Consider the following 230,686-nt stretch of genomic DNA (forward strand, 5'->3'; position numbering starts at 1 on the left):
CGGACCCCGACCGCATTACAATGGACGACATTATCGAAGCGGCCATTTCTGACGACGTGCTCGCGATCGAACTCATTGCCCAGCTGGGCGAAAATCTTGGTCGGGGTATCGCGTCGCTGATCAACGTCTTCAATCCCGAGCTCGTGATCATCGGCGGCAGTCTGCTCGCAACGGGCGATTACATAGGTTTACCCATTAAAACCGCCATTAACAAATATTCCCTGAGCCTGGTGAGTAACGATACCAGGCTGGTGCATTCCAAACTGGGCGAAGAAGCAGGATTGCTCGGTGCTTGCCTGCTGGTGCGGAATCGCTTCCTGGGCATTCACGAGTAGGCCACAGCGTGGCTTCCTGTTTGTAGCAATGGTCCTTCCCCGACCTTTTTGCCGACTCCGGCAGGAGTCTCCTGCCGGAGACGACCCATGAATTGCAAACATTCCTGCTACAAACAGAAAGCACCTACGGAGCTTTTCTTACGGCCGTTTCAATAACCACACGTCCGAAATCTTCGATTGCTTGCGCCAGTTCAAATGCGATTCTTCCGGACCGTCGAATGTGACCGAAATTTTGCCGTCCTGCGTGAGCGATAAGGGCACGATCCATTCCTTAAATGTCTCAGGCTCTTTATTGTACAGGATAGGAGAGAGGCGGTGCCCGTCCACCCGCAGGAGCGCGTCGCCTTCGCCTGCTACGCGCAGGATGTAGCGGGCGCGAGGATCGAGGTTTTCGTAATCCAGCGCGGGCTCCCGCTGGAAGAGCTGGGTAGAGAGGCGTTTGCGGCTCATGCCATTGTCCCACCACGCCACGTCGGTGGCATCTTCGGAAATGGTTTTCACACGCGGCCCTTTTGCTACGCTTGAAATATCGTCGTAATAGCTTCCCGGCCCCGGATTTTCCCAGGATGCAATTGTTTTCAGTCTCGCCAGCTGCTCGTCGGGATTGTTCATCTTTTTGATCTTCTCAAATTCATCGGCCAGCCACCAGCGGTTATTCAATGGATAATTTACAAAATCCATCACCACGCCGCGCTCGGGGTTACGGGGCTTGTGCTTTTCGGTACTGGTTTGCAGGCCGATGGAAGTGTACAATGCGTCGGTTAACTCGACGATGTGCTTGTAAATATCCCGTTCTATCGGCTCCTGGTTGGCATTGTTGACGATCGCGAGCGCCGCTTCCATCGATTTTGCAATTGTATTCCGATCTGCCGCTGCGAGGATCGTATTGGCTTGTTTTTCAAGTGCTTGTTCGCGGATCAGGCGCAGGCGCGTGTATTGGTCATAATAGGCACGCAGCAAAAGCATTTGCCAGCGCCAGTTCTTCGCGAGCGACTGTTCCGTTTTTTCAAGAATCCGCCAATTGATATAGGTCATTTCCACCCCGCCGTTTTCAGCCAGCGGACCTTTCCAGTTTTGTTCCAATCCTTCAATGGCGCTTGCAGCAGCCGCTTCCACGGTAGGGCCAAAGAAAAACGCAGCATATTCCTTCATAATCCCATGCACATCCGCCTGCGGGTCCCAGCCGCGCATGCTCCACAGCACCTTGTTCACGTCGTCGTGGCTGCCGTCGGAATAGGACACGAAACCGTCCGTGAACGGCGCGTATTTTTCGTGGATTTTGGCAAATGCAAATGGTCGCGGGTTCACCGACTCCCTTCCGAGCGTAAGCGCAAACGCCTGATCGAAGTGCTCGACCGGAAATTCACAACGCACGGAATGGGTAATGTCCGGATACTGCCGGTGCTGGTATTGTTGCGGCAGCCGGTAGCGTGTTTCGGCCATCGGCGGACTCCCCGGGCCCGACACCACGCCTTGCAGCCAGGCCGGCTTTTCAGTTTCCAGGTATTTGTAAAAATAGTCTATCTGCTCGGTGTCGAAGCCTTGGAGCGAGATCCACATTTTGGCATTCGGATGGTATTTCACCAGCTTCGCATGCAGCTCCTGGATGAAGGGCAGTACTTCCGATGGGTGATTATCGCCCGGGTCGCCGCCGGGAAAGAAGATATGGTCGAGGCGCGGGCATTCCTTGTAAAACTGTTCGTGCAGTTCCATTTCTGCCCGACGTTTTTCACGATCTTTCAGGTCGAACGTCGCGGGCGTCCATACCCAATAATCCATGTCGTACTTCCGGCATATTTCGCTCATTTTAATCCGCATTTCCCTCGCCGGGATTTTGAAATGCGGGCTCGGTTTGTCGTCTTCGTGGAACGGGATGCCTTCTACCGCATTGCTGCCGAAAATGGCCAGTTCGCGGATGTACTGGTCGTACTGCGCCACGCTCCATGCATCGTAGGTATTGGCCGTAGACCGGTACCCGAGCTGATGCCCGCGGATGGGGTAAGCGGGCGACGTGGCCGTATTAACCGGCCCTGGCAGCTCCACCAGCGGCTTGCCCATATAGGAACTACTCATTTTCAAATGCCGCAGCAGCCATCCGGTGCCGAAAAGCAACCCACGGGCATCGGCCCCGATGATCCAGACCATCGTGGCATTCCCCGATTTTTCGGTCACCACCCTGAAACCTTCCGGCTTGAACTCCGGTCCGCCCGGCTGCACGGCCGTCGGCAGGTTTCGCGACAGCAGCGCTTTGTCGTTCGATAACACCAATGCAATCACCGGCGCATTTCCTTTCGGCCACGCCGACGAATTTTTCAATGTAACACCGCTTCGCTCCCGGATTTCCTCGGTTAGCACAGCCGGGGCCGTTTCTTTCATGGGCGAAGGAACACCCGGCGAAACGATCCAAGTTGCATTTTTAAGGTCAATCGCCTGGGCGAAGCACGTCGAAGAGGTTGCGGGAAATAGTAGGATTGCGGTAAAAAGCAGTAACCATTTTACAAAGCAGGTATTCGGGCAGGTTTGGGAATGCATGATAAATGCTGATTCATTGTGTTTCGAATGTATTACTGCACCCTGGCGGTTTTGGGCCAATCGGTAAGCGGTCCGGGGTACAAGATTGTCCGTAACATAACGGTAAAGTAGAAGTTAAGCGCTTTGGTTATTTTAAGATTTGAAAACTTCCATCACATCATGCTCCTTTCACGATCCCTGACATTTTATGTGCTCTCAATAATTTTGGCCGCGTTTCAGCCGTCATTCGCCCAAACCCTCACCCTGACCCAAGCATTCGACGTCAAAGAAGCCAAGCAAGCGGTGGCCGTCGATGCGCAGCATTTTTATGTGATTAATAACAGCACCATTACCAAGCATACCAAAACGGACGGCAAACTCGTGGCGATGTGGGATGGAACGAAGGAGGGAATTGTCCACCTGAACAGCGGCGTGGTCATTCTTGGGAAGCTGTATTGCGCCAATTCCAACTATCCGGAAATACCGATGACGAGTTCGGTGGAAATTTTCGACGTGCGAACGCTTACGCATGTGGACACGCACAGTTTTGGCATTGCGCAGCACGGCTCGCTCACCTGGCTCGATCAGAAGGATGGGTATTGGTACATTGGCTTCGCGCATTATGCGGGCAAGGAGGCGAGCGAGGGGCGGGATGTGCGGTGGACGTCGCTCGTGAAGTACGATCCGGAATGGCGGCAGGTGGAGGCGTGGGTTTTTCCTAAAAACCTCATCGACCTCTTTACGCCCAAAAGCAACTCCGGAGGCGCCTGGGGAGCGGATGGCCTGCTGTACTGCACCGGCCACGACCGGGCAGAGGTGTATGTTTTAAAACTTCCGAAATCGGGCTATACTTTGCAGCATGTGAGCACATTACCCGCTCCGGTCGAAGGGCAGGGCATTGCCATCGACCGCTCGGTTACGGGTAAAACGGCGCTATATGGCATTCAGCGCAGCAAACACACGGTTACTGTTTCAGAAATCCGATAACTTCTTTTATTGATGAAGGCTTACTTTTACACAATAATGACGGGTATTTTGCTGATTGTGAACAATTTTGCTCAGGCGCAGGAAAGCAACCCGCGCTTCAAGACCAGGACATTGATTGTTTTCTTCGACGGTCTGCGACCGGATTACATTACCGAAGCACAAATGCCCAACCTGTTCGCCTTCCAAAAAACTGCGGCGTGGGGCAAGCACCATCACAGCGTTTTTCCGACGGTTACGCGTGTCAATTCCGCGTCTTATGCCACCGGCTCGTACCCCGGCACACACGGATTGCTCGGTAATGCGATTTACATCCCGGAAGTAGCGGCCAATAAGCCGATCGGCACCGCCTATGCCGATCTGAACAAGATTCCCGCCGCGACTTCCGGCCCGATCCTCACGGCCAAATCGCTCGGCGAAGTGCTGGCGGATGCGGGGCAGAAGATGATGGTTTTCAGTTCCGGAACGACCGGTCAGGCATTCCTCCAAAATCACACCGTGAACGGCGCCGTGGTAAATCCGGACCTGATTTTGCCGGAAGCATTCAAAAAGCAGGTTTTGGAAGAAATTGGTCTGGTTAGCCAGGGAGCCGATGAGGAATTCGGACGCCATAAATGGATCACTGATGCATTGCTGAAATACGGTTTGGCAAAAGACGGCCCGCTCGTGAATGCCATCTGGTTTTCGGACCCGGACGGCGCGGCGCACGAGCACGGAATCGGGTCAGAACAGGCTGTGAAGGCGATTAAATATGTGGATGGCCAATTCGGCAGAATCCTGGCCGCATTGCAGGCAAAAGGTGCCGGAGAGCCGTATAACATCATCATATCTACCGACCACGGCTTTGTGACCCACAAGGAAAAGCCGGGGCTAGCCGATTTTCTGATCCGCGAAGGTTTCAAGAAGGACAAGGAATCCGACGATGTAGTGGTTGCCGAAGGCGCGATTTATGTCAAAAATCACGACGAAAAGACCATCTCCAACATCGTAGCTGCATTGCACCAGCAGGAATGGACAGGCGCAGTTTTCACAAAGGGGATTAAAAAAGGAAATACTCAGGGCCGTGTGAAAGGAACACTCTCCTTTGACCTGATACATTACAACCATCCCAAACGCTCCGGCGACATTCTCGTGGCGCCCAATTGGAATGATGCCAAAAATGACAAAGGTTACGCCGGTACCGATTATGCAGGCGGTGTCGCGGGGCATGGTGGTGCAAGTCCCTATGAAATCAATATCGCATTGCTGGCTACGGGCCCCGATTTCAAGCAGGGTGCAATGACAGAATTGCCTACCTCGAATGTTGATATTGTCCCTACAATCCTCAATATCTACAACTTGCCCCAGCCGCCGGCTATGGGTGGCCGGGCGGTTATCGAGCTTTTGAAGAGGCCGGGGAAAGGGCAGGGCGTATCCAGAAAGCAGCTTGTCAAAACCGAAGCGACCTATCCGTGGGGTACTTATAAATTATCGGCGGAAATGTCTGTTTTAGGTGAGTATCAGTATTTCAATTATGCCAAAACAGAAAGACTACCGGTACGCTGACCGATTTTCTGGAATGTGCATTCCAGAATTCATTATTTGGCAAATGCAATCTTAATCCTTCTCACTTCCCGAATCCAGCGGGCTGGCTTTTTGTCTTTGGGCGTAATGATGCGGAACGGCCCTTCGCCGGACGGTAACGGCTGCCCGTCTTTTTCGGTAGCCAGCAAAATCACCTGGTCCGTAAATTCGGGATCGATTTCAGCCAATGCATAGAGCACTTCGTAGCCATCCGCAGCGGTGATTAATGCATATTTGGCCAGATTTTCACCCCGCAGTTTCGCACCGGTGGTCACACCCGCTTTTTCCAGTATTTCAATCAGCGCGACGCCTTTAAACTCGTGCTCTTTGCCGTCGCGGTCTTTTACTTTCTGGCTGAACTGCTTCATTGCGGCCAGGTCTTGTACTTTCAGTTCAAGCGGCGTGGCTACTTCGCCGGAAACGGTGAGCGTGGCGGCGGTTTGTGCGTGTATCTGCGTTACGAGTGCGCACACGAGCATTGCACACAAGAGGATTTTGTTTTTGAATGTCTTGACTGCTTGCATGTTATCGGGCTTTTGAAATGGAATGCGGGTTTGAAAATGCGGGATTGGTAATGAATGTCGAGTCGGTGAGCATACCGAGGAAAGCGATGATATCCTGCTTTTCCTGCGGTTTGAGGCTCAGGTTTTTGCCATTTACTTCATTGGAAATGTCCTGTAAAAAACTGCTCAGCGTTTCGCTTTGTTGAATGTGGTCGCTGTAATGATCGAGCACGGCTTCGATGGTTTTGAAGCGGCCGTCGTGCATGTAGGGCGCGGTGAGCAGGATGTTGCGCAGCGTCGGCACGCGGAACCGGCCTTTATCCATGGCTTGGCCGGTGATTTTTTCACGACCCAAATCGGTGAATGCGCTGTCGAGGCCATTGTTGTGAAAGAGCTCTTTGAAGGTCTTCGGGCCGCCGTGGCAATGGCCGCAGTTGGCGCCGCGAATGCCGCGTTTGGGGTCGGGGCTGTTTTCAAAAAGCTGCATTCCGCGCAGTTCGGCGGCGGTGGGCTGGTATTGGCCCGCCAGGTAGCGGTCGTAGGGTGCGTCGGCGGAAATCAAGGTGCGTTCAAACTGTGCGAGGGCTTTCAGGATATTTTGCTCGGTAATACCGGATGCGCCAAACGCGCTGGTAAAAAGAGCGGTGTAGCGGGGCATTTTGCGCAGTTTTTTGGCCGAAACCGCCAGCGACTGGCCCATTTCGTGCGGGTCGGTGAGGGGGAATGCAGCCTGTTCTTCCAAACCCTGCGAGCGCCCGTCCCAGAAGAAGTTTCGCACCCAAAGCAGGTTCGCGAGCGACATCGAACTACGCGGGGTGAAACTGCCGTCGACGCCCTGGCTCACAGGCCGGCCGTCGGTGAATGCGAGTTTTTGCTCGTGACAGCTTTCGCAGGATAATTGGTTGTTAGCTGAAAGCTTTTTCTCATAAAACAGCATCCTGCCGAGGTGCACGCCTTCCTGCGTGGTCGGATTGTCGGCTGGGATGGTGAACCGCGACCCGAAGTTTGCGGGGTATTTCAGTTCGTAAGGCACCGGCGTTTGGCGCGTGACCGATATCATCCCGGTGAAGACGCAGAAAGTGGCGCTCAGGATGGTAACGATCCACCCGAAACCCCTGGCCTTGTACCGCGTTAATGCCTTGCGACTTCCCGACATTGATTTAAAAATAATTGAAAACCAGGTTGATAAAGAAATTCCTTCCCGCTTCGGGAAAACCTTCGATCAAAGTATAATTCTTATCCAGAATATTGTTGATACCGGCTTCGGTAGAAATGAATTTGTACAATTTTACCGACACCTTGGCATCCAGGAGCGTGTATGCTCCTGCTTTTGTGCCATAACTCGTGCTGTAACGACTGCTATTGTTTTCCAGGCTCGCGAGCAGATTAGCTACTTTCAGGAACGAAAAGTCGGCGTAGGCGAAAACCTTGTGCTCCGGCACGTTCGTGAATGGGATCGACGGGTTGGTTTTGTTTTTCCGTTTGATAAAAGAATAGTTCGAGCCGAGTTTCAGGCCGGTGGTGATCTGATATTCAAAACCAGCTTCCGCGCCGTAGAAACGCGCTTTTCCGGCGTTTTGTAGCTGAAAGCGGTTCGGTTGTACATTGTCCACCTGCTGGATAATGTCGTCGATATTGCTTTGGAAAATGCTGGCCTGTAATGCAAGTTTATCCGCTATTTTGCCCGAATAGCTCAGGTCGAAGTTCAGGGCTACTTCGGCGTGCAGGTCGGGATTGGGGATGGCCTGGCCCATGCGGTAGGAGTAGCGGTCCTTGATCGTAGCAAACCGGGTCTTACGGGCAACGCTCCCGCGCAGCGAGTGGCTGGCGGTAATGTCCCAGAAAAGGCCGATTTGTGCATTGACGGCATTGTTTTTACTATCGGAAAAGTCGCTCAGCTCCTTGGTGGTGGCATTGTATTCCTGCGCCTGGCTTGCATTCCGGGCATTGAAACTGACGCCCGGCACCACAGCGAGCGACGGGATGATCTGGTAGGTGTTTTCGATGCCGATGGAGATCGTGTTGTCGATGTAGGATTGGACGGGTTCGCCTTTGTCGTTTTCCCGGTGGATGTCGCGCTTGTACTGAACATTGAATTTGAACACATTGTTTTCCCACGCCCGCGACTCGAATTCTGCATTTCCGCCCAATGTGTAATCATCATAAAAGCTCTGAAACGCGTATCCCTTCGTTTGCGCGGTGTAGGTCGTATCGTCGAAGCTGAACAGCGAATTCACGAAGGTGTCGTAGTACAGCCGCGTTTTGACTTTGCTTTTCGCGCCCACCGCCGTATTTGAGATAAAATAAAGACTCTGCTTGTTCCATTTCGGCCATTTCCAGAAGCGCGTGGTGATTTTGGAGTCGTCGCCCACGTACGGCGGCGTACCTTTTTCGCCGTGCTGGTTGATGTAGCCGATCACATATTCGTCCGTTGCATTGGGCGTGAACCCGGCTTTGACACTGAATTTCAGATCGTCGCGGTAGGCATTTTCCCGGTCGTCGGTTTGCTGGAATTTGCGGGGTTTGAAATCGGCCGAAAGCGGGTAAGTATCCTGTTTTAATTGCGAAGCGCCGACCTGGTAGAAGAATTTGCCTAAACGCGAGCCGGCGTTCACATTCCAGCGGTAGCCGCCTCCACTGAAAACACCGGCGCGACCATTGATCTCGAACTTATTTACCGGCTTTCGCGACACGAGGTTGATCGCGCCGCCCATTGTGTTGGCGCCGTACAATATCGAAGCAAAGCCTTTGGAAACATTCACTTCGGCCAGGTCGAAGGTCGTGAAGCGGCCCTTGTCCACATAGCCGTCGTACGGCACGTACACGGGCACGCCGTCGATGTAAACCGGCACCTGGCGCAGGTCGAACCCGCGTACATACACCACCGACTCGTTGCGTGGGCCGACGTTCGCCATCGTCACGCCGGGTAGAATGTTCAGTGCATTGGAAAGATCGTTGCGGCTGAATTGTTCGATCGTGCGGTAGGTGAGGCGCGACGAAAGGCTGTCGCGATGGCTGATTCCGGAGACCCGCACTTCGCCAAGCTGGAAAGTTCGGTCGGTCAAAGACGACGGCTCCTGGGCCAGGGTGGGAAATACAAGCAGGGAGAGCAGCGGAAGGAGAAGTTTTCTCATTAGAAAGCGATATGTACGTGTGGATATATCGCAAATATAATGAGTCCCTCGTAATCTTGGGGAAAAATTTGATGGGGTTTGTCAGATCAATGACAAAAGATCCGGTTCTTCGGCCAATGCGGCGAGCAGTTTATCGTTCAGGCGCTTGTAGGCTTGCATGACGTTCTTCGCTGTTTCCGTGAGCACCGTACCGCCGCCCCTGGTACCGCCTTTCTGCGTGATTACATAGGGCCCTTTACCGAGGGTGTTCAGCGCGTCCACCATCGCCCAGGCTTTTTTGTACGACAGTCCCATCTCCTTGGCGGCCTGCGCGATGGAACCGGTTTCGGCTATGCGTTCGAGCAGTTCGTAACGTCCCGGTCCAAAGAATTTGACCTCGTCCACAAACACCCAATGCCTGACCCGGATCTCGACTTTTCTTTCCATGCGGCAACTATTAAAGTGATTTGAGTTCTTTATTCAATGCCGCAAACTATCATTAAATCATCAGATTTGCGCCTCAAAAGACTTCTTTAATTATTGACTGCCAGGGCTGGGTGGATGCTTTCCCGGGGTTTAATTTTGATGCCACGAAGGCACGAATACGCACGAATGCCTTCGTGTATATTCGTGCCTTCGTGGCATTAAAAAAGCTAAGCCCAGCCTTTCCTCAAAAACCAAAACCCAACCACCACCGGAAACCCGAGCGTGAGCCAGGAAATTGCGTCCCAGATGTCGTCGCCGGTGAGGGCGGAAATGAGTCCTATGCCGGAGAGGATGCCGATGACAATGGGCATGCCCCACACTTTCCAAAAGTTACTTTTCATTGTCTGAATGTTTTTTGAATGATCGTTCCGGTCAGGCATTTTCTTTCTGGGCGATGACGGTCAGGATCTCCGTGTCGTTCTTGCTCAGTCGGTTGATATGTGCCTTGGTGGCTTTGTTTCGGGCAAACCATAAGTAAAGCCCGCTGCCGAGGATCACGATCGTCGCGATGTCGAATAGCGCCCAGATGATTTTCAGCGGAAGCCCGCCGTAGTCGCCGAAATGCAATGGCTGCGAAACGAAGAGCGTGTTGACATACCACGGCATATCGCGCATATCCGTGAGCGTGCCGTTTTTGGCGTCGATCAGCGCCGGCTTGATAATGCGCTTCGTGAGTGGTGTGTTGCCTTTCATAAACACGCCGTAATGGTGTTTGCTGGTGAATGGCGTGCCCGGGTAGGCGATGATCGAAGGCTCCATTTCGGGCGCTTTGTTACGGGCGGTGGCCATGGCCTGGTCGAGCGAGCTGAGCTTGCCGGAGAGCGGCCCGGCATTTTTGTAGGGCGCCGTCATTTCCGAAAGCTGCCCCATTTGCCAAAGCCCCAGCACGATTTCCGACGCCGTGTTGATCACGCCGGTTAGCCCTACCACCGTTCCCCAAACGATCGTCACCACGCCCAGCAGGTTATGCAGGTCGAGCCATTTCAGGCGTGTGGACCGTTGCGAGCGGATCATGCCAAAGTCGAAACGCTTCATAATCGGCCCGTAAAGCATAATGCCTGATACGATGGCCGCCACAAACAGCAATCCCATGAGCCCCAGAAACAGCTTGCCGCCGATGCCCATGAACATATCCACGTGCAATTGGAGCATGATGTACATGAAGCCTTCCTGGTAATTAGGCTCGTCGAGCAGTTCCGCCGTATGGTCGTCCACAATCACCGTCGTGAAGTTATCCGGCGGAGCGTCAATCGAGTCCGAAAGGCTGAATGCGGTGGTATTCGGCTCGTGTTCGTCCCAATAAATGTACCGGATCACCTTTTGCGGATATTTGGCCTGTGCGGTTTCCGCCCGCTTGTCGAGCCCGGCCAGCGGCGTGCCGGCCGGCACCTGTTTGGCCAGATGCGGCTTGCCTTCGAGTTCTTCGATTTCTTCATGGAAGATCAGCGGCAGGCCGGTGATGCAAAGCATCAGCAGGAAGGCCGTGCAGATCAGGCTCGTCCATTTGTGGATCAGGAACCAGGTTTTGATTTGCTTGACAGAGCTCATGGGAATGGTTGTTTAAAAAAGATTAGTTAGGAAGCTTTACGAAGCCCTGGATCGCGCCGTCCAGCGCTACTTTGAACACCTGCGTCGCTTTGTTGCCATCCACTATATAATAGCTTTCCAGTTTGTCGGTAGAATTTTTGACCCACAAGTAAACTTTGCCGTCGATTTCTGTGATGGCCTGTTCGTTGGCAAATGCAAATTCATGCTGGGGCATTCCTTCGATCTTCGTAATCTGCTTGGTAGTGAGGTCGTAGGTGTAGTAATCAAAAATAGGGGCATTCTGAAGGTTTGAAAAGTCGGTCTTCAAGGGAACTGACGGCGATTCAAAATAGAGTTTACCGCCTTTCACGAGCGCGGTTACGATCGAGTTGACCGGCTGTAAGTCGTTGGTCGAAAAGGTCCAGGTTTTGTCGAAGTCCGTCTCGCCTTTTTTGATGCGGATGATCGATGTTTTGGCCAGGCCGACGTTTAATCCGGTGCTATACAGGTAGAGGGCACCGTCGTCACCGATGGTCCACATTTTGTTGCCCGACGATCCCCAGCCGATGCCTCTGATACCGTCGTATTTGATCGTTTTTTCGTACTTGTCTGTGGCCAGGTCCACCACCGCAAATTCCACAGCGTTGAACACGTCGCCGCCGAATCCTGCCAACGCCGTTGTACTGTAAGTAATGCCAACATACAGTTTCCCCTCCTTCGCGGCGATGGTATGCTTTCCTACCGCCTGATATTCAACACCCTGCTTCTGAACGACCGACAGATCCACTTCGCCGGTACGCAGCATGGTGGAAGGGTTGAACTTCTGAAGTTTTAAAAGGCCGCGGGTTTCGTCGAGGTAATAGCCGGTCGTTTCATTAACCACCAGGTATTGCGTTGATCCGGCAATGAAACCTTCGTCTTTCAAACTGCCGTCCGCATTGAGCGAATATTTTTGAAGTCCTGTCTCGCCGGCTGCATTGGTGCGGTTGAAAAACCACTTGCCAAATGTCCGGAAACCAAATGCCTGCTTCACCTGAAGGGATTTGGGATTGGTAGCCTGGATCGTCCCCGATGGAAGGCCATCCAGCGCCGTGAAATAGCCCGCTCCGAAGCGTTCGATCGACGTCATCAGTACGTATTTGTCTTTCGTTTCGGGAGTGGGCGTGGTGCCGTCGTTATCGTCCGACGAGCAGCCGAGGAATGCCGTAAATGCAAGGCCGAAAAGGAGTGATCTGAACAAAGATGTTTTCATGATTTTGGTTGTAAAATGGATAATTTATTTGAGGGTATAGTTGACTTTCAAATGGAGACTGCGGCCGGCATTCTGAATCCGGAAATTGTCGTAAACGTTGGTATTGAAGATGTTTTTAGCCTGAAAACCAACGGAAAAGCGATCGTTCACCGGGTGGTAGGTAAAGCCCAAAGAGTGCAATGCCTGGCTCGGGATAATGTTGGGCGCCTCGAATTTGGCCTTTCCCCAAAGCCCGAGGAAACCGTCCGGTTCGAGGGATTTCGGGATGTAGTCGAGGTAGTATTCGCGGACAAACGTGAAATAGTAATACAGCTGCAAACGTCCCTTTCCCGGCATGCGGGTGATATTGGCATTCAGGCCAAGGTTGGCGAAGAAATAGGGCGTATTGCGTAGCCTGGCATCCTCCGTCAGGCGGTTGCCGGTGTCGAACACGCGGAAATCCTGGTAGGTGAAATTGCCGTTTGCGCGCAGCCAGCGGGTAAGGTTCACGTTCAGGTCGGTTTCCAGCCCGAGGCCTTTCACATTGCTTACGTTCTGGTTTTGGGTGAACAGGAAATCGATCGGCATTTTGAGGATCAGGTCGCGGGTAATGCGATAAAATGCATTGATTTCCAGGTTGTAAGCATTGCGTTTCTCGGTACGGAAGCCGGCATTGATATTCACGCTCTTTTCCGGTTTGAGTAAAAAGTTGGAGCGGTGGAAATTACCGTCGCCGAACATTTCGTCCTGCTCGGGCAGGCGCGTGGCCACCTCGGCCGAAACCCTGAAAAACGTAGAAGGCGTAACGGCCAGTTTCAAAGCCTCCGCAATGCCGAAACTGCCGTCGGAAGTGTACCGGTGCTCGCCCAATGCGGAGCCGTAGACGTCCACATTAATGGTAGACGTGTTGTAATAATAGTATTTGGCAATCAGGTGATTGGTCAGTTTTTCATCCCAAAATACGGATTGCAGGCCGGCAGCGCCTACCAGTTTGTAATACTTTGCCGGAAGCGAAAGAATATCCTGCCCCGTCTGCGGAAGTTTCAGGCCCCTCGGGTCGTTCCCGTCGCGGCCAATGTTGGTCGATACCACGTTGATTTCCGCCTTGTGCACGTCATTGAACCGGTATCCGACGTGTGTGCGGCTCGTGAAGTAGAAAAAAGTAATGTCCGAGAGGCTGCCGGTGGCTGTAATCTCGCCCTGGCGGGACGGGCTCGGGATGAATTTGCCAAACCAATCGTAGGTTCCGCGAGCGGTGTCCACCTGCTGGGTATGGATATTACTCACGGTGAGGAACTGGTCCAGGCTCAGTCGGTTGAATGCCTTGCGGTAGCGCAGGGTAGGGATCACCGAGTATTGCCTGCTCAACGCCGCCCCGAACGGCTGCGACATCGAGGAGCCATACTGGTTTTGCCGGTTAATGCGGAACCACGTCACGCCCACGCGCAGCTCATCGGCCCAGCGCTTGCCTGTCAGCCCGCCGTATGCTTCGGCATAGTAATTGGTGAATTGGTTATGGAAAAGCCGTACGGTGGCGTCGCGGCGGGCGGCGGTTTCGTGGTCGGTGACGGTTACGTCCACTTTGTAATTATTGTCGGAACGGTTCACGAATGCGTCGCCGCCGATGAAAAAATGGCGTGTGGTATCCGTGTAGAGCCCATTCAGCGACGCACGGTGGGTGTTGAACGAAGCGATTTCGTACGACGCCTCGGCATAGCGGTACAGCGATTTCTTGGTTACCAGGTTCACCGCCCCGCCCAGCGCATCCGCGCCCAGGTTGGTGGGCAGCACGCCCTTGTACACCTCTACGCGTTCGAGCATATTTACAGGCACGAGCCCGATGTTGTAGCCTGCACCGAGGTAATCCATCGGAATACCATCTTTGAAATTCTTGATCGCGCGGTCCTGGAAACCATTCATCATCAGGCCCGCATTGGACCCGAGGCCGCCCGTCTGGCGAATCCGGATGCCCGCCGAGCGGTTCATCAGTTCTACGAGCGTGGAGGGCTGCTCCTGCACCGCCCGGGTGTTGATCACCTCCGCTTTGATGGGCTGCAACCGCGCTTCCTGGGTTTCGGTGCGGCCGGTAACCTGCACTTCCGAGAGCTGTTTGGGGTCGTCTTTCAATGTTAAAACCAATGGTTGCGACAAATCCCCAAACGCCACCGTGCGGCTCACCTCCACAAAACCAATGTGCCGCGCACTCACCGCATAGCTGCTGCGGCGCGGGACACTGAGTGTGAATTCTCCTTTTTCGTTGGTAATTTCATGAAGATCCAGTTTCGAGATCGAGACAGAGGCGCCTGCCAGCGGCTCGCCCCGCTGATCTTTTACCAACCCCTGTATTTTATAACTATCTTGTGCAGAAGATGTTATAGGGGAAATGCAAGCCAGTGTAATAAAAAATCGTAACAGGAGGAGGAAAGGTCTCAATGGTCTGTTAATTTTACTTAATTAAGACTGTTTAAAAATAACGGCAAATGTACCGATCTGCCCCCGGGTGCGGTTAACGTCAAAAGCAGTATTAATGCCGCCAAAAACAGGACTTTGATGAAAATCGTATTCACTTCGGAAGAATTTGCGGAACTCAACTTCGAGCGGGGATATTCGGAGGGCTTCGGCGTGGCCGACCGGTCGGGTATTTGGGAGGAAAAGAGTGAGTACAGCCACCTGGGCATGTATTCCCGCATTCACCGGATCTTTTGTCCGGGGATCATCATTTCCATGGCGGAGGGAATGCTGGACCGCGACCTGGTGCAAATCCTCGAAAGCGATTTTCCTTACCTGCAAATGCATTTCGAGCTTTCCACCACCGGATGCCTGTACATTCCGCAAGCCGAGGCCGAAATCGAAACGGTGATTTACGGCGGCACGCATTCGCTGCTCTTTTACCCGGCGCTGAAAGGCCGCCTGCATTATCTCAAAAAACCGATGTCGCAGAGCGTCGAAATAGAATTGTCGCTCGATTTCCTGCGCCGGCTGTTTCATAACGACCTGGAGGTGCTGGGCGAGTTTGGGAAGAACATCGAGCAAAACCAGCCGGCGATCATGGGAAGCCGCAGCTTTCCGATCACCCAGGCGATGAAAAGGCTGCTGGCGGAAATACGGGACTGCCCCTACACCGGCGCATTGAAAAAGGCTTTTATCGAAGCAAAAGTGATTGAACTGCTCACGATGCAGATCGGTCAGATCAACGCCGCGGAGCCTGGACGGAAAAGCCTCAAACGGTCGGATATCGACAAGCTCCACGAGGTGAAAAACCTGCTTTTGCGCAACATCGAAAACCCGTTTTCAATCGAAGAACTTGCCCGTGTGGCGGGGCTGAACCGGACCAAATTGCAGGAAGGGTTCAAGGAGCTTTTCGGGACAACCGTTTTCGGCTACATTGCCGATACCCGGCTCGAAGAAGCCCGGAGGCACATTCTCGACCCGGGTTCGGCGCTTTCAATCGGTGAAATTGCAGCGCTTTCCGGCTATAAAAACCCGCAGCATTTCACGGCTGCATTCAAGAAAAAATTCGGTTATCTCCCCCGCGACGCCCGCCGCTAACCCTTCTTTCCGCAACACCAAAAAATAGTGTTCGAAATATTTGTTATTTCAATGTTAGAATTAATTTTACGACTGCATCTCATAAAGTTTGACAAGTGGCTGTCGGTTATGTGCTTTCAGCCGGGGATGCCTGATTTTGAAGAATAATAAGCCGATAAACGAACAGTAATGTAGAAGCGTGTCACAGGGTGCTGTAACACGCTTTTTGTGTTTTCAGCTTCCGAATTTCCTGAGGTTGTACACGAGGGTCAACAGAAAGTAGCGCTTCAATACGCGGCTGCGCACATCCTCGATGTACGTGTCACCGGTGTTGCGGATGAGGCTGCGGTTTTGATTGAGCAGATCGAAAACCTGCAACCGGACCTCCGCCTGGCGCGTCCGCAGAAATTGCTTTGCAATAGCCGCGTTCCAAAGCAGGAATCGCTGGTTATACCCCTCCGCCCGACCAGTGTTGCCGATATAAGTGACGTCGGACGTGATCACCAGGTTGCCGGGGAGTTGCCAGTGCACATCGGCCGTGGCGTATTGCGACCAGAACTGCATATTTTGTTGAGATAACAACGAATACCGCGCCTGCTGGTAGGTAACGCGCGCGCTCAGGCCATAGTCGATACGGCCATTGTAATCCGATTGCAGCCGGATGCCCTGCCCGAGCGACGTGGTCGTGGTGACATTGTCAGCGTCGTTAATGAAGTTCGTGTTCCGGGCAAGATTTCCCTGCGTGCTCAGGTTGACCGACAGCCGCAAAGGCTGGATTTTCTTGCCTAGCGAAACAAAGCCATTCGCCGAAACAAAACCGCTCGTATTCACCGGCGTGGTTACCAGCACACCCGACGCATTGGTGCGCGTAGACAGCCCGATGCGGTTGTTACTTTGATTTAAACTCCCGAAAACGAACAGGTTATCCGCACCGCCGCGCGCGGAAATGTTAAACGAGAGTGTGAGATTATGGTAATATTCCGGCCGCAATGTTGGGTTGCCGGTCGTGATATTGAGCGGGTTGGAATTGTCGGCAACCGGAATGAGCTGTGTGATCCCCGGCGAGGCCACGCGGGTCCGGTATTGCAGCCGGAGGTTTTTGTTACCCCTGAATGTGTATGAAAAAAGCGCATTGGGCATAAAATAGGCGTAACTGGTGCGGTACCTGGCGTCGTTGGAGCGGTCTTCGGGCCGCAGCGACGCGAGCTGGGCATCGGCGCCGAATGCGAGTGTATAGCGCAAGCGCCGGGTCTGAAAAGTGGCACCCAGGCGGTTTGTTTCAAATGTATTCTCAAAATCGCGGCTCAGCAGGCTGTCGCGGGTGTCATAACCATTCGTTTCCACGCTTTTGTCGGCGACATTCCGCAGCAGTTTGCCGTAGCTATTGCTGTAAGCATACCTGAATTCCAGTTTTTGTGTAAAAGAAATCGGTTCTGTGAAAGAGACATTCACCGTATTCTGAATTGCGAACTGGTCTTGTGCATTCCGCTGATCGATGCGTTGCGGCCCGCGCGGGGTCGTGAGCGTGTCGAAGAAGGTATTTGCCGACCGGTTGTAGGCCGTCGTGCCGCCGGTTGTCAGTATCGAATTCAGGTTAGCCGACAGCGAGCGGCCTTCTTTTCGGTATTTGCGCATGAGGAGCAGGTTGTTATAGGCATTCAGGCCGTAGCCGCGGAGGTTATAGTTGGTCAAACCTTTGTTGAGTGAATCTTCCGGCGAACGGTAGGAGTAACTCGCGTTGCTGCTTCGAAAATCCTTCGTTTGAAAGCTGATGTTGGGGGTGAAGCGCAGGCTCGTGAGCGAGTCGAGTGGCAACTCGAAACGGCCGTTGATGCGGTGCGATAGCATAGTGTTTTTGGAATAACTGCTTTGATCGGCGATGAACGACTGCCCGGGAAGGATGTTTTCACGCCGCGCTTGCTGGTCGGTGGTAGTCACGGCACGGCTGGCGAAATAGCTCGCGGTCATTTCGGTACGCTTGCCCCACTTCACGGCATTGCTTTCGGTACGATAGTTGGCTCCCAATGCGGCCACAGTCGTAATGTTGGATGGCGCAACCTGCCCTTCTGACCCTTCACCGCCCGGCTGGCCCACCTGCTGCGGCCCGCCCGATCCCGGACCCGGCAGGTTGCCGTCGGACATGGTAAAGTTCTGCTGGTTGAGGTTATTGGCCTGTCCGATCACCGAAAGCTGCCTGTTGGGGCCGCCATTGTGGTTATTGAACCGGTTCACGTTCAGCCGGGCCTGATACCGCGCCGACTGGCTGGCAGCGGACTGCCCGCCCGATCGCGGCCCGACCGCCCGCGGCCCGCCTGTCCGCGGCCCGACTCCCACCGCGTTCTGACCAAAATAACCCTTGCCTTTGTCTTTTTTGATGGTAATGTTGATCGTGCGCTCGCGGTCGCCGTCGTCCACACCCGAAAACTGCGATTGATCCGAAGATTGATCGTACATCTGCACCTTATCGACAATGTCGGCAGGGAGGTTGCGGGTCGCCATTTTGGGGTCGTTGCCAAAGAACGGCTTGCCATCCACGAGGACCTTGTTCACGGCTACGCCGTTCGCCTTGATCGAGCCGTCGCGGGCTACTTCAATGCCCGGCAATTTGCGCAGCAATTCTTCCACCTGCGCATTGGGCTGCGTTTTGAATGCCCCTGCATTGAATTCCAGCGTGTCCTGTTTAATCGTCACCGGCGCAATCTCCTGCCGGATCACCACCTCGCTCAGATCGGTGCCTTGCTCGGTCATCAGCAGCGTGCCTGCGTCCGAATGCGCATCGCGGGCTACCGACACCGGCCGGGATACATTTTTATATCCTACAAAAGTCACCAGCAGGCGGTAGGAGCCGGGCGCCACTTTTCGGAATGCGAAATCGCCGTCGCCGCCGGTGATCGTCGCGCTCACGTATGCGGAGTCGCGGGCCTGCAAGAGGGATACCGAGGCCATTCGCATCGGCTTCCGCGTGGCCGAATCGAGCACGATTCCGGTGATTTTGCCGGCTCCGGGCGTGTTCTGGGCCAATGCCGGCACGAGCGAAACCAGCCACAGGCAGAGTATCAGTTTAAATGCCTCCACCTCCCGGTCCCATTTTCTGGTGGAAATCGGCCATAGCTTTCTGGCGGATGTCTTTCAGCTGCGCTTCGCTCACAGTTTCCGCCTGGACGTCGGGCATGACGGTTTTCGCATCGACTTTCCCCGTCTGCACTTTCGTGGCCCTGTACTGTTCGCGGCTTCCCTCGATCAGCAGCACGGCGCCTTTTTCGGGTGTGAGCGCGGGAACCGGCGAGTATCGGAGCGGCAATTCGGTCGTGAACCAGACTGCGTATGGCTCATTCCGGTAGTTCACCACCGCTTTCCGGCACGAATAGCCTGCGATTTTTTTCGTTTGCTGCGTGAGCTGCCAACCGCCGGCGGGCGTAATCGGCGCTTCGTATTTGTAGGTTTGCGCGTTGTTACCGGCGCCTACCGTCACGAATGTCACGATTTTCTGCCCGGCCATGTCTGTCACGGCATATTCTTCAAACGGCCGCCCGGCGTCGGCGGTTTGCGGGATGCCGCCCGGCTGCATGATTACTCTTTTCATCATGTTTTCCTCGTCGCGGTTTTCGCGCACGAAATTGCCGGCAAAGGTCACTTTCTGTCCGATCGTGCGGGTGTCGGGAACGTCTGTCGGGAAGTTGGGATCGCCTTGCTTCACTTCTTCGCCATTCACCATGAAGCGCAGTCGCGACTGGTCGATCTTATGCACGATTTCGTAATTGATCTGGCCCGAGGCTTGTGCAAAAATGTCGGGCGCCGCAAAAAGCAGCATTACAATCGGAAGGAGCTTTTTCATATTGTCACCGTGGTTTTGATTTTGAATACATCAAAGGTCAGGCGACGGTTTGTAAGGTTCTGCTATTTAATGTTAAGTAGTGTTAAGGCTGAAAATCCCGGCATAAGTCAATAAAAAGCCGGCTCGATGCCAGCTTTGCGCCGTAAACTAAGAAAAGTCTGAGTTTGTGGTGAAGGAGGTGGCGACCGTCCTTATATTGTTTCACAAACTCAACCTGACAATCCTCTGTATACTAATGATTTATACCTTCTACTTCAAACTGTTCCTGTTTGTCGCCTTTCTTCTATTGACTTTGTGGGGTTACCGGGCCTATTTCAAAAACCCGGATGGCACGGTTTCGGCAAAGCAGGCAGCAGTGGCCATCGCCGCGATGCTGCTCGTAGTGTGGGCTGCCAGGCTGCCCTTTCTGCGCGACAGGGAATATGATATCGACACCAGCACGTGGCTAAGCGCCGTGATCGCCATTAACCATTATCCCGACAAGCTCTGGACGCTGCTCAACTACACCGACGCCCGTCCGCTGACGGTCTTTCCCTTACTCGCAGGCTCCTGGGCCGGCATGCCAGTCAGCTACGCAAGCGCCGAGCTCATCGGTCTTGTATTGTGGACGGGAACGCTCCTGCTGCTGTACCAGGTATGCCAACTATTTGCCGGGAAAAGGCTCAGCCTCATCCTGACGTGGAGCCTGGGGCTGTTTCTGGGCACGATCTGCCATATTTTCGCCGCCTATAATTCCGAACACAACAGCATTCTGATGGTCACCGCGGGTGTGGCGCTGTTCTTTTTGTATATATTTCAGCGATGGACCAGCCCGGTGATCGCTGCTGCAACGGGCCTGTTGCTGGGCAGCCTCATTTACGCCAAATTCCAGAATGCCCCCATGGGATTGCTCACCGGGGCATTTTTGTTGTTCGCGATGGCGCAGCGGAAAGACTGGCGCAACATGGCCGCATTGCTCGCAGGCTGTTTGTTCCCCACGGTTTTCGTGAATGTGTTTTATGCATTGCGCGGAAAGCTGGACGTATTTTGGAACAACTACTTTTGGAATTACTTCTATTATTCGTTCACGACCCAGTTTTCGCCCATGCCCATGGCTGAGCGGTTCAGTCCCGGGCGTGTGGTGCGGTTTGTCTTTTACGCTACGAGTTCGGGCATTTACGTGCTTACCTTATTTGCGCTGGCCGCGGTGTTGCCGGTGGTATCGTTCAGGCAATGGGTTTCAGGGTTCAGGACAAACCGGATGCCGCTCATTTTTACCGTTTTGCTCATGCTTCTGAGCATGTATGCGGTATTGCAGTCGGGTAATAATTTCGAACATTACAAGCTCTTTGTTTTTGTCCCTGTGTTGATATTCATTGCGTTAATGCTGTCGATGAGCACGCTGGCTGTGCGTCGATACGCGGTCGGTTTTCTGCTGCTCGGGGGCTTGCTGCAAACGGCTGTGAGCCTGAAATACCTCGATCGCGACCTGGCTTATGATAAACGTACGGATACCGATCGAAAAGTCGTGGGGCATATCGTCCGGAATAGCCGGCCGTCGGACCCCGTGGTGGTGTGGGGCTGGCGCGATGGGCTGCTGGTCACTTCGCAGCGGCCCATGGGCTACCGCGATGTGCATACGTTTCATTTTTCGATGAAATCGCCGTTGATCCCGAACTGGACGCGCGACTTCGTGGAGGATATGGAGGAAAACAAACCGAAAATCTTCGTCGAAGCCATGTTGCCCGAATATTCCGAAAAGGGCGACATCTTTCTGCCGCACGACCGGGTTCCTGTGGTGCGCGAATATGTGCAGCGGCATTACCAGTTTGTACGGGAGCTGGATGGTGTGAGGATCTTCCACCGGAGGGCTACGCCCGCGCTGTCGCTTGCTCGCTAGAATGCCTTCTTAATCAATTCTGTTTAGTGTTAAATAGTGTTAAGGTGCCCAAAATCGTCGGGCCGGAAGCGTAGCTTTGTGGTATGACGAACCGCCGCATCCGTTCCATTTTCTGGCTGATGACCGCCTGCATTGTAGCGATCAATGCATTCCAGGGATATTGGCTTTGGACGACCTATAAGCTGAACCGTCAGCAGTTTGGCAATGTGGTCCAGGATGCGCTGTTTCAGGTGATCGAAGGGCAGCAGATCGACGAGGCCCGCAAGCTATTCAGGCCGGGTGCCCCGGGGCCGCCGGCATTGCCGGGATCGCAGGTAGTGGTCAGGCGGATGGATGCAAACGGCTCAGGATCAAGATTTTATTATAAGTTCAATAACGACAGCGTCACCATCGCCCCGGCGGACACGCTTGCGCGCCGCATTTCCAGGTATGTCGTGCAAGACTGGGCCGACGGCGGACAGGTGGACATGCGGAAGGTGTACTCGGCCTACCGCCAGGAATTGCAGAGGCGAAACATCGACGCCGCTTTCCTGCTCGATACCCTCTACATCCTGCCTAACCCCGGCTCCAATAACGTGATCGTTTTCAACGGTTTGAGGAAGCAGACCGACAGTCGTTTCAGCACGCTGCCGCTGCCGATTAACCCGGTGAAGCATTTGTTTGTACAGGCTACCTTCGAAACACCCGTGCCCTACCTGTTGAAAAGAATGGGCTGGCTGCTAGGCTGTTCGGTGCTGCTGCTGCTGCTCACGACGGGTTGCTTCGTGTTTATGCTGCGGACGATCCTACGCCAGAAAAAGCTGTCGGAAATCAAAAATGATTTTATCAATAACATGACCCACGAGCTCAAAACGCCCATCGCGACCGTCTCTGCGGCAGTGGATGCGATGCTGCATTTCGGGGCTTTGAAAGATCCGCGAAAGGCCGAAGAATACCTGCATGTTTCTCAAAACAACCTCCAACGGCTGTCCGACCTCGTCGAAAAAGTGCTGAACCTGGCTGTGGACGAGAAACAGGAGCTGGAATTCCATACCGAGCCGGTGAGCCTGGCCGAACTGCTGTGCGAGCTCGTGGCCGACCATCGCATCAAATCACCTAAAACGGTGACTTTCAATATGCATATCCCGTTTGGCACTACGGTGAATGTCGATAAGGTCCACTTCGGAAATGTGCTGAACAACCTGATCGACAATGCGATCAAGTATTCCTACGAGCGCGTCACCATCTCATTCGATTTTCAGCGAGAGCGGCAGGGCTGGCAGCTCACGGTCACCGACAACGGCATTGGCATTCCCAAAGCATATCAAGCCTCGGTTTTCGACCGGTTCTTTCGCGTGCCCACCGGCGACCTTCATCAGGTAAAAGGCTTTGGCCTCGGCCTGGCGTATGTGCGGCAGGTGGTGGAAAAGCATGGCGGGAGCATCAGTCTGGCGAGCGAGCCGGGGAAGGGGAGTGCATTTGTATTAAAATTCTGAAAAATGGCTACGGTATTATTCATCGAGGACGAACCAGCGCTGGGCATGATCGTGAAAGACAGCCTCACTTACAGGGGCTTTGAAGTGCTGTATGCTGCCAACGGAGTCGAAGGGCTGGAACAATTCCGGCTGCACCGGCCCGACATCGTCGTAGCCGACATTATGATGCCCGATATGGACGGCTTCACCATGGCCGAGCATATCCGCCGAGACGATCCGCACGTTCCGATCATGTTCCTCACGGCCCGCTCGCAAACCGCCGACGTGGTGCGCGGCTTCGAGCTGGGCGGGAACGATTACCTCAAAAAGCCATTCAGCCTCGAAGAGCTCATTGTGCGCATTAATGCCCTCCTGCGTGCCGGTGCGCACCGCAGTACCGGCAACGGAACATTCAAAATCGGGCGGTATTCGTTCGATCCGGCCAAGCAAAGGCTCTCATTGGACGGCCGGGAAATTGCCTTGTCGCACCGCGAAGCCGAACTCCTGCGCCGACTTTACCTGCAACGCAACGAGGTGCTCGGCCGCAGCGAAGTGCTCATGGAACTCTGGGGCGACGATTCCTTCTTCAACGGACGCAGTCTCGACGTATTCATCACCAAACTCCGCCGTCACCTGCGGGAAGATCCTAAAATCCAGATTATCAATATCCGAGGCAGAGGTTACAAGCTGGTACTTTGATGATGGGGACGGGAATATTTACTAACTTCTCCGCTCATCAGACGCAACGAACATGGCCGCTTCAAAACCAAAGACCATTGATGAATACATTGCCGGCTTCCCGGACGACGTCCAGGCAGTATTGCGGCAGATCCGCGCGGAAATCAGGACCGTCGCGCCGGAGGCGGTGGAGACGATTTCGTACGATATGCCCACCTTTAACCTGAATGGGACTTATCTGATTTATTTTGCAGGTTGGAAGAAACACGTGGCACTATACCCGATTTCGGAAAGCATTTTTCAAAAGCTCTCCGAAGAACTTTCCGGCTACAAAGGATCGAAAGGCTCCGTCCATTTTCCGCTGAACAAGCCCATGCCGCTCGGACTGATCCGGAAGATCGTAGCATTGCGGATCGGAGAGAACGAAGCGGCCGCCAAGTGACCAGCGCGTAGCCGGGAAATGTATTTGCGCACGGCATTACGGCCGCAGGCTCATCAAAAAGTGGGGCTATAAGTATAAATCTGGTAGGGGATTGCTTTACTCTCAGTTCCTGACAGAGATTTTCCTAAACAGATGAATATGATAAGGTTGACACACTTTTTGGTCCCGCTGGCGCTCGCCATCGTGACGCCCCCGGTAGCCCCTGCCATTGCACAGCAAACCCAAACCACGCAATCCACCGAGAAATTCGACCGCGACTATGCGCTCGAAGCCACCATGCTGGGCTTTTTTGCCAAAGACGGCGCCAGAAACCCGACCTTGAAAGCCAACAAGGGCGACCGCGTCCGGATCACGATCACGAACGGGGAGCTCATGACGCACGATATCGCATTGGAAAAGCTGGGGATCAAAAGCAAGGTGATTATCGAAAAAGGGACCAGCACCAGCATTACTTTCAAGGCGGAGCAGAGCGACACCTATTATTGCTCCGTGCCCGGGCACCGTGCTGCGGGGATGGTGGGCGCTTTTGAGGTGGTGGAAGGCGTAATTTCCAATGAAACCGTTGCAGGCCAGCTGCCGACCAGGGACGGACAGCCGCTGAACCTCGGTTTCGAAACGGGCGATCTGCAAAACTGGACGGCCACGGGCGATGCATTCAAGCAGGCACTTTACAGCTCCGATCCTTCGCCGGTGCATGAAAAAGAAATGAGTATCGGGTATGAAGGCAAATTCTTCCTCAGCAGCGGCGGCACGCTCAACTACAAGCAAACCGGCACGCTCACTTCCGTGCCTTTCCAGGTAACGCAGCCGTTTGCGGCCTTCCGTGTGTCGGGAGGTGCATTGCAGGATACCCGCGTGGAAATCGTTACTGCGGCAGATAACAAGGTCATTTACCACATTACCGGGCAGGGGAGGGCTACATTGCAGCCGGCGGTGGTGGATTTGCAGCCTTATCTGAACAAGGTAGTATTCATCAGGATCGTCGACAATGAAACGGGCATTTCTCAAATTCCCTACATTCCGAACGACAAATGGGCGCACATCAATTTCGACGATTTTCGCTTCTACGCCAGCCGTCCCGAGTTTCCGAATGAGCTGAAACAGAAAGACATTATCATTCTTCCCCCGCTGGACCCGGTTTTGAACGCCGGCCTTTCCGGCACGGAAGCAGCGAAGGCCATGACGCCGCCCACAGGCTTCAAAATAGCATTGGCGGCGGCTGAGCCGGATATTATCCGCCCCATCAGCTTCACGATCGACTACCGCGGAAGGTTATGGGTAGTAGAAGGCCACACTTATCCCTTGCGTGCCCCGGAAGGGCAGGGAAGGGACAAGATCCTCATTTTTGAAGACACCAATGGCGATGGCACGCTCGACAAGCGGAAGGTATTTGCCGAAAACCTGAACCTCATCAGCGGCATTGAAGTAGGAATGGGTGGAGTATGGCTCGGTTCTGCACCGCATCTGCTGTTTATCCCGGCCGATTTTAAAAATGACAAACCCGCCGGTCCGCCGCAGATTCTGCTCGACGGCTGGGGGCTGGAAGATACCCATGAGGTGCTCAACAACCTGCGCTGGGGGCCGGATGGCTGGCTGTATGGCACGCATGGCGTGTTTACGCATTCCAACGTAGGCAAGCCCGGCGCCCCGGATTCCGAAAGGACGAAAATCAATGCCGGAGTGTGGCGGTACCATCCTGTGTCGCACAAATTCGAAGTGTTCGCAGAGGGGTCGAGCAACCCTTGGGGGATTGATTTCAACGATTACGGACATCCGTTCATTACCGTGTGCGTGATACCGCATATGTACCACGTGATCCAGGGCGCACGCTACCAGCGGCAGGCGGGCAAGCATTTCAACCCATACACTTACGACGACATCAAGACCATTGCCGATCACGTGCATTGGGTGGGAGAGCGCGGGCCGCACGCGGGCAACTTCCGCTCGGCTTCGGCCGGTGGCGGGCATGCGCACGCAGGGGCGATGATCTACCTCGGCAACAGTTGGCCGAAGGAATACCGCAACGATATTTTTATGAACAATATCAACGGCGCACGCCTCAATATCGATCACCTCACCCGCTCGGGCTCCGGCTACGAGGCCACGCATAAAAACGACTTTATGGCCATGAACGACTCATGGTCGCAGTGGCTGAACTTCAAATACGACGCCAGCGGGTCGGTGTGGGCGATCGACTGGTACGATAAGAACCAATGCCATAGCCCCAACCCCGACGTGCATAACAAAACCATGGGCCGCATTTTCAAGATTTCGCACGAGAACGATAAATGGGTGCAGGTGGATTTGTCTAAAGCCTCTGATATGGAACTCGTTAACTATCAGCTCCATGCCAATGAATGGTACGTAAGGCAGGCGCGCACGATTTTGCAGGAACGCGGCCCGAACAAAAAAGTGCACAAGGCATTGAAACAAATCCTCGCCAACAACCCAGACGAAACCCGCAAACTGCGCGCATTGTGGACATTGCACGTCACCAAAGGATTGACGGAGAAAGAACTCGCCGACCTGCTTTCGAATGACAGCGAGTACATCCGTAGCTGGTCGGTGCAGTTGCTGACTGAAAACAAGGCTGTTTCACCGGAAACGTTGAAAAAGTTCGCTGAAATGGCCCAAACCGATAATTCCAAACTCGTGCGCCTGTACCTGACCTCAGGCATGCTCCGCCTCGACCCGGCACAGCGCTGGGACGTGCTGGATGCGCTGGTGCAAAAAGACGAAGACAAAGACGACCACAACCTTCCGCTACTGGAATGGTACGCCGCCGAGCCGCTGGCGCCGATTGATGCCAAACGGGCATTACAGCTGGCGGGCAAATCGAAATTCCCGAAAATGCTGCCTTATATGATCCAACGCGTGGAGGCGATCGGGACGGAAGAGGCTAAAAAGGTTTTGAAAGATTATAACAAAGTGGGAAAAACCGGCGATGTCCATGAGCACCATGGCACGGGCACGGCAATGAACCATTAACCAAAAAGGGCTTCACGAAGAAGCCCTTTTTGCTGTTACTTATCCTTTTTCTTGTCCTTTTTGTCCTTGTCTTTCGGCTTGTCGTCATCCTTGGAGAAGATCTTTTGAAGGAAAGTCTTCTTATCTTTTTTCTCATCCTTCACCGAAGCAATGCTGATTTCATTATCGATTGAAGGCTGGATGGCGTGGATGAATGCATTTTGAAGAACGCTGGCAATGGCTACCCACATATTCGTTTTCGGATCGTCCAGGCGGCCCTGGAATGGAATTTTGGTCGCTACCTGGTCTTTGTTTTTGTTTTCGAACAGCTTTCCGGCACCTCCGGCAAGGGCTTCCCAGAGTTTTTGCAGCAGGTTGTCTTTCCGGTCCTCCTGTCCCAAAACGTCGAGATTTTTGATTACCGGCTTCACATATCCCTTGAATTCTTCGTCCTTCGCAGCTACTTCGGTGTATAATCCGAAGCGCCCGTCGTTGACGTCGATTTTGGCATATGCTTTAAAAAAATCATTGAGCTTCACCAGGTTGGTGTTGTTGAGCTCGGCGCTCATATCGAATGTCGGAGCGTCGGCCAGCGGGTTGAGTTTGGCATCAAAGCGCAGCTTGCCTTCGTATATTTCCGCTGTGGCGTGCACGCTTGCCGGAAGCACGGCGGAGGAATCGTAGCTGTTGCGGAGGTTCTGGGCCAGCAGGTTTAAGTTCGTCATCGCAATGTCCACCTTCGGGCTGGAACTGTTATCGCGGTACTGAATCGCGCCGCCGCGCAGCTCGCAGCGGTTAATGCTCAGCGGCATGAACTTGTCGAGGATCTGCCGGAAATCGGCGGAGTCTTTTACCACTTCCTGGGGCTCCACTTTGTCTTTGGTAAAAAGCAGGTAGGGCCGCTGAAAAACCAGTTCACCCACAATAGAACCCTTGAAAAGTGCCTTCCATTCTACCGACAGGTCGATGGTTTGCGAGGCGAAAAAAGGCGTTTGCTTTTGGGTAACGGAGTCTTCCTTGTTGATGTAAATGCTATCGATCTGATAAGCGCCTCGGATAATCGCCAGGTCGATATCTTTAATGTGCCCATAGTACCCGTTCATATTCGCCAGACTACGGTTGGCAAAATGAAGGACAATGTACGGCAGCGCCAGCCTGATGAGGACGATTGCGATCAAAATCCCCAGCAGGATCTTGATAGTCCGTCTTTTTTTCGAATGCGTGCGTGTGGTGGTCATTTCCGGTTTATTTTGCAGATTGATTTTCGATCCCGTCTTATCAAACAATCGTACCAAAGCGCATGGCCGGAAGGCGGGGTTTTAAATTTTTGTAAAAAAACCGAATCCTTTGTCCAGTCCCGCCGCGGCCGTTCGTCAACAGGCTTTAAAACTTAAACCTCATGTTCCAATGAATGACTTCCTGTTTGTTTTCAGAAACGATCCCACCGTTATGCCCGGACTTTCGCCGGAAGAATTGCAGAGCAGTATGCAACAATGGATGGACTGGATCGGCGGTATCGCAGCCCAGGGCAAGCTCATCGACCGTGGTAACCGCCTCGCCAACGAAGGGAACGTCGTGCGGCCGTCGCAGGTCGTTACCGATGGGCCTTACATTGAAACGAAGGAATCGGTAGGCGGATTCATCATGGTGCGGGCCGAATCGCTCGCAGAGGCAACGGACATGGCCAAAGGCTGCCCGATTCTTCTCGCAGGCGGGAATGTAGAAGTCCGCCCGATTATCCGGATGTAGTTTCCTCAAACCATCGCAATAAGCCTTTGTAACCGTCAAAGGCTTATTTAATTTACAGCCATGAAAAACCCGGACCTGATTCCGCATTTATTCCGAACCGAATACCGGAAGATTACCGCCGTGCTCAGCAAAACGTTCGGTCTCGAACACATTGAAACCGCCCAGGACATAGCCAGCGATACCTTTTTGCAGGCTTCCGAAATGTGGGGCATCAAAGGTGTGCCCGACAATCCCGTAGGGTGGCTGTACACCGTTGCACGTAACAAAACGCTCGATTACCTGCGGCGTGACAAGCTGTTTCGGGAAAAAATCAGCGGCCAGGTAGTGCGGGACAGTCCCGGGGCCGACGAGCTGGAAATTGATTTATCCGCGCAAAACATTACCGACAGCCAGTTACAGATGATGTTCGCCATTTGCCATCCGTCGCTTCCGGTGGAATCGCAGATCGGGCTGGCGCTGAATGTGCTTTGCGCGTTTGGTATCAACGAAATCGCCAGCGCCTTCCTTACCAGCAAGGAGACGATCAATAAGCGGCTTTACCGGGCGCGGGAGAAACTGAGGGCCGAACAGGTGAAAATGGAGTTTCCGGACGAAACCGAGATCGAGCAGCGGCTGGAAGCGGTTTTGAAGACGTTGTACCTGCTTTTTAATGAAGGATATTACTCGGCGGGAAAGGACATTACGCTGCGAAAGGACGTTTGCATTGAAGCCATGTGGCTCACCAAAATGCTGATCGAAAACCCGGGTACCGACAGGCCGCAGGTGAATGCATTGCTCGCCCTCATGTGCTTCCACGCCTCACGGTTCGAGGCGCGTACGAACCCGGCCGGCGAAACGGTGCTGTACCAGGACCAGGACGACCGGCTTTGGGACACGGCGCTCATCAGTCGCGGCGAACATTACCTCAACCGCGCCTCCGTAGGTTCGCAGCTCTCGCGTTACCACCTCGAAGCGGCCATTGGTTACTGGCACACGATCAAGGCCGATACAACGGAGAAATGGGAGCACATTCTTCAATATTACAACCATTTACTCATCCTCGAATACTCGCCCATTGCCGCGCTGAACCGCACCTACGCCCTGGCCAAAGCCCGCTCGAAAGCCGAAGCGATCCGCGAGGCGGAAAAGCTCAACCTGGAAGGCAACCATTTGTATCATTCATTGCTGGGAGAACTGTATTCGGGGATTAATGACGCGCAGGCGCTGGATCATTTCAAAACTTCGCTATCGCTTGCAAAATCCCGCGCCGACAGACAGTTGCTCACAGAAAAGATTCGCAAACTAAGGGAAGCATAACATGCCGCGCAGCCGGCAAATGTGCTATTGGGTGATTACCTGCATGACTTCTTCCCTGTAATTCCGTCCGATTGGGATCTGATGATTGCCCCAAACGATGCGGTTGCGTTCGATGCGCCGGATTTTGTCGATCCCCACAATGAAGGACTTATGCACGCGCAGGAACCGCGCTGGCGGGAAAATTTCGAGCATGGCTTTCACCGATCCTTTAATAACTACTTTGCCGGCGCCGGTGTGGATGATGGCGTAATCTTTCAGACCCTGGATGTAAGCGATGTCGTCAAAAGCGAGCCTTACGCGTTGCACGCCGCTTTTTACAAAAATGAAATCGGGCTTTTCTTCCGTAAGGTTCTGTTCGAGATTGGTGTTTTGCTCTTTGAGTTGCAGGAAGTCCCGCACTTTGTCCAGCGCGTGCCCGAAGCGCGCGTAGGAAATGGGTTTGAGCAAAAAATCGATCACGCCCAATTCGTAGCCTTCGAATGCATAGCCGCGGTAAGCAGTGGTGAAAACCGTTACCGGCGGCTGGGCGAGCGATTTGAGGAAGTCGATTCCATTCATTTCCGGCATTTCAATGTCCAGAAAAAGCACGTCGGTCTCGTGTGTTTGCAGGTGCGCGAGGGCATCGCGGGCGTTCGCGAAGCTGGCAGCGCCCGTAATACCCGATTTTTGCAGGAATTCTTCCAGTATGCCCCTCGCGAGAGGCTCGTCGTCGATGATCACGCATTGCAGCATACGTCGCGTTTTTGCGGAGATGGTTCAGTTTGTCACCCGGTTGAAAGTATAGCTCAGGTAATCGCCGCCTACCATGGGCTTTTTGGAACGGTCGAGTATAAATAGCACATTTTCATCACCTTTCAATAGGTACACCGTTTTTTCAGGCTGGTCGGGATCGAGCTGGATGACCGTCGCATGCGGGTCGTCGGCTGTGCCGCGCACGAGCGCCCATTTGCCCGTGCGGGGTTGTTCACGGTAAAGCGAGCCGTCCCATTGATAGGTGGTAGGCTTTCTTGTTTGCGGATCGTGGTTAAAAGTGAAGGCCCATTTGAGCACCTCACAATTGGCCTCCACGCCGATGGCCATCATTTTGGCCGTGGCCTGGCAGGGAACGCGACCATGAAAAACGCCCCACACGCTCGCGCCTTCGGCCACGGGTTTGCGGGAAGTGGTTTTGGATGGCTTGTTGGCAAGCGCAACGGATTGCGCGGGCGCTTCGTGCCAAAACAGGAAGCAGGCGGCGGTGATCAATAACTTTTTCATGGCTTACAGATGGGTGTTCTGTTTGTTGAAAGTGTAGCTAAAACCTGCATTACCGATCATCAGATGGCCTTGCTGATCGAGCAGGTGTAAGAGATGCTCGTTCAGTTGGAGGAATGCGATGGGCGTTTTGGAGCCGGTTGGTTGCAGCGTAAAAATGTACCTGCCGGTTGTAGCACCCTTGTTTTCGGTAATGCGGAATGTGCCGGAAATTTCATTACTGGTGCCGTTATTCATGAATCCTCGGGTGCCCGGTTTGGTCATGCCGTAGGTGTATTGAAGCCTGAAATCGTCGCGCCCCTGGCGGCGCGGATCGCGGCGGAAGGTGAGGCGCCATTTGATCATCTCACATTCCAGGTCGGCCGGAATGCCTAGCTGGTGCCTCGGCACGTCGCCGCACGGGGTGGCTGCGACGAATGTGTCGGGCGTGGGCGAAACGTTGTAGTCGGGCGCGGCCGAGCCGGTGAACAGCAAAAGCGGAAGCCAGATGGATTTTTTCATAGCGGTATACATTAAGCATTGGCAAGATTGATTTCCATAAAAACACTGAAACGTTCCTGCTGGTCGTCTATCCGCAGGCTGTGGCGCGAAGGGTACAGCAGTTCCAGCCGCTTGCGGAGGTTGGCGAGGCCGATGCCGCCCTTGCTCTCCCTCGCTGCATTGGACTTGCTGTTTTCGATCGTCACTTCGATGGCCGACGGGCCCACATGGATTTTGCCATGCAGCCAGCCGTGGTCCGATTTGCGGCTTACGCCGTGTTTGAATGCATTTTCCACCAGCGGCAGCAGGAGTAGCGGGGCAATTTCCTTTCCATCCGGGTTCCCGGCGACTTCGAGGGAAATATCGGGGTTGTTGTCGTAGCGGATGCGTTCGAGCTCGATGTAATTGTGCAGGTAGCTGATCTCCTTGTCGAGAGAAACTGTGGTATCGTCGCTGTCGTAGAGCATGTATTCCATCATTTCGGAGAGTTTCAGCACCACTTCCGGCGCTAGGTCAGATTTTTTCAGGGTAAGCGCATATAAATTGTTGAGGATATTGAACAGAAAATGCGGGTTCACCTGCGAGCGTAGGAAGTTGACTTCGGCATTCAGCTTTTCGACTACGATCTTTTGCAAAATGCGCTGCTGTTCGTACCAGTCGATGCTCAGTTTGAGCGCCAGCATCAGCGCGAGGTACCAGAGCGTGCTGAAAAAGTTGTACGACACGGCCTCTACGAGGTTGCTGTTCCGCAACGGGCCGATCACGTAGCCGTAGAGGTAATAGTCGAAAAGCGATTGGATGAACAGATAACCGAGGATCGAAACGAACACCAGCCCGAAATACCGGGCATACCGCTTTTTGAGCAGGTACCGGGGCAGGAAATAGTGGATGTTCAGGTAGGCGATCACCATCAGCAGCACCACGCGGGCGATCACGCATATTGCGAAGAAATTGAGGCTTGCCTTCACAATCAGGTAGCGCTTTTCGTAAAGGAAAAAGCCCGTCACCAGCAGCCAGTAGCAGGCATGCACCAGCGCATATTTGACCGTCACGGGGCGGTTCGAGAACGGCAGCCGGACTTGCTTTTCGAAAAAGGCCTTTTCCATTGTCGCGGGTTTTAAATATTGCTGTAAATGAATGGAAAAGAATGCAATCCCGGAAATTATATCGACCAACGCACTGAAAAGTAGAGGAACAGCGGGTTGGGTGATGTTTCTCGAAATTTTACTAATTTCGGAGCGCCTTACCGGCCTTGATCTCACGTTCCGTTCGATATTACATGCCCTCAACTTTTTGGCGAAGTCCCTTCGCTTTACTTCTCTGTTTCTTTCTGGTGGTCGCAGTGCGTTTCAACCGGAATGATCTGCTGGTGGAACGTTCGCTGGGAGATGCCAGGTTTTACATTGGGAACGTCGAGTTTCTCAGAGGCGCGCCCCTCGCATTCAACGTGCAGGCGCCTTTCAACGAGCGCTTGCTGGTGACCCTGGCCGCGGCGCCGCTGCCGTTTGATCCGATGACGTCCATTAACATCGTCAATGTCGTTTTCCTGCTCGCGTCGCTCTGGTTCCTTTATCAATTGCTGGAACATTTCCGGTTGGACGATAAGCTGGTTTGGATTGGTTTGTACTTGTTCGTGCTTTCTTTCCCCACATTTTACTACGGTACGATCGGTTACGTTGATTCGGGCGTTCTGCTGATGATTTTTGCGGGGACTTATGCTATTTATAAGGAAAAACACGCGCTTTTCCTGCTCAGCATCTTTCTGGGGACCATCGCGAAGGAAGGCATTGTGCTGCTGATCCCCGTCGCGATGGCTTATGCATTTGCCCGGAAAAACTATCGCTGGTACTTTTCGGCGGCTGCGGGGATGGTCGTATACCTGCTGGCGTGGGGGCTCGTGAAACGGTACATTCCCAACGGGCATGGCGATACGCCGGTGCTCTTCTGGCAGCCGATCACCTGGCGAATCATCTCTAATTTCACCCGTCCGAATGCTTACATCAGCTCAATCCTGAGCTTCGGGATTCCCGGAGCGATGTGCTGCTACTACCTGTACCGGTTCGGCGGGGCGGTAAAAAGTGCCTGGAAAGACGAGCTTCCGCTCTGGGTAGGCACAATAGGAGGATACCTGCTGTGGTTTTACACACTTTTCTCCGCCCATACCGACGGCCGTTTCTTCTGGATCGCCTACTGCTTTCCGATAGCCCTGGCCATGCTCTGGTGGCGGCGTTTCGGTCCGCCTTACAAGGCGTAGGTCGCAAGCGGGCCTATTGGGTTGAGGTTTGCTGTTACTACTTCATTCTTAACGTTTTATTGATGCGGATACGGTGAAAAGTCTGCATAAATAATTGTAATTTTAGATGAATAGTTTAGCTAAATCTTCTAACTCAACCCAACAAGCCAAATGATGAAAATTCTATGCAAGTTTGGACTGGTATGGCTGTTCGTCGCGCTGTGCGCGGCATGTGACGACCATGAGACGCCGCAGGATGTTGTCATGCAGAAAGGTTTACCGCTGAGTGGTTCCCAAGAGTTTCCGGCGAAGCAAACGCAGGCGACAGGATGGGCCGATGTTTCGTATAATAAAACCACGCACATGCTCACGTTCACGCTCAACTGGGCCAACCTCACGGATGTTCCCACAGGCGCGCACATTCATGGAACGGCGGCGCGAGGGAGTAATGCGGGAATCAAATTCGATTTTTTTGCCGCTGTTCCAAGGACAACAACCGGCTCCTACTCATCATCGGTGCCTGTGGACGGAACAAGCCTCAATGAAAGCGATCTGCTGAACGGGCTTTACTATTTCAACATCCACACATCCGTAAATCCCGGCGGCGAGATCAGAGGTCAGATTGAGTTCTACGACCAGCCTCACGTCGTGGTCAAAAAAGGTATTCCGCTGACGGGCTTGCAGCAAGTGCCGCCGGTGTCGACCGTTTCGTGGGGTACGGTGGATGTGATGTATAACAAATCGACCCATTTGCTGAGCTATTTTATCAAATGGCAGGATCTGACGGCCACACCTACCGGCGCGCACATTCACGGAACAGCCACCAGAGGTGCCAATGCAGGCATCCAGCACGACTTTTTTACCAATTTCCCGAAAACTCGTTCCGGTGAATATTCCAATTCGGTGATGGTGGACGGTGTGAAAATCAAGGAAGCAGAGTTGCTCAATGGACTGTACTACTTCAATATCCACAACATCATTCATCCAGCGGGCGAAATCCGCGGGCAAATTGAGTTCTGATATCATTAGCCCATTACCAAACGATCCCACCCTGTATCACGGGGCGGGATCGTTTGGTTTTAGCACGCGGATGCAGAAGTAGATATCAGAAATTCTTCATATACCGAACCGACAATGCCCGGCCCGGCAGGTTGTAGCCGCGTTTTTCGTAGTAATTCTCGTCGGTCACATTGTTCAGTTTCAATGCGATGGTGTGGCCGCCGGTAATCCGGAACTGAGCCACGAAATCGAGCACCATGTATTGCGGATATTCGATTTCCGGGTTGATAGGATCGGTGTAGTCGATGTCCTTTCTTGTTCCCACCGATCTGCCCGAAAGCCGCAGTTGCAGCCACTTCATATTATCGTAAGCGAGGCCGAAGTTAAAGGTATTCCGGGCCACATTCTGAATGTCGCGCCGAATCCCGGATGCATCCGTGCTCACGATCAGCTCCTTTGCCTTGATAATTGAATTGCCGTTCCAGAATGCCCTTAATGAATAGCGATAGTCGGCTTTTGCACCAAAATCGTACGACAGTTCCGTTTCGAGACCGGTAATTTCCGCGTCGGCAGCATTCACGAACGAAGCGCGGGAGGTAATGACGTCGCCGTTTTCCAGCGGCTCATTCACGACGGTGATGATCTTGGCAATGCGGTTATTGACTTTGGTTTGATAAAACGTCGCGCTGGCCGCGAAGCCGGATTTCGGTTTGTTGAAATCAAGCCCTAAGTCCCAGCTCAGGCTGCTCTCATTCTTCAAATCGGGATTTCCTGCTGTGACGGCAATGCGGCCTTTCGAATCGCGCACTTCATTATAGCCGGCCACGCTGTACGCGTCGGTGGTCACGAATGCGCGGCCGATATTCGCCTTCACGCGCAGCGATGGGCGTAACGCGTACGTAACCCCCAGGCTCGGGCTGGTGAACGGGGTTGTTTTCTTACCGGCTTTGTAGCTGGGCAGCAGCGGCGTTTCGCGCACGTCGAACGTGATATGATCCAGCCGAATGCCCGGTTGCAGGGTAAGGTTACCGATATTCAGCAGGGCTTGTCCGAAGAATGCGCTCGAAATCAGCGCATATTCCGGCTGCGTCGGGGCACGTTCGGTGGTGTCGTTGGTCCAGCGGCGGCTGTTGGTGGACGCTTGCAGGTAGTCGTAGCCCAATATCACCGAATGCCGGCCCAGGTTCCAGACATCCTTCACCTGCACGCCTTTCCATGCATTGTGGCCCTGCGCCGATTGGAACGGTATTACCCGCTTGCCTGAGACGTTTTGTGTGTAGTTCCGGGTGTTTTCTTCCGAAGCATAAACCTTTACGCTCGGGCTGTGCTGCCCGATCTGGCCCGTCAATGCAACGTCCAGCGCCTGGCGGTCCACATCTTTGGTGCTGGCTTCCGTACTGCCCGACGACAGTTCGCCCGGCGACTCCACATCCCCGGCCTGGAACCGCTCGCCGCGCGCATCCACACGCCAGCGGTCGCTAAGCTGATAGCCCAGCCGCAGCGATCCCGAGAAATAATGCAGTTTCGTGAATGGCCGCCGGTCGCCGTCACCGGTCGTTTCGTCGGTTTCCACGACAGGGCGGTCGGTGTAGTTTTTCTGCGCGTGTTGATAGCCAAATGCATTCCGCAGCCAGTTATCATCCCCGATTTTATAATCTTTCGACCTTTCCAGATAGCTGAAAATCAGATCATAGTCGAGTTTAGATGTGATATTGCCGCCGGTATTGACCCCCGCCTGCACGGTTTTAAAACTGCCGTATTCCAGGAACGCATTGCCGGAAGGAGCGCCTTTGGAGCGTTTAGTGATGACGTTGATCACCCCGCCCATTGCCTGCGAGCCGTAAAGCGACGACGCCGGGCCTTTCAGCACTTCAATCCGCTCAATGCCATTCAAATTGATCTGCGAAAGATTGGTGGCCCCCGCGGGGCGGCCGTCTATCAGCAGCAGCGTGCGCTGGTTCAGACCGGAAAATTGCGGCCGAAAACCGCGGATGCCGATGCCGGAAGAGAGGTTGGGATACTGGATCACATCTACTGCCGCGGTCTTCCTGACGATGTCGGTGAGGTCATTCGCGGGCGTCATTTGGACATCTTCCCTGGAAATAAGGTCGAGCTTCTGCGCGATCTTTTCTTTTTTGGTTTCAAAGCGTGTGGCCGTCACCACCACCGCATCAAGCGTTTTGCGGCCGGTTGAATCGGCAGCCGTTTCTTGCGCGGAAACAATGGAAGTGACTAAAAATGAGAGCAATAGTCCGCCCGCGGAAATGCGGGCCGTCTGGTAAAATAGGGTATGCATTGATTAGGATTGAAATGATTCAAAAAGTGTTGCGGCACCGATAAAGATCGAAAATGCGCCGACGAGGTAGTTCACCACCATCAGAAAACGCTCACGTTTTCCCGCAAACCGACCGACCGAAAAAGCAAAGAAATAGCCATAGGCGGACATCGAAAGGATAATCCCGACGCTTTGCAGGACGATAATCCACACAGCCGTGGTGGCATCCCGCGCCGCCAGCGTAAGCGCCACGGCACAAGCACCGCCGGTCCCGGCCAGGCCATGAACCATTCCCACCCAGAACGAACGGCTAACCTTGCCCTCCTGGACAGTGGCAGCGGGCTTTTGCGTCCGGAAATTCCGACGGATCGCCAGAATGCCCAACCAGATCATCAGCGGGCCTACGAGCAACTCCACCTGATCGGCCACTTGCAGGGATAGCGTGGATTTGAGCAAAAGCACCAGCACGGCAAACGAAATGAGCGTAACCGAATGCCCGAGCGCCCAATGCGACGACCGCCAGATGAGTTTCCACCGGAGGGCCGCGCTCGGCCGGGCTGTGCCCCGCCGGTCCGGACCTTCACTTTCTTCTGTGGCAAGAACCGAAACCGCGGCCATGTGGTCGGGCTCGAAGGAATGCTGCACGCCAAGCAGCAACGAGTCAATTAGCAGATACTGAATCATTTGGATTTCCGCATAAATTAGAAAATAACTTATGGGAGAATGCAGGGAAGAGCGAAGCCGCCATGCAGCCCGCCGTTTCCTCTTGCCTTTCTTCCCGAAAGCAAAACCGGAACATTCAACGGCAGGTCTTCTGGCTCGTTCAACTCTTGCGCCTTCCCGGGGGAATGATTGAATGACTGAATGATTGAATGACCGAATAAATTCTATTCAATCATTCAATCATTCAGTCATTCGATCATTCAAATTTCGATCCCAGTGACATCAGACAAGAGCATCGTTAGTGAACTTACAGCAGCGGGTACTGCTCCGGATTTGCACCGGATTCCCTTTTAATCACGCCGGAGGCGCGAACCAATGAATGTTGCAAAGCTAGGTGTTTTTGTCGGAGATAAGCCAGAAAAATACCCGAATACCGTTACCTTTACGGCACAAAAAGTTCTTTAACATACTTCTCCAACAGGAAATGGTACTGCGTATCAACGCATTACGGGGGAATCGTCGGGGCCACCCATGTGGTGGAAATCACGAGCTGTCGCGCAACTGTAAAGGGTTATCGATTCGATGACCTAAGCCAGAACACCCATCCTTTCCTTGTTGACAATGCTTTCGCGGTATGAAGCAGGGTCTCGTTTGGATATTCATCGGATTTTCGCCCGCCCCGGCAATCCGACGATCACCGGGTAACATCTCGTCCCGGGGAATGCCTTTCTGTTTTCTTTACTATCGAATGCGTTTGAAGTTGTCCATACTTTGAATTCAGCGATGGTGAATATGTCTGTTTCAAAATCCAGTTTCCTGATCTCTGCTCCGTCGAGCAACTCGGGCAAGACCACGCTGACGCTGGGATTGCTGCGGGCATTGCGCGACCGTGGGTTTGGTGTGCAGCCGTTCAAATGCGGGCCCGATTATATCGATACCATCCACCATACCAATGCCGCCGGCCGGCCGGGCGTGAACCTGGATACGTTCATGGCTTCGGAGGCGCACATGCGGGCGGTATACGCGCATTATGCCTCGCAGGCGGACGTGAGCGTGGCCGAGGGCGTGATGGGGCTTTTCGATGGGGCCGACAAGATGAAAGGCAGCAGCGCGGAAATAGCGACGTTGCTCGATATTCCGGTGGTGCTGGTGATTAATGCGCAGTCGATGGCCTATTCCGCGGCGCCGCTCATTTACGGGCTGAAAAATTTCCATGCGGGCATTCGGGTCGTAGGCGCGATCTTCAATTTTGTGGGTACGGAATCGCATTACCGGTTTTTGCAGGATGCCTGCGCCGATGCTGGTGTGGAAGCCCTTGGCTACCTGCCCAGGAACGAGGCGCTGCATATTCCTTCGCGGCATCTGGGCCTGCGTATTTCCACCGAAACCAATTACGAACAAATTATCCGGCGGCTGGCGGAAGTTATCCCGCAGACGGTGGATCTTGATCGTTTGCTTGAAATCACTTCCAGTAAGCATTCAAGTGACGATGCAGGAGCACTGTCCGTTCAGGAAAAGATTTTAAATATTGAAAATCAAACTATTGCATGGCCGCGTCAGTCCCCGAAACTCCGCATTACAATTGCACGGGACGAGGCATTCTCTTTCCTATACCATCAGAATGTGGAAACGCTGCGGGCATTTGGCGACGTGCAATGGTTCAGCCCGGTGCATGACGCCGGTTTACCCGAAACCGACCTGCTTTACCTGCCCGGAGGCTATCCCGAACTGTTTGCGGAACAATTGTCGGGCAACCAGTCCATGCGCGATAGCATACGCCAGTATTGTGAAAACGGCGGATTGGCCTACGCGGAATGCGGCGGGCTGATGTACCTCGGCAGGGAACTCATTGATGACCATGGAAATGCGTTCGAAATGGCCGGCGTGCTCGATTGCGTTACTACGCTCCAATATTCGAAAATGACGCTGGGTTACCGCACAATGCGCTGGGACGGGCTGGAAGTGAACGGCCACGAGTTTCACTACTCCACTTTTAGAGAGAATCCGCCGCAGGGGCCGCTCGCGCAAATGACCAATGCGCGCGGTGTGCCGGTGCCGACGCAGCTTTTTAATGTGAAAAATACATTCGCATCCTACACCCACTTCTACTGGGCCGATAAGCCGGAATTTATCCGGCACCTCATCAACCAAACCACCAAAAAAGCAGAAAGCCGCCCATGAAACGCCAGCGTGTTACCCGTTCCGATGGAAAATCGATCAACCTCGTGCAGCGGCGCGGGCATCTTTCATATTGCTACAATGCCTGCTGCTGCGGACGGGTCGACCGCGGCTATGCGCCCATTCCGGTGGAGTTGTATAAAAACGAATGGCTCCGGCGCAAGCTGCGCAACGTGGTGCACATGACTAAGGGCGGCTGCCTGGGACCATGCACGCTGGCAAACGTGGTAACGCTTCTGTTCGACGGGCATTCGGTGTGGTTCCATTCCATCAATTATGAATGGCAGATCATCGCGATTTTTGATTATATCGAAAGCATGGTGAAGGCCGACAGGTACCTCGTGCCGCCGTCGGACCTGGCCGAATATGTATTTCAATTTTATACGTGGAAAGGTTCCGAAGCCTCTACGGCACTCGGACAGACCGCCGTACCCACAGACGGTATCGTTTTTCTCACCCACGCCGACACCGACCTGCTTACGCTCGACCGCGCCATGCAGCTGCTGCCCGACGACTTTCCCAAAACGACCGGCATTGGCCTGATGGCGATCAAAAGCGAGGAGCAAATGCAGCAGCTATTACAGCGCGAAATCGCCGGGGCGAAAATCATCATCGTCCGCATTCACGGCAGGCTGAGCAGCATTCCCGGGTTTAATGAACTCGTGAAACTGGCCGGCCAGCGCGGGCAGCACCTGATCGTCGTGAGCGGAACGGGCGAGCTGAACCCCGAGTTTGCGGCCGTTTCCACCGTGTCGCCCGCCATTTTGCACGAAACGTTGGCCTATTTGCAGGCAGGCGGATACAATAACCTGATTTCGCTGCTCAGCTACCTTTCCGACCATTTGCTGATGACCGGCTTCGGGGCCGATGCACCGGTACATTTGCCCGAGCACGGCATTTACCACCCCGATCTGCCCGAGTTTGCAGACCTGGCCGACTGGCTGAAACACCGCGATCCCGCTCTGGCGACCATTGGCATTACCTTCTACCGCGCGCACTGGCTCAGCGGCAATACTGCTTTCGTGGATGCGATGATCCGTTCGCTCGAAGACCGTGGCGTGAATGTGCTGCCGGTATTTACGTCCTCGCTCAAATCCGTGGACAATGCCACCGGTAAGCCGCTTGCATTCAAGTACTTCGATACTGCGGCGGGGACGGGTATTGATGTGCTGGTGAACACGATTTCCTTTGCCATGACGGACATCCGTCCGGCGGGGCAGACGAGTAATGCACCGGAGGCACTACTTGACATGAATGTGCCTGTTTTGCAGGCTATTACGAGCGGTATGGGCGCTGGGCCGTGGGAATCATCGTCGCGCGGACTCAATCCGCTGGATACGGCCATGAATGTGGCTATCCCGGAGTTCGACGGACGCATTATCACCGTCCCGGTTTCATTCAAGGAGAAAGGAAAGGAAGCGCGCGGCTATGTGCCGTTGGATAACCGCGTTGAGCGTGTTGCTGGTATAGCTGTTCGTTTTGCAAGACTAAAACATTTGAGGAATGCGGATAAGAAAGTCGCATTCATTTTAACCAATTCCAATACAAAGGCCTCGCAGATCGGTAATGCCGTGGGACTCGACGCGCCGGCTTCGCTGCTGCAAATCCTCCGGGCGATGCGCGACGAGGGCTACCGCATTGGCGACTTGCCGGCGAGCGGAACGGATCTGATCCATTCGCTGATCGACCGTTGCGCTTATGACGCGGACTTTCTCACGCCCGGGCAGCTGGCGCAGGCGGCCGCGCACGTGTCGGCAGCACGATATGCCGGTTGGTTTGAAGAACTGCCCGACACGGCACGCGGGAAAATGCTGAAACAATGGGACCCGCCTCCCGGCGAAACTTACGTGCACGACGGGCACATTGCCCTGGCCGGGCTCGACCTGGGGAATGCATTTGTGGCATTGCAGCCGCCGAGGGGATACGGAATGGATCCCGATGCGATTTACCACAAGCCCGATCTGCCTCCCACGCACCATTATTACGCATTGTACCGCTGGCTCCGCGACGATTGGGGCGCCGACGCCATCGTGCATGTAGGCAAGCACGGCACGTTGGAATGGCTGCCGGGAAAAGGGATCGGATTGTCGGAAAACTGCTTTCCCGATGCATTTCTGGCCGATTTACCATTGTTTTACCCCTTTATCATCAACGACCCCGGCGAAGGTTCGCAGGCCAAACGGCGCGCGCACGCGGTGATCGTCGACCATCTCACGCCGCCTATGACTTCGGCGGATACTTATGGCGAACTCGCGCAGCTTACGCAGCTGGTGGACGAGTATTACCAGGTCGAAAGCCTCGATCCCTCGAAACTGCCGCTGCTGCAAAGGCAGATCTGGGACCTGATTCAACAGACTAACCTCGACGCCGACCTTTCGGCTATGCTCAGCCGCGACCACGGCGACCATAAACATGACTGGGACGATGAAATGACGCCCGAAGGCGTGCCGGTGAGCCTCACCGAAATGGATGGCAAGGACATTGCCCACCTGATCGAGGACATCGACGGATACCTGTGCGAGCTGGGCGCGGCGCAGATCCGCAACGGGCTGCACACTTTGGGTGAAATGCCCGAAGGCGAGGCGCTCATTGATATGCTGCAATCGCTTACAAGGCTCCCAAACGGCCCCATTCCGGGCATGCAGGCGACATTGGCACATTTATATGGTTTAGAAATCAATACACTTCATCAACAAAAAGGACATAAACTACCCGAACCGGCCGAAAATCTGGCTGACTGGGCGGGAAGGCCGATCGTGACTGCCGCCGACGCGCTGGAAGTGCTCGATGAAATGGCCTCCCACATGATGCGCCTCTTCGAACATTACCGATTTGACGTACAGGCTGCCGACCGAATAATATTCGAATCCATTCACCGCGATCCGACGCTGCCCGAAATGGCCGCCCTGCGTGCGATACTCGCATTTGTATCGCAGGAACTCGTTCCCAATCTGGCCCGCACCGACGAGGAGATCAGCAACCTGCTGCATGGCCTCTCGGGTGGATACGTTCCCGCGGGCCCGAGCGGCGCGCCTACCCGCGGGATGGCGCATGTGCTGCCTACGGGCAGGAATTTTTACGCCGTCGACCCGCGGGTGTTGCCTTCCAAAGCCGCCTGGGAAGTGGGGCAGCAGCTCGCGAAGGAAGTCCTGGACCGCCATTGGAAAGAAACCGGCCGCTATCCCGAGAGCGTGGGGATCAGTATCTGGGGCACAAGCGCGATGCGCACGCACGGCGACGATGTGGCCGAAGTGCTCGCATTGCTTGGTGTGAGGCCGGTATGGCAAGCTGAGAGCCGGCGGGTCAATGGGTTGAAAATCATGTCATTGGAAGAGCTGGGCAGGCCGCGCGTTGATGTGACCACGCGCATCAGCGGGTTTTTCAGGGATGCATTCCCGCACCTGATCGAGCTCATGGACGAGGCTGTGCAGCTGGTAATTTCCGCGGATGAGCAACCGGAGGATAATTTTATCCGAAAGCACTATCTGAAAGAACTCGCCGAACTGCAAAAAGACGATGCATTGCCGATCGAAGAAGCGGAGGAGCGTGCCGCTTACCGCATTTTCGGAGCTGCGCCGGGGAGTTACGGCGCGGGTATTTTGCCGCTCATTAATGAAAAAAACTGGCAGAACGACGGAGATTTTGCCAAAGCATATATCAACTGGGGAGGCTATGCCTACTCACGCAATGCACAGGGCGTAGATGCACGGAAGGAGTTTACCGAGCGGCTGGCCAGCGTGGAAGTGGCATTGCATAACCAGGACAACCGCGAGCACGACCTGTTCGATAGCGACGATTACCTGCAATTTCACGGCGGTATGATCGCCACCATCCGCAACCTCACGGGACAGCAGCCGCGGCATTATTTCGGGGATTCGCAGGACCCTGCCAAGCCGGTTGTGCGGGATTTGAAGGAGGAAGCGCTGCGCGTTTTCCGATCCCGGGTCGTGAATCCCAAATGGATCGAAAGCATTAAAAAACACGGTTATAAAGGTGGGCTTGAACTGACGGCCACGGTGGATTACCTGTTCGGCTACGATGCCACGGCGCATGTGGTGGACGACTGGATGTATGAAAAGGTAGCCGAAACCTATGCGCTCGATGCGGAAATGCAGCAGTTTTTTGAGCAAAATAATCCGTGGGCGCTGAATGCCATCGCGGAGCGGCTGCTCGAAGCGGAGCAGCGCGGGCTTTGGAAAGCACCCTCCGAGGAAGCATTGGAGGGTTTAAGGAATTTGTATCTCAAAAGTGAAGCCCTGCTCGAATCGAGGACCGAGTAGGGTAAACAGCAATTATATGGAGAAGAACTTGTACCCGTTTGCCGCGATCGTCGGGCAGGATGAACTGAAAAAGGCATTGCTGCTCTGCGCCGTCAATCCGGGCATTGGCGGGGTGCTGATCAAAGGCGAAAAAGGCACGGCTAAAAGTACTGTGGTGCGCGGACTGGCGGCGATAATGCCCCCGCAGCCTCTCAGCGGCGAACCGGTGCCGTTTGTGGACATGCCGCTGGGCGCTTCCGAAGACCGTGTGCTGGGAAGTCTGGATATTGAGGCTGTTCTTTCCAGCAAAACGCGCAAACTGCTCCCCGGGCTGCTCGCTAGTGCGCACGAGGGTATTTTATATATCGATGAAGTGAACCTCCTGGCCGATCACCTGGTGGATGTGCTGCTGGATGTGGCAGCTTCGGGCACGAATACCGTGCAGCGGGAGGGGCTGTCGGTGAGCCATCCAGCGAAGTTTGTGCTGATCGGTACGATGAACCCCGAGGAAGGCAATCTGCGACCGCAGTTTCTCGACCGGTTCGGATTGATGGTGGAAGTAGGCGCACCTGCCGACGTGCAGGCAAGGACGGAAGTGGTGCGAAGACGGATCGCTTTTGAGCGTAATCCGGAAGGTTTTGTTAATCAATGGATTGACAATCAAGAAATTATTAAAGCGCAGATTAGCAGGGCAATGCAGCTGCTGCCACTGGTGCAAATGCCGGACGGATTGCTGAAAATGATCAGCCAGCTCTGCATTGAATGGGGCGTGAGCAGTCTCCGGGCGGATATTGTGCTATACAAAACGGCCGTCACAATGGCAGCGCTGCACGGTCGGACGCTCGTCACACCGGACGACATCCGCGAGTCGGCCACGCTCGTGCTCACGCACCGGAAGGGCAAAAAAGCACTATCCCCCAATAGCCAGCAACCCAATGAACGCCCGGCGAGCGGCGACGAAAACCCACAAAATCAAAAAAGCCAGACACCCGAAGCACCTGATAAAACACAAAACGGGCAACAAGACGGTGAATGCGGTGAAGGAAATTGTGAAAGCGAGGGTAGCGAACGCATCGCGAATATTGATTTTGGAATGACCGTACCAGAATTGACGAAGAAGCCCGCTAGCGCCGCTCCGGATGTGGCAAACGGACGGGATGTACGCGCTCGTCAGACCGCAAAAGGTGCTGCGATCAGGGCGGTAAGGAGTGAAACAGCGAGCGATATCGCCATGACGGACACCATCCTGCACGCCCTTACACGCAACCCGGACGATCTCACAATCGGCAAAGCGGATTTGCACCAGAAAGTCCGTAGCGGAAAGGCAGGGCGGCTGATACTTTTCGTCGTGGATTCGTCGGGTTCGATGGCGGCGGGCAAACGCATGGAAGCCGTAAAAGGCAGCGTAATGAAGCTCCTGGAAGATGCTTATCAAAAGCGTAACATGGTGGCGGTGATTGCCTTCCGGGGTGTGGAAGCGACAGTTTTGCTCGAACCTACCCGCAGCACCGGCCTGGCTGAGCAGGCATTGGAGCAACTCCCGACCGGCGGCCGTACGCCCCTGCCGCATGCATTGGAAATGGCGGAGAAAATGCTCGCATCGTTTGCAGGACGCGATACGATGGAGCCCTTGCTGGTAATCCTGAGCGACGGCAAAGCCAATGTACCTCTGCCCGGCTCGGGTGGCGATGCATGGCGGCAGTCGCTGCAACTGGCTCAAAATCTGCATTGTGACGCACTCGTGCTTGACACCGAGAGCGGCTATGTACGCTACGGGAAAGCGCGGGAGCTGGCCACGGCGCTGGGCGCGGAGTACCGGTCGTTGCAGGAGCTTTCGGCTGATGAAATTACAGATACTATTGCAAAGCGGATCGTTATTTGATGTTCGATGAATGCTAAAAAATTACGTCCGATCATGTTTGTCGGCACGGGCTCGGATGTGGGCAAAAGCGTGATTGCGGCCGGTTTCTGCCGGATTTTCAGGCAGGACGGCTACCAGCCTGCGCCTTTCAAGGCCCAGAACATGTCGCTCAACAGCTTCGTCACGCCCGATGGCCTGGAACTGGGCCGCGCACAGGCGGTACAAGCCGAAGCAGCGCAGGTAGCGTGCGAATCGGATATGAACCCGGTGCTGCTGAAACCGACCAGCGACAAATCTTCGCAGGTGGTATTGAATGGAAAACCGGTGGGTAACCAAACGGCCTACGAATATTTCATGGGCAACGACCGCCGCGAGCTGTTTGCGGCCGTGAAGGATGCCTTCGACCGCCTTGCAGCCAAATATTCGCCGATCGTAATGGAGGGCGCGGGGAGTATTTCCGAACTCAACCTGAAACACCGGGATATTACTAATCTAAGAATGGCGGCCCACGCAGGCGCGGCTACCTACCTGATCGCCGATATCGACAAAGGCGGGGTGTTTGGCAGCGTGTATGGCACCATCGCATTGCTCACGCCCGAGGAGCGGGCGTGTATGAAGGGTATCATTATCAATAAATTCCGTGGCGACGGCCGGTTGTTTGAAGACGGCCGGCAAATGCTGGAAGAACTCACCGGTTTGCCGGTGGTCGGTGTTTTGCCGTATTTCCGGGATATCCATATTGAACAGGAAGATTCGGTGTCGTTGGAGCTCAAATACCGCTCTGCGGTGGAAGGAAAAGTGAATGTAGCTGTGATCCTGCTCAACCGGCTATCCAATTTTACAGATTTTGACCGGCTGGAAAAGGATATGCGCGTGAATTTGTATTATACCAATAACCCCTCCGAAATAGCAAAGGCGTCGATCGTGATCGTGCCGGGAAGTAAGAATACCATCGGGGATATGCTGGCGATTAAGAATAATGGCGTGGCGAAGGCCATTTGCGAGGCGCATAAGGCGGGAAATACCGTGATCGGGATTTGCGGCGGTTACCAAATGCTCGGCGAGCGGATCATGGACCCGCACCATGTGGAAAGTGAAATTGAAGAATTGCCAGGCCTCGGACTCCTGCCGGTGGAAACGATCCTGGAACGCGAAAAGACCACACTCCAAAGCACTTTCCGTTTCAGGCAGGCGGAGCAGGTGTGCACCGGCTATGAAATTCATATGGGCAGAACAACGGCATTCCAGCCCGGAGAGGCGGTTGTGACGATGATGGACGGGCGGCGGGACGGCTACTTCCGCGACGACCGTACCTGGGGCACCTACCTCCACGGCATCCTCGACAACGACGTGGTGATCGAGCAAATGCTCGCGCCCTACACGCAGGAAAAAGCAGTGACGTACGATTACGCACAATTTAAGGAACAACAGTACGATAAACTCGCTGCATTGCTCCGGGCGCACATCGATATGGATTTGATTTACAACAGCATAGCAGAATAAATATTATGTTACACGGGCATGGCGACGACGGTTATCGATACGGACGGGAGATTCTCGCGGATTTCAGTTCGAATGTCTGGTATGGCGGGGAGCCGAAGGGATTGAAGGAATATGTCTTCTCAAAATGGCAGGATATTAACCGGTATCCCGAAGTGCTTGCGGAAAGCCTGCGCGGGAAAATCGCCGCTCACCACGGGGTACCGGCCGGGCAGGTGTTGGTTTGCAGCGGAACCACCGAGAGCATTTACCTCATTGCCCAGCATTTCACGGCCAAGCGCACCACCATTGTGGTGCCTACTTTTTCGGAATACGAGGACGCCTGCCTCGCATTCGGGCACGAAATAGCGACGCTTTCGTGGCAGGATGCAATGGCGCTCCCGCGGTTAAAAACCGACCTTGTTTTCATTTGCAGTCCCAATAACCCCACCGGCCTCATTTTCAGTGACTTGGAATATTGGCTCAAACTGAACCCGCAGTGTTTGTTTGTGGTGGACGAAGCATTCATTGACTTTACGGACGGGGCAAGCTCGGCCGTGCAGCTCATGCGACGGTCCCGGAATCTGCTGGTTATGCGTTCGCTAACAAAGACTTACGCCATTCCAGGCCTGCGGCTGGGTTACCTCATTGCGCAGGATGATGTTGTGGACCAGCTTTTGAATATCAAACAGCCCTGGACCGTCGGGACGATTGCCATTATGGCAGGGCATTACATTTACGACAACTATCCGCAGGTGCAACCGCCGATTCCGCAGCTTTTAGAAAATAAAAGAACGTTCGTTCAAGAATTGCGAAAACTGGAATGCCTGGAAGTGCTGGATAGCGACACGCACTTCTTCCTCTGCCGGACACTGGTAAGGAATGCGGCGCAATTAAAGGACTTTTTAATTGAAAATCACGGCCTGCTCATCCGCGACGCGGGCAATTTCCGCGGCCTTACCCGGCAGCACTTCCGGCTCGCGACGCAACGGGCGGAAAATAATGCACTCATGATCAATGCATTGAAAGAATGGCAGACGCGCTACTATTAATCCTTCCGCTTATCATGGGTTATCTGCTGGATCTGTGGCTCGGCGATCCCGATTACTGGCCACACCCCGTCCGCGTGTTCGGGAATGCGATCGCGTGGGGGGAAAAGCGGCTGAACGGGGGGCGGTACCGGTTTTTGAAAGGTGCATTATTAAGCTGTTGTCTCGTCGCGCTGGTGTTTCTGGTGTTTTATGGGATAAATGTCTTTTTGCTGAATATCAAGGTTTTATATGTGTTGTTTAACGGCATGTTTGTTTACTACGGGCTGGCTAATCATTCACTTATCGCCGAAGGAAGGAAGGTTTTTGCGGTTCTTGAAAACGATGGTTTGGAGGCAGGCAGAAAGCAGGTTGGCAGGATCGTAGGGCGGGATACTTCGCGGCTGAGCCCGCAGCAAATCCGCATTGCAGCGCTCGAAACGATGTCCGAAAACCTGAGTGACGGCGTTGTCGCGCCGCTTTTTTACTATGCCCTGGCCGGTGTGCCGGGCATGATGGCCTACAAGATGATCAACACGATGGATTCGATGCTTGGTTATCGGAACGAGCGGTATGAGAGGTTCGGGAAATTTGCGGCCCGGCTGGATGATGTTGCCAACTTTATCCCGGCCAGGCTTACCGCTTTGCTCATGGCACTGGTGGCCGGCAGCGGGCGGGCCGTCAGTTTCCTGTTCGAATATGGCCCCCGGCACAAAAGCCCCAACGCCGGCTATCCTGAAGCCGCGCTTGCTGGCATTTTGAACTGCCGCTTCGGCGGCCCGAATGTGTATCACGGCAGGGTGGTGGAGAAGCCATTCATCGGAGAAGCGGACCGGGAGATACAGCACGGCGATGTCCGTACGGCGGCCAATGTGAATCATCGGACGTGCCTGACGATGGTGCTCATGATCACGCTAGGCAGTTTGATTTTTTATTTAACCTGAAAAACACAAACAGCTTTTTAAGGAAACGTTGATAATTAAATGATAATCAGATCAATACTCATACTTTTTTTGCTGCCCGCCTTGTTCGTCGGTTGCAGCACGTCCTCTTCGATCTACGAAAAGGGTGATGCGCATTACACGGGTCGTGACCTGTTTCCCGACAAAGTGCAGCTGGCGCACGCCAAAGGTTTTACCATCACCTATCGCGACCATTATAAGGTTGTGAAAATCATGAGCCCGTTCGAAAAGGCGACGGACACGCTCACCTACATTCTCGTGCAGCGCGGCACGCCGAGGCCGATCGGGTATAAGGATAGCCAGGTGATTGAAATTCCGGTGCGGAGCATGGTGGCGATGTCGTCACTGCATCTCGGACTGGTGGGGTTTCTCGGATGCGAGGAAATCGTGACCGGAATGGGCAACCTTAAATACGTCTCATCGGACAAAGTTCTTCGTCGCATTAATGCAGGGAAGATTGCGGAGGTGGGTAAGGATCAGGGACTTAATGAGGAGTTGCTTATCAGCATGCACCCCGATCTGGTGATGGCTACGGGCAGTCCGGTGTCGAAAGTAAACCGGTACGAATCGCTGTACCAGGCGGGGATACCGGTGATGGTGAATTCGGAATGGGTTGAAACGACGCCGCTGGGCCGGGCCGAATGGGTGAAATTAATGGCCGCACTGATCAACCGGGAAGGAGAAGTGAACAAAAAATTTGCGCGGGTGGAGAAGGAATATCAAAAGCTCGTGCAGCTCACGGCCAACGTTACCTCGCGCCCGAGCCTGATCACCGGCATGAACTCCAAAGATGCCTGGTATGTGCCGAACGGGGATAGCTATGTGTACCGGTTTTTCAGGGATGCAGGGGCTTCGTACCATTGGGCCAATACGAAAGCGACGGGCAGTTTGCCGCTGAGCTTCGAAACCGTTTACCCCGTGGCGCTGCAAGCCGACTACTGGCTGAATGTGAGCATTGGAAATGTGCAAACCAAAAAGGACGTCCTCGCGCGCGATGTGCGCTATGCCGATTTTAAGTCATTCAAAACCAACCGGATATATAGCTACAACAAGCGCATGAATGCGCAGGGCGCTAACGATTACTGGGAGTCGGGCGCGGTAAACCCGCACCTGGTGCTGGCCGATCTTATCCGGATTATTCACCCTGAGTTACTTCCGGATCATGAGTTAATTTATTATAAATCAATTAATTAAAATGAAAATATACACTAAAAAGGGCGATAAGGGCACTACCGGACTGTTTGGCGGGAGCCGGGTAAGCAAGGACGACGTCCGGATCGAATGCATCGGCACGCTCGACGAGGCCAATTCGACGATCGGTATGCTGCGCGTGAAGCTCGGTAACGGCCACGAGTGGCAGCCTAATCTGCATAAAATACAAAAAGACCTGATGGACATGATGTCGCACCTGGCGCGCCCGTCGGATGCCAAGAAGGAAAACAAAAACCCGATGCCCGTGGATGGCGCCGTTTTTTGTGAGGAGTGGATTGATGCGCTGGAAGCTGCTATGACTTCCCCTTCGGATTACTTCCTGCTGCCGGGCGGGAACGAGGTTTCGGCACTTTGCCACATGGCGCGCACGCAAATGCGCCGCGGTGAACGCAGGCTCGTGTCGCTCACCAAAACCGACGAAGTGCATGAGGCCATTCCGGCTTATATCAACCGGCTTTCGGACCTGTTTTTCACACTGGCCAGAGCTGAAATGGACAAGGCTGGGGTAGCGGAGGAAAAATGGCAGCTCTTCCTGTACAAGCGTTTCAAAAGCGCCGAGCCGTCATGATCATTTACGTGACAGGCGGCGTCCGCAGCGGCAAGAGCCGGTATGCGATGGATTTGGCATTGCAGCAAAGTGCCGATCCGGTGTATGTGGCCACATCGAGGATCTGGGACGAGGATTTTGCCGAACGCGTGAAACGCCACCGAGATGAGCGCGGACCTGAATGGACATCGCTCGAACGTGAAACGGACATTCATTTGCTCCCGCTGACGGGAAGAACGGCGGTGATCGACTGTGTGACATTGTGGCTGACCAACCTTTTTACGGCCTTCGAGTACGACGTCGAAAAGTCGCTTGCCGCATTCAAGGCGGAGATCGATGCGCTCACACGGATTGACGCCACTTTGATCATCATTTCCAATGAAATTGGCATGGGCGTACATGCCGAAACGGAGGCCGGCCGGAAGTTTACCGATTTGCAGGGCTGGGCCAACCAATATGTAGCCAATGCAGCCCGGGAAGCAGTTATGCTGGTTTCGGGGCTTCCCATCACTTTAAAATCTTCGAAATAACCATGCATACTGCCGTTGTGACCAGCCAGGAAATCCAGGCGAAAATTGATTTGAAAACCAAACCGCTGGGCGCATTGGGGCAACTTGAAAAGCTGGCTTTTCAGATTGCCTCAGTGCAAACCAGCCTGTCGCCGCAGCTGGTAAACCCGCACATTATTGTGTTTGCCGCCAGCCACGGCATTGCCTCGCAGGGCGTGAGCGCCTATCCATCGGAAGTGACGCCTCAAATGGTGCTCAATTTTATCGGAGGCGGGGCGGCGATCAATGTTTTTACCAGGCAGCATGGCATCAAGCTGCTGCTCGTGGACGCGGGTGTGGACTACGATTTTGAAAAAAACGACAAGCTCATCCACGCAAAGGTCGGTTTCGGTACGAAGAACTTCGCGGAAGCGCCCGCAATGACGGCCGCCGAATGCCGGAAATGCATGGAAAAAGGCGCCGAACTGGTACGGGACGTTCACGAAACTGGCGCCAACGTGATCGGTTTCGGTGAAATGGGTATTGGAAATACTTCTTCCGCTTCGGCGATCATGAGCCGGTTGCTGGACATCCCGATTGAGGAATGCGTCGGCAAAGGCACGGGGCTCAGCGATGCGCAGCTGGCACAAAAAATAGCCGTACTCGCCAGAGCAATGGATTTGCATTATAATGTGGGCGGTGATCCTGAGTCGGTGCTGGCTACTTTTGGCGGATTTGAAATCGCGATGATGTGCGGCGCGATGCAGGAGGCCGCGCGCCTGGGCATGCTGGTACTTGTGGATGGTTTCATTGCCTCCGTGAGCTATTTGTGTGCATTCAAAATGAACGCCGACATTCGGCGAAATGCCGTTTTCTGCCATCAGTCGGATGAAAAAGGCCACCGGTTACTGCTTCAAGCATTGGAAGCCGATGCGCTCCTTTCGCTGGATATGCGGCTGGGCGAGGGGACGGGCTGCGCGCTTGCTTATCCGCTCCTGCAAAGCGCCGTTGCCTTCCTGAACGAAATGGCGAGTTTTGAAAGCGCGGGTGTAAGTCAAAAAACGGAATATTAAGCCCATGGCATACCTACGCCAGCAATTCACGCTGTTTTTTACGGCATTACAATTTTATACCCGCCTGCCCGCACCGCGGTGGGTGCCGTACCGGCCTGAAAACCTCAGTCTCGCCACCGGCTATCTGCCGTTGATAGGGTGGATCGTCGGATTAGCGGCGGCTGCAACATGGTTTGTAGCGGATTATCTTGCAAACCCTTCGATAGCTGTTCTCTGCTCGATGATCATTTCCATTCTATTAACCGGCGCGTTTCATGAGGATGGTTTTGCCGATGTTTGTGACGGTTTCGGAGGCGGCTGGACGCGCGAAAAAATCCTCGAAATCATGAAGGATAGCCGCGTGGGCACGTACGCGTCGGTTGGGTTGGTGTTGATACTCGGGTTGAAATTCCTGCTTTTGCAATCGGTTGCCGGTTTGGAGAGCGGCATGGTGGGTGCTTTGGTGAGCGGGCATGCTTTGAGCAGGCTGATGCCTGTTTTCATCATTTATACTTTGCCCTATTCGCGAGATACCGATAGCAAGGCAAAGCCCGTGGCGGAAAAGCCGCCGTTTGCCGTGCTGGCCACGGCCACGTTTTTCGGCGTTCTGCCACTGTTGGCATTTGCATTTCATCTCGGTCAGCCGTTGCTTTTGGCGGCGATTGTCGTGCTGGGGCTGGTGACGGTACTGCTTGCGCGCTATTTCAGGAAATGGATCGGCGGATATACCGGCGATTGCCTGGGCGCCATTCAGCAGGTTTGCGAGGTAACATTCTATTTCTTTCTTGTCGTTTTATGGAAATTCTCCTGATCCGGCACACGACGCCCATTCTTGAACCCGGGCTTATTTACGGTCGCAAAGACCTTTTGCTGCACGGTGATTTTGTCACCGAGCTCGAAACCGTGCGTGCGCAGGTGGATCACGACCTGGATGTGCTTTATTCGAGTCCGGCGTTCCGATGTACGGAGCTTGCCGGGGCATTAAGAGCCGATTTTGTCATGGACGACCGTTTGCAGGAGCTCGATTTTGGTGAATGGGAAGGAAAAACGTGGGACACCGTGGATCAGCCGGCATTGCAAGCCTGGATGGACGACTATGTGAACGTGTGCACGCCCGGCGGCGAGAGCATGATGCAGATGTACGCACGCGTGAAGGCATTCTGGGAAGAGCTGGGGCGAGCGGAATTTGCCAAAGTGGGCATTGTTACCCACGCCGGCGTGATCAGGATGATCCTCTCTATCGTAAACGGAACTGCATTGGGAGAAATTTTTGACATAAAAGTGGCCTACGGGGCCGTGATCCGGGTTCGTTTAGTGGGAAGTAATTAGTAATTTGGAATGTAAAATCAATCTCAAATCATCACGCCATGAGCCAGGATTACATTGATAGCGTCAGAAAGCAGTTTGAATACTATAAAATGCTCGGCGAAAAGACGATCGCGCAGCTGGACGACGAGCAGCTTTTCTGGAAATACAATGAGGAAAGCAACAGCATTGCCAGCATCGTGAAGCATTTGTGGGGCAATATGCTCTCCCGCTGGACCGACTTCCTGACGTCCGACGGCGAAAAGGAATGGCGCAACCGCGATGCGGAGTTTGATAACGACATCAGCGACCGGATCGAGCTCCTCGCGAAATGGAACGAGGGTTGGGACTGCCTTTTCCACGCGCTCGATTCACTGAATGAATCCAATTGGAACACCATCGTTTATATCCGAAACCAGGGACATACCGTGATGGAGGCCATTAACCGGCAATTGGCGCATTATCCGTACCATGTGGGGCAGATCGTGTTTATCGGGAAAATGGCGCTGGATGACAAATGGTCGTCGCTGTCGATCCCGCGGGGGAACTCGCAAAGCTATAACAGCGAGAAATTTGCCCAACCGAAAGCCAGGACGCATTTTACCGACGAGTATCTCAAAAAGTAGGGGAGGTAATCAGGACGCGAACCAGTAAATGGCCCAGGCTGCGAGCAATGCCGCCAGCGCCGCGGCGATTTGAATAAAACTGCTTTTACGATAAAATGGCAGCGGAGGCGCTTCGGCCGTTTCTTCTGCGACCATGCTTTGGCGCAATCGCCCCAGCAGCCTGCTCGAAACGGCAGGTTCTATTTCCTCGCTTTTGGTGAAGATTTTACCGGCTTCCGAAGTCATCACTTCGTCGAAAACCCACTTGCCGGCAGGCGTTTGCAGGTGCCGGAGCAGTTCGTCCTGCTCGTGACCGTCGCATTGGTTCGAGATGTATTTGTAAACGAGATTCCGGATATGAATTTCTTTGTCCATCTATCTGGCCCGGCTTGGAGCGATCAAAGTTGCAGTACGGCCTGTTCTTTTCCCGCTCGCGTGAGCATGTGAAAGATGTGGCTTTTGCAGATTTTGAGCAGGTAGCATTTCAACGACGACTCGTTGTTCAGGCAATCGCGGTTTTCCCACAATTTCAGGAATACATCGTGAACGGCTTCTTCGGCATGTTCTTTGGACTTTAAAAACCGTAATGCGAAGCGGAACAGATAAGCGTGGTAGGTTTCATAAACCCTTGTGAATGAAGGTATGTCGCCATTGCGGATGCTTGCTGCAAGGATGTGATCCTGCACGATCGGTTCTTTCATATTTCAGTTTCTGCGGGCTACGTTCTGAATTTCAGTTATAAGCAAGTTACTAATAATTTCTACTTTTTGTAACCTAAAACGCAATAGAAACACATCCATTGTGTCGCCTCCCTGATATGATATTTGGCTGATGGCGCAAATGCCCCCTAACACTGCCGTATTTACACAGCGCTTGCCGCTCCGGCACCTGCTAGTTTTGTATCATTCAATCAAACAAAACTTATATAAACCGGAAGAAATCATGGAAGCTACATTTGTTACCCAGGACACAAAGCCCCGCACTGACAAAGTTGCCATTATCGGCAAGATAATCAGCATTTTATGCATTCTGTTCCTCCTCGTCGATGCCGTGATGAAGGTGATCGAGCACCCGCTTTCGATGGAAGGATCGGTGGCGCTGGGCTGGCCCGCGGATCAGGTGCAGAGCATCGGGATCGCACTGCTGGTATCTACGATCCTTTACATTATTCCCCGCACAGCCATTCTGGGGGCGATTTTGATCACCGGTTACCTTGGCGGCGCCATTGCGGTGATGGTAATGGCAAAGCAATCGCTGTCCTTCGCGGCAACGTTGGGTGTGCTCGTGTGGGCGGGTATGTACCTGCGCGACGCGCAATTGCGGGCGATGATTCCGTTCAGGAAATAGGGGTCAGGTTACATTTCATCGACAATATTTAAGGCCGGGGCGATTCCCGGCCTTATTGTTGTTACATGCCTATGGCATTTTGCGAAACACATTCTGCATAATTTCTACCAATACTACATCGCCAACGCGATTTAACACATTACTCATGAGAGTAGTACTCCCTGGGCAGTGTCCGATGCGGCGGTCGTCCGCAGTCCTAAGTGCCTTAGGCACGTAACCTGGGTATCAAACCAATTTTCGAACGATTTCAAAATGCCGTAGGCATGTAACAACATCCGCTATACAACGCCACCCATCAGCGGATCGGTTTTCGTGACGGCACCGGTTTCCACATGCCCGGCGAATCGCTCTTCATAACCTTCATAACCTTTTGCCTTCACACTGAAATCGTACCATTGGAATGATTTGCCCAGGTCCAGCACAAGCGAAGCCTTCCCGCCAACGGCGAATTTCTTGTTTTTAACGCCGGTTTTATAACTATTATCGCCTATTACCACGTCGTGAGTCCTGAAATCGAGGTTTTCGATCGTTACCACCACATTGCCGGTTGGCTTGGAGGATTTTACCTCGTATTCACAGCTGACTTTCAGTTTCGGGTTCGCATGATCGCCCATGAACTCGCGGTAGAAGCCATTGGGCCCGTACACGCGGAGGTGATAGGCATTGTTTTCAAAATCAGCCAGTTGCCATGCGTCGGTGAGCTGGTCGCCTGCGGCAACGCTGTAATCCCAGGAGCGCAGCTTTTCGTTGCGGTAAGGCTTCATCGCATACACGCGAAAGGGGATACCGCTCGATTTTGTGCCAAAAACCTGATTTCCAGCCTTAAACGTCAGCTCAAATGTGCCTGCCGTTCTGCCAGGCTGCGCATTCACAAACGGCTCGTAAGGCAATGCGCAAGCCGGGCGCACGCCTTTTTCCTGCGTCGGGAACAATGCCGATTTCCGCGGATCTTTATTCAGCTCCGCGAGTTCGGCCGCGCCAAGCTTCCTGAAATTCTCCGGGGCCTGCTTGAATTGCGCCTGGTGAATGCTTTCGATAAATGGCTTTTGCTGCAAGAAAACCGGCTTTTCGATCTTCTCGCCATTGTAGGGCCGGAAAACAGACGTAAGGTCGCCGCAGATCGTGCGACGCCATTGGGTGATGTTTTCTTCCTGGATTTTCTTGTTGAACTTCTTTTGAAGGAAGTTTTCCAGGAACTGCAATGAGGACGTGTGGTCAAATACTTCTGAATTTACATAACCGCCTCTCGACCAGGGGGATGCGATGATCATCGGCACGCGGTAACCCAGGCCGATGGAGCCTTCGCGGATACTGGCCAGGTTGGCCGACGGGTTGGTCTGCTGATCGGCCAATGCGAAATCCATTTTGGGATCAATGCCCGCAGAGACTTTTCCGGTGTTTTCTTTGTAGGGATTTGGAACCGTAAATGGCGGTAAATGGTCGAAATAGCCGTCATTTTCGTCGTAGGTCACGATGAAAATCGTTTTTTTCCAAACATCCGGGTTTTGAAGCAAAATCTCCATCGCCTCGCTCACATACCACGGCCCGAACCACGGCTCGCCGGGATGGTCCGAAAAGCGCGCAGGCGACATCAGCCACGAAACCGTGGGCAGCGTCCCATTTTTGACATCCTCACGGAACTGGTGAAAAATATCGCCTTTCGGTACATTCAGCGTCCGTCCGGTGCCGTTGTCGGAATACTCCATTGAGGTCAGCTCGTGGAAATGCGGGTCGTTGCTATTTGTAGTGAATGCCTTGTCGTTCAGTTTTTTATCCTTGTCCGAAAGGCTGGCCAGCGTTTCCTTATTGAACTTCGTTTGTGCGGTTTCAATGTTTTTCAGGAGCCTTTTCGCCGCGGCAAGCCGGGTCGCGGCGCGCGGGTCGGCAGCTGCTTCTTTTTCAAGATCGGCGATCGTCTGCACGACCGTTTGCCGCTTGTTTTCAAGATTCACGAACCCGCCTTCATGGAAACGCACGTTGTAGGCTTTGAAATACTCCAGAACATTCGTGCCGAAGTTGCTCAGCCACTGACTTTCCTCGCCTTTGAGGCCGTAACCCATCGTAAGCTCGTTCTGGTAAACCTTCCAGCTGACGCCGTTTTCTTCAAGGCGTTCGGGATATGTTTTCCAGGTTAGTTCGGGGTATTCGTAATTACTGATGTTCCACAAATGCGCTATGCCGGACGGTTCGTTTTTGTCGCGTACCGTGCCGGTCATCCAGTAGTAGCGGTTGGGGTGCGTACCCGTGATGCTCGAACAGAAATTGTGGTCGCAAACGGTAAATGCGTCGGCAAGTGAATAATAGAACGGGAAATCGGTGCGGTCGCAATAACCCATTGTGAGCGGAATGTGCGCGTATTGCTTGTTGCGCGGCGCTTTCACGTCGAGCCAGCGGTCGTATTTTCCGTCGTTCATGGCGTCGGTCTGGTCGGTCCATCCGTGCGGAATGGAGCCCATCCAGGCCACTTTGGTATCTTTTACGTCCAGGCGGAACGGGCCATACGTGTCGCCGGCCTTGTTGGTCTGAAACCAAACCTTGTTTTGATCGGCGAGGTCGATGGCGCGCGGGTCGTTGAAGCCGCGGACGCCCTGCAGCATGCCCAACTGGTGATCGAACGAGCGGTTTTCCTGCATGAGGAACACAATATGCTCGGCGTCGTAGAACGTGCTGCCGGGCGCCGGGTCAATGGCCAGGGCCTTTTGTATAACGGGCGGGAGTGAATTAGCCATCGCGCCCGTGCCGGCGAGCAGGGCGGCTTTTCTGAGAAAATCTCTTCTGGAATCCATTACTATCAGTGAGTTTAGGACGTCAAAATTACCCCCGGCGCCAATACCCCGTGTTACCCGAAGATTATCATTTGAACGTGGCTTTTGAGCAGCAGCCGGTTATTTGGCTGGCGTGATCACGATGTTGCGGTATTCTACCGGGCCGTGGTCGCCCTGGATGTACAGCGGGCCGGGCTCGCCTTCGTTGCTATCCAGCGCGCCGCCGGTAATTCCGGGGATTTCCTGGTTGCTGATCACCGTTTTGCCGTTCGCAACAAGCGTAAGCATGCGGCCTACCAATGTGATATCGAACGTGTTCCATTCGCCGGCGTCTTTGGCGACCATTTCGCTTGGGGTGATAAAACCGTAAACGGCGCCCATTTGATCGAGCGAGGGCTCCATGCCTTTGCCATCGGTGATCTGCACTTCGTAGCGGCCGCGCAGGTACACGCCGCTGTTGCTGCCTTTGGGAATGCGGAACTCGATATGCAGCTTGAAATCACCGAATTTCTGGTCGGTAACCAGGTTAGCACCGGATTTGGGGCTGCGCAGAATGCCGTTTTCGGCTACCCACTGGTTTTCGCCGGTGGCATGCCAGCCTTTGATCTCGTTACCGCCTGTGAGTTTGATGGGCGCTCCCCATGCAGGCGTGGGTTTGCCGCGTAGCGAAGGCGCACGCACGCCTTTGTAGCTGTAAGACTTGCCGTCCGGCGTGACCAGCGTGCCCGTAATGGCATCGCCCGACACGGTCCCTTCCACTTTCAGGTCGCTCTCCCCATGTTCCCATTGCGGCGGGATCGCGAAATCGAACTTTCCATCCTTGAAATGCACCACGGAAATAGGCCGGGCGCTGCCGGAAAAACCGGTAAACTGCCCCACGAGTGTTTTGGTGCCCGAGTGGCGCACTTCCAGCCAGGATGGCAGCACTTTGCCATTTGCATCTACGGAAATGTCCCATCGTCCTTCGATCGGCGAGGCGAGAGGAGCATTGTCGGCTTGGGTCGGAAAGGCGGCCATCAGCAGCGCAGCCGCCGAAAGCACGAAGCGCCGGGTAGTCCGGTACAGGTTGGTTTGGAATACTTTCTTCATAAATTTTTAAGGTATTAAAGGTTAGGGAAAGTTAGAGATAAAAATCAATTTTCAGGAATGCGCAGCTGATAACTCGTGCTGCGCCCGCCGCCGGAAGGGGCCAGGCACTGGATTTCGGCCAAATGCTGCAAATCCCGCGTGGCGGTGGCTTTGGAAGTTTTAGCGATCGACATGTATTTCTTCGCCGTCATGCCGCCTTCGAACCCGTCCGGACCGGTTTCGAGCATTTTCTGGATGACTTTCGTTTCGCGCTCGTTGAGCAGGCTTTTAAACTGGTCGAAAAACCGCGTTTTCTTCAATGTGAAATCCAGCATAATCCGCGTCTGGATCTGCGCGTCGATGATCGTTTGCACGAAATAGGCGATCCAGGCGGTGATGTAGATGTTTTTCTGAGCCGTTTCCAGTGAATGGTAATACTTTTTCCGCTCCGCTTCGATCGTCCGCGACAGGCTGAGCATCACGGGCCGGCCGAGTGTTTGTGACAATGCCTTTTCCGCGATTACCCGTCCAATCCGCCCATTGCCATCCTCGAAAGGGTGGATGGTTTCAAAATACAAGTGCGCAATAGCCGAACGCACAGGCGCTTTGGTCATTTCTCTCGATCCTCCCGGCGCCGTTGCATTAAACCACTCGATAAATTGTGCCATTTCCGCAGGTACGCGCTCGGAAGGCGGGGCTTCGAAATGGACTTTCTCCTTGCCGATCGAACCTGAAACGACCTGCATGGGAGCCATGCCTTTCCGCCAGGCGCCGGTGTCGATGGTTTTGCTGTCTTTGAGTAATGTCTGGTGCCAGTCAAAAAGCATTGCTTCCGTAAGCGGTGCCGCATAGGAATTCCGGGCGGTTACGATCAGTTCCGCTGCTCCCTGCGCCTTCCGGTCTTTAACAGGCTCAGGTTTGCCCGCCATGCCGAGATTGTTGCGGATGGAAGAAACTACATCTTCCCGGCTCAGAAATTCCCCTTCGATCTCCGACGTTTTGATCGCCTCGGCAACGAGCGTGTTAATCAGCGTTTCTACCTGCAATGCGTTGGTTGTGCCCTTCAAAATGCCGCTGATATGCCCCGTTTCTTCGGCGAAAACGAATAAAATATCGTCCATGTCGGCAAGATTATACCGGAACTCAGGCCATTCGGAATGTTGCCAGATATAATTCATGAGCCGAATGTTATAGTTATTCGGCTCAAATATAGTGAAAATTTGAGCCGAATAAACTGCTTATTCGGCTCAAAATGATCAGCTGCGAGCATTGGCACAGTCCAAATTCACTGATTGGATCAGTTATTGCTGCGGTTTTGTGTTTTAATTGGAAGGAAAAAAAGAACGCTATGAAACGGATTGCGCAGATAACGGATATTCATTTAATGGAAGAATGGTCGGCACAAAACGGGGCCGATACCGACACGAACCTGAAACTGATCTTACAGGACGTCGGCGCAAGGGGAATCAGGGACATCATTTTTACCGGCGACATTGGGAATCCGGCGTCCTACCAGCGCTTTTTTGCATTGATGAAAGACTTCGATTTTACGATCATTCCCGGTAATCACGACAAGTTTGCGGACATCCGGCCGCATTACCAGCCGGCATACCTGGAAGGAAAAAGTGAAATGTTCCATGCAGTGGAGGAGACGCATTTCAAATACATTTTCCTCGACTCATCGTCAGATTCGGTGAGTGAAATGCAACTTCGGTGGCTTGAAAACGAGCTTGTTACCACCCGACACGTGTTGCTTTTTATCCATCACCCCGTGTTGCAGGTCCTCACCGCTGTCGACTTCAAATACCCGTTGCTGAACCGCGCTGCCGTAAAGGAACTACTCGTGCGCAGCGACCGCGAGATCACCATTTTCAGCGGACACTACCACACCGACGATTTTACCAAAGAAGAGAACCTCACACAATACGTAACCCCGGCCGCATCCGTCCAAATGGAAAAGAACCCGCTGGAAATTGTCGTGCACAGCCGTTATTACGGCTACCGCATCATCGAGCTAGAAGAAAGATCCGTAAGCACGCATGTGGTTTTGAATCATGGTAAAGGGTTTGATGCGGTTGATTGAAACCGCTTACTAATTGTTTTGCCTAACAATGCGTTGATTTTTAAGTAATTCGCTGGCGCATGTCGCTTTTTTACAATACAGGCGTTCAGAATTGCCCTAGTTTTGCAGCGTTATTACAAAAAGCCCTTTTCAGGAACGATGAGCTCAGGTTATCAGGAATTTCAACCATCTGCCGAATTATTGCCATATGTCGAATGCTACTGGTTGCACCGCTTTGAAACACAAGGCGAACGCGAGTCGCCGGTGCAGCGCTGTATGCCGTTCGGGACGCTGGAACTGATCCTGCACCTGGATGATAACCGATGCGATGCGCTGTTCGACGGGCAATGGGAGAAGTTGCCGCCCGCATTTTTGGTGGGGTTGTACCGCGATGCCGTGCAGTGGAAAACCGTAGGCTCGTGCCGGAAGTTTGGGATACGGCTCCGGCCGGAAAGCGCCCTCGAACTGTTCAAAATACCGATAGCGCCGTTGTTTAACCAGTTTACCGACCTCGAAAGCTGCTTTGGAAAGAGCATTAACCGCCTTGTCGATAACGTATATGGGTTACGGGAGATGCGGGATGTGGTGCGGGTGGTGGAGAACTTCCTGCGGGGACTTTTGAAAAATACACAGTCGGGGCAGCGCCATATTTCCGAAGCCACGCGGCTGATCCGCCAGTCGAAAGGGAGGCTGTCAATCGACGCACTAAGCGAGAATTTGTTCATCAGCAAGCGCCAGCTTGAAAGGATTTTCAAAGACCATTACGGCACCACACCCAAAATGTACCAGCGCATTATCCGGTTCAGGAATGCTTACGAAGCTTTTTCGGGAATGTCGTCGGCGCCCAACTGGGCCGATATTTCCTATAAATTCGGCTATTCCGATCAGGCGCATTTCATCCGCGATTTCAAGGATTTTACAAGCGAAGTGCCTACTTATATATTTCAGGATCAATACCAGTATTTCAGGTTACCCGACAAGCAGGTGAGGTTCGCCTGACGAGACTTTAACTTTTAAATCTATCACCATGAAAATCGTTTACCTGGCCGCTTCTGTGGCCGTTTGGTCGGTTTGTGCCTTTACGAAGGCCCTCGAAACACCTAAGCGGGCTGTCCAAAAGCTGTCCGAATCCGCGCATGCCAATGCCGTAGTAGTCTCCAAAGAAGATGTGGTAAAGCGGGGCGAGTACCTCGTGACCATCATGGGTTGCGCCGATTGTCATGCACCCAAAAAGATGACGCCACAAGGGCCTGCGCCGGATATGGACCGGTTCCTGTCGGGGCACAATAGCAGCCAGCCGCTGGGGACTTTTGATAAAAGTATCCTCAAAACGGGCGAATGGGTCGTTTTTAACGGTCAAAGCACTGCATTTGCCGGTCCGTGGGGCATGTCGTTTGCAGCCAACCTCACGCCCGATGAGACGGGCATCGGCACGTGGACGTTCGAGCAGTTCAATACTGCCATGCGCAGAGGCAAATTCAAAGGCCTCGAAACCAGCCGCCCGCTTATGCCGCCTATGCCGTGGTTCAACTATGTGAATATGGCCGAAGAAGACATGCGTGCCATTTTCGCCTACCTGAAATCCATTAAACCGGTATCGAACGTAGTGCCGGCCTACATTCCGCCGGCACCGTGACCGGGCTTACGGCTGCCTGACAGTCATTACTTTCAAAATCGATTCCTCTTTCAGGTAGAGGTTTTGTTCGCGGGTCTGGTCGGCCATGTAGGCTGCCAGATCCGCTTCCGATTCAAAACTCACCAAATGCACTTCATAAGGCGCCTCCAGATCGCCTTCGATCAACTGCTCCGGGCCTGTTCGCAGCCTCAGGAGCAGTTTTCCGTTGTATTGGGGTATCAGCGGCAGCACCAGCGACTCGAATTGCTGGAAAATCTCCTCCTTACCCGGCTTCACGTATACGAATTGTGTGATCGTTACCATAGCTATTTCTTTTTGTTACCCAATCTCGAAAAGAATTTACATATGCTGCAACTTTCACATTCCCAACTCCCTCTTTGAAACAAATTGATGGCCATCAATAAATGGAATGTGTAAATGGGAAATGCCTCCCATTGAGCAGGATTTGTGTGTTTGTTCAAAAAATATTCCACCCCTTGATAGCCATGAAAACAAAGAAAATTCACCTTGCCCTTTTATTGGCGCCGACCCTCTGGCTGGCCAGTTTCATTCCCGCAACGGCGCAGGCTGCCACCTCCGAGGCTTATGTAGAATCCGATAAAGGTTACTGGCAGGTCCACACCGACCCGAATTCGCGCAATACCGTGGTGCAGTTTTTCGACGGCGGCAATCATTTGCTCTACCAGGAGTCGATGGCCCGCAAGTATGTGAAGCTTTCCAAACGAAATGTGCGGCTTTTCAACGACCTGCTTGCCAAACTGATGGCGCGCGAGCTGCTATCCGAAAAAATTAAGACGTACGACATCATCGCCGACAGCCGGACGGACTACCGCAGCATGTCGGAGCCGGAATCGTCGTTGCCGGCGTCGGATGTGAACGTGAAAACGGCGATGACCAATGTGTATGTGGTGCAGCAGGGAAAAATGAAAGTGATCCTCAAGAATCCCGCCCAGGAAAGCTATGACATTCGCATTATCGACAGCGAAATGCGCACAATTTATCATGAAACCGTCAACGAGCTCACTTACGGGCGCTGGTTCGATGTTTCGAAACTCGGCGAGGGCGCTTACAGCGTGCATATCAGCAGCCCGCGGAAAAAATTGAACTACAAGCTGCTGGTCGACCATTACCTCGGTTACCGGCTGGCGGATTTGAAATGAAGTTTTAGTCAGGTTTGTTAATCCCTAAATAGCCCGCGATTTTCGGGGGCTATTTTTTATTTGTCCGAAATGCGGTGCGGCGTATTGTTTAATTCAAAACCATCATTTTACTTTGTAATGCAAAGTACTTTTTAGTAATGGGATATGAAAGTAAAAATGATCCTGCCGGCACTGACAGAAGCGGAGAACCCGCTGTGGAGGCCTATCAAGTATTCGCTCTTTCCGCCGCTCGGGCTGGCCACGCTGGCCGCCTACCTTTCGCCGGAGGACGAGATCGACCTGCAAGACCAGCACGTCGAGGCGCTTCGGACGGACGATGCGCCCGATCTGGTAGTGATTCAGGTGTACATTACCAATGCTTTTCGCGCTTACAGCATTGCGGATGAATACCGGAAGAAGGGCTGTTACGTGATTCTGGGCGGTCTGCATGTTACTTCGCTTCCCTACGAGGCCCTGCCGCACGCCGACAGCATTTTTATTGGTCCGGGCGAGGATACATTCCCGCGTTTTCTGGCGGATTTCAAAAACCGAACCCCGGAGAGAATCTACACTTCGACGGTCAGGACGCTGGCAGGCATTCCGCCCATCCGCCGCGATCTCATCAAGCGCAGCCGCTATCTCGTTCCCAATTCCATCGTTGTGACGCGAGGCTGTCCGCACCATTGCAGTTTTTGCTACAAAGACGCTTTTTTTGAAGGAGGGAAAACATTTTACACACAACTGGTGGACGACGCGCTGGCCGAAATTGATAGGTTGCCGGGCCGTCACTTGTATTTTCTGGACGATCACCTGCTAGGCAATGCCAGGTTTGCGGAATCGCTTTTTGAAGGAATGCGGGGAATGAACCGCGTTTTTCAGGGTGCTTCCACGGTGGACGCTATATTAAGAGGAAACCTGATCGAAAAGGCGGCCGAGGCAGGATTGAGAAGCCTTTTTGTGGGTTTCGAAACCTTTTCACCTGAAAATTTAAAGCAAAGCAACAAAAAGCAAAACCTGGAAAAGGATTACGCAAAAGCGGTCAACAGGCTGCATTCGCTGGGGATTATGATCAACGGCAGCTTTGTCTTTGGTTTGGACGAGGATGATGCCGACGTGTTCAAACGGACCGTCGACTGGGGTGTTAACCACGGCATTACCACGTCCACCTACCATGTTCTGACGCCTTATCCCGGCACGGAATTATACAAAAACATGGAGGCTGCCGGCCGCATCGTCACACGCAACTGGGATTTGTACGACACCCGGCATGTGGTGTACAAAACGGCGGGGCTCAGCGCCGAGGCGTTGGAACAAGGCTACTGGTGGGCGTACGACGCCTTTTATAGTTGGAAAAACATCATCAAATCCAGCCTGCACCATGATTCGGTGAAGCACATGGCCAAGCATTTTCTGTATACAGGCGGCTGGAAAAAATTCGAACCGCTATGGAATTTTATCGTTAAAACAGAAGGGCTGAATGCGATGCTGCCGTTGTTGGAATCGATATTGTCGAAGGTCAAAACGCTTCCTGGTGAGGAAGGGCAATCAAAAAATATGCGATATGAAATGGTTTGTGAATGAAGGCTCGATCGTTCGGGAAATCTGGGGGAAGGGGGATACGATACTGTTTATTTTTGCGGGAGCGTCGGCGGAATTTGCATTAAATAAGTCTGTGGATTGGCTCTATTTTACAGGAAAGTTGCCCGCAGATCCGCTGGGGCGGCTTTTCTCGACTGTGGCGTATGCGCGGCAAATTGTGTTTTCGGAATATGACGACGCGATGCACGCCATTCGTCAGATCGCTTCGATCCACCAGGGCGTGGAGCGGAGCCGCAACGCCCGCATCCCCGACAGTGCCTACCGCGACGTGCTTTTCATGCTGATCGATTACTCCATTCGCTCATTCGAAATGCTCGAAAGAAAGTTGACAATGGCGGAAAAAGAAGAGCTGTTCCATGTTTTTCGCGCGGTAGGCGATGGCATGGGCGTGCCCGGGTTGCCTGCGGACCTGCGCACGTGGGAGCGGATGCGCGCGGAACATTTGCAGGAAAACCTTGTCGAAAGCCATTTCACCGTCGATCTCTACCGGCAATACCGGAAACACCTGGGCTGGTACCGCTTCCATTTGCTGAAAAATGTGCAAATGCAGCTCGTTCCCGAGCGCGTGAATGCATTGCTTGGCATGGGGCGGGGATGGCTTGTGGACTTGCTGCTTCCGGTTTACAAAGTAAGCCGGGAACTGGGCGTGGGGACGTTCCTTCGCAACCTGCTGCTGCCTGCGGACTACAAAATGCAGGTAATCGATCTCGACAGGGTTTCGCCTGGTCACCGGAAGTCGCGCGATGCGGGGAAAATCTCTGCCTGAACGTTTTTCCGTGCCTGCAACTTCCGGCCTTTTGCCAGGGAGTCGTATTCGTCCTTTTCGTCGGCGCGCGATAAGGTGAGCACATCCGGCTCCTGTTCTTCGTGGGGCCCCAGCTGCCGCAGCAATCCCGATGCATTCATGCATTTGCTCACCACTACGTGTATCACAGAGCCTTCTTTTTGCACTTTTCCCTCGACCATCAGCAATTTGGAGCGCAGGATTTCTTTGCGATAAGTGTCAAAAAGATTCTGAAAAACGACCAGGTTTGCCGTGCCGGTTTCATCTTCCACGGTGATAAAGCAAATGCCGCTGGCCGTGCCCGGCCGTTGGCGTACGAGCACCAGGCCTGCCACTTTCACTATCCGGCTATCCGGAATAAGTTCAAGCGCTTTGCTCGGTACAGCGCCGAGTGCATCCAGCTGTTCGCGCACGAAGCTGACGGGGTGTTGCTTTAACGATAGCGACGTGGTGGCGTAATCATGAATTACATGCTCGGCGAGCGTCATTTGCGGCAATTCCACGTCCGCTTCACGGGGCGACGGTTGCCCGGCAAAAAGCCCCATCGGTCGGTCAGCCAATGCGGATGCCTCCCAGAATGCCTGCCGGCGGTCGAAGCCGATCGACCTGAATGCGTCCGCATCGGCCAGTTTTTCCAACGCGGTATGCGATATGCCGGCTTCGAGCAATTGATGGATATGGGTAAACGGTTGCGTGCGGGCATTGGTGAGAATCTGCATTTCTTCCTCCCTAAGCCCTTTGATCTGCCGGAAACCAAGCCGCAATGCGCATTGTTCGCCGGGGATGTTTTCAAGCGTATTATCCCAAAAAGAGTGGTTAATATCGATCTCCCGCACTTTCACATCGTGATTGCGCGCATCGATCACGATCTGGGCCGGGCGGTAAAAACCCATGGGCTGACTGTTGAGCAACGCGGCCGCAAACACATCGGGATGATGGCATTTGATCCACGACGACACATACACCAGCAATGCAAAACTCGCCGCGTGGCTTTCCGGAAAGCCGTAACTTCCGAAGCCTTCGAGTTGTTTGAAAATCCGCTCGGCGAAATCTTTTTCGTAGCCGTTTTTGACCATTCCGTTAACGAGCTTGTCCCTGAGTGTGTTAACAATGCCTTTGGATTTAAAAGTAGCCATGCTTCTGCGCAATTCATCGGCCTCGGTGGCGGTAAAACCTGCTGCTACAATGGCGATCTTCATCGCATGCTCCTGGAAAAGTGGAACACCCAACGTCTTTTTCAGAATGTCTTCGAGTTCTTTTTTGGGATACACGACCTCCTCTTCGTCATTCCTTCTGCGCAAATAAGGATGCACCATGTCACCCTGAATCGGGCCGGGACGTACAATGGCTACTTCAATGACGAGGTCATAAAAACACCGTGGTTTTAGTCTGGGTAACATCGACTGCTGCGCCCGGCTTTCGATTTGAAAAACACCGATTGTATCGGCTTTGCAAATCATATCATACACATCCTGATCATCCGGCGGGATACTGGCAAGATTATGCTCAATGTCATAGTGTTGTTTTAGTAAATCGAATGCCTTGCGAATGCATGTGAGCATGCCAAGTGCCAGCACGTCGATTTTCAGAAAACCCAATGTGTCGATATCGTCCTTATTCCATTCAATGCAGGTGCGGTTTTCCATTCTGGCATTGAGAATAGGGCAGAGGTCGGACAATTTGCCTTGCGTGATCACAAATCCACCGGTATGCTGGCCCAGCTGCCGTGGGAAACCCATGTATTGTCTTGTTAAATCGAGGATTTTAATCAAATGCGGGTCATTGGGATTGAAGCCGTGCTCGGTAATAAGCTTGCCGTCAAACCACTCGTCTGTAAACTCCCATAACGAACTCGACAGGCGACTGATCGCATCCATGGACATGCCCATTGCTTTCGCCACATCGCGCACCGCACCTTTTTGATGCACCTGCGTAACAGTGGCGACGATACCGGCCCGGTCTCTGCCATATTTGTTATAAATGTACTGCATGACCTCCTCGCGCCGCTCATGCTCGAAATCGACATCAATGTCCGGTGGCTCATTTCGGGAAGAAGAAATGAACCGTTCGAAAAGCAGGTCAATTTCAATAGGATCTACGGAGGTAATGCCCAGACAATAGCAAATAACCGAGTTAGCGGCCGAACCGCGTCCCTGACAAAGAATTTTTTGTTCGTTTGCAAACCGGACAATATCATACACCGTTAGAAAATAGGCGGCATAATTCATTTCCTCAACAAACTTAAATTCGTGTAAGATTTTAGCATGAATATCAGGGCGGATACCTTTCGGAAACCGCTTTTTCGCTCCCAGCCAGGTCAAATGTATCAGTTCTTCCATGGGCGTCCGCCCTTCCGTCGTCAGCTCTTCTGGGTATACATATTTCAAACTGCTCAACGAAAACTGGCAGGCGTCGGCGATTTCCTGGGTTCGCTCGATGGCTTCGGGGAATTTCATGAAGAGGCGCTGCATTTCGGCGGCCGGTTTCAAGTACCGCTCGGCGTTTTCGTGCAGGCGGAAGCCAGCGTTGTAAATGGTGCATTTCTCGCGGATACACGTAAGCACGTCTTGTAATTCGCGCCTTTGGAAGTTGTGGTAATGCACGTCGTTGGTCGCTACGAGGGGGATGTCGAGGTGCTGGGAAAGCTGGTCGAGGCGGTAAAGTTTTTTCATGTCATCGCCCTGGTAAGAGCGTATCGCACCGAGATAAAGGCTTTTTCCGAGCGCCCGTCGATATTCCCGCAGATTTTGCTCAAAGGAAGGGTCGAAGTCGAAGGACTCGTTGAGTGCGGCCGGCGGCACCGCAATGAACCTGATCCCTTCCGCGTACCGGTACACATCGGCCTTGTAAAGGTCGCATTTGCCTTTTTCCGTGCGAAGGTTGCCTTCGGTGAGCAATGCGGAAAGGTGGCTGTAAGCTGCCTGGTGCGTAGGATAGGCCAGCAGGCTGGGGCCGTCGAGCAGGTCGAGCCGGCAGGCGGGGATAATGCGGAAATCCTTGCCCTTCGCGGCCGCATGCGCACGTACCACACCCGCGAGCGTGTTGCGATCGGTAATGGCAATGGCTTTGTAACCCAGCTCAATTGCCTGGCCGACCAATTCTTCGGGATGTGATCCGCCACGCAGGAAGGTGAAATTCGTGGTGACTTGTAGTTCCGTATAGTTCATGATGATGAAGTGTAACCCGACAAGCCGTAAAGGCTGTTTATCAGGCAAAAAAACCGTGTAAAAACCATTCAGGGCGCTCTGCTTCCTCTTCTTCGGAGTACGGCCCGAGCCTGAAAACCCAGTAACGCCGCCCGTCCTGGTCTTCCAGTGTGTAATAATCGCGGTGGAGGCCCTGTTGCAGCCACCATTCCTGCTCGATGCGCTCGGGCCCCTCGGATTTATCTATATAATGTACTTTACCCTTGTGCCTGAAAACGGTGGGAGGGTAGTCGGGCACGGGCGCGGTTACCTCAATGATCTCCGGTTTCGGGAGCAGGAAAACCGGTCTTTGGCGATCGGTTCGCCAAGTGGTTTTCGGTTGCTCGCGGAGTGAGGTAACCAGTTTGACAGACCTTTCCGGCCAATGGTGTTCGTCGGGCAGGTAACGATGCACGGCGTCGGTGCCGGTCCGGCCGGTTACGGCATCGAGCAGCTCGGTAATGGCAGCGCTTTCGAAACCGCCCGTTGTGTCCCACATGGTTTCCTGCGTAACGCTCATGTCTTCCACTTCGGGCGCTTCCAGCAGAAACAGTTCGATCCCGAAACCGGGGGCGATGGTCTTGATTTTCAGCTCAAACAGCCGGAAAAGGTGCTTGACATGATGCGACGCCCGATTGGTTACAATATCGATCCGCTGCACCTGGCCATCCACGCGATAGCAGCGCAAAACGCTTTTGCGCAGCCCTTTACCCTCTTTCGCCAGGCGGCCGCAAAGCGTTTCGAGGAGTTTTTGCAAGGCTATTTCAATGCCCGTGGCGGTTACGATGGGTTCCAGGCAGGGGAGCCTTTCCTGGTAAGGGGTAGTTTGCCGGATCGGTTCGATGAATTCATGCGCATAGCCCAGCGCCTTGTTCAGCTTTTCCATCAAATCCTCTCCGAAACGCCGGCGCAGCATTCTGGCGGGAATGCGGACGAACCCGCCGATGTAATAAAAGCCCAGCTTCTGCATTTTCTCTACCGTTTCGGGCGGGAGGCGGAGGGCGGCCGGCGGCAGTTTTAGCAGCCCGTTATGCGGCTCGCCCGGCGCAACGATCGTTCCCGAAACCCCGAAATGTGCATGCGCCCACGCCGCGCCAACGGTGCCCGCCAAGGCTGCACGGGCGGTATAGCCGGCCTGATGCAGTTTGGCGATGAGGTCATGCACATAGGCTTTTTCGCCGCCCCACAAATGGGCACATCCCGTTATATCCAGTATCAGTCCGTCGGGCGTATCCAGGGCAACGGTGGGCGTGTAGCGGAGGCACCACTCGGCCAGCGACCGCAATGCCTGCCGTGCCACTTCCGCCTCGTCGTCGAGCACGATGAGCGACGGCAGAATGGCCCGGGCATCAGCCACCACCATACCCGCTTCAATGCCCAGCGCTTTTGCTTCGGCGCTCGATGCGGTGACTACCATGCGCCCGCGCTCCGGCACCGCGAGTGCAAATTCAAGCCCGTAAAGCTCCGGCCGGACGCGAATCTGATGGTCCGTCGCCAGATTTGGGAACCATATGGATGCAAAACGATCTGGCATTGTAATGATTTGTTGATGAAGTGGTTATATAGTGATGATATTTTAAATATCTCAAAATAGATTACAATAATATCAAAATGAACTGAAAGTTGCGAGTGATTTTCATGCTTGTTGAAAAAAAATTCTTAAAAATATTGCGTAAGTAAATACTTACATATAATATTGTGTAAGCAAATACTTACATATATGTCCGTTGAAGCAAGAAGAGATGTTTTTCAGGCCATTTCAGACCCTACCCGCAGGCAAATCATTAACCTGATCGCCTACCAACCCATGAACCTGAATGCCATCGCAGACAATTTTTCGATCAGCCGGCCGGCGGTGTCCCAGCACATCAAAATACTGATCGAATGCGGGATGGTGGAAGTGAGGCAGGAAGGGCGGGAGCGGTTTTGCGAAGCACGACTGGGAGCTTTGAAAGAGGTTTCCAACTGGGTGGATCAATATCGTCAGTTCTGGAATGCGCAGTTCGACTCTCTCGATCATTATTTGAACAAAATCCAAAACAACAAACAATCCGATCAATCAAATGGAAAATCAGACAGCTAAAAAAGCATCGCTTACCATTGTACGTCAATTTAAGGCGCCTCAGTCGCTCGTTTTCGATGCCTATGCTTCGAGAGAGGCCTTTGCCGAATGGTGGGGACCGGCGGGATCAACCCTAACGCTCCTCAGTTTCGACTTCCGGGAAGGCGGCAGGACGCATTACAAACTGGATAACGGCGGAATGTCCATGTGGGCACTTTTCCGCTATCAAAAGATCGAAAAGCCCGATTCCATCCAATTTCTCAGCGCATTTACGGACCCCGAAGGGAACATCAGCTCATCGCCGTTCCCGTTCGACTTTCCGCTGGAAGTGCACAACCAAATTACTTTGAGCGAAACCAACGGCGTAACCACCCTCACGCTCCACGCCGAACCCGTGAATGCATCGCCGGAGCAGGAGAAAACCTTTTCGGACCTCAATGCAAGCATGCACCAGGGCTATGAAGGCACCTGGGGCCAGCTGGACGCCTACCTTGCCAGGGCTCAGGGCTGAGATCACCGTTAGCTCAAAATATTGTGACTCAGGGAAGTTATAACCGGGTTAACGGCCTTTGCGCGTTGCGTTTAGGGATATGACGTGATAAGTTTGCGATCCGGCCAGCACTGCGCCGGATCGCATTTCTGTTTTGAAATTAATCCTACACGCATAAAAATGATCATTCCATTCATTTCTCTCGTTGCCGCTTCACTGCTGGCCTCCGTTCAGGGTTTTGGTCAGAGTGGCAAGCCTGTTGTTGATTACCTGGGCATTCCGGGGCCAATTGTGCTGCAAAAGAAGAGCTATCAGCTGGCGTGGTCGTCGCACCCGGACGCCTCGCTTTACAAGCAGGAATACCTGGTTTCCGGCGATGCCCTGCCGAATTATCAATCCATGATTACCATTGATTTCGTGAATACCTCTGCAAGTGTTGACGATGCCGTAGGGGCGAAACTCCGGGAATTGGAACAATTGAAAAAGACGCTGGATGTTCGTTATGAGGTAATTGGTAATGCGGCAACGGGCGAGAAGATCATCGACTGTCTGCTGGGCCAGTCGGCCGCCGATGACTCAAAAAGCATTTACGAGCATGATGTTTACCGTTTCAAGTCGGTTACGGCGAAGTCGGGGCAGAAGGGCATTCTGCTCTACGCACTTAGTAACCGCGCTTATGGAAAGGACATTCAGCCGTTTCTGACCCGATTGAAATCCGAGCGAAAGACGCTCATCGCGGACGTTGCCAAAGCGCCGCTTCCCGACATTACCATTAAAAAGTAAAAGCGGATGTTGAAGCGTTGATGATTAACTTGCGGAAATTAATCCATTTGCGTTCACTCATGTTTAAAAAGCTCCTTTCCGCATTCCTGATCGTTTTCGCATTCACAGCCAATGCGCAGCACGTGCTCGATTCTTTGTTGATCGAGGGCCATTACCGTGTTTTTGCATACAATCCGGCGCTGAAAGTCAGGCCTGGTGCGAGCCTGGTATTTGTCATGCATGGTTCGGGTGGCGAGCCCATGGGCCTGGTGAGCCGCGGTGCAAAAATCGAATCGCATGCGGCATCCGATAATGTGATGGTGGTGTATCCGGGAGGTTATAAAAGATACTGGAATGAATGCCGGAAGGCTTCCACAGCGCTGGCCAATGTCCAGAATCTCAATGAAGAGGCGTTTTTCGAAGCGCTGATCGATCTCTTCGCTTCCAAATATAAAATCAACAAAAAACAGGTTTTTGCCACCGGTTTCTCGGGCGGCGGGCATATGTCGTACAAGCTGGCGCTCACGATGCCGGGTAAGATCAGGGCTATTTCGGCCGTTGTGGCCAATATGCCTACCGACGAAAATATGGATTGCACACCTATGAACGTGCCGATCCCTGTGATGATCACCAATGGAACGGCCGATCAGACGAACCCTTACGATGGCGGGGAAGTGAAAACTACGGGCGTCACGCTGGGCACGGTCCGGTCGACGGACCAATCATTCCAATATTGGGCGAAACTGGACGGATATGCAGGCCAGCCTGTCAAATCCATGATGCCGGACGCGGATACTTCCAACAACATCACCGTGGAAAAATACACTTATCAGGCCAAGGGCAAGCCGGAAGTAACCTTGCTGAAAGTCGTTAACGGCAAGCACGAATTCATCACCGATTTCGATATGTTCGAAGAGTCGTGGAAGTTTTTCAAGAGGCAGATCAAATAAGCAGATTTCTTTTGCCTAAGCCCTTTGCGCAATGTATGGCGAAGCGCCTGTGGTAACTGCCGCGGCACGGCTTTCGGTTTCCTTTTCGAGGTATTCAAATCGCCCTGCTACCCATTGCATATCCCATTGGCCTGGTTCGCCATTCCTGATTTTTTGCAATTCCACTCGCCAGCAGGGATGTCCCACACCCGGCATCCCTGCTTCAATATGACTTGCCAGTGGCGTTACCTGCCAGCGCGACACGCAGGCAAGCGTACTCACCGCACGCGGATTGATCCGATGCAGAAAGCCCGTAACCCGGCTCTGCTCCACCGCCAGTTGAAGCCGGCGCGATTCCGTAAATGTGATTTCCCGAATTTCCCCGACCACCGCCGCCAGCGACTCACATTTCAGTGCCTCTTCCACAGCCCAGATCACATCTTTTTCCCGGGCGAGGTCAATAAAAATCACGCGATGCGGCTCGATGCCAAATGCTTTGAGCGCCGTTGCGAACACGATCGGGCGGATTCCGATCCACAGGCATATACCGTGTTCTCCCATCAGCTTGCCCAATAATCCGGCCATGAAACCGGTTGTTGCCGCCGCGCTTTCAGGGTCGGTGCTCACCCATTCGTGCACCGCGCCGATAGGAAAAGCACCGTTCGGAAACGCCGAATCCATTGCTCCAAGCCCGAAGTCGATTTTCCTTCCCCCAACAGGCGCCCGAAATCCCTGCAAAGCAAGAATATCTTGTTGCAGCCTGCTAAACATGCCGTTTTTCAGGAGCGGGCGGGACATATGGAACGTTTTTGAGTTAGTTTTGATACTTTTAATATCAATAAATGGATTTCAAAAATAGCAAAATGCGTTCCAATTACAATGGTTTTTGCCGATAGTATTTTGAAACTCACCCTTTGAAAAGTGATTTTAAGTACGGATTGGAAGGTGATATAGATTAGGTGATCCAAGATCGAATCATACGCAATGAAATCCTTCCAACTGCTAGTCACTTTTTTGCTTCCATGCATTTTGGGTCATGCGCAACGTATACCGGTTGGTATGCGGTATGAAAAGACCGCCGATAGTCTTTATGAATGTAAAAACTATTCATTAGCAGCTTATTACTACTTGCAGTCGGTTCCTCTTAAAGACTTTGACACCAAAAAAAGGGATATGTATTACAATGCAGCCTGCTGCTTCGCATTAACTGCCCAGGCTGACAGTGCGATTCTGATGCTGGAAAAGGCAATCGAGCTAGGTTATACCAACAAAAACCATCTTACAACAGACCCTGATTTAAACTCAATTCACACCCATGCAAAGTGGAAGAAGTTGGCCGGGGAGGTTCAGGAAATCCGAAGCTTGAACAGCGACCCAGCCCAAGTCAGGATTGTAACGGATGACATCTACCGGTTCTGGGATGCATATGATAAGGCTAACACGGATTCTGGTCATGTCAGGGAAGTTTTTCAACAGTTTTACTTTGATATGGCTAGTCCGGGAATGAAGGATTACATGGGAGCCAAGGTAAGCTCAATTGACTATTTTTTGAAGCACATCCGATCGGCGCCTTTGTTCTATCAGGCTATACGTAAAGCAACCCTTCAAATAGACGATTTCCGGAAGGATTTTCAATGCAGTTTTGTGGCTTTTAAAGAAATATACCCAGCGGCAAAGTTTCCCGACATTTACTTTGTAATGGGCGCCTTCACAAGCGGAGGCACTGTTTCGGATGCAGGACTTCTTATAGGGTTAAACCAGGTATGCCTTTCGGATGATACTCCGGTCGCTGAATTTGACTCGAAAAAGAGGAATTTATTGAGTGAATCGAAGTTTCTTCCCAATCTGATAGCGCATGAGCTTATTCATTTTCAACAACAGGGCATGCGGCGCGATACCACCACGTTAAGCCATTCGATCAAAGAAGGAATGGCCGATTTTTTGGGAGAATTAATCAGCGGACGAACGGCCAACCACCGATTGTTCGAATGGGCAAAAGGCAAAGAAAAAAATATCTGGATGAGGTTTAAAAAAGATATGTATTTAAACCGATCTTCTGACTGGATTGCGAATAGTGATCGCTCAAATGCAGGTGATCTGCCGGACCAGGGTTATTGGGTAGGGTACCAAATCTGTAAAGCTTATTATGACAAAGCTCCCGACAAGAAACAAGCTGTTGTAGAAATGCTGAATATTCGCGACTACAACTTGTTCCTAAAATTGAGCGGATGGGAGGAGAAAATCGAAAATTAACGCTTAGATGACATGGAGCTACAACTTCCTGGTAACAGACCGTGTCACACGTTAAAATTCGATTTCTCTATGAAAAAATTCCTGGTGCTGGCTGCCATTGCACTGGCCTGTTCCGAAAAGAAAGTGGGTATCCGCACCGATTGCGTGGCGGTGGAGCGGGTGACGGTTTCGGCGGATTGCTATAAGGATACCACCGGGCTGCTGCTCACGGCTGATTCGCCTTCTTCCATAGCCCTCGACTGGGTCCTGGCACCGTTGCGGGATACCACTGGCGCGCAGACGTACGTGCCCGTTTACATGACTACGACTTCAAACCAGCTCGTGGTGCCGGACAGTCTCGTGCGTAAATACCCGAAAATCGGGGTCGCTTTTGTAGGGGCCTATGGCTGTCCTTCCGATATTTATTTCAGCTTCGTCCGCCGGATGGACGGCGATTCGTGCGCCCGCTGGTACTTGCAGGAGCGTTTTGTGAAAGGGGATTAAATGCAAAAAACCGGAGCGTGGCCCCGGCTTCCGAAATACTTGCATTCGCTATTGCGCCCGCACGTCGATCATCCAGTCGATGCCGTACTTGTCTTTGAAAGCGCCGAAAATTTCTCCCCAGGCCTGTTTGGCCATCGGTACGGTAATGACGATGGCGCCTTCGCTGAGCTGTTCGAATTTTTTACGGAGATTAGCTTCGTCGAAGCCGCTGAGCGAAAGCTGGATCTTGTCGCCTGCCAGCGGTCCGGGCTGGGGGCTGTCGCAGGCCATAAAATCGACCTCGCCGCCCATCAGCGTGGCGTGCATGATCTGATCGCGCATGGCCGCGGGGCAGCTGTCGTCGACCTGGCCGAAGGTCATCATGCTCACTTCACCGCCGAAAATGCTTTTGTAGAAATCCATCGCTTCACGGCAATTTCCTTCAAACATTAAATACGGGTGTAATGCAGGTTTTTCCATTGTGCTTCAATATTATGGTGGCTGAATAGTGTTACAACACAAAGGTAAATGCGCCCGGAGAATGGCTGCGGGTGATAACGGGACAACGAAAGGGGGGCAATGCGACATCGCCGTGTCACAGTTTCCTCAAATTGATATTCCTGTACCAAACCGTGCTGCCCCAATCCTGCAAACCAATGCGTCCGTTGTAAGTGCCTTTGGCGATGGGAGCGGCTTTGAGCCCGCTGTTGGCAATGCGCTGTTTCCAGTCGGCGCCGTTAAGGTCGTGCTCCTGCACCATAAACTCGTTCTGATAAACGGTCAGCTTGCCCTTTTTGACGATAAAATGGATCTTGTTCCATTCTCCCTGCGGGTTACCTTCGCGCAGTCGGGCATTGGCAATACCGAAGAAATCGCTCGCGCGGTGGGTGTTTTCTTTGGCGCCTTCATATATTTTATCGTCGATCACCTGCAATTCAAGGCCGGTGTTGTGCATGTTTTGATATTTGGGAGATTCCTGCACGAAAAAGAAAATGCCGCTGTTCGCGTATTTGCTCACCTTCCATTCGGCCTTGAATTCGAAATCGCCGTTCACGAGCTCGTCGGTCACGATATCACCGCCGTTTTTGGCTTTGTTGCCGGCCCGCTCGGGCACATTGAGCTTAATGGCCCCATCCTCGATCAGCCAGGCCGAGCCGGGCGCCTTGCCGTTGTAGGCGTGCCATCCTTTGAGGTCCTTGCCGTCGAACAGCAGTTTCCAGCCTTCTTTTTTCTCGGTGGCGGAGAGGCTGTTGAGCGTCTGGGCGTAGGCGTTCGCGGATAGCAATGCAGCGAGTGCGGTAACGAAAAAACGGGTCATAGGCGTTGGGATTGACGTTTTTGAATACTTATAGTCTTGCAAAATACTGATAAATTTTCATGAAATTACCTTATTTTTGGGCATCCTAACTGACCACTTGACTATGCGGCCTTATCTTTTCGGGCAAAAATGGCTGCTGGGTTTCGCCCTTGCACTGGTTTACATTCCGCTCCGAACATATATCAATGTACCTCAGCAGAATTGGAACACGATACCACGGAACCTGCCGCTTTTCGGGCTTGAAATCGTGATCAGTACCGTTTTCTATACCGCCTGGATTTACCTGATGGACTGGTTTTTAAGAAAGCAGGCCTCCCTAAGCGGTGCCGATAAATCACCCGCGTTCAGCATCCGCGACCAGCTCATCACCCTCATTCCGGCGGTGCTGCTGGCATTCCTTTTCAATATGATGCTGGCCCGGACGTGGGGCCTCATGAGCCAATGGTGGAACCCGCTGCCCAGGCCGGTAATGAGCGATCCGCGCGTGCGCGACCTCATGTACACGCGCTGGCGGGCAGGCCAGGCGCTCACGATCCTCGCGCTCATTGCGGCCTATTACCTTTGCGTGAGCATTCAGGTGCAGGAAAAAATGAAAAAGCTCCTCGTAAGCTCGGAAAGGCTGGAAAAGGAGAATATGCACGCGCGTTTTCTGGCATTGAAAAACCAGGTGAGCCCCCATTTTTTGTTCAATAACCTCAGCGTGCTGTCGTCGCTGGTGGAATCGAGGCCGGAGCAGTCGGGGGAGTTTATACAGGAATTGTCCTCGGCGTACCGCTACATTCTCGAACAATCGGAGCTGGATAAGATCAGTTTAAAGGAGGAAATGCGGTTTCTGGACACTTATATGTACCTGCTGCGGACGCGTTTCAAGGAAAAAGTGGTGCTCGACTCCCGGCTCACCCCGGCGGAACAGGAGCGGTATGCGATTATTCCGCTTACTTTGCAGCTGTTGGTCGAAAATGCCGTGAAACATAACACCATGTCGGTAGTTAATCCTTTGATTATCAGTATTTCAATTATGGATCAAATGCTTGTCGTGAGCAATCCGCTGCAGCTCCGGCAGCAGGACCAGCCTACGACGCGCCTCGGATTGAAGAATATTATCAGCCGGTATAAACTGTTGCAGGACAAGGATGTGGTGATCGAACAAACTGCCATGCATTTTACCGTTAAAATCCCCCTGATGTCATGAACGTGCTGATCGTAGAGGATGAAGAGCTCAGCGCGGAGCGCTTGCAGAACCTAATACGGAATATCGATCCCTCCATCCATGTCCTGGCCATCATTCCGTCGGTGTTTGAAACCATTGCTTACCTTCAAAATGCCGCGAACACGCAGCCGGACCTAATTTTCCTCGATGTCCACCTAGAAGACGACAACGGTTTCCGGATCATCGAAAACCAGGATCTCATGATCCCGGTCATTTTCACCACCGCATTCGACGATTACCTGCTGCGCGCATTCAAAACCAACAGCATCGATTATCTGCTGAAACCCATTAATCCGCTCGAATTGCAGGCTTCGCTGAACAAATTCAGGCGGATAAGGAGCAATGAAGAGGTGAAGAAGGCGGACGTGAAATACAAGGACCGTTTCCTGGTCACCGCCGGCCCGAGGGTATTTACATTCAAAACTTCCGAAATCGCGTATTTCACCATCGAAGAGCGCGCCACGTTTCTCCGGTTGTTCGACGGCCGGCATTTTGCGGTCGAATACAGCCTCGAAAAGCTCTCCCAAATGCTCGACCCGGCCGAATTTTTCCGGATCAACCGCCACATGCTGCTCTCGCTGCACGCTATCCGCGAAATGCACGCAATTTCGGCAGGGAAGCTCAAAATCGACCTCCACCCGGCCGCTGCGCAGGAAACTTTTGTGAGCGCCGAGCGCATGACCGAGTTTAAAAATTGGCTTGGTAAATAACCGCACGTCGACTTCTGCGCTTAAAAACGCCGTTTCAACCCTGCAAAACGGGCGTTCCGCGATTTGTATTTTCATTCCAAATGCTGCATAACCAAATTGGAGCTGAAAAAGCAGAAGGTTTGTGTTATGTCCGTCATTCAATTCAATGCCCACAAGAAATACCACGTGCTGCAAAGCAGAACCCGCGTTTGGGAAACCCACAATGATCTGACGCCCCATTACCGGATCATTTTTGTCCGCACCGGAGAGGGGCATTTCAGCCTGGACGGGAAACTTTACGATTATGTGGAAAATGGTGTGATCTTGCTCTCGCCCGGTCAGCACCCGATTTTTCAGGAAGACAGCAGCGCCGAGATTTTCGTCATCGCATTCGATACCTGGCTTTCCGAGGATTTTTTGCAGAAAAAGGAGTTCAGCCCCGATTTTGCCGACATTTACAAGCAAGCCGAGCACCTGTGCGACAGCGTGCGGCTCACGCAAGGCAAACCTTTGCCCAACGAGCGCGATGCGCAAACGATCATTTACCTCATCAATCAGATCCTTTTTGAAGTTACCCAGCAACCAACCTCGCATAACAAGCTCATTCGTGGCAGTATAGACTTGATCGTTACGATTCTGGCGAGAAATAATTTTGAGACTAAAAAAGTGGAGGAAGAGGTTGGTTCTCAAAACCTTGCGGAATCGATCATCGGCTATTTGCGCGAGGAACTGCATCAGAATAAGAACATCCGCGTGCCCGAACTGCTGATGCGCTTCCATATTTCGGAGGATGTCGCCAATCTGTGCGTGCTTAACCAGACGGGCATGTCGCTGCGGAACTTCATTTTCAAATACAAGGCCGATCTTTTCAAAAGCCGTATGCTGAAAGTCGATATTTCCGAACTGACGGCTTATCTCAATCCGGCGGGTAAGCGGGAGCCGCATTTGTCGGTGTAACAATGCCCTCGCGGAAGCGTGCTGCGCGTTTGACTTATTTTACGGAAGAGTGTGTGCGACCGGTTTTCGGGTAAAAATCCCGACCTTCGTGTTTTTGGTTAACACACATACTTCCAGAAGTTTACGTATGCGGCAGCTCTACATTCTATTTCTTCTTTTCATATTCACCTACCGCCCGGTGGCGGCGCAGCAGGAAGCGCCGCAAACCTCATTGAACCATTACATCGAATTTTTGAGCCAATCGTCCGAACAGGTTATCCGGCGGTTTCAAATGCTGCGTGGTTACCAGGAAGATGTGACGCGCTATCGGAAAAAACCGGACTATGGACTACGCCTGCCGTCGTCGGGGCCGCTGGAAGCGTATTATTACAAAAAGGCGGAGGGCGGACTGGGCATCGAGGCCGGAAAACGGAAGCAGCTGAATGCAGGGTTGGAAAACGTTTGGCAAGTCCTCAACAAGCTCGACGAAACCTGCAAAGCGCTCGAAACCTACGTGCGGTTAAAGGACTACGAACGCGACAATCTGAAAAAATCCGAGGCCCTGATCGCCGAAATGCAGTCGCTTTTTGAACGCTATGCACATGATAAAAACGCATTGTATACGCAAATCAGGCAGGTTTATGCCAGCGTTCAAAACCGCCCGGCTGCTGATCCTTACATGGTTACGGAAAAGGCAATGGGAGAGGTGATAACCGCGCAGCAGCGTTTGCTGGACGCATTGCCCTATTATTTAAGTGAAGAAACGAAGGCCGAATGGCCGGTAGCACTCGTGCGCCAGAGCATGCTGGACGATGAAAAAGCATTGTCGACCATTGGCAATACTGCTTCCCAGCTACAATACCCGGCGTCGGATATGGTGGGGACTTTTAAATCGGCGCTGGCCTCGATGCAGGATATCAAACGGCGTGCGCTGAATGATCATAATTTCGCAGCGCAACAGTCGGCAGCGCATGGTAATGCCGTGTATTTGTCTTTGGTAGAGCAATTTAACCATGATATGCTCGAATTTTACAAGGCGTTTGTCGGGTATAGTAAACCCGGGCATTTGCTGCTGAATTATCCGTTTTTCAGTCCGGTGATGCGGAGCGGAAGTGCAGGGGATGCGGTGCCGGAGGCGAACGGCACACCGCCGTTTCAGGACAAAACATTCCAGCCGCTGAACGTAAAAAAGGCACCGGCGCCCGCCAATGCGGCATTAATCAGGACATTGAACCAATATGTGGACTGGATCAACCAGTCGCTGCGCCAAATGCATTTGCTGCAAATGATCGTGCGTAACTACCAGAGCTCGGCCGAATACTACCGCGATCCCGCCAAAGCGCAGAAGCGTGCAAACCTGAGCTATTCGCACGAGGATTTCAAGTTGCCCGCGTCGGAATATGCATTGCTTTTGAGCGCCAGTACGGTCATTCCCGAGCCATACCGCAAGGCTGTGACCGGCCAGGCGGAGGTTTTGATGAATGTATTGCAGGAAATGGACGGGCTGAGCATCGAACTCGTCCGCTACACCTCCGAAAAGCAGTATCTGAAAGACCAGCTCAAACGCTCCGATGCCATTCTTGACCGCTACGTGGTGCTTTTTAATACGCTGGATAAAAAGAAAGAGGAGCTCTACAACGACATTCGGCGCATCCACGAAAGCTACCCGAATGCCACCCAGGCCAGCTCCTGGTACATCGCCGGCTCCGCCATGCTCAAAACGATGGATAAAGGGCATGACGTCCTGTTCGGTGTGCGCGATTACCAGGCGGGTGAAAAGACCAAAATGCCCGAAACGGCCAATCTGGAAGCCGATAGCCGCCAACTGATCGCCGACGAGTACAAAAACATGAAAGGCTTGCAGCGCTATGGCCGCAGTAACGGACTCTGCCCATACACGCCCTACGAGGACCTGGGTGCCAACGCGGGCCGGTTTGCCGAAAAAGTGCAGCAATACAAGCCGGCGGCTCCGGGCTATGCGGCTCACCCCTATGAGCCGTTTTATTATTTCTACAACAATGAGCTGGTGTATGAATACAACAATTTCATAGAGCTCTCGAAGGCGGGCTTGCTGAAAACCATCAACCAACCCGATGTGTTCGCTTTCCGGCGCACGAAGCCTCAGAATGCCGTCGTGCCGCCTGCCAAGGTGGAGGAGCCGAAAGTCGAAAAACCTGCCGGGAGGCCGGCTGAGGACATTGCACAGGTCAAAACGAATAGCGCGGAAATGCCTGCCGCACAGCAGTCTCCCGTGCGTAATGTACGCCCGCTCACAAACGAAGCTGCACCGTCCGCGCCCGCCGCGCAGGCCACGCGGGACACCGTGTACGTGGAGCGCGTGCGGGTGGACACGGTGTACGTCGACCGCAATGCACAGCTCCAAAATGTGACTCGCTCGCTCGATGGTTTCGCACCGAATAATATGGTGCTGCTGCTGGATGTGTCGTCGTCGATGAACTCGCCGTATAAAATGCCTTTGCTGAAACGCTCCATCAAATCGCTGCTTACGCTTGTGCGGCCGGAAGATATGATTTCGATCGTGCTCTATTCTGGTAAGGCCAGGGTAGTGCTGAAACCGACTTCCGGTGCCAAAGCTTCGGAGATTTCGAGGATGATCGACCTGCTCCAATCCGATGGCGATACGGACGGGAACGAAGGCATTAAACTTGCCTATAAAACCGCCAATAAGCAATACATCCGCGGAGGCAACAACCGCATTGTGCTCGCCACCGACGGCGAGTTCCCCGTAAGCGACGAGGTGATGGATATGATCCGCCAGAATGCGCGTCAGGACGTCTATTTGAGCATTTTTACCTTTGGGCGCCACGAGCATACCGGGCAGAAACTTAAAAAACTGAGCGAACTGGGCATGGGTTCGTACGCGCACGTTACCGATGCGAGCGCCGACCTGCAACTCATTCTGGAAGCCCAGGCGAAGAAGCTGGCCGGCAAGTAGCGGGACGGAAGTTTACAGATCAGCGTAATGCGTCACGAAGCTGGCCCAATCATGCCCCGCGGGGACTGTAATGTATTTCCCGGCAGGTGTGATGAGCAGCTTGGTCGGGTAACCGGGCACTTTATAGGTATGCTCCACCTGGTTGTCCGACATCGCCACGGGGAAGGAGAACTTCTTTTCCTTCATGTAATTCGTCACTTTTGCTTCGGTGTCGCGGCAGGCGATGGTCAGCATGGCAATCTTGCCCGCATTTGCGGTTACGACGGACTCGTAAAACTTCTGAATGGCCGGATGCTCCGAGCGGCAGGGCCCACACCATGTCCCCCAGAAATCGATCAATATCCATTTGCCAGCGGCCGTCTGATTTGAAAAACGGGACTTATCGAGCATGGACAATGAAATGGGGGGAGCGGGCTGGGCGTAATGATCCACGGTAGCCATCCAGAACTGGGCGAAGTCTTTCTGCGGGCCATTTATTTTGTGAAATACTTCTTTTAATTTTCCCTTGTATTCCGGTTGTTGAAGGGCAATTTCGAGAATGGTGTTGAAAACAACCTGCTGGTCCTTTACATGCTCAGTCAGGAATTGAAGATATTCATCCCGGAATGATGCTTTTTCTTTCCCAAAAATTATAAACATATCATAAAAATAACCCCAGTTATTACTTCTGTCCAGCACGTCGGGACTGTAATCGAAAGCGGTTTTCAGCAAGGACATTTTCTTGTCCGGATCATTTACCTGTTCCGAATTGAGCACATTGGTATAAGCATAAAGATACCGGTACCAGGCGCGTTTGCCCGCATTGTCCCCGGTGGTGTTTTCAGAAACCAATAAGAGTCCGTCATTCACATAGTCGCTGGTTTTTTTCAACAGTGTGGCCGCTAATGGCTGCAATTCTTTCTGAGAACGAAGTAGCGGGTAAATCATCAAAGCATAGCGGCCCGAACGGTTGGAATAAATGTCTTTATCGGAAAGTTCTTCGCGTATGAACTGGTTGGCAATCTGCGCCAGTTTTTGATTGTCATTTGGATTATCCTGAATCTTTGAAAACAAATAAAGCGGATTGACGGCGCCTTTGAGCACTTTATTCGTATCCGCCATGATCATCTCCATCAGCTGCTTGTTAACCACCTGGCCACGTCGGAACCGGGCAACGATGGCGCTGTCCATATCTGGTGGAAATGAGCGGTTTAATACATATTGGGCTAATTCTTCATGGATAATACCCGGAATGCGGGAGGCCGAAAGCCCGTGGCCTGCCACTTTTTGGAGGTAAAAGAAGGCCGAGTCTTTGTTCAGTTTTTCGTCAATGAATTGGTAAAAAGTATTGATATTTCTGATCGGCGTGTCGTCGAACTGCTGCTGCTGTGCGGTGGATGGGTTTGGAATTAAAAGAACAGTCAACGCAAATAAAACGATGAGTTTCATGCAGGATTTTTTCATGGCTGATTGTTTATTAATGGAAAATCAGAACGGAATAGGTATGCATTCAAATTACGTCATTAATAGCTGTATTTGTTGCAGTTCTATTATTTATTTGTAATAAACCAATTGCCATTCAAATAAGGCAGTTGCCAGTCGTGTATCAGAAAGCAAAAAGAGATTGAAAGTTCTCTTAATTAGGTTACGGTTATTATTCCTTCACCAATCGCCTTCACCCATGACGAACAAGCCACTTAGTAAGGAATTTTATTCCTTTATTACTTTTTTCAGCACAGTCCTGGTGATTACATCGGTAATTCAGGGCGTGGCGTTTCTACGGATCGGGTCAAAAATCGTCACCCTCAATGCATTTGCTCCCTGGATTTGGCTGATTATAATCCTGCTCATCATTGCGAACGCCGCGATGCTGCGCTACCTCGTGCATCACGGTTACCGGACGGCCGCTGTGGCCTGCGTGGCTTCCTGCATTCCCATGTTTTTTCAATACGCAGGGCTTCTGAATGCTGACTTGCGGGGAATTTACCAGGCGCATTTTCATGTATTGGCATATGCACTATTCGGGACAACGCTGCTTTGGGGGCTCAGCCTGGCATTCTCCAAAACCGGCGAGAAAAAGTGGTTGCGGCTAAGCGGTATCCTCACGGTGCTCTTCACGGTGGTGCTGGCAGCGGTGTATTATTCGTATTTCCACACCCAAAGCGTCGCTACCAAACTATTGCTCGATCAAGCGAACCGGTGGATCTCGATGGCCGCGGTGATTTCTGTCGTACCCCTGCTGATCCATTTCAGGGTGGAAGGCAAGCGGGTGGCGGACAATTCAGTCGCTAAAACCGGCCCCGCGCTGCTAAAACTGGCCGCATTGGGAGGGGTGTTTGTTTTGGGTTTTAATTTTTCGGTTGAAGCGACGGGGCGCGCACAGCCTTACAAACCCTCGGAACTTGAACTCCGCCGCGCCAAACGCTTTGAGGCTTATCACTTTACCGACGGAAGCGGCGATACGCTGCGCTACCGCATGCTCGAACCGCTCGACTACGATTCGACCCAAAAATATCCGCTGGTAGTGTGCCTCCACCACGGAGGTTCGCACGGAAGTGATAACATTCAGCAATTATCGGCAGATCCGGCGCCGTTTCTCATGGAAATGGGTAACCGAAAGAAATACCCGTCATTCATTTTCATGCCGCAGAGTCCCGAAGGCATGGGTTTCAGCGGTGCATATGGAAGTCCCAGTGTAGATTCGCTCGTTTTCGGGACAATCCGGCAACTGCAAGCTACTCTGCCGATCGACAGTAAACGTATTTATGTGATGGGAATCTCCGGGGGCGGTTATGGATCGTGGCACCTTATCAGCGCACACCCCGAACTGTTCGCAGCGGCGATACCGATCTGCGGTGGCGGCGACCCGCGGTATGCACCGAAGCTCATCGACGTGCCCGTGTGGGCGTTCCACGGTGCCCGCGACAACCTGGCCCCGGTGGCGCATTCACGCGACATGGTAAATGCAATGCGCAAGGCCGGCGGCAAACCGAAATATACCGAGTACGAGTTTGCGGGACATGGCATTTGGGACAAAGTGCGCGACGAGGGGATCATGGAATGGATGTTCGCCCAGCATAGGGACTAATCGCGGCTTTCATCCGGCATTAAACAAAACAATTATGAATTGGGGGAATTCACCCACGCGCATGAAAGTCGTTTTAATTAGAGACCAATCTATCAAACGACATGGCAGTAGTAGAATTCCCCCAGCTCATAGCCCGAGGTTGTGGCCTGGATGTACACAAAGATACAGTAGTTGCTTCAATCAAAGGGACGGGAATCCAGGAAGAAACCCGGACCTTCGCCACCTTCACCAGAGACCTGGAAGATTTGTCGCATTGGCTTGAAGGCCATCAGATTACCCACATCGCTATGGAGAGTACGGGCGTTTACTGGCGGCCTGTGTATTATGTTTTGGAAGGCCGCTTTGAGATCATTTTGGTTAATGCCCGTCATATCAAGAACGTTCCCGGCCACAAAACTGATAAAAAGGATTCCGAATGGATCGCCAAGCTGCTGTTGAGCGGACTTCTTCGGCACAGCTTTGTCCCGGAAGGATGGGTGCGGGAGATAAGGACATTGCTACGCCACCGTAAGAAGCTTGTCAATGAGCGTAGCCGGGAGAAAAATCGGTTACAGAATATTCTGGAAGATGCCAACATCAAGCTCGGCAGCGTGGTTAGCGATGTGTTTTCCAAAACCGGACAGGGGATCGTAGATCTGCTTATGGAAGGAATTACTGACCCCGTGGTTCTCTCAAACCAGGCCAAAGGTTCGCTGGTAAATAAAAAGCAGGTTTTACAACAGGCGCTTTACGGCCGGTTCTGTGAGCGTCACCGCTTTATGTTAAAGTTGCTCACACAGACAATGGGCGCCCTGGAAAAGCTCATCGAACAACTTGACCAGCAGATTGAACTTTGCCTGGCCGGTAAGCAGGCCGAGCTCGCACTACTGCAAACCATCCCAGGCGTATCCAGGCAATCAGCTATTGGTATCGTTTCCGAGATCGGTCTGGACATGTCCCAGTTTATCTCAGACAAGCACCTGGCTTCTTGGGCAGGGGTATGCCCAGGCAACAACGAGAGTGCAGGAAAAGTAAGATCGGCAAGGACCACCCATGGCAACACCTATTTGAAAACAACATTGATCGAAGCAGCCTGGGCGGCAAGCCATACGATGAATACCTACCTGTCATTCAAGTACCACAAGCTCACCCAAAGACGGGGAAAGAAGAAAGCGGCAATGGCGATTGCCCACCACATACTCACAGCATCATACCATATCCTCCGGGATAAATTACCTTACAAGGAACCAGCCCTGAGACCAGAAATCCTGATCGAAAGAAGGAAAGCTGAAATCCAACGGTTAGAAAACCGCGTAAGGAAGTTGAAAATATTAGCGTCCCAATAGAAAGGTCGAGGCTTTTTTTGGTGGACTATACCCCGTAAACAAAACTGATAACAGACGCTAAGCACCCACAGCTGTTGCCATAGAGCACGTAGAAAAAATTTTTCTCTAAGAGGAAAAGCGCTTACATCGATCTGTGATCATCGGATTACTTTGTCTATACGGGTTTAGAAAAGACTTTCAGAAAAAAAGCCGGTTCTCATTGCGGGAACCGGCTTTTGCTATTGGAAATCAGTGTGATCAGCCCTGTTGGGTCGGATAGTTGATCATCCAGTTTACACCGAATTTATCCTGGAAAGCACCGAAATAGTCGCCCCAGAACTGGTCTTCCATCGGCATTTCGATCGTGCCGCCGGCCGAAAGGCCATTGAAATACTGATCGGCTTGCTCCCGACTGTCGGTGAAAATGGATATATAGTTGTTGTTGCCTACGCTGAGGGTCTGGCCCATGGAAGGCATAATGTCCGACGCCATAAGCAGCTCGTCTCCCACCGGCAGTGCAATGTGCATGATCCGGTTTCTTTCGTTTTCAGGCAAATTTTCGGAGCCGGGTGTGCCGTCCATTCTGTGAACACCATGGAATTCTCCGCCGAAAACGGATTTGTAAAATGTGAAGGCCTCTTCGGCATTGCCGTCGAAGTTCAGGTAAGGATTGATTTTAGGCATAGCTAAAAGATTTAGAAGGTGATTGAACTTGATTTTAGATTGTTGACGGATGCAAAAGTATACCCTTGCACCTTCACGCATGCTCCCTAAAACGGACATTCACAGGGGGCGGTCGCGACAAATTGGAGCGTTTTTGCGAGAGTTCAAAACTAACAAATAAATATTGCGCAAGTATTTGCTTGCTTATATATTTGCAAGCAAATACTTGCATTTTTATGAAAGCACGAAGAGATGTATACCAGGCCATTGCGGATCCTACCCGCCGGGCGATCATTGGCATGCTGGCCGAGGAGCCCCAGAATGTGAATGCGATTGCCGGGCAGTTCGATATGACGCGTCAGGCGGTTTCGCTGCACGTCAAAATCCTCAGTGACTGCGGGCTGATTTTTATCCGTAAAGAGGGGAGGGACCACATTTGCGAGGCCCGGCTCGAACAGCTGAGCGAGGTGTCGGCATGGGTGGAGCAGTACAAAAAGCATTGGGAGGCGAAGCTGGATTCGCTGGAAAACTATTTGGAACAACTAAAAAAAGAGCGATATGGAAAATGAACAAAGCAGCACGCACGACCGCGAACTGATCATTACCCGCAAACTGAACGCGCCGGTGGAGCTGGTGTGGGAGGTGTGGACCCAGCCGGAACATATTGCCAAATGGTGGGGGCCCAATGGTTTTACCAACACGATCACGAAGATGGACGTCGTTTCAGGCGGTGCGTGGGAGCTTGTGATGCATGGCCCCGACGGAAAAGATTACAAGAACAGGAGTATATTCAGGGAGGTGATTCCCTTCAAGAAGATTGTGTACCAGCACTTTGCACCGAGCTTCCTGACGACGATCGAGTTTGAAGCGCAGGGCGACGAGACATTTCTGCGCTGGCATATGCTTTTCGAGTCGGCCGAAGAAATGATCCGGATCGTGAAAGCAGCCAATGCAGCCGAAGGCCTGAAACAGAATGTCGACAAGATGGCCGCCTACCTGGACGGCCGGAAAGCCGTTCGGGAATCGTGAAGGCGCTGGGGATTGCATTGCTCGGGGCAATGCTGAGTTTATCCGTTCAAGCACAGCAAACACAAATGGAAGTGCAAAAAACGACCGGTTATGCGCCCGTGAACGGGCTGAAAATGTATTACGAGGTTTACGGAAGCGGCGAGCTGCCCCTGGTACTCATTCACGGGGGCGGGTCTACGATCGAGACTTCGTTTGGCAACATCCTGCCGAAGCTAGCTGCATTCAGCAAGATCATCGCCGTGGAAATGCAGGCGCACGGCCGCACGAGCGACCGCGATGCGCCCGAGTCGTTTCAGCAGGATGCGGACGATGTGGCAGCACTGCTCCGGCATTTAAAAGTGGAGAAAGCCAATGTCCTCGGTTTCAGCGACGGTGGCTGCACCACGATGCAGCTGGCCGGCCGCCATCCCGGACTGATCCATAAAATCATCGTAGTAGCGTCGAACTACACCCGCGCCGGCATGATCGACGGTTTCTTTGAAATGATGGATAATGCCTCGCTGGACAATATGCCAGCGCCTTTAAAGGAGCATTATCTCAAAGTAAACCCCGATCCGAAGGGCCTGCAAACGATGTTCAACAAGGACCGCGAGCGCCGCCGCACCTTCGCCGACTGGCCCCAAAGCGACCTCACGCGCATTCAGGCACCGGCATTGATCATGACCGGAGATAAGGATGTGATCAAAATGGAGCACATTGTTGAAATATCCAAACTGATCCCGAAAGCAGAGCTCGTGGTCCTGCCCGGGGTACATGGCGCATTGCTGGGCGAGATTTGCACCGCCAAAGCAGGTAGCAAGGAGCCCGAAATCACTGCGATGCTCGTGAAGGAGTTTTTGGAAGGAAACTAATCAGCTCAGCACATCGCGGACCTTTGTCCATTTAATTTCCGGATAGTGCGCATTATCCAGCGGTTCCAATTTCGGTAAACCGCTGAGCATATTGTGCAGATACTGCATACCCTGCCAGGGCGGGAACACCTCGTCACGGCCGGGGGCGATCGTGCGCATAATCCGGATCATCGTCGCCAGGAAGCCAAGCCCTCCGATTCGCCACAGGCCGAATTCCTTGCGATATGCCTGGTTGGCGGCGCGCTGCAAATCCCGGATCGTCGCCACTTCACCGGCAATGCGCAAAAAACGCGGTGCCTGCGGGTCGAGCGCGGCGGCGGCTGTGAATGCGGCTGTGTTGGCGATCGTCGTGAAATCCATCGGCTGGTCGGCATCGCCCCAGTAAATCACGCGGTTGAGCTTGGGGAGAATTAATGGCGCCTGATCTTTGAGCAAATCGGTGAACATGCCGTTGAGAATGGACGTAGTGTGGATCGGCGTGTTGCCGACGATGCCCGCGAACTCGCGCCGCAGGTCGAGGTTACGGTTTGAGCCGTTGGGAAGTTTGGTGAAATCAATGCAATAGTCGGACGGGATGAAACGCGGCACGCCGGCATTCAGGGCCGCTTTCAACAGGTCGGACTGCGTGCCGACGATCACTTCCCGGAGTCCCGAGAGCGCGGAAACGACGCACTGGACGTCACGCAGCGCCTCTGTAAGCGTAACGGTATTCTGATAATCGACCGGAATGACCGTCGCCCCGGCCTTTTTGAGCGGTTCCGTTTTGGCGAGAGGCGTATCCCTGCGCACGAGCGCCTTCACATGCGCATGCCGCGTGAGGAGTTCTTTGATGATCAATGTCCCCAGCTGCCCGGTCGCCCCGGCGACTGCGATAGTTTGGTGTGTAAGGTGTTGTTGTCCAGTCATTTGGTGCCAGCTTTTTTCGATGTGGTATCGCTTTGCATTGACTGGTTTAAAGAATTATGCCATGGCAATTCGTCGAGTGCGAGATTTCATATCAAAGAGATGGTCGCCATCGATGACGGATTCGTTATCTCCGGGGGATTATCATACGGGTGGGATTACAGTTCACCATTCGACAGGGAAAAAGTATAAAGGGCGTAAGTGATATTTATTATCTTAAATCAATAATAAATGTGATATATTAAGCATTGAATTGATATTCACTTAAAACATTCACATTTAATACACTTCTGCTCTTTCCATGAAGATTGACAAAAGAATTGTCATCGTGGGCGGTGGTCCTGCGGGATGCGCTGCTGCCTCGTATGCCTTAAAAAAGGGTTTTCAAAATGTGACATTGCTGGAAGCTGCCGCTTCATTGGGTGGGCTTCATCGAGATGTAGAAATCGATGGATTGCATTTTGATCTAGGTGCATTCTTTTTTTGGAACCATCATCAGGTTTTTTCGCTCTTTCCAGGTCTGCGGGAAAAAATGATACACGCCGGTAGTTCCGGACATTTATCATTAAGTAATGATTTTAATTTTGACAGATATCCCATAACGCTAAGGGGATATGTGAAAGAACATGGGCTGGTGGCAACGATTTGTGACTTGTTTAAAATCGCGCAATACCGCGCATTCCGTTCCGAAATGGCATGCAACAACGTGGAGGAGCTGCTCTTGTATTTTATGGGGCCTTTTTATAGAAAAACGGGGTTGGATAACTACATACAACGATTATTTCATTTACATCCAAAGGAAATTCATATCGAGTTTGCACGGAAGCGGGTTAGTGGTGTCATCGACAAGTTCAGGAGTAAGAATGTCATTAAAAACATGCTGAAAGGCAATTTGGCCTATTTCGCGAGGTATTCTGCACCACAAGATGTTTGGGCTAGGCCTGAATCCGGCTTCGCTGCTATGTACGAATATATTGCGGAAGCGATCAGAGAGGCGGGGGGCAATGTGCTATGCAATCACCGGGTTGAAAGGATCAATTACCGGGAAAAATACATAACAATGAGTGATGGGTCAATTGTGGAGTATGATTACCTTTTATCGAGCCAGCCTTTGCAGTTGACAAGCAAGATGACGGGAATAAAATTGGATGCCCTATTAAATTACCAGCCTTTATGCAGCCTGTTTTATGAGTCAGAGGAAGCGATCCTGCCGGGGTGTTTTGTGCTTTTTAATTTTTCCAGAAAAGGGAAATGGAAAAGGGTTACGTTTCATTCCAATTATTATAATATTGAGAAAGGTGACGATGCACCACGCCGGCATTATTTTGTTGTAGAGTCGATGCCATCTAAGGATGAAGTAGTCAATCCGCTTCTTGCAAAGGAATTGGATTCTGATTTCAGGGGAACTTTCGAAAAGACAAAACTGCAAGACGCTTTCAAGAATATTTCATTAAAAGGGCACCGTATTACTGAAAATGGCTATCCTGTTTTTGGAAAATCATTTGACAGAAGAAAGGTTGATGCTTTTCACGAAGAGCTGTTGAACTTGGATATCCATAATATCGGACGCCAGGGTGAATTCGATCATGTAAGTTCAAGTGATGCATCCAAGAGCGCTATGAATGCAATCGAGGGCATCTGGAAGAAAGAGGAATTTGCAATTCATTTCCTCATTTTGACAATTAACCACGCCCAAAACCCAGCGCATACCATATAAAGTGGCCGATGGACGGTTTGAAAATGAACTTTGCAGCATCAAAATCATTTCAAATCAAGCCATGAAACATCAATTACTTTTTCTTCTCTTTGTTGGGTTAACACCTTTTTACTCCTGCACCGATCCCAACAAGGAACCCGGGCCGGACGGGAACACGAGCGGCAAAGCAGGTTATCTCGTAGGCAAGGTGCTCGACCAGCGCGGAAATGGCGTTGCCGGAGCCACCGTTTTTACTGAAAATACAGTTTTCAAAGGCCACGGCGCGGAGGTGGCTTCTAAAAACGATGGCACTTACCAGATGGCGCTTGTGGAAGGTCTGGGCCAATGGATTGCGGACGCCTACACACTCGTAGAATACAATGGGAAGGTCTACAAACTGCGCCTGCACCCCGAAAATACCGAATCGTTTGCAGTGGAAGAAAAGCCGGTGCGCAACTTCGAATGGCGCATTCAGGGCCGCCTGCCCGACAAAAGCCTGAACCTTTATTATGGAGGTTCCGCCGAGCTTTATCCCGACCCTAACACTGAAATTCGCTCCGAGGACGTGGAATTCAGCTTCACCCCCGAAGGCAAGCTGATCGACGGCTCCACCGGAAAAACCCTGAAATTGAGCGGAGGAAAGAGCGGTTCCAATAACCATAACCGGATCGACGACATTCCCATTGGCCGCTACCGGGTAACGGCACTGCACAAGCCGACCGGCCTGCGCCTGCGGGTGGGTGATGCATGGGATGGCGATGATTATTTTGACAGCGTCACGATGGAGTTCAAAGGCACGGAAGCGTCTTACCGGGCTAACCAAATGGGCATTGCATTTACCGACCGGTAAATCTACAAGTCCAGAATGTAATCATGCCGCACCACGTCTCCTTCCGGTACTTCCCTGAAAAAGCGGAATTGCTGCTTGGTAAGAACGTTAATCGAAGCCTGGTTTTCGGGAGACACCAGGGCGACGAGCGATTCCACGCTACCGCAATTGCGGGCGTAGGCGATGAGGGTGGCGGTGATTTCCGAGGCGTAGCCCTTGCCCCAGAATTCGGGGAGCAATGCGTAGCCTATTTCCGTGAAGCCGTCTTCAAAAGGCACGATTTTGCCCAAACCGACGTACAAATCGGTGGCGCGTTCATAAACGGCAACAAAGCCCATGTCATTTTGCCGCCCATCGGCGCGGAGCGACCTTTCGAATCTTTTGCGGGCGCCTGGCAGATCGAGCCCCGCGCCGCTGATGTGTACCATCACATCCTGCCTTGAAACGAGCCGGAAATAGTCTTCGAAATGATTGGGAGTGAATTTTTCGTAGCGCAGACGTTCTGAATAAAACTGCATTGTGAAGTGTAAAATGGATTCCTGGATGATTACATGGCTAGGGACAGTGAGCTAACGGTTCATTGTCCTGTCACTGTTTTTAACAAAAAGTTGACAGAAAGAATTTGGTTAATAACCGGATTTTTGCTTTTACCGGCGGAAATTTATCATTGTGTCGCTAACCAATTGTATAGCGGCGAAGCGGGATGGTATGCGGGTCGTTTTTGTTTACCCAATACGACCGAAAAACGGTCGCATTAACCAGAAAGGGAAACAGATCATGGAAAATCAAGGTATTATCAGGAATGTAATTAATGTCAAAACGCCGCCGGCGCAACCGGGCTTTTTAGGCCCCGACCACACGGCCCGCGCGGTAATTCACCAGGAGTTTGAATACAGCGACCCGTTCATCGTGCTGATGGATGATTTTTTGGATAAAAAGGACGACACACCTGTCGGCGGGCCGCATCCGCACGCGGGCTTTGAAACCGTTTCACTGCTGCTTGAAGGCGAAATCGGCGACGAAGCGCATACGATGAAGCAGGGCGATTTTCAGGTGATGACTGCCGGAAGCGGAATTGTTCACACCGAGACGATCGAGGGCAGGTCGCGCATGCGCCTGCTGCAAATGTGGCTGAACCTGCCGAAAGCAGATCGCTGGACGGCGCCAAGGGTGCAGGATCTCACATTTGAAAATGCGCCAACCGTCGAAAACAACGGTGCAAAAACGGTACTATACAGCGGTTCGTTTGCAGGGCTGCGTTCGCCGGTCCAAAACTATGTGCCGCTCATTGTGGCCGACATTACATTGCAGCCCGGTGCCAGCGTCTCAGAATCGCTGCCTGCCTCTTACAATGCATTCTTGTATGTCATCAACGGCGATGTGCGGGTAGGAGATGAGGCAAGTTTACTGGAAACCAATCAGATCGGCTGGCTGAGTAGGGGTAGTGCCAACGAGGCGAGCAAGCTGCATATCGTTGCAGGCGCGGCGGGCGCACGCGTGGTGCTGTACGCAGCCGAGCCGCAGCATGACGAGATCGTGTCATACGGGCCTTTCATTTCCGACACCCAGGAAGAGATCAAGGCGCTTTACAGCGATTTCCGCCACGGCAAAATGAAACACGTTTCCACCCTGCCGGACACGCAGCGATTCCACTACTGATCCGGGTTTTATTCGCTGCGAAGGCTTTTCACCGGATCGAGCAACGCCGCGCGGATGGCTTGGTAGCTGACTGTGAGCAATGACACGACGACCGCCAGCACGCCCGATGCCGCAAATGTCCACCATTGGATTCCGATCCGGTATTCGAAGTCGTTCAGCCAGAGGTTCATGACATACCAGGCCACCGGCACGGCGATCACGATCGAGACGAGCACGAGTGCCACAAACTCGCCGGAAAGCAGGGCAGCAATGCTTACCACGGAGGCGCCCAGCACTTTGCGCACGCCGATTTCCTTCACGCGGTTTTCGGCCATGTAGGCGGCGAGGCCGAATAGCCCCAGGCAGGATATGAAGATCGTCAGACCGGCGAAGAGGCCCGTCAGGGTAGCAATGCGGCGCGTGTCTTCGAATTTCAGTGCATAATCTTCATCCACGAAATGGTATTCGAACGGATATTCGGGATTGTAGCGGCGGAAAATGGCTTCAACGGCCGGCATGAGCTCGGCGGCGGGCTTGCCGGCATGCAGTTTCATGTGGATTACATTGAAAAAACTCTGTGCGCCTTCAATGATGAGCGGGCCCTGACTGTCGTACGGCGACCGGATCACGAAATCCTTTACAACGCCCACCACCTGATAGGCCTTGCCATTGTCCCGTATCGTCTGCCCGATCGGGTCCTTGAAGCGCATGATCTTGGCGGCAGTTTCGTTCAGTAACGCCGCGGAAGAGTCGGAAGGAAATGCGGTGAGATCCATATCGCGACCGCGGATGAGCTGCAACCCGGCAGTTTTGACAAGTCCTTCGTCTTCGGTAAAAATATCGAAATCGATTTTTTCGGATGGGTTCTTGCCCTGCCATTCAATGCCCCAGGTATCGGCGACCACACTGCTGAGCGGCGAGGCGGTTTTGGTAACCGATGTGGCAATGCTGTTTGCCAGCAGTTCGCGTTTGATCTGCGCGTAATTTTTGCCGAGGTCGCCGGTGAGCCAGTGATATACCACCTGTCCGCGGTCATAGCCCGGGTCGCGGTTCTGGGCATGGCGGATCTGTTCTACGACGATGAGCGTGGAGATAATGAGCACAATAGCGAAGCTGAATTGGATGACTACCAATACTTTCCGCGGGCTGAATGCCGAATGCGTCCTTTTGAATGTGCCCTTCAACACGCTGATCGGCTTGAACGACGACAGGTAAAACGCCGGGTAACTTCCGGCTACAATGCCGGTGAAAAGAATGAATGCCAGCGCCGCGCCCCAGAATTCGGGATGGGCTACCGGGACATGCAATTCCTTGCCGGTAAGCGTGTTGAATGCCGGCAGCACCAGGTACACGGCCAGCAGCGCTATCGCGCCGGCGACCGTCGCGATCAGGATCGATTCGCCGATGAACTGGCCCACCAGCAGCCCTTTGTTGGCGCCGGCCGTTTTGCGGATACCCACTTCCTTCGCCCGTTTTTCGCTCCGGGCGGTGCTTAGGTTCATGAAATTGATGCAGGCAATGAGCAAAATGAATGCCGCGATCACGCCGAACAGCCGCACAATGGCGATCCGCCCGCCGACGACCTGGCCGTTTTCAAAATTGGAATATAAATGCCAGAGGCTGATCGGGTGCAGAAACACCTCGTGTTCCTCGGCGCGATTGGAATGGCGGATGGTAATGTCTTTGATTTTGCCGGCAAGCAATGCGGGATTCGTTGCGGGTTTCAGCCATACAAAAGTTCGCGCGTTATTGAACGACCAGCTTTCATCGGCCGCGCCGATCTTTTTCAGGTATTGCCAGGGAAGAATGTAATCGAACCGGAATTCGGTATTGGGCGGCAGGTCCTTCATCACGCCCGTAATCGTGAAATTGTCCTTGTCGATGGAAATGGTTTTGCCTAAAACATCCTCCGTACCGAACATTCTGATCGCCATTTTTTGGGTTACGATCATCGAGCTCACGGACTGCAATGCGTTGGCCGGATTGCCCTGCAAAAGCGGAAAGTCGAACATGCTCAGGAATGCCGGATCGGTGATCATTGCTTCGATGGAAATCTTTTTGTCGCCGTTACGCGTCACAAACCACCGCGAATAAATCCTCGCCACGTCGGCCACTTCGGGATATTCCGCTTTCAACGCCGGCCCGAGCACCTGCGGCGTCGAATTCCAGCATTGCAGCTTGCCATCGAAAGTGCCGCGGTTCCAGGCTTCGTACAAATAATCCTTTTTCGTATGGAAGCGGTCGTAGCTCACTTCGTTATACATCCAGAAGAGGATCAGCAGCGCGCTCGCCATGCCCACCGAAAGGCCCAGGATATTGATGGCTGAAAAGCCTTTGTTCCGGAACAGGTTCCTGAATGCGATTTTGAGATAGTTTTTAAGCATCTTCCTGATGGGGGACAAATCCGAATTGTAGCCAGAATACCGTTTTGGAACGAGCCACTGGCCATTCAGGCAATCCAAATACTCTGCCAGATTTTTAAGTGATTTATAATCAAATATTTAAATAAATAACCTATCACCAAATTTGTTCATTAACGAACACTTTGCGTTCACCTGGGGACGCCCGGTGTCGTCTTGATTATCATTGTGTTAATAACAGTTTTGCGCCGGATGTGATAGGAAGAAATGGCGCTTCTTTATTATCTTCGTATCGCAATTACCAGGAAGAAGATGCTGAGCAAGATTTTATTATTTGTGTTGCTGGTCGCGACCAACATTTCCCTCTATTATTTCGTAGTTATTCTCGAACCCCAGGCCGATTACCGGGCAATATTCATCGTAGTGCGCGCCATGCTCGTCACCAGCATGCTCATGCAGCTGCTCACCGCCACCGGATTTATGAAGGAAGAAAAGTTGTGGTGGTAATTACTCCGAAAGCTTACGTATAGTGATGTGCTTTCGAGGCTGTGGGTGTACCCCTTTACATTCACTAAATATTTTTGTAACAGTCAGTAGTATAGGTTGATACAAGGCTTTGATGTGATTATCAAAGCCCTCATCACCTATCCATTTGACGTTCCATGAACAAGAAATTCCAGATCTTTATAAGTTCTACTTATCTGGATCTGCAAGAGGAAAGAAAAAATATTGCCAATGTCATCAAAAAGCACAATCACATTGCGGTTGGAATGGAAACTTTCCCGGCAGGGCCGGTACAGCAATGGGAGATGATCAAAGAAATGATTGATGACTGCGACTATTATGTTTTGATCATCGGAGGCAGGTATGGAAGCATTTCGCCGCCTTTCGATCCGGATGACCAAAGGGAAATCAGCTACACGCAAAGGGAGTATGAATATGCCTACAAACAAGGTATTCCCATTTACACTTTTTTCAGGCAAGATATCGATAAGCTACCGCCGGAAAAGCGGGAGCGAAATGAAAAGAAGCGGAAAATGTTAAAGGCCTTTATCGAAAAGGTGCGTAATAACGGCTACTATCATGAAACCTGGCAAGACGTGGGCGAACTCGGGGTATCCGTGCTTAACTCACTCACCAATGCATTCACGTCGACCCCGCGTCCGGGGTGGGTCAGATCAGATCGGTTATTTCAAACCGCAATGGATTACAGTTCGGACGTTGAAATAGTTGAGAAGCTGATCTACTACAAATTTCTCCACCTATCGGACAAAACAGTTTCGGCCGGGCCCCTGTACCGCAAATTTGTGAAACGGCTGAATACTACCATTGATGTGTACGACGAGTACCTGACTTTCCGGGTGTCAAAATTCAACAAACTGGTAACCAGGTTCAGAAGCTATGACAGCACAAGAGGCACTGCCGTGGAGGTAAATTCATTGATTCCTTTTATCATGAGCCTGCGCGACACTGACAAAACAATAGAAGAGAACCCGCAGATATTGCAGCCTCTCATCGGTGGTCCGTCCAACGTGTTTGTAACATCCTCCCATTATTACAATGGATTTCAGGACGGCAATAAGGACGCGGCGGCGAAAGCAGATAAAAACGCGCAGACTGTCCGGCTAGTCGTTGACTTTACATCTGTTAAGGATTATCATTTGCACATTTCCGGCCAGCCCCGGGGATTTTTCAGTTATCATGAGGAAAGTGGTAAGTTGGTATCCAGAGAAGTAGGAGATATCAAGACCGTCGTTCCGGGCTTATATTGGATCGAACGGAAGGACATGAGAGAGGGTGAGGTGATCCGGATGGAATTCTCGACTGATATTGAAACCATTTCCAACATTACTTAGCATGAAGACTTTTATATTCGGTTACGGTTCACTGATAAACCTGAGTAGCCTGTCGAGGACCATGCAACAGGAAATGGTTGAAGAAGATATTATTGCTGTCAAGCTGCGCGGTTTCACCAGGATTTGGAATCTCAAAGCGCCGATTTTTTCGGATAATCTCAAAAAGGAGATTACCGGCATGTTTCTCAACATCCGGAGCCGACCGGAAAGCTGGGTGAACGGCGTTATTTTTGAGGTGTCGGAAGAGCAGCTGAAATACCTCGACCTGCGTGAGCGTAATTATAGCCGATTGGACGTCACGGCGGACATTGAGCCATACCAGCAACTTGAAAAGGGCACATTCAGGGTACTAGCCTACATAGCAACCGGTCCCGAATTTTTGATGGAAGAGGCAACGGGCGACAGCTTCGTGATGACCAACTATGTAAATATGGTGGAAAGCGGCTGCGCGGCCATCGGTGATTTCTTTCTTCAGGATTATCAGGCAACAACGGCAACCAATCCATTTCCCCTGCTGATGGGCGATTATAGTTTTACTCCGAACGAAGCGCTTCCACCGGATTCGTCAGCGCGGCTTTGATAGCCTGGTAGCTGACCGTAAGCAGCGTGAGCGATAGCGCGAGGGCGCCGGCTCCTGCGAAAAGCCACCAGGGAATGGTGGAGCGGTAGTGGTATTTTTCCAGCGTTTCGGTGAGGAAATAGTAGCTTACCGGCGTTGCGAGCGCGATGGCGAAGATGGTCAGGTACACGAAATCGCGGGCGATGAGCTGCCAGACGCTGGTTACGGAGGCGCCGAGCACTTTTCGAATGCCGATTTCGCTTCGCCGTTGTTCGGCGGTGAATGCGGCCAGGCCGAATAGCCCCAGGCAGGACGTGAAAATGGCCACGGCGGCGAATAGGAGCGTTAGTTTGCCCGTACGGTCCTCCGTTTCGAATTTCAAACCATATTGCTGGTCGGCGAACTGGAAGTCGAAGATGTTTCCGGGTAAATGCTTGTCGAACAGTAGGTTGAGTTTCGGGAGAACGCTGCTTGTTTTGACATCATCTTTTACTTTGATATACAAATAATTAGGCGCGTAGGTCATGAAATAAATGGCTTGCTTAACCGGCTCGTAAGGGGATTGCATGACCATATCCCGCACCACACCCACGATGTGGTATTCCGAATCGTTGAACGTCCCGTCTTTCCAGCGAACGGTTTTACCCACCGGCTGGTCCAGGCCCATGTATTTGGCCGCCGATTGGTTGATGATGATCGCCGATGAGTCTGAAATGAACTCCTCCGAAAAATCCCTTCCCTGAACCACCTGCCAGCCGACCGTCTTTCCATAACTGTGCGACGCGGCGATGACGGCGAATTCCTCGCGCTGTCCGGGTGACTTGCCGGGCCAGGAAAAGCCCCGTGCATTTGAGAGCATATCCGTGACGGGTCCGGACGATTGCGCCACCGACGACGCGATGCCGGAATGCAGCAAATCGTTCTTCAATGCATCGAGCCGCGCGGTGCCCGGCGGGATTTTTACATATACGAGGCCGCGTTTGTCGTACCCGGTTTGACGGCTTTGCCCGAATTGCATTTGCCGAAAAACCCCGGCAGCGGCGATAATGAGGGAAATTGAGATGGTAAATTGCAGTACCACCAATGCCTTTCTCGGTCGGGATGACAGCCTGCCCCCTGCGCCGGATTTCAATATGCTCACCGGCTTGATGGAAGAAAGGTAAAGCGCCGGGTAACTACCGGCCACGAAGCTTACGAGCAAACAAAACCCGATACCGAGCGCTACGACATAAGGGTTGAATGCCAGATCGTCCGGCGAGATGAAGGTGATATGTTTCTTGGTGACCGCATTGAATTCCGGCAATGCCAGTTGGACGAGCAACAGCGCGATCAGCAGCGATGTCCCTACCACGACGAAGGACTCAAACATGAATTGCCCGATGAGCTGGGCCCGCTTGGAACCCACCACTTTTCGAACGCCGATTTCCCGGGCGCGCTGCTCGGAGCGGGCGGTGGTGAGGTTCATGAAATTGATACAGGCCAGGAGCACGATAAAAACCGCGATTGCCATGAACAGTTTCACATAATAAATATCACCGCCGGTATCCACGCCATTTTCCCACGAAGCATACAAATGCCAGCGCGACATGGGGTGCAGGGAAATAAGCGCCGACGGGCCAGTTGTGCTGGCGCCGGCTTTTAAGTGGTTCTGTAATAAGTGCTTAATTTTTTCCGAAGCCGCTTCGGGATTGCTGCTTTCGCGGGTTTGAACCAGTATTTCAAATGTGCTGATGTTCCAGTTATCTTTTACCTCATTGACCCACTGCCTCCTGCGCGCAGCGGTGAACATTTTCCAGGGCGCGATGAACGACAGGTTGTAGTAATCCGAGTTGGGAGGGAAGTCGCGGTAAACTCCGGCTACCATTGCTTCCAGTTCCTGATCTATTTTTACCAATTGCCCGATTGGCTCGCGCGTGCCGAAGATCGACGTCGCGGCGGATTCCGACAGTAATAGCTGAGAAGGGCTGGCAAGGCTGGCGGCGCCGCTTACCATTTCGAGGGGCAGTATTTGGGCACCGTCGGGCTCCATAAACCGACCTTTTTTCCGGAACTTGTTCCCGTTCGCAGTCAGGGTGTAATCCTCGGTGTTCCAGGATATGGCTACATGTTCGAAGTCAGCCCGGAAATTCTCGCGGAGCTCGGCGGCTAGTGGAAAAGGCATATTCGGCGAGCTCACAACCTGCCCGTTTTGCGCAATATGCGACATCACACCCGCTACACGCGTGTAGTTTTCATTGCTTTTATTGAAGTTCCATTCATCCCACACCCACAAGGCAATGAGCAGGGAGGCAGCCAGCGAAATCGCCAGGCCCGATACGTTTATCAACGTGTAAACTTTGTTTCTCCGAAAACCTCTGAAAGCAATCTTAAAGTAGTTTTTGATCATATCGCGAGTTCAGACCTTCCGTTTTAAACATATAACCGCTATCGTTGTCACCATTCGGGACAAATATGGTGCCATTGCGCAGATTGGCTGCAAATGCAAATTTCTTGTGCGCTATTGTTCGTTTTTGAACAATAACCTGTTCACTCACGGGCGAGCGCGGGTCGGCATTTGGAGGCTTCGGGCGAGCCTACCGGGCCGTATAGTGCAGCGTCACCACGCCCGATCCCAGCGTTTTCGATTCAACCAATTTCAGTTTGCTCATTTCGGTATTACTATCGAAGAGACTGATGCCTTTTCCTAAAATAATCGGATGAAGCGTCAGTTTATATTCGTCGATCAGGCCGAGGTTCATCAGACTTTTAGCAAGGCCGGGGCTGCCAAAGATCACGAGGTCTTTGCCTGGCTGCTGTTTGAGTTTACTTATCTCTTCGGCTACGTTGTCTTTGATGAGCGTTGTGTTATTCCAGTCGGCGCTGGGCAATGTGGTTGAGAAAACGAATTTGGGAATTTCGTGCACCCATCTCGCATGTTTCAGGGCATGTTCATTTGCTTCCGGATTATTCAGTACGGTGGGCCAATAGCCTTCCATCAAATGATAGGTGTTTCTGCCGTACACTGGCGCGCCCACGGTGGATACGAGCTCTTCCGCGAACTGTTGAAGTTCTTCATTGTAGGATAAGAAACCGAGGCCACCCTGAGTATCTCCCGCGAAACCATCCAGCGAGATATGTGCAAATAAAACTAACTTTCTCATTTTGAATGTGTTCTTATGGTTTGATAATGTAGACGTTACTTTGCCTGTATCGCAGTGAAGTTTCACTTTCGGATCAATCCCGGTACGGTTTTTGAGTAATTCATCCGGATTCAGCTAACCGATGATAATTTATGAAAGCTCACTACCTCCTGTTCTCGCTTATTTGCCTTGCTGCGCCATTTGCGGGCATGGCACAGGTTCAGCGCATGGCTGTGCCGGTTGTCAATACGTCCTATTCCAAGGGCGATAATGGGTATTTTTTTGCCCTGCGGGATGTGCCCTTATCGCAAAATCAGTTTATTTTTTCAGCAGATCTGTTAAAAAAAGCGATTTATGTAAAAGGCGACAGGAACATCGCGCTCAGCCACACCATGACCGTCAAAACGGCCAAAGGATTCGACATGTATTTCTCCGCAAACGACTATAACATTACTCTGGCGATTAAGGAAGCGCGGGCAATGGACGACCAAACGATCGAGTACAAGGGCACTTTATTTGTCCGGCACGGATCGGAAAAGGAAAAAATCGCCGTGCACGGTTTTCAAAACAGGTAATGCAGCCTGACCGGCGTCTGTGTGCTATTTCTGATACTCCACGACGCCGTTTTTCATGACCATTTTGACGTCGAAAAGTGACTTTTTGAAATCCTTTTGCATATCCCCTTCAAAAACGGCGAGGTCTGCTGCGGCATTTTCCTTGATCACGCCAATCTGATTTTCCATGCCCAGCGCCACCGCCGCATTGGAGGTGGCCGTTTTCAGCACGTCGGCGGCCGGCAAGCCGGCATCGAAAAAGCCTGAAATCGTGTGTTTTGCCGTTTCGCCTCTCGGTAAACTCAGATCCGTGTAGGCATCCGAACCGGCCACGATCCGCACACCGGCTTTGTGAGCGGCCATAATCCGGTTTTGCAAAGGCTTAAAGTTTTGTTTGATTTCCGCCTCGTCGTATTTGATATTCTGGGATTTCAGATAGTGAATGCGTAAATCGACCGAACCGTCCGTCGGAACGAGGTATATTCCCCGTTTGGCCATCGTGTCGAGGGTCGATTGCCGGAAGCCGTAGCCATGTTCCAGGCCGTCTACACCCGCTTCAATGGCCGCATGCACCGCCCAGTCGCGGTCGCAATGCGCGGTTACTTTCACCCTTTCGCTGTGGGCAGCCTGCACGATTGCTTTCAGCTCCTCCGGCGTCAGCACGAGCCGGTTGCCGAACACGGTGATTTTGATCACGTCCACGCCGCGCGCAATGTGCTCTTTCACGGCCTTCCGAGCCTCTTCCACGCCGCTGACCATCGAGTATTCCTTGCTAGAATACTTGTCGAACTCCTTCACCGGAATGCCATATAGCTGGCCGTCCATCGCGCTGATGATCGGACCGGAGATCATCATCCTTGGTCCCGGAAAATCGCCGCGCTCGATGGCGTTGCGTACTTCAAGGTCTAGGTACTGTTCCGAATTGCCGAGGTCGCGGATGGCGGTGAAGCCTGCATTCAGATAGCTTTTGGCATAACCAACTGCCCTCAATACCCTCGTTTCCGGCGAATTCATGATACCGTCGTATGCAAGATTATCAGTCGGCCCCTGCCGGAACAACAGGTGTGTGTGGGCATCGATCAGGCCGGGTGTTACGGTCGCATTTCCGTAGTCGAGTACGGTTGCACCTTGCGGAACATCCAGTTTGTCGCCCACTTTTTGGATCACATTTCCCTTAATCAGTATTTGTTTGTCTTTTAGAAATACATTCTTTTCGGAATCATACATTTTCCCTGCTTTGATCAGGTAATATTTGTCCGCCGATTGTGCCTGAATTGCCGGTGAGTGAGCGAATAGGATGAGGAGAAAAAAGATAATCGACCTGGCGAATAGAAATCTGGACATTAAAATGAGATTTGAGTTAGTGTTGGTCAAATTAAGCGGGCAATGGGCGGTATGAAAGTGCCGTTTCCGGCATCGGTACATATAAAGCGGCAACACGCAGGCACCTACCGGGGGTGTTGGTGATAAATATTTTAATGCTTACAGGCGCCAGGCGTGCCATAACAATGAAATAGGATAAACGTTATGCATTTGACAACCAATTTCCTTGGAAAACTATGAAAAAATGCTTCGCCTTCGCCGTTCTGTTTCTGATTAGTCAGCATGCATTTTCCCAATTCAATGGCTCCGGTTTATCCGTTAGTGTGAGCTACCCGATGCCGGTCGGAAACAATTTTATTAACAAACCCTATGGAGGCGGCGAGGGTTATAAAGGGATCATTGACGTTGGAATTGACTACACGGTTTATCGGGTAGCGAACTGGGATTTTGGATTGCTATTCAATGCCGCTTTCTTTCAATACGAACCGCTGGATTTATCACTCAATACCATCAGTCCCAAAGCTAAAATCGGTTATACGATTAATTTGAAGCATATTGCATTGCAGCCACAAATTGGAATTGGTTATACCAATCTGAGATTCACCGGACCCGTCATTTATGGCTCGACATTGAATGAACGCGCGGACGGGATCGCGGGGAGAGCTTCGGCCAAACTCATATTTTTGCCCGGCAAATCATTCAGTCCCTATTTCGTGGCAGGCTACGAAATGAACCGGATCGGGAAGCTCACACCGGAGACGACAAACACCAGTTTCAACAGAAATATCCAGCTGCTTGCATTGGGCGCGGGGCTTAGCTGGAACTTCGGCCGCAAAAACATGGACGCCAGGTAACGGGCCGGTGGTACAGTGCCGGCGATTTTTGTGCCAGCAGGCAGTTAAAGGAGCTTGTTTTCGAGTATATTTAAAGTTACATTGTGTTTCTGACGTGTGAAACCAAAGTCCAGATCCAACGTGACGACCCCGCCACCTAACCGCCAAGAATTCACTGTCCCTGCTATGAAAGTCCAGCTTTATGGCATCATCGGTGCAGTAGTTTTATTTCTCGTCCTGTCATACCCCTTCCAATTACTTTACGGAAAGCCGATATTCCGGTTTGAAGATCTTCATTGGCAGGATTGGGCGCTCGTTGCGCTCGTTTTTTTCGCCGGCATTACGGTGCATGAGCTGATCCACGGCCTCACGGCCATTCTTTATGCCGGCATTCCCACGCAGCAGGCACGTTTTGGTTTCCAATGGAAATCACTCACGCCTTATTTCCATAGCAAAGTGGCCATTCCTGCCGGAAAATTCCGGGTTGTGGTGATCATGCCGCTCATTGTTTTAGGCATTATTCCCTACATCGCAGGACTGGCAACCGGCATGGGAGGCCTGGTAGCGTTCGGCATTATGTTTATCATCTGTGCCGGCGGAGACGTCCTGATCCTCTGGCTCATGAAAGGGCTGAGCAGCGACACCCTCGTGCAGGACCATCCCGAAAAGATCGGTTTGATTGTACAGGACTAGTGTAAACTGCCCGAAGATGAGCTTGTTTGAATGGATTTTCGAATCCAGGAATCCCGGTCCTGTCGGGAAAATGGGAACGAAAAATGACGAACCGGATGGCGACGGCCCGCCACCCCGGAAATGGGTGATTTATGTAACGGCTTTCATCGGGTTGCTCCTGGCGGGATTTGTATTGTATCTGATTTTCCAAAGCCGGCCCCGCGATGGAGGTACCTGGGTGGTGCGGCTGTGCCTTTTCGCCGCTTACGTAATTGCAAGCCATTTCCTTAACCCCATGCCCGACCGTTCGAATATCGGCTGGGCAGGCGGATTGATCGACAATCCATTCAGAATATCGGATGATTTCAACCGGGCACTGCTTCTTTTCCAGCTTCTTTTATTGCCCGGAAAATTAATCGCTTACGGCCTGGTGATCAGTTGGTTTTTGTGCCGGAATTTATGGCAGAAGATGGTGGCAAACCGAATGTAACCCATTAGCGACATTAGCGGACATCCATTGTCCGATTTCGTACAGTTATGTCCTTGCAGGTATCGCTGGGAGTGCGTAATGCCGGTAATGCTTTGTGGTATAATAATTGGGTTCGTTGGTTAAAAAAGCATTATTCGCCCGCCTGAACACTACTCACAATGCTCCAAAACTATTTCAAGATCGCCTGGCGTACCTTACGCAAAAATCGCGCATATGCATTCATTAATATCACCGGCCTTGCCCTCGGAATGGGTTGCGCCCTGCTGATTTTTGCACTCGTCCGCTTCCATTATCAGACCGACCGGCATCACCGGAATTATGACAGGATCTATCAGTTCACCTCGCAGTTCAAATCGGGTGCGAACGAGTTCAACATCCAGGGCGTTCCGTATGCGCTCGGCCAGGCGGTACGCAACGATCATCCGGGCATAGCGCACGTGGCCATGCTCGATGAATGGTACGCACCGCTCATATCGGTACCCGTCCCCAACCAGGCGGATAAGAAGATCAAGGACAAAAGCAGTGAAGGGGCGTTCGTCGAGCCGGCGTATTTTGACATATTCGACTACACCTGGATTGAAGGCGGACCGAAAGAACTCAGCCAGCCGGGAACTGTGGTGATGAGTGCTGAAATGGCGAAGAAATGCTTTGGTACGACCCAAAATGCCGTCGGGCGGGTGGTGAAGCTCGATGCCCGTGTTCCGGCACGCGTGGTGGGCGTGTTTGCGGATTACCGCGAGGACACCGACCTGGCTTACTCGATCATGCCTTCGTGGCAAACCATCAGGCAGCAACTCCATATTCGCCCGGAAAACGAGCCGTTTTACAACACCAACGGCAGCACGCACTGTTTCGCGCTGTTCAGCGATCGTTTCACCGTCGCCGACTGGCACAGGCACGTGCCGGCGTTCGTCAAAAAATACAATCCTCAGAAAGCAAAAGCAGTGTCCTATCCGGCAGTCGCATTCGGTGAAATGCACCTTTCTCCCGAGTTTGGAGGTGTGAGCCCGGCGCTGCTGACGTCGATGATCTTCATTGGCATCTTGCTGATAGCCACAGCGAGTATCAACTTCGTGAACCTGGCGACGGCGCAGGCGCTTGGCCGTGCGCGCGAGGTGGGCGTGAGGAAGGTGTTGGGCAGTACCAAAAAGCAGCTTTTCTGGCAGTTTATGGGCGAAACTACCCTCATTGTGGTAGCGGCCCTGGCGGTTGCCATTGGCATATTCCATTATGGACAGGAGCTGGCGCACACCTATCTGCACGGCGCTTTCCGGTTCCGTTTTTACTTTGCACCGTCGGTGTTGGGCTGGCTGGCGCTCCTGGTGGCGACGGTTATTTTGCTGGCGGGCTTGTATCCGGCATTGATTGTGGCGGGCTTCCGTCCGGTGGTAGCGCTGGCGGGGCGGGTTACCACGCGGCAAAAGGGCGGCTTTTCGCTCAGGCGCGGGCTGGTGGTCACCCAGTTTGCCATTTCCCAAATGCTGATCATCGGACTGATAGTCGTGGCGAGGCAGCTAGATTTTGTACAAACGAAAGATCTGGGCTTTCAAAAAGAATCCATTCTGACGATCGACCTGCCGAACCTGCCTTCCCAGGACCGGGCTAAAATGAACGCGTTCCGAAACCTGGCGACGGCTATTCCGGATGTGAGCAAGGTGAGCTATTCGATGGGCGGGCCGCCGCAATCGGGCTGGACGAGCCAGACGAACGTCCGCTTCGATCGCCGGCCGGACGAAGAGCCTTACACGCCGCAGCAGGTGTGGGTAGATGCCGACTATCTGGATTTGTACGGCCTCAAACTGGTCGCGGGGCGGAACCTGCAACGCTCAGATACGTTGCGCGAGGCGGTAATCAACGAAACATTCATGCGCCGGCTCGGTTTCCGCCAGCCGGAGGAGGTCGTGGGCAAGATTTTGCATAGATCGGGCACGCCGCTGGAAATAGTGGGCGTAGTGAAAGATTATAACCAATCGGATCTTCGCCAGGGTATTGCGCCCTTGTTTATGAGCACGTTTGCGGGCGGCTACTATTCGGCCAACATCCAGCTGCGGTCGGTCAATTACAGCCGCGCGGTAAAGCAATTGGAAAAGGCCTACAACCAGGTATATACCGACAGCTTTTTCGATCCTGAATTTGTGGATGACCAGATCCGGCAATCCTACCAGCAGGAGCAGACGATGGGCCGGCTGATCAATTTCTTCGCGGGCGTTGCATTGCTGATCGGCTGCATGGGATTGTACGGGCTCGTGCTGTTTATGGTGGCGCAGCGCACCAGGGAGGTGGGCGTTCGGAAGGTGCTGGGCGCGAGCGTGAGCAGCATTCTTTTGCTGTTTACCAATGAGTATATGCAACTGGTCGGCATTGCCTTCCTGTTTGCGGCCCCGGCGGGCTGGTGGGTGATGAATGGCTGGTTGACGGATTTTGAATACAAGATCGCGCTCAACCCTGTCATATTCATTTGTGCATTGCTGGCAACGGTGGTGGTAGCCCTGCTCACGGTGAGTGTGCAGAGCGTGAAAGCGGCGCTGGCAAACCCCGTGAAGTCATTACGTAGCGAATAGGAGCGAGGGGCTGTGGTAGCCGTCGCGATCAGCGTGACGCTCTTTGCCGAGCCGCTGACCGGCCAGCTCATCACGGGCATCTGCCTCATTTTGTTCGGTGTGTTAATCAGCATTGCATTCGGAAAGAGCACTCCGGGTGGTGAGGTCAGCGGGGTTTAGTTTTTCAAACACAAAAAAATCCGTCGACGCTATGACGACGGATTTTAAACTACATTCAACCTTCCCGCATGCAGCGGAATATCTGCAAGCGAAAGGCATCACTCAATAACTCACTCAACCCGTAATGAATGGACCGGCGATGGCGAGGACGGCCTCTTTGGTCAAAGGTTCGTCGAACGCTTCGGTAATGGCTGCATCGGACTTGGAAGCCAGGCCCTGGATGTTAACGCCACCCTGGGTCATGTTGTCTTCACCCGCATAAATAGCCGGTACCGCGCCTTCTTTGCCGGTGATCCAGCCTTTCATCGTTGGAGTGCCCAGCAATGCAGCGGCCAGCCTCCGGGCCACAGCCGCGTGACGGGCTTCTACCGAATGCACCTGCAATGCATATTCGAGAATCTGCGGATCGGGGATCAGCACGCCGGCCTGGCCCTTGTATGCACGAACGCCCGTATCTTCCAGCGCGCTCGAAACGGTTACGAAGGTTTTGTAGTTGGTGAACACATCACCGAAAGCTCCGCCGTAGGTGAAATCAAAAGTCGGCATCTTTTCCGCTTTTGCGCCCAGCGCTTTCACAAGGAACGCCACGTGCTGCGACTCATGCTTGCCGATCTGCACGAAAATGGTTTTGTCGGAAGCGGGTATCAGGTTTGCGGCTGCAATGCCTGCTTTGTAGAACTCATCTTCGAGGTATTCCAGCTTCAATGCGTAATTAAGCACATCGATAGCCGCGGGCGACTGTGCAAACGCCTTGTTGACGATGGCGGCAAATGCGGTCGGGATAGCGGCAGAGGCCAGTTTTGTCCCGATTTTGTTCATAAAGTGACGGCGGGAGGCGTATTCGAGCCTGCCTGCGGCGTCGCCATCAATTTGCTGAAACTTGTCTATTATATTGAAAATATCCATTATGTCTGATCCGGTTAGTGTGAATGATTACTGGCCTATGTGCGCACCATTGATCGTGTCCCTCACGAAGCCCTTAACGGCGGAAAGAATGTCGGCAGGCGGAGTGGCCTTATCCATTCCATTCATATCGATGATGTCGTCACCAGCGAAATCGGCTGACTTCGGATTGATCAGATCGCGGATTACCGCGGCATGGCGTGCTTCCACGGAAACGATTTTGCCGGCCAGAAGCAGGTATTCGGCATTCTTGATCAGCCTTCCGGCACCGTTGTAGGCGGCCACGCCCGTATCTTCAAACAATTTCGCTGCGGCAAGTACCGAGGCTTTGCTCGAAAAGTCGATGGCATCGAAGTTAGGGGTCAGCCCTTTGATCGCCTTGTTGCCCAGAGCTGCTTTGAAGAACTCACGGTGCACGATCTCGTGATCGCGGATGTCTGTGAGAATGGCTCTCTCGGTATCGGTAATACCTGTATATGGAGAATCAATTACCTTGGCATAAAACGCGGCTTCCAACTGTTCCAGCGCATAGGCATAATTCAATACGCCGAAATCTCCGTCTCCCAGGTCCACCACGTCGGAATTCGGGATCGGGTGATCTTCGGTGGTACAGCCTGACACAATTAAAAGCGTTCCAAACGCGGTAGTCAACCCGGCTGAGGTTAAAAACAGGCGTCTGTTGACCAACGATGCTCCGTCATCGTCTGCATTCCGGGATCTGTACTTGGTGTTTGTGTGCATCATCTTAGTAAGTAAAGGTTAATGAGCATTCCTCTTCATTTTGAATGAGTTTCGAGCAGACATACGCAGGTTGAGCAACTTAAGATTACGGGAAACACATATTTATTTTTTATTTCAAAATCCGGCCGGCATATGATCCAACCGCATTGCTGCCGGCGTAGATTGGTCGTGTTGATCGATCGCACACTATTATTCACGTTTCAAGCCGACTACACTATGAAAAAGTTAAATTGTTTGCTCGCCATTATCGCACTCATGGCGATAGGCAACCTTTCGTTCGCACAGGAAAAATCCGTTACTGTGGGCGGAGCGCCGATGTATCCATCGAAAAACATCATCGAAAACGCAGTCAATTCAAAAGATCACACCACACTTGTGGCGGCCGTGAAAGCTGCCGGACTGGTCGAAACGCTGTCCGGCGCCGGGCCGTTCACCGTATTTGCGCCTACAAACAGCGCATTTGACAAACTCCCGAAGGGCACCGTGGAAACGCTCGTGAAGCCTGAAAACAAGGCCACACTCACCGGCATTCTCACCTACCACGTCGTGGCCGGCAATATGAGCGCGCAGGACCTGATGAAGGCGATTAAAGACGGCGGCGGCAAGGCAAAACTGACCACCGTGGCCGGCGGTACCCTGACGGCCATGCAGAAAGGCAAAAAAATCATGTTGACCGACGCGAAGGGCGGCATGGCTACGGTCACCATCCCGGATGTATTTCAATCCAACGGCGTGATCCATGTGATCGATACGGTGCTTTTGCCTGAATAGTAAGGAGTAAGCCGGCCGGAAAGTTTATATGACTAATCCGGTCGGCTAAATCTATTAGCTTTGCACAAAAATACCTTCGAACACGCACAGGCATGTCTTTTGCATTGAAAATTAAAACAATGCAAAACTCTTAACAGAGCATATAATGCAAAAGACCAATCCAAAGGCGTTAAAGCCTGTTGCAGAATACCTGTTTAGCAGACGCGAAGCCATACTCAACAACTGGCGGGTGGCATGCGAAAATGACAAAGCCCTGACGAGTGTGTTTGCGCTCACACGCCAGGAATTCAACAACCTCATGCCGGTTATTTTGGATATCCTCGAACAGCGCTTGCTCGGCCAGCCCGAAGGGGAAGATCTTTCGAATGCAGCGGCAGGACACGGGTTGCATCGTTGGCATAAAGCCATGGAACTGGTAGAAACCATGCGGGAATTGAACCACCTTTCGGCCGTTCTGTACCGCGAACTCGAAGACTACCAGGAGCTGTTTCCCGAGACAGATAAGTCGCTGATTTTGATTGTTTATCGGGAAATCACCGCAGTTCTTCAGGAAACATTCACGGGTAGCGTGCAGAAGTACGACGAATTGCAGAGACTATATGCGACCGGACGGCTGAATGCGCTGAAAAGTACCGTTGAATCAATGAACGAACTGGCCCGAGAAAGAGGCGACATCCTCAGAAAATCGTCGCACGACCTGCGCGGAAGCCTGGGTGTTGCATCTTCGGCCGCGCATTTGTTGCAACTGGATCATCTTTCCGAAAGCGACCGAAACAAGTATCTGCAAATGCTGACCCGCAACCTGGGGAATGTGCAGACGATGCTGAACGAACTGCTGGACCTGTCGCGGCTGGAATCCGGTCAGGAGCAATTGCAGATAACTGACGTGGATGCGAGTAATATCCTGAACAGGCTCGTCAGTGGCGCGCAGGGCATGGCGCAAACACGCAACATCATACTGAAAGCCGACGGGCCCGCTTCCCTGAACGTGCAGACCGATCGCATTAAACTGGAACGTATTGCCCAAAATTTGCTGATAAATGCTTTGTCATACAGTAGCTTAGGTCCGGAACGGAAGGGCATGGTATCCGTATCCTGGGCGTTTCAGGGGAATAATCAATGGGTCATGAGCATCCAGGACTCAGGCCCCGGTCTCAGGGGCCCGGCATCGAATGTGCTGTTCGATCAATTGAAGCCTACCGTAGAACCGACGTCGGTATTGGGCCGGCACCTTACTGAGCCCGACGATGTGCAGCCTGTCAACATCCCGGAGATACCTGCGAGCAGTGAATTGGAGACATCGTCGGAGGCTACGCCCCGGGGCGAGGGCATTGGTTTGCAGATCGTGAAGCATTTATGCAATATGCTGCACGCAACATTGGAAGTTGAAAGCGAGCCCGGCAGAGGTACGCTATTCCGGGTTCGTATGCCTGTGGAAGTTCCTGATGAAGCTGATTTGGAAAGTATTAGATCCGCAAATGCCGGAGCCGTTTCTGACAAAGGCAGTCGGTGAATTGATGGAAGTAACCGCTAAAATGCTTATCTTGACATATCATCCCATCAAAAGCTTCGCATATGCTTAGTGATAAAACAATGTACGGCCTGATAGTGCTTGTTTACTGTTGTCTTTTACTGGCGCATCTATGGCCGTTTATAGCCCAGCGTTGGGTGGCTTACAGTCAAAACAGATCAGTCGGAGAGATTCCCAGACAGTCCAAAAACAAATTGCTCACAGGCGGGCTTGCATTCTTGAGCGGCGTGCTTTGGCTTGTGCTGTATTTCAGATAAGAAAAGCGAACAGTGGCGTTAGCGATGTGTTATTGCAAACGGATCACTAACGCCTAAAACTTCCAAAAAAACAACGTGCTGCGGACGATGGTGTAGGGCAGGCCCGAGCTTTTCACGAGGTCTTCCTGGATTTTTTTGGCACGCATATAGCCCATGCCTTCCATCAGGTGTGTGCCCACAATGGAAAGGATCACGTGGTGTTTGACGCCCGCATTCCGTTCCGCGGATAGAATGTTGCGGCCCACAGTCTGGAAAAACTGGATGGCCGGACCATCCTCAAAAGAAGGCGAATTGGACAGATCGACGACTACATCAGCATTTTCCAATGCGTCTGAAAGCCCCTCGCCGGTGAGCGCATTGATGCCCGTTGAAGGAGAACCCGCGATGACGGTATGGCCGAGCTGGCGAAGTTTGTTAGTGACGTTCGAGCCAATGAGGCCCGTGCCGCCTATGATGACAATTTTCATGATACTGAAATATTTAAGTTTAAAATCGTGTAGATGATTCTAAACTTGCCATTTCAATGCCAGAAAATTAATTGCTTGAATGTTAGCTGTTTGGCTGAAAATAGGCTATTCCATTTTCACTTTATTTAGTGAAAACATGAAATCCATCCTCTTATTTGGTGAACATGAGCGGCGTGTCCGGCTGGACGTTGCGGCTCAATGCGTGTAGTAGTCGGCTTTGGAGATGCCGAGTTTGCGGATTTTCGAATGCAGGGTATTTTCTGGAATGCCCAGTATGTCGGCGGCCCCGCCAATGCCGGAAATCTTGCCCCCGCACCGACGCAATACCTGTATGATGTGCGTGCGCTCGACTTCTTCCAGGGTCAAATCGGATTGCATTGTCTGCGCGTCGGTAGTTACCGCAGTCGCTGGCTGCAAGAAAAACTCGCGGATCATGGGTTCGGTGGTCAGCATCACCGAGCGCTCGATCAGGTGTTCGAGCTCGCGCACATTACCCGGCCACAGGTAGGCCTGCAATTGCCGCAATGCATTGGCTGAGAGCTTCACCGTTTTCTTGCCGATGCTTTTGCTGAATTTGGACAGGAAACACCCGGCAAGGCTTTCGATATCCTCACGGCGGTCGCGGAGAGGCGGCAACTTTCAATCAGGCTGGCCGGCATGGCCGCGCAATTGACCTTGATCATCAGCTTCCCTTTTCGGGTAGACGCATTATGTACAGCCTTGGCGATCAGCTCCTTGCCGGTGCCCGTCTCGCCGAGCAGCAGCACCGTCGCATTGCTTTCTGCTACCAGCGAAATGAGCCGGTATACTTGCTGCATCGCCTCGCCATTGCCTACCAATTCTTCAAACCTCGTGTCGAGCTGCTGTTTGAGATAATCGTTTTCGTCTTCCAGCTGCTTTTTCAAAAGCAGGATCTGCTCGTGGGCCAGCACATTGGAAAGCGCGGTAGAAATTTGCGCGCAGACGCCTTGCAAAAGCGGCCCGCTGACCTGCTCTCCCAGCATCCACACCATGCCCAGCTTCTGCTCGCCCAACCTCAGCGCCGATGCATACACGCTGCTGAGCCCGCGTTGCTCGCGCTGAATGGACAGTTTGAGGCACTTTGCTTCCAGGTTTTCATCAATGTCGAGCAGGATCGGCTGGCTGCTTTCAAAGATCAATCTGATATGCTCGTCATTGATATTTAATGAATAAAACGCTTCATGCTCAGCAACATCGTTTTCCTGAAAAAATTCCTTATCAAAAAGGTACGGCCGCAGGGTAACCTGGTCTTCCGCGAGCAGGTACAAAACGGCAATCCGCGTTTGAAACAAGCCCTGCAAGACATTCGAAATCACATGGTCGAGGTCGGACCTGGTTTTGACGCCGGTAATGTCGTGTGAAAATGCGAGCATGAGCTGCTGCTCGGTCTGCCGGCGCAGAATTTCCTCATTAGCGATGATGTTGCCCATCGCGATCGCGATTTGCGAGCAAATGCCCTGTAAGATCGGAATGTTGATCTCGTCAATGCTCAGCAGCAGCAACCCCACATTCGTATCGCCATTGCGCAATGCAATGCCGACCATCGTTTTGAAACCCATATTGTCCCAAAGATCCAGATACGAAAGCCGGGAACCCCGTTGCAGTTCCTGCCGGACGCTGAATAGCATCGGCACAGGGCTATCGAGAATCCGGTTCTGAACGCCGTCGTGGATCGGATACTTCTCGGCCACTACCTGTTCCAACAGACCTTGATCAAACGTGGAAGCGCCGGTATCGTGCAGGTAGGCAAACATCGTTGTACCATCCGCATTGATTTTACGGATCACATAGCCGCCATCCGGGTTGAGCTTTCGAAATGCCTTGTTGACGACCCCAGCCAGGTCTTCCCGGCTCCGCACGGCCGTCATATCATTGCTGAAATCGAGCAGAAATGATTTCTCGTTTTCCTTTTGCAGGATTTCTTCGTGATTGAAATCTGGGCTGGAAAACTGTTTCATCTGTGACAGGGTCGTTTTTAAATAAAATCGATCAAAGTTATGAAACAGCAAAGTATTGATTCAATCGGAAAATACCGCTAATGCATTGCCAGAAAAAATCCCCTCGCGACTTCCAAAAGATACTATCGCTACCGGTGCATTTTCGCTCTGCGAGCTGGGCTTACGGGAATTCGCTTCCCAGGTCGCCTCGCTCGGATAGCGTGGTCAGATCGATCATTTCAACGATCTGACGAATGTGCTCATCGTTCAGATGCACTCTGGGCGGCATCGGCGAAATGTCGATGAGTTCACTCGAAGCAAGATCGTGTAGCAAGTTGACCACTACGGCCACCATGTGACCCGGCTGGACTTTGATATTGTATTCTAACATATGATGCTGACGACGGTCGGTTCTTGATTGTACGGGAATTTTGACGGCGATGAATAAGTCAGGGCCGCTTCCAGGCAAAATTGAAAAAACCGCGAATGGCCCTAAATAGCACAATTTGGGCATCTGTTGTAAGAATACTAGTCCCTGCCGTTCAGCTCAATACGAGGTTTGTTACCCTTCTTCGGACCTGCTGACTGTATTTAGCGCCGCCAGAAGTAATTGCACGAAATATCGCCAGCAAATAAGTTGTTTATGATTCTATATTATGCTCAAAATCAATGTGTTACTGATTTGGCATACACCTTGTAACCTACTATTCCGTCCGGGCATACTTCTCTGGTGATACAGTTGGATGACCGGCTCGTGACAAAACAGCCAACAAACCGTCGGAATAAGCTCAGTTAACCACTTTTAAGCATTGTAAACAAAATGGAAAAGAACAACAAAGAACCAATGGTGCAGGACTATGCCACAGACCCAGGCTTGTCCCGCGAGGTGAGGGAATTTTTGAAGATGGTGAACAATTCCGGAGCACCCGCCCTGGAAACGCTGTCGCTATCCGACGCCCAGGCCGGCCTTGCCCATGCGCAGGCATCGGTAAAAGTGGATGTTTCGGGGATAGAAATCGACCTGAAAACCATTATCAGCGACGGCTACACGGTAGAGTTGCACATTGTAAGGCCGGAAGGGGCTAAGGGCATATTGCCGGTATTCATGTTCATCCACGGCGGAGGCTGGATTCTCGGCGACTTCCCGACGCACCACCGGCTGGTACACGACATTGTGGTGGAGTCGGGCATGGCGGCAGTGTTCGTGAATTATTCGAGGACGTCCGATGCGCGCTACCCGCAGGCGATCAACGAGATTTATGCAGCCACCAAATGGGTAGCGGCCAACGGGCAACAGATTCATGTCGACGGAAGCCGCATGGCGATCGTCGGCAACAGTGTAGGGGGGAACATGAGCACCGTTACCTGCCTCATGGCGAAGGAAAAAGGCGGGCCTGAAATCAAGCTGCAAGTGCTGATGTGGCCCATCGTCGATTCCGATTTCGAAACCGAATCCTACCGCAGGTTCGGCAAGGATCGCTTCCTGAGTACATCGCTCATGAAATGGATGTACGACCTATACATTAAGGACCCGGCGGAACGGAAGGCGATTTATGCCTCGCCGCTGCAAGCTACTTTGGAACAGTTGCGGGGGCTGCCGCCTGCGCTTATTCAAACAGCAGAAAACGATGTTCTCCGCGATGAAGGAGAAGCGTATGGTCGCAAGCTCGACGAAGCCGGTGTGCCCGTTACCACCGTTCGCTACAACGGCATGATCCACGATTTCGGGCTGCTGAATGGCCTCGCTACGCTCCCCGCCGTGCGTTCGCACATCGTGCAAATCGGCGCCGAGCTGAAAAAGTACCTCGGCTAACCGGCCGGGTTTAATTCAAAGATTATCCATAACCAACTCATGATTATGTTGTATTTCAACAAAACAGTACTGGGTATGCTCGGTGCCGCATTGCTCGCACTGATGGCGCATCTGCCCGTACAAGCCCAGAAGGGCGTTAAAAGTATCGTATTGGTACACGGCGCATTTGCCGACGGTTCCAGCTGGTCCAAAGTGATACCGCTTCTGGAAGCCAAAGGGTTCAAGGTAACCGCCGTTCAAAACCCGCTCACCTCGCTGAACGACGATGCCACCGCTGCCAAACGCATTATTGCCTTGCAGGACGGCCCCGTGCTGCTGGTAGGGCATTCGTGGGGCGGCGTGGTGATCTCCGAAGCGGGCAACAACCCCAAAGTGGCCGGCCTCGTATATGTAGCCGCGTTCGCGCCGGACAATGGGCAGTCGCTGAATGACGTGGCCAAAACCGCTCCGCTTGCGCCGGGTAACGACCAGGTTCGCGCTGACTCCTTCGGTTACCTCACCCTCACGCCAAAAGGCACCTTCGAAAACTTCGCGCAGGACCTCTCCATGCCCGAACGCAAGCTCATCCTCGCCACGCAGGGCCAATGGGCCGCTTCCACCACGGACGAAAAAGTGAAAAAGGCAGCCTGGCACCACAAGCCCTCGTGGTACATCATCGCAGGCCGCGACGGGATGATCAACCCGGATTTGCAGCGGGCATTGGCCAAAAAAATCAACGCCCAGTCACTGGAACTGAATGCCAGTCACGTCCCCATGCTTTCGCAGCCCGCCAAGGTAGCCGCATTCATCGCACAGGCCGCGGCTGGTGTACCCGGCAAAAAGGTCGCCTCGAAATAGCGCTCTCAAGTCCCAGGTCACCTTTCACTTCGTCGACAAGGTGGCCGGGACTTTTTTAAATACCCATTTAACACAACTGTCGACCTTCATGCACATTGGCAAATCATACCGGCTTAAAGAATTTCTGGTCTGGACCCGGAGAAATACGTACACACTGTTGCTGCTGGGGCTTTTTCCAGTGGTATTACACGAGGTATTTGAATTGAAATGGCTGAATGTGCCCTGGCCGGTGGTGGCTTTGCTGGGCACGGCCACGGCTTTTACGGTGGGTTTCAAGAACGCGCAAACCTATAACCGGGCATCCGAAGGCCAGCGCATCTGGACTGACATTCTCAGCCTGAGCCGCTACTGGGGCCTGGCCAGCATCGATTTTTTGAATGATGATTCCAAAAGCAGGATGCTGGTTTACCGGCACCTGGCCTGGCTCACGGCCCTGCGCTACTATTTGCGTGAGGACCGCATTTGGGAAAGCAACGACAAACGCCACAACAAAGAATACCAACGCTTTTTTCACATACCCGAGCGCGCCAGCACATTGGAAAGCGAACTGCGCGACCTGCTGCCGCCGCACGAGCTGGAAGAAGTGCTGGCCTCAAAAAACAGGGCCGGGAAGATTTTGGCATTGCAAAGCAAAACGATCCGGTCGCTCAATGAGAATGCAGAAGTAATAGCCCCGCAATATGCCGAGTTGCAGCGGATGACCAAGGATTGTTATATCCTGCAAACCAAATGCGAACAGCTTAAAGACTCGCCCTATCCGCGGCAGTACGCGGTGATCAACCACATTTTCGTGTGGACGTTTTGCTTTATGCTGCCGTTCGGCATCGTCCGCGATTTCGACCTGCTCAACGAGGTCGTGGGCAAGCCGCTCGAAGGTTACATGGCCTGGGCCACCATTCCGTTCAGCATGCTCATTTCGTGGATGTACATGTCGCTCGAACAGGTGGGCGAAAGCACCGAAAACCCGTTTGAGGGCAATGCCAACGACGTGCCTATTTCGCAAATGAGCCGGCAGCTGGACATTGAACTGCGCGAAATGCTGGGCGAAACGAACTTGCCGGAGGCATTGCAGCCCCGGAACGACATTATCCTTTAACCTCAAACAATCAAACCGATGGAAACGCTTAACCTTGAAATCCTCAATCCCGGCCCGATCCTGGCCGACCTGAAAACCAAGCTCCGGGCCCTGGCCGAATCGCCGCATTTCTACCTGCGGCGGCAGGCGAATGTCCGTCATGATGCGGAGCCGCATATCAATGAGCTCGGTATCCGGGAGTCGTCGCTGCCTGCTATCCTGCAAATGATCGGTATCCGCAGCGTAACGCTCAATGCCCCGCAAGACCTGATGCCGCTCCACCGGCTGATCGACGACATTCCCCCCGCGGCCGCCGACCACGAGCAATGGCGCTACCTCACATGCGACGCGGTGATGCAGGTGTTACAGCCCTTCCTGGCCAACTGCCGCACGATCGCTTTCCAGGACTGGGCGGGGCTGTCGGGCGCTTCGGAGCTGTGGAGCAGCCTGCTGCGCGGCGTGATCCGGCCAGGCGGTAGGCAGGCGCTGGAATTCATATTCTACCTGGGCGACCCGCTTTCGAGGCGGTCGTTTCAGGTGGAAGAGGTTCTGGATATTATCGGTGAGTTTTCACAGCACGGCCAGGTAACCGTCGCGCTGGACGAAGAGGAGGCCATTAAGCTGTGGATGGTGCTCAATGGCGTGCATGAGTACAGCAGCGTCACCGGCCAGGTGTTTCCCGATTTGAAAAGAAAATACATTTCCATATTCCGGACCATCCTCGTGGACAGGCTGCTGGTGTACTCGGCCACGCAGGCGATGATCTTCACCCGGCAGGCACAATTGCTGCTGGCCCGCAAAAAAGTGGCGTCGTCGTTCGAGATAGCACCCGAGGCACGCGAAAGTTTCATTGATGGTTTCTGCATCGGGCTGGTGCGTCAGCTGGACATCGTCCGTTGCCTCGCATTAGGCCTCATCGTGTTTGGCTCCCGCAGCGAAACGGGTGAAAAGCAGCCCGGACTCGTTTCGTATATCGATCGCTGGCAGGAGGACTTGCAACAGCAGGAAATCATGTATCTTTACCAGTAATGCCTTTTTTCAAATAAGGTTTTCAAACTAGCCTTCATGTAATATGCCTGATAATCTGGACCTGGCTGAAAGGGAACGGATGTCTTTCCTGCTGGATTTCAGCCAGGACATCGCCGCGGTGCGCACCAAGGCGGACCTGGAAGCAGCCATTTCCAATGCTTTGCAGCGCCTGCTGAGCACCCGGCTGGCGATGATCCGCGTGATCGGCGACGATGGCGAAACCCTGGTGCCCTACCTTTGGGATATTTCGCTTTTTTCACGCGTGAAAGGGCTTTTCGACCAGCTCACGTCCCGCCGCACGACCGTCACGGATTACTTTTTCGCACAGGTACTAGCCAGTGCGGAACCGATCGTTTTTGATATCGCCGAAGAGGAGCGCAAAGGCAACAGCCCGGAATACATTTTGTTTTTCAAACAATTGGGCTTGAAGCAAGTGTACGCCTCGGCGCTGCGTGTGGGTGCGGAGAACCTCGGGACAATGTTCTTCCTCTCGGACTACCTCGATATCGCCCTGCTTAAAGGACTTTGTGCGCAGATTTCCACCGCGATTTCCAATATTCTGGCCAACGAAAAGATATTGGCTTACAAGCAGTTGCTCGAAATCGAGAACGACCAGCTCAAAGAACAGATCCGGACGATTTACAACTTTTCCGAAATCGTAGGAAGCGGACCCGAAATGCAGGAGGTTTACCACCTGATGTCGCTCGTGGCCGACTCGTCGTCGACGGTGCTGCTGCTCGGTGAAACGGGTACGGGCAAGGAACTGATCGCCCGGGCAATCCACAACACATCGCCCCGCAGGGACAGGCTGATGGTGAAGATCAACTGCGCCGCATTGCCGGCCAACCTGATCGAAAGCGAATTGTTCGGCCACGAAAAGGGCGCGTTCACCGGGGCGGTCGAGCGGCGGATCGGTAAATTCGAGCTGGCCCACAAAAGCACGCTTTTCCTGGACGAAATCGGTGAAATGCCGCTCGAAGCCCAGGTAAAGCTACTCCGCGTGTTGCAGGAAAAGGAATTGGAAAGAATAGGCGGGAAAACGACCGTGAAAGTGGATGTACGCATCATAGCAGCCACCAACCGCGACCTGGAAGAAGAAGTGCGCGCCGGGCGCTTTCGCTCCGACCTCTATTACCGGCTAAACGTGTTCCCGATCACATTGCCGCCTCTCCGCGACCGGCGCGACGACATTGTCCCGCTGGCGCATTTTTTTATGAACCGGTATAGTAAAAATTCCGGCCGAAAAGTGACGGGCATAGCGCCCGAAATCATCCGGGAACTGCTGGCATACTCCTGGCCGGGCAACGTCCGCGAGCTCGAACACCTCATTGAGCGCACGGTGCTGCTCACAAGGGATCATGTGATCCGGCAGATCCACCTTCCCAAAGAACGTGCGGCGGAAAAAGATTCGCCCGCATTGCCCAGCCAAACCCTTTCCGAAATGGAGCGCGCCTACATTATCGACGTGCTCAGGCAGTTTGAAGGTAAAATATCCGGAATGGACGGCGCTGCGGAATTCCTCGACATCCCGGCTACGACATTGCATTCGAAGATTAAAAAGCTTAAAATCTCCAAGTCGGATTACTACTGATCCCGAGCTGCTCATCGGTATTTAAGGACTAAATCAAAAGCGAACGCCCCGCATGATACGGGGCGTTCGTGTTCACCTTCCTATTCCTCATCGTCGAGGAGCTGCTCATTCATGCGCAGCGCGTCGTCCATGAACTCGCTTCCTTCGGAGGAATGGTCGTCATGGCGGTGGACCTGGGTAGTCAGCAGCTCGACTTCGTGCTTGTACTCGTCGCCGCCGTTGTCCTGCATCATTTGCACAAACAGGTTCATAGTCGTAAGTGATTTAGGTTAAAAAAATGGAATGGCTATGCAATGGTGGCCTTGAACCATTCGACAAAGCTGGTGGAGCCAATGCGCGCATCGCCGGCCGGGATGAGCATCACATCCGAGAGCAATGCGCCGAAGTAGCGGGCCTGGCTGTCGGTCACGACGGAACGCGTGTCGCCTTTGAGGTTCAAAAACTTCTGTACCAGCTCGGCCAGGCGGTAACGTTCCGGTCCGGCGATTTCGACAATGCCGTTATGCGGTGCGCCAGTGGCTACGTCGGTCACGGCCGAAGCCACGTCGTCGGATGAAATGGGTTGTACATAAGCTGCCGACAAGCGGACAATCTGACCCTGCGTGGCCGACTGTGCAATGCCGCCGAGGAACTCAAAAAACTGTGTCGAATGCACAATCGTGTAGGGAATGCCTGCTTCGGCGATCAGCTTTTCCTGCGCGATCTTGCCCCGGAAATATCCGCTTTCCGACAGCAGCTGCGTTCCCACTACGGACAATGCAATGTGATGTTTTACGCCCGCTTCCTTCTCAGCAGCGAGCAGGTTGCGGCCCGATGTGGTGAAGAAATCCAGCACGGCCTGGTCTTCAAACGAGGGAGAGTTAGCAACGTCTATCACGATGTCGGCCCCCGCCAATGCCTCTGCCAACCCTTCACCGGTGATGGTGTTGATGCCCGTGGCGGGTGATCCTGCAATTACTTCATGGCCCAGGCTGGTGAGATTGTTCACGACCTTGGACCCGATGAGTCCGCTGCCGCCGATTACTACGATTTTCATGTGAGTTTGTGTTTTGGTTTGAAAACAGTAGGATAGATTCAATAGCTGTGCCATCTGATTAACTTATTTAAAATCAAATATTTATGTGATTTTTAGGGCTAAAAATCACGCGATATTTCGTCTAATGGCAGGAATCTGCATTACATATCGCGCGACAGTGCGCCGAGGTAGTCTTTCTTGCGGATGCCGAGTTTCTTGATTTTGGAATGCAGCGTGGTAGCGGGCATACCGAGGTATTCGGCCGCGCCGCCGCGCCCGGCCAGCTTTCCGCCGCACCGCCGGATCGTTTCGATAATGTGCAGCCGTTCCACGTCTTCCAATGTCCCAACAAGCGCCGCCGACCGCGCTTGCGTCTGTCCTTTGTCGGGCAGGTATACTTCCTGGATCACCGGCTCGGTCGTCAGGAGCACACTGCGTTCTATCAGGTGTTCGAGCTCGCGGACGTTGCCCGGCCAGGGGTAGCTGGTAAGCTCTTGCATGGCTTTCGGGGAAATTTTCCTGATTTTCCTTCCGGTAGCCTTGCTGTACCGGTCTACAAACAGGTTGGCGAGTGGCGGAATGTCGTCGCGCCGGTCGCGGAGAGGGGGAAGGTGGATCGGGAACACGTTGAGCCGGTAATACAGGTCGGAGCGGAACCGGCCGGCGTCCACTTCTTCGGCCAGGGTGCGGTTGGTGGCTGCAATGATGCGCACGTTCACTTTCACGGTCGTTTTCCCGCCGATCCTTTCCAGTTCTTTTTCCTGCAACACGCGCAGCAGTTTTACCTGCGCTTCCAGCGGCATTTCGCCGATCTCGTCGAGGAAGAGCGTGCTGTTGTCGGCCAGTTCGAATTTGCCGATGCGGCGTTCCAATGCACCCGTAAATGCGCCTTTTTCATGCCCGAACAGTTCACTTTCGATCAGGTTGGCAGGTAACGCCGCGCAATTGACCTTGATCATCAGCTTGTCTTTGGGGCGAGGTGTTGTGGATCGCGCGGGCGATGAGTTCCTTGCCCGTGCCGGTTTCTCCCGTAATGAGCACGGTGGAGCTCGATTCCGACACCATCGAAATCAATGAGTACACCTGCTGCATTTCCGGGCCGCTGCCCACAATTTCGTCAAAATTATAGGTGCGCTTGATTTGCTCTTTCAGCTGGCTGTTTTCCATTTCGAGCATCCGCTTGTAGGCCAGGATTTTCTCATTGGCCTGAATGTTGGCAATGGCGGTCGAGATTTGGGAACAGATACCTTGCAGCAGCTCGCCCTGAATGCTGTCCGTCAGTAGCCATAGCGTGCCCATATCGGACTGCGCGCTGCGGAGCGGGGCAGCGAACATATACCGTCGGCCGCTACGTTGCCAGAGTTGCAGGAATGCATTGCCGGGGCAAATGCGCATTTCTTCGGCCAGGTCCAGTACCAAATGCCGTTCCGCGGCCAGCACCCGCGCGGCAAGCGGTTCGTGAATGGAGGCGGATACTTGCACCAGCGCATCGAGCTGCCCGCCCGCGTTTTCGAACAGTGAACTGTCATACATAAAGGGTGTCAGCGTGATGCCGTCGTCGCCGATCAGGCTGATCATCGCCAGTTTGACATTCATCATGCGGCTAAGCACTTTGTAAACGGCATTTTTCAGATCTTCCTTTGTCCGCACGCGGGCAACGTCGTTGCTGAAATTGAGCAAAAATGTCTTCTCCCGTTCCCGCTCCGCGATTTCCTCGGCGGCAAGCACGTTCGACATAGCGACCGAGATTTGTGAGCCGATGCCTTGCAGGAGGGAAAAGTCAGCCTGCTCGATCGCGAGCCAAAGCACGCCAAGCGTCACATCGCCGTTGCGCAATGCGATGCCTACCATGGTTTTGATCCCCAATTCCTGCCATAGAAAAAGATACCGGACAGCCAGCCCACGCCGGATTTCGGCGTCAATGTTGATTTGCAGGGGAATAGCATTGCCCAGGACGCGGTTTTGCAAGCCGTCGTCAATGGGGAACTGGCTTTGCGTGAGTTCAATAAATGCATCGGCTCGGATGTCGGCGGAACCGGGCTCGTATACATAGGTAGTCATCGTTTGCCCGTCGGCATTGATTTTCCTGATCCCGAACCCGCGCATGAGGTTGAACCGCACCAGCGTATTGCGCACGGCGGCTGCCAGTTCATCGCGGCTGCGGACGGTGGCCAGGCTGGTGCTGCATTCGAGCAGCACCTCGTTGGTCCATTCCTTTTCGCGGATCTGATCGTTCTTGATAATGTTTGTGACGGCGCTGGAAATTTGCGGTGCAATGCCGTCGATGATGCTGATAAACTCGTCCGTGATGCTTCCCGGGCGGTCGGTGTACATGTGCAGGAAGCCCATTGTTTCATTTTTGCTTTTCAGCGGCGTCATCAGGATTTCCCGAATGCCCCGCTCGTAGTTGACGCGGAGAAATGTCGGGCTTCCGGGTAGGTCCATCACGTCTTCCATTTGGTACAGCACCGGCTTCCCGGCTTCGAGCACGCCTTCGATGAACGTGCCGCTAAGCGGGAAATCCGAGACGACCAGCTCCGAATAGGACGGATGATTCTGAATGGGTGAGGATGCCGGATCGAGCAGAAATGGCCGGTAGCAAGTCCGCTCCGGGTCGATCAGCGTTACGATGGTATGTTTGAAATAAAACAGGTTCTTGATGCGGGAAGAAAAAAGGACGATGAGGTCATTCTTGTCGCGTATCTGCGTAATGTCGTCGCTGAGATCGAGCAGGATCTTGCGCTGTTTTTCCAGGAATTCACGGGCGTTGTCGTCGGGCGTTTTCATGACTTGCTTCAAATGCTGTCCTTCCACTGGTTCAGGAAATGCAGCGCGGCTGTTTTGGTCGGGGTCGGGCTGTTTTCCGACACCGATCCCGAAGTGGCAATGCCCAGCACGAGGCTTTCGGCTGCGTCCATTCCGCTTTCGAGGCCCAATGCGTACCCTTCGATGAAGTTGGCCCGTTCCTGCGGGTTGTGCGTGTGTGCGGGCACAGGCGGCCGGACCACTTCGAAATGCGACGTTTCGGTAAGCAGCAGCGCCCGGGATTCGGAATAAATGGCGAGGCGCGACACTTCCATCGTTTGAAAAACGGAACGGTACCGCGCGCGGGCATCGGGATGGGCGAGGTCAAAGGGTGGCACCTGTTTGCCGCTGAACAGCAGCGACCATAATGCCTGGGCCTCCTGTTCTTCAAGTGCGAGGGTGACATTCCCGGTTTTGGCAAAACTGGCCATTACATCCATGATTTCGTCTACATCAAAAAAGTGGCGGGCCGCAGGATTGCCGAGGTAAAAAATGAATTCCCAATCCCGCCTGCCGAGCGGCCGGATGACGTCGGCGAGCATGCCGTACCAGATATCCGTAGCCTGGCCGATGTCCGACCACTCGGAAAAGGGGATCGTGCGGGTGTTGGCGAAAAGCGATTTCAGGCGGTCAATGCCTGCGTGTAGAGTAATGTCGCGCCACCGGGAGACAGACGGCGCGTTGGCCGCGACGGGCACATTCGCGCCGCTGCGTATGCCCAGGGATTGCAGCAGGTCTGTGTCGGCGCCGGAGAAAATGCGGGTGCTGAAATCCGCTTCGGAAAGCGCCTCTGCTTTCTGCCGGACAGAGAGCAGCAGGGAGCGGTCGGCTCCTGCGGGTAAGAGTTGATGGTTCATCCTATTGCTTTTGAGTTGGAATGTACTCTAAAAGTCAATAGTTGTGCCGAAAGCTAGTTGGCTGGTTCTGAGTGCTTATGATACTTTTTGAGGCTTTTGTATTCACTGTATTTCGTGAATCCGCGAAACGGTCGCGAAATACAGTGAATGCACGGCGGGAGCTGGTCACACCTTCGCTGTCAGCGATTGCAGGTACTGGGCAAAGGGGATTTCGCCCAGCAGGGCCTTGCCTTCCGGCACCAGGGCCGATTGCGGCACGGTAGCGCCGAAATATTCGCTTCTGTCATTGGCTACAAGCGTTCTGGGGTCGCCCGTTGCCTCGATATATGCTTTGACAAACTGGCTCATAGGTGCACGGTCGGGGCCGGCAATTTCGACAATGCCCCCGGCAGGCTCGGCAACCGCGAAACGCGACACAAACTGCGCCACGTCCTCGGCGGCGATCGGCTGGAAATCCGTACCGGAAATAAGCACTTCGCTGCCCTGGGTGGAACCTGCGGCAATGGCCGGCACAAATTCCTGGAACTGTGTGCAACGGATGATCGTATACGGCAGACCGGATTTTTTAACCAAATCCTCCTGAATCATTTTCGCCCGCATGTAGCCCATGTTGCCAAGCAAATGCGTGCCCACAATGGAAAGGATGAGGTGGTGCTTCACGCCCGCGAGGATTTCGGCAGCAAGGATATTCCGGCCTACCGTTTCAAAAAACCGGATCACCGGCTCCTCTTCGAACGACGGCGAATTGGAAAGGTCGATCACGACGTCTGTGTTTTCCAGCGCATCGGAAAGCCCCTCGCCGGTGAGGGCGTTTATACCCGTAGAGGGCGAGCCCGCAATGACCGTGTGACCTTGCTGACGCAGTTTTTTCGCCACATTTGACCCGATCAGCCCTGTACCGCCAATGATTACAATTTTCATGATTTTGAATTTATGAAGTTTTAAGAATCGTGTTGTGATAATGATAGCTGTTATTATAATGCCAAACATTTAAGTGGTTGCTGGTCAATGAAGTAAGTGAGATGCTGCCAATCATTTTCTGACTGTATTTCGTCAAAACACGATAGGCGACACGCTATTACGGCAAATCAAACGATTGGCCGCTGCTGCGGATGCGGACGCGCGGCTCCTGTAAATACGGATAAAAGCCCGCCCGTCTAGCCACGATATATCGTAGTCCGGTCAACCGTCTGACGAAATATCGGTGATTTTTTAAGGTAATTTATTATTTAAATAGTTGATAATAAAAGGATTGTGTGATTGGTATATGCATTGCTATGTACAGGCAAAAAAGCAAGTGGGTCCATGCTTCAAGTGACCTGAATTTTTACCATAATCCAAATCCAAAAATTTATGAAGACTATTGCGACGTTTCTCTTAACCTCATTGATTTCAACTTACGCGATCGGGCAGCATTCCGGCGGGAGTCATGGCGCGCTGGGGCCCAAAGTAATTTACCAAAAGAAGCTGGATATGCTCGGCTTCGAAGGCAAGGAAGTACGCATGGGAATTGTCACTTATGCGCCGGGCGAAGTGTCGCCTCCTCACCGGCATCCCATTGCATTATTCGGCTATGTTTTGGAGGGGGAAATCGAAATTACTTTTGAAGGAGAAAAATCAATTCTGAAAAAAGGCGATCCTTTCTACGAGCAGCCCGACGGCCTGCACAACGGCACCAAAAACCTTAGCAAGACGAAACCTGCGAAATTGCTGATCTATTTTCTGGGCGATGCAGGTAAGCCATTCCTGGTCCTCGAACCGAAATAGGCAGTTAAAATCAACCACGCATTAAATACAAATGCAGGTTACCAGCCACATGCTGTTTTATCGGTACAGTGGCTGGTGTTTTTTAAGTATTTCAACACTTAAATCCCTTAATGATGAGACACAAAACCAATTCCGATCCGATAAACCGAAACCTGATCCAGGTAAAATACATCAGCGCAGGAGCTGCCTGGGTTTCCCGGTGCCAGCCGAATGCCTACCATATCTGGGTCCCGCAGGAGTATTCCACCCACATGGATGCAAGCCTGTGTATCCTTTCCCCCCGAAGCGTGTCCGATCACAAGATGCAGAGCACTGCGGGGTACAGTATCAGTTTTTCCGAAGAGGCGATACTCGTGCTGAGATGCCAGCATCTGCAACCTTTCGGAGCGGTAAGTTCGCTTGCGTCCGGCGAACGGGTGGCCATTGCCGATGCCGTTTCGCACCGCGCGATGGTGCGGACGCTGGAAAAAATGATGGAGGAATCGGGCCGGCAGGATGCCTGCGGAACCGACCGCAACCTCGCTTTACTGAAAGTCCTGATTGTACAGATTTCAAGGCAATATGCGCTCAGGAAGGCGGCTGCACACATTTCCGCGCAGGGCCGGATCGTCGAGCGGTTTACGGAACTGCTGTGCTCGCAGGATTGTGCGCGCCATGCCGTGAAGCTCCTCGCCGACGAGTTAGCCATCAGTCCGATGTCTTTCAATGCGATCATCCGCAATACCCTGGGCGACACGCCTGGCCGGCTCGTGCAGCACAGCCTGCTTCAAAAAGCGAAACACGCCGCCATGCATTCGCAGGAGAGCATGAAGGAAGTTGCGGCGCGCCTGGGATTCAGTGACATGGCACATTTCAGCAAATTTTTCAGTGCCGGCGCGGGGATGACATTTACCGATTTCAAAAGAACCTATCAACATTTCTAAATACCAAGCGATGGAAAATGTAGCATTACCCATTTTCAATGCACAGACCCTGGATAATGGTTATGCATTGAAAACGCCGCACCTGACCGGCCCCATTCAGCAGGTGATTGAGCTATATTGGATTGGAAAAGGGAAAGGGAATATCACGATCGACTTTTTGAAAACAAATTTTTCCGGAAATACCCTGTTTTTCGTTTTGCCGGGCCAGATCCACCAGATCAACGCGGAAACTGAATTGATTGGTAAAAAAATTACTTTCTCATTGGATTTGCTTACGGCGGGTGATGGTTTCATTGATGAAGCGGGCAAAGCCGGTTATTTCACACGTTTACAGCATGCAGAAGTCGTGACATTCGACGAAGAAACTGCGAGAGAAATCAACGAAATTTTTGAAATTATTTTACTCGAAATGGCGCGTTGCGAAGACAATAAAAACGAAATGCTGGGCGCATTACTCGCCCTGTTAATTTCCTACATCCCGCATTCAAATGACCAGACCCCGGAAGGTTTGGCATTCAGAAACCCCGACATCGTTTTCCGGAAGTTTATATCTAAAATCGACGCGCATTTCCGGACGCAAAAGCAGGTGTTTTATTACGCATCGGAACTGGCAATCACGCCCAATTACCTGAGCGAAATTTCCAAGAAAGTTTCAGGCTTTTCCGCCCGGCACCACATTCATCAGCGTGTGGTGTTGGAGGCAAAGCGGAAGGGTATGACGACTGATCTGAATGCAAAACAAATCGGATTTGAATTGGGATTCGAAGATCCGTCGACATTCAGCAAGTTCTTCCGGATCATGACCGGCGAAAGCTTTTCAGATTTCAGAAAAAAGGAAGTGTGCCTGGGTTGAGAGCGCTAAAAAGCCGGACGGTGTGATCATCGTCCGGCTTTTTCATAACGAATCGGCGCTTTCATCTCATGGCAATGCGCCCGTTTTCGAATTTCCTGGCTTTCCACCAGTAGTCGATCGAATACCGGCCGCTGCCGAGTACAAACAGTACCGCGTAAGTCAGCAGGTAATGCATGGCAAGCTCTTCTTTTTCGGTAAAGGGGGCATCGGCCAGCACGATAAATATCACCACAAGCATAATGACGCCCGGCAGGAGCACGGCTGTTCGCGTCCAGAGGCCAATGAGGATGAGTAGCGAGCCGATCAGCTCGGCTGAGAACGCCAGGTAAAGGCAAAAGGCGGACGGCAAGCCGAATACGGAAGGGAAAGTGTCGGCCTGGCCGGCAAGCACCAGGTGGAGTTTGCCGGCGGCATGCACGGAGATCATCAGGGTCGCGATGGCGACGCGCGTGAAGAGTAGCAGAGCGTCCATTACCGGTCAGTGTTTGAGAGCCGCTTTGGCATATTGCAGCCCGATCCCGTAAGCTCCCCCGAAATCATGGAACAACCTGGTTACCGCATCGTAGGTATCGGCGCGGCCCCAGTCGCGCTGCAATTCGAGCACATATTGCGCGGAGGTCATCGGAATCGCCCCTGCTTTGATCATTCTTTGAATGGCCATTTCGTGGGCTTCGAGGGTAAGGTCGCCGCTCGCATCGGTGATGACATACACCTCGTACCCTTCCTGGATGGCCGAAAGCACGGGCAAAGCCACGCAAACGCCCGTCCATAGCCCTGTCATGACCAGCTTTTTACGCCCTTTTGCAGTGATGGCCTTGTGCGCGCCGGCGTCCTCCCAGGGGTTCATCGTCGAGCGGTCGACATAGCCCGAGGAAACCGGTGGATACACCGAGAGTATTTCCGGGAAAACAGGTCCGCTGAACGTTTTTTCGGCTACTGTGGTCACCACCGTCGGCACTTTGAAAATCTTCGAACCGCCTGCCACGAGCGCCACATTGTCCCTGAGCTGCTCGATGCTGATGTTCTTCACCGCGAATGCCATCTGGCTCTGATGGTCGATCATGACGAGCGTATGGTTGGTGGGCGTGAGCAGCGTGGCGGCCGGTTTTTGGGCAAATGCATTGCAAATGGCACACAGGGTCACTATTAACATTGAGGTTAGCTTGGTTTTCATAGTAAGAAAATTGGGATTGATAAATTGACTTGCTTGTAAAAATGGATTGAGGTAATGCTTGATTTGTGCTTATTCGGCGTCGTAAACCACGCCGGTGACTTCCAGGAAACTGTCTACCAACTCCCTCGTCGCCTGGTTGAAATACCGGACGGACTGTTCTTTGAACCCGCCGCGCACGATGGTCCACAAGCTGCGGAACGGGCTCGGAACGCCGATCACGTTGCGTATCGCGTAGGCGACCTCGATGCATTCGGGCTTGAACGGCCCGGGGATATAGCTTTCGAGCAGGGCCCGGCGGATGTTGCCCATTTCCTCGCCGTAATACGCTTCGGCGCGCGGGTTTGCCGGCTCCAACTGGTTTGCGATGATGTTGGTGGAAGGAAAAGTGCCCGGTTGAATGAGCGCAATGCCGATCCCTACCGATGCAAGTTCATAGTAGTAGCTGATCGTGAGTGCCTCCAATGCAGCTTTGGTAGCCGAAAATATCCCCATGTTTGGAATAGGCATCCGCGAAGCGATGGTGGAGACGTTGATGATCAGTCCTTCCTTACGCTCATGCATATACGGAAGCGCGGCTTTGATCATCCTGTCGGCGCCGACTACGTTCACCTGGAACATCCAGTCGACCTGAGCCGCGCTCAGCGTTTCGTTCAGGCCAATGTACCCGATGCCGGCGTTGTTGATCAGCACGTCGATCTGCCCGTTGGTGGCTTCCGCTATTTCGGCCATCGCGTTGGCGACGGAGTCTTCGTCGGTCACGTCCAGTTCCACCACTGTCAGCATCAGGCGGTTGCTCAATGCCCATTCGGATAAATAGGTGGCAATCAGCTGGTTTTTGCTTTTGGGGTTTCGCATGGTTGCGAACACGTGGTATCCTTCTTTGGCGAGGACCTGGGCGGTAATCCGGCCGAATCCGCTGCTGCTCCCGGTAAGTATGATGTTCTTCATGGTTACAGAGGTTGAGGTAAGTTGATGCCCAAAAGTAGGAAGCCGGCGTGGTCGTGTAAATGCAAGTACTCCGGCGAACATTGTCAGTTTCGGTGTTTCAGCCGGTTGGCAGTACTCCATATCAGAATTTGAACTGCGCAGTAATGCCGGTGAAGACGATCTGTTTGCCCGGACTGACCTTTTTTACATATTCCCCTGGCACAAACCACGTGCATTCCAGCCCCAGGCTGACGTGCGCACCCGGCTCAGCTGAAACGCTCGCCGCATATTGGTTGCCGATAAACCGCCCGGATATGCCGTGTCCCGGAAATACCAATGCACCGGTAGGCCCATAAAGTCCGTCGTGGGTACTGTACCGCCAAAATGTGTCCCAATCGATCCCGAGCGATATATTCTTGTGAATCATGACGCTGATATCGGGGTGGATGTCGATCAGGTTAGCCGGGCCGACCAATGCCGCCAGCCCGAAATATGCGCCGCGGGGGAACAACGGATTAAATGTGCCCAGCAACCCGTCCGCGGCTTGGGCGTCACCACTGATGAGCTCGGTTTTGAGCCCGAGCCTGGGCTTGCCAAACAGATCGGTCATGCGATAGTTCATGTGTACGGAGGCCGTCCAGGCGCGGATCGCCGATTCCCCGATGCGGCCCGTTTGGAACACCGCTTCCAGGTCGTATTGAAATGCCGCCGATCCGCCCCACCAGCGCATGCCGATGGAATGCCGCATTTCGGTGCCGGCTGTATTGGCAAACCGCGCATGCAACCGACGGATACCGAGGTAATACCAGTCGATGTTTTGCAAAACCGGTATTTGGGTAAGCACATTATACCATCCCCACAATCTCGTATTGCTGCTGAAACGGTCATCGAACGCTCCCTTCCGTGCCTGCACGTAATGCGCGTAGAAGATATCCGACCGGAAACGGGCGGTTTTTATGAGCAGCTTCGCCGCGTCAAAGGCCTGGCGGGTGTTAGGCCCCTCCCGAACGGAAATCAGGCGGCTCGATCCGTAGAGCAGTTCCTGTCGGCCCAGTCGTAAAGTTAATTTCAATGCATTAGAATCCTGTATGGTCATCTCCGCAAATGCCTGATGGAGATCCAGCGTGTTTTGGTCGGTGGCGCTTGTTTCGGGTTTGGAGTAGGCGAGGCCGCCCTGTATTTCGGTGAAGAGCCGGAAGCGGGCGCCGGCGCGGAAGTCGAGATGGCTGAGGTACCTGGAAAGCAGGTAATCGTAATTCCGGTCTTCAAACCCGCCCCAGCTATCGTTGATGACATGAAAATACTGGGTGCGAAAGCTCCCTCCGACGCTGAGGTACGATCTGTGGTTTTTTGTAACGGGAATGAATTTCAATGTGGCCCGCGCCGAGTCTTTTTGTAAATAACCGTAATCTTCGTCATAACGCAGGGGCTGGAATGGTTGCGCGTGCAAATATTGCAGGCCGGAGCCCATTAGCAAGCATACCAACCCCGCTCCGAATTTCATTTGCTGCGCGGATACCCGCCGAAATGCCGGATGGGCGACCATTCGGGGATTACCGGCGGCGCCGGGACGGCATATTCCGGGAAAGACGACGATGCGTACACCACTTTGCCGTTCACGATCGTTAGGTCAGATTCGAGGTCGCGTACGCGATCGGGCGGGAGGGAAAAGTAGTCATCCGAAAGAATGGCCAGGTCGGCGTACATGCCGGGCACCAGCTTTCCTTTCAAATGCTCCTCTCCGGTAAACCAGGCGCTGCCGGCTGTGAATAGTTGCAGGGAGGTGAACTTGTCGAGCGCCTGATCTTCCGGCCAGAACTGCTCGCCGCCGATGGTTTTGCCGGTTAGCAGCCAATGCATGGCCATCCACGGGTTGTAGGAGGTGATCCTCGTCGCGTCGGTGCCCATGCCCACGGGAATGCGCAGGGAAAGCATTTGCCGGATGGGAGGCAGCTGGCGCACCGGCTGGCCGTACAGTTTTTGATATAATTCACCCTGGAAATACATCCTGAATTGAACAGCAATGCCGCCGCCCAGCTTTTTGACCCTTTGGAGCTGCGCGTCTGTGATGGTTTCGGCATGGTCGAAAAACCAGCGGAGGCCATTGAAAGGCGTATCCGCATTCACTTTTTCAAATACAGCCAGCATCCGTTCGATCGATTCGCCGTATGTGGCGTGCAGGCGGAACGGCCATCGGTTTTTGACCAACAGCCGGACTACCGGTTCCAGGTCCGCCTCCATCGTGTCGGACAGGATGGTACGGGGTTCGAGGAAATTTTCGAAATCGGCCGCGGAGGCTACGAGGTTTTCACCGGCGCCTTCCGCCGCGTAACCGTTGGCGAGGAACAGGTGGTCGTTGTGGTTGGGATAGGTGGTTTCCAGCCATTTTTCATAATCCCGCAATTCGGTTCCTTTCACTTGTGAGAACAGGAAATAGGATGTTCTAATGGTCAGTTTCCCGGCTTTTGCCAGTTGTAGTGCGGCGGCATAGTCGGCCGGGTAGCTGTGGCCGCCTCCGCCTGCATCGGCTGCCGATGTGAGCCCGAAGCGGTTTAGCTCCCGGTAAAAATGCATTGTACTGTTGAGCTGTTCTTCCGGTGAGAGCCGGGTGGTTAATGCGAGTGTGGTATAAATGGCCTTGGGGGTTTCCTTGGCGAAGAGCATGCCTGTCGGGTTTCCTTCGCCGTCGAGCTCCACCAGGCTGCCTTCATACCGCGTGTTTTTGTCGTAACCCAGCGCCAGGATCCCCGCGCGGTTCAGGAATGCTTTTCCGTAGAGATAGGAAATGAATACCGGCTTGTCGGGGACGGCTTCGTTGATTTCTGCCAGCGTCGGTTGCCGTTTTTCTTCGAACTGAAACTCATTCCATCCGCCCACCACCTTGATCCAGACGCCCGGCGGCGTCCTCTTAGCCTGTTCGCTGAGCATGCGCATGGCTTCTTTCAGGCTCCTGATCCCGTCCCAGCGCAGTTCGGCATTATAGTTCAGTCCTTCGCGGATGATATGGATGTGGCTGTCGTTCAGCCCGGGAATTACCGTCCGGCCCTTCGCGTCGATCACCTTCGTCCGAGGGCCTTTGTGTGCCGAAACCAATTGCTTTTCAGGGCCGGTTGCGAGGATCAGGCCATCCTTAATGGCAACGGCGCCTACGAATTCGCCCGCCCTGGCCATGGTCGCGATCTTGCCATTGCGAATGATCAGATCGGCAGTTTGCGTATACCCTTGCCGTGCCGCCAGGCAGCACAGGAGTACCGCCAGAATCCGGGGGAATTGACTTTTCATCGAGATCACATTTTTGACCTGTTCTGATAAAGTTGTACCAGATTTCTACCCGGTTGTGAATCAGTGGTTTATTCTTTCAGGCGTATTCCTGTTTTTTACGAAATATCGTAAATGTGCGAGGCGGGTAACGATATTTCGCAGAAACGCGGCCTTCCCGCGGTGCGGGCCGAAGCGCTGGTTTGGCTAATGTGCTTTGCGTCAATGGCTCGGTTTGGAAACAGGATTTAAGGTGGTAGCAGGCATGGTTATGCACGGCTTTCCCGCGTGCGGACCATCCCGTTCATCCAAACCCGGCCTATGAAGCAGAAGATACTTATCGTGGAGGATTTTTTTGTAGAAGCAAACCATCTCAGAATCCTGCTCACGCGCGCAGGATACGAGGTGACGGGTATCGCGAGGACGTTCGAAAGTGCCGAAGAAGCCATCAGGCAGGATCACCCGGAAATCGTTTTGGTGGATATTTTTCTGGCAGGACAAAAAACAGGCGTAGACCTGGCCAGGTTGCTGAACCGCCAGAACATTCCGTTCATTTACTTGTCCGCCAACTCCAATGAGGAAGTACTCAAAACCGCCCGGGAAACCGGCCCCAGCGGGTTTGTCGTGAAGCCATTCCGGGAAAAGGACTTGCTGGCGGCTATCGGCATTGCGCGCTATCTTCACGAAAGCAGCAGGGAGGCGCTTTGGCGGAAAGAGGCCGCATTCACCGGCGAACTCGACCGCCTGGCGGGCGCCCGCCGCCCGTGGCCGGAGCGGATGCTGTGCCTGGTAAGGGCATTGCAGCAATTTATTTCGTTCGACTATGTGGCTGTCGGTTTTATCGGGCCAGTTTATATGCCATTTAATGCGTTGCACTTCCTGCGGACCGGTTTCGATGAATACCAGGTTATGGATTCGGAAGGGTTTCAAACCGTGAGCAGAATTAATCCGGCCAGGATGGTGGCCAGCATGGCTGCGATTAAGCTCAGGACGAGCCCGGTGTTTTTCAATGCGGTCCAGTTTCAGATCGCATGCCAGGAAAGCGGCATCCGTTCGCTGGTCGGCAAGACTTTTGATATGCATTCCAACCTGCTTTTCCCTTTGCCGAAGATTTCGTTGGACGGCAGATATTTCTTTTTGTCATTATATAGTGGTCGTAATGATGCTTTTAACGAGCGGCACCTTGAACTGTGCCGGAAGGTGCAGCCCGCCTTGCAGCATGCGGTGGAGGAAATGACCCGGCATGTGATGCCCGGTTTCCCTCAGGTGCGGCTTGACGAGGGTATTGAACTGATCTCCAATAAAGTCCCGATTCCCGGGCCATTGGGCGCGATGATCGGCGAAAGTCACCTGTTTCTGCACGTGCTGGACCTGGCGGTGGCTTTTGCGGCGACCGACTCGTCGGTGCTGATCCGCGGCGAACGCGGGACCGGTAAGGAGCAGGTCGCCGGGGGCATTCATGCATTGTCGGCCAGGAGTGACGGGCCTTTCATCAAGGTGAATTGCGCGGGCTTCTCGGCCGGGTCGATGGAGGGAGAGCTGTTCGGATTTGAAAACGGTGGGCCCGGCAATGCGCGCACCGGCCGTTTCGGACAGGCCGAGGGCGGTACCCTGTTTTTGGATGAAATCGGGGAAATGCCTTTTGAAATCCAGCTCAAACTGCTCAATGTCCTGCAAAGGCACGAAATGGAACGGGTAGGAGGGCGCCAGCCGGTGCGTGTGGATGTACGCGTGATTGTCGCCACCAGCCGCGACCTCGAAAAAGAGATCGCCGAAGGCAGGTTCAGGCTCGATTTGTATTACCGGCTGAATGCATGTTGCATCCGGCTGCCGGCTTTGCGCGAACGGATCGACGATATCGAGTTGATCGCAACCCATTTTTTGGAATATTTTGCAGAAAAATCGGGCAGAGGGCATGCACTGCGGTTCTCGGAAAAGAGCATCCGGATGCTGAAAGAATACGATTGGCCGGGCAATGTAGCGGAGCTGATGGATGCGATAGAAACCTGTGTCTTATTTGCCAGAACCGAGATTGTCGACGACATTAAACTACCTTCCAGAAAATCTTAGCCAGTGAAACGGATACTTAGCGAAAAAATAACCACCCCTGCGGTACCACGGCGGTATTCGGGCGCTGCATGGTTTTTGACGGTGCTGGCATTGCTTCTTCCGCAACTCGCAAAAGCGGTTGAAAGCCCCCCTTCGCTGGCCGCACTGCGGCGACAAGTGGAACTGGCGAAAACCCCGCAGGAGAAAGCGGACAAGCTGATTGAAACGGGAGAATTTTACCTGCTGAAACCCGGCGAGGATCAGGAGGATATGGACAATGCCCGGAAGTACGCGCAGGCGGCCATGGAGATTAACCGGCAGCTTCGTTCGCACAGGCTGGCGGGTGATATATTGTTCCTGATGTCCCAGATCGAAAAGGAATCGGGGCGGAAAGAGGTGGGCTTGCAAAAACTGAAAGAAGCCATTGCCGTGTACCGGAAGGCCCGATTGACGGGGAGTGAAGGGCTCGCGCTGATGGAACTGCGGCATTACTATGATTGGGCCGGGCCGGGCATGAACGAGCGCCTCCGGATCGTGCAGGAGGCGATTGCGCGCTTTGCCGCAGCGAAGGATACGGTGAATGAAGCTGCCGCCTACGTGGAGCTGGGCGACTTGTATCAATTGCAGGAAAATGCCACCGATGCCATTATTTCGCTGCGAAAGGCGATAACGCTCTATCAGGCGATCGGGCATAAGAACTTGCAATCGGTATACAACCTGATCGGACATATTTATACGGCCACCGGCGATTTGAAGAACGGGCTGAACTACGGGCACCTTGCCGTGAAGACGGCTACGGAGTTGAAAGACTCGTCTATGGTGGCGGCTACGACTTACAACCGGCTGGCCGTGACCTATTCGAAGCTCGACAGGCTGGAAACCGCGCTCGAATTGCTCCAAAAAGCTTTGATGTTCTCTATCAAAAACCAATGGGACGACGGGACGGTGCAGATCCTGGGCAATATCATTGATTTGAGTATCAAGCGCGGCGCTAGAATGAATGCGCAGATTGCTTTTCTGGAAAAATTCCTGGTGAAGAATTACAGCAAAATAACGCCCTTCGTGCGGTATACGATCGAGGAAGATCTCAGGATGTTTTTTATCAAATCCAAAAACATTCCGAAAGCGAAGTATTACCTGGATAAATGCATGCAGTACGAGCGGGAGGGGAACCTGGCATTCAACACGCACCTTTACTACGACGCGGTGGAGTTTTACCTGCTTACCGGGAATGTGAGGCTGGCCAAGGCATATCTCGCCAAAATGGAGAAGTTGAAAGACGCCGCCAACGACCCGTTTATCTCCCAGCAATATTACCTCGTCAGCTACAAAACCGACTCGGCATCCGGTGATTTCCGGAAAGCATTCGCCAGCCATACGCGGTACAAAACGTATTCCGATTCCATTCAGGAGAGAAAATCGAAGTACGAACTGAAAGTAATGGCGGCCCGGTACGACCTCGAAAACAAGGATGCCGAAATCGCCCTCAAATCAGAGAATATCAGGCTTTTGCAAAAGGATATTGCCTCACGGAACGAGATCGTGATCAGAAGTAACCGCCTCAGGAATATCACGATTTTCGCGATGGTAATCCTGGTGTTGTTGCTGCTATCGCTGTACAGCAGAAGCCGGATCATTGAAAAGTACAGTACAAGCATTGCCAAAAAGAATGGTTATCTTCAGGACTTGCTGAAAGAGAAGGAATGGCTGATCCGGGAGGTCCACCACCGGGTGAAGAATAATCTCCAGATGATCATCAGCCTGATCGACTCGCAGGCATCGTACCTGAGCAACGACGCTCTGCACGCCGTGATGGACAGCAAGCACCGGATCGAGGCGATGTCGCTGATCCACCAGAAGTTGTATCTCACGGACAATACATCCTCCATTAATATGAGGATTTACATTAAAGAGCTCGTGACGTATTTGAAGGATAGTCTGGGTTTTAACAGAAATATATCTTTCACGACGGACGTGGACGAAATCGAACTGGACGTGTCCCATGCGACGCCGGTGGGCCTCATCCTCAACGAAGCTATCACGAATGCATTGAAATATGCCTTTCCGGGCACGATGGCGGGGAAAATCGATGTCAGTTTCAAATACTGCGACGAGCGGAAAGTGTCATTGACGATCCAGGACTCGGGTGTGGGCCTGCCGCCGGATTTTGACCCTGATACGGTATCTTCCCTGGGTATGAGCCTTATGTACGGGCTGGCGACCGAGGTGAGCGGTACATTGCGCATTACGGGCGAGGCCGGAACCCGCGTGCTGCTGACGTTCAGCCTGCCCGACGTTTTCCTGAGCAGGTCGCCGGGAGACGAACTCGTGTTGTCAAACGAATAATACTTCCATTTTATAGCCAGGAAACAGACCGAATGAAGCAAAAAATACTCATCGTAGAAGATTTGTTTGTGGAGGCAAACCATCTCCGGATCATCCTCACCCGGGCGGGCTACCAGGTGACGGGCATCGCCCGCACTTTTGAAGAGGCCAGGGAGCTCGTCCGCACCAACCAGCCCGATATTGCATTGCTGGACATTATGCTGGCCGGGAAAAAGAACGGTATCGAGCTCGCCAAATGCCTTAATCAGCAGCATATTCCATTCATTTTTCTGTCGGCCAATTCCAGCGAAGATATTCTCAGGGAAGCCAAGGCTACCCGTCCGAGCGGGTTCATTGTGAAGCCGTTCAGGGAAAAAGACCTGCTGATTTCGCTGGAAATCGCGGAATACCTGCATCAAAACAGCAACGACGCCCAGCTGCGCAAAGAAGCCGTTTTTTTACAGGACCTGAAAACCCTGGCCGAAAATGGGGGCGAGTGGACTGCGCAGCTGCTGGGCATTGTGAAGGCATTTCAGCGTCTTATCCCTTTCGACTACGTTTCCGCCGGTTTCTTCGGAAAGAACTTTTTGCCTTTCAAGGGAATGCATTTTCTCCGCATTGGATTCGACGAATACCAGGCGATGGATGCCGAGGGGCTGCGGATGGTCACAAATGTGCGGGCCGCGGAACTGGCGAATATGATGGCCGCATTACCGCCCATTTCCCAGGTGGAGTATTACAATGCGGAGAAATTCAGGAAAATGTCTGCCGAAATTCCGCTTAAAAAGCTGATCGCGGGCAAATTCGATATGCGCTCGAACCTGGTGATGCCCATTGCCAATATTTCGATTGACGGAAAGCAGTTTTTCTTCTGCTTTTACAGCCGCCGCCCCGATGCCTTCGGGGAACAGGACCTCGAACTCTGCGCGCGGTTACAGCCTGCGATCGAAAGTGCGATCCGCAAAATGATCCGTGCCGCGAGCACATCCGGTCCCGATATGGAACTGGATCACGCGATCGAGGTAATGGCCGGTTCGAGGTCGGAGTCGCCTGTATTCGACTCGATGGTAGGACAGAGCCACCTGATGCTCAATATCCTTGACCTGATCAGCCAGGTGGCGCCGAGTGACACTTCTGTGCTCATCACCGGCGAGAGCGGTACCGGCAAGGAGCATGTGGCCGACACCATTCACCAGCTGTCTCCGCGAAAAAGCAAGCCGTTCGTGAAAGTGAATTGCGCCGCATTGCCCATTAACCTGATCGAGTCCGAACTTTTCGGGCATGAGAAAGGCGCATTTACCGGGGCGACCGAGAGGCGGATCGGGCGGTTTGAACAGGCGGACGGCGGGACGATATTTCTGGACGAGATCGGCGATATGCCGCTCGAAGTGCAGGTAAAACTATTGCGGGTGTTGCAGCAGCGGGAAATCGAGCGCGTGGGCGGCACCCAGCCGATCAAAATCAACATCCGGGTCATTACAGCCACCAACCGGAACCTCGAAAGGGCCATTGCCGAAGGTAAATTCCGCCTGGACATTTACTATCGCCTGAATGTATTCCCGATTGCCATGCCTGCGCTCCGGGAGCGGACGGAGGACATTGCACCGCTAGTGCATCATTTTATTGGCTATTTTGGCAGGAAAACGGGTAAAAACATCTCGGGCATATCCGATCGCGCCCTGGCGATGCTGATGGACTACGGCTGGCCGGGCAATATCCGGGAGCTGGAAAATGTGATCGAGCGCAGCGTGCTGCTGGCGAAGGGTAATTCGATCGACACGGTGTATTTACCGGCCCATCCGGCCGTGGAAGGAATAGCGAAAGCGGGGCCGCCGGTCCTGAAAAATATTTTTGAAAATGAGCGCGACCACATTATCAGCGTATTAAAGGCTTGCGAAGGGAGGATCAGCGGGGAAAACGGCGCAGCGAAGATCCTCGCCATTCCGCCTACGACGCTTAGTTCAAAAATGAAGAAGCTGGGGATTAAGAAGAGTATCGGCTTTTGACCAAAACATTCCCTGCTTATGCGAAGCGTCATTGTCTTCTTGCTGATCCTCTTCGCCGTAACCCATGTGGCCGGCCAGCCGGAAGACAAGCGCGCGGCGGAGCTCACACAGCTGTTGAGACGTGCCAAAAACGACCTGGAAAAGGCCAACGCGCAGATAGAACTCGCCCATCACTACATGGCGAAGCCGGGTTCCGAAGCAGCGGACATGAAAAAGGCCCGCGGGTTTCTGGATGACGCAACTCAGACCAATAGAACGCTTCAATCGGCGGTGATCGCGGGAAATATCCTGCTGGAAGATTCTCAGATTGAAAAGGAAACCGGTCACAGGAATGCCGGCTTGAAGAAATTGCAGGAGGCGATCCGGGTTTTCAGGCGCGCCAATGCGCCGGGCCGCGAAGGTCGGGCATTGATGGAACTCAGGCATTACTACGGACTGGAAGGCCAGGAATTAAAGGAACGGATTGCCATTGTGGGGCAGGCGGCGCATTGCTTCGTCCGGTCGGGCGATAAGCCTGAAGAGGGCAATGTGTACCTGGAACTGGGCGATCTTTACCGCATCATGGGCGAGCCTGCGGAGGCGATATTTGCGCTACGTAGGACCATTCAGCTTTATGAAGAATCCCGGTACACGGCCATGCAGTCGGTGTATAACCTGATCGGTAATGCATACATCGAAACGGGCGATTTTGAGAATGCGCTCCGGTATGGCCACCTGGCCGTGAAGGTGTTGGATGAACTGCGGGACACCTCTTTTGTGGCCGCAACCACCTATAACCGGCTGGGAATTACGTATTTCCGGATCGGTAATCTGGATATGTCGATGGAATGTTTTGAGAAGGCCTTAACCTATGCGATCCGGAACAACTGGGACGATGGGGTTGCTGAGATTACGGCTAATGTTGCCGAGCTGAGCATCAGGCTAGGGTCGAAAATGGAGCCGCATATCCATTCGCTGGAAGGATTTATGCGGCGGTATTCCGGGAGTTTGCAACCGCGGTCGAGGCACTTTGCGGAGTCACTGCTCCGGCAGTTCTATGTGCAGCTCGGCGATGTGAAAAAGGCCGGATACTACCTCCGCAGAACATTGCCCCTCGAATTGGAAACCGATATAACCGACCGGATCATGCTCTACCGGGATGCGGTGCTATATTACAACCTGACGGGAGACGTTAAGAATAGCTCCATTTTTCTCGCCAAATTCAAAGCACTTACCGCGAAGGTTTCCAATCCGCGCCATTTGGAACTATACTACATTGTGGCTTACAAAACCGATTCGTCCCAGGGCAGGTTCAGGGAGGCATTGGACAACCATAAACGCTACAAACAGTATGCGGATACGATCAGCACACGCCGGTCGAAGCGGGAAATAAGGGTAATGGACGCCAGGTTTAACCTGGACCGGAAAGATGCCGAAATCCGGAACAAATCGGAAAATATATTCCTCCTGCAAAGAAACATCGAGGCCCAAACAGAACTGCTGAACAGGGGAAATGTGATCAGAAAGGTGATCATCGCCGCGGTGATCATTCTTTTGCTGCTGGTACTTTCGCTGTACAGCCGGTGGAAGCTAGGAAGGGAGTACAGCCGTAGCGTGGAGGACAAAAACAGCAAGCTCGAAGTTTTGTTGAAGGAGAAGGAATGGTTGATCAGGGAGGTTCATCACCGGGTGAAAAACAACCTGCAAATGATTGTCAGCCTGATCGATTCCCAGGCCTCATACCTGAACAATGGTGCGCTGGACGCCGTGCTGGACAGCAAGCACCGGATTGAAGCGATGTCCCTCATTCACCAGAAACTGTATTTATCCGAGGATGTGACGACGGTGAATATGCGCTGGTATATCAATGAGCTAATCACCCATTTAAAAGATTGCATTGGCTCAAACCAAAACATCTTGTTCGCTTCCGATCTGGAAGAGGTGTACCTGGATGTTTCCAATGCGGTCCCGATCGGCTTGATTTTGAATGAAGCTATTACGAATTCGATCAAACACGCGTTTCCTGACAATGAACCGGGGCGAATCCATGTGGTACTTGGCTGCGAAGATGAAAAGGTGAATCTAATTATTTCCGACAATGGTATCGGGCTGAATCCCGACTTCGACACCCAGAATGCCGGCTCGCTGGGCATGAACCTCATGTACGGCCTGGCGGCAGAGGTAGAAGGGCAGTTGACAATTGATGGTACTGACGGTACGACTGTGTCGGTTTCGTAATTACGGCATCACCTCAGTGGGAGCGCGGCCGAACTCCTTCTTGAAAGCGAATGAGAAATGAGACAGGTTTTCGAAACCAACTTCGAGGTACACCTCGCTGGGTTTGCGGTGCTGCCGGTTAATCTGAAAATAGGCCTCTTCCAGTCGTTTCTTTTTGAGCCAGCTTCCCGGATTAGTGCCGAAGGCCTGTTGGAAATCCCGCTTGAAAGAGGAAAGGCTCCTGCCCGTCAGATAAGCAAACCGTTCGAGGCTGATATTGAACCGGAAGTTATGGTTCATAAAATCTGTCAGGTCAATTTTCGCGGGATTGGCGAAGTTGAAGAAGATATTGGCCATCCCGGGATCTGTTTTCAGGATGATCATTAATAATTCTTCGCGCTTAATGTCGGCGAAAGCTTCATCCAGCTGCAAATTGCCGGTGTAGTAGGGTTCGAGCGATTGGACGTAGTGCCCGATCAGTTTGTTTTTTGGTAGAAAAAGGAATGCGTCATCTGCACGTGATGGGTGCGTTTCAACAGGGTGCCGCTCCAAAAAAGCTATTAAAAACGGCTCGTCGAAAGTAATGATGATCTTCTCGAATTCGTCATTGTCTTTGTACTTGGTATAGCGAACCAGATGGTTCTTCCTGGCGATACAGAAATCGCCGGGAACCATCTGATAGTGCTTATTGCCGTCGAATGCCTTCATCGAACCCCTCAGCAGGTACAGGAAAAAGTGCTCGGGTATAAATTGCTCCGGCGATATTTCCGGGCCCAGCTGGCAGGATTGGATGTTGGTTACTTTCATGTTTCAGCTTTTGATATCCTCAAAAATCAAATTTCATACCGGTTGCTGTTTCGGCATAATCCCAAAGTTCCTGTGCCAAAGCCTGATCGGTCATTGAAGGCGAAGAATGCTTTGAGAGCGTCGGATAGCCGGCATATTCATTCGGTCCATCGGGCCCGATAAACTCGCCACCCCTGATGGAGCTGTCCGTAGCAGCGAACAGGGTCGGCAGCGCGCCTTGCCACGCTTCCATCACTGTGTCGAACTGAGCGAACAAGCCTTCCAGCACATCGCTGCCGATATGCCTTTGCAGGTCTGTGCGGGTGACGCCCGGGTGCGCGGCTACCGACAATACCTTGCTTTGGCCGGCTTTCAGCCTGCGGTCCAGCTCATAGGTGAAAAGAATGTCGGCCAGTTTGCTCACAGCATATTCCCGCCAGGAGTCGTAGGTGTTTTCCAGTTTCAAATTGCCAAAATCAATGCCGGGTGCCAGTGTGGCCGCGCCGCTGGACAGTGTCACCACCCTCGCAGCATCAGCTGCATTCAGCAGGGGAAGCAAATGTGCCGTAAGCGCAAAATGCCCAATGAAATTCACCCCAAACTGCAATTCAAAGCCATCATTGGTTCTGGATGGCGGTGGGATCATCACGCCTGCATTATTGACAAGAATGTCCAGACGATGGTGCCCTTCGCTGAACTGATCCGCAAATGTTTTAACATCATCCAGGCTTGCCAGGTTCAGCAATCCTATTTCCAACCCACCTGCTTTCCCGGATTCTTTCTTAATCCTTTCAGCCGCAGAAACCGCTTTTTCCATGTCCCTGGCGGAAATCGTCACAATGGCCCCTTTTTGGTATAAAGCCTTTGCCACTTCGTATCCGATCCCCGTATTAGCGCCCGTAACGATGGCTATTTTACCTGTTAAATCAGGTATGTCATTTGATGTCCACATAATTTCGAGATTGTTTTATGCAAAATTCGGGAATCAAGCGGCAGGGAGGTTTGTTGTGCAGTCCAACTTTGGTTTGTTGTGGAGGTCAGATGGAGGTATAGCTTTCGGGATGGTTTTGGATTGTACGATCTTTCGGTTATGTTATCGCCCGCCGCTGACCAAGGGCGTCCCGCGAAGAGGAGGTTTGTGGAACCCGGTCTTTCACCTCAAAAACTTATATCTTCATATTCATATCATCAGAATAAAATTTATGGCAGGTGCCCGCGCAGATAGTATTTTTAGGATCACTACTGATAAAGAACACGTAATCTGTCCGCCTCAGCAGGTTTTTTCCAATGCTGACTTCCATTTCACACTTACTGTTGGGGGAGGTTTGTTTGAAGATGAATGCGAATATGACGGGTTTAGACAAGTACTGCAACGCCTTGGAGAAACGGAATTTTACATTCTCGAAAATATTGGTGCCACTATAACAGATAGAAGTCTCCCATTTAGTGCCACGATATCGCTTGATTGTCGCTATGTCGACTTTCAAACAATGTTAGAAGCATTTGAGCCACCATTTGGATGGGTAATAAACCACTTCTTCGTTTTTGGGAATAATGCTGGTTGGGGCATTTACGTTGCCGAATTTCCTCCCGTAAATATAATCGGTTGTAGTAAGCTGCTTTTAAGGGAATTTCGCGAAGCATTTGGAATTGAAGGAAATGGATATGAGCAGATTAGCGATTTGATTGATCGGGAATTTGAAAACAATCCCGAAGATAAAAGGCGATTTATAGAGGTGTACGTAAATGACAATCGAATTGCGTGAACTTGTAATAGTATCAAGTCGCCCGGCACTGTTACCAAGGGGTTCATGAAACGTCCGTGGCCGCCGCACACTCACAAAATGTTTTTTTGAATAAAAATGCCCTTTCATGTGACATTTATCAACCGAATGCGAATAATTGGAGCGTAACCAGTAAGTTCTCCAATCAGACAAATTCAATGCGCTATGCTACTTAACAGAGATGCCGCTCAATTTTTGAATGTGGTTGATTCTAACAAAGGTATCATCTACAAAGTGGCAAATGCGTACTGCCGTGACACCGAAGATCGGAAGGATCTGATTCAGGAAATTACTTTGCAACTCTGGCTGGCCTTTCCCAAGTATGACGAGCAGTTTATGCTCACCACGTGGATGTATCGCATCGCTTTGAATGTGTCGATCTCTTTTTTTCGAAAGCAGACCAGCCGGGATAAGATCGCCCATCCCTTAACCGATGAAATCCTTACTCTGACAACCGATGACGAACCAACAGACTTGGGTTCCGACTTAACTATGCTCCACGAGTTTATCAGGCAACTGAAAGAATTTGACAGAGCGCTTATGCTTCTGTACCTGGAAGGTCACAGCCAAGCAGAGATGGCAGCTATTCTTGGAATCACAGTTTCAAACGTTTCGACCAAAGTGGGAAGAATCAAGGAACAACTTCGCCGCAAATTCACGACCTTCAAATCTTAAAACTATGCAAGAATCAGAACTGATTGACCTCTGGCGCTCATACGATCGCAAACTCGAAGAGAGCCTAATTTTGAACCGGCAAAATGCAGCTGCTATCACGCTTATTAAAATTAAGTCTATGGTCGGATCGATGGTTCCAATGAAAATCTTCCTGATCATTATAAGCTTATTGTGGCTGTCATTCCTATGCTTAGTTCTTGATCGCACCTACGACTACGCGAGCCCGTTTTTCTGGTATTCGATTGCCATTCATGCAGTGATTTTTACATTCGTGACAGGCGTCCAGATTTATCAGCTGGCGTTAATTTACCAAACAGATCTCAGCGAAGCACTTTTTACGACCCAGGATCGGTTAGCGCGGTTAAAAGGGTCTACATTGCTTACCACGAGGCTGATGTTTTTGCATGCGCCTATCTGGACAACCTTTTCGATTCCGCAGCGGATGTTTGAGAATCCGGTATGGTCGGCAGTTCAGATATTCGTTACGATTACTTTTGTCGGTGCCGCGTTGTGGCTGTTCTTCAACATCAAATATGAGAACCGGGAGAAAAAATGGTTCAAGTTCATCCTGCGGGGAAATCAGTGGGAGCCTGTCGTAAAGTCTATTGAAATGCTCCGTGAGATTGAACTATACAAATCCTGACTTCGAATTCACCCGCACAGTTGCATGTATCCACACTAATATGGCATGCATCTCGATATGAATTGCTTCTTTCATAGCAACGAAGCAAAACCAGGTATGCCTGGTTAAAATTTATCAGCAAATGGACTTCAAAACGATTTTTATAAACGATCTGGACTGGCAGGGCGCTTTGACGATAGTTGTCAAAACGGCAATTATGTTTTTAATGGTTTTGCTTTTTCTAAGACTTTCAGGAAAGAAAGGCGTGCGGGAGCTTACATTTTTTGAGGTTGCTATTATCATTTCCCTGGGTTCAGCCGCTGGCGATCCGATGCTGATGGAAGATTCGGCTATTGTGCCTTCCATTATCGTTTTTGCAGTAATCATCATTATTTACCGGCTGCTGACATCCATTGCTGCGCGAAGCGAAAAGTTTGAAATGATATTGGAAGGCGGTCCATTCTACATCATAGAAGATGGGATGTTTACCCTGGAAGAAGAACGGGACAACAACTTTGCCAAAGACGAGTTTTTTTCTGAATTAAGAAGCCGTGACGTTGAGCATATCGGCCAGGTAGAAACCGCAATCCTTGAAACGAGCGGGATGCTAAGCGTCTATTTTTATCCCGACGACCAGTTACGAAAGGGACTTCCAATAAAGCCAAAACCTTATAACAAAAAATCCATAAAAATTTCGACACCAGGAGACTACGCCTGCACTACATGTGCAAACGTGCAAGAACTTTCAGATAGCCAGCAATGCGACAGGTGTGGAGAAAAGGAATGGGTTTTTGAGATATCTACTTTACGCGTGGGTTAGGTAAAACGCCCGTTTGCGGGGAATAAAATACAATAAAATATTTATTGAAAATTAGTTTATCAGGACGTAGCATTTAATTAATTCGACAAAACAGGGAGAGTAAAATGGATCATGTAGGGCTTTCTTGTAAAATTACTTAGCTCTATTTCATATTGAATCCATTCGTTTTATTACCAGAAGGCAGCTGAAACCTTACTGGTCCTCAATTAAACTATCCTGATTTTGATGAAAAGATTACTCCTGAAAACAACTTTCGGACTGATGCTCTCGGGTCCATTTATCACTACGGTCAATGCGCAGGTAGGCGTCGGTACTCAGACCCCCGACGCGAGCGCGCAGCTGGACGTCACTTCGGAAACAAAGGGGGTACTTGTATCCCGTATGACATCTGCACAGCGGATCGCTATCGCAAGCCCTGCCGATGGTCTGCTCGTGTATGATACAGACACGAAAGGTTTTTGGTACCACAAAGCCGGTACCGGCTGGACACAGATCAACAATGCGGCATTGTCATTGCCCTACGTTGGCAATGAGAGTAGCGCAGGCACTTTATTTTCGATCACGAATTCCGGGAATGGCACCGTTGTCGGTGTCAATGCCAACGGAAATGGCGTAGGTGTGCGGAGTGTTACGAATGGGGGATTTAGCATACATGGCATCACCAGCAACCAGACATCAGCCGGTATCGTAGGCGATAACAATGGTGCGGGGGAAGCCATTGTAGGCCGCACTACCAGTGACATTGCGGGTGCGGTCGTCGGCCGTAATGATGGAGGAGGATATGGGGTCAGGGGATTTGTAGCAACCAACACCAGCGGCAGGGCCATCGGCGTTTTTGGACAGGTAGGACTTAACGGCAGTACCGGTCGGGCCGGCCGTTTTGAGAATCTTAACACCGAGAACACCACAGGCAATACGCTGGAGGTAGAAACGAACGGTAACGGAGATACTGACAATACACAAGGGAATGCTGCTTCTTTCCTGGTGGATAATGCCAGCAGCCGGGCAGCAGCGGTGCGGGGAGAGGTGAACACGACCCTAAGCAATTTCGGTGCAGCGGGACTGTTTGGGATTTCCTCGGGTACCGGCGGTTTTGCAGGCCTGTTCCATGCGTCGAACGCTTTTGGCAATGGCCCGGCCCTGGTAGCCATAGCAGAAGGTCATGGTAATGGTGTAACCGCCAATTCAGGCAAGGAGGGAAATGGGGTAGAGGCTACCGCAGACGGGACCGGCAATGCGATTTTCGCCTGGACGCCCGATTTCAGCAATGGCAAAGCAGCTCGGTTTGTAAATTTTAATACTGCCAACACCAACGCGGTGCTTACTGCTGAAACACACAGCAACGGCAATATCGCACTGTTTAAAAGCGGAAACCCGGCTACCGCGAATGTAGCGCGTATCGATGCCGATGGAAAGGGTTTTTTTAATGGCGGTACGCAGGCCAGCGGGGCCGACCTTGCGGAGGCTTTTGACGTGATCAATGAAGTGTCCGAATATGAGCCCGGAGATATTTTAAGCATCGCCACTTCGAAGGACCGGACCGTGGAAAAAAGCAATGGGGCGTATTCTTCACTGGTATTGGGTGTGTATGCAACCAAACCTGGTGTATTGCTTACCGAAGAGAATATCGACAGCAACCTGTCAGGCAAAGTGCCCATGGGTGTGGTGGGGGTAATCCCGACCAAGGTATGCAAAGAGGGCGGCGCCATTCAGCGGGGAGATTTACTGGTTACTTCAACCATTCCCGGTGTCGCCATGAAAGCCGATCCCGCCAGGGTACAACCCGGACAAATCATTGGTAAGGCTTTGCAAAATTTTGATGGTGACCAGATTGGTAAAATCAATGTGTTTGTAAACGTTAAATAAGAGCTCAATCAACCCGATATTATGAAAGCTTATCTGCTCATTTTTGCCATCATTCTAGCAACTACAACAGCGAAAGCCCAAACTGCTTTCAGAACCAACGAAAGTATTTCGAGCCAGTTAAAAAACGGCACAGTTCCCGGCCTCGTATACGGCAAAACAGCGTCTTCGAAAAAAGAAACAACAGCATCTGCAAATGCGGAAAGTTCTGCCAAGCACATTCGTAATAATTCATTACCAGGCGTGGCGTCCGAAAAGAAAACAGCCGAAACAAAACCCCAAACCGATTTGTCTGCACAAAACAAACGGTCTGTGCAATTGGCTAGTGACAGGCCTGTGGAGATACCCCGCCCGGTTGAAAAAGTGGAGCGGCCCAAGGGTGTTCAGTAGTTAAATCCGGAAGTAAAAAGAGGGTGTCTCATTTAAAAGTGGGGCACCTTCGAAGTTATATACGCTAATTTTTCCTTCCTTCAATCCACCCCTTTCGCAACCGCCGGTATTCTACCAATTGAATCAAAACAATGGCGGCTGTACCAAAACAAACCGGGAGGAAACAATCACCGGGCAGGATTTGCTGAAAATTTACAATTGAAGGATTCTTCGCAATAATAATGGCACCGATGGTAGGGATTGCCCCGGCAAAACTGAGCAGGATGTAGAGCAATTTCTGCCGGTCTTGCTGTTTCTGCTTAAAAATAAGCCGCCGGACCCGGAATGAAAGACCGCATGACAGGCCTTCGTTGGGCTCTTTTTTCAATGCGCCAAAAACGAGTTGGTAGGCCTTAATATCCTCCTTTATCGAATCATCGCCCGTTTGAGGCTCGCCAGGTAAGTGCTTTTCCAGCATTTCCTGAATGCGCTTGTCGTTATCAGATATCCGGAACCTATGAAATGGGGAATTTTAAGCCTTTTTGGCGGAATGGGCCTGGTTGTAATCGAGTTTTTGCCATATAAAATAAGCGAGTCGACCTTGCCCGACGGTGTGGAAGCGATCTTCCTGGCAGTCGGCTTCCTAGTCTACCATTACATTTCGCGCTTCCCAGGCGCCAGATGATCTTTTAGAATCCATCTCATTTTAAAGTCTTGCCGGCGGCATTATTTGCCGACACGGGATTGCTATATCCTTCTCAAACCATTTTTACAGTAATACATATTAGCCACGAAAATTAAACGACTTACGAAACAGCTATTGATCATAGTGTTTCTGTTCACGTTGTGCCCATACTTTGGGATCGGGCAGAACTTAATAAGCGGTCAAAAAATTTCCGGAAAAGCCGCTGATTCCACTTCCCGACAGCCGTTGGAATTCGTAACCATTTCTTTGGCAAACATCAGTCGAAGTACCTACGAAAACACGGGTTCACAGCACGAGCGACACACCCAACGGTCGTGACGAAAAATGGTACGAAAGATTTGTTGCTGGGCTTCGCTCACTTGCCAGGAAACACAAAGCTGTTTTCCTGGATAACTACGGATTTTTTCAGGATTCTCGTACAGGAGTAGGATTTTGGCTTGACACACAGTACGCGCACGCGGCAGGTATCCACCCTAACAATGATCTCAATATTCAGATCGCGTCGCGGGTTTTCAATCTGGTGATGCCGGTGGGCCTACGCACACAGGTTTCTGTGAACTCACAAGTTTATAACCCGAACATCGCCCATTTAGCACCAAATAATGCGGATTTGCCGGATTCATATAAATCTGGTGTGTCAGTAATGGACGCACGAACAGAAAACGGCTTCCCGCAACAGGGCCAGTTGGTGACAGAGAGAAACTTAAATGCTGGATATACAAATCAGCGATTAACTAGTATTACCACTAGCAATTTCACAGAATACAAACGTTCCGCGTTTTACAATGGTGCTTCCAGGGTTTGGACGCCGTGGGTAAAATCCGCAACCGGAATCAACCGAGATTCACAGCCGCAGGCGTCAGATTTGCCTGACACCTACCCGGACGGACTGACGCTTGATGATGCCCGAACGACAAATGGGTTTCTTGCCCAGGGCCAGTTAAGAACAACGAGAAACGTAACAGGCGGGTACACTTATCAAGAACTGATTTCGGCTACAAGCCCGGTAAACTTGGTTTACCGGAGAGCATCTTACTATGATGGAACCTCGCGTGTTTGGACGGATTGGTATGTAAACGGAGTGATTAGGGATAAGCAGGTTTTAGCGTCGGATTTACCTGACAGTTATCCGGCCGGCGAAACCGTGGATGATGCGCGGACGGCCAACGGATTTCCCCAGCAAGGGCCGTTGAAAACAGTACGGAGCCCCGCAACCAACTATTGCATGCAAACGCTGACCTCGATCACCAGTGAATATTTTTTACAATACCAGCGCACGGCATATTACAATGGCTCAACAAGAGTTTGGACGCCGTGGTACATCGCGGGCAGTTTGAGAGTATCAGTGACTTTTGACCCGCCAAGCATTTCCGCGGGCGCTTATGCTACTACCACAGCGACAATCACCGGTATTCCGGCTGGAAAAATGGTGCAGGCGGCATTTTCAATAAACATAACAGCCGACATTGTTTTGACGGCCTGGGTTTCCGGACCGAACACGGTGACCGGCAGGTTTCACAATATCGGCTCGGCGCCGGTCGATCTCCCATCCGGCACGCTTTATTTTTTTGCAGATATATAGCAAAAAATTTGATTTAATGCATAAAAGCCGCCCGGAAACCGAGCGGCTTTTATTGCAACACAAGTTCATTTCTGATCACTAGTTAGAACTGAAAACCACGCCCGTCTCGCTTCCAAACTGTCTACAAACCTCTGCGAGTCTACTTTGATCACTTTAAACATTATTCTCCTAGTTAAGATATCAAGTCGTTGTGCAAATGAAAGTAGTGAGGATTGTTGATCGTAAGGACTTTGAACCCGACTGCCGTGTAAGTAATTAGATCTAATACGATATCCCGTTTTTATAGCCTTATAATGTACTTCCCGTTCGCCTAAATCCGATGACACATAGCACGCTCCGCGCACACTGACATCATGCGCAATGTTGTCTCGATCCGTGGTAAAGAGTGTTTCTAGTGCCATTGTCAAATTAGAAATTTTAGAAATTATATTGGTATTTCTCCTCGCCTCCCTAACAAACAGGAAAGCCCGTGCAATAGTTGAATATTTATTATATTCCTGATTGCCAGTTACCTGCACACCATCATCACTGGCTATGTGTTTGTCTATGTTAAATATTGGGTTAAAATCAGGGCCTGAAAAATGTTTGTTAAACAGTAAATGCAGATCACAAATCTGTCTCAAAGTTTGGTTAGAAATCTGTACATCTTGCACTTCCCCCTCAGCATTGGAATAAAAAACCTGGCTATTGAACTGGTGGATTTCGTGAGGAGCTGAAACATTCCAAAATACCGCATGAGGAACATTGATACTATTATCGTGGAGTAGCCAAGACGTAAAAATGATACTATCAAGACTTTGCGCCAATTGCACTCCTTTTTGACGCGGATCGCTATCCTTGACGTCAATTCTCGAAAAGAAAAATGGATTTCTGAACAATGCCCGAATAACAGACTGATCTAATACTCTTGTCAAGTGTGGTGTGATGATTTCATTTTGTAATAACCTCTGACTTTTGGAAATGACTCCGCTGTCAAAAATAAAATCCTCGTTTGAGCTCAGCTGAATTCCGGCAAGTGGTGCAAATAGCTTAATATGCATAAAGGACGATTTAGAAGTTTATTACCAACTATAATTTTTCAAATTCGGATCGGTATAAAGGAAATTTCCCTTGCTCCATGTCCGACGAAAACAAATAATGTTCGGGCCGTTCGAAGTTGATCCGGCTTTGCAGTTCATTTGCCAATGCAGGGATGATCTGAGCAGTTTCGGTTTTGCCGTTCTTGGCGATCAGGCCGTGAACGGTTATATAACCCTTGGGCATGTGGACGTGGCGCACTTGCAGTTTTAGCAGTTCGCCCGGGCGGATGAAAGCGAAGTACATTAACCGGGTAAAGAAATACACGCCCGGCTCGTGCTTCAATAGGTATTCTTCCACCGTTGCCCGGTCTGCGTCACTGAATGCAATGTTGCGTTCCGTGGCCGTTTCCCTGAGTGATTTAAATTTGAATGGATTTTCTTTTATTCCGGTACGCTCCTGAAAGCGAGAAAAAATGACTTGTAAATGTTGGATCGTGTTATTTGCCGTCCTGGGTGCGTTCTTTAATTCAGTGAGCAGGTAATCGCGGAACAAGATCGCATGGCGGGTTTCGAATTGATCAACGGTCATCCCTGCCGCTTCGGGGTAGGCCATAAACTTGTTTAACGCACTTTGGTAGGTCAGCGTCGATTTTTCCCCCAAAGCCGGAGTAGCAGCGTTCAGGGAGAATTGCAGGGCCTTTACCAATATTTCCTTTTCGGGTGGAATGCCCGGCTGAACGGCAATGCCCTGCTTTGGAAAATGGTAGCCTTTTTTAAGCAGATCATTTGCCATTCCCACGATCCGGTTTCCTTCCGCCGTCCTGCTTTTCTTGTCGCGGAAATTCATCGAAATGCTCACGCGCTTGCGTACCAGTCCGCCGCTCTTTTCATCGAACGCGTAAAATTCCACATACCAAGGTTTTGTCAGATCGCCGTCGCGGTCTCGCAGTACCGCCGGTTTGAAGGGTAGGCCCGATTTATTGTCTTTTACCATTCCAAGATTTGGCAAGTATTCTGTCTTGACAATCAAAAAGGCCGCTCCTGATAGCAGGAACGGCCAAAGGCAGAGAGGAAGAGATTCGAACTCTCGATGCAGTTACCCACATACCACCTTTCCAGGGTGGCCCCTTCAACCACTCGGGCACCTCTCTATCGGGGTGCAAATATAAGGAAGAGATTCTTGTTTCCAAATGCAAAACGCAGAATTACCGCGCTAAAATCAAATGCTCATTTCTCCGCGGAGCGGCTTGCCGAGCATGTCGACGCACGCGCCGCCACGGCTTTCGCAGGCGAAAACGTACATCATTTTGGTGATGGCCGCTTCGGCGGTGATGTCCGAGCCGCTGATGACGCCGATTTGTTGGAGGAACTTGCTCGTTTGGTACTGGCCCTGCGACACCCGGCCGCCGTCGCATTGAGAGACGTTGAAAATCACGATGTCGCGCTCGATCGCGTTGCTGATCGCATTCAGGAACCAGGGCTCGGTGGTGGCGTTGCCTGCGCCGTAGGTTTCGAGGACGATGCCCCTTAATCCTTCGATGTTTAGAATCGATTCCACGACTTGCTGGCTGATGCCGGGGAACATTTTCAGAAATGCCACATTGTGATCGAATTTCTTGTGGACTTTTAGTTTCAAACCGGGTTGGTAAGGTTTGATGTAAGGGAAGTTGTATTCGATATTCACGCCTGCATTCGCCAGCGCGGGGTAGTTTTCGGAGTGGAATGCATTGAAATCCGAGCTTTCCTGCTTTTTGGAACGGTTACCGCGCAGCAGGTTGGAATTGAAATAAATGCAAACCTCCGTGATGATCGGGTGACCTTCCGCATTCTTGGCCGCTGCCAGTTCCAATGCGGTGATCACATTCTCGCGCGCATCCGACCGCGCCACGCCGATGGGAAGCTGTGCGCCTGTGAGGATAACGGGCTTGTTCAGGTTTTCCAGCAGGTAGCTTAATGCGGAAGCGGTGTACGCCATCGTATCCGTGCCGTGCAGGATCACAAAGCTGTCGAATTGCTCGTAATGCTCCTCGATAATGGTAGCGAGCTCGATCCAGATCGACGGGTGCATGTTCGACGAATCGATCGGCTCGGGGAGCGAGAGGAAAGTAATGTCGAAATCCAGTCGGCTGATCTCAGGGACTTTTTCGATGATCTGCTGGAAGTTGAACGGGACGAGCTGCTTGCCCTTCGTTTCGTACACCATTCCCAGGGTACCTCCGGTGTAAATGACCAGCACAGAACCGGTGGTAGGTTCGGGGGAAATGGGGTTGATATGTATTTTGGTATAACTCATTGTAATAGTCTGTTGATGCAATGCGCAAGCTTGCTATGGCTCATTTTGCGACCTTGGTAAGCATACTTTTCGCATTCGCGGTCGTCGCGGCGATCACGTCGGCTTTGGTCATTTCTTTCAAATCAGCTACGCGCTGGGCCACAATGTCGATGTAGGCCACTTCATTGCGTTTGCCGCGATAGGGGACGGGGGCCAGGTAAGGCGCGTCGGTTTCGAGTACCAAATGCTGCATATCAACGTGCGGGATCACTTTATCCAAACCGCCATTCTTGAATGTCGCCACGCCGCCGATGCCGAGTTTGAAGCCCAGCTCAATGGCTTTCTGCGCTTCTTCCAGCGTGCCGGTAAAGCAATGGAAAATACCCGTTAATGCCGGATCGGCGAAGTCTTCAATCAGTTTGACAGTTTCCCAAAACGCGCTCCGGCTGTGAATGTCGATCCAGAGGTTATGCTTGCGCGCGAGGCCGCATTGGTATAAAAATGCCTTTTCCTGCTGCTCTTTAAATGTTACATCCCAAAAAAGGTCCATTCCGATCTCACCGACGGCGATGAACTCATATTTACCGAGCCATTCTTCCATGATCTGCAATTCCTTTTCGAAATTCTCTTTCACGTAAGTCGGGTGGAGCCCGATCATCGGGAGGCATTTGCCAGGGTATTTTTCCGCGAGTTCGAGCATGCCGTCGATCGTCTCATGGTCGCAGTTGGGCATCCATATCTGCTCGATACCGGCGTTCCAGGCGCGGTCGAGCATGGCGGTGCGGTCTTCGGCGTAATCGTCGCTGTATATGTGGGCGTGGGTTTCGATCATTGTTACATGGGTAATGCTAAAAAATGGTACCCCTGCTCGCTGAAATGTTCGAGGTAGCGGGGAAGGGTGTAAAGCATGTTTTTGGAGGCCTTAATGCTGTCGTGGAAAAGCACGATGGAGCCCGGCCGGGTGTGTTGAAGGGATTTTTTTAAACAAATTTCAGGGGTGATCTGCGGGGAAAAGTCGCCGCTGAGGACGTCCCACATGATGATCTGTTTGTCCTGCAAAACCACTCTCGACTGGCTCTTCCTGATACGGCCGTAAGGCGGGCGGAATAGCATGGTTTCGAGGTTCAGCTGCTCCGTGCATTGCCGGATGTTTTCCAGGTAAACGGCGTCCTCGGTTTTCCAGCCGTTCATGTGGTTGAATGTATGGTTGCCGATCGAATGCCGGCCGTTTTTTACCTTTTCATATATATCCGGGTGCTTTTGCACATTGGCACCAATGCTGAAAAACGTCGCTTTTGCATTGTACTGGGCCAATAGTTCCAATACTTGCTCCGTAATATCCGGAATAGGCCCGTCGTCGAAAGTGAGGTATATGACCTTTTCCTTCGCAGGAATGCGCCAGATGAAGCCGGGAAAAAAAGCTTTCAGCCAGAATGGGGAATGATGCAGAAACATAGCGGCGTGATGAATATTCAGGCCAAATATAAAGGGATATAAAACAAGAAGCTGCCGGGAGGGCAGCTTTCTTGCAATAACAATATATAGAGGCCGGCTTAAATCCTTTATTGACTTACGCGTGCGCAAATAAAGGATTCAGCATCGATACAGCCTTGGCTTCGAGGAACGACTCGCCCATCAGGTACTCGTCCACCGAACGCGCCGCTTCACGGCCTTCGGAGATCGCCCATACTACCAGCGATTGTCCGCGGCGGCAGTCGCCTGCTGCGAAGATCTTCTCGTTTGAAGTCGATTGATACCCGTTGGTTTTGATATTGCCGCGCTCGTCGAATTCCAGGTCGAGGTCGTTCAGTAAGCCCTCTTGCTGCGGGTGCAGGAAGCCGGCTGCCAGGAACGCCAGGTCGCAAGGGATCGTCCGCTCGCTGCCTTCCACCTCTTTCATCTGCATACGGCCCGTTTCAGGGTCTTTCTGCCAGTCGAGGTCTACGATCTTCAATGCGGTGAGGTTACCGTTTTCGTCACCGATAAATTCTTTGGTGTTGATAGACCAATGTCTGTCGCAGCCTTCTTCGTGTGAAGTAGACGTACGGAGCATCATCGGCCAGTTCGGCCATGGTGTGCTTGCATCGCGCTCTTTTGGAGGAATAGGCATCAGCTCGATCTGCGTAACGGATTTCGCACCGTGACGGCCCGAAGTACCCACGCAGTCGGAACCTGTATCGCCACCGCCGATTACCACCACGTGTTTGTCGGTAGCGAGGATTTCGCCATTGGCGTAAGCCACGCCGCGGTGATCTACCACGCGGTCGATACCGGCTACGCGCTTGTTCTGCTGGCTGAGGAATTCCATCGCGAAATGGACGCCTTTGAACTGACGGCCTGCGATTTTCACATCGCGCGGAACGGTCGATCCCATCGTCAGCAACACCGCGTCGAACTCATTTTGCAGCTCCTCCGCTTTGATATCCACACCCACGTTCACGCCGGTGCGGAATTCAACGCCTTCCGCTTCCATCACCGCCATACGACGGTCGATAATGCCTTTGTCGAGCTTGAAATCGGGGATACCGTAGCGAACCAGACCACCGATTTTATCCGCTCTTTCGAGCAATACTACCGAGTGACCGGCCTGGTTGAGCTGGTAAGCGGCTGCCATTCCCGCAGGTCCAGAACCTACCACAGCCACTTTCTTGCCGGTGCGGGTTTTCGGAATGCGTGGTTTAACCAAACCTAATTCGAATGCTTTTTCGATGATCGATTTCTCGATGTACTCGATCGCTACCGGCGGCTTGTTGATGCCCAACACGCAGGATGCTTCGCAAGGAGCGGGGCAAATGCGGCCTGTGAATTCAGGGAAGTTGTTGGTAGACGCTAATATTTCGTAAGCCAGTCCCCAGTTTTCATCATACACCGCGTCGTTGAACTCGGGAATGATGTTGCCCAGCGGACAACCATTATGGCAAAAAGGAATTCCGCAGTCCATACAACGGGCTGCCTGCTGTTTGGAATTAGAGTCGGTCGGTGCCGTTTCAATCTCACGGTAGTCCTTCAAGCGCTCTTCTACGCTTCTTTTTTTCGGCAACTCCCTTTCAAACTCTAAAAATCCGGTTGGTTTTCCCATTCTTATTACTGATTTAAAAAATTCTGATAGTTGATCTTGAAACTGAAAATTACTGGTGTACTACGTCTACGACGATGTCTTTGTACACCACGTTCTTGTCTGCAATCTGCTGTGCGAGCGTGATACCGCGTCCTTCCAGCGCTTTGCGGAAGTCGGACGGCATTACTTTCACAAATTGCTTCACAGATTCTCCCCAGTTCTGGATCAGTTGGAAAGCGATGTTGCTGGTCGTGTACTGGAAGTGTTTGTCCAGGTACTCGCGAAGAATGCCCTGGTCTTCCTCGTTCAATGGTTCCAGCGTCACCATTTCTTTATTCACTTTCTCTTCGAAATTGCCTGCTTTGTCGAGGACGTAAGCCACACCGCCGGACATACCCGCTGCGAAGTTGCGGCCTGTTTCGCCCAGGATGATCGCCAGACCGCCCGTCATGTATTCCAGACCGTGGTCGCCGACTCCTTCCACAACCACTTTCGCACCCGAGTTACGTACGCAGAAGCGCTCGCCCGCCGTTCCGCGGATGTAGGCGTCACCCGAAGTAGCACCGTAGAATGCCACGTTACCGATGATAATGTTTTCTTCCGGCTTGAACTTCGCGTCGCGGTCGGGGTACACGATCAGTTCGGCGCCGCAGAGGCCTTTGCCGAAGTAATCGTTCGCGTCACCTTCCAGTTCGAGGCGCACACCCAACGTGTTGAATGCACCGAAGCTCTGGCCCGCAGTACCGCGGAATTTGAAGTGGACATTGCCATTCGGCAAGCCGGTGCCGCCGTATTTCTTCGAGATTTCGTTCGAAAGCATGGTTCCCACCGACCGGTTCAGGTTGTTGATCGGGAATTCTGCGTAAACTTCATCCTGCTTCTCCAATGCGGGCTGTGCCGAACGGATCAGGTCGAGGTCGAGAATGGCGTCGATACCGTGATCCTGCTCTTCCTGCTTGAATTGCGCCACCGAAAGGTCGCCTTCTTTGTACAGGATCGCGTCGAAGTTCAGGTTTTTATATTTCCAATGTTTGATATCATTGCGCAGTTCGAGGTACTGGGCCTGACCAACCATTTCATTCACTGTTCTGAAACCAAGCTGGGCCATGATCTCGCGCAGTTCTTCCGCCATGTAGGTAAACATGTTCACCACGTGCTCAGGCTTACCCGAGAACAAGGCGCGGAGCTCTTTGCGCTGCGTAGCCACACCCACCGGACAGGTGTTCAGGTGGCATTTACGCATCATGATACAGCCGGCGGCTACCAATGCGGCCGTGGCTACACCCCATTCTTCGGCACCGAGCAATGCGGCGATCGCGAGGTCGCGGCCGGTACGGAGCTGTCCGTCGGCCTGAACGGTTACCCGTCCGCGCAGTTTGTTTCTTACCAAAGTCTGGTGCGTTTCGGCGAGGCCAAGTTCCCACGGAAGACCCGCGTGGCGGATCGAGCTCAATGGAGAAGCACCGGTACCACCGTCGTAACCCGAGATCAGGATGTGGTCGGCGTGCGCTTTCGCTACACCGGATGCCACGGTTCCTACGCCGGCTTCGGATACCAGCTTCACGCTGATGCGTGCCGCGCGGTTGGCATTTTTAAGGTCGAAAATCAGCTGCGCCAAATCCTCGATCGAATAAATGTCGTGGTGAGGAGGAGGGGAGATCAAGCCCACGCCCGGCGTCGAGTGACGGGTACGGCCGATCCAGTCGTCCACCTTGAAGCCCGGAAGCTGACCGCCTTCACCCGGTTTAGCACCTTGCGCGGTTTTAATTTGCAGCTCGCCCGCATTGCTCAGGTAGTGGCTGGTTACACCAAAACGTCCCGAAGCAACTTGTTTGATCTGCGAGTTCATGCTGTCGCCGTTCGGCAGCTTGTTGTAACGCAGTTCGTCTTCGCCGCCTTCACCGGAGTTGGACTTACCGCCAATGCGGTTCATCGCAATCGCCAGGGTCGTGTGCGCTTCCCAGGAGATCGATCCGAAGGACATTGCGCCGGTCGCAAAGCGTTTGAAGATATTTTCAACCGGCTCCACCTCGCTCAAAGGGATCGGGTTGCCTTTTTTGAATCTCAATAGTCCGCGCAATGTCAGCGCCTTGTGGCTCTGGTCGTCGATCAGCTTGGAGTATTTCTTGAACTGCTCGTAGCTCGCATTGCGGGTGGATTGTTGCAGCAAATGCACCGACTGCGGGTTGAAGATGTGTGCTTCACCACGTTGTTTCCATTGGTAAACACCACCTACTTCGAGTCGTGGTTTCTGCTCCGCGCTTTCGTGGTAAGCCACTTTATGGCGGGTCAGGATTTCGCGTGCAATTTCAGGAATGCCCATACCGCTGATGCGCGAGATGGTTCCTGTGAAATATTTATCGATTACATCCTTGTTCAAGCCCACGCATTCGAAGATCTGCGCACCCTGGTACGATTGCAGGGTAGAGATTCCCATTTTTGAGAAAATCTTCAAAAGCTCCTTGTTAACGGCCTTGATATAGTTGTAATGCAGTTTTTCGTCGGTGAACTCGCCTTCGATCATTCCCTTGCGGTTCATGTACGCAAGCGTTTCGAATGCCATGTAAGGGCAGATACCCGCAGCGCCGTAGCCGATCAATGTCGCTACGTGGTGGGTTTCCCAAACGTCTCCCGCTTCTACCAACAAACCTACTTTTCCTCTCAATCCCTCGCGGATCAAATGGTGGTGGATCGTCGCTGTGGCGAGCAATGAAGGGATCGGCGCGTGGTCGGAGTCGATGGCGCGGTCGGAGAGGATGAGGATTTCAAATCCGTCTTCGATAGCGTCTACCGCGTAACGGCAAATGCGTTCCAATGCTCTTTCCAGTGCTTTTCCGCCCTGGTCGGCACGGAAGTAGGTATTGATGGTTTTGGCCTGGAAGCCGTCTTTATCTACAAAACGCAGCTTGTCGAATTCCTGCACCGAAAGGATCGGATGCGGCAATGCGATCTGGCGGCAATGCTTGGGTGATTCCGTAAGAATGTTCTCGGTGCTGCCTACGAAAGAGATCAAAGACATGATCGCACGCTCGCGGATCGAGTCGATCGGCGGGTTGGTCACCTGTGCGAAAAGCTGTTTGAAATACGTAGACAAATGCTGCGACTGATCCGAAAGGACTGCCAGCGGAGAGTCAGTACCCATTGAACCGATCGCTTCCAAGCCCGTCTGACCCATTGGTCCGAGGATCATGCGCAGATCTTCCGAAGTATAACCGAATGCAACCTGGCGTTTCAGCAATGCATTGTCGTCGTAAGCGCGGTAGGTGCGGATCGGGTGATCCAATGCGTCCACGTGCAGCTTGTTATCGTCCAGCCATTGCTGGTAAGGCTGCGCGGTGCAGATCTGGTTTTTGATTTCTTCGTCGGGAACAATGCGGCCCTGCTCCATATCCACCACGAACATCCGTCCGGGCTGCAGGCGGCCTTTGGTTACCACGCGTGCCTGATCCACTTCCAGTACACCCGCTTCCGAGCCCATGATAATGGTATCGTCGTCGAGTACCCAGTAGCGTGACGGGCGCAGACCGTTACGGTCGAGCGTGGCGCCTACCATTTTACCATCGGTGAATGAGATCGACGCAGGACCGTCCCACGGCTCCATAATGGCCGCGTGGTATTCGTAGAATGCCTTACGCTCAGGATCCATTTGTTCGTTGCCGTCCCATGCTTCGGGGATGAGCATCATCATTACATGCGGCAATGAGCGGCCCGAAAGGTGCAGCAATTCGATCGCATTGTCGAGATTGGCGGAGTCGGACTGGTTCCTGTCGCAAATCGGGAGGAGCATATCCATTTCCTCTTTCGAGAAGAATTTCGACTCGAACGATTTTTCCCCGGCGCGGATCCAGTTCACATTACCTTTCACGGTGTTGATCTCCCCATTGTGCGCAATGTAGCGGAATGGCTGGGCAAGCTCCCATGATGGGAATGTGTTGGTCGAGAAACGCGAGTGTACAACTGCCAATGCAGATACGACCGACTCGTTTTCCAGGTCCGGGAAGTAATATTTCAACTGGGCAGTGGTAAGCTGTCCTTTATATGAGATGGTACGGCATGAAAGCGACGAGAAATAGAAGTTTTTCGCGCCTTTTACCGTGTCTTTAATCAATCTGGCAGCAACCTGACGGAGGATAAACAGCTTGCGTTCAAATGCCATATCGTCCGTAATGTCGTCCGGACGTTTGATGAAAACCTGCTCTACCGCCGGTTCAACGGAAAGAGAGCCTTCACCCAATGTATTGTTCAGTGTAGGAACCTTGCGGTAGCCGAGCAGTTGCAGGCCCAGCTTCTTGATCTTTCGGTTCAGGATATCCCTGCTTTCTTCCCTGGCAAGCTCGTTGCCTGGGAAAAAGATCATCCCCACACCATACTCACCTGCCGGCGGCAGGTGGAAGCCCAATTTGGTAGATTCTTCTACAAAGAACTCGTGAGGGATCTGAATTAAAATACCAGCACCGTCACCGGTGTTAGGGTCAAAACCAGTTGCACCCCTATGCTCCATCCTTTCGAGCATATGAATGGCATCAGCCACGATCTGGTGCGACTTACGACCCTTGATGTTAGCCCGGAAACCGATTCCACATGCATCATGCTCAAATTCCGGGCGATACAGTCCCTGATTTTCTACCATTTGTTCAGACATTTGCGACATTTATCGAATTGTAGAGTAATTAACAAATTCGTAATTAGAATCTGTTTAAATAAGCACTTTAAAAGGAAAGCGAAAACGCGAGTGTGTGATGTTTTGGGTAAAGCCACGCAATATACCCATAAAAAATATTTGGCTTATTATGGGAATGGCAAAATTTTCTATCACTAATATGCATTTGGCCGAATTATTACAATAATTATCAGAATATTGATAAAGCCTCAATGAAAGCGCCATTTGATTGCCAATTCAGGAAGCGTGAAACGCATTTTTGACCGACTTGGAGGATTACAAAAAGCGCCTAAGGAAAATATAAAAAGTGTTAGAATGATATTAAAAAAACGTCCCGCCGAAGCTCGGCGGGACGTTCCCTAAGTAACTGAAAATTATACTATTCAAATATCAAGGCTCTTTCGATTCGCTCACGCCTTCGTAATCTTCATCGTCATAATCATCATCGCCCGCACCAAACTCGTTTTCGAGGCTGTGCATGAAAACCGCGTCGATCGCCTCTTCTTTGGTAGGCAAAACAGTGAGATCGGGAATGCGCAGGTCTTCCAGGAGATCTATGAAATCGTCGTCGCGGGTCACGATCGCGAGCATGCCCAGGTCATTGGCGCACAGGTAATTTACCTTCTTTAACGTGGTAATGCCTGTTGCGTCCAGCGATTTCACGGTCTGCATGTTCACGATCAGGCTGTGGTAGCCTTCGCGGAACAGGCTGCGCGCGGTTTCTTCAAAAGCCGCAGGCACGTCGCCGGCAAATGCAGGCGCATCCGTTTCGATGTAGACGTATTGTTCTTTCTTTTCGAGTTTAAAATCCATTTCGGTTGTCGTTTTGTGCAACAATATTTTGTTAAGCGGGTTGTCCGGCCTCAGGCAACGGCTCGCAGAATGGCCTTTTCGATCCTTTCCAGCGGATGGTCGAGGTTGTTTTTCTGGAATTGCATACCCGTCACTTTCTCAAACAGCTCGATGTAGCGCTCCGAGATTGAAGTCACTTTTTCGTCGGTCATTTCAGGTACTGTCTGGCCGTCTTTGCCCTGGAAGCCGTTCTCGATGAGCCATTCCCTTACAAATTCCTTGCTAAGCTGTTTTTGGGCCACTCCGGCGCGCTGATTTTCCTCATAAGTGTCTTTGTAGAAGTACCGCGACGAGTCGGGTGTGTGGATTTCGTCGATCAAATAAATCGTGCCATCCAGTTGACCGAATTCATATTTGGTATCCACCAGGATCAACCCCTGATCGGCCGCCATTTCGGTCCCTCGCGCGAACAATGCAAGCGTGTAGCGCTCCAAATGCTCGTACTCATCCTCGCTTACAAGCCCCTGCGCGAGGATTTGCTCTCTTGAAATGTCCTCATCGTGACCCTCGTGCGCCTTTGTGGTCGGCGTGATGATAGGCTGGGGGAGTTTGTCGTTCTCTTTAAGGCCTTCGGGCAATGCTACGCCGCATACCTCGCGTTTTCCGGCTTTGTATTCCCGCCATGCATGGCCGGCCAGGTAACCGCGTACCACCATTTCCACCGGGTAAGCCTGGCATTTGAGGCCTATGCTCACATTCGGATCGGGCACTTCTTCGAGCCAGTTGGGCACAATGTCGGAAGTGGCGTTCAGGAAGTGGGCGGCGATCTGGTTCAACACCTGGCCTTTGTAAGGGATAGCGCGCGGCAGGATCACGTCGAATGCCGAAATGCGGTCGGTGGCGATCATGACCAGACGTTTTTCAAACGAGTAAACGTCACGGACTTTCCCTTTGTAAAAGCCTGTCTGGCCGGGGAACTGGAAGTTGGTTGCTGGTATGCTGTTCATTAGATTATTGGTAAAATTACCATTCGATTTCGCTCTTTTGTCCGGGCCTGGCATTGTACTGCTTGCGCCGGAGCTGGTAAATATATTGGGATTCATTCGATTTCATGGCATCCAGGATTGCGCGCGCCTGCTCTTCGCTCATGTTCATCGCTTTCAGGCTTTTGAGCAATTCCTCTTTTTTTACGTCATCGCTCACCTCGCGTATTTCCTGCGGCGGGGCGGGAGGCGGCGCCGGCTGCACCTGATTGGGCTGCTGCTGGTTTGAGCGGCGTTTGCGCGTCGTCACATCCGACTGCTCGTCCACTCCCGAGAAGCTCTTTTTCAGGATAATATAATTGGTACGGGCCAATGCATTGCCGGGTTCGAGGCGTAGTGCGGTACGCAGGCTGGTTAATGCGCTGGCGGTGTCCTTCCTGTTCACGAGGATGAGGGCGATTTGCGCATTTGCAATAGAGGCAATGCTATGGTCGTCTATATCGCTCAGGAGCCGGTAATGTTTCAATGCCTGTTTATAATCGCGCGTTTTGTACAGTGAATGGGCCAGGTTCAGTCGCGCCGCGGGGTCCGAAAAGAGCGAGCCGTAGGTGATTTGCCGGTACAGCTCGGCCGATTGGGTAAAATCTTTTTTCTGGTAAGCCTGCTCGGCATCCAGCTTCCGCTGGTTCGCCTTGGTAATGGAATCGAACGTACGGTTATCCCAAAGCCAGAGGAGGACATAAAGGATCAGAGACGTCATAACGGTTCACATTTGCGTGCAAAAATAGGGAATTGCGCTTACAGTCGAAACGTTCCGATGGTAATTAGTACATCCAGCAGGATCAGCACCAGCGCCGCGCCTAGGAAATAATAGTATTTGTTCGAAACGACAGTGATCGTCCGCGAATCTACCAATGCGCCCTCAGCCTGGTTAATGTCGCTGATCAGCTTCTGAATGTCGTTTTTGGAATTATTCAACTCATAATAGCTGCCCCGCGAGGAGTTGGCGATGCCGCGCAGGAAATTCTCGTCCAGCTTGCTGATCACCAGCTTGTCGTTTTTGTCCTTCAACGGCTTCCCGTTCTCCTGAATGCTGATGCCCACTTTCGTACCCACGGCCACCGAATATACCCCGATGCCGAAGCGGCGCAGGTTATTGAATAATGCATTGGTGCAGCTGCTGCTGTTCTCGCCATCGGTAAATAGCACCATCATTTTGGCCCGGCTCGTCGGGTCGGCGGAGTTCATCAGCTTATTGTAGGCCATTTCAATGGCGCCGCACACATTGGTACCATTCGTTGGGAGCAGGTCTGTTTGCAGCGACTGGATAAACAGTTCGAGCGCGGCTGCGTCGTACGTGAGCGGCACGTGTATGTAGGCGTCGTTGGAGAAGATGATGATCCCGATGCGGTTCGCGCGTTCGTTTTCGATGAACCGGTTGAGCTCAAACTTGACTTTTTCCAGGCGCGAGGGCGTCACGTCCGCTGCATCCATGGATTTCGAAAGATCGACGACCATGAAAATATCCTTACCCTTCGCCTGAATGTCGCGCTCGGCCTCTCCGAACGACGGGCCGAGGAGGCTGATGATCAAAAGTGAGAAGGTAATGCTGCGCAAAAAGAGTTTGATGATAAGTGTGCGGGCGGTGGTTTGGAGCTGCCTCGCGATCCTCACAGTGCGGATTATGTAAGCTGTGTAAGCGAAAATGAAAAAAAATATAAAAAAATATTCGGTGCTTCCAAAGGGGTAATTCCAGTTCATAATGAACGCATTGTGTAATTTAATGTCGGGCAAAAATAGGTATTTCAGGCTTCTGGTGAAGTTTTTTTTCTTGAAATGTTTGCTTTTCTGATTTTTGACCAGCTATATTTGCACTCCCGAACGACGGAAGAACGGAGGGATGGGTGAGTGGCTGAAACCAGTAGTTTGCTAAACTGCCGTACTCGCAAGGGTACCGCGGGTTCGAATCCCGCTTCCTCCACAGCGGTTTCCGAACGTTCACCAAAGGGGTCTTTCTTAAAGTAGAAAGAAAATAATTCGGGGAGTGGCGCAGCCCGGTAGCGCATCTGGTTTGGGACCAGAGGGTCGCAGGTTCGAATCCTGTCTCCCCGACAACAAGCAAAAAGGCAGTAAGCCGTATGCAGTAAAACTGCACTGCTGACTGCCTTTTTTTTATGACCGGTCCCGTAGCTCAGCTGGATAGAGCAACTGCCTTCTAAGCAGTAGGTCTTGTGTTCGAATCACAACGGGATCACTTGAAAATCAAGCACTTGGATTAGATTCTAAGTGCTTTTTTGTTGCAATGAAATTAGAGTTGCAATACGACTTGCAATAATATATGCAATAAAAAAGCCCGACTCATGCCGGGCTTAAACTCTGGATCACTTAATCTACCAAGGTCTGTGGAAAGTGGCGAACTGGTTGATTAGAACGCATGTTGCGATGACCGAAATAAGTAACTTCACCGGGAGCACCCCGAATAAATACTCGTTAAGGATTTTCAGCTTACCAAACGCTAAATTCACCAAGAAATACACGATGCCATTCGCCACAATGAACGTACAAGCCATCGACAGGCTGTTTAAAATTGATGGAATCATTTTGGATTGTCTTTGTTGGTTGAGAATTGTTTGAGTAGTTGAAGAGCGTCCTCTGGAGGCATCACTTTGAGTGAATCCAAGCTACGAACTAGTCTGTCCTTAATTTCTCGATCCTGTGCGTTATTTTTATAATCAATTATTTTTTGAACTGCGCCATCTGTGCTTAAATCAAGGTCGAAGTCTTGAAACTTAATCTTCAGCCCACCTCCAAAGAGCACAATGCCAAATGAGGCAACCACAACCGCTACTAGGAGGGCTAACTTAATGTTTCGAGAGGTTAACTGTATTCTGCCCGGCGAGTTGAGGTTGATTTTGATGTCCACATGGTCTGTTGTAAACGGTAGATCATACGCCGTTATTATTCCGTCGACAGATTGCATCAAGTAGTGCCCGAGCGCGAATAAATCTTTGGCACTAATTTCGCCTTCCTGCTCTACTGATAGAACAACCGACGCCTCATTGTCCCTCGCGAAAAAAGATTTTACGCTTCGCTCAATTATATCACCATATGCCGTCACATTGCTAATTGCCTGGTGGGCTTGTAGCATCTTGTACATATACGGGTCGATATGCCTCTTTCTAATCTCCCTCATCCATCTAACCTTTCTGGACAACCGATAATTTGAATTGATACCAGACGGAACGTCGGTAGCCTCTTGGAAAACGCGTTGCGCCAGTTCCGGGGTCTCTATTAGGTCGGACTTAACAACACCAATTGTAACTTCGTCGGTTCCACTTGAGGGAATTATCACTATGTCATCTTTTTTTACTTCAAAGGCAAATCGAGAAATTTGCCCTGCAATCAGACCAACACTATCTAAGTCAAATCTCCGAGTTAATAACTCTTTGACTGCTCGCCGCAGAAACTTTTCCTCGCTTGGGGTATTGCTCCAGATTTCCTCAAGTGATCTTTTTGCAAAATACCCGTGTTCAATAGAAATGAGGCCATTGTTTTTAAATGGATTATATAGATTTCCAGACTGTGTTCTAACCAGCCAGTACTTTTTAGTGTCGGGGATAATGGAGAGATTTGATTCGATTAGTTCTAAATCTTCAAGTAGAGTTGAGGTCATCAGAGGATGTGTAAGATTAAACTTTGGGATTAGATAAACTTGACAGAAGTAAGTTGAAACTAAATAATTTCTACCTATTCTCAAATAAAATGGTTAGGCGTTGAATAGCCATATGCAAAACTATTCGGTTTCTTTGAAACAGAGGCAATTCGCCCGTAGACTTGTTCCGAGTTATTCGCATTCAAAAACTTTGGTATTTTGGAGATTCTTATCAAAATTAAAGCACCATTTTTCTACGTTGTAGCCCCCAAAAGAGTTTTTTGCCCTGTACTTAATCGATGCCTGATAATACAGTTTTTTAGTCTTATTGGTAACTTCAAATTCTTCATGCTGTATTTCGTCGAAGCTATCAGGATCTTTCAGATTCTTCTTGATATGTGACTTGACCAGGTAGCGAATAGTCCTCAAATTCTCTTTTTGTCGATTATATTCCGCTTGCAATGAATCCTGCCTTTTTTGCTCTGTAATCTGCTCGGGAGTTAGTGGCTTGGCAGGTTCATCAGATAATTTTAGTGCCGCGAATAGCACTATAAAAATTAGAATTCCCACTAATAGCTTTTCTTTTCCACTCATAAATTTGATAGATTAATCCAAGGGTTCGGTTCTGGCCTTAACATAGTATATCTCCCGCACATCAGCAAGGGAAAGCTCGAAGTCTGGGTACATTTCCTTGTCGGGATTTAGTGAATGGCAAACTATGATGCCCTCGTCTACCTTGTGGTCAATTATCTCCTTGATCTGGATTCCGTCAATGGTTACGAGGATGAAATACTTATACTTGTGAATGTGCAGCTTACTTCTCCAATGTTTTTGATACAGCTTGCGTCCTGTAAGTATGTCGCCATCGGCGAACGATTTCCTAAGGCCATTGTCCATGCTGTCCCCGCGCACCTCGAATGACCTGTACACGCCGAGCGTGAGATTCTTCATTACAACAGTATGCCGAGGAAGGTCATCCACGTAAACGGCATCGGACCAGCCTGCAACATACCCAGCGTAAGCATACTGTTCAACCAGCGGGCAGATTACCAAATATTGATCATCGCCGAGGTGACGAAATTCCGTCGAATCTTCTCGTTTTATTAGTTCTAGATCTTCTTCTTCGCCTGGCTGAGGAATATTTATCGGAATAGCATTTGGTGCCGGTTTTGGATTTTTTGAGATCTCGAATTCGGCCGATCTCAGCATTGGCCCTTCGCCTTTTAGGAGCCATGCCGGGCTTATCTCAGGGAATTTTGATACGATATTTTCTAATTTATCGACGCCTATCGATTTGTTATTTTTGATTTGACTCGCCAAAGACCCATTGGAGAACCCAACAAGCTTTTCGAATGAAGCAACAGTAAAACCTTGACTATCAATAAATTCTTTAATTCTTTGGATGGTTCCTGCCATTTATTCAAATTATTTTTAAGAAATATCATAACCATGTTTGGAAGATTAAGAAATTTCTTATTCTTTTGTATCGTCTTCTTTACGATACGCAAAGTACAACGGAAGATCAAGAACAAAAAATTGTGTGATTTAACGGTATACGTCAAAATATTGATAGAGGAGGGTTTACAGAAGAATGGCGGCCGGTGCTTGCTGGCCGCCAACTTAAAAACCGAAAGATTTTATTGTTGAAGTGTGTATCACTTTGGTAGCGGGTTGTGCCTGCTACCAACTTTCAACAAACCAGATTGTATTTCATCAACAAGCTAAATAGAAAGTCCGGTGTCACGCCGGCAAACGCGCAGGTGGCGGAACTGGTAGACGCAAGGCGGAGAGTAAGTTGAGCTCGCAAGGACAACGAAGCCCTAAACTCTTCATGCAGGTTCGAATCCTGCCCTACGCACTGTATCAAATTTCACAACTAACATGGAAGGGACTATTAAAGAGCGCCTGTTGAAGCGATTCACAGATGCACGGGAAAAGCTCGGCCCAAAGTGGCGGGAAAGGCTCGTTGAGGCAGAGCCAAAATTCGACAGTATCGAAGGGGAGCGCACAATGAACAGTGTTTCGGGCGCGGTGTCTGAACGGAGACGGTGCGGTGTAGACCGGATTGAAGCCGTGGTAGTCGCGATGGAAAAAGCACTTACCGAGCAGACTGTTGAGGCATGAAGATCCTGATCAACCTTTTCGGCGGCTTGGTAGTGAGCATGGCCGTAATAATCCTCGCCTCGTTGGAGGCGCTGGTTGCATTTTTGAGCCTTCGGGTGAATTGGTCGCTAGTCCTTGTACTGGGATTGTCCGCAGTTTTCATCTCGACATTCGTGAAACGTAAAAGGTATGACCGCCATGGATAATCCATTTGAATACTTAGCGAGGGAGTTGGCGGAGGTAAAAAAGCTACTCCATGACCAATCCGAGCAGCTGCGAGAGCTTCAAGGGGTGGAGAAGGACCGGAGAATGTTTCTCGGTGAGGCTGCCGAATATCTTGGAATAGCAAAGCCGACCCTTTACGCTTACCTGAGCAAAAAGAAGATCACCCATTCCAAAACGGGCAATAAGGTGATTTTCTGGAAATCGGACCTGGACGCCTTCATAAAAGGCGGAACGGTTGAGCCGAGGAGAAAACTTGCGCTGAGGTAATGCCGAAGAAATGCGCAGTTGCCGGATGCCCGAACAATGTCTTTTCGAAGAAACATTGCCTGCGGCATCAGTACATCATTAATCCGCCGAAGCGGATCAGCCAGGTTAGTAAAACTCGGGCAAGAAAGTTGCGGGAATACGCAGACTTGAAAAAGAAGTTCTTGGAAGGCCACAGGAAGTGCCAGGCGAAGCTTCCGGATTGCGAAGTAACGGCGACTGATCTACACCACAAGGAAGGCCGAGGAAAGAACCTAAACGAGGTATCAACATGGATGGCAGTCTGCCGCCCTTGTCACGATAAAATCCACAACAGCATGAGTATGGAAGAGGCAGTGAGAAGAAAGCTCAGGATCAAAAGAATTTAATGGATAACCCTTCGATGTATGAACGGCTACGAATTTCAGCGGGCATGGTTTGATTTTGCTTTCGAAAACACGGATATCGTTACGGGTAATCACACCGGTGTGTATTTGTGGAATGTCGAGTTGAACAACCGCATGGGTTGGGTGAAGAAGTTTGCTTCTCCGGCTTCGCAGGCAATGATGGCTAATGGCATAAAGTCGTACAACACCTACAAAAAGGTGTTCAACGATCTGGTTAGTTGGGGGTTCTTGGAAGTGATACAGGAGTCAAAAAACCAGCACTCCGCCTGCATCATTGCTCTATCAAATTTTGACAAAGCACTTGACAAAGCACTTGACAAAGCACTGATAACGCACTTGACAAAGCAAGTGTCTGCTCTATCAAATTTTGACAACGCACATGCAGAGCACTTGACAAAGCACTTGCAAGGCACAGAACAGAGCACTGTACAAAGCACTAGTAGTATAATTAAACCAATAAACCAAGAAACCAATAAACTAAGAAACGAAGAAGAAAAAGAAAATTCGTCGCCGCCGGATTTTGTAATCAGGGAGCTCGAAGATTTAAAAAATAAAAGTGATCCCCCCGAGTTGCGCGCCGCCCCCCTTTCGCTGGACGAGGTTGAGGATCGGCTACGGGATAACCGGTTCCTTTTGGAGACGGCCTGCATGAGCAAGAAAGTAACTCCTGCTGAGTTTTTGGAGGCATTGAAGGAGTTTTTCGCAGATAAGCGGGCGACTCGCCACAGTTGGAAAAGCGAACAAGATGCCACGCAACATTTCCTGAATTGGCTGCCGAAGTGGAAGGCGCGGCAGTCGGAAACCAAAAAGGGTGGCAAGCTCACCCAGGCAGTACACGCTGCGGTGGAGGCTGCAAATGGTTCAGAATTTATCACATTTCAAGACATCAATAGGCGATGAGCAATCTATCACTTTACAATCAACCAGACCGTTCGCAGACGGGAGTGGCGCAGCAGCTTTCCCGGACTGAAAACCAGTTAATTTCCGCTTCGGTGCCTGGCGACCATAACCTTCGTATTGCTGACATGACTGGTAAGCAAATTGGCGACATTATCACGGCGATTGTTTTGAAAGCGGCGGTTCGACTTGGGAGCAAGGCCCGCGATGCTGAGGAGCAGAAGATCATCAATGCCGAGTTGAACAGGGATTTGATCACGAAGTTGCCGGGATTTACTGAGCGTGAAATCATGGTTGCGTTGGAGAATGGCCTTGATGGGATGTACCTGCGGAAGCCCGACGATCCGATCATTTTCACCCCGTCAAACTTTGTTCAGTGGTGCCGGTCCTTCGTGGAGCAGACAAAGAAGCCGGTAATGAAGAAAGCCGCGCAGCTCCTTCACCAGCAGAAGGATGAGGAGTTCACCGCGCCGGAGAGCGAAAAGCTGAGAATGTCGCACGAGTTTTTCCTGAGCATTTTGAAGCGCGTTTTGGACGGCGAGTCTTACGAGGATTACGGGAATGTAGTCTACAATTTCCTTGACAAGATCGAGTTCCTCGGGTGTGGCTCAGAACAAAAATGGCGCGCCATGGATCAGGCCAAACTTCGGATGATCGCTGAGGCAAGGGAGATCAAGGATGCCAACTCACAGCGGTCGGCTGTAAAGAACGCGATGGAGCTTATTGCGAAAGCCGAGAACGAAAAGCCGGATGAGTTGATCGTTTCAATGGCAAAGCGGATCATCATCAATGAGAAGATGAACGCTTTCAGGGAAATGCCGGACGACGAACAGGGCATGCTACTTGAATCAATAGCTGAGCGGGTTGACTACATGTGCATTGAATTGAAAGACCCGGAGCAGTACAAACCTGATGAGGAGTGACCGGCCATTACAGGTCGTTGGTAGATGGATCGGTCTACCACGTATATACAAAAGGGTTCGACCTTGTAGCGCAGTGCATCGAAGCGAATTGCAAGCCTAAGTTGAAGCCATTCCCGATCAAGATGGAGCATATCGAAACCTATTTAAAATTTCCAACCTGGGAGCGGATACCGGCTCCGAATTCATCAGACCAATGAAACAGATTCAGATTATCGGCAACCTTGGCCGCGACGCAAAGATTTTCAGTTCAAACGGAAGCGAGTTCATTTCTTTCTCCGTAGCGGTTAACGACGACTACACCAACGCGAACGGCGAGCGCATCGAGCGCACCGACTGGTTCAATGTAACGACCACAAGGCTATCGCTGCTTCAATACCTCACCAAAGGCACAAAGGTATTTGTGCAGGGGCCTATCCGCTCGAAGCCATTCACGAAGGAGGACGGCAGCACAGTAGTCGATATCAACGTTTCCGCGACCTGGGTACAGCTGCTCGGCACGCCGGGAACCGCTGAGGCAGCGCCAGCACAGCAATCGAGAGTAAACCCCGACCCGGAGGGAATTAACCAGGATCTCATGGCGGAAATGGCCGCACAGAATGAGAGCGACGACCTACCATTTTAAATCAATACGCTATGACAGCAACAATCAAAATCGAGTGCGAGAGCTACGACGATTTGCAAGCCCACTTATCAGAGATCAAAAACGAGTTAAAGCGCAAAAAGAAGGTAATAGTCGCCGAGGAAGAGCAGGAAATCCGCATTGAGGATTCGAATTGCTACGGAAGTCACGAAGTAGAGCTGACGGTTTTCGACCTGTTCACGCTGCCGAGATAATAATTTTTCCAATCACTAAACGATAATTGCAAATGGTTTCAGAACAAATCGAAATCGGAGGTTCCGTTGAAACTGCCGATCTCAAACGCGCTTTGCACTTGTTCGCCAAGGTAGTGCGTGAAGCGCCTCTCATCCCGATACTCGACAACATACTTTTCAGTTTCGAGCTGGATGAACTTCACTTGACCGGCTCGAACTTGATTACAACTGTTTTCACTTCGATCCAGGCGGATGGGTCGAGTACCGTCGGGAAATTCTTGCTGCCCTATCGCCAGATTAAGGCTCTCGTTTCGCTTTCTCCGGCTGGAAAGATTGCATTTCGAGCAGTTGAGTCGGAGGATGTTGGCACGGAGGTCATGGTTACCACGGAGTATGGAGAATTCAAGTTTTCCAGTTTAGAAAAAATCGGAGATTACCCTGCGCTATCCTGGTCGCCTATTTCTCACTTCAACATCGGGATGGATGAGCTTCGGGAAGGAATGAAGCTAACGCGTAAGACGGTCTCAACAGACGAGCTACGGCCACCCCTAACCGGCATCTACTTCGATACTGCCGAGGGATGCATCAAGTTCATATCCACGGACGGGCACAAGCTGACAAAATACGAAACGAGCGAACCGGCGGTAGAATCGATTCTGCCATTCATCCTCCCCGCTAATTTTGCCGATTTCGTGATAAGTAACACTGCTTTAAAGCAAAATGCCGTTTCTTTCGGATGCTTGCCAGGTGCAAAAGTGGTGGCGAATTTCGGGAGCTGTGTAGTGCTGGTGAGATGCATTGACGAGTTTTTCCCAAACTACAAGGCCGCTATTCCCGAAGCGTTCGAACATGCTGTACAGCTTGACCTGGCCCAAATTAAAACGCGCATTCAGCTCGGTTTGCTGTTCTCAAACAGGGCTACTACGCAAATGGCCTTCGTCTTTTCAAATGGGCGGCTAAGTCTTGAATCGGAAGATTTCGATTATGGCATGAAAAGCAAGCAATCGTTGGAGATGGAACAGCCTGTTCCAGAATTAAAAATTGGATTCAACGTCAGATTCATGTCTACAATACTGGCTCCATTCAGTGGCAAAGTGACATTGTTAATGTCTGCTCCCAACAAGCCTGCCGTATTTATTCCGCAAGCAAAGTTCGGCAAGTCTGTGCAGCTTTTATTGATGCCTGTCATGCTCATGTCTTAGCCTTAAACGAGTCGAACCCATACTGACTGACAACAAGGCTAAGGTTCCGGACTAGGATCGCTGGCGATGAGAATGCCTATGATTAAGAATGCTGTGCTGGCAATCAGTCCGATAAAGAAAAGCCAAAATACTATTCGGATAAAAGTGTGGAAGTGCTTCATCGATATTGTCGGATAATTTTTTCCAAATATCAATAAATCTTAAACGAATCGAACCCCTATGATTGCTGAAATCAAACGGCCAGTCCTGAGATACCACGGCGGAAAGTTTCTGCTCGCTCCCTGGATCATTTCACACTTTCCGAAGCATCGCATTTATGTGGAGCCATTCGGCGGCGGCGGTTCGGTCCTAATGCAAAAGCCGCGATCGTATGCCGAAGTGTACAACGACAAATGGGATACGGTTGTGAACGTGTTTCAAGTGCTGAGAGATCCGGATCTTTCTGCGAACCTGAAACGAATGCTGGAACTTACCCCGTTTTCGCGGACTGAGTTCTTGAAAACCGGCGAGATCGACTTGCGCGAGATTTCGGATCCAGTGGAAAAGGCAAGGCTGACCATCTTTCGCAGCTTCGCGGGATTCGGCAGTGCGTCCACAAATTCAAAGTACGCTACCGGCTTCCGGGCGAATTCCCACAGGTCCGGCACTACGCCGGCGCAGGATTGGGTGAATTACCCGGCCAATATCGAAACGTTCGTTGAGCGCCTCCGAGGTGTGTGCATTGAGAATCGGGATTTCAAAGTGATCACTGAGCAGCATGACAGCCCGGAGACGCTGCATTTCTGGGACCCGCCGTACGTTCACGAAACCAGGAACATGCAGCGAGGCAACGCGGCCTACGAATGTGAAATGACCGACGAGCAGCACATTGAAATGATCGAGTTCGGCAATTCCCTGAAAGGTATGGTGACTATCTGCGGGTACGACTGCGATTTGTACCAGGCGCATTTATCCGGGTGGATGAAGGTTTCCCGTAAGGCCTTTGCAGATGGAGCAGCTGAGCGCGTGGAATGCCTTTGGCTAAATCCAGCTGCTCAGGTCCGCCAGAAGCAGCTCACAATTTTCAGTAGTAAACTTTAACAGATTCGAACCCTTGACAATGAGTAAAGCGGAGAAGCACGGCGCTCGGAGCAACAGGGCAGTACTTACGGCCACGGATATTCCGATCATCCGGCAGCAGATCGGAGCCGGCAGGAGCTACCAGCAAATAGCTACCCGCTTTGGAGTGGGAAGGCAGGCTATTTATACAATAGCAAAGGGAATTAACTGGAAACACGTTTTATGAAAGCATTAACAATTCAACAGCCATGGGCGGGACTTCTCGTCCTTGGCGTTAAAACCTGCGAAACCCGCAGCTGGAACACGAAGTTTCGCGGAAGGATAGCGATACACTCATCGGCCAAAATGTCGGCAGAGGGAAAGGAGCTATTTGAGCAGCTATGCGAGCTCAAACCGGATGTTTTCTACGAAGGCAGCGAGGCATGGGAGCTTTGCACTACTACCGGCCACGTGCTCGGCACTGTGACCATTGAGCAGGTCTTTTCCACAAATCAACGGAAGCCATCGAATGAGGGCGAATTGATGCTTGGAGATTACTCCCCGAACCGATATTGGTTTTGGTGCATCCGGCCGGAAGTTTATCAAACGCCAATCCCGGCCAGCGGCCAGCTGATGATTTGGGAATGGGATGAAAACCAAGAGCGATGAATCTAAACCGTGAATTAAGGGTTGTTTTTCAGCCAAAAGATAGGACCCGGTACGATGGCAAAAGGCGCTTTGGTATCGGCATCCAATCTTTACATGAGTATGTAGGCAAATACAACGCGAAAATAGCATTGGAGCGGCTTCGGGATTGTCAGGAGGACAGTTGTTCAGTAAGATTCCGAACGCGCGGCAGGGTTGATTTTTACTTTAAATAACTAACAGTGTTAGATTTCTGCCGCGTCATCTTTTGCTAATTTCTCGCCGATTTTATTGAGGTGCCGCACGAAGGCGTCTCCGATAGTATCAATGTCTTTGCTTGAAAGCTCAATGTCGAAATCAAACAACGTTACAAGTTTATCTACATCGCCCGGCGGGGGGAATCGTATAATAAAACTAAAATTCAATTGAGGTTCGGTAAGTGTAGTAAATCTTTTTTGGCTGAATTTTATTGTCAACAGGTAGTAATTTACGTTTTTCACCGACACTCCGACACCAGAAATCAGATTGGCCTCAAACAGGACTTCAAGCTTTTTCGCGATTTTTTTGAATATTTCCTGCTGGCGAAAACCGGATACCTTATCATTTGAAAGTGGGTAGGTTTGAATCTCCTTGGTATCAGTATCAATTGACTTTATTGTTTCTTTATTGAATGATACTTGCGCTTTTTTTCCGAAGGAGTAAATTTCTCCGCTTACCGTTTTTAGAAAGTGCTCTTCATTCTTGAAGTCGCTAGGTGCATAAATAACCTTTGGATTGGCATTTAGAGTTGCGAAAAAAAGTACAATTAGTAGAGTTGGGAAAAGGATTACAAACCACAGGAATAAACCCTGATGTTCTTTACCTACGAGTCCAATTGCGACGGTGCTATTAACTTCGGCAAGAGCTGCAAAAATCGCAATGATTGTGAGAGGGTTTGTTACTCGCTTAATGTTTTCTGTCATCGAATGATATGGAAGGATTATTGGGGAGGGAAGTTATCCAAAATTGCTTAATTTTAACAATCAAGCATCCAACAAACTATGAAACTTAAATTCAACAGGTTGATCACTCACGATACAACCTTTCATGCAGACGACGTAATCGCCGTCGCCCTCCTCATCGTGGCAGGCTATGACGGTTTTTCATTGTCCAGGACCAGAGACAAGGCAACTGTTGAGGAGGCGCTGAGGAGCAGCGAAACTCTGATATTGGATACCGGAATGGCCTACGATCCGGTAATGCTCAACTTCGACCATCATCAGGACAAGAACCTGTTGTCTGCTGCTGGCCTGATTTACAACGAAATCAAGGACGAGCTTTTGGCTGAGGAGGCGCAGCCCTATTTTGAAAAGTGGATTTCTTCGATTGACGCCATCGATACAAACCGCGACCATATCTATCATCTGTGGGACCAGCTTCCTTCCGGGTTCCGGCATACGTCAAGTATCCTGGGAGGATTTAACCGAGATCCTTCTAATGCTGAGGAGCAGGATAGGCAGTTTGGTCAGGCCGTTGAAATGGCGAAATCAATAATTCTGAACGAAATTTACTCAGCCACAAAGAAGGCGGAAAGTGAACGGCAGTATGCGAGCCGTGTAGTTCTTGAAAACAATGTGGCCGTATTCGATGATTACTCGACGGTATGGAAGGAGAAGCGCGACCACATGTTTGTGGTTATGCCGCATGCTAATGGCTGGCAAATCCAAACTATCGACACGGCTCTCGACTTGATTCCTGAATCAATCTCATTGGCGCCAGGGTTCTCTTTCCGGCACATGTCGGGATTCATGGCAACACTCGATACAAAAGAAAATGCAGTTTCTTTCGCTGCCACGTTGCCGCACCACCCAAGTTTACACAAAAACGAGGTAGTCTACCAATAACCTTGTTGAGGAGGAGGTATTTATAATAACTCCTTTTTATCTTTGAGTCTAACGTTTTACGACATTCTGAGAAGCAAAAAGTCGGGTAACAAGAGCGCCAGTAACGGCATATCTGTTGCCCGGCTTCTGTTCTTCAGATTTTACTATCATCAACAAACATAAGATTCATGAACCCCACTACTACGAGAGCGCCTAGGCGTTCGCGGAACCAAGAATTAGTAGAATATCTTCCCAAATCGGGCTCGCCACGTAAGGTACAGAGCCCGGAAATTCAACGTCTTCTAGGCCTCTCTCCTGGGGTGCGTATATTGATAGAGGTTGAGGCGCTTGCTGTAAGTGACAAAGAGTGCGTTGCTGGCAATTTATGTATTGTCGATGGGCCAAACCGGCAATCTTTCCCCGATATTCATTTGCAGATACACGATGTTCGCTTCAAGTGATGAAAGGGCGCATCATCGGGTTGAAACTGAAAAATGATCAGAAGTCGCTCAGGAAGGCAGCTGAACGAGCGGCGGAAGGTTTTATTGAATTCGCCCAGGCTGCCGAAGCATTTGGAAAGGCGGCCATAGAGACACATCGCAAACTTGCTGAGGGGTATTGTCGAGCTATCGGCAAACTGCTGGTTTTATCCGTTTATGATCGAATTATCTGGACTTATCCCGCGTACAGCCGCCGAAGTAAGAAAAATACGCGATTGCAGAGAGTGGCGCGACAGGGTGCGGCCGCAGCAGCTGCTCGACTTTCCATACTGTCAGACTTGCGACAAAAAAGGGCGTTTGGTAGAGGCCGTTCAGGTCGACCACATTACACCTTTGGAGGTTGGCGGCTTGCCGTTCGACCAGAAAAACCTTCAAAGTCTTTGCAAGCGATGCCATACGATTAAGAGCGCTGAGGAGGCTCGGCGGCGCAATAAACAACCAAGTATTATCAACAAACAACAATAGTTATATGGATTCCAATCAAACATTTGGTCAAAAGGCCGTAGGCCTATCTTTCAACCCGTCAGGTGATGATGCGGTAGCGCAATGCAAACAAGGATTTGCAAGTGAAATTGATCGCATGAGCGAACTCAGATCAACGACTGAAAGCGCGGAAGTGCGGCGACTCGCATCCGTAGCCATTACGGAGCTGCAAACTGCTCAGATGTGGGCAGTAAAAGCGCTTACATGGAGAGATTGACCGTTTAGTTAAGATGTGAGCGCAGGGCTGTTCTCCTGCGCTCTTTCCTTAGAATATTCATACGATTAAAAAATAAAAGCCGGGAATTCCCTTTCTGATTCCTCGGTAAAGTGCAATCTCTTCATTCATCAATAAACTATCATTATCATGAAAATCGAAAACGGATTGCTGTTTGTGGCAGCATGCCAATTGTCCGCAGATTATAAAAACTCAGGTCTGGCAGGATCGATAGAAGCCTGTGTTCCCATTAGGAAGATATCACACATGAAGGAGCACCCGCACCGAGGCAAAGTTTACACTGTACTGCACCTTGATAATGGTGACGAGATTATCGCCAGTGCGACTATTCCGGATATGATTCAGCTAATCAGAGAGGCCAGAGCAATGAGCCTGTTCGGACAAATGTCGGCGCATGCTTTCCCTAGTCCTGAGGTAATTGTAAATGGATCGGATTTGAAAGTAATGCTTGAACGGAATATTAAACGCAATGAAGGACCTAAGTCTTTCGCAAAGGGCGGCATGATTCCACCAGGTGAGGCAATGGACGCAATGATTTAACCTCATGAGCTGCGAATCAGGCGAGGCCATGTGCTTCGTGTTGGCTTACCTCTTGGTAGTGGGCGGACTGGCTGCAATGGTGCTGCCTCGTCGAGGGCGACCGAGGTCGAAAAAGGATGGTCACCAAAAAGGCCATTTCCAACCTCCTAAGGCCGATTTTGGAGCTTGTAGTAGTCCTACTATGGGGGAGGGGTCAAAAGTCTGAGGTCGACCCCATGACAACGCCCGCCGTCCACATTCAGACGTCGTGTCAAAATTCAGGGGTGGGGGGCTTCGGGGCGCTGCCCCTATTTTTAATTTTTTTAGTGTTTCTGAAATGGCAGGTAGACCCGCGAGGCCGACGAATCAAAAGATTATTGATGGAACTTTTCGAGCAGATCGAGCAGTCGCGCATGAGATGATGCCCGAGAAATTGGAGGCTTCGCCGCCAGCTCCCAGGGATCTTTCAAAGGCGGCCAAACTTGAATGGGATAGTGTTTGCGCGGAGCTGTTGAGATTGAAAATGCTGCATCGTGTTGACCTTGGATTGCTTGCTGCCTATTGCATCGAAATGGCGTCTTACCTGGAAGAAACCAAGAAAATCAAAAAAGAGGGTTCGGTGCTCACCATTCAGAGTAAAACCGGCGAGTATAAAATGCCAAACCCCAGGATTGCGATTAAAAATGCCGCGCTGAAAAATGCGCAAGCTCTCGCAAATCAGTTTGGCTTTACGCCATCGGCGCGAGCTCGGATCAATGTGCCTGCTGGCGAAAGCGAAAGTGCATTGGAAAAGCTGCTACGGGCCAAAATGGAGAATAAGAATAGGCTCAGAAATGGAAATCAACAAGATTGAATATGCTTATCAATATGCGGAGGGAGTTCGAAACGGGTCGATTTCAGTTTGCCGATACATTCGCCTGGCAGTTGACAAATATTTTGATCAGCAAAGCCGTGCGGATGAGTTAGGGATTTTTTGGGACGAGGAGGATGCCCAGATCGTGTTGAGCTTTTTTGAGCTACTGTCTTTTACTGCTGGGCGTCATGCAGGGAAGCCGTTTAAGTTGGAGCCTTGGCAATGCTTCCTCCTTGCAAATGTATTCGGATGGAAAACATGGTCTGATGACGGCGAACCGTTTCGGCTATATCGTGAGGTTTATTTAGAGATTCCCAAAAAGAACGGGAAAACCGAGCTCGGCGCGGCAGTTGCAATATACATGATGGTCGCCGATGGAGAGGCGGGCGCTCAGGTATACACCGCTGCGTACACCAGGGACCAGGCAAAGTTATGTTTCCATGCCGCCCAGGAAATGGTAAAAAAGTCGTACGCTATCAAAAATGAGATTCGGCTTCTTACTAACCACATGAGCGTACCCGAAACGTTTTCAATGATGGCGGCGGTCTCCCATGACGCCAAAAACTCAGAGGGGAAAAACAGTCATTGCGTGATCTATGACGAATTTCACGTGCATTTGACAGACAAGTTGAAAATGTCGTTAGAATCCGGAATGTCAGCTAGGACGCAGCCGGTACTACTGACGCCCACAACGGCCGGCGATAATAAGCAATCCCCATGCTACGATTTTCGAACGACTTGTATCAACATCCTGGAAGGTCGGTCCAGCATTACCGATACCTTCGCCATGATCTACACCATTGATGAAGATGATGATTGGAAAGATGAAAAAGTTTGGCATAAGGCGAATCCAAATCTTGGTGTTTCCAAGCAGCTGCAATACCTGCGGAACAAATTCAAAAAAGCCATGGAGAATGGCCGGGAAGAGGTCGACTTTAAAACGAAGCAGTTGGACGTTTGGGTCGACGCTGCCGTCACCTGGATCAAATCGGAGACATGGGCGGCTATGGCTGACCCCAATTTTGTAGTTCCGGAAGGGGCTGTTTGCTATGCAGGAATCGACCTTGGAGAAACGAATGACTTTACTGGATATTCCAAGTTTTTCCCGGAGTACAACTACATCGTTACCAAGTATTACGTTCCCGAGGCAGCTGCTGAGTATGCGGCAAGATTTGGAATTGACTATAAGCAGTGGGCAGAAGAGGAATATATGACACTTACTCCGGGCGAAACCACCGATTACGAATGGTTGAAGCAGGATATTTACCAGGACGCGGATCGGTACAATATGCTGTTTATCGGGATGGACCCATGGCACGGAACTCAGACAAGGGAGCAGCTAAATGAAGAACTAGGAACGACTTATGCGGCAGTTCGCAGGGAGGACGGGAGTTTGAATTACGACTACCACAATAAGGTTCAAAAGTTCAGGCAGGCGGCTGTTAATATGAGTCCAGCAACCAAGCATTTTGAGGAAATGTGTATGAATAAGCTGTTTGTGCATGACGGTAACCCAATTTCAGCATGGATGTTGGCAAACGTCGCTCTTCACAAAGACGCAGTTGGTAATATAAGGCCCGACAAGAGCAAAAGCCGTGACAAAATAGACGGCATTGTCAGCAAAATAATTGCCATTGGGATGTATCTCCAATGGGATCATACAACCGATAATTTTACAAACGATGATAACTATGGAATTTACTGAGCTAAAAATTGAAAAATCAGGCTTGCAGATCACAAAAGATGAGCATTTTAGGCTTTTTAACGACTTTCGAGAGGGGGGATTAAGTATGCGAGCCGCATTCATGAAAGTCGAAAGCGCATGCCGCCAAAATGGTGTAAAGGGCTATTACTCATCGTTTTTTTCCTTCAAAACTGCCTTTTATACTTCGAAGTAAAAAATATTGGTTATTGACAGTTACTTTTTTGCGAATCGGATGCAAGAAGGTTCGTAAATTTCGCATAAACTCAAAAATCCTTGGCAAATTGGTATTCAAAGCTATTCGGCAGGCGCTCATTTGTGCCTGAACCGTCCATTGCGATTGGACCCGTAGCGGAAGAACGTTCCGTTTTGGCTTCCACGATGGATGATGCCCAGGTATTTTTAAAGAAATTGGGGCTCGAACACCTTTCGGTATATGTTTCAGCCCAAAATGCAATGGGAATCGCCACCTTTTATGGGTGCGTGAAATTCATCAGCAATCAAATCGCAAGCTTGCCGTATAATGTATACCGTTCAACAGGTAAGGATGGCGCAGTTAAACAGTACGAGCACCCATTAAATTTCGCCTTGGAGACGCGCCTCAATAAAAACATGGGGCCGTTAGTGGGGAGAAGATCCCTGATTTTGAATTGTCTTGTCCATGGATGGGCAATAGCAGAGGTAAAGCGAGATTTGAACCGTCGAACGAAGGAAATCGTCCCTTATCCACGAAAGCAAGTTCAAATCTTGCACGATCAGGACTCGGATAGTTACTTTTTCGACATTCCCCATCTGAACAAACGTTTGTCGCAAGATGACGTCATTTTTTTGAAGGATTTGAGTTTTGACGGTGCCATCGGCGAGTCAATTGTTGACTGGCAGCACGACACGCTTGCAATTGATCTGACAGCCAAGGCTCACACCAAAAGCTTTCTAAAAAATCGAACGTTTATGGGCGGCTTTTTAAGCCACCCTGCCGTCGGGCAGACGAAAGATGAGGATGCAGCAAAAAAGATCAAGGACCGGGTGAACACTGCGCTATCCGAGGATGGAATGGCGGTGCTTCCAAAGGATGTTACTTATCACCCGCTGGGTCTTTCTCCGGCCGATTCGAGGCTACTTGAAATATTTGGGATGTCGGATAAAGACATCGCAAAACTTTTCAACATGAGCCTTGCAATGATTGGAGATACTGAGGTTCAGAGCTCATGGGGAAGCGGCGTCGAGCAGATGTACACCATTTTGACCAACTCGGTATTGATCCCTATCGCAAAGCAAATTGAGGAAGAGGTGAACTACAAGTGTTTCCGGCTGGATGAAATCAGGTCCGGGTATTACACCAGTCACAACTTTAAAGGACTACTTCGCGGTGATTTCAAAACTCAGTCTGAGCACCTTCAACGCATGGTAACGGCTGGGATTTACACTCCGGACGAAGCTCGCTCTTACGATGACAAAGGGCCGCTTCCGAACGGAACCGGAGCAAGGGCTTACATGAATGGAACAATGACGCCTCTCGAACTGATCGACGAGGTAAAAACTTCAAAAAAGAATGGAAACAAGGGTTCTTCCGCAGGAGCTGAGCGAGGTAAGGGCGATCAAGAATGAGCAAGGGGTTTGGCATATCCCTGGGAAAGCTATTGTTTTCAATCAGCGTTCCCGAAAAATCGGCTGGTTTTATGAGGTAATTGATTCGAGAGCCCTTGAAGGTGCGCGTATCGACGATGCAATTTCGTGCTTTAACCACAACACGAGCATCATTTTGGGATCCGTTCGCAACCAGACAACCAGCTATACGATTACGCCGGGTGCTATGGAGTACGACATTCTTCCGCCCGATAATCAGCATACGCAGGACGTTGTGATTGCGCCGATTGTACGCCGGGACGTTACCGGCAGTTCTTTCATGTTCAATGCAGCGAGAAAGGGCGACGAATGGGTTGAGGAGGATGGTATTTATGTTCGTTACGTCAAAAAGATCGAAGAGGTTTACGAGTTCGGACCCGTATCGATGCCAGCTTACATGAATACTTCGACGGATGTTGCAAAGCGCTCTTATGATGACTTCATCAAGGAGCATAAACAGCAAGAAATTGCTTTCAGAAGTCAGTTTGCCAAAATGCAACTGGCTCTTTACCGATAATTTTCAATTCATCAATAAACTATAAAATGGCTAAGAAAACGCTTAAAGAATTGCTGGATGAGCGCGCCCTGAAAGCAGAGGCCGCTGATACAGCTTCCAAGGTTGGGGATGCCGAGAGCCGGAATCTCACACCGGATGAGTTTAAAACATTCAACGACCTACTTGGAGAAGTTCGGGCGTTGGACGAGCAAATTGTACAGGCGAGAGCTATTGAGGCTTTCCAGGCTGGCCGCGCACAGGGATTCCCCGGCGGTGGAGAGAGCGGAAACCGTGACACTTCTGCCGGTGATCAGCGTGATATGTCGGGTTACAACCTGAACAAGGCGCTTCTTGCAAAAGTTGACGGTCGCGCACTGGATGGTGTGGAGGCTGAGGTTCAGCAAATGGCCGAGGCAAGGGCGAGAGAGGACGGCATTAAGCTGAACGGCAATGGCGTTGTAGTACTCGACGAAGTATTGCAGAAACGTGGACAGACCGTTACCCTTCAAACTGCGAACCCTGGCGATCAGGGTGGACTTTTGGTGCCAAAGCAGATGCAAGGCGTTTTGGGCATCATGCAGGCAAATACTTTCCTCGATAAGGTAGGCGCGCGCTTTATGACTGGCCTTAGCGGAGACCTGGTTTTCCCGGTACAGGAAACGACCCCGGTTATTCAGGAGTTGACTGAGATTGAAGAGGGCGACGACACCGAAGTTCTGTTCAGTTCATTCGAGATGAAGCCACAGCGCAGGTTTACCAATGTGCCTATCTCTCGTCAGCTGTTGATTCAGTCATCGATCGATATGCAAAACTTTGTGATTACAGCGATCGGTGTAGCTCTTTCTCAGAAAATGAATGCTGAGGCAGTGGCGCATTTGTTAACTATCATTACGTCTGGAAATGGCAACCTGATTTCATTGGGGACCAATGGTGACGCAATCGATTACAATGATGTCGTTGCCCTGGAAGCTCTTATCGAAGGCTTCGACCACTTGCGCGGCGAGGCTAAATACCTTACCAATAGCAAGGTTAAGGCTAAGCTGAAAACCACTCAGATTTTCACCGGTACAAATGGTGTGCCTGTTTGGGGTGGAGACGATGTGCTTAACGGCTATCGTGCGATCTCGTCCAATATTGTACCATCGAACATTACGAAAGGTACTGGAACAAACCTGTCCGCGCTTTTCCTTGGTATCTGGTCTGATTTCATGGTTGGATTGTGGGGTGGTACTGAGTACATCATCGACCACATCACACTTAAAAAGAAAGCGCAGCTGGAAATTACGGCGAATGCTTTCTGGAACATGAAAGCCGCTCGTGCGAAATCGTTTGCCGGGATCAAAGATATCGTGACCACGCTGTAACCAATTCCCATTTGTTTAACCGGGCCGGAAGCGGCCCACTTCCATAGATTATAATGGCAGAAGAAACCAATAAAAATCCTGAGCCTGAAAAATCTGGCAAAGCCACAAAGGCCGAAAAAGTCAAAACCAAGCAGGTTGAAATCATCAAATTTCACCCACTTGTCGCCCACGAGGTAGGCGAACAGCCTATTCTAACCGAGGAAAAGGCTGACGAGCTGATCGAGAAAAAATACGCGAAGGCGCTTAAATGAGGACCTACCCGAGATTAAAGACGAAGTACACTTCTTTGCCTGTTTCAGTTGAGCAGGCAAAGAAGTGGCTACGTCTTGATATCCCGGGATTCACGGGCGAGGATGAGAAGATTGAAGAGCTGATCGGTTCCGCCGTCGACTACGTTGAAACTGAGTGTAAGCTATCATTAGGGCTTTCCGATTATGAGTGGTATGCGAACTGCTTGCCGTGTGAAATTCCTGATCAGTTTCTTGTCGACAGCATCACCAGCATAGAAGAGCTCTTTCCTTCCGGCTACACGGTCATTGCTGACACAAACTACTTCCTGGTTCCCGTCAGTGAGCGGAGCTCGAAGATTCAATGGATTTCTTCCTTCGAAACGTCGAGCACGGTATTTCGGGTCAATTTCAAGGCGGGATATGCCGACGGGAAAATCCCGAAGCGCCTTTTGCAGGCCGTTCGTGGCCTGATTGCAGAGTGGTACGACAGTCCAGGCGACTACGTGCGAGAGAAGAAAACGATGGTTGACCGGCTTTTGGAGCCTTTCGTGATTGCTTATGCGGGATAGACGGGACATAAGGCGTGGCCGCGGGATTTACGATCGCAGAATCCAAATTCTGCAACCTGTTGACGAACCGAACGAATACAATGAAGAGCAACTTGTCTATTCACCGAAGTACACCGACTTTCCGGCAGGCAAAGTAAACAAGAGCTCGCAGGGAAACGAGGGCTCGGACGGCCAGATAATCCAATCTTCGTCAATGGTAGACTGGCAGCTGCCTTTTGTTCCGGATCTCGGGATAAAAACTTCATGGAGAATCAAAGATCAGTTTTCCGGTCTGACCTATGAAGTTATTGCGCCGGCCGAAGAAGTTGGACGTCGCGAGGCATGGTTAGTAAAAACGAGGATAGTGGAATGAGCGTCAAGGTTGATACGTCGGAGCTTGAAAAGTTGGCTCGTGGGCTTGAAACCTATAAGTCAATCGTGCCCAGGTCGGTTTCTGACTCTGCGTTGAGAATATCCGCGCGGCCAATGCTCCTCTCTGCTCGTCGTTTGGCACCAGTAGGCGACCGGTTGAAAAACAAGAGGGCCGGTGCAACCCGCCGGGACTTGCGGATAAAAGCCGTGAAGCCGGTCGGAGAAGAGAATTCGCGGGTGTTGGTCGGGGTTTCAAAGAGCAAAGGGAAAGTAGGTCGACGGACCAATCTGATTACGCGCGGCTTTACTGATCGAGGCGGTCGATTCCACAGAGCGAGGGACTTTCTCAAAGATGCATACGATTACACCATTGAGATAGTACGCGACAATTATAGCAGGGAAATATTTACCTCTTTCAAGAAATGGGCATCAAAAAACTTGCCTAAAAGCAGATTCCAATGATCACCAGGGCATTCATACAAAAGCTGCTTGCGACGTCTTTCGTAACCTCGCTGGTTGGCTCACGTATATATCCGAACGTTATTAAAGAGAATGCGACTCTTCCAGCAGTTTATGTATTTGCCGATGGCATGGAGGATGAGAGCTGTTACGACCCTGAATCGACAAAAAATGGCTCTGTGGAAATCGGAGTTTATGCCGGTTCTTATGCAGAAGCATCAAACGTGATGTCCGCGATTCGGCTTTCCCTAGACAAGTTTAGTGGTGTAGTTTCGGGCGTCGGAATTGTCATAATGAGCGGCCAGGAGGTCACCGATGGCTTTGACGAGAAGCTTAAAGCACACATAAAAGTCGTCGAGTACTCAGCACTCGCAGAAGCAAGGTAATTCATCAACAAATAACTATAAATCATGCCAGAAAGAATTGTATCCACCGTCCGGGGTAATGAGACAACCATGGCGGTAGACAAAGCGGACAATGACACATTTGTCGTCATCAAATGTGCTACGGACATCAACATGTCCAGTGAGCTGGAACAGCTCGAAGCTAACTGCTATGGCGGTAACGAGATCCTGATTTCCGGAAACGACCCGATCCCGGCTTTTACGCTCAATGGGATTGTGAAGGAATATCCATCCGCTCAAAAGGCGGCAAATGTTTCGGGTAACGATTTGGAGGATTGGCACCTTTCAAAGGAGCCAAAAGATTTCAAGTACGCCCGGGGAATGACCGGCGACCGTGTGCGCAAATTCAAAGGTTTTGTTTCAGCATACGGCGAAGCGGGAACTGCTAACGGTCTGCAAACGTATAGCGCAACGATCTCGGCAATGCATAAGATTGAAATCGAAGAAGCGCCTTAATTTCATTCATTTCATCAACAAACTGGCGAGGTTCAGCAATGGGCCTCGCTCAAACTAAATCGTTATGGCTAAGAAATCAACTCCTGCGGCTCAGGTCGAGCCGGAAAAACTACCCGTCATCAAAGCGCCGACCACGTTCAATATTGAACTGGCCGGCAAGATTTTTAACGTCTTCTTTGGGACAAAAGCCTTCATCCGCATCATGGAGGAGCGTCCATCTCTTTCGACCTGCTTCGACGTAATGAATGAAATGATGTCAATCGAGGCAATTCCATTCCTGATTCACTGCGCTATCCGTCCACAGGACCGGTCCTGGAAAAGCTTTGATGAGTTCCTTGACCTATACGACGAATGCGAGGATACCGCATCAATCGCAATGGTAATACCTGGCTATCTCAGTGCTTGCGGTTCGGTTGTAAAAAAGATAACTCCCGCGCTCGTCGCAGTCGAAAAATTAAACGAAAGCGGGACGAAGTAAAATTCGATCCCGATGATTGGTACCGAGGCGCGGGCTTGATGGGCCTGGCCCCATCGGAATTGGAAGTGATCACTCCGTACCAGTTCACCCTATTGCGGGAGGGGTTCAGCGAGCGCCAAAAGATCGAATCGGATCGATCAAAGTATATCGCCTATTGGGTGTATAAAATGGCCGGAAAGGTTGTGGACAACCCCGTTTCAGTGGAGCAATTCCTAAATCCATCAGCAACAGGGGCACCAATGGATTTGGAAAAATTCATTGAAGAAAAGTTCACTCCGGAAGCGATGGAGCAATACGACAGACTATTTAATCCAAAGAAATATGCAACCTGATATCGGGTCAGCAAACATACGGGTAGGTTCGACTGTTCAAGGTTTGATCGACGGGATGAAGCGTGTGTCTGCATCAGTTCGCAGTACCGTTTTTGAGATCAATAACCGGTTAACGGATAGCTACAAGCGCGCGTCCAAAGAGCAGGCAGCATTCCGGGGAGGACTGTCAAAACTAAGCGGGGACTTGACCGACATCAGTAAAAAGATGGCGATCGTCGGGGGCCTTCCTGCTCTTTTTGCGGCAGGGAAGGCATTCAAGGATTATGCCGAGCTTCAAAAGCTGCAACGCGGTCTCGAACGCTATGGAGAGTCAATCGAAAGCGTTCGGGAGCTTGCGAAGTTGCCAAATATCGGCATTTTCGATGGAGCAAAGGCTCTCATCGGCATGAAGGCAATGAAGCTTAATAGCGACCTGGCAACACGGTCTTTGAAAGCTTTTGCAAACGCCATCACCGACGCCGGCGGTTCTGCTGTCGACCTTGAACCGGCATTAATCAACCTGAACCAATTCGTCCGCGGTCGTCACATCAACCAGGTTGATTTGCGGCAGCTGGCGACCCGCATGCCCCAAACGTATGATGCAATGGAGGCGGCTTTCGGCACCACAGAGGTCGAAAAGCTTAATGCGAAAATGCAGAGTATCGGCGTTACGGCTTTTATCGACAAGTTCGTAAAAGAGCTGGAAAAGATTCCTTTCGCTGGTGGCGGCGCGGCAAACGCAATGGAGCAGCTCAGTGATGCTACGACATTCGCTTCTGCGGCGCTGGGTGAAGGAGCTGATAAGGCTTTCGATATCACCGGCAAAATAGCCGGGCTTACCAACATAGTCGACAATCTCACATCAAATTTCCAGTCGCTCACTCCTGAGGCTCAAAAATCCATCTATGCGGTCGGGGCCTTGGCGGTCGGCATGCCGATCCTTATCGGCGCGGTCGGAGGGCTCGTGAAATTGTTGCCGCTCCTCGCAACGGGATTCGGCGCGATCTCCGCTCCGATCACTGCTACAATTGCGGTAGTGGGCGTGGCTGCTGCGGCCATAATTACCAACTGGGATTCGGTTAAGAAGTTTTTGACCGATTCTACCTGGTGGACAACGCTTACCGGCTTGGGTAAGTCCACCCTCGGAGTGCTGATGGAATCCTTCAAAGTTGTTCTGAACCTGATTCAAGGTGATTGGGGCAACATGTGGAAGGCGCTCGTGAATATCGGCAAGAATGCGGCCAATGCCATTGTGGATACCATAGGCGGGATTACAAAAGGGGCACTCGGTTTGTTTGGGACGTTCAATGAGGCGCTCGGCTTCGATTCGATGGGCCGCGGGATGAGCTCGGCGGTAAAGTATATCGACGGACTGACTCAAAAATTTCGTTTCGACGTGCCAGACTCTTTCGCGGCAGCTGGTAAGGCGATCGATGGAGTTAAGGGAGCCATGAGCAAGCTCGGCGGAGAATCTGCCGCTCTGGCTCCGGCTGCTGGCGATGCCGCCGAATACTACGAGAAAATGTCGAAATCGGCTTTCAAAATCTGGCAGATCGATCTGGCCGGCAAGTGGGCTGAGGAGCGCGAAGCATTGAAGCAAAAAATCAAATCCTATAAGGAATTGATTGGAGTGACCGCGGCCCTGACTTTGGAACAGTTGAAGGCCAGGTCCATGGAAATTCACGACAAAAAAGCGCAGCTAGGGGACACGGTCGATGGTGGGCGCAGCCGAGCGAAGGCCATGGGCGCCGCCTTGATGGATTCTCGGATGAAGGAAACTCAGCAAGCGATATCAAAATCAGCCGCGAAATATTTTGGTGAAGGAAACTTGCAATTTGATGCAGCATTTGATTTGAATTCGATGTTCGGGTCCGCGTTTGAGCTAGATTCGGCGAAAAATTACTTCAAAGGGTTTTCGAAGGCGGCGAATGAATCACTCACGCAGTATGCGGACCGTCTCCGAATGATTTTGGACGTGACGGCTCAATTTAAGGATACCTTCGGATCGGCCTTTAATCTTGAAGACGCAAAAAAGTTCTTTAAAGAACTCCCTAAGGTCGCGAATCAATCGGGCGAGAAGTATGCGGAAGAGGTTCGAAACATTGCTCAATCCACTGCCCAAATGAATGCCGCCATTACTTCGGCGGTCCAAGGAGGGGCGGTTGATGCATTCACCACGCTAGGTGAAAAGCTTGGGGACAGTATGAGCGGACTGTCTGGTATCGGTGACAAAATCTACTCTATCATAGGAAACTTGCTGGTTAACATTGGTAAGGCGTTGATTACATACAATTCGGTAATTCAAGGGTTGAAGGTGGCCATAAAATCAATGAACGGCTATGTTGCGTTAGCGGCAGGTGTTCTTGCCATCGCAGCGGGCACCGTGTTGAAAAACAAGGTAGGCAAGATGGGGGAAACGACACGTTTTGCGAAAGGTGGTTTTGCTTACGGTGAAATGAGTGCTATTGTCGGAGATAATCCAAACGCGCGCCATGACCCTGAGATGATTGCGCCATATAGCAAAGTCGATAAATCTATTGAGAAGAGTATCAAAATGCATGGCGGATCCGGAGGGGTGCAGGTATTCATTCCTCGCCTAGAAATTGAAAACGATAAATTCTACGTGGCCTTTAAGCGGTCGGAAGTGAAGTACAAAGCTTTATTGGGGGGTAGATAATGGGCTTAAAATATTTCTCCCGATATCGGGACTTTAACGGAAAAATCAGACAAGTCAGATTCTCAAAGGAGGGTTTTGATGGAACGCCTATCGAGTGGAAAAACAGTCTTGGCGCGGTCCGGTATACATGGGGTTCGTCTGATTCTTTTTTCCCTGAACAACCTATTGTTGCCGGTCAGGCCCAAATCGCCCTCATTTTCGAGGAGCGATACGACCTGTCCGATTTAGTGATCAACAGAAAAAACTATTATGTCGAAGTTCAGGAAGAAGATACCGGTGATTTTATTTGGAGTGGATGGTTAGAGCCTTGGGATGCCTCGCACAGCTATCAAAAGCCACCTTATCAGGTAAACATGACGGCAAGTTGCGGACTCGCGCATTTGTCTCGCAAGAAATACCTTACTCCTGATAGCACTTTCAAAAGATCCGGGCTTCAAATAATCCGGGATTGTCTCGGTATAATTGGACGCGCAAACCTTCCAATCCGGGTATCGGCGCACATGCTGGAAAATGGATTTGACGGTGATGAGATCCGTGGGCTTGAATCGTTCGAAGAGAACACCTTTCGGTATTTTGACCAGAACGGCGAGGCGATGTATTGTGACATTATCGTCAATAACATCCTTGAACATTTTAATGCTGAGATTGTCCAGTATCGGAATGTATGGACAATTCGCGCAATCGTTGATCATGCTACTGGCGCAGACACTCGATTCTTTAACCTTGGCGACACGACAATCATCGAAGAGTGGCCGCTGGAATATGTCATTAATGCGGATCAGGCGAAAAGCTTGAATGGTGGGAATATCCGGACGTTACCGCCAATTAACAAGTATCGCACCGAGATTGATTTCGGTCAGCAAAAGCCATTCTTTGAGAATGGTAACATGCTCATTTGGAATGATAGCGGCCTAGTAGGCTGGGACTTCTCTCACATGCCGAAAGGCAATCCGGGTTGGGAGCGGTACGAGATCGGCGCCGAGGTAAGCCGTGGAGTGCTCAAAATTAATGGTAAGTCGCCACAGCCATACCGGAAGAAGAAAAAGAAGAAGTTCGGCCAAATCTTGGTACCGATTCTTACCGGTATGATCGGGGCGAACCTCAAAAACACTTACTACGACGTAGAGCCGGCGCAATACATTGAAAGCCCAGGCGGCACGATTGGCAGAGGTGACAAAAGTGTTACGATAACCTTCGACTACGAGACGGAGGCGTTCTCTTCCGACATTCTGATTTCCATCCGTATTCCTCGAAGAAACTCGAATGGAACTTACACTGACTTTTGGGTTGATCCATCGATGCATCCTGCATTGGCTGGTGCAGATAAAAGTACCGCCGGAGCGAGTGAAAATTTCAAACTGATTCGGGTGGAGCCTGTCGACCGTGGAGCTCTGACTGATAAAGGGACAATAGATGTCTCCGGCAATCCGAATTATCCTGTTGCAAACTTTTCACCGGGTTCACAAAATCAAAACTGGACGTGGACAGTTGCGGGCGTTCCTGATGGCGAATTTCGCCGTATTGGTGGCGCGAACGGCGTTATTGTGGAAAATGGGGATTTAATCATTGCCAGAGTAGCAAATCTTGGTGGTACCCAGGAAGAGGTAGGCGAGTTTTGGGAGGTTGTCAGCCTCCGTAACGATACCAAACGAGGAACGTTTTCGTTGTCCGTGGCCCTGAACACCATGTTTATTACTGGCCCTGGGCAGGAGTTCACCGGCGATAAGATCTACGTCCGGTTTTACAAAATGGCCGACGATGGGGGTAAGCCCGGCGACTGGTACAAAGTCTATAACTTGGACGGAAAGCTAGCCGGATTTGTTGCGTCTGATGAGTCATCAAAATATGCAACAACACTTGAACGGGGCGACGTGACCGACGAGGAGGCGGCGACCATCAATCTGATTTCCGGTGATTTTACGCCGTGGTATGCTGGCGCATGGACCCGGCCTGGTTCGAATACGATGACATCTTCATGGCGGCGGCGCCCGGCTCTTAGTGAGTCGATGAGTATCTACCGCGCGATGATGAAGGATCGCCTGTGCATGACAACCAAATCACTTTCGGTGGTTGAAGGCAAGACTCAGTTGGCGGGCGGCCAACCAGACATTCATTATCTGCACAAGCTGTATTTCGCTGATCAGGACAAGCATTTCAGGCAGGTGCGGTTTTCCTTCACTGACGCTACACGGGAGTTTGATAGCACTTCTGTCGAGATCAAGTACGAAGAGATTCCAGACTCCGAATTAAAGCAGAATTCCTACATTCCAGGCTCACGCACGCTGAATACCGTTCCTGGAATGGGAGACGGTATCTATCCATCAAAAGAGGATAGTACAAGCGGAAGGCTGAACGCGGAGGATATGCCGCTTACAGAAGAGGAGCTAATTGAGCAAATCGAAGCTACTGCGCGGCTCGATGCCCTTTTTGAAAACATTACGCCATTAACGTACGTGGCCGCTATTGAAAGCGAGGATTCGGTGGATTTGAAAGATTTCCTTTCTGAAACGTTTGTTGCGAACAATGAAAATCAGGAAGAGGACGATTATTTCGATATCACAACCCTGGTTTTGAAGCTGGCATTTGCGCCGCCTTGGTTTTCGACAGTTGAGGAAGATGAGCTCGTTGTTACGGCGACAGCGCTCGCTCCGAAGTCAGGACAGTATTACATTGATTTTACGGCGACTGATCCGGAAAGCGGGTTCTCGGTGCCAATTCGTGTGCCTGTCCTGGTCGAGGAGAATGAAGATTACGTCGAAACCTGGCCGCCGGAGTTTGATCTATTTCCAGTGCTCAATTTTGTGCTGGATAAGCCAACAACAACAGGCTTTGATTTTCGGGATTACATCACCAGCGGGCACAAAAAATTACAGTACCGCTTTTTCTCGGTGCCCGAATGGATTACGGCTCGCAGCGTTGTGAACGATGATTTTTCGATCACAGGAACGCCGACCATTATCGAAAAACGGAAAATCACGGTTGAAATCTGGGACGGCATTGCCGAGCACCGGCCATACACAGATGAGATCACGCTGCAAGTCATTGAGGCGACCGAAATCACCGGAAAGCTGATCGGTTCAAAGGGTGGTGAAGCGGTGACGGGAGATCTGCCAGGCGCATTTGAGGTTTTGGATAAATGGGATGCGCTGTTGACGGTAACTGGCCTGCATGACAAAATCACCATCAAAGTGACCGGCGGCGGAGACCTTGGAAACGAGGTGGACTTCGAAAATACGCTCACTCTACCTGATCCGGTAGCGGCTGGCACGTATCGTCCGTTCATCGAAACCGGAGGCGTGGATGGAATCGTCGGCCAGTATTCGATTGAGATCACTGCATTCCTGGGCGAGAATGAAACAGCGCAATCTTTCGACTTGATGCTCTACGATGATGAGTACCTGGCTAAAATGCGGAAGTACCTCACTAAGGGAGTGGACCGCGTGGGCGAGATTATGCCAGACGGCAGCACGTCGTTCTTGTACCCTGGGGAAGCGAACGTCCGGGCCGAGATCCACGATATCGACTTCGACGAGATTTACATTTCACTTGAAAAGGAAGGATCTCTTGTCGGCGAGCAGCACCTTACAGATGTCGACCCCATTACAACGTGGTGGTTTTATGCTCTGGAAGAAGATGCGGAGTTAAGCGCTGGCGTATATACATTTCCGGTACGCCTTTTGAAGGATGGTGTGGAAGTTTTTAAACGCACTGACAAGTTCACTATCGAGAGCAAGGATGCCGAGCCACTTCCGCTGCTTTCACTGGCGACATTTGCGGCCGGGACTACAAACGCCAACGACCTGGCTGAGAATATTCCGTTGAAAGGCGCAGAATATGATTTGCCGTCAAACTACACGGTCATTTTTAACGGATTCGGCGGCGTCGCATATTCTTTGGTAGAAGCAAAGTTTGAGTTTTTGCGTGATGGAGGGTTTGCAGAAGTCGATATTCAGCAATACACTGGATACCCTCAAATAACTACTTATCCGCAGCCAGTTACATCAGGAAAAGTTCTTATATTTGGGAACAAATCATCTTTGAAAATCGGGGACATCCACCAGGCGCCATCGCGTGTCCGTGCCACTTTTAATGGCAAGGATCAGGCGGGGAAGATTGTGGGTATTGCTCAGGCTGATTTCAGCTTCCGCATTGCTTTGGACCCGGAAGATTATAGCGGCTTCGCATTCTTCGAGGATGATATCGCTTCGGGTGCGGGTAACCTCATTGACGGCAATATGCCTCGTGAAAACCGCAAATACCTATTGCCGGCGACTGGCAAGACTTGGAGCGTCCGCAGAAAGTCATTCGAGGGAATGCCTTTCGAATATGTGTCGGTTACAGTTGGAAAGCGTGTATCTGGGGTTTGGCAGGACTATGGAAACGTTATCTACTTCCCCGAACCTACTACCGGTGTGGATGACTTTGAAACCATACGGTCAGAATGGGAGCTATCAGATAATAGGCCAATTGTTAAAAACTCGGTTCAGCCCATCTATATAGACGAGCCGGGCGAATACAGGGTGATAATGTCGATTAATGTCGAAGGGATAAACCACGGAAGGCAGACTACTTTTGAATTGATCGAAGATGTCGAGCCGCCAATTAAAGACTGTTGCGCATGCGATTGCGAGGGTGAAGGCTCCGAGCAGATCGAATATCCGTTCATGACACCCGCTGAGGAGTGGATTGTCGCTCACAACCTGAACAAGAAGCCCGATCCGTTGATCCTGATCGGCGGTAAGAAGGTGCTCTCGGATGTGCAGTACCTGGATAATGACGTGTTTAAAGTGATTCACTCGAAGCCGCAAACCGGCTCGGTTATAATTATTTCATAATCAACAAACTGAAATGGAAGTACACAATAATCTTGACCTATTGCAGAACCAGATTATCAATGTGGTTCTGCATTCGTTGGCGGTACCTCCGTCGAACCCGGTCAATGCCCAGATGTATCACAACTCGGGTACTAGTATCATTTACTATTACCGATCATCAGATTCTACCTGGGTTCCCTTGGGCTCCGGCACAATCATTGGCGGGGATGGATTGGACGAAAGCACGACAGGCGGGATTACCACTCTTTCGGTCAAAGTTGACGGAACAACCCTCGAAATCAATGCTGATGCTGTCCGTGTAAAAGATGGAGGTATTTCTGCTGCCAAACTTGCTACGGATTCGGTAACCGCGATCAAGATTCTGAACGGTGCCGTAACTTTTGCGAAGATGCAGAACATCAACGCAATGACGGTAATCGGCCGGACTGCTGCCGGCGCTGGCGTCGCTTCGGAGATCACGCTGATCAATGATAACACGCTCGCCACTGCAACCGCTACCAACATTGCAACAGCGGGAGCGGTCAAAGCCTACGTCGATTCGTTAGTGGGCGGCATTGGCTCACTCGTTGGCGCTTTCAACGCGAACACCGCAACCAACTTCCCCGGAACCGCGGCAATCAAGAAGGGGGCCTACTGGTATGTTTCCGTAGCTGGAACAGTCCAGGGCACTGTGTTCAACGTTGGGGACGTTCTGATTGCCAATAAGGATAACCCGTCGACAACATCTGCGGCAGACTGGATCTTCCTGGAAACAAACCGCGACCAGGCAACGGCCACAGTGTTAGGCCTTGTGATGCTTGCTACAAATGCTGAGGTACAGGCTGGAACGGATGCGGTGAAGGCTGTAACGCCTGCATCACTCAGCTCTCGTACTGCGACAGAGGCGCGCACCGGCTTGATTGAGATTGCCACCCAGGCCGAAACCAACGCCGGCACGGACGACGCGCGCGCGGTTACTCCGCTTAAAATGGCGAATTATGTCGCTTCCCAAATATCGGGTGGAGCGTTCGCGGCAACGATCGGCGATGGAACGGCGACCGCTTTCACGGTTACGCACAACCTGAATTCGCTGGATGTAGTGGTCGAGATTCGCAAGGTATCCGATAACTCGGCAGTTATCGTCGATAACCGCGCATCCACTGCGAATGCCGTGATCGTGACTTTCGCCAAAGCTCCGGCCAACGCCTCTTTCCGTGTGATCATTAAAAAGTAAAGAATGGATTTCCTGAGTGCTGCATATTTCGATAGTACGATAACCGTGGACGCCAAAGTCCGCGCGAGTAGTACGTATGCCCTTCCGGCCGTAAATACCAGCAACGTTGCATATTCCAGCGGCGGGTTTGAATCGTATGTCGCAAATGATCAGTACACGGCGGGCGCTCGCCCTGGCTACGGGTTTCATGCGGCCGGAAACTTCGGGGTATTTCTATACGCACAGTCAGGATCAGAGCTCCGCATTCGCAGCAATACCGGCATTGATAATACGCTTTGGCACTCAGGCAACGCCCGTTCTGATTCGCAGAACGACACGAGGTATTCTCAAATCGGGCACACGCATGTAATCGCTGATGTAACGGGTCTGCAAACCGCTTTGGATGGCAAGGTTTCCCGCAGCCCGTCGCAATTTGACTGGCACGGATTCTCATCGATCGGACTGGCGACTTTCAATACTGCATCGACAAACGGTCCGGCTGGCGCTGGTGTCTACCATGGTCTTTTCATCCCGCATGCAACAGGATCATCTTACGGCACAAACATCGCTTTCCGCAATGGCAATTTCTACATCAAAAGCCTGGAAAATGGCGCTTGGGGGAGCTGGATTAAAATTGCCTCCGAAACCTATGTTAATAGCCAGGGGTTTGTAACATCGGCGGGCCTCACTGGATATGTCCAGAACACAAGGCAGATCAACACAGGGGCGGGACTGCTCGGCGGCGGACCGCTCAGCGCGGATTTGAGCCTTACCTTTGATACCACGTTTGGCGATGCCCGGTACTCGCTTTCATCTCATACACACACCGCGGCTCAGATTACCGACTTTTCAACTGCTGGCCGGGCACTTTTCTCTGTCTCAAATGGCATCTCCTACACCAGCGGGACCGGAGCATTTGCGCTCACCTACGGAACGGCGGCTAATACCGTGGCCCAGGGTAACGATTCTCGTATTATCAACGGCCAGGCCGCGCACATGCGCTGGGTCAGTACGCCCGGCGAGTTCTCGGACATCAACAACATCAATAAAGGAGGGGTTGCGACTTATGGAACACCGGCAGCGGGCAGGCCGACTACTTACGGCACGACTTTCACTTTTGTTGGCAATAGCAGCACAGGAGACTCGGCCGGCGGAGCGTATCTGAATCAAATTTTGGTTGGCACCACGGCTGATTGGTATGTCCGTCATGGATTAGGAGCAACATGGGGAGCTACCTACCAGATCTGGACAGCCAAACAGTTCAATATTGCCAATTATGCGACTACTGCCAGTCTTTCGGATTATGTGATGAATAACACGACCGGGTTGAGCTGGACAACAGCCCATTCGGACGGCAAGCATAAGTTTCACGGCAGCTCTACCAACAGCCCGACAGGCTTTTACCATGTCGGATTTACAGCCACTTCGCCTGATGCACAAACGGCCGCTTCGCTGGCATTCAGGAACGGCAATGGTTATTTCAGAACGGTTGAAGCTGGCGTGGTTGGATCGTGGCAACAGTTTCTTACATCCGCAAATCTTTCCGGGTATGTGCCGACTTCCCGGACCATAACTATCAATGGAGTAACAAAGAACTTATCTGCAAATCAGGATTGGGGTACCATTGGGGGAAGTGGGATACCAGGGAGTGTTAGCGATCGGACCATCCCACGGTATGAATTGTCGTCCGGATCTTTTGTAAACAGCTCCATTGATGAAACTGTTAGCACTGTCGACATCAGAAAATCCACTACGATTAACAAGACTGGCAGCAGCTATTACATTCAGATGGGGGGCTTGTCGAATACACTTGGCATCAGCCTCTATAATTCCACCGGATCTAACTCTTTTACGTTCAGTCGGTACAATGACGAATTCAGCTTCTCATCTGCGACCGGTGTAACAATCTTTGAAGTAAAGTCGGATAGTCTGGTCAATTTTGTGATGCCGAATGGTGTAGCGCCATTCAAAGTCAATAGCTCTACTCTGGTAACGAGTTTGAACGCGGATCTGCTGGATGGTCAGCACGCATCGGCATTTGCGTCGGCATCGCACACGCATACCGCGTCCCAGGTTACCGACTTTACCAGCGCGGCCAGGGCTGCTATCTCTGCAACGGGAAGTATTTCTTACAACAGTGCAACCGGTGTTATTTCTGGCGGTGGCTCTGACACGCGATGGATATCAACCCCGGTAAATTATTCGGATATAAATACCATTACTAGTTCCGGTGTTTTCTCGTGGGGCAACTCGGCAGCAAACCGGCCGTCGGCTTTTGGGACAATGCTAAGTTTTATCGGTGCATCTCCCGACGGGAACTTAGGTTCTAACATGTGGATGTCGCAATTGATGTGCGGGACAGATGCAAACTGGTTTGTCAGGTACGGGCAGGCTGGTACTATTTACCAGGTGTGGACTTCAAAACAGTTTAACATCGCAAATTATGCGACAACCTCCTACGTCGACTCTAATACGTATACCAGGGGGTACATTGATTCCGAATTAAGCATCAGGGCGCTTAGCGGTATTTCATTAACCGGCCAGCTCAGTATAACCGGCGGGGGGACACTGACGGCAAGTAGAACTTACCAACTGGTCAATGATAGCGGCAGTCCCGGGGCAAATAAACTTTACGGGACTAATGGTTCCGGGGTGAAGGGATGGTATGATCAACCTTCGGGCGGCGGCGGCGCCTACTCCGCTGGAAGTGGTATCGGGCTATCTGGATCAACCTTCTTTGTGAACGGCGGTACCGGACTTAATCAGGATGGCGATGGGCTTTCGCTCGATGTCGGCTGGACGGACGGGAGATATTTGCGAGGAAGCGGCACTCCATTTCGAGTGGCATATTGGGGCGCAGGGAACACCCTCACTTCCAGTAGCATCATGACCGATGGAGGGAATCAAATTCAAATTAGCGGACATCTGGGCATAAGCAATGGCATGTTAATCCTTCCGCCATTTGCCAGCGAACCTGTGGCGCCCGTTGCTGGCTCTATGTACTTCTCCACAGGAAACTACCGACCGAGATACTACAATGGCACCGTATGGGTAAATATTTAATTTTCAATTATATAAACTAGATCAAAATGAAAACTACCTACAACAAACTAATCCAGTTTAACAACACGGCCAACAACTACCTCAGGGCAGCGGATGAGGCAAAGCAGAATGACACGCCACTCGTTACCGCGTTGGAGGAGTGCCTGGAAGACTGCAAGCCACAGATCGACCAATACAACAAAAAGTTGAGCCGCCTGCGCCGCAGGTTTGCCGAAAAAGACAAAAGGACGACCGTGCTGCTCAAAGATGAGCATGGAAACTATCAATTCACAGAGGAGGCTGAAAATAACTTGGAGGACGAGATTGAGAAATTATTGGATGAGGAAGTGCGCATTAACCCTACATATGTTTCAGAGCTCCCCGAGGATTTGCACCGCCGGTTTGTGAAGATTTTCACCGGCTTTGTAATCGAGCCAAAGTCGACGCCCGCGCGGGAGTTGATCAAGAGTTTACCTACAACAAAACAAACAAAAACCAATGGCAAGTAAATCACTAGCTGTGATGTCGGAAACACCGGCAGCCAGCCCACAATTTGAATTCGACTTCGCAAGTGTAAATTTCTCGGTGACAGGAAGAGATGTAAGCAGCGGAGAGCCAAAAGCGTTTCAGTTCCAGGAGTCCGCCAATCTGAACTTTTCAGATGAAGCATCTCTAAACAAAACGATAGCCGAAAAGCCTTACCTGTTGCAGATTATTCCGCAGCTGGTGAAGCTGGCTGTCGACTCTTACGACCCGGCCAACGAAAACGCGAAAAAATTGAAGGACGATATCGCGGCGCTGCTGGGGCTGTAATCCAGCATTTTCATTTCATCAACAACCAAAAACCATTTTCATGAAAAACCTGCTCATTGCGGTGCTCCTGGCTTTTTGCCAGGTAGTGTCCGCACAGATCAAGATCGAACTGCCGGAAACGGTTGCCGACAAATCATTTGTCACGAGTTTGATTAAAGCCGCCGAGGCACGGCAGAAAGCTTACACGGACAGCCTTTTCAAAGTGAAAGGCGATGGCGGCACGCAGAATCCGCCTAACGATCTGCCAAGGTGTGATCGTGGACCGGTCCCGAATGATATTTTCAATGTAACCACGACCAGCGCGATAGTGCTTTGGGATGGTGAGAATGTTTTCGGCTGGGACTATTCAATTTACAAGGGCAATGAGCGTGTCGCGTTCGGATCGGTAAAGCCAACGAGCAACCGGGAGCCGATCAACTACGCGGGCCTTGCACCAGGCGAGTACACGCTGAGCATGCAGGGCAACACCTGCAAGAGCGACGTTTACAGTAAATCGTTTATCATTCCCAAACCTACCAGTGATGGCGGCGGAGATACGGGCGGGCCTGGTCCGCCGCCGGTTGATAAAGATCGCAGGTTTGAGTTTTTGATAGGTACCACCGGTGGCGGATTCGATCCGAATGCGAAACACGGAATCGCGGAGGGTCGATGGGAAGATGGTAAGTATCTGGAAGGATGGACCGACCGCATTGAAGCCTTCAAATATTCGTGGGGATATGGTGTTTCTGGCGTCTCGCTTTGGATTCATTGGGATGTTTATGAACCGGCAAAAGGTCGGTACGAAACCGCGGCATTGCAACGGGCAATCGCCTATTGCCGTGAGCGCAAGCTCGGGCTGGCAGTGGTATTCCTGGCGAAACGGAAGAAGAACGACGGTTTTCTCCGCGAGGATCAAATGGTCACATTTTCCAATGGTACGATCCTGGAAGAAGGGGTAAAAGGCCAGCCCAATGTAGGCGTGTATCCTGGATACGGCTGCGATGAATGTAACTCGGCGATGGCCGGCGCCATCAAGGATATTGCTCGTCAGCTGAAAACCTACGACCGATCGCTTTACATGGCGCTCGGCGGCGGGCATACGGGCGAGCTTGTTAATCACATCGACGTTCAGAATGGAGTTTGGTATACCGGCGATTTCTCGGCTGATAACCTTTCCCGGTTTCAGAATTGGGTAAAGAAGCGCGGACTCGCGCAGCCTGGCCGGCCGCCGATGGTGGAAGGCCCTGGCATCGACTGGCCGCATCCGAATTTCAATGATCCGCTGGGACTGGAATTTGGGAGGTTTCAGACGCTCAACATTCAGAAACATTACAAATCCTTCACGGACGCGGTAAAGTCCGAGTACAATCTCCCATGCATTTACCTTTACGCCGCAGCGGCCAACCGTCAGCTTCAAAGCACGGCCAATGCCAACCTGGCATTCATTGCCGGATCTGGTGATGGCACATACGGTAGCGATGGCGACGGCGTAGAAGATCACGTCGCAAAGTTCCGGGTGCACTCAGTTAACCAAGGTACATTCCCGGGCGGTTACAGCATTGTCGAGTTTGATCCGGATGACATGAGCCACTACCGGTACCAGGTGAAATGGTCAACCCCGCCTTACTGTGAGGCGAATCCGGACTATGCAATCTGGGAGCGCAGCATGGATATGCTCTTTTCTCGCGGGCTCTGGGCTCCTCATACAGCCATGGCGTTTTGTGTGGATGAGATCAGAGGAATGGAGCCGTTCCTGAAAAGGCTGTGGGGTAAATGGATCGGCAAGGTCTACGTGCGAGCAAAACTGCCGGTTGTTGAGGTTAACATCACAGACAAATACCGCCGCGGTGAAGACCTGCTGCAAGGGATCAACGTTTACGACAACTTCACCAAATACGCTGACGGCGGGCTCTATTTCTGGGGAGGCGTTTCGCCCTTCGTGGATGGCGCGCAGCCAGGCGTAGACAACAGCAAGTTCACCGGCTACCTGGATGCCAACCTACCGGCCTACGGAGGCAACGTACTGGTGGACATAAAAACTCCATCGGGCACGGCTTACAGCTACACAAAAGGGCAGTACGGCCGCAACGATCAGCTCTCGGTGATGTCCCATTCTAAGCTGGCCACTGGAGCAACGATCGCGGTGCTGATCAGTGAGGGTAGGCTAAGTTTGGATACGAAGGTGGGCGACGTAATTCGATCATGGAATAAGCCGGGCCTCCGTGACATCACGCTGCGGCAGATCATCGGTCACACGTCCGGCATTCCGGATGATCAGACCAACGAAGGCGCGAAAACCTTGGAGCAATACGTCGACTGGCTCGCTGGCCGACCGGGCTTTAAAACGCCTGGCGCGCAGTACAGCTATTCAACGGTTTCCTACCAGGTAGCCGCACGCATGGCCGAAATCGTTACCGGACAGCCTTGGAAGGAGATCTTCAATTCTCGCATCCGAGACAAGAGCGGGATGGGCAATGCGGAATACAACCCGCGCGGCCCTGGTCCAGTGTATGGCAGCCCGGAAAACCCGCTGGCCGGCTACGGTTTGAAGTGCTCGCAAAACGAATGGTCGAACTTCGCTGGCATGCTCCGCGATGGAGGGGTATTCAATGGAACGCGGGTGCTCAGTAATCAGGCTTTGCAGATCCTGAAAACGAAGCTGACCGGCCTGAGTAATTGGGGCTGCGGTGTAATCCTGAACGGCGCGCAGCTGATCAGCGAATCGGCGCTCGGGTGGTACACGGCGATACTTCCTGACAAATGGTCCCTGGTGGTTGCCACGCAATCACCCTATAATACTACGATCGGGCCCAACAACGGATTCCGGGAGCTTGTCAGTCAGTCCCTATGAAAACGATTCACTGGAAAATCATCGCCGCGCTGCTGGTCGTGATCCTGGTCCTGTCCGTCATTCTGTGGCGCCGAGGGTTTCGACAGCCTACACCAAACCCGGAGGCGAAAAGCTTCGCAGATTCAGTCCGTGAAAGCAAGCGCCGCGCCGACAGCCTGGCCGATACCACCCAAAAACGAGATAAGGATTATGAAACCAAACTTGACCGCTACAATAGCCCTATTGACACTACTGAGCGTGGCAAGTTGGGCGCAGGAATCAAGGCTAACGCCATCCGAAAAGCAGACAGCTTACGAAAACGCGCTCCTTGACAGTACCTACCGCTACGAGTTATTAAAGCCCACGTTTTACTCCCTGAAATCAGCGTATGAAAGCCAAAGCAAAGAAGTTGCCGACTTACGAAACACCGTGCGTTTGCAAGACCTGCAAGCTCAGGTGCAGAAACAAAGTTTTGAAGCCGCGATCCGCAAGGCGAATGCATCGGGCGGATGGTGGAAAGGCTTCAAGTGGGGATTCCCGATCGGTTTCGGGTTTGGAGTTGTAACCGGGGCGAAGGCCCGATAAAAGACCAGACAATGAAATTTTCTGAATATTTTAACATTGGCAGTATGCTGACATCAATCGGTTTGACAATAAAGGGAATGGCTACAAATCCGGCCTTCCTGCTGCTTTCTTCATCTACCGTGGGGTTTATCCAGGTATTCAAATACCGAAAGGATCTGACCATTGATTTGATGGCTGCTGTTGGGATTTGCTTTTTACTGATGACCTTCCTGGGCCTTGCGAAGCACATCAAGGAGGGCGAGGCCAAAGGTGAAATCTTTCTGAGAAAAACGGTCGAGCAGCTAATCGTTATGGTCTCGGTCGTACTGCTCGGATATGTGGCATCAGTGGTGATTTCTGTCGTATTCAAGATCGTGACCCAGGCGGTGCCGGCGGCAAATCCGGTGCCGGGCGTGGCGCTGTACTTCATTTTCGCAGGGTATGCGGTGATGTTCACCTACTATTTCATCAAGTCGTGCGACTTGATTGATCAAATACTGCCGAAGCTGCTACCGAAATGGTTCAGTGCGCCGTTCCGGAAATTCCGTCAGACCGGCGATTACAAGGATCTGCTGAGTTTTCAAAAGGAGAAAGAAGAGGAGGTGGCGCCATGAAAACACAAGCACAGCTGATTGCAAAGTTTGGCGACCCATACAAGAACCGACTCGGTTTCGAAAGGAAGTGGATGGTGTTTTGGGAAGTTCCCCGGGAGATTACCGAAGCGATTCCGATGATCCCGAAAAAGATTTACCTGAATTACTACGCGATCGTTCCGCTGGAAGATACCTTCAGGGAGCTTATAGCGAACGGCCTGCACGAAGAAATAAAAACTTGGGACGGGTGCTTCAATATTCGCAAGAAGCGCGGCAGTTCAGGCATTTCAACGCATGCATGGGGCATTGCCGTCGACCTGAATGCGAACTGGAACCCGTTCCGCGGAAAGGTTACCTGGTCGCCGGAATTCCTGGCTGCCTGGCGCCAGAACGGATGGATTTGCGGAGCGGACTGGTCAGAACGGTCAAAGGACGGGATGCATTTTCAATGGGAAGGATTTTAACATTCGGTTTAGTTTATCGGTAATCAATAAAAAAGGGGCTTATGGCCCCTGATTTATTCTACTCTACGAAGTGGGATGTGATAGTGATAAAATTCAGACGTGCCATTCGCTCGAATTACCTCACAACCCCACATAGGTGTCCAGCAAACTGAATCTCCCCTAAAAAGCAATACTTCATGTTTTCTAGCCATAATGAGATCGTTTTGTTCACATTAAAAATAAATTTCGAATCAATGGATTGCAAATGTCACATTATTTTTGCTAAAAAGCACCCGACGCATGAGAGGTTCGAACTCTCGTCTCCCCGGTCATGGCCGAGGATCTTACCTATTCCGTGGGACTACCCATCCATTACGAATGCGCCGGCGTGCTGAATATCTTATCAGTTCAAATCTACCAGCACCCACGATTGTTGATCATCTGACGGCTTGAAAGTTGCTATATAAATGGGGCCTGGATTTTTCGGATTTTCTACCGGAATCTCCACCATAGTTACGCTGTCAGATGGCTTGAATTTTTCAACTTGGCTTTTTGCCAAGTTAATCATTTCCATCCTTACGTCGAGCGTCAAATCTAAATTAAGTGGCTTGAAGCTTTGATATTGCAATTTAAGATGTTCCTTATGTTTGATGTAGTAATAAAACATTGCCCTAACAATATTTGACATTTCGCGCGTGCCGTTGATCCAAGCGGAAATATTCGTACTGTCGAGGCCAGTTTCGTTTTCTATATCTCGAACTTTTATTTTCAATTCAGTCATGTAGTGACGAATGAATTCCGGGCTAACATCTTGCGCCGGGGCCGGAACGTAGGGAATTGTATTCACATGTATCTTGACACCACCGGGAAGATTGTTTGATTGAAAAAGCTCTTTTGTACGTTGGTACAAAGTTTTCCCATCGAGATAGTTACCTGCCGGGCTTTTTTCCTGCCTGGTTTCGACTGTCAAAACATCATCCGTAAAACGTACGATCTTAAAGGTAATTCGGGCGTGCCGACGATGCAGCAGTGCTCCATGTTCTAAGTCATTCAATTGTGACTCTGACAGCCGATTTTTCAGCAAGTGAATATTTTTAATGATCGTTTCCATTTTATACGAAGTTTTGAAAAGTGCGATTAGTATTTGACTTATGAGGGAATAGGCCGGTTTCCCGGCCTTTCCTTAGAGCTTAATGTACTTCCCGGTTTCGATGTTGTAGATTGCAATCTGCTTGTTTTCGCGTCCCAGCTTCATCGCCTCGGCTTCTTCCTCTATTATGATCGAGGCGTCGTAGTAGAACTTGCCTTCGTGCTTCCATCCTCCGACTGCTGCCCCTTTCCTTTGAGCTGTTTCGATCACCTTGCGGAGACCTTCGTCTCCGAAGCTGTCTTGCGTTTCCGCGAGGGCGATTACCCATCCTTTTGCTGCGTGTTCAAGGCTCGGGAGAAAAACTGTGAAACCTTGTGGGTGTTGGCGAGCGATCTTTTTGAGCTGTGCAACTAACTTTTCCATATTCTGCTGCCATGTTTCCGTCTGGCTGACGTTTAAGTACATATCAAAGGTACGGAAAAGATTGTAAATAGCAAGCTTTTCTATCAATTATATTCATACGAAAAATTATTTTGTAAAATGTTGGAATTTTGCCAACATTTTATTTAGCTTTGTATTGTTGGTCGGAGCACCAACTAAAAAATAAACCTCTTTCCATGTATGAACGCGATGAAAAACATGAAAATTTTTAACCAAAAGAAGCTCTTAGATGAGATTGATAGGTGCGCAAAAGCTTATCAAATTTGCGGCTGAGCACGCAGATGCTGGTAAGCAACTTTCTGCATGGCAGAAAACAGTTAAAGCGGTGGACTGGAATACGTCCGCGGATGTTTTGAATACATTCCGTAACGCGAAAATTATCAAGGGTCATAGAGCCCGATTTAAAATTGTAGGTAACAAATACCGACTGATCGTAGAAATAGACTACGAGGCCAAGGTTGTAGAGGTCCGATTTGTCGGTCCGCATTCCGAATATGACGCAATAGATGCTACTACTGTGTGATGTTCAATGCACTATCTTTTATGGAAAAACAAATAAATGATTGGTACCCAATTGTTAGCGAGGCGGAGTATGAAGCTGCAATGTCTCGCTATCAAGTGGTGAAATATGCCCCTGCGGGGACTCAGGAGCATAGAGAAAAAATGCTTTTGCTTCTTCTTATCGAAGAGTATGAGCAAAAGCATGATAGCCTTCCCGAATTGGATCCCATTGAACTCATCAAATTCCGGATGGAGGATCTGGGTCTCAAGGCGGCCGCTTTGGCGGAAGTGTATGGTGATCGCGGCACAGTAAGTAAGGTCCTGAATTACAAGCAACCTCTTTCCTTGTCAATGATTAGAAAGTTCAGCGAGCTTCTGAAAATACCGGCGGAGCTTCTGTTGCCTGAATATAAGCTGAAATCACCCGAAGCGGTTTAATGCCGTAGTGCTTCCTCTAATATTTTGATGCCAGGTAGTTAGTCCTGGCTTTCTTGTTTTCTGGGGATCAGGGCGCTCATGTATACCTGAGTTTGTTCCGCTTCGAACGACCCGAAGTATTTTTCAGTGGTGGTGACCGAAGCGTGACTCATTGCTCCCGCAATAAATGCCATTGGCGCGCCGGACCGGAGTAGGGTAGTTGCGAAGGAGTGCCGCGCTTCGTACGTACGCAACTTTATGTCAAGGCCCAGAGCCTCCGATATCTTCGCAAGATTTTTATTCGTTTTCCAAATCACCTGCTTTACGGTCCTCATTTGGCGGTCAAGGGTCATGCCGTCATCCAGAAATGGGAATAGAAACGCAGACGGGCTTTGGTCATTATTACCCCACCGATCGATTATTTGTAATGACTCAGGCATTAGTGGTACTCGAACCGTTTTCACATCTTGACGGTTCGAATCCTTCGTTTTTTCTCGAATAAATTCCAGGTGCGCGCCGCCGAGTTTGATGCTGGATCTTCTCAGGTGACAAATATCCATGAAGTTCATCCCATTGCAGAGGTATGAGAATACCCAGAGATCGCGAGCCATTTCTTGCGATTCTGATTTGCATTCGAAATGAAAGATTGCTGATATCGCATCCTGGCCGAGAGCCTTCTTTGTGTTCTTCGCTGCCGGAATGATGTATCCCCTTTTGCTGAACGGGTATAGGTCGCGGTCAAGTATACCAGCGTCGATAGCTTCATTGAATGCCGTGCGTACGTTCCTCAGGTTGATTGAAACAGTTGTAATCGACGCCGGTGTTTCGGGCTTGCCTTTCGCTTTTGGAGCCTTGCCGAATTTCAGCATCCATTTTTCGTAATCACGGAGGAATGTCTTCGTGACAATCTGCATAGGCAGTTTCGCGGCCTTTTCGGTGGTGATTTTCTTGTAGATGACGAATCGCTCCAAGCTCCGGGCGGCGTTTTTTGAGATATTGCCACTGGAAATGTCGCCTTGGTCAGCAAACCTCTGGGCGCGATCCCGAAGGGCCTGTAATAAGTCGGTCGAGTAGTTGGTTTTCTGTTCCGGCGAATAGTCTCCGTTTACGACCTTCGCAAACAATTCAAAGGTGAAATACTCTTTAATTTTATTGACCGCAACTTTGCCTCGGTATAGGTAGCCAGGCCGCTCTTCATCGGTAGTCTCATCAATGTATGATGCGCCGTAAATCTTGTTCCATAAATTCCTCAGGCGCTCATCACGCACCCTTCCAGAAAGCTCGAACCTGTTATTTTTCAGAAACTCAACATCTTTTTGTGGTAGGATGATGCCGGTAGTGAACAGCCGTTGCTTACCTTCGTGAAATACGCACCACTTTACAGAGAGGGATTCGGCGGCTATCCCTCGCTTGTCGAAGAAGATAGATACTTTTGGTTCGTTCATTGATTTGCTGTTGATAGTTGCAATACAAGTTGCAATACAAAGTTAATAAATCAACAAATAACAGTTATAATCAAAAAGACAGTGAAATATTGTATGTGTTTGATTTTGAGGATATATGTGCAATGAAAATGTACAAAAAATATACAAAAAACGGTTATTGCAACTGACTTCTAAGCAGTAGGTCTTGTGTTCGAATCACAACGGGATCACTTGAATGTTAAGCACTTAGATTTATTTCTAAGTGCTTTTTTGTTGTAGCTCAGCTGGATAGAGCAAATGCCCGGGGCGCGCAGCCCGGGCGGCGATCCGCTTCTAAGCAGTAGGTCTTGTCCGGGCCGCCGGTGCGGTTCGAATCACAACGGGATCACTTGAATGTTAAGCACTTAGATTTATTTCTAAGTGCTTTTTTGTTGTAGCTCAGCTGGATAGAGCAAATGCCCGGGGGCGCGCAGCCCGGGCGGCGAGCCGCTTCTAAGCAGTAGGTCTTGTCCGGGCCGCCGGTGCGGTTCGAATCACAACTGGATCACTTGAAAATCAAGAACTTATGACAAATGTTGTAAGTGTTTTTTTATTGCCTTATTTTGAAAAGTGCTGCTGCCCTTCTGATTCAGTGACTAAGTGTAACTTATTACCACGGATTGCCTCCGCAGTCTCATTAATCAAAATCTTCTCGAAAGCTGTCGATAACGACTGTGTGCTCAGTGACCCCGTCTTAGGATAGACGGAGGACAAATAGACCGTCTCCTTAGATACGTACGCGTAGAAATAGGCGGAATCCGCCGCGACCGGCCAGGCGCTTTTTGATGACCTTATTGTCGCCGGTGCCGATGATCACAACACCGTGCATGATCTGCTCCGGCGTTCCCCGGAAGAAGCCGGAGATGAGCGATTCGGTAATGGACTTATAGGAATTATTCTTGATCAGTAAATGATACTCCGTTTTGAAGCGCTCCGTGCAGTAGATCCGCATTTAAAGGGAAAATAAGCGATTGGCAGAATCAACGAAATCTTTATCGGCTGGCCGGGCGAAAAAGTAACGCTCCACATCCCGAATCACCTCGCCAAAGTCGTCTATCCGTTCAACCAGCATATCATAGTATTCCTCGGAAACTTCATTGCGTGACTTTCTGGCAACAGTCGACAATAGCTTTTTGACGAATAAAAGTGACCCGATCATGCCATTTATTTTCGGTAGTTCCGCTTCGGAAACTTGCTGATGCGTCAAGTCTTCCGAGACATAAATCATCGCATCCAAGCCATTTATCAGCATTTCGACAACGTCGACAGGCCCGTACTTTGGATAGCCTGTGTCGCCTTCGTACCCGTGAAAAATAGTGCGGATGTTGTAGCTGATCTCGTCCAGCCTGGCCCTGGCTTCATCCACCCCGTCTACCGACAAATTCTCGAAGCTAACCATGTGTATACGTGCTGTTTCAGTTGACATTTCTACCAAGTAACACAAAGCTAAATCTTAAAAATTCATTCCAAAATTTTTTGAGAACACCTACCCAAAAAATCTACCATTCACACCAATCGCGCGACTTAGGCATTTAAATCAAATGGTTTGTAACACTTACCTTCGAGCGAGTTTTCAGGATGGCGGGATCGATCGCTGGCGGAGGTATTGGGTGTGAATGCAGATGAATGTCGTAAGTGCTTTTTATTTTGACCAAAAAAATAAAATTTCACGACTCAAATCATCGTTTTGATTCTGTCGGTTACAAAAAATACTAGCCCATGAAATCTCCGTTCGTTTTGGCTGTCTGCATGGCGGCCTTGCTATCGTCTTGCGACAATTACCGGGAGGCTGATCCCCTCGATGTCCGGCAGGTGAAAATTACCAATGTGAACAACGATACCCTGATCGCGTTGTCGAATGAGAAACTGGCTCCCACGGTCAGGGTATCGTTTGCAGAGACTTTAACGGACACGGCGTTGGTCAAAATTGCGACGGATACGGCGTTTTCCAAGCATGGGGCCACGTTTTTGCTTCCCGTTATCAATCCGCCCCTCATGAGCATATCCGGCCTTACCGGCGATTCCCTCTTTATTAAATATCAGCCTTACAAGAAGCCGATTTCAGGGGATCTCACGATTGAACTTACTTTCTTAAATGCAGGGCGCTAGAAATAATGTGTTATGTGAGCATTGCTACCGCGTCCCGCCTCCCAATGCATGGTAAAGCCTGATCACGGCCAGCCATTGCCGATGCCGATCGTTCACGGCGTCGAGCTCCGCGGCGAGCAGGTTTTGTTCCGACGTCAGCACATCGGTATAGTTGGTGGTGGAACTGAACCGGAGCAGCTTTCTATTGGCATCGACGGCCTTTGCGAGTGAGGCAAGTTGTTTTACCCGTATTTCGCGCTGCTCGCCTGCGGTTTCGTAGGCATACAGGGCGTCCGACACCTCCCGGCCTGCTATCAGCATGGACTTCTGAAGTTCGATCGCCGCTTGCTCCTGCCGTGCTTTTGCCGTGGCGAGGCGGGCCTTGTTGGCGCCCCGGTTGAAGATCGGCTGCGTGAGGCCCGCGGCCACGTTTCCGAAGAGCCCCAGCGATGTTAGCCAGTCCTGGAAGTTGAAGCTGGTAAATCCGCCGTTAGCGGTGATCGTCAGGGCGGGATAAAAGAACGTTTTAGCCACATTGGTATTTTCAAACGCTTCCCAAAGCGCGTATTCCGCTTGCTTCACATCCGGCCGGTTCTGTAAAAGTTGGGACGGCACACCGGTTTTCAGTGGTATGTTGGCCTTTTGCTGGTCGAGCGTTGTCCGTGTTACTGCGCCGGAAGGCTGGCCCAGCAGCAGGTTCAATGCATTTTCCGTTTCGCGGATCTGGTTTTTCAATGCCGGTATCGCGATTTCGGCGGCGTAGGCATTGGCTTCGCTCTGCGAAATGGCCGCGCCGTTCAGGATATTCGCTTCTTTCAGCATGGTTACCGCTTTTACGTCAGCGAAGCGGTTTTTCTTCGTTTTTTCAAGGATTGCCAGCTGCTGATCCAGTACGAGCAGTGTGTAGTAGTTTCCGGCAATGTCGGCGATCAGTTCTGTCCGGATCGCCTTTCGTGCTTCTTCTGTCCGCAGCAGGCCTGCGAGCGCACCGCGTTTGGCGCTCCGGAGTTTTCCCCAGATATCCGCTTCCCACGAAGAGCCCAGGCCCAGGTCGTACTGGGTGGTGGAGCTGATGATGCCGAAGCCCTGCGGGAATGCAAGCTTGGACTGTTTCACCGACAATGTACCGTTCAGGTCTGGCAGAAAGGCCGATTTGCTCAATTGAAGGGATGCTTTGGCCGCTACAATGTGCTGCATGGCAATCCTCAGGTCGGGGTTCTGTTCGAGGCCTCGTGTAATGAGTTGGGTCAATGCGGTGTCAGGGAAAAACTGTTTCCACGAAATGCTTGCAACGCTGATCGTGTCCTGCGAAGATTCGCCCCGGTAAAGTCCCTGTGTGGTCAATTCGGGCCGTTGGTAAGGCTTGGTCACCTGGCAGGAAGCTGCCAGGATGGTTAATACGACCGCGCCGATAAATTTATTTTTCATGGGTACATTAATAGATAAGTTGTTCTTCTTCGGCCGGTTTTCCGACGGTGCCGCTTATTCTTTCATGCAATGTTTGGAAGAGCACGAAAAGGACGGGGATTACAAACACGCCGAAGAGTGTCCCGACGAGCATCCCGCCAACCGCCGCCGTACCGATGGACCGGTTGCTCAATGCGCCCGCACCCGTGGCGAGCATCAGCGGTAACAGTCCGAAAATGAATGCGAACGATGTCATCAGGATCGGTCTGAGCCGGGTGACGGCCCCCGTTACCGCCGAGCGCACGATACTTTCACCGTTCAGGCGGTGCATTAATGCGAATTCGACGATCAGGATCGCATTTTTGGCCAGCAGGCCGATGAGCATAATGAGGCTGATTTGCAGGAATATATTATTGTCGAGCCCGAAAATCCGTGCAAAAAGGAAGGCGCCGGCCAGTCCGACGGGCAGCGAGAGCAGCACCGAAAATGGCAGAATGTAGCTTTTGTACTGAGCGCTGAGCAGGAAATAGATGAACACCAGGCTGAGCAGGAAAATGAGGAGCGTTTGGTTACCGCTTGAAATCTCTTCCAGGCTCAATCCCGAAAATTCATAGGCATATCCCTGCGGCAGCGTTTTTGCGGCTACCTCGCGGATGGCCCGGATCGCGTCGCCGGAACTGTAACCCGGCTTGGGAGCGCCATTCACCGCCGCGGCCGTAAACAGGTTGAATCGGTTGATAAACTCGGGTCCGTATACCTTCTTCAAAGTCACAAACTCTGAAATGGGTGCCATGATGCCCTGGTCATTGCGCACGAAAATCTGGTTGATCGCGTCGGTTCCCGACCGCTGCCCAGCCTCGGCCTGGATCATAACCTTGTACTGCTTGCCAAACCGGTTGAAATCCGAAGCGTAAATCCCGCCGAAATAGCCTTGCAGCGTGCTCAATACTGCATTGACAGGTATTCCGGCCTCCATGCATTTGGCTACATTCACCTGCACTTCGTACTGCGGGAAGTTGGTGTTGTAGGACGTGGCGGCGTACATGACCTCGGGACGCTGGTTGAGCTCGCCCATGAATTTGCCGATCACCTGGTCGAATGCCTGGTAACTGCCGCCGGTTTTGTCCTGCAACTGAAATTCAAAACCGTCGTTGTTCCCGAAGCCCTGCAAGGTAGGCGCGGCGAAGAAAATAATATTGGCATCGCGGATGCCGGCTGTTTTGGCAAACAATGTACCGACTATGCTCTTAATATCCTGTCCTTTTTCCGTCCGCTGGCTCCATGGTTTGAGGCGGATGAAAATGGCGGCGTAGGAGCTGCCGACCCCGCTCATCAGGTCCATTCCCGCAAGCCGCGATACGAGCTCTATCTCCGGGATGGTGCGGGCAATGCTGTCGATCTGGTTGGCGATGATTTCCGTCCGTTCCAGTGAAGTAGCCGGCGCGAGAATGACATTTCCGTAGATCGAGCCGCTGTCTTCGTTGGGGACAAACCCGGTAGGCGTAGTGCTCACCAAAAACCACAGCAATGCACTGAATGCCGCGATACCGCCCACAGCGATCCATTTTTTGTGGATCAGCCAGCGCACCGATCGCTTGTAACGCCCCGTCATGGCTTCGAACGAGGCATTGAAACCCCGGTAGAAACGTTGCAGAAAACCGTTGCCCGCCTGATGTGCGCCGCTATGCGGTTTCAGCAGAATGGCGCACAACGCCGGGCTCAGCGTGAGTGCATTAATGGCCGAAATAACAATCGCCACGGCGAGCGTTAACCCGAATTGTTTGTAAAATATTCCCACCGAACCCGTTACGAACGTCACCGGGACGAACACCGCCGCCATGATGAGGGTAATGGAAACAATGGCCGTGCTGATTTCGCTCATGGCATCGATCGTCGCCTTTTTGGCCGAGCGGTAACCGTGATCGAGCTTCGCGTGGACGGCCTCCACCACCACGATGGCATCGTCCACCACGATCCCGATCGCCAGTACCAACGCAAAGAGCGTGAGCAGGTTGATCGTAAATCCGAGTATTTTCAGGAAGAAAAACGTGCCGATAATGGCTACCGGCACTGCGATAGCGGGAATGAGCGTTGAACGGAAATCCTGCAAAAAGAGGAAAACGACGATGAACACCAGTGCGAATGCTTCCACCAATGTCCAGATCAGTTTGGAAATGGATGCGTCCAGGAATTCATTCGCATTCGAAAAAACGCTGTACCGCACGCCCTGCGGGAATGATTTGGAAGCCTCGCCGAGTATCCGCTCGCATTCTTTGATGATCTCGTGCGCATTGGAACCGGCCATTTGGGTAATGGCCACATAAGGTGCCTGCCGGCCCTGCGCGGTGATGGTGCTCGCGTAGGTGTAGGAGCCCATTTCGAGGCTGGCAACGTCTTTCAGGGTCAGCAGCTGCCCGTTACCGGTGGATCGGAGAATGATGTTTTCAAATTGCTCGGGCTTTTCCAGTCGTCCGGTGTATTTGAGGGTGTATTGAAAAACCTGGTTGCTGTTTTCACCCACTTTACCCGGAGCGGCTTCGATGTTTTGCTCGGCAAGTGCGCGGATAATGTCCTGGGGCACAAGGCCGTAAATGGCCATTACATCCGGTTTGAGCCAGATCCGCATACTGTAATCCATGCTGCCATACACCTGTGCCGAGCCGATGCCGGAAATCCGTTTGATCTGCGGCATTACATTGATTTTTAGGTAATTGTCGAGGAATTTCTGGTCGTATTTCCCGTCCTCGCTGTATAGCAGGAAGCTGAATACTTCGCTGTTGAGCCTTTTGCTGGTCGTGATCCCGACCTTTATTACTTCTGCGGGCAGCAGGCTGGTAGCCTTTGTAATGCGGTTCTGCACATTGATCGCCGCCATATCAGGGTCGGTGCCCTGTTTGAAGTTAATAGTGATGGTGGCGCTGCCGTCGTTGCTGGCTTTGGAGGTCATGTAGGTCATGTTCTCCACACCGTTCAGTTCTTCTTCCAATGGCGTGATTACCGTTTTCATCACTACCGCCGCGCTGGCGCCCTGGTAGGTGGTGTTTACCTCCACAGCGGGAGGCGCAATGTCGGGGTACTGCGATATGGGCAGCGAAAACAGTCCCAACAGGCCCAGAATGACGATCATGATCGATATGACCGTCGATAGGACGGGGTTTTCAATGAATTTGTTCAGCATGATAAGTAAAGTTTTTCGTGTAGGCGATCGCTGTCCGGCGGCTATTTTACCACCGGCCTGATCCGCATGCCGTCTTTGAGTGAGGGGAGTCCTTCCGTGACCACTTGCTCTCCGCCGGCGAGCCCCTGGCCCACCACGTAGCGGCCGTCGGGTGCGGTGTTGAGTATTTGAATTTCAGTACTTTGTACGGTGCCATCCTTTTTTACGGTGTATACAAAAGTCTTTTCCTGCAATTCAAATGTGACTTTTGCCGGGACCAATATGGCGTCTTTCAAATGCGTCGGAATGCGGATAAGCCCGCTGGCGCCGGTGCGGAGCAACCTGGCCGGGTTTTGGAACGACGCGCGGACGGGTATCGACCCGGTAGTGGTGTTAATCAGTCCGCCTACCGACTCGATTTTCCCTTTTAGCGCATATTCCTGCTTGTTGGCAAGGATCAGCCGCACCGGGGGAATGGATTTCAGCTTATCGCGGAGCTGTGCACCTTCGGCACTATACGTAAAGTCGAGGTATTGCTTTTCGTTCCAGGAAAAATAGGCGATCATCTCGCCGATATCCGAAACGGTCGTCAGCGCCTGGGGCGAGGCGCTGCTTACCAGGCTGCCCGTCTTGTAGGGGATCAAGCCAATGACACCGTCCACCGGGCTGGTGATCTGCGTGTAGCCTACATTGTTTTTCGCATTCGCCAGGCTAGCCTTCGCCTGCGCCAGCGTGGCTTCCCGGGCATGCAGCGTATACTCGGCCGATTTCAGCTCATAGCTGCTGATAATCCCTTCTTTTTCAAGCGGTCCCGTTTTTTCTACCTGCATCCGGGCCAGGTTCATTTCCGCTTCGGCACTGCGGATCGCCGCGGTGGCCGTCTTCACTTCCTGCTCGTATTGCGGCGCATGAATCGAGAACAGCGGCTGGCCTTTACGGACAATAGCCCCCTCTTCAATGTATATTTTATCAATAAATCCATCGACTTTCGGCCGTATTTCAATGTTTTGCCTGCCTTCGAGCCGGGCGGGGTAATCCATATGCAGCATGGCGCTTTCCGGGCGGACGGTCATCACGGGGTAGTCCTGCGGTTTTTCGGTCGCTACTGCCTGCGTGGGATTGGTATTGCAGGATGAGAAAATGATCGGAATGGCGGTAAACAGCGCCGTCCGGAACAGGATCTTTTTCATGGTTGGATGTTAATTTGAGCGTAGTTTCCCTGTTCACCGTTTTTCATGAAACCGGTTAGCGGGAATGATTAAATTGCGTCGGTCAATGAGGCCGTCGGCTTAGGAGGAGCTGATTTGGTAGCGGTGCGTCATGGCTGGGATAGTTTTTATTCGTGACAAAAGTACTATCTTTGTTTATTAAACCAAATAAATACTTTGTTTATTATGAAAAATACGCCGTCCGGCTCTGATCGCGTGATATGGATGCTGAAAACAGCCGGTCCGCAGCCATTAACGACCATCGCGGCGGAGTTGAATATCACCACGGAAGGTGCTCGTTTTCAGTTGTTAAAGCTAGCCGGAGAAGGACTTGTGCAATCTTCCACAGTATCGAAGGGCCGCGGACGTCCGCAGCAGATATGGGCATTGACCAAGGAAGGAGAGGGGCGTTTCCCGGACGCGCACGCGGAGCTTACGGTGAAGCTGATCAGCACTATCCGCGAAACGCTGGGCCAGGATGCGTTGCATGCGGTCATCGAGGCCAACAGCCAGAACGGCCTGCGCAAATATATGCATGAAGTCGGCAGCGCTCCCCAGCTCGAAGAGCGCATTGCCCGGCTGGCCGGTATCCGCGATCAGGAGGGATATATGGTAGAGTATGTGAAAGACGAAGAAGGTTATCTGCTGATCGAGAACCATTGTCCGATCTGCGCGGCTGCCACTGCCTGCCAGGATTTTTGCCGTTACGAACTGAAAACCTTCCAGGCTGTGCTGGGCGATCAGGTGGATGTCAGGCGTGTAGACCACATCCTGGCAGGCGCGCGGCGTTGCGCCTACCGTATCAGCGAGAAGTAAGACTCGGCTCGCAGCTCCCGCCGGACTCAATGTGCAGCTGAAAGAGCTCGAAAACCACGAACTCGTGGGGAAATCATTTACCCGGTAGTTCGTTCCAAAGTTGAGTACTACCTCACCGACTTCGGCAAATCCCTCATTCCGATCATCGGCGCCATCGGCCAGTGGGGCGATGCGTACGACGAGCGGTTGCGGACGCTTATTTTAAAGAACATGCAGCCTTAGCAACCGCCAGGCAGTCGTCGTGCAGCATTTGGGATGCTTCCTCAGCGGGTGTTTTTGAAAAAAATCATTGTGAACGTGCCGATTTAGCATGGTTCTTTCTATTTCCCGGAAGCTCCGGATAGCCGGGAATGGGAATCAACACAACTAGACAATGGCATTGACCAGCATTACGATTATCGGCGGGGGTGCGTGCGGCATCTCTGCATTTATAGAACTCTTTCTTCAACTGCGCATCGCGGACCGCCACCGGGATGTTCAGATCACCATCCTGGAACAGAATCCCGAAGTAGGGAAGGGCCTCGCATTCGGGACCCGGGAACCCGGGCATATCCTCAACACCCAGGCCGATTTAATGGGCATTCATTTTACCGAACCTGCGCATTTCAGCGAGTGGCTTATCGCACACGAGCAGCGGGTGGGCGAAGAGGTTGTTGATAATCAGGGACAAAACGAAGCTTTTACCACACGCCGGCTGTACGGCACCTATCTGAAAGAGCAGTTTGAATACTATTTCGAATTGGCCAAAACGGAGGGAATGCAAGCAAATGTGATGCACGCGACGGCATTACAGGTGAGCCGGTCGGAGGGGAAATTTGAAATTGGCATATCGGAAAACAAAACACTGCAAACCGATTTCGTCATACTTGCGCCGGGGACACCGGTGGCCAACAATTACCTCGAACTGGAAGGTAACCCGCACTATTTCAGCTCGCCATGGCCTTCGGAACCGATACTCGAAAAAATCCCGCAGGAGGCCGATGTAGCCGTGCTCGGTTCCAGCCTGAGCGCGATCGACGCCCTGATGACGCTCGTGGACAATGAATATTCCGGCAAAATCCGGTGCTATGCATTGGACGGGCTTATGCCGCGCGTGCAGCCGGAAAAACAGGTGATGGTCCATCTGAAATACCTCACAATCGCCAACCTGCACGAAATCCAGCGCACCCAGCTGAGAAATCCGACCGTGAAAGAAATGTTCCGGTTGTTCATCAAAGATGCGGAGGAAAATGAAGGCACGGCAATCGACTGGAAGGCTGCCGCACGTGCGGACAAATCGGCGCAGGAACTGCTCGATGAAGACATCCGGATCGCCAAAAACGGCGGCGACGTGCTGATCAATATTCCTTATTCGCTTCGTTACGACAGTTCCCAAATGTGGAAATGGCTGGACGCGGATGAAAAATTGAAGTTCAAAAAATGGCTGGGCCGCTACTGGGCGATCAACCGCCACTGTATGCCGCTCTACAATGCGGAGCGCATTGCGGAGCTTTTTCACCAGGGCAGGCTGGAAGTGGTGAAAGACCTGGAAGATGTGACCTACGACAGCAGTCGCGGTGCATTTATCATGCAATTCGAAAAAGGAAAGCAGGCCACCGAGCAATACCTCATTAACGCAACCGGCCCTGCGGCGCAGGTGAAAGCAATGCAATCCGAATTGATGCAAAACCTGCATGAATCGGGTGTAATCGAGGCGGATCCCGTGGGGGGGATCAAAGTCAACACCGAAACCATGCAGGTAATTTCGGGCGGGCATGTGGACCCGCATTTGTATGCCGTAGGCCACATTACCAATGGTGTGCTGCTGGATGTAAATGCAGTTTGGTTTAATGTAAAAATGATCGGTAACCTGTGCCGCCACCTAACCGCCCAAATCATTGGACAAGCTTCTTAAAGTGTACGGCGAGTTGCTGCCCGTGATGGCCTTCATGATTCCCGGGTATGTGATCAGCCGGAAAACCAGGTTCAAATCCGAATGGATCAGCAAGCCGCTGATCAACGTGCTGCTGCCGGCATTGGTGTTCAGCAACATGCTCGACGCCGATCCGCAAAAACTGCTGATATTGCCGTTTTTCACCTTTCTGCTGGCATTAGCGATGAATTACGCTGCCATAGCGGTCTATAAAAAGCTCGCTTCCGACACCGATCCGCTGATTCTCCGGAGCTCGTTTTCCTTCTTCAATATCGCCTTTTTCGGCATTCCCATCGTGACGGCCATGTTTGGTAAGGAGGGCGTGAGCGTGCTTATTTGCATTTACCTGGGCTCAGCCATTTACGGGGACACGATCGGCTATTACCAGGTCGCCAAAACGAAGTTCGATTCAAAAAAGGCATGGAAGGAAATGCTCAGCATTCCGTTTCTCTATGTTTTTGTTGCGGGGGTGATCAGTAAAATAGCGGGTGTCGAAACGCCGGAGGCGGTAAAACCTGTGCTGGATGTGGTCAGCTTTGCGGTGTCGGCATTGGGTATGATGATCGTCGGCTTTCAGCTTGCGGATGTCGATTTTAAAGACATCCGATTCAAATATTACATTAAGCTGCTGGGCGCCAGGACACTCGCTGCGGCCGCAATGATGGCATTGATCCTCCTTGCAGTCTCACAGATTTTCGAAAGCCTTGAAAAAGATGACTATACCATGCTGGCGCTGGTGCCGCTGTTTCCGGTAGCGGCCAATGTGACGGTGTTCGCCGCGTTCCTGAAAGCCGATGAAAAGCAGTCGTCGATACTGGTGTTTATTTCCATGATGCTATCGGTTGTGCTCGTTTCCGCGGCGGTTTTGCTTCTGGAATATGTGGCGTGAGCGAGCGTAGGATATTTGCGGCTGCTTAAATGCCGTTTTGAATCGCGAATTCGATCAGTTCGGCGACATTGTTGATGCCTAGTTTGAAATGGATGTTTTTCCGGTGCGTTTTAACAGTAAAAAAACTCAGGTTCAGCGCGGCGGAAATTTGCTCATTGGTATATCCCTTTTTAATGAACCCGATGATTTCGATCTCGCGGAAAGTCAGGTTGAGTTTTTGGGTAAAAGTATCGCCGAAATCGCCCGCGCCACCGTTCACTTTTTTAGTCAGGCTTTCGAAATACGTTCCTCCCGAAAGGACGGTATTAATGCCCTTCAGCAGCACGGCGGTAGTGGAGTCTTTCAGAAGATAGCCGTGCATTCCCGCCCGGCGGGCTTCGTCGAGGAGTTTCAGCTGGTCGTACATGGTGAGCACGATCACCCTGATTCCCTGGTTTTGCGCCAGCACCTTCCGGCCCAGGTCTATGCCATTCTGGCCCAGCAGATTGATGTCCAGCAGCAGCAGGTCAGGTTTGCATTTTTCGATTGCCGTGAAGATATCTTTTGGGTCGTAAACCTGGCCGCAAACGGTGAGCGACGGTTCTTCGTCGATCAGGCGTTTCAGCCCGTCGTTGAAAATCCGGTGGTCGTCGACCAGCAAAATTTTACCTGGCTGCAAAGTCATTATCGGTGGAAATGTAGGGAACTTCAATGATTACAAGCGTGCCGGCAGGGCTGGTTTCCCTGCGTAGCCGGGCGCCAATGTATTCGGCGCGTAGTGTATTGGTTTTCAATCCAAGTCCGGGTGTGGTTTTGGGTAAAATGTCGGCCTCGCTGCCCACACCATCGTCTTCCACCACTATGCGCAGGTACGCTTCAAAATAGAGCAGCTGGACGGATGCATGCTCCGCTTTGGCGTGTTTGAGGATATTCTGGATCAATTCCGATACAATGCGGTACACATTGAGCGACACATCAACCGGCAGTTCCCTGCTGGCGCCGGAGGTGAGGAATTCGAATTTCGTCCGCTCGTGCGATACGCCCAAAACCAGCTGTTGCAACGAGTCTTCCAGGCCGATGCGATCGAATTCGGGCGGCATGAGATTGTGCGAAATACGGCGGAGGTCTTCGCTCGTTTTCATGATCAGCGGCTCAATTTCATCAAGTTCTCTCGAAATATCGCCCGTATCGCGGGGCAGTCGCCGGGCTCGGCCTACTTTAATGCGAATGGTAGCCAGCGTTCCACCCAGGTCGTCATGCAGATCGGCCGCGATCCGCCGCCGTTCATCGTCCTGCGCCTGCAAGATGTCGGACGTGAATTTTTGTTTCAAAACATGCAGCCGCTCCAAGGATTCTTCGCGCTCGCTGATGAGCCGGTGGGCCAGTTCCAGACCTAGCACCACAAATTCAAAAATGGTTTGCACCAAAATCATCTGGTAGTAAAACCAGGTGGCTTCCACATTGAAAAGAGCAATCAATACCAGCCATATCGAATTGGAGAAGAATGGGAATAGCGCCACAAAATAGACAAATGCCGCCCTTTTTCGTCTGACCATCCCATAAACGATGAGCCCCGTCACATACACCAGGACGATCAGAATGGTGAGGTTGGTGACGGACATCAGCGCCGAGCTCGTCGGTAACAGCGTAACCAGCACGGCCATAACCATGCACCAGTACGACAAAATGGTAGCCAGCGACCTGGCCCATTTGGTGGTATAAGTGTTAATTTCAAGGAAGCTGACGGAGAACGTTACAATAAAATAGAGCATGATCGACGAGCCGATCATGCGGGCATTGTCGCCAACGTAGCGCGCGTCCAGATGAAAAACCTGCTTGAAAACCCCTTCGTTACTCAGGCAGAGGATCAGGTAAAAGAAACAGTAGCCTGCGTAATGCAGCAGCAGTTTGCGTCCGGTGGTGAGGTAGAGAACAAACGACAGGATGAATGTGCAGGCGAGCAAGCCGTACGTTAAATAGGCGAAGAAATCGTAAGTAGCGGTTCTTTCGTAATAAGTCTCAACCTCGTACAGGCGGAATGGGAACACAACTGAACCGTGATCCCGCTGGATGCGCCAGTAGACCGCCATTTCCTGATGGGGCGGCAAAGTGAAAGGAAACGCGAAATGCGCGCTGGGAAGCGGCTTTTTAGCAATGTGTGTGTAGCTGTTCAGGTGCTCGTGACGGTCGACGACCTGATTTTGTTTGTTAACCACAAAAAAGGAAACGTCGTCGAGCTCGTTCAGATGCAGGTACGACACCAACTTTTTGGGCCGCCCGGTCGTATTTTTGATCTGAAATGAAACCCAATGATAGCGGTTGTCCATGCCCAGATCGGGCACTTCTTTTTCAATGAGCTGATAGGCGACTTTTTCGGATACTATTTGATCAATCCCAAAGGTGCTGTCGGCGGTGCTGAACACATAGGTATAGCCTTTCAGGTTGCTGACGGCGAAGTCCTGCCCGATTTCCAGCGAATGCAGCGGATTTGGCCCTGTCGCGTTCGCACGCGGAGGCTGCGCAAAGCTTGTCGCTAGGGCACATACCAACAAAAGGAAGAGGAGGAAATGCCCGCGCATATGTTTGATTTTTGTAAAGATATAGCTGGCTTTCAATATAAAAAAGTACTTATTCCTCCTTTCCGAGCTGTCCGATACCGGACACGCCGCGTTCTTTCGCGAACAGGCAGCTTTCGGGCAAATGCAGCTCACTGGCTGCAAAAGGCGGTTCGGACGAACGGTTACATTTGGCATGCATTTGTACACTTAGTAAAAGGAAAACAGGATCGGTGCAATGGATAGTAGGGAACGATGAGCTGTTTAAAAGCCTCAACTTGACTAAGCCCTGGATATGTTAAAAAACTACTTCAAGATCGCCTGGCGCAATATCGTCCGCCAGAAAGCATACTCCCTGCTGAACATTGCGGGCTTGTCCATTGGCATGGCTTGCAGCATTCTGATCCTTTTATGGGTGCAAAACGAGCTGAGTTACGACCGCTTTCACCCCCGCGCCGAGCAGCTTTTCCGGCTCACATGCAGCGCGGGGGATTTCAGGGCGGCGGTGAGTGCGGCGGGGATGGCGCGCGGACTAAAATCGGAACTGCCGCAGATCAAAAACGGGCTGCGGATCAGTAAATGGGCGCCGAAACTCGTGGAAGTGGGCGACAAAAAACTGGAAGAAAAACGGGTCATTTACGCCGATTCCAATTTTCTGGATTTTTTCACTTTTCCACTTTTGGCGGGCAACAAAGCCACAGCCTTGCAGGACCCGGGAGGGATTCTGATCACGGAGGAAATGGCCATGAAATATTTCAATACCCGCCAGGCGGTGGGAAAAACCATCCGCATGGATAACAAAGACAACTTTACCGTCGCCGGTGTATTGGCCAATACGCCCCCCAACTCGCATTTGCAATTCGATTTCCTGATCCCCATGAAAACGCTGGCCAGGACGAGCTCCGACTTGCAAAACGATTCATGGGACAATTTTGTCTTTTACACCTACCTCGAACTCGACGCCCAAACCGCCGCGTCTTCATCTGCCCGCGACAAGCTGATCAAGCAGATGTTCTCGGTTTTCAAAGCCCACGGGCCTACCATCCAGCTCGATTTCGAATTGCAGCCCGTCACCGACATTCACCTCCATTCCAATTACCAGCTCGACGTGGCCGGTCACGGTAACATTCAGTATGTCAATGTGTTCTTCGTCGTGGCGATCTTTATTCTCGTGGTGGCCTGCATCAACTTCATGAACCTCGCCACCGCGCGTTCCGAACGCCGGGCTAAGGAGGTGGGCTTGCGCAAAGTGGTAGGCGCGAACCGATATCAGCTTGTTTTTCAGTTTCTGGGAGAGGCGCTTATCTTTTCGTTCTTGTCGCTGGTGATCGCCATCGGTCTTGTGTATTTGTTACTTCCCATATTTCAAATGCTGGCGGAAAAGAACCTTACCATTCAATTGCTGGACGGGAAACTGCTGCTCAGCCTGATCGGCATTGCCATGCTCACGGGCTTGCTTTCGGGAAGTTACCCGGCATTATTCCTGTCCGGATTTGCGCCCGTGAAGGTCCTCAAAGGCAAAATGAAGGTGGCTGGCGGGAATCTGCTTTTCCGGAATGCATTGGTTGTTACACAGTTCGTAGTAGCGATCGTTTTGCTGGTGGGCACTGCCGTGGTTTACAAGCAATTGCATTTTATCAAGAACCGTAACCTGGGTTTCGATAAATCCAACCTGCTTTATCTCCCCATGAACGGAGACCTTTGGGCGAAACAGCAGGTCCTGAAATCGATGCTGGCGCAGAATCAGCTGACGGAAAACTTTACCGTGATCTCCTCACTGCCTACCGGAGTCGAATCCGGGACCGTCGACGTCGTTTGGGACGGGCAAACGTCACGCAACCAGGTCGTGTTTCCATCGCTGGACGTGGATGAGAGTTTCATCAATGTTTTCAAAACGGAAGTGCTCGCGGGACGCGGGTTCGAGAAGCGGTTTAGGGGAGATAGCTCTGCATTCATGATCAATGAAAGGGCGATGCAGATCATGGGGATGAATATCGGTAATGCTGTCGGGAAAAACCTGTCGCTTGGCGATCAGAAAGGGACGATCATCGGGGTTGTGAAAGATTTCCATTTCAAATCCCTGCAATATGCGATGGAGCCGCTGATCCTGCGCCTGAATAAATGGGGCGGGGTAGCGATGATCCGTACCAATGCCGGTAAGAACGAGCAAACGATCGCGGCATTGGAAAAGATCAACCACCAGCTTAATCCCGCGTTTCCATTCCAATTCGGTTTTCTGGACAAAGACCTGGATAATCTCTACCGGAGCGAGCAGCAGATGGGCAGCATTTTCAACCTGTTCGCCGGCCTGGCGATCTTCATCTCTTGTCTGGGTTTATACGGATTATCCGCCTTCATGGCCGAGCAGCGCACGAAGGAAATAGGCGTGCGCAAGGTGCTCGGTGCCACCGTCGCCGGCTTGGTAGGCCTGCTTTCCCAGGATTTTCTGAAACTGATAGGCATTGCTATTGTGATCGCTTCGCCCATTGCCTGGTATGCTATGAATCAATGGCTCCAAGGATTTGCTTACCAAACTACCCTCGAATGGTGG

Annotated in this window: 211 protein-coding genes, 4 tRNA genes, 1 pseudogene and 2 riboswitches (2 of these 218 running past the window's edge); of the genes and pseudogenes, 132 read left to right on the forward strand and 84 right to left on the reverse strand. The window is 51.6% G+C overall.

Annotated elements, in window-relative coordinates:
• A protein-coding gene (locus DFER_RS26605; protein ID WP_015814769.1) for an ROK family transcriptional regulator crosses the window boundary here: on the forward strand, nt 1-335 show its 3' end. Its footprint begins 871 nt before the window's first position; 335 of the gene's 1,206 nt are visible here — the last part of the coding sequence; its start codon lies off the left edge, out of view; it ends in the stop codon at nt 333-335.
• 138 nt (nt 336-473) lie between these two features.
• Here DFER_RS26605 and DFER_RS26610 read toward each other — a convergent pair whose 3' ends face one another.
• Nucleotides 474-2,867 (reverse strand): hypothetical protein, encoded by a 2,394-nt coding sequence (locus DFER_RS26610; protein ID WP_041735540.1) that lies wholly within the window; start codon nt 2,865-2,867, stop codon nt 474-476.
• Between the two features lie 159 nt (nt 2,868-3,026).
• On the opposite strand from DFER_RS26610, the gene DFER_RS26615 reads away from it, so the two are divergent.
• The gene (locus DFER_RS26615) at nt 3,027-3,833 is read left to right on the forward strand and encodes a hypothetical protein (RefSeq protein WP_015814771.1); all 807 of its coding nucleotides are present in this window, start codon (nt 3,027-3,029) and stop codon (nt 3,831-3,833) included.
• A gap of 12 nt (nt 3,834-3,845) precedes the next feature.
• The gene (locus tag DFER_RS26620; RefSeq protein ID WP_015814772.1) at nt 3,846-5,375 is read left to right on the forward strand and encodes an alkaline phosphatase family protein; all 1,530 of its coding nucleotides are present in this window, start codon (nt 3,846-3,848) and stop codon (nt 5,373-5,375) included.
• 32 nt (nt 5,376-5,407) lie between these two features.
• Here DFER_RS26620 and DFER_RS26625 read toward each other — a convergent pair whose 3' ends face one another.
• From DFER_RS26625 to DFER_RS26660, 8 genes are all read right to left on the reverse strand, one after another.
• Entirely contained in the window at nt 5,408-5,917 is a 510-nt protein-coding gene (locus tag DFER_RS26625; protein ID WP_015814773.1) for a molybdopterin-dependent oxidoreductase, read from the reverse strand.
• A 1-nt stretch (nt 5,918) separates the two neighbouring features.
• Nucleotides 5,919-7,052 (reverse strand): cytochrome-c peroxidase, encoded by a 1,134-nt coding sequence (locus tag DFER_RS26630; protein WP_015814774.1) that lies wholly within the window; start codon nt 7,050-7,052, stop codon nt 5,919-5,921.
• Nucleotides 7,053-7,056: 4 nt separating this feature from the next.
• Nucleotides 7,057-9,030, reverse strand: a complete 1,974-nt coding sequence (locus tag DFER_RS26635) for a TonB-dependent receptor plug domain-containing protein (protein ID WP_015814775.1) — start codon at nt 9,028-9,030, stop codon at nt 7,057-7,059.
• Nucleotides 9,031-9,111: 81 nt separating this feature from the next.
• Entirely contained in the window at nt 9,112-9,456 is a 345-nt protein-coding gene (locus DFER_RS26640) for a winged helix-turn-helix domain-containing protein (RefSeq protein ID WP_015814776.1), read from the reverse strand.
• A gap of 206 nt (nt 9,457-9,662) precedes the next feature.
• Nucleotides 9,663-9,836: a hypothetical protein gene (locus DFER_RS26645; RefSeq protein WP_222837292.1), complete on the reverse strand. Its 174-nt coding sequence runs from the start codon at nt 9,834-9,836 to the stop codon at nt 9,663-9,665.
• Nucleotides 9,837-9,867: 31 nt separating this feature from the next.
• Nucleotides 9,868-11,043: a PepSY-associated TM helix domain-containing protein gene (locus tag DFER_RS26650; RefSeq protein ID WP_015814778.1), complete on the reverse strand. Its 1,176-nt coding sequence runs from the start codon at nt 11,041-11,043 to the stop codon at nt 9,868-9,870.
• Nucleotides 11,044-11,065: 22 nt separating this feature from the next.
• Complete coding sequence (locus tag DFER_RS26655; protein ID WP_015814779.1) at nt 11,066-12,274, reverse strand: DUF4374 domain-containing protein; 1,209 nt, start codon at nt 12,272-12,274, stop codon at nt 11,066-11,068.
• 24 nt (nt 12,275-12,298) lie between these two features.
• Nucleotides 12,299-14,590 (reverse strand): TonB-dependent receptor, encoded by a 2,292-nt coding sequence (locus tag DFER_RS26660; RefSeq protein ID WP_015814780.1) that lies wholly within the window; start codon nt 14,588-14,590, stop codon nt 12,299-12,301.
• A gap of 213 nt (nt 14,591-14,803) precedes the next feature.
• Between DFER_RS26660 and DFER_RS26665 the strand changes: the two genes are divergently transcribed.
• On the forward strand, nt 14,804-15,802 hold the full coding sequence (locus DFER_RS26665) for a helix-turn-helix transcriptional regulator (RefSeq protein WP_015814781.1): 999 nt from the start codon (nt 14,804-14,806) through the stop codon (nt 15,800-15,802).
• Between the two features lie 213 nt (nt 15,803-16,015).
• Here DFER_RS26665 and DFER_RS26670 read toward each other — a convergent pair whose 3' ends face one another.
• Nucleotides 16,016-18,856, reverse strand: a complete 2,841-nt coding sequence (locus DFER_RS26670) for an outer membrane beta-barrel protein (protein ID WP_015814782.1) — start codon at nt 18,854-18,856, stop codon at nt 16,016-16,018.
• Nucleotides 18,843-19,616 (reverse strand): GLPGLI family protein, encoded by a 774-nt coding sequence (locus tag DFER_RS26675; protein ID WP_015814783.1) that lies wholly within the window; start codon nt 19,614-19,616, stop codon nt 18,843-18,845. The genes DFER_RS26670 and DFER_RS26675 overlap by 14 nt, the downstream gene beginning before the upstream one ends.
• A gap of 235 nt (nt 19,617-19,851) precedes the next feature.
• Between DFER_RS26675 and DFER_RS26680 the strand changes: the two genes are divergently transcribed.
• The 5 genes from DFER_RS26680 to DFER_RS26700 all read left to right on the forward strand — a co-directional run bounded on the left by DFER_RS26680 (nt 19,852) and on the right by DFER_RS26700 (nt 27,057).
• On the forward strand, nt 19,852-21,495 hold the full coding sequence (locus DFER_RS26680) for a glycosyltransferase family protein (protein WP_143828818.1): 1,644 nt from the start codon (nt 19,852-19,854) through the stop codon (nt 21,493-21,495).
• An 83-nt stretch (nt 21,496-21,578) separates the two neighbouring features.
• The gene (locus DFER_RS26685) at nt 21,579-22,970 is read left to right on the forward strand and encodes a sensor histidine kinase (protein WP_015814785.1); all 1,392 of its coding nucleotides are present in this window, start codon (nt 21,579-21,581) and stop codon (nt 22,968-22,970) included.
• A 3-nt stretch (nt 22,971-22,973) separates the two neighbouring features.
• Nucleotides 22,974-23,648 carry a response regulator transcription factor gene (locus tag DFER_RS26690; protein WP_015814786.1) on the forward strand — a complete coding sequence of 225 codons (675 nt, stop codon included), beginning with the start codon at nt 22,974-22,976 and terminating at the stop codon, nt 23,646-23,648.
• Nucleotides 23,649-23,700: 52 nt separating this feature from the next.
• Nucleotides 23,701-24,069, forward strand: coding sequence for an iron chaperone (locus DFER_RS26695; protein ID WP_015814787.1), 369 nt, complete (start codon nt 23,701-23,703; stop codon nt 24,067-24,069).
• Nucleotides 24,070-24,201: 132 nt separating this feature from the next.
• Entirely contained in the window at nt 24,202-27,057 is a 2,856-nt protein-coding gene (locus tag DFER_RS26700; RefSeq protein ID WP_015814788.1) for a PVC-type heme-binding CxxCH protein, read from the forward strand.
• Nucleotides 27,058-27,092: 35 nt separating this feature from the next.
• On the opposite strand, the gene DFER_RS26705 is transcribed toward DFER_RS26700, so the two are convergent.
• Nucleotides 27,093-28,274, reverse strand: a complete 1,182-nt coding sequence (locus tag DFER_RS26705; protein WP_015814789.1) for a DUF748 domain-containing protein — start codon at nt 28,272-28,274, stop codon at nt 27,093-27,095.
• A 169-nt stretch (nt 28,275-28,443) separates the two neighbouring features.
• On the opposite strand from DFER_RS26705, the gene DFER_RS26710 reads away from it, so the two are divergent.
• Both DFER_RS26710 and DFER_RS26715 read left to right on the forward strand, forming a co-directional pair.
• A complete protein-coding gene (locus tag DFER_RS26710; RefSeq protein WP_015814790.1) occupies nt 28,444-28,785 on the forward strand; it encodes a YciI family protein in 342 nt (113 codons plus the stop codon).
• Nucleotides 28,786-28,845: 60 nt separating this feature from the next.
• A complete protein-coding gene (locus DFER_RS26715) occupies nt 28,846-30,081 on the forward strand; it encodes an RNA polymerase sigma factor (RefSeq protein ID WP_015814791.1) in 1,236 nt (411 codons plus the stop codon).
• A 24-nt stretch (nt 30,082-30,105) separates the two neighbouring features.
• Here the strand turns inward: DFER_RS26715 and DFER_RS26720 are convergent, their stop codons facing one another.
• From DFER_RS26720 to DFER_RS26735, 4 genes are read right to left on the reverse strand one after another with little or no spacing between them, the layout of a single operon-like run.
• Entirely contained in the window at nt 30,106-30,813 is a 708-nt protein-coding gene (locus tag DFER_RS26720; RefSeq protein WP_015814792.1) for a LytR/AlgR family response regulator transcription factor, read from the reverse strand.
• A gap of 24 nt (nt 30,814-30,837) precedes the next feature.
• Nucleotides 30,838-31,338, reverse strand: a complete 501-nt coding sequence (locus DFER_RS26725) for a copper resistance protein NlpE N-terminal domain-containing protein (protein ID WP_015814793.1) — start codon at nt 31,336-31,338, stop codon at nt 30,838-30,840.
• Between the two features lie 3 nt (nt 31,339-31,341).
• On the reverse strand, nt 31,342-31,836 hold the full coding sequence (locus DFER_RS26730; RefSeq protein WP_143828819.1) for a copper resistance protein NlpE: 495 nt from the start codon (nt 31,834-31,836) through the stop codon (nt 31,342-31,344).
• Nucleotides 31,837-31,847: 11 nt separating this feature from the next.
• The gene (locus DFER_RS26735) at nt 31,848-32,921 is read right to left on the reverse strand and encodes a sensor histidine kinase (RefSeq protein WP_015814795.1); all 1,074 of its coding nucleotides are present in this window, start codon (nt 32,919-32,921) and stop codon (nt 31,848-31,850) included.
• Between the two features lie 31 nt (nt 32,922-32,952).
• On the opposite strand from DFER_RS26735, the gene DFER_RS26740 reads away from it, so the two are divergent.
• The 3 genes from DFER_RS26740 (at nt 32,953) to DFER_RS26750 (ending at nt 35,068) form a co-directional block, all read left to right on the forward strand.
• Nucleotides 32,953-33,177: a hypothetical protein gene (locus tag DFER_RS26740; RefSeq protein ID WP_041735542.1), complete on the forward strand. Its 225-nt coding sequence runs from the start codon at nt 32,953-32,955 to the stop codon at nt 33,175-33,177.
• 7 nt (nt 33,178-33,184) lie between these two features.
• Entirely contained in the window at nt 33,185-34,069 is an 885-nt protein-coding gene (locus tag DFER_RS26745; RefSeq protein ID WP_143828820.1) for a hypothetical protein, read from the forward strand.
• Nucleotides 34,070-34,219: 150 nt separating this feature from the next.
• Nucleotides 34,220-35,068: a CHRD domain-containing protein gene (locus DFER_RS26750; RefSeq protein WP_015814797.1), complete on the forward strand. Its 849-nt coding sequence runs from the start codon at nt 34,220-34,222 to the stop codon at nt 35,066-35,068.
• Nucleotides 35,069-35,153: 85 nt separating this feature from the next.
• Here DFER_RS26750 and DFER_RS26755 read toward each other — a convergent pair whose 3' ends face one another.
• Nucleotides 35,154-37,343 carry a TonB-dependent receptor plug domain-containing protein gene (locus tag DFER_RS26755; protein ID WP_015814798.1) on the reverse strand — a complete coding sequence of 730 codons (2,190 nt, stop codon included), beginning with the start codon at nt 37,341-37,343 and terminating at the stop codon, nt 35,154-35,156.
• A gap of 3 nt (nt 37,344-37,346) precedes the next feature.
• The gene (locus tag DFER_RS26760; protein ID WP_015814799.1) at nt 37,347-38,006 is read right to left on the reverse strand and encodes a hypothetical protein; all 660 of its coding nucleotides are present in this window, start codon (nt 38,004-38,006) and stop codon (nt 37,347-37,349) included.
• 103 nt (nt 38,007-38,109) lie between these two features.
• Nucleotides 38,110-38,377: riboswitch (cobalamin riboswitch) on the reverse strand.
• 76 nt (nt 38,378-38,453) lie between these two features.
• A riboswitch (cobalamin riboswitch) is annotated at nt 38,454-38,608 on the forward strand.
• A 169-nt stretch (nt 38,609-38,777) separates the two neighbouring features.
• Between DFER_RS26760 and DFER_RS26765 the strand changes: the two genes are divergently transcribed.
• The 13 genes from DFER_RS26765 to DFER_RS26825 are packed head-to-tail and all read left to right on the forward strand — an operon-like array spanning nt 38,778 to nt 54,982.
• The gene (locus DFER_RS26765) at nt 38,778-40,166 is read left to right on the forward strand and encodes a cobyrinic acid a,c-diamide synthase CobB (protein ID WP_143828821.1); all 1,389 of its coding nucleotides are present in this window, start codon (nt 38,778-38,780) and stop codon (nt 40,164-40,166) included.
• Nucleotides 40,163-44,443, forward strand: a complete 4,281-nt coding sequence (cobN, locus tag DFER_RS26770; RefSeq protein ID WP_015814801.1) for a cobaltochelatase subunit CobN — start codon at nt 40,163-40,165, stop codon at nt 44,441-44,443. Before DFER_RS26765 ends, cobN begins: the two co-directional genes overlap by 4 nt.
• A gap of 16 nt (nt 44,444-44,459) precedes the next feature.
• Nucleotides 44,460-46,304, forward strand: a complete 1,845-nt coding sequence (locus DFER_RS26775) for a magnesium chelatase subunit D family protein (RefSeq protein ID WP_015814802.1) — start codon at nt 44,460-44,462, stop codon at nt 46,302-46,304.
• A gap of 33 nt (nt 46,305-46,337) precedes the next feature.
• Nucleotides 46,338-47,786, forward strand: coding sequence for a cobyric acid synthase (locus DFER_RS26780; protein WP_229206125.1), 1,449 nt, complete (start codon nt 46,338-46,340; stop codon nt 47,784-47,786).
• Nucleotides 47,787-47,791: 5 nt separating this feature from the next.
• Nucleotides 47,792-48,814, forward strand: a complete 1,023-nt coding sequence (locus DFER_RS26785) for a pyridoxal phosphate-dependent aminotransferase (protein WP_015814804.1) — start codon at nt 47,792-47,794, stop codon at nt 48,812-48,814.
• Entirely contained in the window at nt 48,793-49,734 is a 942-nt protein-coding gene (cbiB, locus tag DFER_RS26790; RefSeq protein ID WP_041735547.1) for an adenosylcobinamide-phosphate synthase CbiB, read from the forward strand. Before DFER_RS26785 ends, cbiB begins: the two co-directional genes overlap by 22 nt.
• A 39-nt stretch (nt 49,735-49,773) precedes the next feature.
• Complete coding sequence (locus DFER_RS26795) at nt 49,774-50,946, forward strand: ABC transporter substrate-binding protein (protein ID WP_015814806.1); 1,173 nt, start codon at nt 49,774-49,776, stop codon at nt 50,944-50,946.
• Between the two features lies 1 nt (nt 50,947).
• Nucleotides 50,948-51,532 (forward strand): cob(I)yrinic acid a,c-diamide adenosyltransferase, encoded by a 585-nt coding sequence (locus tag DFER_RS26800; RefSeq protein WP_015814807.1) that lies wholly within the window; start codon nt 50,948-50,950, stop codon nt 51,530-51,532.
• Entirely contained in the window at nt 51,529-52,041 is a 513-nt protein-coding gene (locus DFER_RS26805) for a bifunctional adenosylcobinamide kinase/adenosylcobinamide-phosphate guanylyltransferase (protein ID WP_015814808.1), read from the forward strand. Before DFER_RS26800 ends, DFER_RS26805 begins: the two co-directional genes overlap by 4 nt.
• Nucleotides 52,042-52,043: 2 nt before the next feature.
• Entirely contained in the window at nt 52,044-53,072 is a 1,029-nt protein-coding gene (gene cobT, locus DFER_RS26810) for a nicotinate-nucleotide--dimethylbenzimidazole phosphoribosyltransferase (protein WP_015814809.1), read from the forward strand.
• A 4-nt stretch (nt 53,073-53,076) separates the two neighbouring features.
• Entirely contained in the window at nt 53,077-53,862 is a 786-nt protein-coding gene (locus DFER_RS26815) for an adenosylcobinamide-GDP ribazoletransferase (RefSeq protein ID WP_015814810.1), read from the forward strand.
• Nucleotides 53,847-54,380, forward strand: coding sequence for an alpha-ribazole phosphatase family protein (gene cobC / locus DFER_RS26820; protein ID WP_015814811.1), 534 nt, complete (start codon nt 53,847-53,849; stop codon nt 54,378-54,380). The genes DFER_RS26815 and cobC overlap by 16 nt, the downstream gene beginning before the upstream one ends.
• A 38-nt stretch (nt 54,381-54,418) precedes the next feature.
• On the forward strand, nt 54,419-54,982 hold the full coding sequence (locus tag DFER_RS26825; RefSeq protein WP_015814812.1) for a DUF1572 domain-containing protein: 564 nt from the start codon (nt 54,419-54,421) through the stop codon (nt 54,980-54,982).
• 9 nt (nt 54,983-54,991) lie between these two features.
• Here DFER_RS26825 and DFER_RS26830 read toward each other — a convergent pair whose 3' ends face one another.
• Nucleotides 54,992-55,336 (reverse strand): hypothetical protein, encoded by a 345-nt coding sequence (locus tag DFER_RS26830; RefSeq protein WP_015814813.1) that lies wholly within the window; start codon nt 55,334-55,336, stop codon nt 54,992-54,994.
• 23 nt (nt 55,337-55,359) lie between these two features.
• The gene (locus DFER_RS26835) at nt 55,360-55,662 is read right to left on the reverse strand and encodes an RNA polymerase sigma factor (RefSeq protein WP_015814814.1); all 303 of its coding nucleotides are present in this window, start codon (nt 55,660-55,662) and stop codon (nt 55,360-55,362) included.
• Between the two features lie 241 nt (nt 55,663-55,903).
• On the opposite strand from DFER_RS26835, the gene DFER_RS26840 reads away from it, so the two are divergent.
• Nucleotides 55,904-56,308: a DoxX family protein gene (locus DFER_RS26840; RefSeq protein ID WP_041736741.1), complete on the forward strand. Its 405-nt coding sequence runs from the start codon at nt 55,904-55,906 to the stop codon at nt 56,306-56,308.
• A gap of 278 nt (nt 56,309-56,586) precedes the next feature.
• Here DFER_RS26840 and DFER_RS26845 read toward each other — a convergent pair whose 3' ends face one another.
• From DFER_RS26845 to DFER_RS26855, 3 genes are all read right to left on the reverse strand, one after another.
• Entirely contained in the window at nt 56,587-59,094 is a 2,508-nt protein-coding gene (locus DFER_RS26845; RefSeq protein ID WP_015814817.1) for a phosphocholine-specific phospholipase C, read from the reverse strand.
• Nucleotides 59,095-59,193: 99 nt separating this feature from the next.
• Nucleotides 59,194-60,162 (reverse strand): 3-keto-disaccharide hydrolase, encoded by a 969-nt coding sequence (locus tag DFER_RS26850; protein WP_015814818.1) that lies wholly within the window; start codon nt 60,160-60,162, stop codon nt 59,194-59,196.
• A 44-nt stretch (nt 60,163-60,206) separates the two neighbouring features.
• The gene (locus DFER_RS26855; RefSeq protein WP_015814819.1) at nt 60,207-61,319 is read right to left on the reverse strand and encodes a Fic family protein; all 1,113 of its coding nucleotides are present in this window, start codon (nt 61,317-61,319) and stop codon (nt 60,207-60,209) included.
• A gap of 170 nt (nt 61,320-61,489) precedes the next feature.
• Here DFER_RS26855 and DFER_RS26860 point away from each other — a divergent pair, with 170 nt between their 5' ends.
• From DFER_RS26860 to DFER_RS26870, 3 genes are all read left to right on the forward strand, one after another.
• Nucleotides 61,490-62,224, forward strand: coding sequence for a metallophosphoesterase family protein (locus DFER_RS26860; protein ID WP_015814820.1), 735 nt, complete (start codon nt 61,490-61,492; stop codon nt 62,222-62,224).
• Nucleotides 62,225-62,362: 138 nt separating this feature from the next.
• Nucleotides 62,363-63,202, forward strand: a complete 840-nt coding sequence (locus DFER_RS26865; RefSeq protein WP_015814821.1) for a helix-turn-helix domain-containing protein — start codon at nt 62,363-62,365, stop codon at nt 63,200-63,202.
• Between the two features lie 28 nt (nt 63,203-63,230).
• On the forward strand, nt 63,231-63,839 hold the full coding sequence (locus tag DFER_RS26870) for a c-type cytochrome (RefSeq protein ID WP_015814822.1): 609 nt from the start codon (nt 63,231-63,233) through the stop codon (nt 63,837-63,839).
• A gap of 6 nt (nt 63,840-63,845) precedes the next feature.
• Here DFER_RS26870 and DFER_RS26875 read toward each other — a convergent pair whose 3' ends face one another.
• Entirely contained in the window at nt 63,846-64,142 is a 297-nt protein-coding gene (locus tag DFER_RS26875; protein ID WP_015814823.1) for a hypothetical protein, read from the reverse strand.
• 182 nt (nt 64,143-64,324) lie between these two features.
• Between DFER_RS26875 and DFER_RS26880 the strand changes: the two genes are divergently transcribed.
• The 3 genes from DFER_RS26880 (at nt 64,325) to DFER_RS26890 (ending at nt 67,343) form a co-directional block, all read left to right on the forward strand.
• Complete coding sequence (locus DFER_RS26880; protein WP_015814824.1) at nt 64,325-64,999, forward strand: T9SS type A sorting domain-containing protein; 675 nt, start codon at nt 64,325-64,327, stop codon at nt 64,997-64,999.
• Nucleotides 65,000-65,143: 144 nt separating this feature from the next.
• A complete protein-coding gene (locus DFER_RS26885) occupies nt 65,144-66,559 on the forward strand; it encodes a B12-binding domain-containing radical SAM protein (protein ID WP_015814825.1) in 1,416 nt (471 codons plus the stop codon).
• Complete coding sequence (locus DFER_RS26890) at nt 66,540-67,343, forward strand: oxygenase MpaB family protein (RefSeq protein WP_015814826.1); 804 nt, start codon at nt 66,540-66,542, stop codon at nt 67,341-67,343. The genes DFER_RS26885 and DFER_RS26890 overlap by 20 nt, the downstream gene beginning before the upstream one ends.
• Here the strand turns inward: DFER_RS26890 and DFER_RS26895 are convergent.
• Complete coding sequence (locus DFER_RS26895; protein ID WP_015814827.1) at nt 67,304-70,528, reverse strand: error-prone DNA polymerase; 3,225 nt, start codon at nt 70,526-70,528, stop codon at nt 67,304-67,306. The two genes, DFER_RS26890 and DFER_RS26895, sit on opposite strands and share 40 nt — an antisense overlap.
• A gap of 40 nt (nt 70,529-70,568) precedes the next feature.
• A complete protein-coding gene (locus DFER_RS26900) occupies nt 70,569-72,080 on the reverse strand; it encodes a Y-family DNA polymerase (RefSeq protein ID WP_015814828.1) in 1,512 nt (503 codons plus the stop codon).
• Nucleotides 72,081-72,266: 186 nt separating this feature from the next.
• Here DFER_RS26900 and DFER_RS26905 point away from each other — a divergent pair, with 186 nt between their 5' ends.
• The 4 genes from DFER_RS26905 to DFER_RS26920 all read left to right on the forward strand — a co-directional run bounded on the left by DFER_RS26905 (nt 72,267) and on the right by DFER_RS26920 (nt 74,810).
• Entirely contained in the window at nt 72,267-72,629 is a 363-nt protein-coding gene (locus DFER_RS26905; protein WP_015814829.1) for an ArsR/SmtB family transcription factor, read from the forward strand.
• Nucleotides 72,610-73,119, forward strand: coding sequence for an SRPBCC family protein (locus tag DFER_RS26910; RefSeq protein ID WP_015814830.1), 510 nt, complete (start codon nt 72,610-72,612; stop codon nt 73,117-73,119). Before DFER_RS26905 ends, DFER_RS26910 begins: the two co-directional genes overlap by 20 nt.
• Before the next feature lie 159 nt (nt 73,120-73,278).
• Nucleotides 73,279-73,881: an HI_0983 family protein gene (locus DFER_RS26915; protein WP_015814831.1), complete on the forward strand. Its 603-nt coding sequence runs from the start codon at nt 73,279-73,281 to the stop codon at nt 73,879-73,881.
• A gap of 59 nt (nt 73,882-73,940) precedes the next feature.
• On the forward strand, nt 73,941-74,810 hold the full coding sequence (locus DFER_RS26920; RefSeq protein WP_041735551.1) for a CE1 family esterase: 870 nt from the start codon (nt 73,941-73,943) through the stop codon (nt 74,808-74,810).
• Nucleotides 74,811-74,825: 15 nt separating this feature from the next.
• Here DFER_RS26920 and DFER_RS26925 read toward each other — a convergent pair whose 3' ends face one another.
• Nucleotides 74,826-75,587, reverse strand: a complete 762-nt coding sequence (locus DFER_RS26925; protein ID WP_015814833.1) for an ImuA family protein — start codon at nt 75,585-75,587, stop codon at nt 74,826-74,828.
• A 186-nt stretch (nt 75,588-75,773) separates the two neighbouring features.
• Here DFER_RS26925 and DFER_RS26930 point away from each other — a divergent pair, with 186 nt between their 5' ends.
• Together DFER_RS26930 and DFER_RS26935 are read left to right on the forward strand one after the other, a co-directional pair.
• Complete coding sequence (locus DFER_RS26930; protein WP_041735553.1) at nt 75,774-77,042, forward strand: gliding motility protein GldB-related protein; 1,269 nt, start codon at nt 75,774-75,776, stop codon at nt 77,040-77,042.
• A gap of 69 nt (nt 77,043-77,111) precedes the next feature.
• Complete coding sequence (locus DFER_RS26935; RefSeq protein ID WP_015814835.1) at nt 77,112-77,525, forward strand: hypothetical protein; 414 nt, start codon at nt 77,112-77,114, stop codon at nt 77,523-77,525.
• Nucleotides 77,526-77,573: 48 nt separating this feature from the next.
• On the opposite strand, the gene DFER_RS26940 is transcribed toward DFER_RS26935, so the two are convergent.
• Both DFER_RS26940 and DFER_RS26945 read right to left on the reverse strand, forming a co-directional pair.
• Nucleotides 77,574-77,954, reverse strand: a complete 381-nt coding sequence (locus DFER_RS26940; RefSeq protein WP_050774726.1) for a VOC family protein — start codon at nt 77,952-77,954, stop codon at nt 77,574-77,576.
• A 145-nt stretch (nt 77,955-78,099) separates the two neighbouring features.
• Complete coding sequence (locus tag DFER_RS26945; RefSeq protein WP_015814837.1) at nt 78,100-78,822, reverse strand: 3-keto-disaccharide hydrolase; 723 nt, start codon at nt 78,820-78,822, stop codon at nt 78,100-78,102.
• Nucleotides 78,823-78,925: 103 nt separating this feature from the next.
• Between DFER_RS26945 and DFER_RS26950 the strand changes: the two genes are divergently transcribed.
• The 4 genes from DFER_RS26950 to DFER_RS26965 all read left to right on the forward strand — a co-directional run bounded on the left by DFER_RS26950 (nt 78,926) and on the right by DFER_RS26965 (nt 84,613).
• The gene (locus DFER_RS26950; protein ID WP_015814838.1) at nt 78,926-80,014 is read left to right on the forward strand and encodes a sensor histidine kinase; all 1,089 of its coding nucleotides are present in this window, start codon (nt 78,926-78,928) and stop codon (nt 80,012-80,014) included.
• The gene (locus DFER_RS26955) at nt 80,011-80,742 is read left to right on the forward strand and encodes a LytR/AlgR family response regulator transcription factor (RefSeq protein ID WP_015814839.1); all 732 of its coding nucleotides are present in this window, start codon (nt 80,011-80,013) and stop codon (nt 80,740-80,742) included. The genes DFER_RS26950 and DFER_RS26955 overlap by 4 nt, the downstream gene beginning before the upstream one ends.
• 126 nt (nt 80,743-80,868) lie before the next feature.
• Complete coding sequence (locus DFER_RS26960; RefSeq protein ID WP_015814840.1) at nt 80,869-81,678, forward strand: hypothetical protein; 810 nt, start codon at nt 80,869-80,871, stop codon at nt 81,676-81,678.
• A gap of 88 nt (nt 81,679-81,766) precedes the next feature.
• Nucleotides 81,767-84,613 carry a VWA domain-containing protein gene (locus tag DFER_RS26965; RefSeq protein ID WP_229206126.1) on the forward strand — a complete coding sequence of 949 codons (2,847 nt, stop codon included), beginning with the start codon at nt 81,767-81,769 and terminating at the stop codon, nt 84,611-84,613.
• 12 nt (nt 84,614-84,625) lie between these two features.
• Here DFER_RS26965 and DFER_RS26970 read toward each other — a convergent pair whose 3' ends face one another.
• A complete protein-coding gene (locus tag DFER_RS26970; RefSeq protein ID WP_015814842.1) occupies nt 84,626-86,056 on the reverse strand; it encodes a TlpA family protein disulfide reductase in 1,431 nt (476 codons plus the stop codon).
• A gap of 217 nt (nt 86,057-86,273) precedes the next feature.
• Between DFER_RS26970 and DFER_RS26975 the strand changes: the two genes are divergently transcribed.
• Together DFER_RS26975 and DFER_RS26980 are read left to right on the forward strand one after the other, a co-directional pair.
• Entirely contained in the window at nt 86,274-87,680 is a 1,407-nt protein-coding gene (locus tag DFER_RS26975) for a carboxylesterase family protein (RefSeq protein WP_015814843.1), read from the forward strand.
• A 101-nt stretch (nt 87,681-87,781) separates the two neighbouring features.
• Nucleotides 87,782-89,005 carry an IS110 family RNA-guided transposase gene (locus tag DFER_RS26980; RefSeq protein ID WP_015810681.1) on the forward strand — a complete coding sequence of 408 codons (1,224 nt, stop codon included), beginning with the start codon at nt 87,782-87,784 and terminating at the stop codon, nt 89,003-89,005.
• Between the two features lie 237 nt (nt 89,006-89,242).
• Here DFER_RS26980 and DFER_RS26985 read toward each other — a convergent pair whose 3' ends face one another.
• Nucleotides 89,243-89,668, reverse strand: a complete 426-nt coding sequence (locus DFER_RS26985; RefSeq protein WP_015814844.1) for a VOC family protein — start codon at nt 89,666-89,668, stop codon at nt 89,243-89,245.
• Between the two features lie 215 nt (nt 89,669-89,883).
• On the opposite strand from DFER_RS26985, the gene DFER_RS26990 reads away from it, so the two are divergent.
• The 3 genes from DFER_RS26990 to DFER_RS27000 all read left to right on the forward strand — a co-directional run bounded on the left by DFER_RS26990 (nt 89,884) and on the right by DFER_RS27000 (nt 91,527).
• Complete coding sequence (locus DFER_RS26990; RefSeq protein WP_015814845.1) at nt 89,884-90,216, forward strand: ArsR/SmtB family transcription factor; 333 nt, start codon at nt 89,884-89,886, stop codon at nt 90,214-90,216.
• Entirely contained in the window at nt 90,206-90,676 is a 471-nt protein-coding gene (locus DFER_RS26995; protein ID WP_015814846.1) for an SRPBCC domain-containing protein, read from the forward strand. The genes DFER_RS26990 and DFER_RS26995 overlap by 11 nt, the downstream gene beginning before the upstream one ends.
• 65 nt (nt 90,677-90,741) lie before the next feature.
• On the forward strand, nt 90,742-91,527 hold the full coding sequence (locus DFER_RS27000; RefSeq protein ID WP_015814847.1) for an alpha/beta fold hydrolase: 786 nt from the start codon (nt 90,742-90,744) through the stop codon (nt 91,525-91,527).
• Here the strand turns inward: DFER_RS27000 and DFER_RS27005 are convergent, their stop codons facing one another.
• Entirely contained in the window at nt 91,528-92,433 is a 906-nt protein-coding gene (locus DFER_RS27005) for an NmrA family NAD(P)-binding protein (protein ID WP_015814848.1), read from the reverse strand.
• A gap of 298 nt (nt 92,434-92,731) precedes the next feature.
• Between DFER_RS27005 and DFER_RS27010 the strand changes: the two genes are divergently transcribed.
• Together DFER_RS27010 and DFER_RS27015 are read left to right on the forward strand one after the other, a co-directional pair.
• Nucleotides 92,732-94,147 carry an NAD(P)-binding protein gene (locus tag DFER_RS27010; RefSeq protein WP_015814849.1) on the forward strand — a complete coding sequence of 472 codons (1,416 nt, stop codon included), beginning with the start codon at nt 92,732-92,734 and terminating at the stop codon, nt 94,145-94,147.
• Between the two features lie 61 nt (nt 94,148-94,208).
• The gene (locus DFER_RS27015; RefSeq protein ID WP_015814850.1) at nt 94,209-94,976 is read left to right on the forward strand and encodes a hypothetical protein; all 768 of its coding nucleotides are present in this window, start codon (nt 94,209-94,211) and stop codon (nt 94,974-94,976) included.
• A 2-nt stretch (nt 94,977-94,978) separates the two neighbouring features.
• Here DFER_RS27015 and DFER_RS27020 read toward each other — a convergent pair whose 3' ends face one another.
• Nucleotides 94,979-95,473: a GNAT family N-acetyltransferase gene (locus tag DFER_RS27020; RefSeq protein WP_015814851.1), complete on the reverse strand. Its 495-nt coding sequence runs from the start codon at nt 95,471-95,473 to the stop codon at nt 94,979-94,981.
• Between the two features lie 259 nt (nt 95,474-95,732).
• On the opposite strand from DFER_RS27020, the gene DFER_RS27025 reads away from it, so the two are divergent.
• On the forward strand, nt 95,733-96,614 hold the full coding sequence (locus DFER_RS27025) for a pirin family protein (protein WP_041736751.1): 882 nt from the start codon (nt 95,733-95,735) through the stop codon (nt 96,612-96,614).
• 8 nt (nt 96,615-96,622) lie between these two features.
• On the opposite strand, the gene DFER_RS27030 is transcribed toward DFER_RS27025, so the two are convergent.
• Nucleotides 96,623-98,977: an ABC transporter permease gene (locus tag DFER_RS27030; RefSeq protein ID WP_015814853.1), complete on the reverse strand. Its 2,355-nt coding sequence runs from the start codon at nt 98,975-98,977 to the stop codon at nt 96,623-96,625.
• A 288-nt stretch (nt 98,978-99,265) separates the two neighbouring features.
• Between DFER_RS27030 and DFER_RS27035 the strand changes: the two genes are divergently transcribed.
• The 3 genes from DFER_RS27035 to DFER_RS27045 all read left to right on the forward strand — a co-directional run bounded on the left by DFER_RS27035 (nt 99,266) and on the right by DFER_RS27045 (nt 101,389).
• The gene (locus DFER_RS27035) at nt 99,266-99,460 is read left to right on the forward strand and encodes a hypothetical protein (protein ID WP_143828823.1); all 195 of its coding nucleotides are present in this window, start codon (nt 99,266-99,268) and stop codon (nt 99,458-99,460) included.
• A gap of 155 nt (nt 99,461-99,615) precedes the next feature.
• Nucleotides 99,616-100,809, forward strand: coding sequence for a DUF4062 domain-containing protein (locus tag DFER_RS29365; RefSeq protein WP_015814855.1), 1,194 nt, complete (start codon nt 99,616-99,618; stop codon nt 100,807-100,809).
• Between the two features lies 1 nt (nt 100,810).
• Nucleotides 100,811-101,389, forward strand: coding sequence for a gamma-glutamylcyclotransferase family protein (locus tag DFER_RS27045; protein WP_015814856.1), 579 nt, complete (start codon nt 100,811-100,813; stop codon nt 101,387-101,389).
• Here DFER_RS27045 and DFER_RS27050 read toward each other — a convergent pair.
• Nucleotides 101,343-103,694, reverse strand: coding sequence for an ABC transporter permease (locus tag DFER_RS27050; protein ID WP_187293410.1), 2,352 nt, complete (start codon nt 103,692-103,694; stop codon nt 101,343-101,345). The two genes, DFER_RS27045 and DFER_RS27050, sit on opposite strands and share 47 nt — an antisense overlap.
• Before the next feature lie 247 nt (nt 103,695-103,941).
• On the reverse strand, nt 103,942-104,508 hold the full coding sequence (locus tag DFER_RS27055) for a dihydrofolate reductase family protein (RefSeq protein WP_015814858.1): 567 nt from the start codon (nt 104,506-104,508) through the stop codon (nt 103,942-103,944).
• A gap of 131 nt (nt 104,509-104,639) precedes the next feature.
• Between DFER_RS27055 and DFER_RS27060 the strand changes: the two genes are divergently transcribed.
• Nucleotides 104,640-105,062, forward strand: a complete 423-nt coding sequence (locus DFER_RS27060) for a hypothetical protein (RefSeq protein WP_015814859.1) — start codon at nt 104,640-104,642, stop codon at nt 105,060-105,062.
• A 24-nt stretch (nt 105,063-105,086) separates the two neighbouring features.
• On the opposite strand, the gene DFER_RS27065 is transcribed toward DFER_RS27060, so the two are convergent.
• A complete protein-coding gene (locus tag DFER_RS27065) occupies nt 105,087-106,385 on the reverse strand; it encodes an amidohydrolase family protein (protein ID WP_015814860.1) in 1,299 nt (432 codons plus the stop codon).
• 215 nt (nt 106,386-106,600) lie between these two features.
• Here DFER_RS27065 and DFER_RS27070 point away from each other — a divergent pair, with 215 nt between their 5' ends.
• The 5 genes from DFER_RS27070 to DFER_RS30250 all read left to right on the forward strand — a co-directional run bounded on the left by DFER_RS27070 (nt 106,601) and on the right by DFER_RS30250 (nt 111,079).
• Nucleotides 106,601-107,218: a hypothetical protein gene (locus DFER_RS27070; RefSeq protein ID WP_015814861.1), complete on the forward strand. Its 618-nt coding sequence runs from the start codon at nt 106,601-106,603 to the stop codon at nt 107,216-107,218.
• A gap of 165 nt (nt 107,219-107,383) precedes the next feature.
• The gene (locus DFER_RS27075) at nt 107,384-107,890 is read left to right on the forward strand and encodes a DUF3267 domain-containing protein (protein ID WP_015814862.1); all 507 of its coding nucleotides are present in this window, start codon (nt 107,384-107,386) and stop codon (nt 107,888-107,890) included.
• Between the two features lie 16 nt (nt 107,891-107,906).
• Nucleotides 107,907-108,359 carry a hypothetical protein gene (locus DFER_RS27080; RefSeq protein ID WP_015814863.1) on the forward strand — a complete coding sequence of 151 codons (453 nt, stop codon included), beginning with the start codon at nt 107,907-107,909 and terminating at the stop codon, nt 108,357-108,359.
• Between the two features lie 158 nt (nt 108,360-108,517).
• Entirely contained in the window at nt 108,518-110,920 is a 2,403-nt protein-coding gene (locus tag DFER_RS27085; RefSeq protein WP_015814864.1) for an ABC transporter permease, read from the forward strand.
• Between the two features lie 12 nt (nt 110,921-110,932).
• A complete protein-coding gene (locus DFER_RS30250) occupies nt 110,933-111,079 on the forward strand; it encodes a hypothetical protein (RefSeq protein ID WP_187293411.1) in 147 nt (48 codons plus the stop codon).
• 114 nt (nt 111,080-111,193) lie between these two features.
• Here the strand turns inward: DFER_RS30250 and DFER_RS27090 are convergent, their stop codons facing one another.
• Nucleotides 111,194-111,985, reverse strand: coding sequence for a ferritin-like domain-containing protein (locus DFER_RS27090; protein WP_015814865.1), 792 nt, complete (start codon nt 111,983-111,985; stop codon nt 111,194-111,196).
• 27 nt (nt 111,986-112,012) lie between these two features.
• The gene (locus DFER_RS27095) at nt 112,013-112,633 is read right to left on the reverse strand and encodes a ferritin-like domain-containing protein (protein ID WP_310586750.1); all 621 of its coding nucleotides are present in this window, start codon (nt 112,631-112,633) and stop codon (nt 112,013-112,015) included.
• 306 nt (nt 112,634-112,939) lie between these two features.
• On the opposite strand from DFER_RS27095, the gene DFER_RS27100 reads away from it, so the two are divergent.
• Complete coding sequence (locus DFER_RS27100; protein ID WP_015814867.1) at nt 112,940-113,494, forward strand: fasciclin domain-containing protein; 555 nt, start codon at nt 112,940-112,942, stop codon at nt 113,492-113,494.
• A gap of 145 nt (nt 113,495-113,639) precedes the next feature.
• Nucleotides 113,640-115,007, forward strand: coding sequence for a sensor histidine kinase (locus DFER_RS27105; protein ID WP_015814868.1), 1,368 nt, complete (start codon nt 113,640-113,642; stop codon nt 115,005-115,007).
• Nucleotides 115,008-115,335: 328 nt separating this feature from the next.
• Here DFER_RS27105 and DFER_RS27110 read toward each other — a convergent pair whose 3' ends face one another.
• From DFER_RS27110 to DFER_RS30255, 4 genes are all read right to left on the reverse strand, one after another.
• The gene (locus DFER_RS27110) at nt 115,336-115,749 is read right to left on the reverse strand and encodes an SDR family oxidoreductase (RefSeq protein WP_015814870.1); all 414 of its coding nucleotides are present in this window, start codon (nt 115,747-115,749) and stop codon (nt 115,336-115,338) included.
• A gap of 195 nt (nt 115,750-115,944) precedes the next feature.
• On the reverse strand, nt 115,945-116,385 hold the full coding sequence (locus DFER_RS30615) for a sigma-54-dependent Fis family transcriptional regulator (protein WP_445438672.1): 441 nt from the start codon (nt 116,383-116,385) through the stop codon (nt 115,945-115,947).
• Nucleotides 116,292-117,728: a sigma 54-interacting transcriptional regulator gene (locus tag DFER_RS27115; RefSeq protein ID WP_050774730.1), complete on the reverse strand. Its 1,437-nt coding sequence runs from the start codon at nt 117,726-117,728 to the stop codon at nt 116,292-116,294. Before DFER_RS27115 ends, DFER_RS30615 begins: the two co-directional genes overlap by 94 nt.
• A 160-nt stretch (nt 117,729-117,888) precedes the next feature.
• Nucleotides 117,889-118,041 carry a hypothetical protein gene (locus tag DFER_RS30255; RefSeq protein ID WP_187293412.1) on the reverse strand — a complete coding sequence of 51 codons (153 nt, stop codon included), beginning with the start codon at nt 118,039-118,041 and terminating at the stop codon, nt 117,889-117,891.
• Nucleotides 118,042-118,527: 486 nt separating this feature from the next.
• Between DFER_RS30255 and DFER_RS27125 the strand changes: the two genes are divergently transcribed.
• From DFER_RS27125 to DFER_RS27145, 5 genes are all read left to right on the forward strand, one after another.
• Nucleotides 118,528-119,520, forward strand: a complete 993-nt coding sequence (locus DFER_RS27125) for an alpha/beta hydrolase (protein WP_015814872.1) — start codon at nt 118,528-118,530, stop codon at nt 119,518-119,520.
• Nucleotides 119,521-119,559: 39 nt separating this feature from the next.
• A complete protein-coding gene (locus DFER_RS27130) occupies nt 119,560-120,357 on the forward strand; it encodes an alpha/beta fold hydrolase (RefSeq protein WP_015814873.1) in 798 nt (265 codons plus the stop codon).
• 88 nt (nt 120,358-120,445) lie between these two features.
• Nucleotides 120,446-121,453 carry a bestrophin family protein gene (locus tag DFER_RS27135; protein ID WP_015814874.1) on the forward strand — a complete coding sequence of 336 codons (1,008 nt, stop codon included), beginning with the start codon at nt 120,446-120,448 and terminating at the stop codon, nt 121,451-121,453.
• An 18-nt stretch (nt 121,454-121,471) separates the two neighbouring features.
• On the forward strand, nt 121,472-122,461 hold the full coding sequence (locus tag DFER_RS27140; RefSeq protein WP_015814875.1) for a hypothetical protein: 990 nt from the start codon (nt 121,472-121,474) through the stop codon (nt 122,459-122,461).
• A gap of 43 nt (nt 122,462-122,504) precedes the next feature.
• Nucleotides 122,505-124,052, forward strand: a complete 1,548-nt coding sequence (locus DFER_RS27145; protein WP_015814876.1) for a sigma-54 interaction domain-containing protein — start codon at nt 122,505-122,507, stop codon at nt 124,050-124,052.
• Nucleotides 124,053-124,132: 80 nt separating this feature from the next.
• On the opposite strand, the gene DFER_RS30260 is transcribed toward DFER_RS27145, so the two are convergent.
• From DFER_RS30260 to DFER_RS27165, 6 genes and pseudogenes are all read right to left on the reverse strand, one after another.
• A complete protein-coding gene (locus DFER_RS30260) occupies nt 124,133-124,303 on the reverse strand; it encodes a hypothetical protein (protein ID WP_015814877.1) in 171 nt (56 codons plus the stop codon).
• A gap of 35 nt (nt 124,304-124,338) precedes the next feature.
• Entirely contained in the window at nt 124,339-125,088 is a 750-nt protein-coding gene (locus DFER_RS27150; RefSeq protein ID WP_041735563.1) for an SDR family oxidoreductase, read from the reverse strand.
• 140 nt (nt 125,089-125,228) lie between these two features.
• The gene (locus DFER_RS30975) at nt 125,229-125,738 is read right to left on the reverse strand and encodes an AAA-type ATPase lid domain-containing protein (protein ID WP_445438674.1); all 510 of its coding nucleotides are present in this window, start codon (nt 125,736-125,738) and stop codon (nt 125,229-125,231) included.
• Nucleotides 125,727-127,854 (reverse strand): annotated as a pseudogene (locus DFER_RS30740) (sigma 54-interacting transcriptional regulator); the annotation flags it as partial. The pseudogene DFER_RS30740 and the gene DFER_RS30975, both read right to left, overlap by 12 nt.
• 8 nt (nt 127,855-127,862) lie before the next feature.
• Nucleotides 127,863-128,729, reverse strand: coding sequence for a hypothetical protein (locus DFER_RS27160; RefSeq protein WP_015814879.1), 867 nt, complete (start codon nt 128,727-128,729; stop codon nt 127,863-127,865).
• A gap of 165 nt (nt 128,730-128,894) precedes the next feature.
• The gene (locus DFER_RS27165; protein WP_015814880.1) at nt 128,895-129,650 is read right to left on the reverse strand and encodes an SDR family oxidoreductase; all 756 of its coding nucleotides are present in this window, start codon (nt 129,648-129,650) and stop codon (nt 128,895-128,897) included.
• 432 nt (nt 129,651-130,082) lie between these two features.
• Here DFER_RS27165 and DFER_RS27170 point away from each other — a divergent pair, with 432 nt between their 5' ends.
• From DFER_RS27170 to DFER_RS27180, 3 genes are all read left to right on the forward strand, one after another.
• Nucleotides 130,083-130,496, forward strand: coding sequence for a cupin domain-containing protein (locus tag DFER_RS27170; RefSeq protein ID WP_015814881.1), 414 nt, complete (start codon nt 130,083-130,085; stop codon nt 130,494-130,496).
• Between the two features lie 110 nt (nt 130,497-130,606).
• Nucleotides 130,607-131,419, forward strand: coding sequence for a helix-turn-helix domain-containing protein (locus DFER_RS27175; protein ID WP_015814882.1), 813 nt, complete (start codon nt 130,607-130,609; stop codon nt 131,417-131,419).
• Nucleotides 131,420-131,429: 10 nt separating this feature from the next.
• Nucleotides 131,430-132,272: a helix-turn-helix domain-containing protein gene (locus DFER_RS27180; RefSeq protein WP_015814883.1), complete on the forward strand. Its 843-nt coding sequence runs from the start codon at nt 131,430-131,432 to the stop codon at nt 132,270-132,272.
• A gap of 61 nt (nt 132,273-132,333) precedes the next feature.
• Here the strand turns inward: DFER_RS27180 and DFER_RS27185 are convergent, their stop codons facing one another.
• The 5 genes from DFER_RS27185 to DFER_RS27205 all read right to left on the reverse strand — a co-directional run bounded on the left by DFER_RS27185 (nt 132,334) and on the right by DFER_RS27205 (nt 137,655).
• Nucleotides 132,334-132,744 carry a DoxX family protein gene (locus DFER_RS27185; RefSeq protein ID WP_015814884.1) on the reverse strand — a complete coding sequence of 137 codons (411 nt, stop codon included), beginning with the start codon at nt 132,742-132,744 and terminating at the stop codon, nt 132,334-132,336.
• A 6-nt stretch (nt 132,745-132,750) separates the two neighbouring features.
• Nucleotides 132,751-133,425: a hydrolase gene (locus DFER_RS27190; RefSeq protein WP_222837293.1), complete on the reverse strand. Its 675-nt coding sequence runs from the start codon at nt 133,423-133,425 to the stop codon at nt 132,751-132,753.
• 90 nt (nt 133,426-133,515) lie between these two features.
• Entirely contained in the window at nt 133,516-134,394 is an 879-nt protein-coding gene (locus DFER_RS27195; protein ID WP_015814886.1) for an SDR family NAD(P)-dependent oxidoreductase, read from the reverse strand.
• 121 nt (nt 134,395-134,515) lie between these two features.
• Nucleotides 134,516-135,877, reverse strand: coding sequence for an alginate export family protein (locus DFER_RS27200; protein WP_015814887.1), 1,362 nt, complete (start codon nt 135,875-135,877; stop codon nt 134,516-134,518).
• Nucleotides 135,874-137,655, reverse strand: coding sequence for an amidohydrolase (locus DFER_RS27205; protein ID WP_015814888.1), 1,782 nt, complete (start codon nt 137,653-137,655; stop codon nt 135,874-135,876). The genes DFER_RS27200 and DFER_RS27205 overlap by 4 nt, the downstream gene beginning before the upstream one ends.
• Nucleotides 137,656-137,952: 297 nt before the next feature.
• On the opposite strand from DFER_RS27205, the gene DFER_RS27210 reads away from it, so the two are divergent.
• From DFER_RS27210 to DFER_RS27225, 4 genes are read left to right on the forward strand one after another with little or no spacing between them, the layout of a single operon-like run.
• Nucleotides 137,953-139,701 (forward strand): sigma 54-interacting transcriptional regulator, encoded by a 1,749-nt coding sequence (locus tag DFER_RS27210; RefSeq protein WP_015814889.1) that lies wholly within the window; start codon nt 137,953-137,955, stop codon nt 139,699-139,701.
• A 3-nt stretch (nt 139,702-139,704) separates the two neighbouring features.
• A complete protein-coding gene (locus DFER_RS27215) occupies nt 139,705-142,026 on the forward strand; it encodes a tetratricopeptide repeat-containing sensor histidine kinase (protein WP_041735566.1) in 2,322 nt (773 codons plus the stop codon).
• Nucleotides 142,027-142,058: 32 nt separating this feature from the next.
• Nucleotides 142,059-144,011 (forward strand): sigma 54-interacting response regulator, encoded by a 1,953-nt coding sequence (locus DFER_RS27220; protein ID WP_015814891.1) that lies wholly within the window; start codon nt 142,059-142,061, stop codon nt 144,009-144,011.
• 18 nt (nt 144,012-144,029) lie between these two features.
• Nucleotides 144,030-146,228, forward strand: coding sequence for a histidine kinase dimerization/phosphoacceptor domain -containing protein (locus DFER_RS27225; RefSeq protein WP_015814892.1), 2,199 nt, complete (start codon nt 144,030-144,032; stop codon nt 146,226-146,228).
• Here DFER_RS27225 and DFER_RS27230 read toward each other — a convergent pair whose 3' ends face one another.
• Complete coding sequence (locus DFER_RS27230; protein WP_015814893.1) at nt 146,229-147,014, reverse strand: helix-turn-helix domain-containing protein; 786 nt, start codon at nt 147,012-147,014, stop codon at nt 146,229-146,231.
• Nucleotides 147,015-147,033: 19 nt separating this feature from the next.
• Nucleotides 147,034-147,927 (reverse strand): oxidoreductase, encoded by an 894-nt coding sequence (locus tag DFER_RS27235; protein ID WP_229206279.1) that lies wholly within the window; start codon nt 147,925-147,927, stop codon nt 147,034-147,036.
• Between DFER_RS27235 and DFER_RS30630 the strand changes: the two genes are divergently transcribed.
• The 6 genes from DFER_RS30630 to DFER_RS27265 all read left to right on the forward strand — a co-directional run bounded on the left by DFER_RS30630 (nt 147,809) and on the right by DFER_RS27265 (nt 153,147).
• Entirely contained in the window at nt 147,809-148,759 is a 951-nt protein-coding gene (locus DFER_RS30630) for a hypothetical protein (protein WP_229206283.1), read from the forward strand. The two genes, DFER_RS27235 and DFER_RS30630, sit on opposite strands and share 119 nt — an antisense overlap.
• 183 nt (nt 148,760-148,942) lie before the next feature.
• Complete coding sequence (locus DFER_RS27245) at nt 148,943-149,452, forward strand: RNA polymerase sigma factor (RefSeq protein WP_015814896.1); 510 nt, start codon at nt 148,943-148,945, stop codon at nt 149,450-149,452.
• A 4-nt stretch (nt 149,453-149,456) separates the two neighbouring features.
• Complete coding sequence (locus tag DFER_RS27250; protein ID WP_015814897.1) at nt 149,457-150,095, forward strand: hypothetical protein; 639 nt, start codon at nt 149,457-149,459, stop codon at nt 150,093-150,095.
• 121 nt (nt 150,096-150,216) lie between these two features.
• Nucleotides 150,217-150,894: a DUF421 domain-containing protein gene (locus tag DFER_RS27255; protein ID WP_015814898.1), complete on the forward strand. Its 678-nt coding sequence runs from the start codon at nt 150,217-150,219 to the stop codon at nt 150,892-150,894.
• 225 nt (nt 150,895-151,119) lie between these two features.
• The gene (locus DFER_RS27260; RefSeq protein WP_015814899.1) at nt 151,120-152,760 is read left to right on the forward strand and encodes a phage tail-like protein; all 1,641 of its coding nucleotides are present in this window, start codon (nt 151,120-151,122) and stop codon (nt 152,758-152,760) included.
• A gap of 21 nt (nt 152,761-152,781) precedes the next feature.
• A complete protein-coding gene (locus DFER_RS27265) occupies nt 152,782-153,147 on the forward strand; it encodes a hypothetical protein (protein WP_015814900.1) in 366 nt (121 codons plus the stop codon).
• 64 nt (nt 153,148-153,211) lie between these two features.
• On the opposite strand, the gene DFER_RS27270 is transcribed toward DFER_RS27265, so the two are convergent.
• Nucleotides 153,212-153,604, reverse strand: coding sequence for a hypothetical protein (locus tag DFER_RS27270; RefSeq protein ID WP_015814901.1), 393 nt, complete (start codon nt 153,602-153,604; stop codon nt 153,212-153,214).
• A gap of 39 nt (nt 153,605-153,643) precedes the next feature.
• On the opposite strand from DFER_RS27270, the gene DFER_RS30270 reads away from it, so the two are divergent.
• Together DFER_RS30270 and DFER_RS29980 are read left to right on the forward strand one after the other, a co-directional pair.
• Entirely contained in the window at nt 153,644-153,811 is a 168-nt protein-coding gene (locus DFER_RS30270; protein WP_015814902.1) for a hypothetical protein, read from the forward strand.
• A gap of 574 nt (nt 153,812-154,385) precedes the next feature.
• Nucleotides 154,386-155,414, forward strand: a complete 1,029-nt coding sequence (locus DFER_RS29980) for a hypothetical protein (RefSeq protein ID WP_143828826.1) — start codon at nt 154,386-154,388, stop codon at nt 155,412-155,414.
• Between the two features lie 65 nt (nt 155,415-155,479).
• Here the strand turns inward: DFER_RS29980 and DFER_RS27285 are convergent, their stop codons facing one another.
• The 12 genes from DFER_RS27285 to DFER_RS27340 form a co-directional block, all read right to left on the reverse strand.
• A complete protein-coding gene (locus tag DFER_RS27285; RefSeq protein WP_015814904.1) occupies nt 155,480-156,454 on the reverse strand; it encodes a HEPN domain-containing protein in 975 nt (324 codons plus the stop codon).
• Nucleotides 156,455-156,482: 28 nt separating this feature from the next.
• Nucleotides 156,483-157,427 carry a tyrosine-type recombinase/integrase gene (locus DFER_RS27290; RefSeq protein WP_015814905.1) on the reverse strand — a complete coding sequence of 315 codons (945 nt, stop codon included), beginning with the start codon at nt 157,425-157,427 and terminating at the stop codon, nt 156,483-156,485.
• Nucleotides 157,428-157,497: 70 nt separating this feature from the next.
• Nucleotides 157,498-157,584: transfer RNA gene (locus DFER_RS27295), tRNA-Ser, on the reverse strand.
• Nucleotides 157,585-157,652: 68 nt separating this feature from the next.
• Nucleotides 157,653-158,726, reverse strand: a complete 1,074-nt coding sequence (locus DFER_RS27300) for an asparaginase (protein ID WP_015814906.1) — start codon at nt 158,724-158,726, stop codon at nt 157,653-157,655.
• 40 nt (nt 158,727-158,766) lie between these two features.
• Nucleotides 158,767-159,537: a TatD family hydrolase gene (locus DFER_RS27305; protein ID WP_015814907.1), complete on the reverse strand. Its 771-nt coding sequence runs from the start codon at nt 159,535-159,537 to the stop codon at nt 158,767-158,769.
• Between the two features lie 2 nt (nt 159,538-159,539).
• The gene (locus DFER_RS27310; RefSeq protein ID WP_015814908.1) at nt 159,540-160,160 is read right to left on the reverse strand and encodes a polysaccharide deacetylase family protein; all 621 of its coding nucleotides are present in this window, start codon (nt 160,158-160,160) and stop codon (nt 159,540-159,542) included.
• 115 nt (nt 160,161-160,275) lie between these two features.
• Nucleotides 160,276-161,784, reverse strand: a complete 1,509-nt coding sequence (locus DFER_RS27315; protein ID WP_015814909.1) for a glutamate synthase subunit beta — start codon at nt 161,782-161,784, stop codon at nt 160,276-160,278.
• Nucleotides 161,785-161,833: 49 nt separating this feature from the next.
• On the reverse strand, nt 161,834-166,414 hold the full coding sequence (gene gltB, locus DFER_RS27320; RefSeq protein WP_015814910.1) for a glutamate synthase large subunit: 4,581 nt from the start codon (nt 166,412-166,414) through the stop codon (nt 161,834-161,836).
• A 399-nt stretch (nt 166,415-166,813) separates the two neighbouring features.
• Nucleotides 166,814-167,236 carry an STAS domain-containing protein gene (locus DFER_RS27325; protein WP_015814911.1) on the reverse strand — a complete coding sequence of 141 codons (423 nt, stop codon included), beginning with the start codon at nt 167,234-167,236 and terminating at the stop codon, nt 166,814-166,816.
• A 50-nt stretch (nt 167,237-167,286) separates the two neighbouring features.
• On the reverse strand, nt 167,287-168,222 hold the full coding sequence (locus tag DFER_RS27330; RefSeq protein ID WP_015814912.1) for a phosphoribosylaminoimidazolesuccinocarboxamide synthase: 936 nt from the start codon (nt 168,220-168,222) through the stop codon (nt 167,287-167,289).
• Nucleotides 168,223-168,238: 16 nt separating this feature from the next.
• On the reverse strand, nt 168,239-168,958 hold the full coding sequence (locus DFER_RS27335) for a hypothetical protein (RefSeq protein WP_015814913.1): 720 nt from the start codon (nt 168,956-168,958) through the stop codon (nt 168,239-168,241).
• Between the two features lie 38 nt (nt 168,959-168,996).
• Nucleotides 168,997-169,872: a vWA domain-containing protein gene (locus DFER_RS27340; protein WP_229206127.1), complete on the reverse strand. Its 876-nt coding sequence runs from the start codon at nt 169,870-169,872 to the stop codon at nt 168,997-168,999.
• Between the two features lie 220 nt (nt 169,873-170,092).
• Here DFER_RS27340 and DFER_RS27345 point away from each other — a divergent pair.
• From DFER_RS27345 to DFER_RS27355, 3 genes are all read left to right on the forward strand, one after another.
• Nucleotides 170,093-170,179 (forward strand) — tRNA-Ser (locus tag DFER_RS27345).
• A 57-nt stretch (nt 170,180-170,236) separates the two neighbouring features.
• Nucleotides 170,237-170,310, forward strand: a tRNA-Pro gene (locus DFER_RS27350).
• 68 nt (nt 170,311-170,378) lie between these two features.
• Nucleotides 170,379-170,452, forward strand: a tRNA-Arg gene (locus DFER_RS27355).
• 342 nt (nt 170,453-170,794) lie between these two features.
• On the opposite strand, the gene DFER_RS27365 is transcribed toward DFER_RS27355, so the two are convergent.
• The 3 genes from DFER_RS27365 to DFER_RS29375 form a co-directional block, all read right to left on the reverse strand.
• Nucleotides 170,795-171,871, reverse strand: coding sequence for a hypothetical protein (locus tag DFER_RS27365; RefSeq protein WP_015814916.1), 1,077 nt, complete (start codon nt 171,869-171,871; stop codon nt 170,795-170,797).
• A gap of 171 nt (nt 171,872-172,042) precedes the next feature.
• Nucleotides 172,043-172,444: a hypothetical protein gene (locus tag DFER_RS27370; RefSeq protein ID WP_015814917.1), complete on the reverse strand. Its 402-nt coding sequence runs from the start codon at nt 172,442-172,444 to the stop codon at nt 172,043-172,045.
• Between the two features lie 12 nt (nt 172,445-172,456).
• The gene (locus DFER_RS29375; RefSeq protein ID WP_015814918.1) at nt 172,457-173,266 is read right to left on the reverse strand and encodes a hypothetical protein; all 810 of its coding nucleotides are present in this window, start codon (nt 173,264-173,266) and stop codon (nt 172,457-172,459) included.
• Nucleotides 173,267-173,731: 465 nt separating this feature from the next.
• On the opposite strand from DFER_RS29375, the gene DFER_RS27385 reads away from it, so the two are divergent.
• The 10 genes from DFER_RS27385 to DFER_RS27445 all read left to right on the forward strand — a co-directional run bounded on the left by DFER_RS27385 (nt 173,732) and on the right by DFER_RS27445 (nt 180,370).
• Complete coding sequence (locus DFER_RS27385) at nt 173,732-173,974, forward strand: hypothetical protein (protein WP_015814919.1); 243 nt, start codon at nt 173,732-173,734, stop codon at nt 173,972-173,974.
• Nucleotides 173,971-174,159, forward strand: coding sequence for a hypothetical protein (locus tag DFER_RS30275; protein WP_015814920.1), 189 nt, complete (start codon nt 173,971-173,973; stop codon nt 174,157-174,159). The genes DFER_RS27385 and DFER_RS30275 overlap by 4 nt, the downstream gene beginning before the upstream one ends.
• Nucleotides 174,143-174,445, forward strand: a complete 303-nt coding sequence (locus DFER_RS27395) for a helix-turn-helix domain-containing protein (protein ID WP_083769178.1) — start codon at nt 174,143-174,145, stop codon at nt 174,443-174,445. The genes DFER_RS30275 and DFER_RS27395 overlap by 17 nt, the downstream gene beginning before the upstream one ends.
• 383 nt (nt 174,446-174,828) lie before the next feature.
• Nucleotides 174,829-175,728, forward strand: coding sequence for a DUF7833 domain-containing protein (locus DFER_RS27405; RefSeq protein ID WP_015814922.1), 900 nt, complete (start codon nt 174,829-174,831; stop codon nt 175,726-175,728).
• Nucleotides 175,725-176,648, forward strand: a complete 924-nt coding sequence (locus DFER_RS27410; RefSeq protein ID WP_015814923.1) for a hypothetical protein — start codon at nt 175,725-175,727, stop codon at nt 176,646-176,648. Before DFER_RS27405 ends, DFER_RS27410 begins: the two co-directional genes overlap by 4 nt.
• Nucleotides 176,649-176,841: 193 nt before the next feature.
• Complete coding sequence (locus DFER_RS27420) at nt 176,842-177,270, forward strand: single-stranded DNA-binding protein (protein WP_015814924.1); 429 nt, start codon at nt 176,842-176,844, stop codon at nt 177,268-177,270.
• Between the two features lie 11 nt (nt 177,271-177,281).
• Nucleotides 177,282-177,482: a hypothetical protein gene (locus tag DFER_RS27425; RefSeq protein WP_015814925.1), complete on the forward strand. Its 201-nt coding sequence runs from the start codon at nt 177,282-177,284 to the stop codon at nt 177,480-177,482.
• A 32-nt stretch (nt 177,483-177,514) separates the two neighbouring features.
• A complete protein-coding gene (locus DFER_RS27430) occupies nt 177,515-178,663 on the forward strand; it encodes a DNA polymerase III subunit beta (RefSeq protein WP_015814926.1) in 1,149 nt (382 codons plus the stop codon).
• A 219-nt stretch (nt 178,664-178,882) separates the two neighbouring features.
• Nucleotides 178,883-179,743 (forward strand): DNA adenine methylase, encoded by an 861-nt coding sequence (locus DFER_RS27435; protein ID WP_015814927.1) that lies wholly within the window; start codon nt 178,883-178,885, stop codon nt 179,741-179,743.
• Nucleotides 179,744-179,944: 201 nt separating this feature from the next.
• Nucleotides 179,945-180,370 carry an ASCH domain-containing protein gene (locus tag DFER_RS27445; RefSeq protein ID WP_050774731.1) on the forward strand — a complete coding sequence of 142 codons (426 nt, stop codon included), beginning with the start codon at nt 179,945-179,947 and terminating at the stop codon, nt 180,368-180,370.
• Nucleotides 180,371-180,591: 221 nt separating this feature from the next.
• On the opposite strand, the gene DFER_RS29380 is transcribed toward DFER_RS27445, so the two are convergent.
• Nucleotides 180,592-181,308, reverse strand: a complete 717-nt coding sequence (locus DFER_RS29380; RefSeq protein ID WP_015814930.1) for a hypothetical protein — start codon at nt 181,306-181,308, stop codon at nt 180,592-180,594.
• A gap of 78 nt (nt 181,309-181,386) precedes the next feature.
• On the opposite strand from DFER_RS29380, the gene DFER_RS27455 reads away from it, so the two are divergent.
• The 28 genes from DFER_RS27455 (at nt 181,387) to DFER_RS27600 (ending at nt 210,233) form a co-directional block, all read left to right on the forward strand.
• The gene (locus tag DFER_RS27455) at nt 181,387-182,229 is read left to right on the forward strand and encodes an MYG1 family protein (RefSeq protein WP_015814931.1); all 843 of its coding nucleotides are present in this window, start codon (nt 181,387-181,389) and stop codon (nt 182,227-182,229) included.
• A gap of 635 nt (nt 182,230-182,864) precedes the next feature.
• Entirely contained in the window at nt 182,865-183,173 is a 309-nt protein-coding gene (locus DFER_RS30980) for an HNH endonuclease signature motif containing protein (RefSeq protein WP_083769180.1), read from the forward strand.
• Between the two features lie 4 nt (nt 183,174-183,177).
• Nucleotides 183,178-183,408: an Acb2/Tad1 domain-containing protein gene (locus tag DFER_RS31015; protein ID WP_041735584.1), complete on the forward strand. Its 231-nt coding sequence runs from the start codon at nt 183,178-183,180 to the stop codon at nt 183,406-183,408.
• 147 nt (nt 183,409-183,555) lie between these two features.
• A complete protein-coding gene (locus tag DFER_RS27470) occupies nt 183,556-183,966 on the forward strand; it encodes a hypothetical protein (RefSeq protein ID WP_015814933.1) in 411 nt (136 codons plus the stop codon).
• 247 nt (nt 183,967-184,213) lie between these two features.
• Nucleotides 184,214-184,798: a phage terminase small subunit P27 family gene (locus DFER_RS27480; RefSeq protein ID WP_143828827.1), complete on the forward strand. Its 585-nt coding sequence runs from the start codon at nt 184,214-184,216 to the stop codon at nt 184,796-184,798.
• Nucleotides 184,779-186,503, forward strand: a complete 1,725-nt coding sequence (locus tag DFER_RS27485; protein ID WP_015814936.1) for a terminase large subunit — start codon at nt 184,779-184,781, stop codon at nt 186,501-186,503. The genes DFER_RS27480 and DFER_RS27485 overlap by 20 nt, the downstream gene beginning before the upstream one ends.
• Nucleotides 186,490-186,696 (forward strand): hypothetical protein, encoded by a 207-nt coding sequence (locus DFER_RS30400; RefSeq protein ID WP_041735590.1) that lies wholly within the window; start codon nt 186,490-186,492, stop codon nt 186,694-186,696. Before DFER_RS27485 ends, DFER_RS30400 begins: the two co-directional genes overlap by 14 nt.
• A gap of 80 nt (nt 186,697-186,776) precedes the next feature.
• Complete coding sequence (locus DFER_RS27500; protein WP_143828828.1) at nt 186,777-188,108, forward strand: phage portal protein; 1,332 nt, start codon at nt 186,777-186,779, stop codon at nt 188,106-188,108.
• A complete protein-coding gene (locus tag DFER_RS27505; protein ID WP_015814938.1) occupies nt 188,053-188,643 on the forward strand; it encodes an HK97 family phage prohead protease in 591 nt (196 codons plus the stop codon). The genes DFER_RS27500 and DFER_RS27505 overlap by 56 nt, the downstream gene beginning before the upstream one ends.
• 26 nt (nt 188,644-188,669) lie before the next feature.
• Entirely contained in the window at nt 188,670-189,986 is a 1,317-nt protein-coding gene (locus tag DFER_RS27510) for a phage major capsid protein (RefSeq protein WP_015814939.1), read from the forward strand.
• Nucleotides 189,987-190,039: 53 nt separating this feature from the next.
• Nucleotides 190,040-190,237 carry a hypothetical protein gene (locus DFER_RS27515; protein ID WP_015814940.1) on the forward strand — a complete coding sequence of 66 codons (198 nt, stop codon included), beginning with the start codon at nt 190,040-190,042 and terminating at the stop codon, nt 190,235-190,237.
• On the forward strand, nt 190,234-190,785 hold the full coding sequence (locus tag DFER_RS27520; protein WP_015814941.1) for a head-tail connector protein: 552 nt from the start codon (nt 190,234-190,236) through the stop codon (nt 190,783-190,785). Before DFER_RS27515 ends, DFER_RS27520 begins: the two co-directional genes overlap by 4 nt.
• A 348-nt stretch (nt 190,786-191,133) precedes the next feature.
• The gene (locus DFER_RS27530) at nt 191,134-191,598 is read left to right on the forward strand and encodes a hypothetical protein (RefSeq protein ID WP_015814943.1); all 465 of its coding nucleotides are present in this window, start codon (nt 191,134-191,136) and stop codon (nt 191,596-191,598) included.
• Nucleotides 191,595-191,981 (forward strand): tail completion protein gp17, encoded by a 387-nt coding sequence (gene gp17, locus DFER_RS27535; protein WP_015814944.1) that lies wholly within the window; start codon nt 191,595-191,597, stop codon nt 191,979-191,981. The genes DFER_RS27530 and gp17 overlap by 4 nt, the downstream gene beginning before the upstream one ends.
• A gap of 24 nt (nt 191,982-192,005) precedes the next feature.
• Entirely contained in the window at nt 192,006-192,455 is a 450-nt protein-coding gene (locus tag DFER_RS27540) for a hypothetical protein (protein WP_143828829.1), read from the forward strand.
• A gap of 64 nt (nt 192,456-192,519) precedes the next feature.
• Nucleotides 192,520-192,933, forward strand: coding sequence for a hypothetical protein (locus DFER_RS27545; RefSeq protein WP_015814946.1), 414 nt, complete (start codon nt 192,520-192,522; stop codon nt 192,931-192,933).
• A gap of 59 nt (nt 192,934-192,992) precedes the next feature.
• A complete protein-coding gene (locus tag DFER_RS27550; protein WP_143828830.1) occupies nt 192,993-193,265 on the forward strand; it encodes a hypothetical protein in 273 nt (90 codons plus the stop codon).
• A complete protein-coding gene (locus DFER_RS27555; RefSeq protein WP_015814948.1) occupies nt 193,255-195,921 on the forward strand; it encodes a hypothetical protein in 2,667 nt (888 codons plus the stop codon). The genes DFER_RS27550 and DFER_RS27555 overlap by 11 nt, the downstream gene beginning before the upstream one ends.
• Nucleotides 195,921-200,756 (forward strand): hypothetical protein, encoded by a 4,836-nt coding sequence (locus DFER_RS27560; RefSeq protein WP_015814949.1) that lies wholly within the window; start codon nt 195,921-195,923, stop codon nt 200,754-200,756. Before DFER_RS27555 ends, DFER_RS27560 begins: the two co-directional genes overlap by 1 nt.
• A 178-nt stretch (nt 200,757-200,934) precedes the next feature.
• Nucleotides 200,935-201,969: a hypothetical protein gene (locus tag DFER_RS27565; protein ID WP_143828831.1), complete on the forward strand. Its 1,035-nt coding sequence runs from the start codon at nt 200,935-200,937 to the stop codon at nt 201,967-201,969.
• Between the two features lie 3 nt (nt 201,970-201,972).
• Nucleotides 201,973-205,011: a hypothetical protein gene (locus DFER_RS27570; protein ID WP_015814951.1), complete on the forward strand. Its 3,039-nt coding sequence runs from the start codon at nt 201,973-201,975 to the stop codon at nt 205,009-205,011.
• Between the two features lie 26 nt (nt 205,012-205,037).
• Nucleotides 205,038-205,499, forward strand: a complete 462-nt coding sequence (locus tag DFER_RS27575) for a hypothetical protein (protein ID WP_015814952.1) — start codon at nt 205,038-205,040, stop codon at nt 205,497-205,499.
• Nucleotides 205,489-205,803: a hypothetical protein gene (locus DFER_RS27580; protein WP_015814953.1), complete on the forward strand. Its 315-nt coding sequence runs from the start codon at nt 205,489-205,491 to the stop codon at nt 205,801-205,803. The genes DFER_RS27575 and DFER_RS27580 overlap by 11 nt, the downstream gene beginning before the upstream one ends.
• A gap of 40 nt (nt 205,804-205,843) precedes the next feature.
• On the forward strand, nt 205,844-208,633 hold the full coding sequence (locus tag DFER_RS27585) for a serine hydrolase domain-containing protein (protein ID WP_015814954.1): 2,790 nt from the start codon (nt 205,844-205,846) through the stop codon (nt 208,631-208,633).
• Complete coding sequence (locus tag DFER_RS27590) at nt 208,630-208,944, forward strand: hypothetical protein (RefSeq protein ID WP_041735599.1); 315 nt, start codon at nt 208,630-208,632, stop codon at nt 208,942-208,944. The genes DFER_RS27585 and DFER_RS27590 overlap by 4 nt, the downstream gene beginning before the upstream one ends.
• Nucleotides 208,945-209,047: 103 nt before the next feature.
• A complete protein-coding gene (locus DFER_RS30285; protein WP_187293413.1) occupies nt 209,048-209,197 on the forward strand; it encodes a hypothetical protein in 150 nt (49 codons plus the stop codon).
• 44 nt (nt 209,198-209,241) lie between these two features.
• A complete protein-coding gene (locus DFER_RS29985; RefSeq protein WP_143828832.1) occupies nt 209,242-209,790 on the forward strand; it encodes a hypothetical protein in 549 nt (182 codons plus the stop codon).
• A complete protein-coding gene (locus tag DFER_RS27600) occupies nt 209,787-210,233 on the forward strand; it encodes a M15 family metallopeptidase (RefSeq protein WP_015814957.1) in 447 nt (148 codons plus the stop codon). Before DFER_RS29985 ends, DFER_RS27600 begins: the two co-directional genes overlap by 4 nt.
• A 382-nt stretch (nt 210,234-210,615) precedes the next feature.
• On the opposite strand, the gene DFER_RS27605 is transcribed toward DFER_RS27600, so the two are convergent.
• Entirely contained in the window at nt 210,616-211,323 is a 708-nt protein-coding gene (locus DFER_RS27605) for a hypothetical protein (protein WP_015814958.1), read from the reverse strand.
• Nucleotides 211,324-211,395: 72 nt separating this feature from the next.
• On the reverse strand, nt 211,396-211,812 hold the full coding sequence (locus tag DFER_RS27610) for a hypothetical protein (RefSeq protein ID WP_050774734.1): 417 nt from the start codon (nt 211,810-211,812) through the stop codon (nt 211,396-211,398).
• Between the two features lie 160 nt (nt 211,813-211,972).
• On the opposite strand from DFER_RS27610, the gene DFER_RS27615 reads away from it, so the two are divergent.
• Entirely contained in the window at nt 211,973-212,266 is a 294-nt protein-coding gene (locus DFER_RS27615; protein ID WP_015814960.1) for a type II toxin-antitoxin system HigB family toxin, read from the forward strand.
• A gap of 20 nt (nt 212,267-212,286) precedes the next feature.
• Complete coding sequence (locus DFER_RS27620; protein WP_015814961.1) at nt 212,287-212,682, forward strand: helix-turn-helix domain-containing protein; 396 nt, start codon at nt 212,287-212,289, stop codon at nt 212,680-212,682.
• Nucleotides 212,683-212,720: 38 nt separating this feature from the next.
• Here the strand turns inward: DFER_RS27620 and DFER_RS29395 are convergent, their stop codons facing one another.
• From DFER_RS29395 to DFER_RS27635, 3 genes are all read right to left on the reverse strand, one after another.
• Nucleotides 212,721-214,106: a tyrosine-type recombinase/integrase gene (locus DFER_RS29395; RefSeq protein WP_015814962.1), complete on the reverse strand. Its 1,386-nt coding sequence runs from the start codon at nt 214,104-214,106 to the stop codon at nt 212,721-212,723.
• 745 nt (nt 214,107-214,851) lie between these two features.
• Nucleotides 214,852-215,076 carry a hypothetical protein gene (locus DFER_RS27630; protein ID WP_015814963.1) on the reverse strand — a complete coding sequence of 75 codons (225 nt, stop codon included), beginning with the start codon at nt 215,074-215,076 and terminating at the stop codon, nt 214,852-214,854.
• Complete coding sequence (locus DFER_RS27635; protein WP_041735602.1) at nt 215,077-215,550, reverse strand: hypothetical protein; 474 nt, start codon at nt 215,548-215,550, stop codon at nt 215,077-215,079.
• Nucleotides 215,551-215,843: 293 nt separating this feature from the next.
• Here DFER_RS27635 and DFER_RS27640 point away from each other — a divergent pair, with 293 nt between their 5' ends.
• Nucleotides 215,844-216,233, forward strand: a complete 390-nt coding sequence (locus DFER_RS27640) for a hypothetical protein (protein WP_143828833.1) — start codon at nt 215,844-215,846, stop codon at nt 216,231-216,233.
• A gap of 24 nt (nt 216,234-216,257) precedes the next feature.
• Here DFER_RS27640 and DFER_RS27645 read toward each other — a convergent pair whose 3' ends face one another.
• The 3 genes from DFER_RS27645 to DFER_RS27655 are packed head-to-tail and all read right to left on the reverse strand — an operon-like array spanning nt 216,258 to nt 221,966.
• Nucleotides 216,258-217,640, reverse strand: a complete 1,383-nt coding sequence (locus tag DFER_RS27645; RefSeq protein ID WP_015814966.1) for a TolC family protein — start codon at nt 217,638-217,640, stop codon at nt 216,258-216,260.
• Between the two features lie 7 nt (nt 217,641-217,647).
• Nucleotides 217,648-220,797, reverse strand: a complete 3,150-nt coding sequence (locus tag DFER_RS27650; RefSeq protein WP_015814967.1) for an efflux RND transporter permease subunit — start codon at nt 220,795-220,797, stop codon at nt 217,648-217,650.
• A gap of 41 nt (nt 220,798-220,838) precedes the next feature.
• Nucleotides 220,839-221,966: an efflux RND transporter periplasmic adaptor subunit gene (locus DFER_RS27655; RefSeq protein WP_015814968.1), complete on the reverse strand. Its 1,128-nt coding sequence runs from the start codon at nt 221,964-221,966 to the stop codon at nt 220,839-220,841.
• Nucleotides 221,967-222,170: 204 nt separating this feature from the next.
• Here DFER_RS27655 and DFER_RS27660 point away from each other — a divergent pair, with 204 nt between their 5' ends.
• The 4 genes from DFER_RS27660 (at nt 222,171) to DFER_RS27670 (ending at nt 225,601) form a co-directional block, all read left to right on the forward strand.
• Nucleotides 222,171-222,800, forward strand: coding sequence for a helix-turn-helix transcriptional regulator (locus DFER_RS27660; RefSeq protein WP_015814969.1), 630 nt, complete (start codon nt 222,171-222,173; stop codon nt 222,798-222,800).
• Between the two features lie 75 nt (nt 222,801-222,875).
• Nucleotides 222,876-223,022, forward strand: coding sequence for a winged helix-turn-helix transcriptional regulator (locus DFER_RS29750; RefSeq protein ID WP_229206280.1), 147 nt, complete (start codon nt 222,876-222,878; stop codon nt 223,020-223,022).
• A 151-nt stretch (nt 223,023-223,173) separates the two neighbouring features.
• Nucleotides 223,174-224,694, forward strand: coding sequence for an FAD/NAD(P)-binding protein (locus DFER_RS27665; protein WP_015814970.1), 1,521 nt, complete (start codon nt 223,174-223,176; stop codon nt 224,692-224,694).
• A complete protein-coding gene (locus tag DFER_RS27670; RefSeq protein ID WP_015814971.1) occupies nt 224,678-225,601 on the forward strand; it encodes an AEC family transporter in 924 nt (307 codons plus the stop codon). The genes DFER_RS27665 and DFER_RS27670 overlap by 17 nt, the downstream gene beginning before the upstream one ends.
• Nucleotides 225,602-225,626: 25 nt before the next feature.
• On the opposite strand, the gene DFER_RS27675 is transcribed toward DFER_RS27670, so the two are convergent.
• Genes DFER_RS27675 through DFER_RS30745 form a run of 3 tightly spaced genes read right to left on the reverse strand, consistent with a single transcriptional unit; the run spans nt 225,627 to nt 228,337 of the window.
• Entirely contained in the window at nt 225,627-226,265 is a 639-nt protein-coding gene (locus DFER_RS27675; protein WP_015814972.1) for a response regulator, read from the reverse strand.
• Nucleotides 226,246-228,159 (reverse strand): sensor histidine kinase, encoded by a 1,914-nt coding sequence (locus tag DFER_RS29400; RefSeq protein WP_015814973.1) that lies wholly within the window; start codon nt 228,157-228,159, stop codon nt 226,246-226,248. Before DFER_RS29400 ends, DFER_RS27675 begins: the two co-directional genes overlap by 20 nt.
• A gap of 49 nt (nt 228,160-228,208) precedes the next feature.
• Nucleotides 228,209-228,337 (reverse strand): hypothetical protein, encoded by a 129-nt coding sequence (locus DFER_RS30745; RefSeq protein WP_015814974.1) that lies wholly within the window; start codon nt 228,335-228,337, stop codon nt 228,209-228,211.
• 93 nt (nt 228,338-228,430) lie between these two features.
• On the opposite strand from DFER_RS30745, the gene DFER_RS27685 reads away from it, so the two are divergent.
• On the forward strand, nt 228,431-230,686 hold the 5' portion of the coding sequence (locus DFER_RS27685) for an ABC transporter permease (RefSeq protein WP_015814975.1). It continues 111 nt past the right edge of the window; the window shows 2,256 of its 2,367 coding nt (coding positions 1-2,256); it begins with the start codon at nt 228,431-228,433; its stop codon lies off the right edge, out of view.

Source organism: Dyadobacter fermentans DSM 18053, assembly GCF_000023125.1.
GTDB lineage: Bacteria > Bacteroidota > Bacteroidia > Cytophagales > Spirosomataceae > Dyadobacter > Dyadobacter fermentans.

What these genes read in the sequence shown, in the direction of transcription:
- DFER_RS30980 (WP_083769180.1), top strand. Translation starts at nt 182,865, where the DNA reads ATGATCGAATTATCTGGACTTATCCCGCGTACAGCCGCCGAAGTAAGA.
- DFER_RS26775 (WP_015814802.1), top strand. Translation starts at nt 44,460, where the DNA reads ATGGAGAAGAACTTGTACCCGTTTGCCGCGATCGTCGGGCAGGATGAA.
- DFER_RS26885 (WP_015814825.1), top strand. Translation starts at nt 65,144, where the DNA reads ATGAAAGTAAAAATGATCCTGCCGGCACTGACAGAAGCGGAGAACCCG.
- DFER_RS26970 (WP_015814842.1), bottom strand. Translation starts at nt 86,056, where the DNA reads ATGAAAAAATCCTGCATGAAACTCATCGTTTTATTTGCGTTGACTGTT.
- DFER_RS27125 (WP_015814872.1), top strand. Translation starts at nt 118,528, where the DNA reads ATGGAAAAGAACAACAAAGAACCAATGGTGCAGGACTATGCCACAGAC.
- DFER_RS30400 (WP_041735590.1), top strand. Translation starts at nt 186,490, where the DNA reads ATGGAATTTACTGAGCTAAAAATTGAAAAATCAGGCTTGCAGATCACA.
- DFER_RS27650 (WP_015814967.1), bottom strand. Translation starts at nt 220,797, where the DNA reads ATGCTGAACAAATTCATTGAAAACCCCGTCCTATCGACGGTCATATCG.
- DFER_RS27430 (WP_015814926.1), top strand. Translation starts at nt 177,515, where the DNA reads ATGGTTTCAGAACAAATCGAAATCGGAGGTTCCGTTGAAACTGCCGAT.
- DFER_RS27435 (WP_015814927.1), top strand. Translation starts at nt 178,883, where the DNA reads ATGATTGCTGAAATCAAACGGCCAGTCCTGAGATACCACGGCGGAAAG.
- DFER_RS27255 (WP_015814898.1), top strand. Translation starts at nt 150,217, where the DNA reads ATGGACTTCAAAACGATTTTTATAAACGATCTGGACTGGCAGGGCGCT.
- DFER_RS26960 (WP_015814840.1), top strand. Translation starts at nt 80,869, where the DNA reads ATGTCCGTCATTCAATTCAATGCCCACAAGAAATACCACGTGCTGCAA.
- DFER_RS26765 (WP_143828821.1), top strand. Translation starts at nt 38,778, where the DNA reads ATGTCTGTTTCAAAATCCAGTTTCCTGATCTCTGCTCCGTCGAGCAAC.
- DFER_RS27145 (WP_015814876.1), top strand. Translation starts at nt 122,505, where the DNA reads ATGCCTGATAATCTGGACCTGGCTGAAAGGGAACGGATGTCTTTCCTG.
- DFER_RS27030 (WP_015814853.1), bottom strand. Translation starts at nt 98,977, where the DNA reads ATGCTTAAAAACTATCTCAAAATCGCATTCAGGAACCTGTTCCGGAAC.
- DFER_RS27210 (WP_015814889.1), top strand. Translation starts at nt 137,953, where the DNA reads ATGAAGCAGAAGATACTTATCGTGGAGGATTTTTTTGTAGAAGCAAAC.
- DFER_RS26895 (WP_015814827.1), bottom strand. Translation starts at nt 70,528, where the DNA reads ATGAACTATACGGAACTACAAGTCACCACGAATTTCACCTTCCTGCGT.
- DFER_RS27640 (WP_143828833.1), top strand. Translation starts at nt 215,844, where the DNA reads ATGAAATCTCCGTTCGTTTTGGCTGTCTGCATGGCGGCCTTGCTATCG.
- DFER_RS26805 (WP_015814808.1), top strand. Translation starts at nt 51,529, where the DNA reads ATGATCATTTACGTGACAGGCGGCGTCCGCAGCGGCAAGAGCCGGTAT.
- DFER_RS27560 (WP_015814949.1), top strand. Translation starts at nt 195,921, where the DNA reads ATGGGCTTAAAATATTTCTCCCGATATCGGGACTTTAACGGAAAAATC.
- DFER_RS26855 (WP_015814819.1), bottom strand. Translation starts at nt 61,319, where the DNA reads ATGAATTATATCTGGCAACATTCCGAATGGCCTGAGTTCCGGTATAAT.
- cobN (WP_015814801.1), top strand. Translation starts at nt 40,163, where the DNA reads ATGAAACGCCAGCGTGTTACCCGTTCCGATGGAAAATCGATCAACCTC.
- DFER_RS26850 (WP_015814818.1), bottom strand. Translation starts at nt 60,162, where the DNA reads ATGAAGAAAGTATTCCAAACCAACCTGTACCGGACTACCCGGCGCTTC.
- DFER_RS27605 (WP_015814958.1), bottom strand. Translation starts at nt 211,323, where the DNA reads ATGGAAACGATCATTAAAAATATTCACTTGCTGAAAAATCGGCTGTCA.
- DFER_RS26865 (WP_015814821.1), top strand. Translation starts at nt 62,363, where the DNA reads ATGAGCTCAGGTTATCAGGAATTTCAACCATCTGCCGAATTATTGCCA.
- DFER_RS27660 (WP_015814969.1), top strand. Translation starts at nt 222,171, where the DNA reads ATGAAAAATACGCCGTCCGGCTCTGATCGCGTGATATGGATGCTGAAA.
- DFER_RS27645 (WP_015814966.1), bottom strand. Translation starts at nt 217,640, where the DNA reads ATGAAAAATAAATTTATCGGCGCGGTCGTATTAACCATCCTGGCAGCT.
- DFER_RS26705 (WP_015814789.1), bottom strand. Translation starts at nt 28,274, where the DNA reads ATGACCACCACACGCACGCATTCGAAAAAAAGACGGACTATCAAGATC.
- DFER_RS26935 (WP_015814835.1), top strand. Translation starts at nt 77,112, where the DNA reads ATGAAAAAATTCCTGGTGCTGGCTGCCATTGCACTGGCCTGTTCCGAA.
- DFER_RS27455 (WP_015814931.1), top strand. Translation starts at nt 181,387, where the DNA reads ATGAAACTTAAATTCAACAGGTTGATCACTCACGATACAACCTTTCAT.
- DFER_RS27515 (WP_015814940.1), top strand. Translation starts at nt 190,040, where the DNA reads ATGGCAGAAGAAACCAATAAAAATCCTGAGCCTGAAAAATCTGGCAAA.
- DFER_RS26735 (WP_015814795.1), bottom strand. Translation starts at nt 32,921, where the DNA reads ATGGAAAAGGCCTTTTTCGAAAAGCAAGTCCGGCTGCCGTTCTCGAAC.
- DFER_RS27180 (WP_015814883.1), top strand. Translation starts at nt 131,430, where the DNA reads ATGGAAAATGTAGCATTACCCATTTTCAATGCACAGACCCTGGATAAT.
- DFER_RS26690 (WP_015814786.1), top strand. Translation starts at nt 22,974, where the DNA reads ATGGCTACGGTATTATTCATCGAGGACGAACCAGCGCTGGGCATGATC.
- DFER_RS26700 (WP_015814788.1), top strand. Translation starts at nt 24,202, where the DNA reads ATGAATATGATAAGGTTGACACACTTTTTGGTCCCGCTGGCGCTCGCC.
- DFER_RS26900 (WP_015814828.1), bottom strand. Translation starts at nt 72,080, where the DNA reads ATGCCAGATCGTTTTGCATCCATATGGTTCCCAAATCTGGCGACGGAC.
- DFER_RS30745 (WP_015814974.1), bottom strand. Translation starts at nt 228,337, where the DNA reads ATGCATGCCAAATGTAACCGTTCGTCCGAACCGCCTTTTGCAGCCAGT.
- DFER_RS27630 (WP_015814963.1), bottom strand. Translation starts at nt 215,076, where the DNA reads ATGCGGATCTACTGCACGGAGCGCTTCAAAACGGAGTATCATTTACTG.
- gp17 (WP_015814944.1), top strand. Translation starts at nt 191,595, where the DNA reads ATGATCACCAGGGCATTCATACAAAAGCTGCTTGCGACGTCTTTCGTA.
- DFER_RS26625 (WP_015814773.1), bottom strand. Translation starts at nt 5,917, where the DNA reads ATGCAAGCAGTCAAGACATTCAAAAACAAAATCCTCTTGTGTGCAATG.
- DFER_RS27300 (WP_015814906.1), bottom strand. Translation starts at nt 158,726, where the DNA reads ATGAGTTATACCAAAATACATATCAACCCCATTTCCCCCGAACCTACC.
- DFER_RS27410 (WP_015814923.1), top strand. Translation starts at nt 175,725, where the DNA reads ATGAGCAATCTATCACTTTACAATCAACCAGACCGTTCGCAGACGGGA.
- DFER_RS27540 (WP_143828829.1), top strand. Translation starts at nt 192,006, where the DNA reads ATGCCAGAAAGAATTGTATCCACCGTCCGGGGTAATGAGACAACCATG.
- DFER_RS26980 (WP_015810681.1), top strand. Translation starts at nt 87,782, where the DNA reads ATGGCAGTAGTAGAATTCCCCCAGCTCATAGCCCGAGGTTGTGGCCTG.
- DFER_RS27170 (WP_015814881.1), top strand. Translation starts at nt 130,083, where the DNA reads ATGAAGACTATTGCGACGTTTCTCTTAACCTCATTGATTTCAACTTAC.
- DFER_RS26860 (WP_015814820.1), top strand. Translation starts at nt 61,490, where the DNA reads ATGAAACGGATTGCGCAGATAACGGATATTCATTTAATGGAAGAATGG.
- DFER_RS27150 (WP_041735563.1), bottom strand. Translation starts at nt 125,088, where the DNA reads ATGAAAATCGTAGTAATCGGCGGCAGCGGACTCATCGGGTCCAAGGTC.
- DFER_RS26750 (WP_015814797.1), top strand. Translation starts at nt 34,220, where the DNA reads ATGATGAAAATTCTATGCAAGTTTGGACTGGTATGGCTGTTCGTCGCG.
- DFER_RS27575 (WP_015814952.1), top strand. Translation starts at nt 205,038, where the DNA reads ATGAAAACTACCTACAACAAACTAATCCAGTTTAACAACACGGCCAAC.
- DFER_RS27035 (WP_143828823.1), top strand. Translation starts at nt 99,266, where the DNA reads ATGCTGAGCAAGATTTTATTATTTGTGTTGCTGGTCGCGACCAACATT.
- DFER_RS26620 (WP_015814772.1), top strand. Translation starts at nt 3,846, where the DNA reads ATGAAGGCTTACTTTTACACAATAATGACGGGTATTTTGCTGATTGTG.
- DFER_RS27025 (WP_041736751.1), top strand. Translation starts at nt 95,733, where the DNA reads ATGGAAAATCAAGGTATTATCAGGAATGTAATTAATGTCAAAACGCCG.
- DFER_RS26785 (WP_015814804.1), top strand. Translation starts at nt 47,792, where the DNA reads ATGTTACACGGGCATGGCGACGACGGTTATCGATACGGACGGGAGATT.
- DFER_RS27100 (WP_015814867.1), top strand. Translation starts at nt 112,940, where the DNA reads ATGAAAAAGTTAAATTGTTTGCTCGCCATTATCGCACTCATGGCGATA.
- cobT (WP_015814809.1), top strand. Translation starts at nt 52,044, where the DNA reads ATGCATACTGCCGTTGTGACCAGCCAGGAAATCCAGGCGAAAATTGAT.
- DFER_RS27230 (WP_015814893.1), bottom strand. Translation starts at nt 147,014, where the DNA reads ATGAAAGTAACCAACATCCAATCCTGCCAGCTGGGCCCGGAAATATCG.
- DFER_RS29365 (WP_015814855.1), top strand. Translation starts at nt 99,616, where the DNA reads ATGAACAAGAAATTCCAGATCTTTATAAGTTCTACTTATCTGGATCTG.
- DFER_RS26685 (WP_015814785.1), top strand. Translation starts at nt 21,579, where the DNA reads ATGACGAACCGCCGCATCCGTTCCATTTTCTGGCTGATGACCGCCTGC.
- DFER_RS27105 (WP_015814868.1), top strand. Translation starts at nt 113,640, where the DNA reads ATGCAAAAGACCAATCCAAAGGCGTTAAAGCCTGTTGCAGAATACCTG.
- DFER_RS27285 (WP_015814904.1), bottom strand. Translation starts at nt 156,454, where the DNA reads ATGCATATTAAGCTATTTGCACCACTTGCCGGAATTCAGCTGAGCTCA.
- DFER_RS27665 (WP_015814970.1), top strand. Translation starts at nt 223,174, where the DNA reads ATGGCATTGACCAGCATTACGATTATCGGCGGGGGTGCGTGCGGCATC.
- DFER_RS27615 (WP_015814960.1), top strand. Translation starts at nt 211,973, where the DNA reads ATGAGATTGATAGGTGCGCAAAAGCTTATCAAATTTGCGGCTGAGCAC.
- DFER_RS26815 (WP_015814810.1), top strand. Translation starts at nt 53,077, where the DNA reads ATGGCATACCTACGCCAGCAATTCACGCTGTTTTTTACGGCATTACAA.
- gltB (WP_015814910.1), bottom strand. Translation starts at nt 166,414, where the DNA reads ATGTCGCAAATGTCTGAACAAATGGTAGAAAATCAGGGACTGTATCGC.
- DFER_RS26615 (WP_015814771.1), top strand. Translation starts at nt 3,027, where the DNA reads ATGCTCCTTTCACGATCCCTGACATTTTATGTGCTCTCAATAATTTTG.
- DFER_RS27075 (WP_015814862.1), top strand. Translation starts at nt 107,384, where the DNA reads ATGAAAGTCCAGCTTTATGGCATCATCGGTGCAGTAGTTTTATTTCTC.
- DFER_RS29400 (WP_015814973.1), bottom strand. Translation starts at nt 228,159, where the DNA reads ATGCGCGGGCATTTCCTCCTCTTCCTTTTGTTGGTATGTGCCCTAGCG.
- DFER_RS27220 (WP_015814891.1), top strand. Translation starts at nt 142,059, where the DNA reads ATGAAGCAAAAAATACTCATCGTAGAAGATTTGTTTGTGGAGGCAAAC.
- DFER_RS27135 (WP_015814874.1), top strand. Translation starts at nt 120,446, where the DNA reads ATGCACATTGGCAAATCATACCGGCTTAAAGAATTTCTGGTCTGGACC.
- DFER_RS26950 (WP_015814838.1), top strand. Translation starts at nt 78,926, where the DNA reads ATGCGGCCTTATCTTTTCGGGCAAAAATGGCTGCTGGGTTTCGCCCTT.
- DFER_RS27090 (WP_015814865.1), bottom strand. Translation starts at nt 111,985, where the DNA reads ATGGATATTTTCAATATAATAGACAAGTTTCAGCAAATTGATGGCGAC.
- DFER_RS27385 (WP_015814919.1), top strand. Translation starts at nt 173,732, where the DNA reads ATGGAAGGGACTATTAAAGAGCGCCTGTTGAAGCGATTCACAGATGCA.
- DFER_RS27045 (WP_015814856.1), top strand. Translation starts at nt 100,811, where the DNA reads ATGAAGACTTTTATATTCGGTTACGGTTCACTGATAAACCTGAGTAGC.
- DFER_RS27225 (WP_015814892.1), top strand. Translation starts at nt 144,030, where the DNA reads ATGCGAAGCGTCATTGTCTTCTTGCTGATCCTCTTCGCCGTAACCCAT.
- DFER_RS27160 (WP_015814879.1), bottom strand. Translation starts at nt 128,729, where the DNA reads ATGAACCATCAACTCTTACCCGCAGGAGCCGACCGCTCCCTGCTGCTC.
- DFER_RS26920 (WP_041735551.1), top strand. Translation starts at nt 73,941, where the DNA reads ATGTTTAAAAAGCTCCTTTCCGCATTCCTGATCGTTTTCGCATTCACA.
- DFER_RS27600 (WP_015814957.1), top strand. Translation starts at nt 209,787, where the DNA reads ATGAAAACACAAGCACAGCTGATTGCAAAGTTTGGCGACCCATACAAG.
- DFER_RS30275 (WP_015814920.1), top strand. Translation starts at nt 173,971, where the DNA reads ATGAAGATCCTGATCAACCTTTTCGGCGGCTTGGTAGTGAGCATGGCC.
- DFER_RS27545 (WP_015814946.1), top strand. Translation starts at nt 192,520, where the DNA reads ATGGCTAAGAAATCAACTCCTGCGGCTCAGGTCGAGCCGGAAAAACTA.
- DFER_RS27010 (WP_015814849.1), top strand. Translation starts at nt 92,732, where the DNA reads ATGAAGATTGACAAAAGAATTGTCATCGTGGGCGGTGGTCCTGCGGGA.
- DFER_RS27185 (WP_015814884.1), bottom strand. Translation starts at nt 132,744, where the DNA reads ATGGACGCTCTGCTACTCTTCACGCGCGTCGCCATCGCGACCCTGATG.
- DFER_RS26710 (WP_015814790.1), top strand. Translation starts at nt 28,444, where the DNA reads ATGAATGACTTCCTGTTTGTTTTCAGAAACGATCCCACCGTTATGCCC.
- DFER_RS26825 (WP_015814812.1), top strand. Translation starts at nt 54,419, where the DNA reads ATGAGCCAGGATTACATTGATAGCGTCAGAAAGCAGTTTGAATACTAT.
- DFER_RS27265 (WP_015814900.1), top strand. Translation starts at nt 152,782, where the DNA reads ATGAAAGCTTATCTGCTCATTTTTGCCATCATTCTAGCAACTACAACA.
- DFER_RS27130 (WP_015814873.1), top strand. Translation starts at nt 119,560, where the DNA reads ATGATTATGTTGTATTTCAACAAAACAGTACTGGGTATGCTCGGTGCC.
- DFER_RS27065 (WP_015814860.1), bottom strand. Translation starts at nt 106,385, where the DNA reads ATGTCCAGATTTCTATTCGCCAGGTCGATTATCTTTTTTCTCCTCATC.
- DFER_RS26840 (WP_041736741.1), top strand. Translation starts at nt 55,904, where the DNA reads ATGGAAGCTACATTTGTTACCCAGGACACAAAGCCCCGCACTGACAAA.
- DFER_RS26880 (WP_015814824.1), top strand. Translation starts at nt 64,325, where the DNA reads ATGAAAACAAAGAAAATTCACCTTGCCCTTTTATTGGCGCCGACCCTC.
- DFER_RS30270 (WP_015814902.1), top strand. Translation starts at nt 153,644, where the DNA reads ATGAAATGGGGAATTTTAAGCCTTTTTGGCGGAATGGGCCTGGTTGTA.
- DFER_RS27305 (WP_015814907.1), bottom strand. Translation starts at nt 159,537, where the DNA reads ATGATCGAAACCCACGCCCACATATACAGCGACGATTACGCCGAAGAC.
- DFER_RS26835 (WP_015814814.1), bottom strand. Translation starts at nt 55,662, where the DNA reads ATGAAAGAACCGATCGTGCAGGATCACATCCTTGCAGCAAGCATCCGC.
- DFER_RS26640 (WP_015814776.1), bottom strand. Translation starts at nt 9,456, where the DNA reads ATGGAAAGAAAAGTCGAGATCCGGGTCAGGCATTGGGTGTTTGTGGAC.
- DFER_RS27655 (WP_015814968.1), bottom strand. Translation starts at nt 221,966, where the DNA reads ATGAAAAAGATCCTGTTCCGGACGGCGCTGTTTACCGCCATTCCGATC.
- DFER_RS27015 (WP_015814850.1), top strand. Translation starts at nt 94,209, where the DNA reads ATGAAACATCAATTACTTTTTCTTCTCTTTGTTGGGTTAACACCTTTT.
- DFER_RS26975 (WP_015814843.1), top strand. Translation starts at nt 86,274, where the DNA reads ATGACGAACAAGCCACTTAGTAAGGAATTTTATTCCTTTATTACTTTT.
- DFER_RS27470 (WP_015814933.1), top strand. Translation starts at nt 183,556, where the DNA reads ATGAAAATCGAAAACGGATTGCTGTTTGTGGCAGCATGCCAATTGTCC.
- DFER_RS27425 (WP_015814925.1), top strand. Translation starts at nt 177,282, where the DNA reads ATGACAGCAACAATCAAAATCGAGTGCGAGAGCTACGACGATTTGCAA.
- DFER_RS27080 (WP_015814863.1), top strand. Translation starts at nt 107,907, where the DNA reads ATGAGCTTGTTTGAATGGATTTTCGAATCCAGGAATCCCGGTCCTGTC.
- DFER_RS26995 (WP_015814846.1), top strand. Translation starts at nt 90,206, where the DNA reads ATGGAAAATGAACAAAGCAGCACGCACGACCGCGAACTGATCATTACC.
- DFER_RS27505 (WP_015814938.1), top strand. Translation starts at nt 188,053, where the DNA reads ATGGAAACAAGGGTTCTTCCGCAGGAGCTGAGCGAGGTAAGGGCGATC.
- DFER_RS27420 (WP_015814924.1), top strand. Translation starts at nt 176,842, where the DNA reads ATGAAACAGATTCAGATTATCGGCAACCTTGGCCGCGACGCAAAGATT.
- DFER_RS26945 (WP_015814837.1), bottom strand. Translation starts at nt 78,822, where the DNA reads ATGACCCGTTTTTTCGTTACCGCACTCGCTGCATTGCTATCCGCGAAC.
- DFER_RS27020 (WP_015814851.1), bottom strand. Translation starts at nt 95,473, where the DNA reads ATGCAGTTTTATTCAGAACGTCTGCGCTACGAAAAATTCACTCCCAAT.
- DFER_RS27675 (WP_015814972.1), bottom strand. Translation starts at nt 226,265, where the DNA reads ATGACTTTGCAGCCAGGTAAAATTTTGCTGGTCGACGACCACCGGATT.
- DFER_RS27205 (WP_015814888.1), bottom strand. Translation starts at nt 137,655, where the DNA reads ATGAAAAGTCAATTCCCCCGGATTCTGGCGGTACTCCTGTGCTGCCTG.
- DFER_RS29395 (WP_015814962.1), bottom strand. Translation starts at nt 214,106, where the DNA reads ATGAACGAACCAAAAGTATCTATCTTCTTCGACAAGCGAGGGATAGCC.
- DFER_RS26740 (WP_041735542.1), top strand. Translation starts at nt 32,953, where the DNA reads ATGGAAAAGAATGCAATCCCGGAAATTATATCGACCAACGCACTGAAA.
- DFER_RS26875 (WP_015814823.1), bottom strand. Translation starts at nt 64,142, where the DNA reads ATGGTAACGATCACACAATTCGTATACGTGAAGCCGGGTAAGGAGGAG.
- DFER_RS27085 (WP_015814864.1), top strand. Translation starts at nt 108,518, where the DNA reads ATGCTCCAAAACTATTTCAAGATCGCCTGGCGTACCTTACGCAAAAAT.
- DFER_RS27485 (WP_015814936.1), top strand. Translation starts at nt 184,779, where the DNA reads ATGGAAATCAACAAGATTGAATATGCTTATCAATATGCGGAGGGAGTT.
- DFER_RS27590 (WP_041735599.1), top strand. Translation starts at nt 208,630, where the DNA reads ATGAAAACGATTCACTGGAAAATCATCGCCGCGCTGCTGGTCGTGATC.
- DFER_RS29375 (WP_015814918.1), bottom strand. Translation starts at nt 173,266, where the DNA reads ATGGCAGGAACCATCCAAAGAATTAAAGAATTTATTGATAGTCAAGGT.
- DFER_RS27620 (WP_015814961.1), top strand. Translation starts at nt 212,287, where the DNA reads ATGGAAAAACAAATAAATGATTGGTACCCAATTGTTAGCGAGGCGGAG.
- DFER_RS27325 (WP_015814911.1), bottom strand. Translation starts at nt 167,236, where the DNA reads ATGGATTTTAAACTCGAAAAGAAAGAACAATACGTCTACATCGAAACG.
- DFER_RS26930 (WP_041735553.1), top strand. Translation starts at nt 75,774, where the DNA reads ATGAAATCCTTCCAACTGCTAGTCACTTTTTTGCTTCCATGCATTTTG.
- DFER_RS26720 (WP_015814792.1), bottom strand. Translation starts at nt 30,813, where the DNA reads ATGCTGCAATGCGTGATCATCGACGACGAGCCTCTCGCGAGGGGCATA.
- DFER_RS27140 (WP_015814875.1), top strand. Translation starts at nt 121,472, where the DNA reads ATGGAAACGCTTAACCTTGAAATCCTCAATCCCGGCCCGATCCTGGCC.
- DFER_RS26650 (WP_015814778.1), bottom strand. Translation starts at nt 11,043, where the DNA reads ATGAGCTCTGTCAAGCAAATCAAAACCTGGTTCCTGATCCACAAATGG.
- DFER_RS27370 (WP_015814917.1), bottom strand. Translation starts at nt 172,444, where the DNA reads ATGAGTGGAAAAGAAAAGCTATTAGTGGGAATTCTAATTTTTATAGTG.
- DFER_RS27310 (WP_015814908.1), bottom strand. Translation starts at nt 160,160, where the DNA reads ATGTTTCTGCATCATTCCCCATTCTGGCTGAAAGCTTTTTTTCCCGGC.
- DFER_RS27110 (WP_015814870.1), bottom strand. Translation starts at nt 115,749, where the DNA reads ATGAAAATTGTCATCATAGGCGGCACGGGCCTCATTGGCTCGAACGTC.
- DFER_RS26695 (WP_015814787.1), top strand. Translation starts at nt 23,701, where the DNA reads ATGGCCGCTTCAAAACCAAAGACCATTGATGAATACATTGCCGGCTTC.
- DFER_RS27000 (WP_015814847.1), top strand. Translation starts at nt 90,742, where the DNA reads ATGGAAGTGCAAAAAACGACCGGTTATGCGCCCGTGAACGGGCTGAAA.
- DFER_RS26655 (WP_015814779.1), bottom strand. Translation starts at nt 12,274, where the DNA reads ATGAAAACATCTTTGTTCAGATCACTCCTTTTCGGCCTTGCATTTACG.
- DFER_RS27520 (WP_015814941.1), top strand. Translation starts at nt 190,234, where the DNA reads ATGAGGACCTACCCGAGATTAAAGACGAAGTACACTTCTTTGCCTGTT.
- DFER_RS27250 (WP_015814897.1), top strand. Translation starts at nt 149,457, where the DNA reads ATGCAAGAATCAGAACTGATTGACCTCTGGCGCTCATACGATCGCAAA.
- DFER_RS26730 (WP_143828819.1), bottom strand. Translation starts at nt 31,836, where the DNA reads ATGAAAAAATCCATCTGGCTTCCGCTTTTGCTGTTCACCGGCTCGGCC.
- DFER_RS27270 (WP_015814901.1), bottom strand. Translation starts at nt 153,604, where the DNA reads ATGCTGGAAAAGCACTTACCTGGCGAGCCTCAAACGGGCGATGATTCG.
- DFER_RS26990 (WP_015814845.1), top strand. Translation starts at nt 89,884, where the DNA reads ATGAAAGCACGAAGAGATGTATACCAGGCCATTGCGGATCCTACCCGC.
- DFER_RS27530 (WP_015814943.1), top strand. Translation starts at nt 191,134, where the DNA reads ATGAGCGTCAAGGTTGATACGTCGGAGCTTGAAAAGTTGGCTCGTGGG.
- DFER_RS27290 (WP_015814905.1), bottom strand. Translation starts at nt 157,427, where the DNA reads ATGGTAAAAGACAATAAATCGGGCCTACCCTTCAAACCGGCGGTACTG.
- DFER_RS26830 (WP_015814813.1), bottom strand. Translation starts at nt 55,336, where the DNA reads ATGGACAAAGAAATTCATATCCGGAATCTCGTTTACAAATACATCTCG.
- DFER_RS27070 (WP_015814861.1), top strand. Translation starts at nt 106,601, where the DNA reads ATGAAAAAATGCTTCGCCTTCGCCGTTCTGTTTCTGATTAGTCAGCAT.
- DFER_RS26910 (WP_015814830.1), top strand. Translation starts at nt 72,610, where the DNA reads ATGGAAAATCAGACAGCTAAAAAAGCATCGCTTACCATTGTACGTCAA.
- DFER_RS27330 (WP_015814912.1), bottom strand. Translation starts at nt 168,222, where the DNA reads ATGAACAGCATACCAGCAACCAACTTCCAGTTCCCCGGCCAGACAGGC.
- DFER_RS27570 (WP_015814951.1), top strand. Translation starts at nt 201,973, where the DNA reads ATGGATTTCCTGAGTGCTGCATATTTCGATAGTACGATAACCGTGGAC.
- DFER_RS27585 (WP_015814954.1), top strand. Translation starts at nt 205,844, where the DNA reads ATGAAAAACCTGCTCATTGCGGTGCTCCTGGCTTTTTGCCAGGTAGTG.
- DFER_RS26725 (WP_015814793.1), bottom strand. Translation starts at nt 31,338, where the DNA reads ATGAAAAAGTTATTGATCACCGCCGCCTGCTTCCTGTTTTGGCACGAA.
- DFER_RS26715 (WP_015814791.1), top strand. Translation starts at nt 28,846, where the DNA reads ATGAAAAACCCGGACCTGATTCCGCATTTATTCCGAACCGAATACCGG.
- DFER_RS27405 (WP_015814922.1), top strand. Translation starts at nt 174,829, where the DNA reads ATGAACGGCTACGAATTTCAGCGGGCATGGTTTGATTTTGCTTTCGAA.
- DFER_RS27510 (WP_015814939.1), top strand. Translation starts at nt 188,670, where the DNA reads ATGGCTAAGAAAACGCTTAAAGAATTGCTGGATGAGCGCGCCCTGAAA.
- DFER_RS26845 (WP_015814817.1), bottom strand. Translation starts at nt 59,094, where the DNA reads ATGGATTCCAGAAGAGATTTTCTCAGAAAAGCCGCCCTGCTCGCCGGC.
- DFER_RS29380 (WP_015814930.1), bottom strand. Translation starts at nt 181,308, where the DNA reads ATGACAGAAAACATTAAGCGAGTAACAAACCCTCTCACAATCATTGCG.
- DFER_RS27245 (WP_015814896.1), top strand. Translation starts at nt 148,943, where the DNA reads ATGCTACTTAACAGAGATGCCGCTCAATTTTTGAATGTGGTTGATTCT.
- DFER_RS26940 (WP_050774726.1), bottom strand. Translation starts at nt 77,954, where the DNA reads ATGTTTGAAGGAAATTGCCGTGAAGCGATGGATTTCTACAAAAGCATT.
- DFER_RS26800 (WP_015814807.1), top strand. Translation starts at nt 50,948, where the DNA reads ATGAAAATATACACTAAAAAGGGCGATAAGGGCACTACCGGACTGTTT.
- DFER_RS26780 (WP_229206125.1), top strand. Translation starts at nt 46,338, where the DNA reads ATGTTTGTCGGCACGGGCTCGGATGTGGGCAAAAGCGTGATTGCGGCC.
- DFER_RS26630 (WP_015814774.1), bottom strand. Translation starts at nt 7,052, where the DNA reads ATGTCGGGAAGTCGCAAGGCATTAACGCGGTACAAGGCCAGGGGTTTC.
- DFER_RS27335 (WP_015814913.1), bottom strand. Translation starts at nt 168,958, where the DNA reads ATGACGTCTCTGATCCTTTATGTCCTCCTCTGGCTTTGGGATAACCGT.
- DFER_RS27200 (WP_015814887.1), bottom strand. Translation starts at nt 135,877, where the DNA reads ATGAAATTCGGAGCGGGGTTGGTATGCTTGCTAATGGGCTCCGGCCTG.
- DFER_RS27555 (WP_015814948.1), top strand. Translation starts at nt 193,255, where the DNA reads ATGCAACCTGATATCGGGTCAGCAAACATACGGGTAGGTTCGACTGTT.
- DFER_RS27115 (WP_050774730.1), bottom strand. Translation starts at nt 117,728, where the DNA reads ATGAAACAGTTTTCCAGCCCAGATTTCAATCACGAAGAAATCCTGCAA.
- DFER_RS26755 (WP_015814798.1), bottom strand. Translation starts at nt 37,343, where the DNA reads ATGCATACCCTATTTTACCAGACGGCCCGCATTTCCGCGGGCGGACTA.
- DFER_RS26795 (WP_015814806.1), top strand. Translation starts at nt 49,774, where the DNA reads ATGATAATCAGATCAATACTCATACTTTTTTTGCTGCCCGCCTTGTTC.
- DFER_RS27260 (WP_015814899.1), top strand. Translation starts at nt 151,120, where the DNA reads ATGAAAAGATTACTCCTGAAAACAACTTTCGGACTGATGCTCTCGGGT.
- DFER_RS26955 (WP_015814839.1), top strand. Translation starts at nt 80,011, where the DNA reads ATGAACGTGCTGATCGTAGAGGATGAAGAGCTCAGCGCGGAGCGCTTG.
- DFER_RS27365 (WP_015814916.1), bottom strand. Translation starts at nt 171,871, where the DNA reads ATGACCTCAACTCTACTTGAAGATTTAGAACTAATCGAATCAAATCTC.
- DFER_RS27315 (WP_015814909.1), bottom strand. Translation starts at nt 161,784, where the DNA reads ATGGGAAAACCAACCGGATTTTTAGAGTTTGAAAGGGAGTTGCCGAAA.
- DFER_RS27580 (WP_015814953.1), top strand. Translation starts at nt 205,489, where the DNA reads ATGGCAAGTAAATCACTAGCTGTGATGTCGGAAACACCGGCAGCCAGC.
- DFER_RS27395 (WP_083769178.1), top strand. Translation starts at nt 174,143, where the DNA reads ATGACCGCCATGGATAATCCATTTGAATACTTAGCGAGGGAGTTGGCG.
- DFER_RS26645 (WP_222837292.1), bottom strand. Translation starts at nt 9,836, where the DNA reads ATGAAAAGTAACTTTTGGAAAGTGTGGGGCATGCCCATTGTCATCGGC.
- DFER_RS26675 (WP_015814783.1), bottom strand. Translation starts at nt 19,616, where the DNA reads ATGAAAAAGCTCCTTCCGATTGTAATGCTGCTTTTTGCGGCGCCCGAC.
- DFER_RS31015 (WP_041735584.1), top strand. Translation starts at nt 183,178, where the DNA reads ATGGATTCCAATCAAACATTTGGTCAAAAGGCCGTAGGCCTATCTTTC.
- DFER_RS30260 (WP_015814877.1), bottom strand. Translation starts at nt 124,303, where the DNA reads ATGAACCTGTTTGTGCAAATGATGCAGGACAACGGCGGCGACGAGTAC.
- DFER_RS26925 (WP_015814833.1), bottom strand. Translation starts at nt 75,587, where the DNA reads ATGTCCCGCCCGCTCCTGAAAAACGGCATGTTTAGCAGGCTGCAACAA.
- DFER_RS26635 (WP_015814775.1), bottom strand. Translation starts at nt 9,030, where the DNA reads ATGAGAAAACTTCTCCTTCCGCTGCTCTCCCTGCTTGTATTTCCCACC.
- DFER_RS26915 (WP_015814831.1), top strand. Translation starts at nt 73,279, where the DNA reads ATGATCATTCCATTCATTTCTCTCGTTGCCGCTTCACTGCTGGCCTCC.
- DFER_RS26890 (WP_015814826.1), top strand. Translation starts at nt 66,540, where the DNA reads ATGAAATGGTTTGTGAATGAAGGCTCGATCGTTCGGGAAATCTGGGGG.
- DFER_RS27060 (WP_015814859.1), top strand. Translation starts at nt 104,640, where the DNA reads ATGAAAGCTCACTACCTCCTGTTCTCGCTTATTTGCCTTGCTGCGCCA.
- DFER_RS26665 (WP_015814781.1), top strand. Translation starts at nt 14,804, where the DNA reads ATGAAAATCGTATTCACTTCGGAAGAATTTGCGGAACTCAACTTCGAG.
- DFER_RS27445 (WP_050774731.1), top strand. Translation starts at nt 179,945, where the DNA reads ATGAAAGCATTAACAATTCAACAGCCATGGGCGGGACTTCTCGTCCTT.
- DFER_RS26760 (WP_015814799.1), bottom strand. Translation starts at nt 38,006, where the DNA reads ATGATTCAGTATCTGCTAATTGACTCGTTGCTGCTTGGCGTGCAGCAT.
- DFER_RS27055 (WP_015814858.1), bottom strand. Translation starts at nt 104,508, where the DNA reads ATGAGAAAGTTAGTTTTATTTGCACATATCTCGCTGGATGGTTTCGCG.
- DFER_RS30630 (WP_229206283.1), top strand. Translation starts at nt 147,809, where the DNA reads ATGTCCCTGGCGGAAATCGTCACAATGGCCCCTTTTTGGTATAAAGCC.
- DFER_RS26905 (WP_015814829.1), top strand. Translation starts at nt 72,267, where the DNA reads ATGTCCGTTGAAGCAAGAAGAGATGTTTTTCAGGCCATTTCAGACCCT.
- DFER_RS29985 (WP_143828832.1), top strand. Translation starts at nt 209,242, where the DNA reads ATGCTGACATCAATCGGTTTGACAATAAAGGGAATGGCTACAAATCCG.
- DFER_RS26870 (WP_015814822.1), top strand. Translation starts at nt 63,231, where the DNA reads ATGAAAATCGTTTACCTGGCCGCTTCTGTGGCCGTTTGGTCGGTTTGT.
- DFER_RS27165 (WP_015814880.1), bottom strand. Translation starts at nt 129,650, where the DNA reads ATGAAAATTGTAATCATTGGCGGTACAGGGCTGATCGGGTCAAATGTG.
- DFER_RS26610 (WP_041735540.1), bottom strand. Translation starts at nt 2,867, where the DNA reads ATGCATTCCCAAACCTGCCCGAATACCTGCTTTGTAAAATGGTTACTG.
- cbiB (WP_041735547.1), top strand. Translation starts at nt 48,793, where the DNA reads ATGGCAGACGCGCTACTATTAATCCTTCCGCTTATCATGGGTTATCTG.
- DFER_RS27175 (WP_015814882.1), top strand. Translation starts at nt 130,607, where the DNA reads ATGATGAGACACAAAACCAATTCCGATCCGATAAACCGAAACCTGATC.
- cobC (WP_015814811.1), top strand. Translation starts at nt 53,847, where the DNA reads ATGGAAATTCTCCTGATCCGGCACACGACGCCCATTCTTGAACCCGGG.
- DFER_RS27190 (WP_222837293.1), bottom strand. Translation starts at nt 133,425, where the DNA reads ATGTTAATAGTGACCCTGTGTGCCATTTGCAATGCATTTGCCCAAAAA.
- DFER_RS27005 (WP_015814848.1), bottom strand. Translation starts at nt 92,433, where the DNA reads ATGACTGGACAACAACACCTTACACACCAAACTATCGCAGTCGCCGGG.
- DFER_RS26985 (WP_015814844.1), bottom strand. Translation starts at nt 89,668, where the DNA reads ATGCCTAAAATCAATCCTTACCTGAACTTCGACGGCAATGCCGAAGAG.
- DFER_RS27195 (WP_015814886.1), bottom strand. Translation starts at nt 134,394, where the DNA reads ATGAAGAACATCATACTTACCGGGAGCAGCAGCGGATTCGGCCGGATT.
- DFER_RS27635 (WP_041735602.1), bottom strand. Translation starts at nt 215,550, where the DNA reads ATGTCAACTGAAACAGCACGTATACACATGGTTAGCTTCGAGAATTTG.
- DFER_RS26680 (WP_143828818.1), top strand. Translation starts at nt 19,852, where the DNA reads ATGATTTATACCTTCTACTTCAAACTGTTCCTGTTTGTCGCCTTTCTT.